Raw genomic sequence first — 225,099 nt, forward strand, 5'->3', positions numbered from 1 at the left:
GATTGTCCCTGTTACTTGAAGACTGGCAGCAGATGCCGTAATAGTATATTGAACGATAATATGCCCGCAGAAAAATTTGCGGGCTTTTTGCTATGCCATTTTTGATAGATTTCATCCATTACACAGCAGGACATCGAAGTTATAGAAGGGATGCTGGAGTCGAAGAAGCCATACTGGTAAATAGTTAAAGCAGTAATTGCTAGATGGTAAAGGCTTTCAAGATAGGTGCATCGAAAATCGGACTGTTGCTGCCCATGACTTTAAAAGCTATATGAGTAACAATTTCGTTGGAGAGTTAATCACATATAAGCCATTTGCCCATATACTGTTAAAAAGGAGCTGGCCAGTGTGTATAGCCGTTATCCGATTTATTACTATCCTATTGCACGAAGTTATCCCACGTGGACATCATCAAGCGTAGAGTTAAACAGGAAGCTGAGAGCACTATGGGAGCAGCATGTGTATTGGACAAGATTAACTGTGAACAGTATTGTAGACGGCCTGCCTGATGTGAATGCAACAACGGAAAGACTGCTGCGAAATCCTGACGATTTTGCGGAAGTATTGGCTTCCGTATACGGTATAGCTATTGCTAATGAGTTTGCAAGGTTGCTTAGAGAGCATCTCACAATTGCAGCTGAGTTAGTAGGTGATTTGAAGTCGGGTAACTCCGAGGCAGCGGCTGACGCCCAGAGGAGATGGTATGCAAATGCAGACTCCATTGCCGACTTTCTTGGCAGGATCAATCCGTATTGGTCTCAAATGGAATGGCAACACATGATGTATGAGCATCTTGGCCTTCTCAGTGATGAGGTTTCCACCCGTATAGCGAAGGACTACGTGAAGAACGTCGCGCTAAATGACCAGATCGAGACTCAAGCGCTAGGAATGGCAGATATGATGACGAGTGGGATCGTTCAACAATTTCCGTCAAACTTCCTAAGTTAATATCGAAAAGGATGAGTTCGAATGAACTTATCCTTTTTTTGTGGGGGGGAGTGAGAAACCAAGCAGAAGGACATTGTTACTGATCTCCTATCTCTAACTAGACGGGTTAATAAGTGTAATACGCCCGAACACTAGGAAGATAAAAGCATAGGGTAATACTCAAAAACAGGAATTGTTTAAGATGAATTGTTATAACATGAATTATCTTAATAAATAGAACTATAGGGGATTTCATACTTACTCCTGCATCGCCACAGATCTCACATCTAAATTCCGGTACTGAATGGCTTCTGCCACATGGAGTGTTGTAATTTGCTCTTCTTCTGCTAGATCTGCAATCGTACGAGCCATCTTGAGAATCCGATCATAAGATCTCATGCTAAGCCCAAGTGCATCAATGGTCTGATGAAGCATGTCTGCGGCAGGCTTATAAGAACAGCGGTCCGCCGAACTAAACTACCCGATAGTTCACTGTTCCATGAGATGGGTAGTCCCTTATACCGATGTTCCTGAATTTTTTGTGCAGCGAGCACTTGTGCCTGGAGCTCAGTTGAAGATGAGGAAAGCATTCTCTGAAAGAATATTTAAAGTTGCGGTTTTGGATGCATTTAGGGAATGGTAGCGGAGGTATTGCCTAACGTTGGAAAAGCTCAAGCTTAAACCCTCTGCATTCAATGGAAAGTCATTATGCCAAAAACCTTTGTGGTCCAGGCTACAGCTCGCTCTTCAATTGAGGAAACTAAGTCAAATTGTAACCTTGCCGGACCTTACTAATGGATAAAGACAGAATGGCTCATAACTTGGTAGAAAAGCGTGGTTGGTAGGAGAGGGAACTGATTAGGAATTAAGTATGAGAAAATAACGAAATACCTTGATAAATATATTAGTTTTAAAGACCTATAAATAATTTATCAATACAAACTATAGACCTATATTAAAAATATGATATTATTAAGAAATCTATAACAATGGAGGGGAAATAAGTGAAATTAAAGTCTATAGTAAGTTTTATAGTAATTATTTTAGCATTATCTTGTATGCATCAAATTACATATGCTAGTAATGATGAGCAAGAAGTCTTATCAACTTTAACAAATAACGTCTCAGTAAAAACATACGATGGGTTGTTTGATAAAAATATCGGGCTTGGGACAAATGAAGGAGCAATAAATATTGTTATACGTAGTCAAGCCGATCTTGAGTTATTCAAGTCTTTATCCGCAAGCGGGAAAAAGAAACTATTAAATAATTTGACTCAATCCAACTGGGGGGATTATTTAGGAGTCAAATATTGTTTTGCATCAATCATCTATAATAACAAGCTATATGCCACTTCGAAAATTACATACGACGTAAGTGTTTCAAATATCTTATTACAATATTTTGAACAAGGCACAGATAATATATATCCTTGGAAGATGAATTCATCAAAAGAAGGATCGGTAAACCAGGAAAGTAAAGACTCAGTTAAAAAAAATGAACCTGTTAAAATCGTAACGTTAAAAGATACAGGCGTAATAATAAAAAATAACTCGATGGTACCAGCAGCAGCTGTATTCAAAAGCCTAAATGGCTCAATCCAGATAGATAACAAATCAAAAAATATAACATTAAAGTTTAACAACACTAAGATATCAGGAAAACTAAATTCTAAATACGTTAAAATTAATGGGGTTGGAAGCTCTTACACAGTAGCTCCTCAAATTATCGAAGGGAAATTAATGGTTCCTGTTCAACTTATCAAAGATTTGTTTAAGGCAAAAGTATCAGTTAACAAAGGCTCTAATAATTTTGAAGATTATATTGAATCAGTTACTGTAACTACTTTAACAGCTAAGGTAACAGTGCCTATAAATGATATATACGAGAAATATCAAATGTATATCGGTAAAACAGTTTGGGTTCATACTCCTCAGTTAATAATAGAGGATCAGAACGGCAACTATGTATCAAAAATCAAAAACCTCTCATCAGTGAAAATAACTAGTATTAAAAGGGAACCAGATATTGGATATTGGTTAAACGTTAATTTTATATATAAAGGGAGGACTTACATTGCCTCTTTGAAAGAATATAACTTCCCATTCAGTTTTTATACTGTGAGCCCTTACAAGAAATATAATTTCTCGCAAAACAACTGGAGAAAAATTGAGAATTCTCAAATAAGTATTGGTATGAATTCAGATATGGTTTATTTGTCTTGGGGCATATATGATCGCCATTCAGAAGACTATTACTCATGGGGCTCGACTGACATGTGGGTATACGAAAATTCATATAGTAATGACAAATATCTATATTTTACTAATGATATCTTGCAATCAATTTCTTCATATTAAACAAGAAATAAATTCTGGAAATTACTTTCCTCGAGTTTTGAAAATAAGCTCGATAAACAAAAGTAGCAATACTACGTTGCGGGAAATAGAATAGCGGATTTCATGGATTAATTAGCTTCCTTGGATGCCGCAATCTTATTAGTTCTGTTAGTTTAAAAACTGTCTAATCAATATGTATGTCCTTCTCTTTCTACAGTTTTTGGTTGGTTTAGCGCCTACTCTAATGTAGTACGCATTTCTTTTAATGTCAGTGTTTTCTATGATTGAAATGGATTCAGGGGTAAATCAGATAAATAAGTAAGTTCTCTTATTGATAAATTAGATTAATATAAGCTGTTCGAATTCTTTATCAAGGAGCGTTCCTTCATAGATCAAAATACTACTCCTTAAGTTTTTCCCTACTATTAATATGCATTCCAGAGGTACTCTTGTATGGACAAGGATTAATGGAGGCGGCTAGCATAAAATGAGCAGGAAATATAAAAACAGCCCGGGTTCGGCTAAGCATTACTTGACGATCTTTCTTTAAGTACTACATGGACTTGGCGCTTAGATTCAAAAAGTTCACAGAGGAACAAAATTTCGCAGTGGAATAGTCCCCTCCTTCCAATTATCTCAATATTTATCATACTGAGTAATGAATGAGTGTGGAGAGAACGGAGTCCTGGCCGGACTAGGCAGACATATGTATTTACTTCAATATTAAAAGCTAGAGAGAAACCTAGTAATACCCCTGTCAAGTAGATATATATAAAAGACTAAGCAGCTAGCGCGTGTCGATACTCAATCGGCGCGCGCTGTTTGAGTTTTGCCTGAAAGCGCTGGTAGTTGTAAAAGTAGATGTAATCTTCAACGGCTTGAGGTAGCTCTTCTTCTGATTTGCACTGAAGTAAGTACAACTTTTCCGTTTTGAGATGCGAAAAAAAGGATTCGATGCATGCATTATCTAGGCAGGTTGCTTTGCGAGAGTGGCTGCCTTTAATGCTAAATTCCTTTAATCGTGTGTTGTATGCTTGAGACGTGTATTGGAAGCCTTGATCCGAATGGAGTACGGCTTCTGAGACGTCTCTTTTTCGTGTCCACTGCTTAACGGTGTCGAGTACGAGTTTCACATCGTTACGTCTAGAGACCTGCCAAGCTACAATCTCATTATTAAATAGATCCTGAATCACGGACAAATAATAAAAGTGTGATCCGTCAGAGATATAGGTAATATCGGTCACCATTTTTTGTCCCGGGGCAGTAGCATGAAATTGACGTTTGAGTCGGTTAGGGTATACCACAGACGGTGTATAACTGGATAATTTTCGTTTCTTTCGAATCACAGACTGAATCGACAATTCTTTGTACCTTTTTGTGATTGACACGGTAGCCTGCTTCCCACAGAGCCGTTACCATTCGAGGATAGCGAAATAAGGATGAGCCAAGTGAGTAGCCATCATGTGTTGTTTAATCTCTTGATCCAGGCCTGCTTTCGGGCTGCGATTCAGACGCGATGACCGCCACTTGTAGTAACTGGCTCTTGGCACTCCCACCATAGCTAACAACCTTGTAACACCATGTAGATCTCTCAGTTCCTCAATGATTTCGTAGTTTTGCTGTCGGCTAAGTGTGTCTCCTTTAACAGATTGGGATACCGCTTTTTTAAATAATCTCGTTCTTCTTCGATACTGGAAAATGTCGTGCGAGGGCGTCCTTTCATAGGACTCTCAGAGCCTTACGCGCATCGAATACCTCTCCATCTCGATATTTTCTCACCCATGTTTTTAGTTGTGTGCAACTTCGTATCCCCAACTTGTCTGCTACGGCTTGATAACTCGTCGATCCCTCGAGGTAGCATTGAACTGCTCTTAATTTTAATTCTTCCGTATACGATTGAAAAACTTGTCCCTTTTTAGCCATGAAAATATCCCCTCCAAGTTCTCTCGATGTCTCATGATAACATGAGGCTTTTTTCGAGTGTCTACTTAGAGGGGATAATACCAAACCTAGGGCTTACTCCTGCATCGCTACAGATCTCACATCTAAATTCCGGTACTGAATTGCTTCTGCCACATGTAGTGTTGTAATTTGCTCTTCTTCTGCTAGATCTGCAATCGTACGAGCCATCTTGAGAATCCGATCATAAGATCTCATGCTAAGCCCAAGTGCATCAATGGTCTGATGAAGCATGTCTGCGGCAGGTTTATCAAGAACAGCGGTCCGCCGAAGTAAACTACCCGATAGTTCACTGTTCCATGAGATGGGTAGTCCCTTATACCGATGTTCCTGAACTTTCTGTGCAGCGAGCACTTGTGCCTGGAGCTCAGCAGAAGAGGAAGTAATCTTCACCTCAAGCCCTTCTTTGGGCCGGGGAACTTCGACTTGCAAATCAATCCGGTCTAGCAGCGGTCCAGATATTTTGGCACGATAGGCGGCTATTTTATGAGGAGTACAAGTACACCGCTGCTGCTTAGGATCATTTCCGGCATAGCCGCACGGACAAGGATTCATGGAGGCGGCAAGCATAAAATGAGCAGGGAATGTAAAAGCAGCCCGGGCCCGGCTAAGTGTTACATGACGATCTTCTAGCGGTTGTCTTAGTACTTCAAGGACTTGGCGGTTAAATTCAGGAAGTTCATCGAGAAACAAAATTCCTCGGTGCGCAAGACTGACTTCTCCTGGTTTTGGTATCGTTCCTCCTCCGATCAGGCCGGCGGCTGAAATCGTATGATGTGGAGAACGGAACGGCCGAACCGTTGCTAGTCTACTCAGTCCATCTTTTAGTTTACCTGAAGCACTTAGTACTTTGGTGACTTCGAGTGCTTCTTGATCGGTAAGCGGAGGGAGAATTGTCGGCAGACGTTTAATAAGCATCGTTTTTCCCGTGCCCGGCGGACCGACAAGCATGATATTATGCATTCCAGCGGCGGCAATAGTGAGCGCTCTTTTCACATGTTGCTGACCCAAAACATCAATATAGTCTTCCATAAGATAAGAACCTTCTTCAGAAGATTCTTTACGTGATGAATATGTATTCGTAGAGAGATGAGCGTAGTCTTCGAGCTGTATTCTTCCTTGCTGTAGTTTCCCCTTGGATACAGATGAATTTGCGTCTCCCGACACAGAGGGGACCAAATCTTTTAAATGACGTAGACCATAGACTTCAATTCCTTGGATAACCGAACCTTCGGTTACATTTTCTATGGGAACGACAACAGAATCAAAGCCTTGCCGGCGAGCAAGGTCTACCATACTGAGGATACCAGGTACAGGCCTAAGACTTCCATCGAGTGCTAATTCGCCTAAAAATAAAGTCTTCTTATCTGCCGGAAGGATAAGCTGCTCACTAGTCGTTAAAACGGCCAGAGCAATAGCGAGATCAAAAGAAGACCCTTCTTTACGCAGATCGGCAGGTGCGAGGTTAATGGTAATCCGCTGCAACGGATACTGAAAACCACAGTTTTTGATCGCAGCTCGGACACGTTCTACTGCTTCACGTATAGCAGAGTCAGGAAGTCCGATAATCGAAGTTTGAGGTAATCCGTTAGACAAATCTGTTTCTACTTCAATGAGTACCCCGTCGATCCCGTATAAACAAGCTCCAAATAATTTTCCGTACACAAAAAACACCTCTTTTTCTGTTATCCCACTTCAGATAAGTGGGTATTTAAACATGAAAAAAGGTGCTTCCTTATTTTCAAAACGAATATGAATATTTCAAATTGATTGCAATAGAACGTATGTGTGAACTTTTAGTCTGTATTTCTATGATAATTAATTTTAACTTCAAAAATAAATTTTGGGTTCCACTTAAATGACGTTAGGAGTTTATTATATTCAAATGGAATCATTTACTAGCAAGTTCATTGTAAACAATGATACTTTTCTATGTCAATCTCAATTATAGAAGTATCCATTGGAATGTTAAAAGAATGTTTCAGACACGCATCTTGATTTTTTAATTTATTCGAGTAATCATCTCGGTGGATCGTTGTCGCCCAATTAATATACACACGTCGCCGTTGATTCTGACATTTTGTTTTTGATCAACTGTTTGAGCTCTGTTGTGCTATTCTTCTGCTCAATAGAGCCATGTCTCGTTGGCAACTGCTTAATTTCCTCGTATGATATCTGATCGGTGTTACCCCATTGTATCCAAGGGACTTTATCATACTTGTGGTGCTGGTAATACTTCCAAGGATGGATGCTGCCAGGTGCATAATTATAAGTGCCCATATTTACTGAATCGGTTACGATCAGCCCATTCTCCGTGTGGTAGACAGCTTCAAAGCGTCCATCTGCCGATATAAACTTTACATGATAGGCAGCATCATGCTCGGTTACTTCATACCTATGATATCTGGCGCTGAATAGCCGCCACTTGCCGCATGCAGCAAGTTCACTCATCTCATCTAATCTCTCAGGTGCCTCTCCATACCGATTTAGTATATTCCGAAAATAATGAATTTCCTCAGTGATGTAAGGGAGCTTTCTGACATGCCGATCAAACGTCGCAAAAAACAAATCAAAATGCATATGTCCAATTAACAACTCAGGATGTTTCTCTAAATCATACATCATACGAGTGAGAATCGCGTGTGCCGCAAACGCTTTGGAATGATCGAATATGTACCATCTGCGATACCCTGAGCGAATTTGAGTATACTGGGCAGAGAGTTCGGAAAAATATGCCTCGCTTAGAAAATCAGCTTTGATATCCACATCTACAACGGGATATTCCACGTTTTCTGCCAGGTGTTCTAATCCATATATCGAAATTGTTGTCACCATAAAAAAGATGAGGACGACGATTTTTGGCGGCCATCTTTTCATTATTATTCTAATTTCCGAATCCGTCCTTCTTTAGATATTCGCCTAGATCTTGATATATAATTCCGAAAGCACTACTGATGATGTTGTATTTCTGCATGTGCTGTTTGAAGTATTCTAGGGCAAGATTTATTCTATCTTCACTAATTTCTACATTTGGTATTTCATACCCTGCTGCAATTGGAAGGGTGAGAGAAGGGACTTTGTGTTACATATATATTTCCTGCAATCTAATTTTTCGTAATAAACTAAGGGTGCCACTAAATGATTGAAAATTAAATATGGTATTTTAGATTTGCTATGATAAAATAAGATACAAAGATTGGGTTGTTTAAGTATTTTGCATCAGAATCCAACATGATTTGAATGCCAGGGAGCAGGTGGAATATTAATGAAAATTCATGAAGAGTTAAAGCTGGAGAACCAGCTTTGTTTTGCTATATATGCTTGTTCAAGAGAGATAACAAAGCTTTACCAGCCACACCTAGACAAAATTGGTGTCACCTATTCCCAGTACTTAGTGCTCATGGTGTTATGGGAGCGAGAGGAATGTACAGTGAAGGAGATTGGTGAAGCTCTGTATCTCGATTCCGGTACCCTTACTCCGCTGCTTAAACGTATGCAGACCGCAGGACTGATCAACAGAGAGCGTTCTGTACATGATGAAAGAAAGGTACTTATTTCGCTGACTGAAAAAGGAAAAATGTTGCAGGATGAAGCGGTTCATATCCCGAATGCGATGCGGAATCAAGCTTGTCTTGATGATGACCAGTTTACATCTTTATTAAATCAATTCACAAGTCTATTAACACAGGTTCACGAAAATAATGTCGAAGACAAACAAAAGAAGAACTAAGACTATAAATTAATGAGCTTTGACTAGTCTAGAAACGGAAGAACCTTCTACTACTCATGATATTGAGCATAGAAGGTTTTTCCATTTTTACCCAAACATTCTTTATTTGGAATGATATCGATATCAAAATACACTCAGTTTGATATCGATTTTTAAGGTAAGCGTTTTAAAAACGTGTTACAATGATGTGGGTTTATAAGGAAATATGACTAACTAGCCCGCCTTGTTGCAGTCATGTTGATAGGAGGATTCGAGAATGAATATCCATGAATATCAAGGAAAAGAAGTACTGAAACAGTACGGAGTTGCCGTTCCTAACGGAAAAGTAGCTTACACAGTTGAAGAAGCGGTTGAAGCCGCTGCGTCGCTGGGAAGCCCGGTGACTGTAGTGAAAGCACAGATCCACGCAGGTGGACGTGGTAAAGCAGGCGGCGTAAAAGTAGCCAAATCTATGGATGAAGTACGTGAATATGCCTCTGAAATTCTTGGGAAAGTGCTTGTAACGCACCAAACAGGACCAGAAGGCAAAGAAGTGAAAAGACTTCTTATTGAAGAAGGTTGCGATATTCGTAAAGAGTATTATGTGGGAGTTGTCGTGGATCGTGCAACAGGACGAGTAGTTCTGATGGCTTCCGAAGAAGGCGGTACTGAGATCGAAGAAGTAGCAGAAGCTACACCAGAGAAGATTTTCAAAGAAATCGTTGATCCGGCTGTTGGACTTCAGGTATTCCAAGCCCGCAGACTCGCGTATGCAATTAACATTCCTAATGAGCTCGTAAACAAAGCAACGAAATTTATGCTTGCACTGTACGAAGCTTTTGTGGAGAAAGATTGTTCTATTGCAGAGATCAACCCGCTTGTAGTAACAGGTGATGGTAATGTGATGGCACTGGATGCGAAGCTGAACTTTGATTCCAATGCTCTTTATCGTCATAAAGATATTCAGGCACTTCGTGATCTGGATGAAGAAGATGAGAAAGAAATCGAAGCTTCCAAGTTTGATCTGAGCTACATAGCATTAGATGGGAACATCGGCTGTATGGTTAACGGAGCAGGTCTTGCTATGGCAACGATGGACATTATTAAATATTACGGTGGGGACCCGGCTAACTTCCTTGATGTAGGGGGCGGTGCTACAACCGAAAAAGTAACAGAAGCTTTTAAAATTATTTTGTCTGATGCAAAAGTAGAAGGTATTTTTGTTAATATCTTCGGCGGTATTATGCGTTGTGACGTAATTGCGGACGGGGTAGTGGAAGCTGCAAAACAGCTCGGTCTTACGAAACCGCTCGTTGTAAGATTAGAAGGTACGAATGTTGATCTTGGCAAAAAGATTTTGTCAGAATCCGGCCTTAACATCGTAGCAGCGGATTCGATGGCAGACGGTGCACAAAAAATCGTTGCCCTCGTGAAATAATTCATTCCTTTTCGGGGATACCCGAACACTTGAAAATAACCGTAGGGGATGTGAACGATCGTGAGTATTTTGGTAAATAAAGATACAAAAGTGATTACACAAGGTATCACGGGTGCGACTGCGAAGTTTCATGCGAAAGGTGCGCTAGACTATGGCACGCAAATGGTAGGCGGAGTGACCCCGGGTAAAGGCGGCACGACGGTCGACATCGAACTCGAAAATGGCAGTGTAGTTAAGCTTCCCGTGTACAACACCGTAAATGAAGCAAAAGAAGCAACAGGCGCAACAGCAAGTGTTATTTATGTACCGCCTGCTTTTGCCGCAGATTCTATTATGGAAGCTGTAGATGCTGAACTTGATCTTGTGATCTGTATTACGGAAGGAATTCCGGTACTCGACATGATCAAAGTAAAACGTTATATGGAAGGCAAGGATACGGTTTTGATCGGTCCGAACTGCCCAGGCGTTATTACTCCAGGTGAATGTAAGATCGGTATTATGCCGGGCTACATTCATATGCCAGGTCATGTGGGAGTCGTATCCCGTAGCGGTACGCTGACGTACGAAGCGGTTCATCAGCTTACAACACGTGGTATTGGACAGTCATCTGCCGTAGGAATCGGCGGAGACCCTGTTAAAGGATCCGAATTCATTGATATTTTATCTCGCTTTAATGATGACCCTGATACACATGCAGTTATTATGATTGGTGAAATCGGGGGTACTGCTGAGGAAGAAGCAGCAGAATGGATTCGTGATAATATGACAAAACCTGTCGTCGGTTTCATTGGCGGGGTTACAGCACCTCCAGGAAAACGGATGGGTCATGCGGGCGCTATTATCTCCGGTGGTAAAGGTACAGCGAAAGAGAAGATTGCAAAACTTGAATCTTGCGGCATTCGGGTATCTCCAACTCCATCTGAAATGGGCTCTACGCTTGTAAGTGTACTGGAAGATCGCGGAATTCTTAACCTTTGTACGACTCATTAATATCATGTAGCAGTCTGACAAACCTTGTTATGAAGACTTGTTAAAATTTTTTTCTTCTATATAATAGGGGCAAACCCGAATCTGATTTCAGCCTAAAAGGTAAGCAACCTTTTTGTCGAATATATCGACAGAAGGGTTGCTTTTTGTATTTTATTACAGTTTTTTTTCGTTAGTCAAAGAAAGGGTGGAGAGTATGGAAGAGAGACATATTTTATTTGGACTTCAAGAGATGGATGGGATCGGACGTAAAACCATTAGAAGATGGATGACGAGTGGAAATTTATTATCGGACATGCTAAAATACGAAACTCAGGACTGGATTCAGTCAGGACTCTCGGCAGCAAGAGCTGCTGTGATGAAAGAATGCTTCCATGAATCATTTATTTATGAGAAACTTGAGCTGCTTCATAAGGAACGTATCGAAATTGTAACCTATTACGATAAAGAGTATCCTATATTATTGAAGGAAACGGCGGACCCGCCTTGGGTTCTATACATAAAAGGGAATGCTAGTTTGCTTCATAAGCCGTCTATAGCGATGGTTGGAACCCGAGTTCCTACAGGTTACGGAAAAAAAGTAGGTGAGGTGTTCGCTTCACAGCTATGCAAGGCAGGATATACGATTGTCAGCGGTCTTGCACGCGGAATAGATAGTGTATGTCACGAAGCTGCTATTCGCGCAGATGGTTTAACGATTGCTGTCCTTGGTGCAGGGCTGTCACATATTTATCCCGCCGAAAACCATGCTTTAGCGAGCCGGATTGCTTCTAGCGGATTGTTAATATCCGAATATCCAATGCACCAAAAACCAAGGCCCGGTTTATTTCCTGAGAGAAACAGGATTATTGCGGGACTGAGTTTAGGTACACTTGTGGTAGAAGCCGATTTACGCAGCGGATCTTTAATTACGGCTGATGCTGCATTAGAAGCAGGACGCGATGTATTTGCAGTTCCCGGACCGATTACATCTCCTAAAAGTCAGGGGACGCTTAATTTAATCAAGCAAGGGGCTGCGCTAGTAACTAAAGTAGAAGATATTACGGATGAGTACAAACACCTAATGAATTTAGCTAGAGAAGACAAGCAAGAACAAGCCGGAGTTTATCCTGAAATGGGATCATCAGCATCACTCCAGGAACTGATCCCTGAACTTACGGAAGAAGAAAGAAAAGTAGTTGATTTACTTGAAGCGGGCCCTATGACACTAGATGATTTTGTGGACAGGCTTCATCTTGATTTTGGACATTTGCATTCAGTTCTGTTATCTTTAATCATAAAAAAGCAGATTATACAATTACCTGGAGCTATATATAAGTTAATATAGATCCCTTTGGCGTGATTTTACGTGTGATTTCGTCATAGGGCATGCAGGCTATATTTTGAGAGGAGGATGAACCTATGGCGGATTCACTCGTCATCGTGGAGTCTCCTTCGAAAGCCAAAACGATAGGGAAATATCTCGGAAGTAAGTATATCGTTAAGGCTTCGATGGGGCATATCCGCGATTTGCCAAAAAGTCAGATTGGCGTAGAAGTGGAAAATGATTTTAACCCTAAATATATTACCATCCGCGGAAAAGGTTCTGTACTGAAAGAACTAAAGGATGCTTCGAAAAAAGTGAAAAAAGTTTATCTGGCGGCTGACCCCGATCGTGAGGGGGAAGCGATTGCCTGGCATCTGGCTCATGCACTTGATCTTGATCAGACAGAAAGCTGCCGGGTTGTTTTTAATGAAATTACGAAACAAGCGGTAAAAGATGCTTTTAAAACACCGCGTAAAATAAATATGGACCTCGTGAATGCACAACAAGCAAGACGTATTCTTGATCGACTGGTAGGTTACAAGATCAGTCCTTTACTTTGGAAAAAAGTAAAAAAAGGATTGTCTGCTGGGCGTGTACAATCCGTTGCAGTTAAGATTATTCTTGACCGTGAGAACGAAATCGATGATTTTATTCCGGAAGAATACTGGAGCATTACTGCAAAACTAAGTGCAGACGGTAGCCCAATGGAAGCGAAGTTCCATAAGTGGAACGGAACCAAAACGGAACTGACAAACGAAGAACAAGTGAATTCGATACTGGGACAAATTGAGAATGAAGATTTCACGGTTAAAGAAGTAAAAGAGAAGGAACGGACACGTAATCCGTCGGCTCCTTTTACAACAAGTTCATTACAGCAGGAAGCGGCTCGTAAACTTAATTTTCGTGCTGCCAAAACGATGTCTGTCGCACAGCAGTTATATGAGGGTGTAGATCTTGGTAAAGAAGGAACGGTAGGTTTAATCACCTATATGCGTACCGACTCCACTCGTATTGCGACATCGGCTCAAGAAGAAGCGAAAGAGTTCATTTCTCAGAAATATGGAGAAACTTTCGTACCGGAAACATTCCGTCAGTATTCTAAAAAAGCAGCCAACGCTCAAGAGGCGCACGAAGCGATTCGTCCTACCTCGATTCTAAGAGATCCAGATTCCGTGAAAGCATATACAAGCAGAGATCAATTCCGTCTGTATAAACTCATTTGGGAACGTTTCGTAGCGAGTCAAATGTCTTCTGCTATTCTTGATACTTTATCTGTAGATATTACTGCTGGGGATGCAACGTTCCGTGCTACAGGATCAAAAGTGCGTTTCCCTGGATTCATGAAAGTGTATGTAGAAGGAAATGATGATGGTACTACGGAAGAAGATAAGCTTTTGCCTCCGCTTAAAAGTGGAGATGCACTAGTCAAACAAGATATTGAACCAAAACAGCATTTTACTCAGCCACCACCGCGCTATACAGAGGCTCGTCTAGTTAAAACGCTTGAAGAACTTGGAATAGGACGTCCAAGTACGTATGCTCCTACCCTGGAAACCATACAAAAACGGGGTTATGTAGCGATTGAAGAGAAGAAGTTTATGCCTACAGAACTTGGTGAACTCGTCATTGAACAGATGGAAACCTTCTTCCCGGAGATCCTAGATGTAGAGTTTACCGCACATATGGAAGAAGATCTTGACCATGTGGAAGAAGGTTCAGAGGATTGGGTGAGAGTACTCGCACAGTTTTACGGCTCTTTTGAGAAACGTCTTGAAGTAGCGGAAGAAGAAATGAAGGAAATCGAGATCGAAGATGAAGTTTCCGATGAAATTTGTGAAAAATGCGGGAAGCCGCTTGTATATAAATTAGGTCGTTTCGGTAAATTCTTAGCTTGCTCTGGTTTTCCTGATTGTCGTAATACGAAACCAATCATTAAAGACACAGGTATTGTATGTCCAACTTGTAAGGAAGGACATGTCGTTGAGCGCAGAAGTAAAAAAGGTCGTGTATTCTTTGGCTGTGACCGTTATCCAGAATGTGATTTCGTGTCTTGGGATAAGCCGTCCGTCAAACCTTGCCCGAGCTGCTCATCTCTCATGGTAGAGAAACGGAATAAGCAAGGAACGAAGCTGAAATGTACGGTATGCGATCATACTGAAATCATGGAAGAACCAGATGATGAGTCTGTTGAAATATAAAATACTAACAATGATATAGTGAAACCGGATAGACCGGACTGCTGTCAGCAGGTGGAAATAATAAAGAGATGCTGTCAGCAGCAGGGAGGAAATATAATGAGTGATAAAGTACAACAAGTAACCGTTATTGGAGCAGGTCTCGCAGGAAGTGAAGCAGCATGGCAAATCGCCCAAAGAGGTGTGCCTGTTAAGCTGTATGAGATGCGCCCTGTTGTTAAAACGCCTGCTCACCATACGAATCAATTTGCTGAACTTGTATGCAGTAATTCGCTGCGGGCTAATGGACTTACGAACGCGGTAGGTGTATTAAAAGAAGAAATGAGAATGATGGATTCGCTCGTAATCGGCTCCGCTGACCGTAATGCGGTACCAGCGGGCGGCGCTCTGGCTGTGGATCGAGATGGTTTTTCCGGTGAAATTACACGTATGCTTCATGAACATCCTCTAGTAGAAGTGGTAAATGAGGAGATTCAGGAAATTCCTACAGAAGGAATCGTCGTTATTGCGACAGGACCTTTAACTTCTCCGGCTCTATCTGCACAGATTAAAGAGCTAATGGGCGAGGAGTATTTTTACTTCTACGACGCAGCTGCACCGATTGTAGAAAAAGACTCTATTGATATGAGCAAAGTATATTTGGCTTCAAGATATGATAAAGGTGAAGCTGCTTATCTCAATTGTCCAATGAATGAAGAAGAATTCAATCGCTTTTATGACGCGCTCATTTCAGCAGAAGTTGCTGAACTCAAAGAATTCGAAAAAGAAATCTACTTTGAAGGCTGTATGCCGATTGAAGTGATGATGAAGCGTGGTAAACAAACGGCATTGTTTGGTCCTATGAAACCCGTAGGTCTTGTGAATCCTCACACAGGTGAACTTCCTTATGCGGTCGTTCAATTGCGTCAGGATAATGCAGCGGGGACTTTATATAATCTAGTAGGATTCCAAACACATCTGAAATGGGGAGAACAAAAACGAGTATTCCAAATGATTCCTGGTCTTGAGAATGCCGAATTTGTCCGTTATGGTGTGATGCATCGTAATACATTTATTAATTCTCCAAAATTGCTTGAACCAACGTATCAATTCAAATCTCGCCCTAATCTGTTCTTTGCTGGACAAATGACAGGGGTTGAAGGTTATGTAGAGTCGGCGGCTTCCGGACTTATCGCTGGTATGAATGCTGCAAATCTTGCACTAGGTCAAGATTTGTTTGTGCTTCCAAAAGAGAGTACACTAGGAAGTATGGCGCATTATATTACCACTGCCGATTTCAAACATTTCCAGCCGATGAATGCAAACTTTGGATTGCTTCCGAGTCTTGAACGTAAGATACGCAACAAGAAAGAAAAGAATGAGGCACTTGCGAATCGTGCTTTAGAAAGTATTCAACACTTCAAAGAAGAAAAAGGACTATCCACGGGGAAGTAAGGATAGGCTAGCACGAACGCCCGGCAAGTCTTTTTCTGACATGCCGGGCTTTTTTTAAACGAATGGAAGAGGAGGTTTCATGATGCAAACGACATTTCATGCGACGACGATTTGTGCTGTACGTCATAACGGCAAAGCAGCGATTGCTGGGGATGGGCAGGTAACAATGGGAGAATCCGTAGTAATGAAAAATACAGCGAAGAAAGTTCGCAGGTTATACCGAGGTCAAGTTGTGGCTGGTTTTGCAGGATCCGTTGCCGATGCAATTACACTATTTGAGAAATTTGAAGGTAAGCTTGAGGAACATCATGGGAATCTTCAGCGTGCAGCAGTGGAACTCGCTAAAGATTGGCGCCAGGATCGTGTACTTCGAAAATTAGAAGCGCTGATGATTGTAATGGACAAAACCGGTATGCTGCTGATTTCAGGCGGTGGAGAAATTATTGAACCAGATGATGATCTGCTTGCGATTGGTTCTGGTGGAAATTATGCTTTGTCTGCCGCAAGAGCAATGAAACGAACGGCTTCACACCTGGAAGCCAAGGATATGGCTCGTGAAGCACTTCTTGTGGCTTCTGAGATCTGTGTCTATACAAACAGTAATATTATTGTGGAAGAACTGTAAACTGAATCTATTTCATATTTTAATGAGTTATGAAATGGATTCAAACTATTTTAATATAAGATAAATTAACCGGGAGGGAAGAAGATGTTAAACGAAGCTTTAACCCCTAGACAAATCGTAAGTGAACTAGACAAATATATCGTGGGACAAAAGCAAGCCAAGAAATCGGTTGCTGTAGCCCTGCGAAATAGATACCGCCGCAGTAGACTTCCTGAGCATGCTCAGGATGAAATTGTACCCAAAAACATACTTATGATCGGACCTACCGGTGTAGGTAAAACGGAAATTGCTAGACGATTAGCTAAACTCGTAGGTGCTCCATTTGTAAAAGTAGAGGCGACGAAATTTACCGAAGTGGGTTACGTTGGTCGTGACGTGGAGTCCATGGTTAGAGATTTAATTGAGACAGCCATTCGTATAGTCAAGCTTGAAAAAACAGAAAAGGTCAAGGACAAAGCCGAAGAAAATGCGAATGAACGCATTGTACAAATCCTTGTTCCTTCCGCAAATAAATCTAAAAATCAGAAGAATCCGTTCGAGATGATTTTTGGTAATCATAATCAACAGACGGAGGAAGCAGATCCTGCACAAGAAGCGAACATTTCGGAGCGCAGACGCAAAGTGAAATTTGAACTGCTATCTGGTCAGCTTGAGAATGATGTTATTGAGATTGACGTAGAAGATGCAGCACCGAACATGTTTGACATGTTCGCTGGTCAAGGAAATGACCAAATGGGTATGAATATGCAAGAGATGTTTGGGAACTTCCTGCCAAAACGCACAAAAAAACGCAAGCTCAGTATAAAAGAGGCGCGTAAAGTTCTCATTCAAGAAGAAGCTAGCAAACTGATTGATATGGACGATGTAACGCAAGAGTCCATCAGACGCGCTGAGCAATCGGGTATCATCTTTATTGATGAGATAGATAAAGTAGCCAGCCAGGGACGCGGATCAGGCCCTGACGTCTCTCGTGAGGGTGTTCAGAGGGATATTCTCCCTATAGTGGAAGGATCGACCGTAATGACCAAATACGGCCCTGTGAAGACGGATTATATTTTGTTTATTGCTGCGGGTGCATTTCATGTGTCCAAACCGTCGGATCTGATTCCAGAACTCCAGGGACGTTTCCCAATTCGTGTGGAATTGAATAGCCTCACACTGGATGATTTTGTTTCTATTTTGACAGAACCTAAAAATGCACTGACCAAACAGTATACAGATCTTCTTCTGACAGAAGATATCGAAATTGAATTTTCACCAGAAGCTATTCGCGAGATCGCTAATATCGCAGAAGCTGTTAATCAAAGCACGGAGAATATTGGTGCCAGAAGACTCCATACTATCTTAGAAAAACTATTGGAGGATCTTTCTTTTGAAGCACCAGAACTCACACTTGATAAGATGCTCATTACGCCAGAATACGTAAAAGAGAAGCTAGGTGAGATTGCGAAGGATCGTGATCTTAGCCAATACATTCTTTAAAATAAAAGCTCTTTAAAGGATAACTCCTTTAAAGGGCTTTTTTTATGCGTTAATTTTCGTTTTAATGCAAAATATGTAGTGTGAAATAATTAGTTAACAGTAAATAAGACGTTTAAATGACAATAAATGCGTTTAACTATATTATAGACTGGTTCAATATCTCCATTTTGACGACATATAATTGACACTGAGCATCTTAGAAATAAGAAATAGGTTGAAAAAACCTACATTTTATAGGACTCTTTTTTCATTAGAATGAAGTTATTTTGTGGTTTATACCCAAAAAGTCCTTAATGATGATAAAAGATAGGGCTTTTTTCTTATTGTAATAAATGCCCAAGTGAAAGAAACTTATGTTATATGACAAATAACTTCGTAATTCTACTAAAGACCTATGAAAAGAAACAATGAATGCCACATTTGTCGAAAATGAGTCGGCTAAGGTCTTATTTTATATAGAAGTCATTTTTAGGAATTAAATAAGGGAGGTAAGTGTTATTAATTTGTTGAACGATAGTAGCTTTAAGACACTTCAAGCGGGAATTGATGCTGCAAACATCAGACAGCGTGCGATTGCTAACAATATAGCCAATAGTGACACCCCTTATTTCAAGCGGTCTGAAGTCAAATTCGAAGAGTTTTTGCAAGATGAAATGAAAGGGAATGTAAGTACATTAAGTGGGAAAACGACAAATGAGAAACATATTCCTATAGGTCTTAGTAGCAAAACCCCTGCTGCGCGAATTTCGACAGATCATAATACGATAATGAATAATAACGAAAACAATGTCGATGTGGATAAGGAAATGACCCTTTTGGCAGAGAATCAACTTCGTTACAATGCCTACATCCAGCAGGTCACAGAACAAATTAAGATGATGCGTATTGCAACGGGAGGGAGTAGCTGATGAACATTAGTAATAGCTTTGACATTAGTTCTTCTGCATTAACTGCTCAGCGTCTTCGGATGGATGTAATTTCCTCAAACATTGCAAATGCAGAAACAACGAGAGCGAAGATGGAGAACGGTGAAGCAGTACCTTATAAACGAAAAATGGTTGTACTAGAAACTAGCAAATCAAGCTTTAAAAATATGCTTCAGGCACAAATGGAAGGCAAGGACATTCAGCAAGGTGTCATCGCAACCTCCATTCAGGAAGATACAGCGCCACTCAAATCGGTGTATAACCCAACACATCCGGATGCAAACACCGAAGGGTACGTATATATGCCTAACGTTGATATAACCAAAGAAATGGTAGATTTAATTAGTGCTTCAAGATCTTATGAAGCAAATGTGACAGCACTAAATGCTTCAAAAGCAATGGTGTCGAAAGCACTTGAGATCGGCAGATAGAGTTTATTAGTTACTACATATTTTTCTAGGAGGGAACAAAGATGATACAAAATACGATGCTACAAACATCTGCTTTACAATCTCCTTCAACGAGCGGTACACAAAATAAATCAACCCCCTCAGATACGATTAAACAATTCTCATCCTATTTAGAAAATGCGATTAGTCAAGTGGCGGATCAAGAGAAAACATCTCATGTCATGTCAACAGAATTTGTTAAAGGGAACGTCAATGTGGATCAAGTCATGATTGCTTCGGAACAAGCACTGCTGAGTTTGCAGTTAACCAATCAAATTCGAAATAAAGTGGTTGAAGCTTATCAGGAAATCATGCGGATTCAAATGTAATAGAGGTATGATTAGCAAAAGTTCGGATGAGGTGACGGAGTGAACGAGAGAATCGCCCAGTATAGAGAGAAGATATCTCAGTATTGGAACAAATTTACCAAAAAACAAAGGATATTACTGATTTCTACGGTGGTGTTTCTCATCATTGCCATCGTTGCGCTTACGATTCAATTCTCTAAAACGGAGTATGAAGTAGCGTTTACTGATCTTAGTGCAGAGGATTCAGCTGGGGTCATGAGCTATCTTGAAAGTGGAAATATTCCTTTTGAGTTAAATAAAGATGGGACAAGCATTTCAGTACCCAGCACACAAGCGGCAAGAGTGAAAGTAGATGTTGGATCACAAGGATTAATTCAGAACGGATCGATTGGTTACGATATCTTTGAACAAAACGGTTCGATGATGGGTTCGACAGATAAAGAATTCGAAGTCAAATACGCTAACGCTTTTAATGGCGAGATTGAACAAATGCTCCGGACTATGCAGGGAGTACAAGATGCAAAAGTATTAGTTAATCTTCCTGAAAAAAGTTTGTTTGCTGGCTCTGATCAAGAAACAGCTTCCGCTTCCGCAGTCCTGACTTTTCAGCCGGGGTATCAAATGTCACAGAAGGCAGTGGACGGATATTTTAACTTAATGAAGACTGCGGTACCAAACTTACCCTTGGAAAACATCACAATATCTACGAATCAGGGTGAAGAACTTCAACCAACCGAGCGTGGCGGAGGCAGTGGACTAGGTGAAGTACAAGAGAACATGGCGCTTCAGAAAAAATATGAGGGCGATGTTCAAAAGAGTGTAAAAGAATTTTTAACAGGTATCATCGGTAACACCGATATTAATGTGCTTGTGACATCAAATCTGAACTTCGACAAAGTGAACGAAACTCAAAATCTGGTTACTCCGGTAGATGAAGAGAACATGAAAGGGATTGAGATCAGTGTTCAAGATATTCAGAGTAGTTACACAGGCGGTACTGCAGAAGATGGCGGTGTAGCAGGAACAGGAGAAGGGGATGTTGTAAACTACCCAGCTGCTGGTTCTGAGACTTCAAGCGGAGAAGATAGTTCCACGACAATCAATTACGAGGTTAACCGAATCGCAAAGGAAATCGTTCAAAGTCCATACACTGTAAAAGATTTAACCATTAATGTAGCAGTTGAACCACCACAAGGACAAGAAATTTTAGATGACCCAACAAGAGATGCGATAGAAACAGTTTTAGTGAATATTGTGAGAGCGTCACTTGCAAATTCAGGAAGTACATATAATGACGCAGATCTAGAAAAGAAAGTCTCTGTACTATCCAAACCATCGCAAGCGGCCACAAATACCCAGACAGGAATTCAGTTGTCTTCTGGTATGATATGGGGCTTAGCAGCGGGTGCTGTATTACTACTAGCAGGCGGAGGATACTTGATTTATCGAAATCGCCGTAAGAAGGAAGAGGAATATGAGGAAGATGATCTTCCGCTTCAGATTCCAACCGAATTTCCTTCTGTCAATTTAGAAACGGTCACAAATGAAAGTCAGGTACGTAAACAACTGGAGTCACTCGCGAAGAAGAAACCGGATGAATTTGTTGATTTGCTTCGGACTTGGCTTGCTGATGAATAGGGGTGAGAGACTTGGTTAAGGCATCAGGAAACGGATTAACAGGAAGACAAAAGGCAGCAATCCTACTCATAACATTAGGACCTGAGGTATCAGCCCAAATTTTCAAGCATCTACGAGATGAAGAGATAGAGCAGCTAACTTTAGAAATTGCAAATGTAAGAAAAGTAGAAGGTGGAGAAAAAGAACTCATTATGTCTGAGTTCCACCAAATTTGTTTGGCCCAAGAATACATTTCACAAGGCGGTATTAATTACGCACGGGAGATTTTAGAAAAAGCACTCGGATCTCAAAAAGCGCTGGAAGTGATTAATAGGCTAACCGCTAACCTTCAGGTCAGACCATTTGACTTTGCTAGGAAGGCGGATCCGAATCAGATTCTTAACTTTATACAAAATGAGAGCCCGCAGACGATTGCACTTGTCTTATCTTACTTGCAATTTGAACAAGCAGCGGCCATCCTTTCCTCTCTTCCGCAAGAGAAGCAAGCGGATGTTGCAAGGCGGGTTGCAGTAATGGATAGCACTTCACCAGAAGTGATCGCCCAAGTAGAAAGAGTACTTGAACAGAAATTATCTTCCACGGTTACGCATGATTACACGAATGCAGGCGGTATTGAATCGATCGTTCAAATCCTAAATGGAGTTGACCGCGGAACAGAGAGAACGATACTTGATTCTCTGGAAATACAGGATCCTGAACTGGCGGAAGAAATCAAGAAACGGATGTTTGTCTTCGAGGATATCGTTAATGTCGATGACCGGTCCATTCAGCGAATCGTTCGAGATATTGATAATGCTGATCTACAGCTTGCACTTAAGGTGGCGAGCGAAGAAGTTCGGAATTCCATCTTTAACAATATGTCTAAACGCATGGCGGAGACCTTTAAGGAAGAAATGGAATTCATGGGACCTGTTAGATTACGTGATGTAGAAGAAGCACAAACCCGGATCGTTGCAACGATTAGAAGACTGGAAGAAGCTGGTGAGATTATTATTGCTCGCGGCGGAGGAGATGATATCGTTGTCTAATCTGATTAAATCCTTTGAGTATGTACCCGTTGATACCCATAAGCAGGTGAAATCGGTTCATGAGTATGGTGAAAAATCAGGTGTTGAAGCGAGTTCTGATCATAATGAGAGAATAGAGGAAGAAGAACAAAAGCCAACGGTTGATGAAGAATCGATTCGAATGAAGCAGGAAATGCTCGAAAATGCGAAAGACTTTGCTGAAAGGCAAGTGCGTGAGGCCGCAGCAGAAGCGGAGCGATTACTCCAAGAAGCTAAGGAACAAATTGCTTCTTGGTGGGAAGAAAAAAGACTTCAAGATGAGCATCTGATGGATGCCCTTCGTTCAGAAGGATATCAGCAGGGTTATCATGAGGGTGCAGACAAGGCAAAAGAAGAGCTTCAAACTTATATGGAAGAAAAAATGTCAGAAGCACAGATGGTGCTGAGTGAAGTTTACGAAGCCAAAGAACAGATTATACAGGAAGCAGAACCTTTTCTAGTTGAACTCAGCACGGCAATTGCAGAGAAAGTAATCGATCATCAGCTTTCAACAGACCCGAGTCTTATGATTGAACTGATTCGAAAGAACTTGGCAAGAAAAAGAGAACAAGGCGTTATCACGTTATGTGTATCTCCTAAGGAATTTTCATTTGTCCAAGCTGCTAGAGAGGAATTGACTTACGCGATCGACTCCCAAGCTGAACTGAAAATATTGCCGGATGCTTCCGTTCGCGATAAAGGATGTGTTATTCGTTCTTCCTTCGGAAGTGTCGATGCCAGAGTGGATACACAACTCACCGAAATTAAGAAAGAATTGATCCGGGTAGCGCTGGATAGCGAGGAGCGAAACGAATTCATATGAAGGTTCTTAGTTCACAGCGATACATGGATCAACTAAAGCAACTGGACCCGGTTCGTATTAACGGAAAAGTTACTCAGGTGATCGGACTGATGGTTGAATCAGAAGGTCCGGATGCAAGCATAGGAGATGTCTGTTACATTTATCCGACGAATTCGACCGTTCCGCTGAAAGCAGAAGTGGTTGGATTCCGAGATAATAAAGTGCTTCTGATGCCGCTTGGTGATCTACAGTCGATTGGTCCTGGCTGTGATGTGGTGGGAACGGGGAAACCTTTGAATATTCAAGTCGGATCTGAACTTCTGGGTAAAGTACTCGATGGTCTAGGACAACCTCTGGATGGTTCACTAATTCCCGCCCGAATGCAGCGCTATTCAACTTCAAGTGCACCCATTAATCCACTGAATAGACCCAGAGTGCTTGAGCCCATTAGTATTGGTGTTCGTGCAATTGATGGACTGCTTACGATTGGTAAAGGACAGCGGGTGGGGATCTTTGCCGGATCAGGGGTTGGTAAAAGTACCTTGATGGGTATGATTGCCCGTAATACATCCGCAGATGTCAATGTGATTGCTCTTATCGGGGAACGGGGACGGGAAGTATTAGATTTTATTGAACGAGATCTTGGGCCTGAAGGGTTGGAACGTTCTGTTGTTATCGTGGCTACATCGGATCAGCCCGCACTTGTGCGTATCAAAGGAGCACTAATTGCAACTACCATTGCAGAGTATTTCCGAGATCGCGGCATGAATGTCATGCTGATGATGGATTCGGTGACAAGGTATGCGATGGCTCAACGTGAAGTTGGTCTTGCGGTTGGTGAGCCGCCAGCAATGAGAGGTTACACACCTTCCGTATTTGCTAGTCTACCTAAACTATTGGAACGAGCGGGAACGGGTCCTGTAGGATCGATTACTGCCTTTTACACGGTCCTTGTGGATGGGGACGACATGAATGAGCCGATTGCTGATGCTGTCCGTGGTATTCTCGATGGACATATTGTGCTGAACCGGGGAATTGCGAATAAAGGACATTTTCCAGCTATAGATGTGCTCGCGAGCATAAGCCGGGTGATGAAAGATATTGCTCCTGCGGAACAGATTGATGCAGCTGAAAATATTAAACGTCTCATGTCGGTCTATAAAAACTCGGAGGATCTAATTAATATTGGTGCTTATCAAAAAGGTTCGAATATAGAGATCGATGAGTCGATTGACCGAATACAGGATATATGGCGGTTTACTCAGCAGAAGGTAGATGAAAAAGTAGTATTGGATGAAGTAAGACAAAGACTAATTACCGAGTTTGCAAGGAGATGACTTAGTACATTATGGGGTTTACTTATCATTTTCAAAAAGTTGTGGATCTCAAGTCGAAGGAGAAAACACAGGCAGAGTGGCTTCTTTCTTCTGCTATTGGTAAACTGCAAGCCGAGGAAAATCATTTGCTGGAACTTGTGAGAGATCGAGAAAATCTCATGGAAGGCATTTCTTCTTTCTCACTGCAAAGCGCTTCGGCTTCTAGTTTACAGGAGATGAATCGTTACGTTCACTATCTAGATGAATGCATCACCCGTAAAAATAATGATGTGGCTCATGCCGAAGTGAACGTAAAACAAAACCAAGCTTTTTTGAACGATAAAATGCTGGATGAAAAAGTGTGGAACCAGGCGCGAGAAAAAGAAAAAATGCATTATCAACAGGAGATGCTCCTTAGAGAACAAAATGAACTGGATGAAATGGCAACGGTGCGCTTTGCTGTAAGAGCACGTTAAAGAATGTGCGGGCGTGATGCACCGAAGGAGGAATGATGTTTGGTAGACAAGGATCGAGAGGAACTGGAGCGAGAGTCCGGAGGGGCTTGGGAGAAATTTATGATTATTGCAATCCCTGTCGTCTTTTGTCTCGTACTGGTTGTTGTACTGCTCGTCGTTCTGAATGTTGATTTCAGAAAAAATGCAATCGATATTGCGAGTAAAATTCCGATAGTGAAAGAATGGATACCAGAGGAAGCTTTAGATCCAGAGACCCAAAAAGAAAGGCAAGCCGAGAAACAAATCGAAAGCAATAAGGCAGTCATCGATAAATTAAAGACACAGCTTGCTGATGCGAAAACGGAGCTAGAGCAGGTGCAACAGGAAAAAGCTGAACAGGATAGCAATGTACAGAAATTAGAAGATGAAATAAAAGAGTTACAAGTAACAACGAGTTCTAGCGATAATGCTACAGCGTCAGATGAAACAGAAACATTAGACCCTTACGAAAAGCAAGTGAAAGAACTCGCAAAAATGTACGGCCAAATGAAGCCGAGTAAGGCAGCTCCTATTATTCAAAGTATGACGCTTGAAGAGCAGGTTCAGCTTCTTGCGGAGATGAAATCAGACGCACAACGTAGCATTCTTGAAAAAATGACGCCTCAAGCAGCTGCTGAAGTTACAGCGGCACTAAAAAATACAACGACTTCTGAAAGTCGGGCCATTGCAGCGTTACAATCCAAAATGAACGACAAACAAGCCACATCAACGACTACATCTAACAGCCGAAACTTGGATAAAAATGAGCTGACTCAAACCTTTTCGTCGATGTCAGCAGACAATGGTGCAAACTTAATTCTTGAGACATATAAACTAAGTCCAGATCAAGCCATCACGATTTTAAAAACAGTAGATGATGCAACAAGATCAAAATTACTAGATCAAATGTCTTCTGCTGATGCTGCTGTCTCTGCAAAAATATTAAATCGTTTGATGGGGAGTAAGAATTAGGTGATATTTTTTATGAAGTGAGAGGAGGTGAAAAAAACGAATGATATCTTCTTTTTCACAAGTAGGAAAAGCAGTTAGTTTGGTGGATTCTGGATCTGAGGCAAGTAAGACTACTGGAAACGAATCATCGGGGTTTCTTGCGGCTTTGCAAGTGAACATGCAGACAACAAGTGAGGGAATGAATCAAGCGGGCAGCAAGGAAGCACCGGCCATGTTTACATTTCTAACTGTAAATTCAGATGAAAGTGTTGCTCAGGAACTTACCACAAGTACTTTGGACGAAGCTACTCTTACCATGGAAGCAGAAACGATAATTGATGACCTCATTACAACGCTTGAGCAAGAAGAAGATGAAAAAAATAGTGAAGAACATGAGGAAATGATATCCAATCTGAAAGGGTGGCTGCAGCAAGCCTTATATTATCTCTATCCTGTAAATAATGAAGAATCAGCAGAGCAAAACGTATCTACTCAAGCCATTAATGCACTCTCAGAGCAGTCGGATACAGTAAAGTATGCACTGCAAGAAGTACTACATCAATTGGTAGAAGCAAGTAAAACAAATTCAGAAGCAGCTGCACCATTAGAAGATCTTATACATACCAAGGAGCAGCTTATCGTAAATCTGAAAGAGATTTTAGGGAAATCAGAAGTAAAAACAGAGGCCGTTACTAAATTAAATTCACTGATGACCGAACTTAGCCTGATTGCAAAAAGCAACCCCACTTCATCAGAAAAAGCAATGTTTTCTATAGAACCTCCGCTCCTTTCAGGGGATGTTGAGATTTCCGAAAACGTCGGTGAACAAAACGGTAGTAACAAGCTAGCAGCAAAAGAAATGATCAAAGTAACGACTCTTGATGAGTCAATACAGCAGAGTGTAGATCCCGAATCTTCTCAGGAAGTGAATTCCGAGGAAACGCAGGATAATCAAGCGACAAACCTTATCACTGCAGGACAGTTAGCTTTAAAGAATGGGACAGCACCACTAACTAGATCAGAAACGGTCATACCGGTTCAACAATTTTCTAAAGAGATGTCTGAATTTGTCGTCAGTAAATTTGAAATTGTGAAGCAACAGGGAATGACAGAAGCAGTTATTTCTTTAAGACCTCAACATTTAGGTCAACTGGACGTGCAGTTATCGATGCAAAATGGTCATTTGATTGCAAAGTTCATGACAGAGCATGCAGGAGCGAAGGATTTGCTGGAACAACAAATGACGCAGTTAAGAGCTGTACTTCAGGCTCAAGGGATTCAGGTAGAACGACTTGAAGTCACCCAGAACACTTCATTATCGTCACATCTGTATCAGGACGGTGGTAGTTCAAACGGACAGCCTGGTAACCAGCGCAGATCTAAAGAACGAGAACAAAGCAATGAAGATCTACTAACTACAGTGGAGATACAAGATGAGCTTCGTGCATGGATGCAGGAGCAGCAAGAATTAGAGTTATATACAGAAGGCGATCAGACGAGCGGATTCACTGCGAAAATATAATGAGCGAAGCGGGGTGTGAAAATGTCAGCAGATATTATTTCAACTATGAATATTTGGCCTAACTATTCAGCTTCCAATGTAACTACAGCAGCGGGTAAAGAATCCTCAGATGCGATGGGTAAGGATCAATTTTTAAAAATACTGATTACTCAGTTACAGAACCAGAATCCGATGCAGCCGATGGAAGATAAAGAATTTATCGCTCAAATGGCTCAGTTTACTTCTGTAGAACAATTATCGAATATATCGGGTCAACTTCAAAATTTATCGCAATCTTTAGGTGCGGTTTCTGGCCTAATTGGAAAACAAGTAAGCTGGATTGGTACAAGCGAGGGGTCAAATGATGGTGCTGTTCAAAGTGGTGTCGTGGAATCCATTATTATTCGGGATCAAATGCAGTATGCAGTTATTAATGATAAGGAAATTGCGTTAAAAGACATTACTCAGATCAGTGATGTAAAAACAGAAGAAATAGTCTTGGAAGCCAGTGCCTCTTCTGATGAAAAAGTTGATGTAAGCGAAGAAGCTGATGGAGCTGAGGGATGAGTGGCGGCTCTGTAAGAGTAGGTCAACTCTATACAAGTACAGTTAATTCACCCATCACACGTGATACCAATAAGTCAGTATCTGAAGAAACTATTTCTTTTAACAAACTATTTCATGATGAGTGCATAAAGCTTAGTAATCATGCTTCTAAAAGATTAGAGCAGCGAGGTATAGAGCTGGGTAAAGATCACTTAGAGAAGATTGCAGAGGCTGTTGATAAGGCTGCGGCCAAAGGTTCCAAAGAAACGCTTGTGCTGATGGAAGATACCGCTTTTATTGTAAATGTAAAGAACCGAACGATCGTAACTGCGGTGAATGGACCCTCGTTATCAGAAGGTGTATTTACGCAGATTGATAGTGCTATTATCATTCCTTAATTATCTATATGAGGCTGGACCTAACGGAAAGCCTGAGGGTTGCGGATCGACAGAAGCAGCCAATCAACCAATCGGAGGTAAAATAATTATGCTTAAATCCATGTACTCCGGAGTATCCGGCATGAGAGGGTTCCAAACGAAGCTGGATGTCATCGGTAATAACATTGCAAACGTGAATACTACAGGATTTAAATCGAGCCGAGTGATGTTTAAGGATATTATGAGTCAAACTACTGCAGGTGCAACCTCCCCTACGGATGAAACCGGCGGTGTGAATTCTAAACAGGTTGGGCTTGGAGTTAGTGTAGGATCTATCGATACGATGCATCTAGCAGGTAGTGCACAGACCACGAATAATCCAACGGATCTTCGTCTGGAAGGAGACGGATTTTTCCTTGTCAGCCTTTCGGAAGATCAGGAAGTTCCTTACCTGACACGGGCTGGAGATTTTCATGTGGATGCCAATCGCAGACTGGTTACCTCGGATGGATTGTTCGTGCTTGATTCAGGCGGTGCTCCCATTACGCTTGATGATGAGGTAGTCGCTTTTTCTATCGGTCAGGATGGAACCATTAACCAACAAATGGCGGATGGAACGATGGAAGCTGGCGTACAACTAGGGATCGGTAAAGTATCTAACCCGAGCGGCCTTGATAAAATCGGAGGCAATTTGTATCGAATGACAATGAATGCAAATCTCGACGGGGAGCTGGAGATTGTAACGGCAAATAATGCGGAAGCAGGTACGGGTTCCATCGTGGCCGGTCAGCTTGAGATGTCAAACGTTGATTTAACCGGAGAGTTTACAGAGATGATCGTTGCGCAGCGTGGTTTTCAGGCCAATTCCCGCATAATTACCACTTCTGATGAAATACTTCAAGAAGTCGTCAATCTTAAACGTTAATGACTAGTATCTGCACAGGGAAGCGAAGCGTGCTCCCTGAGGCAGGTTACTGCAGGAGGTATCTAGAGATGATAGCAGTTACAAAGCTAAACGGAGAAAGCCTATTTTTAAATGCGTTGCTCATTGAGACTGTGGAAGAAACACCGGATACATACATCACCCTGATCACAGGTAAACGTTTAATTGTACTTGAAAAAGCAGATGAAGTAATTCGTAAGATCAAGGAATATAACCGGGGAATCGGTATCCATGCGGCGACAATTAAATTGCAGCAGCAAACGGAGGATATGTAAATGAAGAAAATGTTACCCTGGATCTCTACCATTATGCTTGCCGTTACACTTATCGTGCTGGTGACCATCATCATGAAGGGTCAGATGAATGCAGGAAACGAACAGCCAACTTCGAAAGTGAGCGACAACAAACCACATCTATCAGCAGATGAAATTGTTGAGGTAAGTTCAGAAATTATCGATATCAAAACAAATTTGGCCGATCCTAATTATCTTGTGCAAATGAACTTTGCCATTCAATTGGATAGTAAAAAAGCGAAGGAAGATTTTGAGAAAATTAAAGATTTGATTGTGACTCCGATTATTATTCAAAAGCTGGCAGACACAAGCCCTGAAACGCTGAATGTAACGTCAGGAAGAAAGAAATTCAATAGCGAGTTGAAAGTATTAATTAACAAAGAACTTACAGAAGGCCAATTACAAGATATCCGAATTACGAAGTTTCTTTCGACGCCAATGATGTAATGTGTCCCGGCTCAATTTTAAACCTGCAAGGGGGTGAATGAAATGGTTGATGTATTATCACAAAATGAAATTGATGCCCTCCTCGCAGCTCTTTCCTCTGGAGAAATGGATGCTGAAGAGCTGAAAAAGGAAGATAGCCAGAAGAAAATAAGGTCGTACGACTTTAAAAGAGCAGTTCGGTTTTCTAAAGATCACATTCGAAGTTTAACCCGAATTCATGAAAACTTTGCTCGGTATCTGACGACATATTTTTCCGCTCAGCTACGAACGTTTGTTCAGATCAATGTAGTGCAAGTAGAACAATTGCCTTATGACGAGTTTATTCGCTCTATTCCTAAAATGACCATTTTGAATATATTTGAGGCAGAACCGCTTCAAGGGAGAATGGTACTTGAGGTGAATCCGAATGTTGCTTATGCAATGCTCGATCGTCTGCTTGGGGGTCCAGGTACATCTACTGCGAAAGTAAACACCATGACTGAGATTGAAATCATCATTATGGAGCGTATTTTCAGTAAAGCATTCGACAGTTTGCAAGAAGCATGGAAAACGGTTCTTGATATTAAACCTCGTATGGAGGCCTTGGAGACGAATCCACAGTTTATGCAGATTGTATCGCCGAACGAGACGATTGCTCTGATCTCGCTCAGCACGAAGATTGGGGATACGACAGGTATGATCAACCTTTGCATTCCACATGTAGTTGTAGAGCCGATCATGTCAAAACTTTCAACCCATCAATGGTTTATATCGGAGAAAAAATCGCGAGCTCCTGAAGAAATGGTAGCTTTGAAAGAAAGAGTGAAGAAAGCCAAACTCCCGATTATTGCGGAGCTCGGTGAATCCCAGATATCGATTGCTGAGTTTTTGTCGCTTGGAGTCGGCGATGTGATTGCACTAGGTAAACCGGTAAACGAAGGATTAACCATTAAAGTAGGCGAAAAGGCCAAATTTATAGGAAGTCCAGGCAGTCTCAGAGACCGAGTAGCAGTACAGATAGATGAGATCCTCATTGAAGGAGTTGAAGAACTTGACGAGTAAAGACTTTTTGTCTCAGGAAGAGATCGATGCTTTATTAAAGCAAACAGAATCTATTTCCAGCGGTGAGCCGGTAGTGCAAACAGTGGATGATTATTTGACCCCACTCGAACAGGATGCCCTCGGTGAGATTGGGAACATCACATTTGGCAGTGCGGCTACGGCACTTTCCACTTTGTTAGGTAATAAGGTAGATATAACGACACCGAAAATTTCTATTATTAAAAGGTCAGAGTTTGAGCAGGAATTTCCCAAACCTCATGTGACCGTTCATGTCACTTATGTAGACGGTTTTGAAGGAATTAATTCACTCGTAATCAAGAAGAGAGATGCTCAGGTCATCGCTGATCTCATGCTTGGCGGTGAAGGGAATCCTAAGGACGAAGAACTGAATGAAATTCATATCAGTGCTGTTCAAGAAGCAATGAATCAAATGATGGGTTCATCAGCCACATCGATGTCTACTCTATTTAATAGATTCGTTAATATATCCCCGCCAAGTATAGATATTCTAAACACAACTAGCGGAGAAGGGTTAAATAATTTCCCGGTAGATGAGACGATGATTAAAGTTTCATTCCGTCTACTTATTGGGGATTTGATTGATTCTACGATTATGCAACTGCTGAGAGTGGATTTCTCTAAAGATATGGTGAGAATGCTGATTCATGGCACGGAAGAGATGGAAGAGGTATCTACAGGTAATGTGACTGAAACAATGGCACCGGTAGAAGAAGCAGTAAGTGCGCCGCCACAACCTGCAACCTATGAGTCTCCTGCTTATGAGCAACCAATGCATCAAGCAGAGGAGAATGTTCCTTATCAGGATCCTTGGCAAGCACCTATACCGCAGCAGCAGAACCCATATCAAAATTACCCAAACCAAGGTATGCAGCAACCTGCGCAAATGTCGAATCCAGAGCCGCAACATTACGGGAACATGCACGCTCGTGGTGTAAATGTGCAACCAGTACAGTTCGCAAACTTCCAAAACGGTGCTTTTGGGCAACCAAGCGACAATAATTTGAATTTATTGATGGACATACCACTAAAGGTAACCGTAGAATTAGGAAGGACCCAAAAGCAAATTAAGGATATTCTGGAATTGTCTCAAGGCTCCATCATTGAACTCGATAAACTGGCCGGTGAGCCCGTGGATATACTTGTCAATCAGAAGTTGATTGCTAAAGGTGAAGTGGTTGTCATTGATGAGAATTTTGGAGTACGAGTAACCGATATCGTAAGCGAGTGGGACCGACTACAGAAAATACAATAAGCAACATATTCAAGGAGGATTTTAATTAACATGGCAAATCGAATTTTAATCGTGGACGACGCAGCATTTATGAGAATGATGATACGGGATATTTTGAGCAAGAACGGGTTTGAAGTTGTCGGAGAAGCTCAGGACGGAGCACAGGCAATTGAAAAGTTTAAAGAACTTCGTCCTGACTTGATCACGATGGATATTACGATGCCGGAGATGGATGGTATCGCTGCACTTAAAGAAATTAAGAAAGTGGATCCTAATGCCAAAGTGATTATGTGTTCAGCGATGGGACAACAAGCCATGGTTATTGATGCGATTCAAGCAGGAGCCAAAGACTTTATCGTGAAGCCTTTCCAATCGGATCGCGTAATTGAAGCGATTAATAAGACATTAGGCATTTAATGTAAATGGCAGATTCAGGTCAAACGGATTCTTGGGGATCAAGTTACTTTGGTTCGATCCTCTCTGTCGTATTCGTACTTAGTATCATCGTCATATGTATTGTTCTTTTGATCCGTTTTTTGGGAAGAAAGAATCAATCTTTTTTTCAAAAACGGACGATGAGAGTTATCGGTGGAGTGGGGCTTGGACCTAGCAAGTCACTTCAAATCGTCGAAGTTGGCAGCAAACTTTATATTCTTGGGATTGGAGACGATGTGCATATCATTGACACTTTGTCTGAGCCTGGGGAAATCAGAGCACTAGTAGCTCAGTTTGAAAGGGAAGGGACATCAGAACCTTCCTTCGCCAAACTTATTACAGGTGTAAAGAATAAGCTCAGTAAAAATAAAGCGGAATCCTTTGATATGGAAGAAGCTTCATTTAGTGCGTTATTTGAGAAAAAACTTCGAGAGATGCCTGATCGTAAGGATCAAATGGAACGCTTGCTTGAAGAAGAAGAAACAAGAGAGCGGTCGAGAGATTCATGAACAAAAAGATGGTAATAGTTTGCTTACTATGGGCGGTTCTCCATCTCATGATGGGGACGGAAGCGTACGCGCAGCCAATTCCGGATATCAATATTGAGATTGGGAATGGGGATAGTGGAGAGCCCAGCACAAGCTCTTTATCCATCATTCTTTTTGTAACCATTATCAGTATTGCACCCGCCATTCTAGTACTGATGACAAGTTTTACTAGAATCGTCATCGTTTTAAGTTTTGTACGAACATCACTGGGTACCAATCAAATGCCGCCAAATCAGGTGCTCGTTGGACTAGCCCTTTTTCTTACCTTATTTATTATGTCTCCAACGATATCTACCATTAATGATGTTGCGCTTCAGCCTTACTTAAAGGGTGAAATAACACAAATGGAGGCACTGAGTGAAGCTACGGAACCCATGAAGAAATTTATGTTTTCACATACAAGGGAAAAAGACTTACTTCTGTTCATGGATTATAACGGGATGGAAAAGCCGGAAACTTATGAGGATATTCCGCTCACTGTCATGGTTCCTGCGTATGCAATCAGTGAACTGAAAACCGCTTTTCAGATGGGATTCATGATTTTCATTCCTTTTTTGGTCGTCGATATTGTTGTGTCAAGTACCCTTATGGCAATGGGGATGATGATGTTGCCGCCGGTCATGATTTCTCTTCCGTTCAAAATTCTTCTTTTTGTACTGGTGGACGGCTGGTATCTCGTAGTTAAATCTTTACTCCTTAGCTTCAGTCCGTAAGTCAAGGATCATCTAGACATTGGGAGGTGGCGCCTTGACAGGGGATTTTATCATTGAGCTAGCAGGGCAAGCGATATTTGTCGCTTTGAAAATAAGTGCCCCCATGCTGGTCCTTGGACTTGTTGTAGGGCTGATCATTAGTATTTTTCAAGCAACAACGCAGATTCAAGAACAAACGTTAGCTTTTGTTCCCAAGATTGTAGCGGTTCTTTTGGCACTACTGTTATTTGGCCCTTGGATTCTCGCATCGATGGTTGATTTCACTTATAACATCTTGGACAATCTTCACAATTATATCGGGTAGGTTGATCAATCATGGAGATGATACTTCAAGGATTTTCTGTAGCTTTGCTAATTTTTTGTCGAATAACAGCTTTTTTTGTAGTAGCGCCGGTGTTTTCTACACCAGGGGTACCTCAAATTTTCAAAATAGGACTATCTGTCTTTATCACGATTATTGTTTACTTAACTTTTGGTACGGACCAGGTTATTGCGATGGATGCAGCTTACGTACTACTTATATTCAAGGAAGTCTTAATGGGACTGCTGTTAGGTTATGTTGCACTTCTCATGATTACGGCCATCCAAACCGCAGGAGCGTTCATCGATATCCAGATTGGTTTTAGTATGGCAAACGTGTTTGATCCGATGACAGGTACATCAGTACCTCTCACAGGGAACTTGAAGTACGCTTTTGCAATTCTATTGTTTCTAACGATGAATGGACATCACAGGATGCTGGATGCCATCGTATACAGTTATAGATGGGTGCCTCTTGCTGGAAACGATATCTTTCGGGCATTTGCAGACGGCAGTGTTGCAGAACTTCTGATCCGTGCCTTTGCACAAGCTTTTATGCTTGCGTTCCAGATGGCTGCACCGCTAGTGGTTGCTTTATTTATGACAGACGTAGGGCTTGGGTTTCTTGCGAGAACGGCACCGCAGTTTAATGTCTTTGTTATAGGGGTTCCACTGAAAATCATTGTGGGTCTTTCCATGATGTTACTCGTTGTACCAGGCTTTCTATACATTTTCGAAAATCTGTTTGGTGTATTATTTGAAGCAATGCAGGGTGTCTTAGAGGTAGTTGGTCAGAGACCTTAAGTAAGACAAATGCGGGAGGAGAGTAGGATGAGATTTAAACTGGACCTGCAGATGTTTTCCGGAGAGAAGACAGAAAAAGCGACGCCCAAGAAACGCCAGGAGTCAAGAAAAAAAGGGCAAGTTGCCAAAAGTATGGAAGTTTCCGGAGCGGCCATTTTGCTCACCTGCTTTATGTGTTTCGTTGTTTTTGGAGATTTTTATAAAGAACGAATAACCTATGCTTTTACAGATATCTTTATGAACAGGCTTAGCATGGATGTTACGATACCGAATGTGATGTCCATGTTCGGACAGCTCGGCATTCAGATTCTTATTATTCTTGCTCCTGTTTTTGCGGCTGGCGTTATTGTCGGAATCCTCGTGAATTATTTACAAGTCGGCTTTCTGCTTACTGGAGAAGGGGTTACTCCCAAGTTTAGCAAGCTTGATCCTATAAAAGGGCTTAAAAATATTCTATCCATGAGATCCATTGTGGAGCTGCTCAAATCAGTTTTGAAAATGCTCATTATCGGTTTTCTTGTGTATAACATTTTGTGGGGGGCAAAAGATCAGTTTGCAAAACTCAGCCATTTATCATCAGAGGGAATTCTGACCTTCGCTGCAGAGATGACCAAGAAACTGGGTCTTAATATAGGAATCGCATTATTTGTCCTTGCTATACTCGACTACATGTACCAGAAATATGAATATGAGAAGAACATTCGAATGTCCAAGCAAGATATTAAAGATGAGTATAAAAAAATGGAGGGTGACCCCCTTATTAAAGGAAAGATTCGTGAACGCCAAAGACGTATGGCGATGCAGCGGATGATGCAAGAGATTCCAAATGCGGATGTCATCATTACGAATCCAACCCATTTTGCTGTAGCGCTGAAGTACGATGGAAATGAAATGGATGCTCCAAAGGTGATTGCAAAAGGAGCGGATCACGTAGCACTCCGAATAAGGGAGATTGCTAAGGATAATGGAATTATGCTTATGGAAAATAAGCCGCTGGCAAGAGCATTGTTTCAACGTGCGGAGATTGGCGACTCCATTCCTGCGGATCTCTTTCAGGCGGTCGCTGAAGTATTAGCATATGTGTATAACTTAAAAGGCAGAAATAAACCATCGGGGAATCGGAGGCACAGAAACCAGTGAAAATAAAAGAGTTATCAGTCCTAGTTGGAATTATCGGCATTGTGCTCATGATGATTCTACCTATACCCGTTGGATTACTGGATGTCCTTTTGGTCATCAACATTGCAATTGCGCTCATGATCTTGCTGGTAGCTATGAACACAAAGGAAGCTTTGGATTTCTCTATCTTTCCTTCTTTACTGCTTGTAACGACTTTATTTCGACTATCTTTGAACATATCAACGACCAAACATATTCTTGCTGAAGCCTATGCCGGAAAAGTGGTTGCGACTTTCGGAAGTTGGATATCCAGTGGACAACCCATTGTTGGTTTTATCGTGTTCCTGATCCTGGTTGTTGTCCAGTTTATTGTTATAACGAAGGGGTCTGAACGTGTCGCTGAGGTAGGAGCAAGATTTACGCTGGACGCGATGCCGGGTAAACAAATGAGTATCGATGCTGATCTCAATGCTGGTCTTATTAACGAACAACAGGCAAAAGAGAGACGTAGTAAAATTGAACGAGAAGCTGACTTTTACGGGGCTATGGATGGTGCAAGTAAGTTTGTTAAAGGAGATGCGATTGCAAGTATTGTTATCTTGCTGATCAATCTCGTCGGTGGATTCATTATTGGGATGGTTATGTTAGGAATGAGCTTTGGCGATTCCTTATCTACATATTCCCTGTTAACCATTGGGGATGGACTGGTAAGCCAGATTCCCGCACTACTTATCTCCACAGCTTCCGGACTGATTGTAACTAGAGCAGCATCAGATGGAACATTTGCGGATGATATTACAGGTCAGTTATTTTCATATCCAAAGCTCATGTATATCGTTGCAGCTACGGTAACTTTCCTGGGAGTCTTCACGCCAATCGGTCCGATTACAACCTTGCCTCTGGCGGGTCTGCTATTTTTCGGAGGTTGGAAGATGCAGAAGAATCTCAATAGTAAGCAGATTTCCGAAGAACAGATGGAAGAAGAACAACAGATTGAAGAAGTTCGAAGTCCGGAGAGTGTAATTAATTTGCTTCAGGTGGATCCTATTGAATTTGAGTTTGGTTATGGACTCATTCCTCTTGCCGATACCGGACAAGGTGGAGACTTACTGGATCGGATCATTATGATCCGCAGACAGTGTGCGCTTGAGCTCGGTCTTGTCGTTCCTGTGATTCGGATCCGCGACAATATACAGCTTAGACCTAGTGAATATGTAATCAAGATCAAAGGCAACACTGTGGGCGGCGGAGAATTGTTACTTAACCATTACTTAGCAATGAGCCCAGGATATGATGATGATTCGATCAGCGGTATTGAGACCATGGAACCGGCTTTTGGGCTTCCAGCGTTATGGATAGATGAGTTGACGAAAGATCGTGCAGAGTTGTCAGGGTACACCGTTGTTGATCCTCCATCTGTTGTTGCAACACATCTGACAGAACTTATTAAGAGACATGCACATGAACTGTTAGGACGACAAGAAACCAAAGCAATTATAGATAATTTAAGAGAAAGTTATCCAGCACTAGTAGATGAACTCATTCCTTCTGTACTCTCGATTGGAGATATTCAGAAAGTTTTGGCTAAGTTGCTCAGAGAGAAGATCTCAATACGTGACATGGTGACGATCGTAGAGACATTAGCGGATTATGGTACATATACAAAAGACCCAGATGTTCTCACTGAATATGTAAGACAAGCTCTATCAAGACAAATAACTCAGCAGTATACCCTGAAAGGGGAGACGATGCGGGTGATTACAGTAGGACCTAATCTTGAGAAAAAAATTGCCGAGAGTGTCCAGCAGTCGGAGCAAGGGAGCTATTTAGCACTAGATCCTGTATCAAGTCAAACGCTGTATCAAAAATTGACAGAACAAGTCAATCGTCTGATTCAGTCGGGTCAACAACCTATTGTTCTTACATCACCTACCATTCGGATGTATCTCCGTCAGATTATCGAAAGAACGATGCAAGATATACCTGTGTTGTCGTACAGTGAGCTAGAACCAAATGTTGAAATTCAAAGCGTTGGGGTGGTGAACTTATGAAAATGAAAAAATACATCGTTGATACCATGCCCGAGGCCATGAAACTCATTCGGAATGAACTTGGACAAGATGCAGTGATCCTGTCTACCAAAACAGTTCGAGCAAGTGGTTTAGCAGGAATACTGCGCAAACACAAGATCGAAGTCATCGCAGCAGTTGAAGAAGACAAAGTACAGCCAAAGGAACCTGTCCAGGTTCCTCCTGCTGTCATTCAGACAATGCCAAGGAATGCGGTTCCTGAAGTGTATCGAAAAGCAGGGAATTTTAATGAAAAAGAAACAATTGCCCAGTCTTTATCAGAAACGAACGAAATAAAGCCAAAGGCGACTCTGCAACACAAAACACAAGAATCAGAAGAATTTCCGAGTCTTCCTGCAGAGTTACAGCCGCACCCAGAAGGGGCGGATTTTTCCGTTTCTTCAAGACAGGAGCAGTTGAATGGAGAAATGGAAGCAGGAAGTCTGACGGAGAAACTTCTCCAAGAGATCAGTCAAATGAAAACGTTTATGGCTACGCTCGCTGAGAGTCAATCTAATGAAGCAAGTTTACCTGGAAATTTGAATGAGATTCGCACAAAGCTGAAAGATCAAGGAATCGCCACGGACATTTGGAGCAGCTGGATGGATTCAGCAAAGCGGACTATTCAGGTTTCGGAGGAAGAAGCAGGAGAAAGCATCGTTAGACCTCTGATTGAGGAGTTTTTATCAGAACGGATTACGGACGGAATTAACAAGTCCACTCGAATTGTGTACGTGGCAGGCCCGACAGGCGTAGGCAAAACAACAACGATAGCGAAACTTGCTGCAGAGCAAATGTTCAAGCATAAACGAAAGGTGGGGCTCATTACTGCTGATACGTATCGTATTTCCGCTGTTGAACAGTTGCGGACGTATGCTGCGATTCTCGGTATCCCACTTGAAGTCGTGCAGTCACCGGCGGATACCATAAGAGCACTGGATCATCTCTCTGATTGTGATTTGATTCTTATGGACACAGCGGGCCGTAATTATCGTAATGAGATCACCGTCTCCGAACTCAAAAGCTTGCTGCCGGATGATCCGGAAAGCGAACTTGTTGTGGTACTTAGCCTGACAGCCAAAACAGAAGACATGCTTACGATACTGGGTCACTTTCATAAATATGGAACACCAAAATTGATTTTTACAAAAATCGATGAAACAGACACACTTGGAGCGCTCTTCAACGTCCTGAAACAGTATCCAAGTAAGCTAGCTTACATTACTACGGGGCAAAACGTACCGGAGGATATTATGCTTCCTGATCCAAAAAAATTAGCTGATTTCATTCTTGGGAGTGAGCCGTCATGATAGATCAGGCGGCTTCTCTAAGAGAAATGATGTTAAACAATTCCCTTCCCCAGCTGAATGAGGAGAATTTAGTTCAGACAAAGAAAAGGAATCAAGCCAGACTCATTGCGATTTCGAGCGGTAAAGGAGGTGTAGGTAAATCAAACTTTACACTTAATCTCGCTTTAAAACTGCATGCAGCTGGCAAAAAGGTGTTGGTGTTTGATGCGGATCTAGGGATGGCAAATATCGATGTATTAATGGGCGTGTCTTCTAGATTCAGTCTATATCATGTGCTCAAGGGAGAAAAAAGAATTCAAGATATTATTCAGTTTGGTCCACATGGACTGCCCTATGTGGCAGGTGGATCAGGGCTCATCGAACTTTTGTCTCTAACCGAAGAAGATATTCACGGTTTTACATCTGACCTGGAGCATCTATCTGGGGAATTTGATTATATTTTGTTTGATACCGGAGCCGGTCTTTCTCTGGAGAACAGGCGTTTTATCGCCGCTGCTGATGAGTGTATTGTGGTTACGACGCCGGAACCTACTTCTATTACGGATGCTTACGCATTAATAAAAGTGATGCACAGACACCTTAGTGATCCTGTAGCTTTTAGCATTGTGGTGAATCGGGCTGAGAACCGAAGGGAAGCGGAACAAGTCAGCGCTAAAATTGGACTTGTTGCGAAGCGATTTTTAAATGCTACCATTCCTTTGCTGGGGTATGTTTCAGACGATCAGCATGTTATGCGAGCTGTGAAGAAACAAACACCTTTTACGGTGATGTATCCGCAGTGTACTGCATCCCGAGACATGGAAAGAATTGCGTCGGGATATATGGATCTTGCATTACCTTTGACACAGAATACACAAGGATTCAAAGGATTTATGAACAAATGGTTAAAGAAAACCATCTAATGTAGGTTTCACTTAAATTCAGGGGTGTCAAACATGTCAGTCTATCAAGTACTTGTTGTAGATGATTCAGCTTTTATGAGGAAAATCATTACCGATTTAATTGAACAAGATCCCGCTTTTAAAGTGATGGAGACAGCAACTACTGGAAAAGAAGCGATAGAAAAAGCAAGAGAACATCATCCTGATTTAATAACAATGGATGTAGAGATGCCTGTACTTAACGGTCTAGATGCTCTTAAAGTAATCGTGGCTGAGGATGAAATCCCGATTATTATGCTCTCAGGAATCAATGAAATGGGTTTGCGAGAGACAATTATGTCGCTGGAAGCGGGAGCATTTGATTTTATACGAAAACCGTCAATCAACCATGGACAGGACATTGAAGAAGTTGGGAACGAGCTTCGGAATCAGATGAAAGAAGCCATGCTAATGAAGGCAAGGCGCGCTGAAAGAAAATTGAGTGAAGAATCGCTGACAGAAAAAGTAGACTTGCAAACACAAGAGCAGCATGAAGTTCCATCTCTCAACATTCAAAAATTGAATCATCCTCATTTGTATAAGTCTCGTCCTGCAAAAGATACACAAACGAAAGAATCGAAGCCGGTTTTTTCGCCGAAGCCGGTCACAAATAAGAATAATAAGAGTACTAAGGATAATAAGAACGATGAAAAAGTCAAGAATAGCACTCAGAAAAAAACGATAGTTTCTTCACCTGAAATTCCTGTTTCTTTGAAAACTCATGATGTATCCCAAGTGTTTAGCCGCAAAAATGTAACGGTTACGCTGGAGGATACACAAAGTGAAAAACAAAAGACGAATACGATGATCCAGCAACTGGTAGCCATTGGATGTTCTACAGGTGGACCACGGGCGCTTAAATCATTGTTATCCCAAATTCCTAAGAATTTTCCCGCTCCCATCGTCATTGTGCAGCATATGCCGCCTGACTTTACCAGATCGCTTGCGAATCGCATTGATTCATTTAGTCATATTCGGGTAGTTGAAGCAGAGCAAGGAATGCATCTGGAAGCAGGAGTAGCGTATATTGCTCCAGGCGGATATCACATGAGGGTGATTGAAGTGACAAATGGGAAATATGAACTTCGCTTAAGCCAGGAAGAAATCGTGAATGGACATCGCCCTTCCGTAGATACCCTATTCGAATCCATTATCCCCTATTCTAAACTGCAGAGGCATATTGTTCTTCTTACAGGGATGGGCAGTGATGGAGCTAGGATGATGAAGCGTCTTTACGATACAGGAGTGTGTTCCACTTTTGCGGAGAACGAAGAAAGCTGTGTTGTGTATGGAATGCCGCGAGCAGCAGTAGAACTCGCCTGTGTTCAGCAAGTATTGCCTCTAAAAGAATTAACCTCGAAGCTGATCCAAGCGGTTATGAACCAAACCTAATTCACGAAGGGGGTATTTCAAAGTGGATATGAATCAATATTTGTCCATGTTTATTGATGAGTCTAACGATCATCTACAATCTTTGAACGAAAAAATGCTAGAGCTTGAACAAAGTCCCGAAGATTTATCTATCGTTCAGGTGATTTTTAGATCTGCACATACATTAAAAGGGATGGCAGCAACGATGGGGTTTGAGGATCTTGCTTCTCTGACGCATAAAATGGAAAATGTGCTTGATCTCGTTCGAAACGAAAAAATGAAAATGAAAGAATCGATATTTGATGTTTTATTCCAGAGTCTGGATGCACTCGAGTCCATGGTACAGGATATTATGGCAGGCGGAGAGGGAAAACTGGATGTCTCCCATATTGTTTCTTCCTTACTAGCGATTGAAAAAGGAGAAGAGAATTCACCTTCTGAGGTAAAAGCTCCACATGTTTCTGGTACAGACACTGCTTCTTCAATGCCCTTGCTTGATGAATTCCAAAGCTCTGTACTCTTACAGTCGATTCATGATGGCGCAGGAGTGATGTTTATACAAGTTAGCATTAGCAGAACAAGTCAGTTAAAATCGGTTCGTGCTTATATGGTGTTCGATCTGCTGGAACGATCGGGTGACATCATTAAGACAGAGCCATCCGTTCAGCAAATAGAACAAGATCAATTTGAATATGAATTTTCATTATATTACATAACACAGATGCAATCGGAAGAGTTAAAGAAAGCAATTCTTAATATTTCAGAGATCGAAGAAGTGAATGTCACTCCATTAACTGAAGAAATGCTGGGGCTGGGGTCTAAAGAAGCGGCAGCTGCTACGGAAGTGATGGAAAAGTCTGAAGCAACACAAGAAACAGATACAAATAGTACGATGATTGAGAACACGGAAGCAGTACCAGGCGATGCAAAAGAGAAAACAGTTCGAGCTGCTTCAAAAACAAATACGGCAGCTGCAGCTTCTAAAACCATTCGTGTAGATATTGAACGGTTAGACGTTCTTATGAATTTATTCAGTGAATTATTAATCGATCGTTCCCGTTTAGAACAGCTCTCTAATGAACTGGAGCATACCGACTTAATCGAAACGGTTGCCCATATGAGCAGAGTAAGTTCGGACTTACAAAATATAGTACTTAAGCTTCGAATGGTTCCGGTAGATACCGTATTCAATCGGTTCCCAAGAATGATTCGAGATTTGGCCAAATCACTAAATAAAAAAGTGGATCTTGTTATTACAGGTGCGGATACAGAACTTGATCGTACGGTTATTGATGAGATTGGGGACCCGCTTGTTCATTTACTTCGTAACGCAGTAGACCACGGGGTGGAATCAATCTCGACCAGAGTGGAGTCGGGGAAATCCGAAACGGGTACCATTCAATTAAGGGCATTCCATAGCGGCAACCATGTATTTATTGAGATTGAAGACGACGGTGCCGGGATATACCGAGATAAATTACTTAAAATCGCTATATCACGTGGCGTCGTAACGGAAGCTGAATCCGCCGAGATGACAGATCAGCAAGTCTTTCAATTATTGTTTGCGCCTGGTTTCAGTACAGCAGAAACCATCTCAGACATCTCAGGCAGAGGCGTAGGTCTTGATGTAGTTAAGGCGAAAATCACTTCACTTGGTGGGAATGTGACCATTCATTCAGTCCCGGGAAAAGGAACGAATTTTTCGGTTCAACTGCCGCTGACTCTTTCTATTATCTCAGCAATGCTCATTAAGCTTGGAAGTGAGAAATATGCTATTCCGCTTTCTTCGATCGTAGAAACAGGCATTGTGAAAAAAGAAAAAATCCGTATGGTTCATGGAACCAAAATGATTTCATTTAGAGAAGCGTTAGTTCCTTTCGTGTCACTTGCTGAATTTTTTAATGTAGAAGATTACAGTGATGAAGTAGAGGATGAAATCGAGATTGTTGTTATTCGTAAAGGAGATCAGCTTGCAGCTTTGGCGATCGATGATTTTATCGGACAAAACGAAATTGTTATTAAAACACTGGGCAAATATTTACCGAATATTCAAGGGATTTCTGGGGCAACCATTCTCGGTGATGGACAAGTCGCACTAATCATTGATCCCAACGGCTTAATTAAATAATTCTTTGCAAGCGGAAGTTCTTATTACTTACTTAGGAGGCATTAATCATGGCAGAAGACATGAAAGTAATCGTTTTTAAGCTTGGGACAGAAGAGTATGGAATTGAAGTAGAACGTGTTCAGACGATTGAAAGAATGCTTCCGGTTACTCGTGTTCCAAAGACGTATTCGTTTGTAAAAGGTGTTGTTAATCTTCGAGGAGTCGTCATTCCGGTTATTGATTTAGGTGGACGTTTCTCCCTTCCAGAAGCAGAGTATACCGATCAAACACGAATTATTATCGTTACCGTTTCGGATATGCAGGTTGGTTTTATTGTTGATTCGGCCAATGACGTTGTAGATCTTAATGAAGATGATATTGAAACGCCTCCTGAAATTGTAGGAGGTATTAAAGCCAAATATTTAAGAGGAGTAGCGAAACTAGAAGAAGAAAGACTTCTCATTATGCTGAATCTCCATGAAGTATTGAATAAAAGTGAAATTATAAGTCTTGAGAGTATGGAAGGATAAATGATGGCTACAATCAATCAATTTCAGGAGTTTGAGATGGATATCTTGAAAGAGATCGGAAATATTGGAGCAGGGAATGCGGCTACAGCGCTTGCTACTCTGCTCAATAAACCTGTAGATATGGGTGTGCCGACTGTCCAGAGGGTTCCTTTCGAAGCCATAGCGGAAAGTGTTGGCGGTGATGAGAGTATTGTAGCTGCCGTTTATTTTCGGGTAGAAGGAGAGGCTCCGGGGAACATGTTTTTTATGATGACCCCGGAAGCCGCCAAACAGCTTTTGTACCATTTTAATTCGGAAGTAAGCTGTGAACATCTCGAATTTACGGAAATGGAATGCTCGACGATCTCTGAAATTGGAAATATTCTGGCTGGGTCATATCTCTCATCCCTTGCTGATTTCACTCGCTTAAAAATGTTCCCTACCGTGCCTGGATTTGCACTAGATATGGCAGGAGCTATTTTAAGTTACGGATTACTTCATATGAGTCACACTGCGGACGAAGCACTATTAATCGATACTCAATTTCTCGAAGGTCAGAACCAAGTACAAGGACAATTTTTTCTAATACCCGATCCTGAGTCTTTTCATGTCATTTTTGAGGCTTTGGGAGCGCCCTATCATGATTGAACAAAGAAACTTGGTAAAGGTAGGAATGGCGGATCTAAACATCATTACAGAACCGGGTATCATTCGTACAACAGGACTAGGGTCTTGTGTGGGTGTAACTCTATATGATCCACTAGCTAAAATTGCGGGGATGGCACATGTCATGCTGCCTTCCTCTTCTATTGCGAGAGAAGGTATTTTGAATAAGGCAAAATACGCGGATACTGCGATCGTAGAATTAGTAGAGAGAATGATTGAAGCGGGTGCATCAAGCACGAGACTCATTGCCAAAATGGCAGGGGGATCACAGATGTTTCAATTTGCTGGGGCTGGTGATACGTTACGTATTGGGCCTCGTAATACAGAAGTCTGTAAACAAATGATTAGAGAGCTTCGCATTCCTCTTCTTGCTGAAGATTGCGGCGGGAGTCATGGGAGAACCATTGAAATAGATCGGGACACTGGAATATTAACGATTCGAAGCGTACAGATGGGTGTGAAGGAACTATGAATAGAATGTTTGGGAATGTTCGAATCAATTTTTTAGCCGGATTTATTGGACTGATCATTACGTTTTTCGTTTCATTTAGCAGTAACTTACTATCTACAAGTCTTTTTCGGGCAGGGGCAGCTTTTATCATCTGGTTCTTACTAGCCTTTCTACTAAGGTACGTATTAGGCAGTGTATTGGCTTCTCCACCTGACAAAGGAGGTCCTGAGAGCCTGGAAGAAGGACAAGAGACGAAGGGGGCTCAGCTTGATGTGATTGCTCCAAATGATGATGAAGTGCTGAAGGATATTCTGAATTATGCTCAAGCAGAACCAAACGAAGAAAAAAAGAAACAATCTGCAGTGGAGAGCGGCTTTGAACCACTTAATCCTCCGAAAATTGTTCGGACAAAAGATGCTGAAGAATTAGCACAAGCCGTTCGTCACCTGTCAGGCAAATAGAGGAGGGAAACGATATGAAAGAACCTAATTCATCCCATTTGGCCGACATGGACCTGTGGGAAAAGTGGAAGGAGCACGGGGATTTAGAAGCTAGAAAAATCTTGATCGAAAAGCATCTTCATATCGTTCATTATGTATCCAGCCGGTTAGCAGTAGGGCTGCCTAAAAATGTATCGAAAGATGACCTTGAGAGCAATGGAGCGCTGGGGTTAATAGATGCACTCGATAAATTTGATTATAAAAGAGGGCTTCAATTCGAAACCTATGCCTCTTGGAGAGTAAGAGGAGCGATACTGGATGGTCTTCGTCAAGGAGACTGGGTTCCGCGTTCAGTTCGTGAGAAAGCAAAACGAATAGAAGAGGCCTATCAACATTTAGAACAAAAATATTCCCGAACCGTCAGTGATGAAGAGATGGGACAATATTTAGATTTATCGGCCAAAGATTTCCAACATATGGTACAAGAGGTAGCGGTAATGTCGTTATATTCTCTCGAAGATCCGCTGAGAGAAGAAGACGCCGAGACAAGAATGTCTCTATTGGTCGATGAGAGAGCTTATCCTCCTGATCAAACGGTTCGTGATATTCATCTAAAACAAGCACTGATAACAGGATTAGATAAATTGACGGAAAAAGAACGTATTGTAGTATCCCTTCTATATTATGAAGACTTATCTCTTAGTGAAATTGCAGAAGTAATGTCTCTATCACCATCTCGAATTTCTCAGCTGCATTCAAAAGCGATTTTACGCCTTCGAGGGACTCTTGAGAAGCAGCGTGAACTGTTAATGAATCGGGACTAATAAAAGGTAGGATGATGACCTGAGAAAGAAGGAAGTTGTATATGACCCATAAAATAGAGCTCAAACAACATGTGAAAGTACTGTTTTCGGATGATCAAAGCAGCGCATGGATCGATTTATCAAATCTTACATCCGAGTTGGATTTTACCGAACAGGAACTAAACACATTTCTTCTAACAGAAGGTATTACGTATGGAATTCAAACGGGTACAATTCGTGCAATCGCCGCAAGTCCCTTGAATTTTTATGGTCAAAAGATATTAATAGCCCAGGGGGATGCACCTGAAGCGGGTAAGGATGGAATGATTCAGTTCCTAACGAGCCCAGATTTAACAGGAGAACGAAGACCGCTTGAGACAGGAAACGGTAAAGTAGATTATAAGGAAATTACGCGGCTGAACAATGTAAAAAAAGGGCAGGTCATTGCTAAAAAAATAGATCCAAGCCCAGGCAAGCCTGGGAAAAGTGTAAAAGGAGATCTTATTCCTTTCTCTCCAGGTAAAGAAGCTAGATTCAAGACAGGAAAGAATGTGGTAGTTAGCACCGAAGGAAATGCAATGTACGCCTCGATCGATGGACTGATCACGACAACGGAAAATCATCGAATCAATGTATTTCCTGTATTTGAAGTGAATGGAGATGTGGATTACAAAACAGGGAATATAGATTTTGTAGGTACTGTTGTTATTCGTGGGAATGTACTCTCCGGATTCAAAGTGAAGGCCGCAGGAGACATTCGTGTAATCGGCGGTGTAGAGGGCGCTGAAGTCTTTGCGGAAGGCTCTATTGAAGTAACTGGGGGAGTTATAGGTTACAATAAAGGGCTTGTTCAAGCTGGTGTTGATGTAAAGAGCTCATTTATCCAAGATGCGAATGTAGAAGCAGGTCAAAGTATATATGTCTCGCAAAGTATCATGCATTCATCGATTAGAGCTGGAAGAGAATGTATATGTGCAGGAACCAAGGGACTTATTGTAGGCGGTCTCATTCAAGCAGGTGAAAGAGTAGCCGCTAGAGTAGTTGGCAACCCGATGTCTACCGTAACAACAATTGAAGTTGGCGTAATGCCGAGACTACGTAATGAACTTACAAATCTTCGCCACCAGCAAAAGGGTTTGAGCGAAAGTATAGATAAGACGGCCAAAGCTCTTCATCTTTTAGATCAAATGGCTGCTACAGGACATATATCAGATGATAAGATGCATATGCGGATGAAACTTCAAGTGACGCGTGAATCTAGCATGCAACAAATGAAAGAGAATAGGGAGCATATACTGGATATAGAAAAAGTGCTGGAAGATACCTCGAAAGCAAGAGTCGATGTTACTAAGATGATTTACGGAGGCTCTAAAATAGTTATCGGCAGATATACTAAATTTATTAAAGATACAGCTACACAAATTTCATTTTTTTATCAAAACGGTGATATTTCTATGGTTCCTCTAAAGAATGGTTAAGCGTATTTATTCTTGTTAGCAGTGAAGGAGTGAAGAGGGTGAGCTTGAAAAACGTTGAACTTCAAATTGCTATACCTCGTACGACTGAGGCGGGACGGTATCAAAGCGAATACGACCACAGGAGATCATCAGAACAGTCCCTACTAGCAACAAACGAGAATAAAAAGACAAAAAAAGAAAGTAAACAAAGTCCAAAAACATCAGAATCAGAACAGACAGGAATAAGAGATCGTTCAGCTTCGTCTGGAACTTTGGAGATGAAGAATTCGAATGAGCTTGAAGAAACTTCAGAAGAGACGCTGGCAGCTACGCCAGCGGAACACCCTTTTAAAGGGAAACACATTGACTACAGTTTATAAGTAGGCATACATGAATAGGAGAATAATCTCATGGAACCTTGGAGTACCCTCGTTGTGTTGGGTGTTGGTATCACCCTATTTGCCTGGTTTATGCCCAGATCAAGACCTCAAACAGGGGGAAAAGTGATTAAAGATGTAGAAACAACGTTAGAGCAATATTTGGCTGAGATTGAACTGGAGAATGAAAAGGTTATACAGAGTATTCAAAAATGGAAGCAGGACTTTTCACATACCAACAACCTAAAAGAAAAAGAAATTCAAGATATGAAACAACAGATTATAAACCTCGAGCAGCAAGTTTCCGCATTGATGAATGCCAATGCTTTTTCTAATATGAATGTAGAAGCGGCTGTGAAAAAAACGGATTATGCAGTAGCTGACGATACAGTAATAGAAGAAATCGTTATACAGGAAGAGCCGACCATTCATAAGCGTTATAGTGAGGTCTTTCATTTAGAATCAGAAGGAAAATCAACGGATTATATAGCTAAAAAGCTAGATATGCCCAAGGGAGAAGTACAATTGATTCTACAACTCGGTGAACGGGAGAGAATGATATGATGAAGAATCGTTCTTTTCTTATGGGACTTGGAATTGGCATTGCAGCCTGCGCATTAATTCTAAAGCTTGCACTTATAGGGCAGGGTGCGGCAGAAGGAAACGTAAAGAATCTCTTATCACGTACGGATCTAGAAGAACAGGCAAAAACAATGAATCTTAAGGTATACGATGTGAATGAAGAGGTAATGACTGAAGAAGAATGGGCGGAGCTAAAAGGAGAAGGTGCACGATCAGAAGAAACGGAATCGGATGCGGCTACAGACTCCCCTGAAAAGCCAAAGGTTCCGCAGAACGAAACGCCTGAAAAGCCAAAGCAGCCGACTTCTGAGAAGACGACAGAGCCTACTAATTCTACAGAGGTAGTCAAATATAAGGTGATTCAAGGTGCAACCTTAAATGATGTAGCGGATCATTTAAGTTCTTTACATGTGATTCAGGACCTGGATGCTTTCTTAAAAGAAGCGAATCGTCAAAAAATCAACAGAAAAATTCAAACAGGCACCTATGAATTTCAGCAGAATGAATCAACCAATTCTATTATTAAGAAGATCACCACTGCTCCTTAATTTCGGATCTTATGATGAAGTTAGTTATTTAGAACTAAACATTGTTGCATCTCGCTTTCACTTATGATATATTAATTGACGGTGTTAAAACACACGCTACGCTAATTCTGTCGAGGGTGCTTCCTTTAAGGGAAGTCTTGTCGGGAAATGATGCTAGCGGAGGACACAAAAACCAAAATATTAGGAGGTGTGTGGAGATGGCAGTTATCTCCATGAAACAGCTTCTCGAAGCTGGGGTTCACTTCGGTCATCAGACTCGTCGTTGGAATCCAAAGATGGATCGTTATATCTTCACTGAAAGAAACGGTATTTACATCATTGACTTGCAAAAGACAGTGAAAAAAGTTGAGGAAGCTTACAACTTTGTTAAAAGTATTGCAGGAGAGAACGGTACTGTTCTTTTCGTAGGTACTAAAAAACAAGCACAAGATTCCGTAAAAGAAGAAGCAGAGCGCGCTGGTCAATTTTACATTAACCAACGTTGGCTTGGTGGTACTCTTACTAACTTCCAAACCATTCAAAAACGTATCGATCGTTTGAAAAAATTGGAAGCATGGGAAGAGGACGGCACATTTGAAGTTCTTCCTAAAAAAGAAGTTATCCTTCTCCGTAAAGAGAAAGATCGTCTTGAGAAATTCCTAGGCGGTATCAAGAACATGAAGGGTCTTCCAAGTGCCCTGTTCATAATCGACCCTCGTAAAGAGCGTATTGCAGTAGCAGAAGCTCGTAAATTGGGTATCCCAATCGTAGGTATCGTTGATACTAACTGCGATCCGGACGAAATCGATTATGTTATTCCTGGTAACGATGACGCGATTCGCGCGGTTAAATTGCTTACTGGAAAAATGGCTGATGCTGTTATTGAAGCACATCAAGGCGAAGAAACTTCCGCTTAAGATTGCTTTCAAAGGCCTAAAGTATATGAATTAAATGAAAAAGGGTGGTTGGCAGGTGGATAACCTCTCACTACCCTTTTTTTAGGGTCATACGCAAATTTATCCTCTGGAGGGAATTAACAATGGCAGTAGATGCAAAATTGGTGAAAGAACTTCGTGAAAAAACGGGCGCGGGTATGCTCGATTGCAAAAAAGCACTAGAAGAAGGAAACAACGATGTAAACAAAGCAATTGAAATTCTTCGTGAAAAAGGCTTGTCCGCAGCAGCGAACAAAGCTGGCCGTGCTGCAACTGAAGGCGTAGTACAATCTTACATCCACGCTGGTGGACGTATTGGTGTACTGGTTGAAGTTAACTGTGAGACTGACTTCGTTGCTATGACAGATCAATTCAAAGAATTTGCTCGCGACATCGCTATGCAAATCGCTGCTTCTAACCCACGTTACGTGAGCCGTGAAGAAGTTCCTCAAGAAGAGATTGAGAAAGAAAAAGAAATTTTGAAAGCTCAAGCTCTGAATGAAGGTAAACCAGAAAAAATCGTTGAAAAAATGGTTGAAGGCCGTATTGGTAAATACTACGAAGAGTTCTGCTTGCTTGAGCAATCTTTCGTAAAAGACCCGGACAAAACAATCGAACAATTGCTGAACGAAAAAATCAGCACAATTGGCGAAAACATCTCAATCCGTCGCTTTACTCGTTATGAGCTTGGTGAAGGTCTTGAGAAAAAACAAGACAACTTCGTTGAAGAAGTTATGTCTCAAGTAAAACAATAAAGAAAATGATCGAATCAAAAGACGGCCCATGTTATTCTTGAAGATAATGTAAAGATTTACATCTTGGAGATTACACAGACAGCTTTATATAGAAAGAACAACTGGATTGTCCGAGATTCGGCTCAAAAGGTTTTCTTTAACTAAGAGTGGAACACAATCCGTGTTCCTTTCTTTTTAACTAATATAAGGTTAACATGTGCTTAATTGACGTGGGGAAGCGTCATTTCGAAGTGGAGGGTGAACATTTGGAACAGCCGGTATTTAAAAGAGTTGTGCTTAAAGTGAGTGGAGAATCCCTTTCTGGGCAAAATGGTTACGGGATTGATGCAGAAACAATCTCATCCATTGCACAGCAAGTTAAAGAAGTAGTAGAACTTGGAGTCGAAGTTGCGATCGTATGCGGTGGCGGTAATATTTGGCGCGGGATTGCAGGTAGCGAGAATGGTATTGACCGTGCAACAGCGGACTACATGGGTATGCTTGCAACCGTTATGAACTCGCTTGCGCTGCAAGATGCATTAGAACAGATTGAAGTGCCGACACGTGTTCAAACTTCAATCGCGATGCAACAAATTGCTGAACCATATATTCGTCGTAGAGCGATTAGACATCTGGAAAAGGGAAGAGTTGTAATTTTTGCAGCAGGAACAGGTAACCCGTTCTTCTCAACAGATACAACAGCAGCTCTCCGTGCAGCTGAGATTGAAGCTGAAGTTATTCTGATGGCGAAGAATAAAGTAGACGGTGTATATTCTGCAGATCCGTTTAAAGACGAAACGGCTGTGAAATTCGAACAATTGACTTATCTTGATGTGTTGAACAAGAATTTGGGAGTTATGGACTCCACTGCTTCCTCACTCTGTATGGATAATAATATTCCTCTCATTGTATTTGCTATTACTGAGCAAGGTAATATCAAACGAGTTCTTCTCGGTGAAAAAATCGGGACAATTGTGAAAGGAAGTGTAGATTAATGCCGCAATCAATTAAAAAGAACGCAGAAGAACGTATGGAAAAAGCGATCCTTGCACTTAAACGTGATTTGTCAACGCTTCGTGCAGGTCGTGCGTCATCTTCTTTACTTGATCGAATTCAAGTTGAATATTATGGTGCACCTACGCCGATTAACCAGCTTGCTAATATTACTACGCCAGACTCTCGTACGCTGATGATCCAACCTTGGGATAAATCTTCCTTGGCTGATATCGAACGTGCTATTATGAAGTCAGATCTTGGTCTCACACCGCAAAATGATGGTGCTATGATCCGTCTGAGCATTCCAGCACTTACAGAAGAACGCAGAATTGAACTTGTGAAATTCACCAAGAAATTTGGGGAAGAAGCAAAAGTAGCGGTTCGTAATATTCGTCGTGATGCAAATGACGATATCAAAAAGTTGGAGAAATCCGACATTTCTGAGGACGAGTCCCGCAGACATCAAGATGATATTCAAAAGTCTACTGATAAATTTGTTGCAGAAGTAGATAAAGTTCTCGCTGCAAAAGAAAAAGAAATCATGGAAGTGTAATATAATAAGCTTACGGCCCCTCCGCCTTCGGTGGGGTTTGCTCTTTTCACAGCAAGGAAAAGAAACTTCATGGAATTTTGGAGGAAGTCGAATGATGAAACGCGCTCGGTCGTGGTGGAATAAGAACGGCAAAGAGACGCCTGAACTGTCAAAAGCTAATATTCCGCAGCACGTGGCTATTATTATGGATGGCAATGGTAGATGGGCCAAACAACAAGGTATGCCTCGCATCGTTGGACATCAAAGCGGTATGAAAGCTCTTAAACGGGCAACGATTGCTGCAGATGACTTGGGAATCAAGTATCTGACAATGTATGCCTTCTCGACAGAAAACTGGACGAGACCGAAAGATGAAGTGGATTTTTTGATGCGTCTGCCTGTTGATTTTCTTGCACAGGAGTTAGATGAATTAATCGAAAAAAACGTATGTGTACGAATGATGGGGTATGAAGAGAATTTACCTGATCATACGATAAAAGCACTACGAGAAGCAATTCGAAAAACAAAAGATAATACCGGACTGGTTCTTACTTTTGCATTGAATTATGGTAGTAGAAGTGAAATCACGGATGCGATGAAAGCAATTGCTCAGCAAATTGAATCCGGTGACCTGACAACGGGTGATATTACGCCTGATCTGATTGAAAAGCACTTGTTGTCTAAAGATCTGCCTGATCCGGATTTATTAATTCGAACAAGCGGAGAACTTAGAATAAGTAATTTTATGCTGTGGCAGCTTGCTTATAGCGAAATGTGGTTCACAGATATTTACTGGCCAGATTTTAATAGAGAACACTTATATGAAGCAGTAGCCGAATACCAACGCAGAACAAGAAGGTATGGCGGTCTGAAGTAATGGAGGATGGACCAAGTTGAAACAGCGAGTAATAACTGGAATTGTTGCCGGTGCTTTATTTTTGGGGTTTGCAATGCTGGGCGGTCTCTGGTATAACTTCTTCATTTTTTTAATGGCACTCATTGGGTTATACGAGTTCATACGGATGATTGGTGTTCCTGCTTTTTCGGGTACAGCGATCATAGGATATACCGGCATTCTCTTCCTTATTTTTCCTAATTTGCTTGCAGAGCTAGGGTTAACGTTTACATTAAATCAGGTATTGTGGCTTCTGATGATACTGCTGCTTATCGCTACCGTAACGACAAAAAACAAAATTACCGTTCAGACTGCGGCTTTAATTTTTATTGGTGTCGTATATGTTGGGATCGGTTTTTATTATATTGCAGTAACACGTCAATTACCGGCAGGGTTGTTTTGGACTTTTCTTCTTTTGGCAAGTATATGGGGTAGTGATGCAGGAGCTTATTTTGTAGGCAAGTCGATCGGTAAAAATAAACTTTGGCCGATGATTAGTCCTAACAAGACCATAGAAGGTGCGGTTGGCGGAATTATTATAGCCATTATTATTGCACTCTTATTTGCCGGGTTCTCTCAGGGCCTCCTTGGTTTCGGAAGAGCTGTTCTCATCGGGTTGTCTGCTTCCGTTATTGGTCAATTGGGAGATTTAGCGCAGTCTGCCTATAAACGTGTATATGGAATTAAAGATTCGGGGAATCTGCTTCCAGGGCATGGTGGTATTCTGGATCGATGTGATAGTTGGATCTTTGTGTTTCCGTTCGTACATATCCTCATGCTCCTCCCTTACTAAGGAAAGACAAACGATTTTATGTCATTACAAGAGGTGTCATTTGTGAAGAAAATTTCAATTTTAGGTTCGACAGGGTCCATTGGAACTCAAACATTAGATGTCGTTCGAATGCATCCTGAAGAGTTTCAGGTAGAGGGCTTGTCAGCGGGTACCAATATAGAGCTGCTCATCGAGCAAGCTAAGGCATATCGTCCTCGTAAAGTATCCGTCAGTCGTAAAGAAGATGTAGATTATGTACGTATGCACGTACCCGAAGGTACAGAGGTGTATTATGGTAACGAAGGTCTGATCGAAGTAGCTGCGGGTACAGATGCGGATACCGTCATTACAGCAGTAATGGGTAGTGTGGGACTGACATCTACATTAGCCGCGATAAGAGAAGGAAAACAGATTGGCCTTGCCAACAAGGAGACTCTAGTAACAGCCGGTCATCTTGTTACTGCACTAGCTCAGGAAAAACAAGTACAGATTATTCCGGTAGACAGCGAACATTCAGCTATTTTTCAGTGTCTGAATGGGGAACAACTACGTGAGGTTAAACAGATTACACTCACTGCCTCAGGTGGGTCATTTCGAGATTTAACAAGACAGCAGCTTCAGCACGTAACCGTTGAAGATGCGCTTAAACATCCGAATTGGTCAATGGGCTCCAAGATTACAATAGACTCGGCAACGATGGTGAATAAAGGACTAGAGGTAATAGAAGCAAGATGGTTGTTCGATCTTCCTTATGAAAAGATCAACGTTCTTCTTCATCCAGAAAGCATTATTCATTCGTTCGTAGAGTTTCAAGATACGAGTATGATTGCACAAATGGGTAACCCGGACATGCGTGTTCCCATTCAGTATGCATTAACTTATCCTCAGCGATTACCTTCCCCGGCTTCATCTTTATCACTTTCTGAGATTGGAACGCTACATTTTAAAGAAATGGACATGGAGCGTTTTCCTTGCTTAAAGCTCGCTTATGAATGTGGTAAAATAGGGGGAACCGCAACAACAGCTTTTAATGCGGCAAATGAAGTGGCGGTTGCTCGTTTTCTTAAAGGGGATATTTCTTTTCTGAAGATCGAGGAGATTATTGCAAGAGTACTAGATACTCATCAAAGTATTCCGAGTCCTGATCTAGAGCAGATTGAACAGGTTGATAAGCAAGTGAGAGATATTGCAACCTCTTTATAAGACAAGGTTTCTTCCTGCCTGCAGCAAGAGAGTGCTTTTTAAGAATTTGCTTCTCTTGTATCGTACCTTTGAATAATGATAATGTAGTAGGACAAGATCAGCTCTTCTTAAGCAAAAGGAGGAAGGAAGTAATTGGAAACCTTGCAAATTGTAATTTTAACGGTGCTCATGTTTTTCGTCATCGTGACGGTACATGAATGGGGCCATTATTATTTTGCCAAACGGGCTGGCATTCTTGTCAGAGAATTTGCCATCGGCTTTGGTCCGAAGCTGTTTTCTTATAAGTATCAAGAGACCACATTTACACTGCGATTGCTGCCATTTGGCGGTTATGCGAGGATGGCTGGAGAAGATCCTGAATTAATAGAAATTCAGCCCGGTCAGACGATTGCGGTTAAAACAGCCGATGGACAGGTCAAAACGATATACTTGGATCAACTTGATAATCGGAAAAACGTGATTCGAGGAGAAGTAGTATCCATAGACCTGGAAAGACGATTGATGGTTGAACTTGATGTTGATGGCGAACAGCAACAATTCCCTGTTCATCTAGCAGCAATGCTCGTTGCAAGAAATCAAGAAACACAGATTGCACCTAAAGATCGTCAGTTTAACAGTAAAACGGTCGGTCAAAGAGCGCTTGCCATTTTTGCCGGACCGTTTATGAACTTTTTACTGGCTTTTATCTTGTTTGCAATTTATGCGATGGCTGCAGGGACTCCTGTCGAGAATCCAACCTATGTCAAGATTGGTACGATATCGGAAGGAATGCCTGCAGCAGAAGCGGATCTCCAAAAAGGTGATATTGTGGAGACAATCAATGGTGAGACTATTGGTGGAGATTACACGAAAATGATCAACCTGATTGCTGATTCGCAGGATAAACCCATGGAATGGACTGTACGGCGAGGAGACCAAGTATTTGATCTAACGATTACTCCGCGTGCGATGGAAGGTCAAGTGGGAGGGAAAGTCGGTATTACTGCTGAATTCCCTCGTGAAGAAGTTGGATTTGCTGAATCCTTTGTGGTTGCTGGGAAAAACATGGTGACTACCACAGAAAATATTTTTGAAGGGTTCAGACAACTCATCGCTAAATTTAGTATAGATGATCTCGGTGGACCTGTTCGTACGTTTGAAGTAACAGGACAAATTGCGAAGCAAGGAATACTGCAGCTAACCCAGTGGACCGCTATACTTAGCCTTTATCTCGGTATATTTAACTTATTACCGATTCCAGCACTAGATGGCAGTCGCCTTATCTTCCTCGGGATTGAAGGATTGCGTGGCAAGCCCATTGACCCCGCTCGTGAAGGCATGGTACATTTCATCGGGTTTGCGATGTTGTTCATTCTTATGATCGCTGTAACTTATAATGATATTTTACGATTAATTAAAGGATAATAGTGTTCCCTCGGAGTGATCACTTTAGTGAAGCTCCCAGTAGGAACTACGGGAGGACGGAATCAAGTCTTATGTCAAACGATAAACAGTTTGTTACTGAAATTACACCCCAGTCAGAGGATTTCTCTCGCTGGTATATTGATACGATTAAAAAAGCGGATTTAATGGATTACTCCCCAGTTCGGGGCTGTATCGTGTTTAAACCAGATGGTTATGAAATTTGGGAACACATTAAAGAAAATATGGATCGCCGTTTTAAGGAAACAGGCCATCGTAATGCATATTTTCCTATGTTTATTCCGGAAAGCTTTTTCCAAAAAGAAAAAGAACACGTAGAAGGCTTTAATCCAGAATTGCCATGGGTTACAGAAGCGGGCGGAGAGAAACTGGAAGAACGCTTAGCGATTCGTCCAACTTCCGAAACGATTTTTGGTCATATGTACTCCAAGTGGATTCAATCCTATCGTGATCTTCCTGTGATGATTAACCAATGGGCTAACGTTGTTCGTTGGGAAAAACGGACAATGCCTTTCTTGCGTACAAGTGAATTCTTGTGGCAAGAAGGTCATACTGCTCATGAGAATGAAGAAGAAGCTCGCCAAGAAACGATGCAGATGCTTGAAGTGTACCGTGAAGTAGTAGAGGATATTCTTGCAATTCCAGTTATCACTGGGCAAAAGACGAAATCCGAGAAATTCGCGGGTGCAGTTGATACATTCTCCATTGAAGCAATGATGAAAGATGGCCGGGCTGTGCAAGCAGGTACTTCTCACTATATGGGGACTAACTTTGCTAAAGCATTTGAAATTCAGTATTTGAACCGTGAAAATGTGCTGGAATATGCTCATACGACTTCTTGGGGAACAAGTACTCGCCTCATCGGTGCTATGATTATGGTTCATGGTGATGATCGCGGTCTTGCTTTGCCACCGAAAGTAGCACCAACTCAAGTTGTTATTATTCCAATTGGACCACCGAAAACGCGTGATCAAGTGGTTGGACGTGCGGATGAATTGTTCGCAGAATTGAAAAAAGCGGGAATCCGAGTGAAAATGGATGATCGCAGTGATGTTCGTCCGGGTTGGAAATTCAACGAGTACGAAATGCGTGGTGTGCCGGTTCGTCTTGAAATCGGTCCACGAGATATGGAGAATGGAGTATGTGTTCTCGTTTCCCGTATCACGGGAGAGAAGAAAGTCGTGCAACAGGATAATCTAACGGAAGAAATCCAAACTATGCTTGAGCAGGTTCAAAAAGATATGTTTGACCGTGCGAAAGCTTTCATGCAAGAACATTTTTATTCCGTAGATACGCTGGAAGAAATGAAGGCATTAATGGAAGAAAAACGCGGATTCTCACTAGCAGGTTGGTGTGGTTCAGAAGTTTGTGAAGATAAGGTGAAAGAGGTAACGGGAGCAACAAGCCGAAATATTCCTTTTGAACCATCCGAGGAAAAACATGCTTGTCTCGTTTGTGGACAGAAAGCTGAACATACTGTAGTATTTGCTAGAGCGTATTAATATTGATTAGTTTTACAGAGTAACACAAATGATAAGCTTCTGTCCGAAATGAGACGGTGCCCTTTTACGGATCGGTCCCCATTTTTGTGCGCAGAAGCTTTTCATGTTTTTTTGTTTGGAATGGGGGGAAGAAACGTTTGAACGATACAACGGAACAAAGAAAAAGGTTCGAATTGTTGATGAAACAGGCGGACCTGCCTGCAGGTATAGCAGAACCTCATTTTGTTGATGGATATATTGATCATGTGGAAATTAGCCGTAGTAACCGTGACTGGCATATTACAATAGCCAAGGAAACACTGGTTCCTGCTCCTGTTTTCCGAGCTTTTTGTTTGCATATCCGTGAGAAAATGAGTCATATCGCCAAAATAAGTTTTACTTTTCAATACCAATCCGGGGTTACAGAGGCTGATATTGTAACGGAATATTGGAATTTATTTCTCGAGTGGGTTCATCAGCAGATTCCATCGGTAAACGGTTGGATGAATCGCGCTTCTCAAATCGTAGAATCTGGCTTGCTTACGTTAACACTCAGCGATGGAATGGCGCTGGAACTGGCACGAAAAAAACAGATTGATCAAGCTATCGTGAATTATTATGAGCGTTTCTTCAAACTGCCGCTTAAGGTGAAAATGCTAGTGGGTGAGAGTAACCGCGAAGCAATGGCACAGTTCGAACAGAAGAAGCGAGAAGAAGAGCGGGAAGTTATTCAGAATATGATGACCATGATCGAAGCGGAAATGGCACCTCCTGAGGAAGAAGAAGGGGACGTAAGGCTTCAGATGGGTTATGAAATCAAAGAACAACCGGTACCTATCAAGGATATCCAGGATGAAGAGAAGAAAGTTACTTTACAGGGAACGGTATTTGGACTCGATAAAAAAGAGTTGCGTAACGGAAATACGCTTTATACTTTTTACCTTACAGACTTTACTGATTCCATGCAGATGAAAGTATTTGCTAAGTCCAAGGAAGATGTGCGAATTCTGAACCTGCTCGCTAACGGGAAATGGGTTAAAGTTAGAGGTCGTGTAGAATACGATCGCTTCATGCAAATACCAGAACTCGCGATGATTCCATCCGATTTGGTGGAAGTACAAGCTCCTCCTTCTCGTAAGGACAATGCAGAACAAAAACGCGTAGAATTCCATCTCCACACGAAGATGAGCACGATGGATGCTGTCACTTCTATTGACAGCTATGTAAAAACAGCTGCAAGTTGGGGACATAAGGCAATCGCTGTAACGGATCACGCGGGTGTGCAGGTTTATCCGGAAGCTGCTAAGGCTGCTAAGAAACATGGTATCAAAATGATGTATGGCTTAGAAGCGAACATTGTAAATGATGCAGTAGCCGTTGTGCTGGAACCAAAGCCACTTGATTTGAAAACATCGACGTACATCGTCTTTGACATAGAGACTACAGGTCTATCCGTAACCCAGAACAAAATCATTGAAATTGCGGCGGTTAAAATGGTTGAAGATAAGGAAGTCGATCGATTTGCAACGTTTGTAAATCCGCATGAACGCATTCCTTATAATATTCAGCAACTGACGAATATTAATGATGAAATGGTAAAAGATGCACCAGAAATAGAACCCGTACTGAAAGATTTTATTACTTTTGTTGGCGATGGAATTCTAGTCGCTCATAATGCAAGATTTGATATGGGTTTTATTCAAGCGAACTTGAAGTCTCTCGGGATGGCTCCGCTTGAGAATCCAGTACTTGATACACTTGAACTTGCTCGGATGCTTCATCCGTCCATGAAGAATCACAGGCTGAATACACTAGCAGATAAGTATAAAGTATCGCTTGAGAATCATCACAGGGCGATTGATGATACGATTGCGCTTGCCGGCATTTTGATAGGTCTCTTAAATGATGCAGCACAGATAAAAGGGATTACGCAGCTAGATCGCTTGAATGATTTCGTAGGAATGGATCTGTCCAATTCAAGACCGTTTCACAGCGGTATTTACGCACTGAATGCGGTTGGAAAGAAAAACTTGTACAAGCTAGTTTCACTTTCTCATACAGAGCACTTTAAGCGAGTAGCTACCATTCCGAAGTCTAAACTGGTGCATTATCGAGAAGGACTGCTGATCATGTCAGGCTGTGAAAAAGGCGAGTTTTTTGAGGCAGTTCTTAACAAATCAGTGGAAGAAGCCGAGGAAATTGCGCATTTTTATGATGTGTTAGAAATCCAGCCCATTACGATGTATATGCATCTAGTGGATAAAGGGCTTGTAGCTACGCCGGAAGAGATTAAAACAGCGATTCGCAAGGTTGTTGAGATCGGGGAGAAACTCGGTAAACCGGTTGTAGCAACAGGTAATGTACATTACTTGGAGCCACGTGACAAAATTTATCGAGATATTACGATTCACGGGATTACAGGTTATAGTCCGCTTAAAGATATTCGTAAACCAGATGCCCATTTCCGGACTACGAATGAAATGCTCGAAGAGTTCGAATTTCTTGGTAAGGAAAAAGCATTTGAAGTGGTCGTAACGAATACAAGCGAGCTTGCTGATCGTTTTGAAGAAATTCAATTATTCCCTAAAGAATTGTTTACTCCGATCCTCGAAGGTGCAGAAGAAGAAATTCGAAGTAAATGTTATGATACGGCAAAGAGTATTTACGGTGAAGAAGTACCTGATGTGGTTGTGAAACGACTGGAAAAAGAACTTGAACCTATCATTAAATATGGATTCTCGGCCAACTATCTAATTTCAGAGAAACTTGTAAAAAAATCAAATGAAGATGGTTATTTGGTTGGTTCCCGGGGCTCCGTAGGTTCGTCCGTTGTAGCAACATTTTTGGGTATATCGGAAGTAAATCCGCTGCCACCGCACTATATATGTGGAAATAACGAATGTAAGTATAGCGAGTGGTTCCTTGATGGAAGCATACGAAGCGGCTTTGACCTTCCTGTTAAAGATTGTCCGAAGTGCGGAACCCTACTAAAAGGGGAAGGCCAAGATATTCCTTTTGAAACCTTCCTTGGTTTTAAAGGGGATAAAGTACCGGATATTGACCTTAACTTCTCAGGGGAATACCAACCTAAAGCCCATCTCTATACAAAAGATTTATTTGGTGAGAAAAGTGTATTTAGAGCAGGAACCATTGGTACGGTAGCTGAGAAGACAGCTTTTGGATTTGCTAAAAAATATGAAGAATCGCATCAAAAATCTTGGCGTGGTGCGGAGCTTAATCGCTTGGCATCTGGTTGTACAGGGGTTAAGAGAAGTACAGGTCAGCATCCCGGGGGGATTGTTGTTGTCCCTGACTATATTGAAGTAGAAGACGTTACACCTGTGCAGTACCCTGCTGATGATACAAGTGCAGAGTGGAAAACAACTCATTTTGACTATCATGCTTTTGAAGATAATCTTCTTAAGCTGGATATTCTAGGGCATGATGATCCTACGATGATGAGAATGCTTCAGGATTTGACCGGAGTAGATCCGACCACGATTCCGATGAACGACCCTAAAGTTATGAGCATGTTTAATTCCACGAAAGCGCTCGGCGTTTCACCTGAGAAGTTACGGACTCCTGTAGCTACTTATGGTGTTCCTGAGATGGGTACTAAATTCGTACGTCAGATGCTAGTTGAATCACAGCCTTCGAGTTTTGCCGATTTGCTACAGATTTCGGGATTGTCTCATGGTACAGGCGTATGGCTTGGTAATGCACAGGAACTGATCAAGAATGGAACATGTGACATTAAGACCGTTATAGGTTGTCGTGATGATATCATGTTGTTCCTGATATATAAGCATGGAATGGATGCTGCTCTTGCGTTTAAGATTACAGAGAGTGTACGTAAAGGTCGGGGTCTTAGTCAGGAATGGATTGACGAGATGAAGAATTGTAAAGTACCGCAGTGGTATATCGATTCTTGTCTCAAAATTCAGTACATGTTCCCGAAAGCCCACGCGTCAGCTTATGTAATTTCTGCGGTAAGAACCGCGTATTTCAAATTGTATTATCCAATTGAATATTATGCGACGTACTTCTCTGTCCGTGCTGAGGATTTCGATATTGAGCTGGCTTGTCAGGGATATGATGCAATCTGCCGCAAAATCATTGAGATTGAACAGCTTGGTTTTCAAGCTTCTACGAAGGAAAAATCAATGCTCTCTGTTCTAGAAATGGCACTAGAAATGACTGCGCGCGGTTTTAGCTTCAAATCCATTGATTTGTATCGTTCTGATGCAACGCGCTTTATCGTAGACCAAGATTCTCTGATTCCTCCGTTCTCTGCTTTGCAAGGAATTGGGGACAATGCGGCACGTAATATTGCTGCAGCCAGAGATTATGGGGAATTTTTATCCATTGAGGATTTCCAGCAGAAATCGAAAGCAAGTAAAACGGCAGTGGAGTTACTCACGCAAATGGGTTGTTTCCGCGGACTGCCGGAAAGTAACCAACTATCTCTCTTTTAGCTATTTGGAGAGGGGAGATTTAATTTCCATCCCTAGTTTTCAGATTACCTGAGTAAAAGTCTAGTCAAGTGACTATACTTGTCACTAGTGAGTGTCTATGTTATAATTTTAATGGTAATCATGTTGATAAAACCGTTGTTTAAAGAGTGGGGAAACCCACTCTTTACTCTTTGGTATATAGAAAATTCGCCGATTACCTTCGGCACTAACCTAATTTGGAGGTTATTGTATTTGAGCACAAAGATCAAAACTACCGTGGAAGAAATGATTAAGCCTTATCTGGAAGAGCACGCTTTTGAGCTCGTGGATGTAGAATACGTAAAGGAAGGCAATAACTATTTCCTGCGTATTTACGTGGATAAAGAAGGCGGCATCGATTTGGATGATTGTGGACAGATCAGTGAATTTGTAAGCACTGAGCTCGATAAGAATGATCCAATTCCTGACGCTTATTTTCTGGAAGTTTCATCTCCCGGTGCGGAACGCCCCCTGAAGAAATCTGCTGACGTCGTCAAAGCGGTTGGGAAAAACGTATATGTGACTACATATGAGCCGATTGACGGACTGAAGGAATTTGAAGGTGAGTTGTTATCTTTTGAAAATGAGGAAATGGTAATAGCTTCTGGTAAAAAGAAGCATACGGTTCCGTATTCAAAAGTGGCGAGTGCACGATTGGCTATTGTTTTATAGTGTTAACTACACTCTATTATGAATTAAATTCATTCCGCGTGTAACGGCAAGGTTCTCTTCCTAAGTGAAGAGAATTTCGTCGTTTTACGCTATGGATGAGATGTTTGAAAGGGGGATTTACATTCATGAGTATGGATTTTATTGAAGCAATGAATGAATTAGAAAGAGATAAGGGGATCAGCAAGGACGTTTTGTTTGAAGCGATTGAAGCTGCTCTCATTTCTAGCTACAAACGCAATTTTAATGCTGCACAAAATGTTCGTGTTGATATGAACCGTAATTCCGGTGTTATAAGAGTATATGCCCGGAAAATGGTGGTGGAAGAGGTCCTCGATCCGCGCACTGAAATTTCTTTGACTGCTGCACGTGAGATTAATCCTCACTTCCAGCTCGAAGATATTGCAGAGATTGAAGTAACGCCAAGAGACTTCGGTCGTATTGCTGCTCAAACAGCAAAACAAGTGGTTACCCAACGTATTCGTGAAGCAGAACGCGGTCTGATTTATAATAAGTTTGTAGACAAAGAAGAAGACATTGTAACTGGAGTGGTTCAACGTCAAGATCTTCGCAGCGTTTATATCGACCTTGGCAAAGTGGAAGCTGTTCTGCCTCTTACAGAGCTGATGCCTAATGAAAAGTTCGTCCATGGTGAACGTATCAAAGCGTATATCACTAAAGTGGAGAACACAACAAAGGGTCCTCAAATTATTCTTTCCCGTACGCATCCAGGCCTGTTAAAACGCTTGTTTGAACTAGAAGTTCCCGAGATTTTCGACGGTGTTGTTGAAATTCGCTCGGTAGCTCGTGAAGCTGGATTCCGTTCCAAAATTGCGGTACATTCTCGCAATGAAGAAGTAGATCCAGTTGGTTCCTGCGTAGGGCCAAGAGGAATACGCGTGCAGACCATTGTGGGTGAACTGCGCGGTGAGAAGATTGATATCGTGAAATATTCCGATGTTGTAGAGGAATACGTTGCCAATGCATTAAGTCCTTCCAAAGTACTGGAGGTACAGGTTTTTGAGAATGAAAAAATGGCTCGGGTTATCGTACCTGACTATCAACTTTCTCTTGCGATCGGTATCAAAGGGCAGAATGCGCGTCTTGCTGCGAAGCTGACAGGTTGGAAAATTGATATCAAGAGTGAAAGCCAGGCCGAACAGGAATACGGAAGAGAGAAAGATTCTTCTGAAGAAATGCATCAGGATTCCATCACCGTAGACTAACGGCGAATGATCGGGGGCCTACAAGATGAAACAACGTAAAGTACCGCTGCGAAAATGTGTAGCGTGTCAGGAAATGATGCCAAAGAAACAGCTAATCCGGGTTGTAAGAACTCCCGAAGAAGAAGTGCTGATTGATTTGTCAGGTAAAAAATCAGGCCGTGGAGCTTATCTATGCGGCAAAGAAGCTTGTTTTCGGCTAGCTCAGAAGAACCGATCTTTGGATCGGGCACTTAAAGCTCAGGTAGTTCCTGGGATCTATGAGCAGCTAGCACAAGATTTTCTTCGTGCTGAGGATGAATTTCTAGAAGCACAGAAAAGAGTGGACAATGAATAAGGCACTATCTTATATCGGGCTTGCAATGCGAGCAGGCAAGCTTGTTTCTGGTGATGAGATTGTACTCAAAGCCATCCGGTCATCTGAAGCGAAATTAGTTATCGTTGCGGGTAATGCTTCGGAAAATACACGTAAAAAATTTCGCGACAAGTGCAAATCGTACAACGTTCCTCTCGTGATCGGTTTTGATCGAGACTCCCTAGGCAGTGCCATGGGTAAACCTGAACGCATTGTGCTGGCGGTGACGGATCCCGGATTTGTAAGTATGATCTCGAAACAAGCCTTGACAATGTCGGAGGTGGAGTATATTGAGTAAACAGGAAAGCAAAGACAAACTGCGAGTTTATGAATATGCAAAATCAATCAACATGAGTAGCAAGGAAATCATTACCATTCTTAAAAAATTAGAAATTCCAGTGAACAATCATATGAGCGTAATGGAGAACGGATCTGTAGCAAAAGTGGAGCAATTTTTTAATAGCATAAAATCAGATGCTGCTTCCAAACGCGAACAGAATTCGGCTCAGACGGTTTCAACATCAGCGATTAAAGATGATAAGCTTAATCGCTCGAACCCGTCTCTTCAAGGAGGTGCCAATTCGAATTTGAAGAACGAAATCAAAACAAATCAAGAGTCAGGCAATGTACAGAATGCTTCAAGTGACTCTCAACCAAAAAAACAACAGGAAAAGCAGGTAGGTATGAATAATAGACCAAATCAAAACACAAACAATGGAACACAAAGACAAGGCGGGCAAGATTCCCGCAGAACGAATGGCAGCGTAGGTCAATCAAGCAGCGGACAAGGTAATCGTCCAAGCAGTGCGGGAAGCAATAGACCCGCTGGCCAAAGCAGCAACGGCAGCAGCAGACCAGCTGGACAAGGTAACAGTTCAAGCAGCAATAGACCTTCTAGTCAAGGTAGCACTACGAATAGACCTTCTAGCCAAGGTAATAATACGAACAGACCTTCTGGTCAAGGCAGCAACACAAATAGACCGCAACAAGGTAGCGCTACAGGTCGCCCGGCACAATCATCGGGTCAAGGCCGCACGAGTACTACAACTGGTAGCACTCAAGGTGCTAACAACAACCGCGGTGGAAACAGCAATCAAAACCGCGGTAACAGCAGCAACCGTCCAGGCGCTGGCCGCCGTTTTGAAGATGGTAACGGCAGAGGAAACTATCGTGGTAACAACCGCGGCGGTAAGAACAACCGTGGACGTAACCAAAACCAACCTCCTCGTGAGAAAATCGACAATACACCGAAGAAAATTATCGTTCGCGGTAATATGACGGTTGGTGACGCAGCAAAACTGCTTCATAAGGATGCTTCTGAAGTTATCAAAAAACTCATCTCGATGGGTGTTATGGCAACGATCAATCAGGAACTAGACCTTGATACAATCTTGCTTCTCGCAGGCGAGTTTGGTGTTGAAGTAGAAGTGAAGATTCCGGTAGAAGATGACCGTTTTGAGACAATGGAAGAAAATGACGATCCAGCTGATCTGCAAGCTCGTCCTCCAGTTGTAACCATTATGGGTCACGTTGACCATGGTAAAACAACACTTCTTGATACCATTCGTTCTACTAGCGTAACAAGCGGTGAAGCTGGCGGTATTACACAGCATATCGGTGCGTATCAAGTAGAAATCAACAACAAGAAAATCACGTTCCTTGATACTCCAGGTCACGAAGCATTTACAGCAATGCGTGCTCGTGGTGCGGAAGTAACGGATATGACGATTATTGTCGTTGCAGCTGATGATGGTGTTATGCCTCAAACAATTGAAGCAATTAACCATGCTAAAGCAGCAAATCTTCCAATTATCGTAGCGGTTAACAAAATCGATAAACCGGGCGTTGATCCGGATCGTGTTAAACAAGAACTTACGAACTATGAACTTGTTCCAGAAGAATGGGGCGGAGATACCATCTTCGTTAACGTTTCTGCGAAACAAAAAATGGGTATCGAAGAACTTCTTGAAATGATTCTGCTAGTAGCAGAAGTGAATGAATATAAAGCAAATCCTGTCAAACGTGCACGTGGTACAGTAATTGAAGCTGAACTCGATAAAGGCCGTGGACCAGTAATGCGTTTGCTTGTTCAAAATGGTACTTTGAAAGTCGGAGACGCTTTTGTTGCAGGTAACTGTTTCGGCCGTGTCCGTGCAATGGTTAATGACAAAGGACGTAAGATTAAAGAAGCAGGTCCTTCTACTCCAGTTGAAATCACTGGTTTGCAAGAAGTACCACTTGCGGGAGATCCATTCATCGTGTTTGAAGATGAGCGTAAAGCTCGTTCGATCGCAGACAAACGTGCGATAACACAACGTGAATCAGATCTAGGTACGCAAACTCGAGTTACCCTTGATGATCTGTTCCAGCACATTAAGGATGGCGAGATGAAAGCTCTGAACGTAATCATCAAAGGTGACGTTCAAGGTACCGTTGAGGCGCTTAAAGGCTCCCTCGCTAAGATTGAAGTAGAAGGCGTACGTGTAAAAATTATTCATAGCGGTGCAGGTGCGATTACAGAATCTGATATCATTCTCGCAGCAGCTTCTAATGCCATCGTCATTGGATTTAACGTTCGTCCTGAAGTTCAAGCGAAATCAACAGCAGATGCCGAAAAAGTCGATATTCGACTCTACAATGTTATTTACAACGTAATTGAAGAGATTGAACAAGCGATGAAAGGTATGCTTGATCCTGAATTTAAAGAGAATGTTATTGGGCATGCTGAGATTAGAAATACGTTCAAAATCAGTAAAGTGGGAACCATTGCAGGTTGTATGGTAACTTCCGGTAAGATTACTCGTGCATCACAAACTCGTATCATCCGTGATGGTATTGTTATTTTCGAAGGTAAACTAGATACCTTGAAACGCTTTAAAGATGATGTGAAAGAAGTTGCTCAAGGTTATGAGTGTGGTATTACTATTGAGAACTTCAATGACATTAGAGAAGGCGACGTAATTGAAGCGTTCGTTATGGAAACAGTAGAACGTAAATAGCGTCAACTGCAAGAGAGGTGACATGAGTGGCTAAAATTAGAACTGGACGTGTAAGCGAACAGATAAAAAAAGAGATTAGCTTGCTAATCCAAACCGAGCTAAAAGATCCTAGAATCGGTTTTGTTACAGTAACGGGTGTTGATCTAACAAACGATCTGTCGCAAGCTAAAATTTACCTCAGTGTATTTGGAGACGATGAACAAAAAAATAATTCTTTGAAAGCTCTCCATAAAGCAAACGGTTTTATGCGTAGCGAATTGGGAAAAAGAATTAAATTTCGTCATGTACCTGAGTTGATATTCAAAATTGATGAATCCATTGAGTACGGTAGTCGTATTGAAAAAATACTTACCGAGATTGATACCAAGGATTCCAAATGAGATGAATAGAGGAGACGGCAATGCAGACCTATGAACAGGCGCTTCAACAAGGGAAGGAATTTCTTTTGGAGCATGATGACTTCCTGATCGTGTCGCATGTACAGCCGGACGGAGACGCAGTCAGCTCCACCGTAATGGTGGGCTGGCTTCTCTCATGTCTGGGGAAGAAATTCACGATGATTAATGAAGGACCTATACCGCCACGAATGCATTATATGTGGGGAGCTTCTCAAATTTTAAACGGAACTGCGACTGAACCGTCGAAACCCTATACTTATGTTATCTGTGTAGACTGCGCTGATTACGAACGAGTAGGACGTGTGAAACATTGGTTCGCGGAAGATAAGCAGATCCTGAATATAGATCATCATCCGACAAATAATGGTTATGGTAAAGTGAATATTATTAAAGATGATGCTGCTGCTACAGCAGAAATTTTATATGATTTGATTGAAGTAATGGGTTTAACTTGGGATAAAGATGTGGCTACAGCCGCATATACGGGGATTCTTACAGATACCGGAGGATTTCGTTATTCGAACACAAGTCCTAAAATAATGGAAATGGCATCTGCCCTATTAAAACATGGAGTTAACGGACCTGAACTAGCTGAGCTTTTACTGGAGCAGATGACATTTCCGCAGCTGCAAGTTCTTACTAAAGCGCTGGCTACTCTTCAATTAACTGAGGATGGAAAGATAGCTTGGGTTGTGGTAACGCCTCAGGATATGGAAGAATGCGGTGCAGCAAATGATGATTTAGAAGGAATCGTCAATTACCCGCGTAATATTCAAGGGGTAGAAGTAGGTATCTTCTTCAAGATCATCTCAGATGATGTTGTAAAAGCTAGCTTCCGATCTAATGGAAGAGTTGATGTTGCGGCTCTTGCTAAAGATTTTGGAGGCGGTGGGCATGTTCGTGCTGCCGGTGCTAGAGTGGAAGGTCCATGGATGGAAACAGTAAAACAAGTTGTAGAACGGGTGAAAAAAGAGCTATGAGTGGTTACGAAGGAGTACTTCCTGTACTGAAACCGGCAGGCTTTACCTCCCATGATGTAGTTGCTAAACTCAGAGGTATTCTGAAAATGAAAAGAATTGGGCACACAGGAACATTGGATCCTCAGGTTACAGGTGTCCTGCCTCTTTGCTTAGGAAAAGCAACAAGAGTAGTAGAGTACTTGCAAGAGCTTCCGAAAGAATATCATGCTACGCTTCGGCTCGGGATTGCGACAGATACAGAAGACATGACAGGTGAAGTAACAGCACAAGTTGATGACGTTCAAGTGACGTATGAACAAGTAGAGGCAGCACTCCAGCGGTTTAATGGGGTTATCTCTCAGGTTCCTCCCATGTACTCTGCTGTAAAGATTAACGGGAAAAGGCTTTATGAAATTGCCCGTGAAGGAAAGACAGTGGAACGCAAAAGCAGAGAAGTAACCATACATGAACTTGAACTTATACGAATGGAAGAAGTAGACGGATTGCCTGAAATTTCTTTTCGTGTACTGTGTTCTAAAGGGACTTATATTCGAACTTTATGTGTAGATATTGGAGAGGCACTAGGATATCCCTCTACAATGGTTAAACTTGAAAGAACGATGTCTGCTGGTATTCCGGCAGGGCGCTGTTTGACGATCGAAGAGATACAGCAATGTGTTGAGAATGACACGTTGTCTACTTATCTAATCCCTACAGATCAATCGATTTGGAATTTCCCTTCCCACACGATTGAGTCGGAACAAGAGCGCTCTGTACTACAAGGTAAAAAAGTGTCTGCATCTTATGTCCAGCCTGCTTTGAAAGAGGAGGGATTGTTCCGCCTTTACTCTAAGGAAGAGCAATTTTTAGGGATTTATCAGTGGGATGCGGAAACAGATACAATTACCCCTAAAAAGGTTTTTTTACCGGAACCGAGTTGAAGTGTGATCAATAACAGATATGGCAACAGGATTATCATGGGAATTGCAGGTGAATTAGATTGAAAACAATAAATTTATCATTTCCTCTGACAGAAGAAGTGCGTAAAGAGATTGCCGTTCCCCAGGTACTTGCGATGGGGCAGTTTGATGGGCTGCATTTGGGGCATATAAGTGTGATTGAGTCAGCTATAAAACGATCCAGGGAACAGGGGATTCTAGCTGCTGTCTTAACTTTTCACCCTCATCCAAAAGAAGTGATGCGTAAAGGTGACTATCAGGGTTATCTGACTCCGCTTCGTGATAAAGAAGAAATCCTTGAAAAAATGGGTATAGATGTTCTATATGTTATCGAATTCAACGAGTCCTTTTCTAATCTTCTGCCAGAACAGTTTGTAACTGAGTTTTTGATTCAATCCAAAGTAAAAGTAGCGGTGGTTGGTTTTGACTTTCGGTTTGGTCATAAAGGAGCCGGAGACGAAAACAGACTTCGTGAACTCGGATTGCCTCATATGGACGTGGTGACCATTCCTCCGCTTACACTGGATGGTAAAAAAGTGAGCAGTACTTCGATTCGTTCTGTCTTACACGAAGGAGATGTAAAGGAAGCTCAGCGTATGCTGGGCAGACATTATTCTCTAAGAGGGACTGTAATCGACGGTGAAAAAAGAGGACGTACCATTGGATTTCCTACAGCGAATGTAGAGCCATCAGAAAGCTATGTTGTACCCCTGAAAGGTGTATATGCCGTTTGGGTATCACATCGTAATCAGAAGTTTCCTGGTGTCATGAATATTGGAGTTAAACCTACTTTTCACAAAGATCGGATTAAACCTTCTTTTGAAGTTCATTTGCTCGATTACAGCGGGGATTTATATGGACAGGAGCTCACTGTGGAATTGGTAGAGTTTCTACGACCTGAACAACGCTTTCCGTCCATCGACGAACTCATTGCCCAGATCCAGAGAGACTCGGAGACGGCGAAGCAAATTTTAGCGAATCTATCTTAGAATACTTAAATATTGAAGTTTAGATTTACATGAAATAGGCAAGTATGATATACTAAGATACGTTGCTGGAAGGCAACCATAACCTTAGCTTTAGTTGAAGGCTCTCACCGGCCCCGACGAGGCTACAGGCGATTATAATGAAGGAGGTGAACAGGATGGCTTTGACTCAAGAACGTAAACAACAATTGATCGAAGAGCACAAAACTCATGAATCCGATACTGGATCTCCAGAGGTGCAAGTTGCTATCCTTACTGAAAACATCAAGACTTTGACGGATCACTTGCGTACACACAAGAAAGATCACCATTCCCGTCGCGGGCTTTTGAAAATGGTAGGTCAACGTCGTAAGCTCTTGGCTTACTTGAAAAACAAAGATGTTAGACGTTATAGTGCTTTGATTGAGAAGCTTGGATTGCGCCGTTAATCTTCGTATATCCTAACAACGACAGCCTGGTTGTCCCCGTCTCTCTATTATAGAGGGACGGGCTCGCAGCCGGGTTGTTTTGTAGATTTAGGCTTCTTTTTTTTGTGGACTGGAATAGTCCCATCTAAAATTTTGTGAATATGTCAATACTAGGTCATACTAGTGAATAAAAAATAACAAATGATGTAAATAGAAGGAGGGGTCTCATGGAACAACGTGTTGAGATGCAACTTGGCGGCAGAACACTAATTCTAGAAACAGGACGTCTTGCTAAACAAGCAAACGCTGCTGTAACTGTACGCTATGGAGATACCGTTATTTTATGTACCGTAACTGCGTCAAATGAACCTAAAGATTTGGATTTTTTCCCGCTTACGGTTAACTACGAGGAAAGACTATATGCAGTAGGTAAAATTCCAGGTGGATTTATTAAAAGAGAAGGTAGACCGAGCGAGAAAGCTATTCTTGCCAGCCGCCTGACAGATCGACCAATTCGTCCTTTATTTCCGGAAGGATTCCGTAATGATGTTCAGATCCAAAATATCGTAATGAGTGTAGATCAAGACTGTGAACCAGAAATTGCAGCAATGATCGGTACTTCTGCGGCACTAAGTATTTCGGATGTTCCTTTTAATGGACCTATCGGCGGAGTAGCTGTTGGCCGTGTTAATGGTGAATTTGTAATTAACCCGGATATTGCCGCTCAAGAAGCGAGTGATATCTATGTAGTGGTTGCAGGAACTAAAGATGCGATCATGATGGTAGAAGCAGAAGCGAATGAAGTACCAGAAGAAGTAATGCTCGAAGCGATTATGTTTGGTCATGAAGAGATTAGAAACATCGTTGCTGTAATCGAACAATTGGTACAAGTTGCTGGTAAAGAGAAAATGGCTGTCAAATTGCATGCAGTTAATGCGGATGTTAATGCTGAAGTTCGCGAGTATGCAGCAGCACGTCTCGTTGAAGCAGTTCGTATTGAAGAGAAGCATGCAAGACAAGATGCGATTGATCTAATTAACGATGAAACGGTTGCTTTCTTTGGTGATAAATACATAGAAACTCCTGAATTGTTAAAAGACGTGAAGGAAGTTCTTCATGACATCGTTAAAGAAGAAGTTCGCAGATTGATCACGCATGATAAAGTGCGTCCAGATGGACGAGCACTGTCTGAAATTCGTCCAATCGATTGTGATACAAACCTCTTGCCACGTACACATGGATCCGGCTTGTTCACTCGGGGACAAACTCAGGCGCTTAGCGTATGTACACTTGGAGCATTAGGTGATGTTCAGATTCTAGATGGTATTGATCTGGAAGAAACAAAACGCTTCATGCATCATTACAATTTCCCGCCATTCAGTGTCGGTGAAGCAAGACCGCTTCGTCCTCCAGGTCGTCGTGAAATCGGTCATGGTGCACTCGGTGAAAAAGCATTGTCTAAAGTGATTCCGTCTGAGACTGAATTCCCTTATACAATTCGTCTTGTTTCTGAAGTTATTGAATCAAACGGTTCAACATCTCAGGCTAGTATCTGTGCTTCTACACTTGCAATGATGGATGCTGGGGTGCCAATTAAAGCTCCTGTAGCTGGCGTGGCAATGGGTCTGATTAAAGATGGAGATCATGTATCGATCCTGACTGATATTCAAGGTATGGAAGATCATCTTGGAGATATGGACTTTAAAGTAGCCGGTACTCCTGAAGGGGTTACTGCAATTCAGATGGATATTAAGATCAATGGTATTGATCGTGCTATTCTTTCGGAAGCTCTTAGTCAAGCAAAAGAAGGACGTATGCATATTCTTGGTAAAATGATGGAAGCTATTCAAAAACCAAGAGAAACATTATCTCAATATGCACCGAAAATTCTTACCATGCACATTAACCCGGATAAAATCCGTGATGTTATTGGAGCAGGCGGTAAAATCATTAACAAGATCATTGAAGAAACCGGTGTTAAAATTGATATTGAACAAGATGGCCGTGTGTTCATCTCTTCTGCCGATCAAACAATGAACGATAAGGCTCGTGAAATTATTGAAGGCATCGTTCGTGAAGTGGCTGTAGGTGAAATTTATGTAGGTAAAGTTAAACGTATTGAGAAGTTTGGATGTTTTGTAGAAGTACTTCCTAACAAAGAAGGACTTGTTCATATTTCCCAACTTTCTACAGAACGTGTAGCTAAAGTGGAAGATGTAGTAGCTATTGGAGATTCCATTACAGTAAAAGTAACGGAAATCGACCAACAAGGACGCATCAATCTTTCCCGCAAAGCAACTTTGACTGCAGAAACGAAAGCTTAATCTTAATTATAGAACTTACAAAAGAGACAGAAGTTTATTCTGGCTCTTTTTTTCATACATATTCAGCCTCTTGTACACATAAGATGGGACAAACGTGACCGGGGGGCTGAAGCAGTGAAAACGAATTTGAAAAAATGGGCTGCCGTGCTTGTTAGTGCGGCAGCCGTCGTTTTGATCGGACAAGTAACGGATGTAACAAGTTTTATTACACATCAAAGGGTGGTTCATACAGAAGATGCTTTTGATATGTATGTTGATGCTGCGCCAGAGGATGAACTGAAAAAACAGATTACACTCAAAGCAGCAGAACTGAAAATAGAACCGATTGATGCAAAGCTAGATCGCGTCTGGAAAGCAATCCCAGGATATAATGGGTTAGAAGTAGATATAGAAGCTACTTATCAAAAAGCATTATCTTCTCCAAAATCAGAGTCTATTACCTATGTAATGAAAGAGATCCCGCCCAAAGTCTCACTCGACGACATCGGTCCCCATCCGATTTACCGAGGCAACCCGGAGAAAAAGATGGCTTCTTTTATGATTAATGTGGCTTGGGGCAATGAATACCTTACACCAATGCTCGATACACTCGATAAATATAAAGTGAAAGCCACATTTTTTCTTGATGGAAGTTGGCTGAGTAAGAATAAAGACTTAGCACTGGAGATTAAGAAGCGCGGACATGAACTGGAGAACCATGCGTATTCTCATCCTAATATGAGCCGGTTGAGCACGGAACGAGCCATTCTAGAGATTAGCAAGACAAAGCAGCTGCTTAAGGAGTCACTTGGTATAGATAATAAATGGTTTGCTCCCCCTTCCGGAGATTATGATCAGGAAACAGTGAAACTCGCTGCTGAGCAAGGTCTAAAGACGGTGCTCTGGACGATTGATACGGTAGATTGGAAGAAACCAAGTTCTGAAAGTGTGGTTGCTAAAATCACAAAAGGGACGGAGGCAGGATCTCTTATTTTAATGCACCCAACGGCTGCTTCTGAAGGCGCTCTTGAAGGAATAATTCAAGGAATTACCCAAAAAGGAATTACACTCGGGACGGTAAGTGAGACGTTGTCGCCCGCTAGACTTCAAACGAAAGTTGAGTAAGACCATTTTTTTTGGTAGGATTATGATATTTGGTTGTGAACTTAAGTAAAAGTCATTTTAAGATACGATTCTTAAAAGTAAGTTACCAAATTTGGGGAGGCCAGCATGTGAAAAAAATGAAACTTAAGAATGGCCTTAGAGTGGTCATGGAAGAAATTCCAACTAGCCGATCGGTTTCTTTTGGGATATGGGTTAAGAATGGTTCACGTAATGAAGATGATCTGAATAACGGAGTATCTCATTTTATAGAACATATGCTGTTTAAAGGCACGGATCGTTTTGACGCGAAAGCGATAGCAGAACAATTCGATGCCATCGGCGGTAATGTGAATGCATTTACCTCAAAAGAATACACTTGTTATTACGCGAAAGTTCTTGATGAACATTTGCCGATTGCGGTAGATGTCTTGTCGGATATGTTCTTTCATTCCAAGTTTGATAGTGAGGAACTCGCAAAAGAGAAAAATGTAATCTTAGAAGAAATCTCCATGTACGAAGATACGCCGGATGATATGGTTCATGATTTAATCTCGCTCGCAGCTTACGGAGATCATCCATTGGCTTATCCGATTCTCGGTACAGAAGAGAAACTAAATGCAATGGATCAGACGACACTTCGTGATTTTATGAAGGAACGTTATACGATTGAAAATACGGTGATCAGCCTTGCCGGAAATATCGATGCTGAGCATATTATGGAACTGCTTGAAAAATATTTTGGCTCTTTTGATCTTCATGGAGAAATGAAGGAAGTATCTGAGCCTGTATTTAAAGGTGAACAGCTGTTTCATAAAAAGAAAACAGAGCAAAACCACATATGTTTAGCTTTTCCAGGATGCTCTATTCACGACAACAAGCAATATGCAATGGCACTCATTAATAATGCGATTGGCGGCGGAATGAGTTCGAGATTGTTCCAGGAAATAAGAGAGAAACGTGGTCTAGCTTATTCTGTCTATTCCTATCACAGTGCACATGCAGATAGCGGCTTGTTTACGATCTATGCAGGAACAGCCCCTAAGCAGACAAAAGAGGTAATGGAGCTCACGATTGCACTTCTAAAAGATCTTGCTGTTAATGGTTTGTCTGAAGAGGAACTCCGTAAAGGAAAAGAACAGCTCAAAGGCAGCCTCATCTTAAGTCTTGAAGGTACAGGCAGCCGAATGAACCGTAATGGTAAAAATGAGCTGATGGTAGGGAAACACCAAACCCTTGACCAAATGATTGAAAAAATTGAAAATGTAACAATGGACGACATCAATGTTGTTTTAGACCGGATGTTTGCTGTACCTTATGCACTGGCTATGGTAGGCGCTTCGGATAAAGCAATTGCATCTATGAGGAGGAACGAGTTTGTCAGTATCCGTACAAATTAAAAGATTAGCTGGTAATGAAGATATTTCACTTCCAGCTCAAATGTCTGAACTAGCAGCAGGTTTTGACCTGTATGCCGCTGTTGAGGCTGATAAGACATTAAATCCAGGGGAACGTAGTTTGATTCCTACGGGATTTGCTATGGCTTTACCAGCCGGTTATGAAGCTCAAATTCGCCCAAGAAGCGGCTTAGCTTATAAACATGGAATTACCTGTCTTAATACGCCGGGAACCATTGATGCAGATTATCGTGGTGAAGTGAAGGTGTTGCTTGTGAATTTAGGACAAGAACCTTTTACAATCCGCCGGAATGAACGCATCGCACAAATGGTGATTCAAGTCGTACCTGCGGTTACCTTGACTGAAGTAGAAGAACTATCTGAAACGGTTCGTGGTACCGGTGGTTTTGGTCACACAGGGAAATAAAAGGAAATATTATTGATGAAGCTGCTCTTCCGAAATGGGAGGGCAGCTTTTTTATGCTTATCAATCACCAGGGCTATCTGTTAGGCATAGGATGATATCATACAGCTTTTGAAAGGAGTGACATCCTGATGTTGACCGGAGTTCGGATCGTCGTTTTAGGAGGAGATGCACGTCAGCTTGAGGTCATCCATCGCTGCGTAGAGCTTGATGCATCTGTAAGTATAGTAGGGTTTGATACTTTAGAGCATTTTCCTGAAGGAGCTGTTAAAGAAACCTTGTCTGAGCAGCTTCTTTCTTCAGCTGACGTTTTAATACTGCCGGTGGTGGGATGTGACGACAGCGGAAACATCCAAGCTAAATATGCTAGCGACGAGACAACGTTAACTTTAACTGCGAAACTGGCAGCTGAACTTCCAGAACATTGTACGATATTCACAGGTATGGCAAAACCATATCTAAAAGAAATCTGCAAGCAAAATAAGGTTCGTCTTATTGAACTTCTTGATCGCGACGATGTAGCTATTCATAATTCGATTCCGACAGCAGAGGGCGCAATCATGCTAGCTATTCAGAAAACAGATTTTACGATTCATAACTCGGTCGCGTTCGTATTAGGACTCGGTCGTACTGGTTTTACAATGGCAAAAACACTTCAAGGTTTGGGTGCGGATGTGAGGGTAGCTGTAAGACGTGAAGAGGATATTGCCAGAGCATCAGTGATGGGCTTAAAGCCTTTTCTGACGAGGGATTTAGAGAAGCATGCAGGGCAAGCTGACTTGATTTTTAATACGATACCGTCTATGATAATCACAGCACAAATCCTGTCCAAAATGAAGTCGAAATCGTTTATTATCGATCTTGCCTCAGCACCTGGCGGAACCGATTTTCGGTATGCAGAGAAGCGCGGTATTCAAGCGTTGCTCGCCCCTGGGCTCCCTGGCATTGTTGCTCCCAAAACAGCGGGTGTTATTATTGCCAACTCCATTGTTAAGCTGCTTCTAGGTGAACAAAATGATCGGGGGAATAAGCAATGAATTGGCAGGGTAAAACGGTTGGTTATGCAATAACAGGATCTCATTGTACTTTTGAAGAAGTGATGCCGGTAGTGCAAAGGTTTAAGGATGAAGGGGCAGATGTTGTGCCTATCATATCTCAGACTGTACTTACCACAGATACTCGGTTTGGGACTTCTCAAAGTTGGCAACAACAGTTGAAAGATATAACAGGGAATGATATTATTTCTTCGATTGTAGAGGCTGAGCCACTAGGACCATCGAAGAGGCTAGATGTACTGGTTATTGCACCTTGCACAGGTAACACGACCAGTAAACTAGCAAATGCAATGACAGATAGTCCCGTTCTGATGGCTGCAAAATCGCAAATGCGGAATCAACGTCCTGTTGTTCTTGCTATTTCGACGAATGATGGGCTAGGACTAAACGCAGCGAATATTGCGAAGTTACTTGTAGCGAAGTATATCTATTTCGTTCCGTTCGGCCAGGATAATCCAGAGAATAAACCGAATTCACTCGTCGCTAAAATGCATCTGATTCCCGAAGCAGCTTATGCCGCTCTCGAAGGAAGACAAATGCAACCTATACTTATGTAAAGCGGCAAATGACATGTTAACTTTACGAATGAGAGGTATCGCAAGATGCCTTTTTTCGAGGTGAGTATACTAAGCTATTTTAGGTATATGATCCTTTATAGCATTTTTTTATATTATGTCTTTTTGAAAAATGAATTTATGTAGAACGTAGAACAGATTACTAACAAGCACTGCAAAGTATGCAGTTAATCAAAATCATCGCATCTGAACGCTTAAGCAACGCAGAAGGTTTAAATTCCATTTGTTCTACATCCTTTATGCTTAGGTCTTCTTGATACACAAATGGAGGAATTCGTGCATGGGCATTTTAGTGCAAAAATTTGGGGGGACTTCCCTTTCAACCCCCGCTGCAAGAGAACGTGTTCTTCAGCATATGAAGCGTGAAATTAAAGCAGGGCATTCACTTGTTGTTGTGGTATCTGCGATGGGACGCAGAGGCGAACCTTATGCAACAGATACTCTTCTGGACTGGATTGGCAGTAATGGAGATGCTCTGCCTGCAAGAGAGAAGGATTTGCTGCTTTCTTGTGGTGAATTTATTTCTGCAACGACATTAACTAGTTTGGCACATAGTGAAGGACTCACTGCTACCGTTCTAACGGGCGGGCAAGCCGGAATTATTACCGATCATCAATATGGCAATGCTAGAATCATTGAGGTGAAGCCGGATCGGATCTTAGAAGAACTGAAATCTCATCAAGTGGTTATTGTTGCCGGTTTCCAAGGCATTAATGATATAGGTGATATTACTACATTAGGGCGCGGAGGTAGTGACACATCAGCTACAGCTCTTGGGGCTGCACTCCGAGCAGATATGGTCGATATTTATACCGATGTCGAAGGTGTACTGACGGCAGACCCGAGGATTGTAGAAGATGCGAAGCCTCTTTTATATGTCAGTTATGCAGAGATTAGTAATATGGCTCACCAAGGCGCGAAGGTTATACATCCGCGTGCCGTAGAGATCGCCATGCAGTCACATATTCCGGTGCGTGTTCGCTCTACTTTTGGTGATGGTGAAGGAACGCTTATTACTCACCCAGAAGGAGTTCGGGATATTCAATCCGGCGTTGTTGATCGTCATGTAACCGGTATTGCACATGTAAGCAATATAACGCAAATTACGGTTGAAGCAGAAGAGAATGTAGGCAAACTACAGCTTCAGGTCTTTAAAGCGATGGCAGAGAATGGAATTAGTGTTGATTTTATTAATGTTTCACCATCTGGCGCCGTATATACCGTATTTGATTATGATTCCGAAAAAGCGATCCGTGTCCTCCAAGAACTTGGACTGAAACCGAAAAGTTTATCCGGTTGTGCCAAGGTTTCGGTTATTGGCGGAGGGATTAATGGTGTTCCAGGAATTATGGCCCGTATTGTCGAGTCGCTCGCTGACGTGAATATTGACATTTTGCAGTCAGCTGATTCGAACACAACGATTTGGGTATTAGTGAAAAAAGAAGATATGGTAGGCGCAGTTCGTGCTCTGCATACAAAATTTGAGCTCCATCTATAATCAGCAAAAGTTCAAGGAGGACGTAAACGTGGAATTTGGAAGACTAATAACGGCCATGGTAACGCCTTTCAATGATGAAGGCGAGATCCATTGGGAAGAAACCTCCAGGCTCATCGATTATTTAATAGATGTACAAAAATCAGACGCTCTGGTCGTATCAGGTACAACAGGAGAATCACCAACCCTTTCGGATCAAGAAAAAGTGGAGTTGTTTTCTTTTGCGGTAAAACATGCTGCTGGGAGAGCCAAAATTATAGCAGGTACGGGCAGCAACAGTACACACCATTCAATCAAGCTTACGCAAGAGGCAGAAAAAGCGGGTGTGGACGGGGTTCTTTTGGTTGTTCCATATTACAATAAGCCGAATCAAGAAGGAATGTTTAGACACTTCGAAGCGATAGCGAAGTCTACTTCCTTACCTGTGATGCTGTATAATGTGCCGGGAAGAACGGTTTCTAGCCTTTCTGTAGAAACGACACTTCGCCTTGCGCAAATCGAGAACATTGTAGCTACAAAAGAATGTGCATCCATGGAACAAGTGACACTGATTGCTACGGGTGCACCTGAAGGGTTTACTGTCTATTCTGGTGATGATTCATCAACTCTGCCAGCCCTATCTGTGGGAGCTTATGGTATTGTGAGTGTTGCGAGTCATATCATAGGTTCATCCATGAAAGAAATGATTGAATCCTACGTGAACGGAGATGTACAGAAGGCGACTTCCTTACATCAGAAGTTATTCCCTATATTTAAAGGTTTGTTTGATGCGCCGCATCCGTTGCCGAATCCTGTAGCTGTAAAATATGCATTAACACTTAAGGGTTATGAAGTGGGCTCGGTGCGTCTTCCGCTCGTTGCACCTACTGAACAAGAAGCTAAGTTCATTTCAGAACTGATTGCTAAGATTGACTAACTTATTTTATAAAAAACAGAGCATCCTCGAACTCTTCGTTAGAGCTTCGGGGATTTTTGTTTATATTTAGAGTTTCAGCACTGTGTTGGTTTGAGGAATAAAAACCCATAAGTATAAGTGGAAAAAGGTTGTTTTCTGCATTTCAATTTGATTGTTTTTAAAGAAAACGGGAAAACTACACCTTACAAAGCATGCTCGACTTGTTTTTTCGCTTTTTAATCATGTATAATGATGTCAAGTGACTGGGTGCGGTATATTTTTGAAATATGTTTAATTAATGATAAGTGTGCAGGAACTTTGGCTGAGAAGCTATAAGTTTCTTAAACAATAATAACAAATATTAACTATTATAAGGTACGACGTCCAACTACCATAGGAGGTTCAGATTCATTTGTCTAAGAAAAATAATAACGATAAATTGATGATTTTCGCATTGGGCGGCGTCGGTGAAATCGGAAAAAACATGTATGTTGTTCAGTACGGTAATGACATTGTAGTCGTTGATGCGGGTCTTAAATTCCCAGAAGAGGATATGCTCGGCATTGATATTGTCATTCCTGATATTTCTTATCTTACCGAAAATCGTGACAAGGTAAGAGGGATCGTTCTGACGCATGGTCATGAAGATCACATCGGCGGTTTGCCTTACGTTCTAAAACACCTTAATGTTCCTGTTTATGGAACAAAGCTTACACTTGGCTTAGTGGAGAACAAACTAAAAGAAGCCAATTTACTTGGCGAAACAAAACGTATTCTCATTAATGAAGATTCCGTAATCGAGCTTGGTAACAGCCTCAAGGCTTCATTCTTCGGAACAAATCACAGTATTCCAGACTCTGTTGGCGTATGTATTGAAACACCAGAAGGTGTAGTCGTGCATACCGGAGACTTCAAGTTTGATCACACACCAGTCAATGGTCAATTTGCAGATCTTCAGCGTATGGCTGAAATTGGAAGCAAAGGTGTATTGGCTCTCTTGTCGGATAGTACGAATGCAGAGAAAGCTGGTTTTACTCCTTCTGAGAAGAATGTCGGTATCGTTCTTGAAGATATTTTCCGTAAAGCAAGTCAACGTGTAGTTGTAGCTACTTTTGCTTCTAACGTGCATCGTGTACAACAAGTCATTAACGCAGCTGAAGTGACAGGTCGTAAAGTGGCAGTGATCGGTAGAAGTATGGTGAATGTTGTTAATATTGCTTCTGATCTTGGTTACCTGGAAATTCCAGACGGAATGATCATTGAACCAGAAGAAGTAGGCAAAATGGCAGCTGACCGTGTAGTTATTCTATGCACAGGTTCCCAAGGGGAACCAATGTCAGCACTTACACGTATGGCCCGTTCTACACATCGTAAAGTAGATATTTTACCAGGAGATACCGTTATTATTGCGGCTACCCCTGTTCCAGGTAATGAAAAATACGTAGGACGTACAATTGATGAATTATTCCGCCTCGGTGCTGAAGTTCATTACAGCGGAGCTAACTCCGGCGTTCACGTTTCTGGTCACGGAAGCCAAGAAGAACTTAAACTTATGCTTAACCTTATGAAGCCGAAATACTTTATTCCAATTCATGGTGAGTTCCGGATGCAACGTCGTCATGCTCTGCTTGCAGAAGCTGTTGGTGTAGAACGTGAAAACATCTTTATTACCGATATTGGTGAAGTTGTTGAGATTCAAGGTGGTTCTGCTCGTAAAGCAGGTAAAGTATCTTCCGGTAATGTATTAATTGACGGTCTTGGTGTCGGTGATGTAGGTAACATTGTACTACGCGATCGTAAACTTTTATCACAAGACGGCATTCTGGTTGTAGTTGTAACACTAAGCAAACAGGATGGGAAAATTGTTTCGGGTCCGGACATCATCTCCAGAGGGTTCGTATATGTTCGTGAATCAGAAGGTCTGCTAGATGAAGCAAACCGAATTGTGACAAGTACCCTTCAGAAGTTAATGAGTGAGAATGTCAATGAATGGGCTTCACTCAAAACGAATGTAAAAGACTCTTTGGGTCGTTTCTTATATGAGCAAACGCGTCGCAGACCAATGATTTTGCCAATCATTATGGAAGTGTAATACTTTTTAACAAACAGATTAATAAAAAGGCACACAGTCGCCTCTTCAACCAACAGGTAATATTGGACGGTTCCCTGTTGGAATGAAGAGGCTTTTTTGTATAATTTTGAATAGAAACAGATCCTTAACTGCCATAATAAACAAATATGGTTGTTTACCAATGGCAGAGAAGGGCGTGTTTATTAATGCAAGAATCAAATGATAAAACAAAAGAAACGAACAATGAAACTCCAATCGCACCTCAAGAAGAGATCAAAAACAATCCCGTCGTAAATACCATTCAAGAACTAGGAACGACGTCTGTTCCTGTCCCGCCTGGGGAATCAAACATTTTTTGTATGACGATTATCGGCCAGATCGAAGGACATCTTATATTACCGCCACAAAATAAAACAACAAAATATGAGCATTTAATTCCGCAACTTGTAGCTGCAGAGCAAAATCCGCGCATAGAAGGAATTCTCATCATTCTGAATACAGTTGGGGGAGATGTGGAAGCGGGGCTGGCGATTGCTGAAATGATAGCTTCGATGACGAAACCTACCGTTACGGTGGTCATTGGGGGAGGACACAGTATAGGTGTTCCTATAGCGGTCAGCAGCAGCTATTCGATTATTGCGGAGAGTGCTACCATGACGATTCATCCCATCCGAATGAATGGATTATTCATTGGTGTACCTCAGACTTTTGAATATATGGAAAAGATGCAGGAAAGAGTCGTGCGTTTTGTAACTTCACACTCTCGGATAACTGAAGAGCAATTTAAGCAGCTGATGTTTAAGACAGGGGAACTTAACCGTGATATCGGAACCGCAGTTGCAGGCGCTGATGCAGTTGAGTATGGGCTGATGGATGCGGTAGGCGGTATTGGAGACGCAATTAAAGAATTAAATCGCCGTATTCAAGCAGCTAAAGACATGTCTGAGCCGAAAGGATTAACACAATGACGATGTATACGGTAATGCCTACGGAACAGCTTTGGGAAGGTATGTGGAAAGAACAGCTGCCTATGATGGAGATGAGTGTAGCGGGACGTCTAATTCAAGTGATGCCGAAAGATGAAAAAACAGGAATTATCGTGAGAATGTTAAATGGAGGATTATACGACTATTTAGATCCTGCATACTCTCCTGGTAGAGAAATTCCGCTATATTCAGGGAAAATAGAACAAGGTTAACCTTAAAATAATGCCGAAAAAGAACATATGTGCTGTTGTATGTACTTATGGTATAATATTCTTCTGGAGGTGACCTTTTTTGGCCAGAAAGAAGAAAAAGAAAAGAAAATCAACCCTTGGTGGGGTTCTTAAATACGAGATATATGGAATCATTTTGATTACCTTGTCTGTTATTGCCCTCTCTGGTGAGGCCACAGTTGGACGCTCTTTATCCAAGATGTTTGGACTATTACTGGGCAAGTTTTATTTTGTAATCCCGCTTATCGGAATATTTTATGGCCTCATGGTAATGATTCATCGGAAGTGGCCGGCGGGCTGGAATCTTAGAAAAAGCGGCTTGGTGTTGCTTGTCCTTGCTTTGACCTTAATGAGTACAATCTCAGCTATGGAACAGAAGCTTGGTCCGATGGATCTGTTAAATGCATCCGAAGTGATGAATCAGATACATATTGATTTGCAAACCGAACTGTTAAGAGCTGATGAAACAAGTAATGCTTCCATGCTGGGTAGAGATATCAGCGGAGGATACATCGGAGCAGTTGAATACGCTGTATTGTTATGGTTATTTGGCAATATGGGTGCAAATTTAATGATGATTGTTATGTTCTTTATCAGTTTTATGTTGATTACCGGTTTATCTTATGTAGACTTAATACGAATATTCAAAACTCGTGTCCTTCGTTCAGGACGCGCCCTTGCTGCGAAATGGAAATCTTCATCTAAATCAGGGACTACTCGCAAAACGGGTACGAAAAATAAGGCGAAACCCAAACCAAAAGTTATTCCATACCATGATGAAGAGGACGAAGAGGATCAGTATACCGAGGATCTCCCTAGTCGCAAAGCACCTCTATTCTTCCAATTGTTTGGCAATGCGAAGTCAAAGCAGCATGTAGATGATGATTCTGATGTAGATCAGTATCAAGAAGGTGGACAAGAGGTGGTTTACGGATCGGCCTCTTCGGATACGAATCTTCCGTGGGCAGAAGGATACTCGGAGCTCAGTAACTCTTTACCAAAAGATCCAGAAGTGAAACCGGGAGGTGCTGCAAGTTCAGCGCCAATTATTCGGGACTTCTTTGAGAATGTACGTAATGAAAATGCAGTGGAGGAAGATGATCTGGATGATGCTTATCCTTCAGAAGAGAACCTTGCTGTATCTTCAAACGTAGTGGAAGAGTCTGGTTCTGATTCAGATGCAGTCCAATCATCGGGAATCCTATCTAAGGTAGATTCCGGAACAGCAGAAGAATCAGAAGAAGGTGCCATTCAGCAACCGGCTCCACCGCCTAAACCTTATAAGCTTCCACCGTTTAAGTTGTTGTCTAGACCAAGTAACAACGGTAAAGGTGGAGATCAGAATGACTACAAGCAAACTGCTCGTAAACTGGAGGCTACGCTTGAGAGCTTTGGTGTCCGTGCTAAAGTACTTGAAGTCGTTCGTGGTCCAGCGGTAACAAGGTATGAAATTCAGCCGGATATCGGTGTTAAGGTCAGCCGAGTCGTCGGTTTAACGGATGATATTGCACTTGCGCTTGCGGCTAAGGATATTCGTATGGAAGCTCCTATTCCAGGTAAATCCGCCATTGGTATTGAAGTGCCAAATGGAGAGGTATCTGTTGTTACTATGCGTGAAGTTATGGAAACAACGGTCTTCCAGGAAGCCGAATCCAAGCTTTCTATCGCATTTGGCCGTGATATCTCGGGTCAAACGATAGTCGGAAACTTAGCAAAAATGCCCCATCTACTTGTTGCCGGTGCTACAGGCTCAGGGAAGTCCGTGTGTATCAACGGAATCATCACGAGCATTTTGTATAAAGCGAAGCCCGATGAAGTGAAGTTTCTGATGGTGGATCCTAAGATGGTAGAACTTAATATGTACAACGGGATCCCACATCTGCTTGCTCCTGTGGTGACTGACCCGAAACGTGCTTCACTTGCGCTTAAGAAAATTGTTGTGGAGATGGAAAAGCGTTATGAGCTGTTCTCTAAGTCAGGTACTCGGAACGTAGAAGGATATAATAATCTGATGAAAGATAATCCTGCTGCCATCCTTCCTTATATCGTTGTTATTGTCGATGAGCTGGCTGACCTTATGATGGTTGCCGCCAATGACGTGGAAGATGCCATAGCAAGACTTGCTCAGATGGCTCGTGCTGCCGGCATTCATCTTATTATTGCAACTCAAAGACCGTCCGTTGACGTTATTACCGGTGTAATCAAAGCAAACATACCATCCCGAATCGCTTTTGGTGTTTCTTCACAAGTCGACTCCCGTACGATACTCGATATGGGGGGAGCAGAGAAACTTCTTGGTCGTGGGGACATGCTCTTTATGCCAGTTGGTTCTTCTAAGCCGGTTCGTGTACAAGGCGCGTTTTTAAGCGATCAGGAAGTAGAGAATATTGTGAGCTATGTTCGTGACCAGGCAGAGGCAGAGTATGATGAATCGCTTGTACCCGAAATTGATGATACTATGCAACAAGCGGAAGAGATTCAAGATGAGCTATATGATCAAGCTGTACAGATCATCATAGAAGCCAAGCAGGCATCCGTATCCCTCCTTCAGCGGCGAATGAGGGTAGGTTACACTCGTGCTGCAAGATTAATTGATTCTATGGAAGCTAGAGGTGTTATTGGTCCTTACGAGGGCAGTAAACCGAGAGAAGTTCTTATTTCCATGGAACAATTTCAAGCAAACAAAATAAGTTCATAGTACATCTAAGGAGTTCCTTTCCAATGCGAAAGGGGCTCCTTTTTTATGTTCCTATTTACGATTTCCACTCTTTAACATGTTTTCTACTATGACTAAACGTGAATAGGAACAATAACTGCTAAACATAATAAATGTAGCCAACAAGAGAACATTAAAGAAAGGTAGATTCTACAATGCGAAAAATCAATCTTTGGATCCTCGCCGGCGTGATCTTACTATCGGCTTCTTCATATCGTCTGATCCTGATGACAAATGAAGAAAAGGCAGAAATGAAAATCGAGCAAAATGCCGAAGCAGTCCCTACGTTCAGTCAAAACCTGGTTACATCTGGTGCCTATGGACAGGATGTATATGAACTTCAAGGCCGGCTTAAGTATCTTGGTTACTACTACGGTAAGATTGACAGCCACTTTGGACCCAAGACTCTAGGTTCCGTTAAGTGGTTTCAATCGGAATTTGGTATCCCAGTGGATGGTGTAGTTGGTGCAAAGACAAAACTTAAACTGTACAACGCCACTAAAGACTGGCGTCCAACTGAGCCAGGACCAGGGCAAGCGACTGGAGGCAACTCTTCTGCGGGTACTAACTCGGGAGGTAACAGTAGTAACAATGGAAGCAGTGGGAATAACAATATGGGGAGTACCAATTCCCTGGGACTTACGGAAAATGAGATTAAAATAATGGCTAATGCTGTTTACGGAGAAGCTCGTGGGGAACCTTTTGAAGGACAAGTAGCAGTAGCTGCTGTCATATTAAACCGCGTTGAATCACCACAGTTTCCAAACACTCCGTCGGGTGTCATTTTCCAACCGGGTGCGTTTACGGCAGTAGCAGATGGACAGATCTATCTTGAACCGAATGAGCAAGCGCGGAAAGCCGTAATGCAAGCCTTAGATGGATGGGATCCATCAGGAGGATGTCTGTACTACTTCAACCCGAAAACAGCAACTTCTAAATGGATATGGTCTAGACCTCAGGTAAAAACGATTGGTCAGCATATATTCTGCATGTAAGTTATAGAATGGGATGGATAAGGATCTATTGCATTTCGGAAAGCAACAGCTAATTACTTAATAAAGAATGTATGGACAGCAATCGGCGGATTTCCCTCCGGTTGCTTCTGTGCTTTTGAATGAGTTAGAATGAAATCATACTAGGAAAATTAATGAAAAAAATTATGACGTCGTAAAGGGGTTTTGAAACTTGACTAATACAGGATTCGAACGCGGCAGCAATCAGCATATTCGCATTCATGTGCTGCCTACCAAACGCTTTAAGACGTTTGCCATATCTCTGTATGTGGGCACGCCGCTTAAAGAAGATACGGTAACCAGTACAGCACTGATCCCATTCGTTTTGCGTAGAGGAACATCATCATATCCAGAGACAATCCAGTTTCGTGAGCAGTTAGAAGAGCTATACGGAGCAGGATTCGGTTTTGACGTATACAAAAGAGGAGATCATCAAATTATCCAGTTCCGTATGGATACCATTAATGACTCCTTTGTTCAAAGCAGTGATAAACTGCTTGACAGGTCCTTTGCTTTTCTTGGCGAAGTGGTTACAAGCCCTGCGAAAGAAAACGGTCATTTCCGCTCTTCCTATGTCCAACAAGAGCGAGATACCGTTCGGAAAAGACTAGAGTCCATTGTAAACGATAAAATTCGTTACGCAGGAGAGCGCTGTATTGAAGAGATGTGTAAAGGAGAACCCTACCGTCTTCATCCTTTAGGAGAACGTAAAGATCTTCCGGGAATTGAACCAGAAGGGCTTTATAGGTCTTATGAACAGTGGCTCCAGAACGCGGGAATGGACCTATACGTAGTAGGAGACACCACACTCGAAGAAGTAGAAGAGCTCGTAGAGAAGTATTTTCATTTGAATCGCAATACTTCATTCGAGTATAAAACGGAAGTGAGTAGTCGTCAGCACCGCGAAGTACAAACCGTTGTTGAGAAGCTGAATGTAAATCAGGGGAAACTGAATATGGGTCTTCGAACATCCATTACATATGGAGACGACCAGTATGCATCTGCCTTAATGTACAATGGTATTTTGGGCGGATATCCTCACTCCAAACTGTTTGTTAACGTAAGGGAGAAACATAGTCTTGCTTACTATGCTTCTTCGAGATATGACGGTCATAAAGGTATTGCAACGATTCAATCAGGAATCGAGATCCCCAATTACGAGCAAGCGGTAGAGATTATAACAAATCAATTATCCGATTTAAAAGAAGGTAAAATCTCTGACCTGGAGATGAACCAAACGAAGGCGATGATTCGTAATTTGCTTAAGGAAATCGGAGATTCCGCATTTGAGATGATTTCTTATGATTTCAACCGTCAATTGTCAGGTAAAGAACGTACAACGATGGAACTGCTTACGCAAATCGAGTCCTTAACGAAAGAAGATGTTCAGAAGGCAGCGGAAACGTTCCAGCTGGATACCATTTATTTCTTGAGAGATCAGAAGGGGGAATGACCGGTGGAGAGCATACGATATGAACATCTACAAGAAACTTTGTATTATGAAGTAATGGACAACGGTCTTTCTGTATATGTACTACCTAAACCCGGGTTTGAAAAAACCTATGCTACCTTTGCTACGAAGTTTGGTTCTGTAGACAACCATTTTCGAGTAGAGGGTAAGGAGGAGCAGCAAGTACCGGACGGGATCGCTCATTTTTTGGAACATAAAATGTTTGAAGAGCCTGAAGGCGATATTTTTGCTAAGTTTGCATCTCATGGTGCTTCTGCGAATGCATTTACAAGTTTTGATCAGACCGTATATTTATTTTCAGCTACCGAAAATATTAACGAAAATATCGAGACACTTGTGAATTTCGTGCAAAATCCTTATTTTACAGATCAAAATGTAGAAAAAGAAAAAGGGATTATCGGTCAGGAAATTAATATGTATCAGGATAATCCGGATTGGCGCGTTTATTTTGGATTAATCGAAGCCATGTTCCAGAAACATCCGGTGCGGATTGACATTGCTGGTACGAATGAATCCATCAGCACGATTACTAAAGAAACGCTATACGATTGTTATAATGCGTTTTATCATCCGAGCAACATGCTTCTCTTTGTAGTCGGTGGAGTTAACCCAGGGGAAGTCATGGACCTCATTCGTAACAATCAGGCCCAAAAGAATTATGAGAAGCAAGGAAAAATAGATCGTCTATTTGAAGAGGAACCTCTTGAAGTAGGTCAGAAACGCCGGGAAGTAAAACTTGCGGTTTCTTTACCCAAATGTTTATTTGGATTTAAGGAACTAAGTAAAGGCCTCAGCGGTGAGGAATTGGTTCGAGAGGATTTAACCACACGATTGATGCTTGATTTATTGTTTGGTTCAAGTACTGAATTGTATCAGAAACTTTATGATGAAGATTTAATATCAGATGGTTTTGGGCATGAGTATAATAGTTCAGCTCAGTATAGCTTTTCCGCTGTGGGCGGAGATACAAAAGATCCTGATCTTTTGTTAGAACGTGTTCGTACGGAAGTTGAAGCGATGCAGCAAAAAGGGTTTGACCAAAGTCACTTTGAACGGACTCGCAAGAAAAAAATGGGTGGATACTTGCGTATGCTTAATTCCCCTGAGAGTATTGCACATGAATTTACTCGTTATCAATTCCGCGGCGGTGATTTATTCCGTGTACTGCCTATTTATGAATCCATTACACTTGAAGATGTAAATCGTCGTCTTAGAGAACATATTAATTGGGATCAGCTGGCCGTATCTTTGGTGGTGAGTCCTTAACATGGAGAGAGAAACCGGATCCTTTATGAAGCCTATACTCGATACAACGGTTCTGGTTACAGGAGCAAGCAGGGGAATTGGAGCTGCCATAGCTAAGCGTTTTGCGTCTGTTGGAATGAATGTAGTTATTCATTATATGAACTCTCATGAAGCAGCCAACGAAGTCGCAAGGCAGTGTATGGATTTTGGTGGAAGAATTATGACCGTCAGTGCGGATTTAACCAGCAAAGAACAAATCGAGCGTATGGCCCAAAAATTAAAAGATTATGATATGATTCCTGATATTCTGGTAAATAACGCCGGGATTTCTCATTATGGTTTGTTGTCCGATGTGACGGAAGAAGAATGGGACCATGTCATGGCGGTTAATCTGAAAGGCACTTTCCTCTGTACACAAATGTTTATGCCGGATATGATCTCCCAGCGGTATGGCCGAATCATTAACGTCTCATCGATTTGGGGGATTTCAGGGGCCTCTTGTGAGGTTCTATATTCAGCGACTAAGGGAGGCATCAATGCCTTTACGAAAGCGCTGGCCAAAGAACTGGCTCCCTCTGGTGTGACGGTGAATGCAGTGGCTCCAGGTGCCGTGGATACAGATATGATGAGTTCTTTTGACGAAGAGGAAAAGAGAACGTTGGAACAAGAAATTCCAGCAGGGAGACTAGCTAAACCAGATGAAATTTCTTCATTGGTATATTTTTTAGCACTCCCTGAGTCTGGTTATATTAATGGACAGATTATTTCGCCGAATGGCGGCTGGCTGACCTAGAACACAGTAAATTAATTCCTTGTATAAGGAGTACGCACCTTGCTCATATTAACTACTGCTCACTTTAAATCTCATGAGTAATGCTAAGGAGGATTTAATGATGTCAACAGTAGTCAGTAATTTTGATGCATGGAAAAAATTTCTGGGTGATCGTGTAGTGCAGGCCGAAAAACTCGGTATTAGCGAAGATGTCATTAACAAACTTGCTTACGAAATCGGTGATTTTCTTGATGAAAAAGTCGATCCGGCAAACCCATCCAACCGCGCATTAAAAGAACTATGGGACGTGGGTAATGAGGAAGAGCGTCGTACAATTGCTAAGCTCATGGTCAAATTGGCTAAGAAAAACGCATAGTGGCGCACGGAAGAGCTCCCGAAAGGGAGCTTTTCTGTAATTGTTACATCCTTGGTTCTTGTAATTCATTTTTATTTTATATATCATTAGTAAGACCCATGTTTGATGGATTCAGATCCAAACATTTTCTGCTCGGGGAATGACTGATTATGTCGAATATTGAGGAATAAGCTTCAGAGGTGTTAATATGGAGTACAAACAATGGTATATGGAGTACAAAATACATAAGAACAGACCTGGACTCCTTGGTGATATTGCTTCCATGCTTGGAATGCTTGAAGTAAACATTTTGACTATTAATGGTGTTGAAGGAAAAACAAGAGGGATGCTTATCGAGTCAGATGATGATGAGAAGATCCAACTTTTAGGTCAAATGTTGAAAAAAGTGAATAACATTACGGTAACAGCTCTTCGTGCGCCACGACTTGTGGATATACTCGCGGTCAGACATGGCCGATATATTGATCGTGATTCAGATGATCGTAAAACTTTTCGTTTTACTAGGGATGAACTTGGGTTACTTGTTGACTTTTTGGGTGAAGTATTTAAGAAGGAAGGAAATCAGGTTATTGGTCTGCGGGGAATGCCGCGTGTAGGAAAAACGGAATCCATTATCGCCGGAAGTGTATGTGCGATGAAACGATGGACGTTTGTATCGTCTACCCTATTGCGCCAAACCATACGTAGTCAAATGTCTGAGGACGAAATGAACCCAAATAATGTTTTTATTGTCGACGGGATCGTGAGTACAATTCGTTCTAATGAGAAACACTATAATTTGCTGCAAGAGATCATGAGCATGCCGAGTACGAAAGTAATTGAGCATCCTGATATTTTCGTGCAAGAATCTGAGTATGACTTTAATGATTTCGATATTATCATTGAACTTCGAAGCACGCCAGACGAAGAGATTATATATGATACGTTTACTGCAAATTATACCGATGATCTGTAAAGGTGCAGCGATAATTTAAAGAAATGTGTTTTTTATAAATGAAATACATCTTGGATAAGACAAAAAAAGAGGAGGAATTCGCATGTCTGAACTGGGTCAGCAGTTGAAAGAGGCCCGGCTGCAAAAGGGACTAAGCCTTGATGATGTTCAAGAAATGACGAAGATTAGAAAAAGGTATCTTGAAGCAATCGAATCCGGAGATTATAAAGTCCTCCCTGGTAGCTTTTATGTGCGGGCGTTCATTAAAACCTACGCTGAAACGGTAGGATTGAATCCTGATGAGTTGCTGGAAGGTCATAAGAAAGATGTTCCTGATTCAGAACAAGAAGCTACAATGGAACCGGTTATTACGAAGCGTTCCAGCCGTCCGGCATCGGAGCGTAATAACAAATGGTTGTCTACTGTATTACCTTGGACTTTTTTGGCTCTCATTCTAGTTCTAATTTACGTTTATGCGGTCAGAGACAACGGTAATAAGCAAGCTGAGATACCGAGTGATCCTGATACGGAACAGTTTACCTCACCCGTAAATGAAACGCCAACACCACCTGAAGACGAAGGAGTTGCGGGCGAGAATACAGAGGAGCCAGGTACCGATGTAGGTGGTGGAGATCAACAAGATCCAAGCGATGGAGAAGATACTCCGGCTGAAGAAGAACCTACGGAGGAAGAGCCTGCCGAAGATCCAACTGAACAGCCAGTGACGATTAAGCAGAGCGGTAAAGCAGGTAATATTACGATCTTTGACGTTGCTGGCGGTAGTGCCGATGAACCGGTGAAGGTTGTAATTAAAGCTTCAGGTCTTAGCTGGATGGAAGTATATGCAGGTGAGAACTCTAGTGGTGAGAAGTTGTTCAGAGATAACACGGCAGAGGGGCAAACCTACAGCTTTGATCTTGGACCAGAAGGAATGTACATTAAGTCTGGTTATGCTCCTGCTACGGAAATTACCGTTAATGGTGAAGTAGTTACCGATGGCAAGACGACGAATCGGATTCGTTTAGAGCGTGTGGAAGGATCAAGTTCTGATCAGAGCAATACTGCAGGCGAAGATGAATCTTCAGATTCTGGCGAGTAATTGCCTACTCTAACATGTACAGCGAAATGTCGCTGTACATGTTTTTTCGAGTAAGGTTTTCTGACAAGACTTTGAAAAGAGATTCGATTTATGTACCCTATTCTAATATAATGTTACATAGGGCATCATGATTAATGAAAGGAAGTGGATAACATGAGTGAAAGTTCATTTGATATTGTATCCAAATTAGATTTGGCGGAACTAACGAACGCCGTAACCCAAGCAGAGAAAGAAATTGCGAGTCGTTACGATTTTAAAGGTAGTAAGAGCAGTCTTAAAATAGAGAAAGATGCGCTTATTATCGTTTCTGATGATGAATATAAACTAGGCGCAGTTATTGACGTTTTACAATCAAAAATGGTCAAAAGAGGTCTCCCGCTAAAAAATCTTGACTATGGCAAAATTGAGCCTGCTTCGATGGGGACAGTGCGTCAGCGTCTTGGTTTTAAACAAGGAATTGATCAGGATAACGCTAAAAAAATCAATATTCTGATTCGTGACTCGAAGCTGAAAGTCAAGAGCCAAATCCAAGGGGATCAAATCAGGGTTACGGGAAAAAGTCGAGATGATCTTCAAGCGATTATACAATTGCTGCGCTCAAGTGATTTGCCTCTTGATCTTCAGTTTACAAACATGAAGTAAAACAAAACATGAATTCATGAGTAAATCTTGTACGTTTTCATGCTCTCCATATATTAATGTTTATTTAATATACAAGAGTAGCTTAAATAGAGATGTTGAGATTTACATTACATATCTCATGAATGACAAAAGACATAGAGGGGATTTGCTACCATGCAAATCTCCAAGTACGATCTAAAGGGGAGGGCGTCTTTCTTGAATTTACCCAACCGAATCACATTAGCAAGAATTTTCATGATTCCGGTCATGATGATGTTTTTGCTAGTTGATTTTGATTTCTATCCATCTCCAATCCAGTTTGGTGACTATTCTCTTCCTTATAATCAGCTCATTGCTGTGATTATTTTTATCGTAGCTGCGAGTACAGATGGAATTGACGGATACATTGCGCGAAAACACAATTTGGTTACCAATCTTGGTAAACTACTCGATCCTCTTGCAGATAAACTTTTAATTACAGCCGTGCTGGTTTCCTTAGTTGAAATGGGTAGTGTACCCTCATGGATGGCAGTTGTTATCATTAGCCGTGAATTTGCGGTAACAGGATTACGTCAGGTAGCTCTCTTGGATGGTTCCGTTGTGGCTGCTAGCTCTTGGGGCAAGGTGAAAACGGTAACTCAAATTATCGCAATTTCCCTTTTATTATTGAATAATTTCCCGTTTGCTTTTATATCCATCCCTATGGATGTCATTTTCATCTGGCTGGCAACCATCGTGACTCTGTACTCTGGAATCGACTATTTTGTTAAGAACAAGCATCTTCTTCGTCAAAATTAAGCTTAAACCTAGGCGTAATTGTTTAATATAATTTTATAATTCAACCCAAAAGAGCAATAGGTAAATCCTATTGCTCTTTTGGGGATCAGAAACATAAGCTGGGAGACTGGAGGAGTTTAAATGAAAGCAGAGATTATAGCAGTGGGTACAGAACTTTTACTTGGTCAAATAGTGAATACGAATGCTCAGTTCCTATCGAAGGAGCTTGCCGCTATTGGCGTTGATGTATACTTTCAGACGGTTGTCGGGGATAATGCCAATCGAATGAAACAAGCGATAGAAACAGCGCGCAGCCGTGCAGATATTGTTATTTTTTCAGGCGGAATCGGTCCGACTCAAGATGATATTACAAAGGATGTTTTAGCTGAACTTCTGGGACTTAATCTTCTCATGGATCAGCGTTCCTTGGATCAAATTGAAAAAATGTTCACTAAACGTGGTACGGTGATGACGGAAAATAATAAACGTCAAGCTACTATTATAGAAGGAGCAAGTCCGTTGCTTAATGAAACGGGACTAGCACTTGGGAATGCGATCAGTCATGAAGGAACACACTTTATTATTCTTCCGGGTCCTCCGAAAGAGCTGAAGCCCATGTTTACAAATCAGGTCTTGCCTTGGTTGTATCAGCATGTACTAGCTGGCGAAATGCCGATATATTCAAAAATGCTTAAGTTCGCCGGTATCGGTGAATCCATGCTGGAGGACAAGCTGAAAGATTTAATCACGAGTCAAACTGATCCTACGATTGCACCTTACGCTAGTGAAGGAGAAGTTACCGTACGAATCTCAACGAAGGCTCAAAGCGAAAGGGAAGCCATGGTGAAGCTAAACGAGCTTGAGCTTCTTATTCAGCAGCGTTTACCTGAGCATATGTATGCAAGCCATGATATTCCGATAGAACATGTTATCGTTGAAATGATGGCAGATCGTGAACAGACGCTGGCAGCGGCTGAGAGTTGCACAGGAGGACTGTTGATGGCCCTCCTTACTTCTATTCCAGGCAGCGGAACCATGCTCCGGGGCGGATTTGTATGCTATTCTAATGAAATGAAAGAGAAGCTTCTGAATGTGCCGCATCACTATCTTGAAGGAGAAGATGCTCCTGGGGCCGTGAGTCCTGAAGTAGCGAAAGTACTCGCAGAACAAGCTCAAATGATTACAGATTCAGATTACGGACTATCTATTACGGGGGTAGCAGGCCCAGGATATTCGGAGCGGAAAGAAGTCGGTCTTGTATATATCGGTATAGCTGAACGAGACAAGGAGACCGAAGTTCATGAATTAAAACTGAGCGGTAATCGGGAGACGATTCGAATTCGTTCTGCGAAAACCATTCTGTATCGTTTGTGGCGCCGACTGGTTGAGAACGAAAAACTTCACTAGATGATCAGTTACAAAGTAAAATGAATAATAATAAGTTATAAATGTTTGACGCTTTTGTGTTGAACCAGTATACTACAAGTAATCGGAAGAACCGGGCGCAAATCATATTTGCTCAGGTTCTTCCTTTTTTTATGTTCTGAGGATCAGTGGGCCCCTGATCTCTCAAAAAAACGAATGTATGTTCTCAAAAAATGCTTGGCAAACGAGTCCAAAGAGAGTATCATAGAGTTATAAACATAGAAGGATGTGAGTTTATTGTCAGATCGTCGTGCAGCGTTAGATATGGCGCTACGTCAAATAGAGAAACAATTCGGTAAAGGTTCAATTATGAAACTGGGTGAATCAACTCACATGCAAGTAGAAATTGTACCCAGCGGATCGATTGCTTTAGATATTGCACTAGGAACCGGCGGTTTTCCAAGAGGTCGGATTATTGAAATATATGGACCAGAATCATCAGGTAAAACAACTGTAGCACTTCATGCTATTGCTGAAGTACAAAGAGCAGGCGGACAAGCTGCATTTATCGATGCAGAGCATGCGCTTGACCCGCAATATGCAAGTAATCTGGGTGTAAATATTGATGAATTGCTTCTTTCTCAACCAGATACAGGGGAGCAAGGTCTTGAAATTGCTGAAGCTCTTGTAAGAAGTGGTGCTGTTGATATTGTGGTTATTGACTCTGTTGCAGCACTTGTGCCTAAGGCAGAGATTGAAGGAGATATGGGTGATTCCCACGTAGGTCTCCAAGCTCGTCTGATGTCTCAAGCTCTTCGTAAGCTGTCTGGTGCAATCAGTAAGTCCAAGACGATTGCCATCTTTATCAATCAGCTTCGTGAAAAAGTTGGGGTTATGTTTGGTAACCCAGAGACAACACCAGGTGGACGCGCACTGAAGTTCTATTCCACAGTTCGTCTTGATGTACGACGGATTGAAAGCATTAAGATGGGTAACGATGTTGTCGGAAACCGTACAAGAATTAAAGTAGTCAAAAATAAAGTGGCTCCTCCGTTCAAACAAGCGGAAGTCGACATTATGTATGGTGAAGGGATTTCCAAAGAAGGAAGTCTAATTGATATCGGTGCTGAACAAGGGATTGTTGATAAGAGTGGTGCTTGGTATTCTTACAGCGGTGAACGTTTAGGTCAAGGCCGTGAAAATGCAAAACAATTCTTGAAAGAAAATGTTGCGATTGCTAGTACAATTGAGCAAAAAATTCGTGAAGCGAGCAATTTGACAACGGTTGTTGAAGCTCCTTCTGATTCAGACAAAGCGAAAGAAGAGAAAGAAGAAAAAGAATTGTTTGAGATCGAATAAGAGTATTTGCCAATTGTGTGAACAATAGTGTAAAGATAAGAAACCGCGGCTTATTTTTAGCTGCGGTTTTTTTGTTTTATGGCGTATGTTTGATAGACGATCGATAGTAGAACAAGTATGGGGGGACGGGCTAAATTGAGAGAATACGAAGAGTTTGATAACAATGAAGAAGCGCAAAGAGGCGTGAGCCACTTTCCTGAGCAAAAGCTTGAAATTACCCGTGTAGAGAAGATGAAAGGACGCAATGCCAGGTATATCATCTATTTTGGTGAATACGAATTATCCGTTCTTGAAGATGTGATGATTAAATATCGAATGATAAAAGGGAACGTTTTTCATAAAAATGAGTTGGAAGAAATCATAATTGCAGATGAAAGGCAGCGTGCTTATGTACAGGGACTTCGTTTTCTCGGACGAAAAGCAAGAACGCGGCTTGAAATATCAAAAAATTTAAAAGAAAAAGAGTTTACATTACCTATTATTGAAGAAATATTAACAAGACTTGAGCAAGAGGGACTCATTGACGATTCGTTATATGCTAAAGAATGGACTAGACAGCGTATTTCAAACCATCGCAAGGGAAAACTGTGGGTAGGTCAAGAGCTTCGTCAAAAAGGCATTGCCAAAGAAGACATTACGGAAGCTCTTGGTGAAATCAGTGTGGAAGAAGAGTGGAACAGCGCACTAATGGTTGGACGCAAAAAATGGAATCAGATCAAAGGCGATCTTAATGAAAAGAAACGTAAAACTTATCCCTTTTTAATGAGAAGAGGGTACTCTGGAGAAGTAACACGAAAGGTTATGGAAGAGCTTGTACGAGAGAACTCTGAGGAGGAACAGGAGTTTGATGAGTATTTTTAGTAAAATGTGGTAACTGAGGTCCCGAAAATGTTCATTCTCTTGACAATATCTTAACACGAATACTAAAATGTACATGAGCCTATACAACAAAAAAAGTATTTTTTCCTTCCAAAAAAGTACATTTGTTGTAGAGTCTTGTATAAAGGTTGTAGTGTAAGCCCGCCATGTCCTGCGGCGGTAGAGTGTACATGCCCTGGCGTGTACAAAAAAAGAAACAGTGAATTTTCACTGTATGGATTTTTTGTAAATGTGAAGTCTTGAAATGCAAAAAAACAAAACATGAATATCCCAAGGAGAAATCCCTTGGAGGAATCAACGAGGAGGTGAACAGAATGGATGCTATCGCCTGGTTAATTCTCGTTGTTGCCGCTTTAGTTTTTGGGATTATTGGGTTCCTTGCCGGATATTTTATTCGCAAATCTTTAGCTGAAGCTAAAATTTCCAGTGCTGAAGAAGCTGCAGTCCAAATCGTAGAAAATGCGAGAAAAGATGCAGAAGCACTGAAGAAAGAAACGGTACTTGAAGCGAAGGACGAAGTCCATCGTGTACGTACCGAAGCTGAAAAAGACATTCGTGAACGTCGAAATGAAATTCAACGACAAGAAAGACGATTGTTGCAAAAGGAAGAATCGCTGGATAAAAAAATGGATTCCTTGGAACGCAAAGAAGAACAAGTGGCCAACAAAGAGAAGCGAATTGATGAGACGCAGCAACAAATTGAAACAATCTACAAGAGTCAGGTAACGGAGCTTGAAAGAATCTCCAATCTGACGATGGAAGATGCTCGTAGCATCATTCTGTCCAATGTAGAGCAAGAAGTTCGTCATGAAACGGCTCAAATGATTAAGGATATTGAGCAACAAGCGAAAGAAGAGGCGGATAAGAAATCCCGCGAGATTATTACACTGGCTATCCAGCGTTGTGCAGCTGATCATGTTGCCGAGACTACAGTATCGGTCGTGACATTGCCTAACGAAGAGATGAAAGGACGTATTATCGGTCGTGAAGGCCGTAACATTCGTGCGCTTGAAACCCTTACAGGGATTGATCTCATTATTGATGATACTCCGGAAGCAGTTATTCTCTCTGGCTTTGACCCAATTCGCCGCGAGATTGCAAGAACCGCCTTGGAAAAACTAGTAGCAGATGGACGAATCCATCCTGCACGTATTGAAGAGATGGTTGAAAAATCTCGTAAAGAAGTGGATGAACGTATTCGTGAGTACGGTGAACAAGCTACCTTCGAGGTAGGAGTTCATGGATTACATCCAGATTTAATCAAAATTCTTGGACGACTTAAATTCCGTACCAGCTATGGACAAAACGTGTTGAAGCATTCGATGGAAGTTGCTTACCTGACAGGGCTAATGGCTGGAGAACTTGGTGAAGATATCGTACTTGCCAAGAGAGCTGGTCTACTGCATGACATTGGTAAAGCGCTGGATCACGAAGTGGAAGGTTCACACGTGGAAATTGGCGTGGAATTAGCGAAAAAATATAAAGAACATCCTGTTGTTATTAACAGTATTGCATCACATCATGGTGATGAAGAAGCCACTTCTGTTATTGCGATGTTGGTCGGAGCAGCTGATGCTTTGTCCGCGGCAAGACCGGGAGCACGTCGTGAAACACTGGAGACTTACATTAAACGCTTGGAAAAACTCGAAGCGATCTCCGAATCATTTGATGGAGTTGAAAAATCTTACGCGATTCAAGCAGGTCGTGAAATTCGCGTCATGGTACAACCAGATAAGATCGATGATGCTGAAGCGTTCCGCTTAGCACGCGATATTTCGAAAATGATTGAGAACGAACTAGATTATCCAGGACATATTAAAGTAACGGTCCTCCGAGAAACACGTGCGGTAGAATACGCTAAATAAGAATGAAACGAAGAAAAGTGGCCGAGCTTCGGCCACTTTTCTCATTCATAGATGATTAATTTTCTCGTATATAGGTTAAAAGGAGGCAACACACATTAAAGTTCTATTTATTGGAGACATAGTTGGTAGCGTTGGTCGGAAAGCATTGAAGGAAAACCTTCCATTACTCAAAACAAAATATAATCCTCATATCATTATTGCAAATGGTGAGAATTCAGCATCGGGCCGAGGGATAACTCAGTCCATTGCCAGACAATTCTTTGACTGGGGAGTTCATGGAATTACAATGGGGAATCACACTTGGGACAATCGTGATATTTTTGAATTTATCGATGATGAACCTCGCTTGATTCGTCCCGCTAATTTTCCGGAAGATTCCACACCAGGAAAAGGCCATGCAGTAATCAAGGCAAATGGAAAGGAATTGGCTATTGTTAATTTACAAGGCCGGACCTTTTTACCGGCGCTAGATGATCCTTTCCGCAAAGCCGATGAACTGGTGGATGAGCTCAAGAAGAAACATAAATGTATTCTCGTTGATTTTCATGCGGAGGCAACTTCCGAGAAAATTGCGATGGCCTATTATTTGGATGGCAGAGCTTCGGTTGTTGTAGGTACGCATACTCATGTGCAAACCAATGATGAGCGAATATTAGAGGAAGGCACTGCTGCGATCACCGATGTTGGGATGGTAGGACCGAAAGATGGAATTTTGGGTATGGAACGGGAAGCTGTAATTCATAAATTTCTAACCAGTCTGCCAGTACGATTTAATGTGGACGAAGGAAAATGGCATTTCCACGCGGTTATTGTTGATATCGATGAAAACACGGGTAAAGCAACAAAGATTGAAAAAATCCGGTTGGTCGAAGATGAGTGGCGAATGGAATAAAGGATTCGTTAGACCTCTTTTGGCCAGGACGCAAGCACCTGATAAAAAGAAGGAATCTTTTACATTCTCGCGAATAACATTTATTAGAGTCTGTTCAATCAAAAGATCAAGCTAAAAACATTCGGGCGGACTATTGCATGCACCAAAGAGGGCGAGATATTCAGTTCAGTAGCTGCATTTGTCACATGTTGGACCATGTCGTGGAAACAATCCATCATCCTATTCCCAGGGGAGGTACTTACCATGGACGTATTAAAAGTTTCAGCCAAGTCCAATCCGAATTCAGTCGCAGGTGCATTAGCAGGTGTTCTAAGAGAACGCGGAAATGCTGAACTGCAAGCGATTGGTGCAGGAGCTCTTAATCAAGCAATAAAAGCAGTAGCCATTGCCCGGGGATTTGTGGCACCGAGCGGAGTTGATCTTATTTGTATCCCTGCCTTTACGGATATCGTAATCGACGGGGAGGACCGGACAGCAATTAAATTGATTGTAGAACCCAGATAAATAAGTCGTAATCTTAGCCTGTTTGCACTCGTTGCAAATGGGCTTTTTTGCGTATCCATGCATATAAAAAGAATGAGTACATGATGAGCTTCTTATGGCGGTAATGCTAAAAAGGTGAAGGGAGTTCTTTTATGAAGCTAGATATTCCAGTTGTTGATATGCACTGTGATGTACTATATAAAATGCAGTTGGAACCGAGTCTTGAGTTTCTAAACGATTCTAAACTAGACGTAACGATAAGCAGGCTACAGGAGGGGAAGGTAGCACTTCAAACATTTGCAATATATTTATCCGAACGGCTGGGTACACCGCGATTTGAACATGTCTATAAACAATTAGAGATATATGACAGCCTAATCGAGCAAAAGAGCTATACGGAGGGTTTACGGCCTTTACGATGGAAACAAGATGCAGAGGAACTTCGTAATTTTATTTATCAAGAGGAATGGAAGCAAAGGAATCAAATATGGAGTTTGTTATCACTTGAAGGTGTGGATGGTCTTGAAGGGAATCTTTCTTATCTAGATCTCATTTATGAAAAGGGTGTTCGGTTTATTGGTGTCACGTGGAATTATGCGAACTGGGCAGCAGATGGAATATTGGAAGAACGAAATGGAGGCTTTACGAACAAGGGGAAGGCGCTCATTAAGAAATGTAATGATATAGGACTAATTATAGATGTATCACATTTATCAGAGGCAGGGTTTTGGGAGCTTACAGATATGTCAGAACAACCGGTGATTGCTTCCCATTCCAATGTAAAATCAATTTGTCCCAATCCTCGTAACCTTACTGATAATCAGATTCGTGCGATCATTACACTGAATGGACGAATCGGTATGACATTTGTACCGTGGTTTGTGAAAAAGGAAGGAAAAGTAACGAAAGCCGATCTCTTAAAACATATCGATCACGTTTGTGCTTTGGGAGGGGCCGACCATATCATGTTTGGATCGGACTTTGATGGTATACCTCAGTGGATAGAAGGTCTTGAACATCCAGGTAAGTATCCTGATCTTGTAGAACTATTGCAGAAACACTATCCCGAGACATTAGTCAGACAGTTTATGTATGATAATATGCTTTCATTTCTATGTGAAAATTTAAAGGGAAAACCTTGATTTATATTCATAAAAAGAATTGAAAGTGAAGGATGCCTTTTCAATTTGGTCTTAATGTGGGTATAATATAGGACGGACCAAATATATAGACAGAGAATTAAGGAGTGTTATTTGAAATGACTAAAACAGTACCAGTAGGTGTGTCTGCACGTCACATCCATCTAACCCAAGAACATGTTGAAGCTTTGTTTGGAGCTGGATATCAATTGACTGAATTTAAACCGTTGTCCCAACCTGGACAATTTGCAGCGAACGAAACCGTTGCTGTTATTGGACCAAAAGGCCAATTTGATAAAGTTAGAATTTTGGGACCGGCACGTCCGGCAAGCCAATTGGAAATCTCTCGTACCGATTCTTTTGCAATCGGAGTAAAAGCTCCAGTTCGTGAATCAGGATCTATTGAAGGTACACCTGGTGTTACTCTAAAAGGACCAGCAGGCGAAGTAACTTTGGAAGAAGGCGTGATTGTAGCTGCAAGACACATTCATTTCCATACTTCTGATGCAGAAAAATGGGGCATTAAAGATAAAGATATGTTAAAAGTTCGCCTTGGCGGAGAACGTGGTCTTGTTTTGGAAAATGTCATTGCACGCGTATCTGATTCCTTTGCTCTTGATATGCATATCGATACAGACGAAGCAAACGCAGCTGGTGCTAAAACTGGTGATGTAGCAGAAATTATTGGCTAAACATCCGTCCTTATAAGTACGAAATAAGAAAGGGTTGTTCCGGTGGGTTTTTTAAACCAAAGGGGACAACCCTTTTTTTGTATGTTTATGATGGGGAAGTACGGTAGATATGGACTGTGAATCATGATATAATTTGATGTAATGCCTTTTTGAGTTGGATATTGATGATCGATGATGGATAGGAAATACGAAATAGATTTAGCGTAAGGAGTGACCGATCTACCATGACGAAAGATACAAAGGATTACTCCAAGTATTTTGATTTTTCGGATGCAAAAGTACTCTCTGAGGATGAATTCGGCAAAAAAATCCGGATTCGTGGACGTGAAATCAATATTATATCGGAGCCTAATCACAAACGCGAGAAACAACGGGGGAAAGAGAATATTGAGGTATTGTATGATAATGCAATTCCTGAGGAACTAAAAGCGATCGGTAAAGGAAAACATTATCTGGTATATACTTATGGATGCCAGATGAATGAACATGATTCTGAGACGATCAAAGGGATGCTGGAAGAGATGGGGTATCAGCCGACCGAAGATCGTAAGGAAGCGGATATCATTCTTTTAAACACTTGTGCAATTCGTGAAAATGCCGAAGACAAAGTATTCGGAGAATTAGGTCATCTGAAACATCTGAAGACGGAGAAACCGGATTTGTTACTTGGTGTATGTGGATGTATGTCACAAGAAGAAAATGTAGTAAACCGTATCCTGCAGAAGCATGGGTTTGTCGATATGATTTTTGGAACACATAATATTCATAGACTGCCTTATCTAATCAAAGAAGCTTACTTTAGCAAAGAAATGGTCGTTGAAGTGTGGTCCAAAGAAGGCGATATTATTGAAAATATGCCTAAGAAACGTCAAGGTTTGCGGGCATGGGTTAACATTATGTATGGATGCGACAAGTTCTGCACCTACTGTATTGTTCCATTCACCCGCGGTAAAGAGCGTAGCCGCCGGCCTGAAGATGTAATTGCGGAAGTCCGTGACTTAGCTCGCCAAGGTTTTAAAGAGATCACCCTGCTAGGGCAGAACGTGAATGCGTATGGTAAAGACTTTACGGATATTAAGTATGGTTTTGGTGATCTCATGGACGAGATTCGCAAAATTGATATTCCAAGAGTGCGTTTCACAACTTCGCATCCGCGTGATTTTGACGATCATCTCATTGAAGTACTTGCCAAAGGCGGAAATCTGGTGGAACATATTCACCTTCCAGTGCAATCGGGAAGTACTGAGGTACTGAAAAAAATGAGTCGCAAGTATTCTCGTGAACGTTATCTTGAGCTTGCACACAAAATTAAACAAACCATCCCTGGTGCTGTCCTGACAACGGACATCATTGTTGGTTTCCCTGGCGAGACAGATGAACAGTTTGAAGATACACTGTCACTCGTTCGGGAAGTGGGATTTGACTTTGCATATACCTATATTTATTCACCACGTGAAGGAACGCCGGCTGCCGTAATGGAAGACAACGTTCCGATGGAAGTGAAGAAAGAACGTCTCCAGCGTTTGAATAAAGCCGTTCAAGAATACAGCTTTGAAGCACACGAGCGAATGAAAGGACAAATAGTCGAAGTTCTTGTAGAAGGAGAAAGCAAGAATAATGACGAAGTACTGTCTGGTCGAACTCGTGGAAACAAACTTGTTCATTTTGAAGGACCAAAAGAATTAATTGGTACTTTTGTACAAGTGGAAATCAAAGATGCTAAATCCTGGTACATTAAGGGTGATTGGATCCCTTTACCACAAGCGGCAAATAACTGATATATACAACAAGAGATACATTGCAATATGAGTCAACCTAACAGAATGGAGCGATCATTATGGAAAGCGATCAACTGAAAGTCAATCAATATGGTATGCCTTCATTTCGAACGCGGGATCTCATTATACGCGATGATATTATGAATAAGGCCAAGGAGCTCGCTGATTTAATCGGTACGAGCGAAGAAGTTCAACATTTTAAACAAGCTGAGGCTAAAATTCAAGAACATGAACGGATTCAAGGACTCATCCAAAAGATGAAAAAGAAACAGAAGGAAATTGTAGCTTTTGAGTCTTTTCAAAATAAAGAAATGGTTGCGAAGATTGAAGCTGAGATCGAGCAACTACAGGATGAGATTGATGGCATTCCGCTAGTTACTGAATTCCAACAAAGCCAGAGTGATATAAACTATTTATTACAGCTTGTGATGTCAGTCATCCACGATACGGTCTCCGAGAAAGTGAACGTGGAGACAGGAACGGATGCACCTCCATCGCAATGTGATTAATACAGTATAGGGTGCGGAAATGTTTCCGTACTCTTTTTCTGTATAATTAAATGGATGATAAGAGTAGAGCATAGGATACAGGGTATTCTAAAGTACGAACAGCATGAGGGGAGTTACACAATGAAGATAATTGAACAAATGGTACAAGATGCAGACGACCGCTTTTGGGGGCTGCTAGGCTGCAAATTGATTGAAGCTACAGATAACAAAGTTACGGTTTCTATGATTGCGGAGAAAAAACATACGAATTCTATGGGAATCGTACATGGAGGAGTTTTATCATCCCTAATGGATCAAACAATGGGGATGGTAGCCGTAGCGAGAAAACAAATAGATAACTGTGTTACTACAAATCTAAACGTTCATTATTTAGCACCGATGCATGAAGGGGAACTTTTGGTAACAGCCGAAGTGATTCATGAAGCGGGAAGAAGTTTAACAACAAGAGCAGAAGTGAAAAATGCAGATGGAGTGTTAGGCTGTATGGCTACAGCTTCTTTCCGTTTAGTTGTTCCTAAGAAATAAAGGAGTCAACAGGATTAGCTTACCTTCATATGGATACGGTTGACAAACAAGATAATGATGTCATAATGAAAATATCAAAATGAAATCATAGCGGTGATAATAGATGAACGAGGAAATCAACCATTTTGCAGGAGATAATGATCCGGATCGAATGCTTCAAAAAAAGAAGTATCGGACACCTGATGGTGTACCAGCAGACATTGTCATGTTTACATTAACGAAGCGTGAGCGTAAGACGGTCACCAAAACTCTTCCCATTAGGGAACTCAAGGTGATGCTGATTAAACGTAAATCTTGGCCTTTTGCTGGAAAATGGGCTTTGCCAGGTGGATTTTGTCAAGAAAATGAATCTATTTACGATGCAGCAAAACGTGAGCTCATGGAAGAGACCGGTGTAGATGGCGGACATCTAGAGTATCTTGGGGTATATAGTCGACCAGGAAGAGACCCGCGCGGTTGGATTATTTCTCATGCGTTTTTTGCTCTTGTGGAAGAATGGATGCTTGAACATAGGCAAGCAACAGATGACGCAGAAGAAGTAGGGCTATTTACGATAGAAGAAGCACTTTATAAGCTGGAACTTGGCTTCGATCACCGAACGATCATAGAAGATGCCTATAGAAGGATACAAGAGCAGATGCTGCAAACAACCATTGCAAGGCAATTTTTGCCTCGTCATTTTACGCTCAGTGAATTATATCAGGTTATTCAGAGTGTCGTTCCTGATTTTGAGGAACCCAATTTCATTCGTAAAATCACTTCAACGAGAAGCCGCAAGGGAATTATTGAAGAAGTGAGAGATGAAGAGGGAAATCCGCTTAGCTCGAATCAGTATTCCCAACGTCCAGCGCAGCTCTACCGATTTACTGACCTGAGGCCAAGACTATCCATTTATACGTAAAGAAAAGATGAGGAGTGAAAAGGATGAAAGCTTTGATCGTCATTGACTACACAAAAGATTTTGTGGATGGCAATTTACCCGTTGGGGAACCCGCAATCGCTATTGAGGAAAGAGTCGTGGACATTACAAAACAGTTTATACATAATAATGATTATGTTGTAATGGCCGTTGATTTACATGATGAGAAGGATCACTTTCATCCGGAAACTTCGTTATTCCCCCCCCATAATATTCGAAATACAGCGGGGAGAGAACTTTACGGCAGACTCGGCACATTGTACGAAGACAATAAAGAATCCATTTATTTTATGGATAAAACACGATATAGTGCCTTTGCGGGCACGGATCTTGAGATGAAACTGCGTGAGCGCGGAATTACCGAGGTTCATTTGATTGGGGTATGCACCGATATATGTGTACTCCATACTGCAGTTGATGCATACAACAAAGGTTTTTCCATCACGGTATACGAGGATGCAACTGCCAGTTTTAACGCAGAAGGTCATGTGTGGGCACTGGGACATTTTAAGAATAGTCTAGGTGCAACCGTGACGAAGCAGACCCGATAATCATACCAATAGAAATTGTTTGCGGCTTCACTAGAGGCCTGAGAGGATGAGACAGATGCAAACCACAAGCCTGGCATTACATACGGATAAATATCAAATTAATATGATGTACGCGCATTGGGTGAACGGAACTCACAAACGCAAGGCCGTATTTGAGGCTTATTTCCGCAAGTTGCCTTTTAAAAATGGTTACGCCGTTTTTGCAGGACTTGAACGGATTGTACATTATATTAGTAACCTCAGATTCACAATGGAGGACATTAAATATTTATCCAGCCAGGAGGAAAATTATGATCCGGCATTTCTTGAAGAATTGCTGCAGTTTACTTTCCAAGGCACGATTTATGCAATGAAAGAAGGGGCACTCGTATTTCCAGATGAGCCGCTAGTCCGCGTCGAAGGAAATATTATGGAAGCTCAGCTTGTTGAGACTGCGATCTTAAACTTTATGAACTATCAAACGTTGATCGCTACCAAGGCTTCTCGAATTAAACAAGTATCCGGCGACAATAAATTACTAGAGTTTGGTACAAGAAGAGCGCAAGAAGCTGATGCGGCAATATGGGGAGCTCGTGCTGCCTATGTGGCAGGTTTTGATGCGACATCTAACATGCTTGCTGGTGAGCAGTTTGGTATTCCAACAGCAGGTACGCATGCGCATTCTTGGGTTCAAAGTTTTGAAAGCGAGCAGGAGGCATTTGATGCCTATGCAAAAGTAATGCCCGACCAGGTAACACTTCTTGTCGATACTTTTGATACGCTCGGAAGCGGTGTACCTCATGCCATTGAGACGGCAAAGAAACTGGAAGCCCAAGGTAAGAAAATGAATGCTATTCGGCTCGATAGTGGTGACCTTGCTTACCTATCTATTCAGGCAAGAAAAATGCTTGATGAAGCCGGTTTTCCATATGTTAAAATTGTAGCTTCTAATGATTTGGACGAACACACCATATTCAATCTAAAAGCTCAGGGAGCACAGATTGACACTTGGGGCGTGGGTACTCAGCTCATTACAGCAGCAGATCAACCTTCACTTGGCGGCGTCTATAAGTTAGTAGAACGTGAAGTGAGAGGGGGCATGCAGCCGACAATCAAGATCTCTGCGAATCCCGAGAAAGTAACGACACCGGGTAAAAAAGAAGTGTACCGGCTTGTAGATCCTAAGACGAACAAAGCCATCGCTGATTATATTTGCTATCCCGACGATGAACAGCCAAAGCAGAAAGAACCATTGCAACTATTTAATCCCGTACATCCTTACATGAAGAAGACGATTAAAAATTACGATGTTGTGACTATGCTTGAGCCTATATTTGTTGAAGGGAAGAAAGTTTACGAACTGCCTACGTTAGAACAAATTCGCGAGTATCATCGCGAGCAGATTGGTATGTTCTGGCCAGAATATTTACGTAAGTTAAATCCAGAAATCTACCGGGTGAACATTAGCCCAGCTGCCTGGAATCTAAAACAAAAAATGATTTCGGACTATATTCAGTCTTAATGAATTCAACAGTAAAGGAATTCATGAAAAAGGGTCGCCGAAAGGCGGCCTTTTTCATTGTTGAAATACTCACTGATTTACCCGGGAAATAATTGCTTTATTATTCAAAAATTATTTCTCGGGAAAGCGCACGAGATGGCATTTCCCGTCAAAATACTACTGACTATAGCACATAAAAGTAGAATTGTGTCTATGTGTTTCTCACCTCATATATAGGGTAATTTTTATGAAGAGAGTTGTTATATAACTTATGGAAAATGGTAGCAAGTTATGTAACAATGGGAGCATGTAAAGTATACAAGCATGGATAAAGAGGAGAGATCGAGAAATGAACGAAGTAAAAGATCAGACGTTTCAAGCATATATGGTTCGTAAAGATGACAATGGGTTTCGAGCAGGGGTGGAACAGCTTACACTAGCCGATTTGCCTGAAGCGGATGTTACGATTCAAGTAGAATACTCTAGTGTCAATTATAAAGACGGACTGGCTAGCATAGAAGAAGGAAAAGTCGTTCGTGGATATCCGGTTATTCCAGGGATTGATCTCGCTGGGACGGTTCTTGAGTCATCAGATGTTAGGTTTAAAAAAGGAGATAAGGTACTCGCGACAGGATATGAACTGGGTGTGAAACACTTTGGCGGTTATAGTCCTTATGCGAAAGTACCCGGTGATTGGCTTGTACCTCTGCCTGATGGTTTAACAACCAAAGAAGCAATGGCGATTGGTACAGCAGGATTTACGGCTGCGATGTCAGTAGAGAGTCTGCTGCGTACAGGTATAAACCAAAATTCCGGTCCGGTTCTTGTAGCTGGTGCGAGCGGGGGAGTTGGAAGTATGGCAATTTCGATATTATCTGCCCTTGGTTTTGAAGTAACCGCAAGTACAGGAAAGAAAGAACAGGAACAGGAACTACTTCAGAAGCTTGGGGCAACACAGGTAATAACACGAGAAGAAGCTTATGAGACGGGAAAAGGTCCTTTGTCTGCTGAACGTTATGCAGGGGTAGTTGATCCTGTAGGAGGCAAAATGCTGCAGAGTGTGCTTGGATCCGTGAAATACGGAGGAGGAGTGGCTCTTTCTGGTATGACAGGCGGTTATCAGTTTGAATCCAGTGTCATTCCATTTATTTTACGCGGGGTACAGCTCATCGGTATTGATTCTGTATATTGTCCGGCTGATAGACGTGCTCAGCTTTGGAAACATCTCGGTAAAGAATGGAAACCCACATCGGCGCTGCAACTGGTCGTAAATGAAATTTCGCTTGAAGAACTGCCAGCCACGTTAAATCGGATCTTGGATGGTAAAGCAGTTGGACGAACTGTTGTGAAGTTGTCATAGAATAAAGAAGACTGCCACGGACTGTTATATAGACACACTTTATGATGGGTTAAGCTACGGTTCTACTTCCATTAAACAAACAAGGCAACTGATGATAGCGACAGTTTGCCTTGTTTGTTGTGTTTCTATAAGTTAACTGTTTTTATATATCTCTCGCATAATATGGCGTAATTCTGGAGCAATAATCCGGGTGATGGCAAGTTTTACTGCCCCCCTCGATCCGGGCATCGAAAATACAGCTTTAGAACCAATTGTTCCCCCAACCGCTCTACTTAAAATAGCAGCTGTGCCGATATCCTCGGTAAAACTTAGGTATCGGAATATTTCTCCAAACCCTGGAAGTTCTTTGTCGAGCAGAGAGTGTACAGCTTCGTACGTATTGTCACGCGGTGAAATTCCCGTACCCCCTGTTAGCAATATTGCCTCGATATCATCTCTCATTACCGCTTGATGAATGACGGACTGTATAGTAGCCGTCTCATCAGGGATAATGATATAATCGACAACAGCGTAGCCGTTTGTAAGAAGAAGTTCCTGCATGAGTTGCCCACCGGTATCTGTATCTTTGGTACGTGTATCGGATACCGTAATGACCATACAGTTTACATTAGTTGGCGCCTCCTGTTTATGCTCTTCGACAGAATTCATAAAGATCAATCCTCCAAAATCAAGATATGAATCTACTTTAGTCGATTACTTCACCAGACGCAAACGAAGCGGATATTTGTTGGGTATTAGAAGACAAATGAAGCAGCTACATATTAAATACCATGAATCATTTAGTCGCTGAATAAAATGAAATGCACCTGATGGGAAGGAAGTAGGAAAGATGACAACGGAGCAAACTACTAACAATAAGAAAATACCTGTATATATTTTATCTGGATTTTTAGGAAGCGGAAAAACAACATTATTAGTAAAGCTGCTTGCGTATTGGAAAAGTAAAGGAATGACGCCTGCTGTTGTAATGAATGAGCTGGGGGAGGTTAACCTTGACGGTGAAATCATTGGAAAAGATGTAAGCATGGCTGAAATACTTGGTGGATGTATTTGCTGTTCTGTACGAGGTGACCTTGCTCCGCAGCTTGTGGAATTGGTACAACGTTCCTCTCCTGATGTGATTGTGATTGAAGCAACGGGGGCTGCAAATCCAGTAGAAATTTTAGATGGAATTGCGGACACGTCTTTATATGTGAAACTTGAAATCAGGGAATTGATCTCTGTAGTAGACAGCATTCACTTACTAGATACGTACAGGAAGCAGAAAGGTAAAACTTTTCGATTGATGCAAGAGCAAATTCGTGCTGCTTCTCAATTGCTGCTGAACAAAATCGATCTTGTCACTGAAGAGGAACGTCAGGAGCTGGGGGAGTGTTTACGCAGATGGAACCCACATGCTGAGATTCATGTGACGAACTACGGTGCCACTTCACCTACAGCGATCTTAAGAGAGAATGAACTTCCAGGCGTGTCTGCCGATCACCGTTCTGCATCCGCATATGAGGAGAGTCATAATAGTTCAGAATCTGATCATGCTCATTCACATGATCATGTAATGGCTTATACTCATTATTTCTCAAAACCGATTAATAGTGTGCAGTTCGAATCGTGGTTAAAGCAGTTACCAAGAGATATCTACCGTGCAAAAGGAATTGTCACTTTTTCGGATACCAATAGTCGGTTTTTGTTCCAGTTTGCTTATCGTGAAACAGATTTCACGAAACTCGGAAGCAGTGATCGTTTAGAAGATGTAGGTGTTTTTATCGGAGAACATTTCTCAAAAACAGAGTTAGAGCAGTCATTACGGCAGCTTGAAGCTTATGAAGAACCGGCGGAATGAAAAATATAACGTAAAAAGTCGAATTATAAGTATTGTCAATGCATATTGATTAGCGTATCGGTTCTTCGGGTAATAGAAGAACAAATAGCGAATACGCGGAGGTATATCACAATGACAATGACAAACTTAGAGATCGACAAGCAAACCAAAATTGCAGCATGTATTGAAGCAATGAATGCGTGTAATAAATGCTATGTATCCAGCTTAAAAGAATATGATCTAGCTTCCCTGTGGGAAAGCATGAAGTATAATAAAGAAGCAGCCGAAATTTGCAGCTTTGCAGCAGCAGCCCTTAGCCGTGGAACGGTATTTGAACAAGAAATTCTGGCTCTTGTAGTAAAAGCTTGTGAACAATGTGCAAATGAAAGCGAGAAATTCGAACATATTCATTGCCAAAGCAGTGTAGAAGCATGCCGTCGCTGTGCTGAGATCTGCTCAACACTGAGCTTGACCGTATGATGTGTTGTTCCCTTTTATATATGAGTAGGAAAGAGAAGTAGCAGAAGAAGGAGTTTCATCCTTGTTCTGCTTTTTTTAATTTTCATTTTAATTACTCTATTCTGTTTTAAGTTTATTTCTCTAAAGAAGTTAATGAGATAAACTTAAAAGTACAGAAAGACAGAAACTTCTAAAGGAGTTAATGCCATGTGGGAAGAAAACTGTGTTGAAACAGATAGAGGGCGATTTGAGTACTTTGTATGCGGAGAAGGTGAACCATTAGCAATCACACATTTCTATATGGCTTTTGATGTTCGAGGAAGTTTGTTTGCGAGTCCATTTACTGAACAATATAAGGTGTATTTAATTAATGTGAGGGGAGCGGGGAAATCAGCTGAAATTGAAAGCGATAGTCAATTAAGGTTAAAAGAAATGGTTAAAGATTTAGAAGCGATTAGAGAAGCGTTTGGTTTGGAAAAATGGGCTTTTGCAGGTCATTCAACTGGAGGAATGCTTGCACTACAATATGCCATTGAAGCACCCAATTCGCTAATAAAAGTAATCGCCGGATGTACCGCTGCAAGTAACGAATACGCTAGACACCCAAAAAGCATTTATTGTACGGAGAATAAAAATTTTCAGCGGATTATTAAAATTATGGAGTTGCTTAATAGTTCGAATACAATACAAGAAGACCGTGAGAAATTAAGCTACGAATGGGCTTTAATGTCGTATCATTCTGAGGAAAAATTAAAGCAAGCATTAACACGTCCGAACAGTGGACGAACCATTGGGAGAAGTCTTGATTATTTTAGAAAAATAGAAATGAAAGACTTTGACCTTCGTGATCAATTAAATAAGATACATATTCCTACCTATGTGTTTGCAGGAAAATATGACGCACAATGTCCAGTTGAATATTGTATTGAAATAGCAACATTAATACCTGATGCCAAATTGACGGTTTTTGAAAAATCGAATCATAATCCATTCATAGAGGAAGAAGAAGCATTCAAAGATTTCGTGAAATTAACATTATCATCCGGATCATGACCATTTTACTTTGCCAAAGAATCAACAATTTAGTTAAACAGAGTCTCTACCCCAAAAATATTTCGCCAAAAGAAAGTTGCGCTTTAGAAATACTAAATGTATAATATTACAAAATTATACATTCGATGATCAAGAGAGTAATCCAGGACACCGTATTGTTAGCGAACCGGGATGGTGGAAGCCGGTATGCAGGATCTGGTATGAAACGCACTTGGGAGATGGTATGCCGAAATCGCAGTAGGCGTATCCGGTCATTGCGGACGTTACCCGCATATAAGGGGAATAGATACACCTCAATCGTTATGTATTTGGCAGAAGCGAATTGTTGATCTATTCACATAGAGTGGTACCGCGGGAATAATAGCTCTCGTCTCTGATATACAGAGATGAGGGCTTTTTTTGATATCCAATTTTAAAGGAGTGTAGGAAGGATGTTAACGAAAAAGATTGCTGGGATTTTAGATTTACATGTAGATATGACAGCGCAAGAGATAGAGTCTATGTTAGAACAGCCACCCCAACCTGAAATGGGTGATGTTGCCTTTCCATGTTTTTTGCTGGCTAAATCACTGAAGAAATCACCCGCGATCATAGCAGCTGAACTGGCAGCTTCTATTCAAGAATCCGGAATAACAGCAGTGGCAACGGGTCCATATGTCAATTTCTTTTTTCAACGGAGTACTGCTGCCGAGGCAATATTTGCTCAGTTAAGTCAACCAGGCTTTGGGAAGCTTTCTATAGGGGAAGGGAAAAAAGTAGTCATTGATATGTCTTCTCCCAACATAGCTAAACCTTTTGGAGTAGGCCATCTTCGTTCAACAGTTATTGGTGCCGCTCTATATCGAATGTACGAAATCGCAGGATACAGCGTAGAAAATGTAAATCACCTTGGAGATTGGGGAACCCAGTTTGGTAAACAAATCGCGGCTTACAAAAGATGGGGGGATGACGCTAAGCTGGCGAAAGAGCCCATCAAGGAATCACTTAATTTATATGTAAAGTTCCATGATGAAGAAGAGGATGATCAGACGCTCAGCCAAGAAGCAAGAGAATGGTTTCGTAAGTTAGAACAAGGTGATGAGGAAGCCACTAGATTATGGAACTATTTTGTTAAGATCAGTATGCAGGAATTTGACCGGATGTATAAGCGTCTTGGCGTAGACTTTGACCATGTTCTTGGCGAAAGCTTCTATATCGATAAAACGGCAGGGATTGTGACAAAGCTCCAGGAGTCAGGTCTTCTCATTGAAAGCGATGAAGCGCTCGTTGTCCCGCTGGAAGAGGAAGGAATGCCGCCTTGTCTTATTATTAAGCAGGATGGAACGACGATTTACCCTACAAGAGATCTCGCGACCGCTTTTTATCGCCGTGAAGTAATGGGCGCAGATGAAATCCTTTATGTAGTCGGTGCGGAGCAAAAGCTTCATTTTCAGCAGGTCTTCGCAGTTCTTCGCAAGTTGGGCGAGTCTTGGGCGGAAGACTGCATCCATGTTCCGTTTGGTTTAATGAAATTTGAAGGGCGTAAAATGTCCACAAGACGGGGGAAAGTCGTTTTTCTGGAAGAGGTTCTTGACGAAGCCGTTCAGCGGGCACATAAAATTATTAATTTAAAGAATCCGAATCTGCCCAATGCAGAAGAGGTAGCTGAACAGGTAGGAATAGGAGCGATTGTATTTGGAGATCTCAAAAATCATCGATTAAATGAGGTCGATTTTTCACTCGAAGAGGCGCTTAGTTTTGAAGGCGAAACAGGCCCGTATGTGCAATATGCGTATGCGAGAATTCAAAGTCTTCTTACAAAAGCACAAGAAATCCTTCCACAGGGCAATGCAAGGTCCTATATAGCGTTAGATAAAATATCAATAAGTGATGCTGCTTGGCATTTGTTAAAACATCTCTCAAGATACCCTGAGTATCTTGAAAAAGCAATCCGTTTAAAAGAACCTTCTGTACTCGCAAGGTATGTTATTGATACGGCTCAGTTATTTAATCGTTTATATCATCAAGAACGTATTCTGGATGGTGAACCGCAAGAACTGGAGTATAAGCTATATATAGCACAAGTAACAGGTGAACGGATTCATCAGATCCTCACCTTGCTTGGAGTGAAAACACCGGAACGTATGTAATCTATAAACGTGCAGGCGAGGAGGAGAGGTCTTGGTCATTCAATTAGATGAAGTATCAAAGAGGTATGGTGAGAAAGTTGTGATCTCGGATGTTTCTCTGCAAATTAATCAGGGAGAGTGTCTTGTGCTGATGGGTGATAATGGATCAGGCAAAACCACCCTCCTTCGATTACTTGCGGGGTTAATCTACCCAACGGAAGGAAAAGTGCTAAGGAAAATAACTGGAGGCACTAAAAAGACATTAATAAGAAGAACAGGATATGCGATTGATCGTTTACCAGTAACTAATTTTACAGCAGAAGATTATTTACTTGCCATGGGATTAATGCAAGGGCTCAGTAAAAAGGAAACTCTGTATCAAACGGGAGTATGGTTTGAATTATTTGGACTTATGGAGGATAAAAATGAGCTGATTGCTTCTTATTCGAAGGGGATGAGACAGAAGGTAAATATCATGCAAAGCTTGTTAGGGGATCCAGAACTTTTGCTGCTCGATGAGCCTTTGTCTGGATTAGATCGGAATTCTCAAAAGAATTTGATCCAATTACTATCAGAGTATAAGAAAACAAAGATGACCTTAGTATGCGCTAGTCATGAACAATTAATTGTAAGCGAACTTGCAGATCGCGTAGTAGAAATGCATAGGGGAAAATTGATACGATTGCTGCAGCCAGAAGAAATAGTAACCGTAGATACCACCCTAGTTCGAGTTACCAATCTTTCCGAAGCAGACGCAAAAATCCTTTCTACCGCTGAAGGCATCATTGAACTTAGTACACAGTCAAAAAAAGAAGCTGAACCCGAAATAACGATCATTATGCACTCTAGCCATAGCGATATTTTACTAGCACAAATCCTAGCAAAAGGCGGATCGATACAATCCGTGACCAGAGAAGAAAAATAAACGGTTTTGAAAGGAGGGAAAAAGTTGATCTTATCTAATATAACGTATCTTCTCCGTACCTATCTGAGATCAAATGCTTATTTTGTACCTTGTGTTCTATATGTTTTCATTACGATGTTATTGTATTCCTATAAGCCGAATCCGATTGCTGATAGTTACAGTATAACGGCAATATTTCTCTTTTTTATATCTTGCTGGGTAGGAAGAAGTTTATATCATGCAGAAAGCCCAGATCAGCGGGCCGTTACACTTACCCATTCTCCACATAGGTGGAAATACTATTTATCGGAATGGTTATCTGCTATCGCAGTGACCTTCATTTTAGCAACTATCGCAATCCTTTATCCGGTTATTACAATGATGTTTCAAGGTTTTCCAAATGTGAATGAATGGGTTACAGCGATCAGCGGGCATTTCACGCTCGGGATTTTAGGATCGTCTTTAGCACTGCTAACCCAGCGAAGTATGATTCCTCAATTGAATTATGGATTAAATCTCCTTATTTTATGGTCCATTGCAGGCGTATTGCATACACAATTGATAGCAATCCTGCCTGATTCCGTCCAATTTATAAGCTGGGTTTTACCTCCGGTATTACCACTTATTCAACAAATGCTCACACCTGAATCGATTTGGCCTATGTTAGGTTTGGTGATTTATTCAATTGTATACGCTGTTATCTTAGGTTCATGTTATGTTTATCTATCTTCCAAAAAAAGAGATGTCATGTTATAACGCTTACATCTTTTTTTGTTCATACATGTAAACGCTATCTTTCTGGAATTATTTATTTTTAATAAAAAAACGTTATTTTGTGTTACGATTACTTACATTATCATTGATTTTTATCAAATATCGTTAATTACATATATAGTTTCCTCTCCAAGAAGGTTTTACAATATAAGCAAGAGGAGGGGGAACAATGTCACAGATCTCTACGGACACTAGAGTGGCGGAGCGCAAAAAAACAAGAGGTCTAGCGGTTCGGTTATGGAAACAATGGGAGCTCCAGCTTATGGTGATCCCGGCTTTGATCATTGTATTCATATTTAGCTATATTCCGATGTACGGTGTGCTGATGGCCTTTCAGGATTACAGTATCTTTGATGGATTTTGGGCTAGCCCTTGGGTAGGATTTAAACATTTTGAAATGTTCTTTAATGCACCTGAATTCTGGACCATTATGAGAAATACGCTCGTCATTAGTGCGTTAAAGTTAATCATTGGTTTTCCTGCTCCCATTATTCTAGCGCTGATGTTAAATGAAGTTAAACAAATGGCATTTAAACGAGTGATTCAGACCATTAGTTATTTACCTCATTTTCTGTCTTGGGTTATTGTTGCTGGATTTGCAATGTCAATCCTCTCAACGGATAACGGTAGCTTAAATATTTTATTGCAGTCCCTGCATGTAATTGATGAACCTATTGGGTTCCTTGGGACAGCTGAATATTTCTGGACAATTCTTGTAAGTACAAATGTATGGAAAGAAATTGGTTTTAACTCGATTGTATACTTAGCGGCGATCGCAGGAATTAACCCAAGTCTATATGAAGCGGCGGAGATGGACGGTGCAAGCCGATTAAAACAAATTTCGTTTATTACGATACCTTCCATTATGCCCGTGATTATTATTTTCTTTATCCTTGCGATTGGTAACTTATTAAATGCAGGTTTCGAAGACATCTTGCTGCTTGGTTCAAACCCGGTTCTCCGAGATGTTTCCGATGTTATTGACACCTATGTTTACCGAATTGGTATAGAGAATCAGCGTTTTTCTTACGCGACAGCTGCTGGACTTTTTAAAGCCGTTATCAGTGTAACTCTCCTTACGGTAGCTAACTATATCGCACGCAGATCGGGGAACAGCTTATGGTAGGATTCATCGTGCAACAAGGAGATATGTCACAAGGGGGACATCTAGATGAAACACCGAAGTTTGAATGATCGATTGATGATGTTTATCATCTACACTCTTCTTATTTTACTAGGGTTCTCTACATTCTATCCTTTCTGGAATGCGCTGGTGGTCTCCTTTAATGAAGGGATGGATACGTCTCTCGGAGGTATAACCTTTTGGCCCCGGGAGTGGACACTCGAGAACTACAGCATTGTATTCCAAGACAGCCGGATATTAAATGGATTTTACATATCGATCATGAGAACACTAATCGGTACTTTATTTTCCGTTCTATTTACAGCGATGCTTGCGTTTGCGATGTCCAAACAGGACCTAATCGGCAGGAAATATTATATGGTCTTCTTTATCGTAACGATGTACTTCAGTGGTGGTTTGATTCCTTCATTTTTAGTAACACGAAGTCTTGGTCTGATGGATTCTTTCTGGGTGTTCATTATCCCGACGTTGATCAGTGTATGGAATATGATTATTTTCCGAACCTTCTTCCGTGGATTACCGGATGGGTTGCTTGAGTCAGCGCAAATTGATGGATGCGGTCATTTTAAAACTTTTTTCCGCATTGTCCTTCCGCTTTCAGGTCCTGTTATAGCGACTTTGTCGCTATTCACGGCAATCTTCCACTGGAATGAATGGTTCTTACCGAGTATTTATATTAACAATGAAAAGTTATTGCCTATTCAATCCATGCTTCAACAGATACTGAATTCTAACATCATGAGTGAACAGATGTCGCAGCTAGACTCTGCTGCACAAGCCCGTATGTCTCGTATGAGAAGTGTGACCACGAAGTCGCTTTCTATGGCAACGATGATGGTTGCTACACTTCCGATCATTGCCGTATATCCTTTTGTACAAAAGTATTTTGTGAAGGGTGTGCTGGTTGGATCGCTGAAAGAATAGGTGGTTAAAGTTCATTTGACTTTGGACCATAGATTGTTTTGCCAGACATATTAAGGGGAGGGTTACAAAGATGTGGAAAAAAAGAAACAAGGGAACTAGCATCTTGCTAGTTGCACTGCTTGCATCAGCTATCGGGATTGCAGGGTGTTCAAGTAGTAATGGGGGAACAGCTGTTACACCGGAAGCAGAACCTACTCCGCCAAAAGAAAACGTAGAATCAACTTCTTTTGAACTGGGGAAAGAAGATTTAAATTTTACTTTCTACGGTCATTATGATTGGTACACAATGCCGCAGTGGGGCGGCGACGAAGCAAGTAAATGGATCAAAGACAATAAAAAAGTGAATGTATCTGCAATTAATTCCGGGGGAAATGCTGCTCAAAAGCTAAACACGATGATTGCTGCATCTGAACTCCCTGATGTGATCTGGATGGACCGTAATGCGGATGTAGAGCGTCTGCGTGAGGCGGGAGCGCTTGTCCCATTCGATGATTATCTTGATAAATATCCGAACCTGAAAGAGTGGGCTGGAGAAGATACGTTAAATATGCTTCGCTCTAGCGACGGCAAGTTATATCAATTCCCGAATTGGTATACTTCACAGCCAAATGGTAATGCGGGATACTTAGTTAACAAGAAGATGTACACGGAGCTTGGTGAGCCAGCACTAGAAACAACAGAAGACTTGTATAACTACCTTGTACAAATTAAAGCAAAATATCCGAATGTTGTTCCGTTTGAACCGGATCTTGCGGTAGATGGCCAAGGACTAGATGTTCTTTACGGCTCCTTTGGCGAAGATCATCCTCCCGTCTTTGTAAAGGAAAGAGGAGTACCAAAAGATAATCAGCTGACTTCTATTTTCCTTGATCCTGTATTTAGAGAATCAACGCAATATGCAAGCAAATTGTTCCGTGAAAAATTAATGGCACAAGATGCACTTACTCAAACAAAAGACCAAATCAAGGAAAAAGTATATACAGGGCGCGTTGCTGTAGCAGCAGGTGCAAGTCCGACAGAGTATGGTGCTGTGGGTGATATTGAGCTGAAGAAAAAGGATCCAAATGATGGTTACTTCATGATCTGGCCTGTGCACAAAGAGGGTCTCGACAAAAACAAAATCTGGGCGGGTACGTATAACAGTCTTGGTTGGAACGTAAGTGTCATTACGAAAAGTGCAAAAGATCCAGAAAAAATCTTTGCTTTTCTTGACTGGTACACATCTCCAGAAGGTCAACGTGTCATTATGTGGGGACCTGAGGGGAAATACTGGGATGGAACAGATGAAGATGGAGCTCCGAAATTCACGGATGCTTATGTAACAGATGTGGAAGGACGCAACAAAATGATGGATGCAACGGTTAACCTTCAGTGGAATGGAAATACCGTTTTTGTTGATAATGCCAAAATGAAGTTTGAACAATCACTTCCAGCAGATCAGCAAAACTGGGAGACAAAATATCAATCCGAAGTTACTTGGAAAACACAGTTCGATGCGACAGAATATATCAACCTTACGGCGATGCCTGAGTCCGAAGAAGGAATTATTCAGCAGCAATTGAATGAAATTTTCACAGAAGCAAGAGCCAAAGCGCTTTATGCAAAAAGTGATGAGGAAGTATTATCTATCCTAGATAAAGCCCATGAAAATGCAGTAGCTATCGGATATGATAAGTTACTTGCTTTCAAAACAAAAAAATGGCAAGACAATATCGCTAAAATTTCTGGGAAATAATTCAATTTCATACTCGCTCATTTCATTTAGTAAAGTATAATAATGGTAAACGCGCACCGCTCTTTTTTTAGAACGGTGCAATGCGTTTATCATTTATTCGTTGTGAATTCTCTACAAGGGGGAATGACACTATGTATCAGGTACTCATTGCAGACGATGAGATTTTAGATCTGGAAGGGATGTGTCAATTTATCCCTTGGGCAGAATTGGGGCTTGAAGTGACGGGAGCCGTGAATAATGGATTCGAAGCTCTGGAAGTGATGGAAACAAAACATGTCGATATTTTAGTTACGGATGTACATATGCCTGGGATGACTGGAATGGAGCTGGCTCGTAAAGCCCTTCAACTGCGTCCAGATTTAAAAATAATATTTGTAAGCGGATACCAAGACTTCGCTTATGTTAAGGAAGCTTTGTCCTTACAAGCCTATAGTTATGTGCTGAAGCCAATGGATGATCAGGAACTGATTACCGCACTTCAAAAAATAACGAATGAATTGAACGAAAAACTTCTACGCGAAGAAATGGACTTGGTATTTAGTCAGGCAGCGATCAAATCCATCGAGTATCACCTGATTGGAACACGCGTAGCTCATAAAAGTGAACAACATACAGATATATACCGAATTACATCGGATGCGAAAGCGCTTATTTTTAATAAACCACTGGATTGCTTGGTCTCCTGTCTGCTTGCTTGTGATCGAGTTATGGTACAGGAAGAACTTAAAGAGATGCTTGGAGTAGATCGTGGCGAAAACATCAAATCTCAACTGCATTTTATGGTGCTGTATTTACTTATACGTATCGATCATTATGTCAGTACTCAATTGAATTACCCTGTTGGTTTTATTCCTCTTAACGAACTTGAGGTAGAGAAGATCAAAAACCATCAAACCAAAAGTGAACTTCTCTTCTGGTTGACAGATCATTTATTGAATCTATTCGACATGGAGAATCACCCGAGGTTCAAGCAAAAGAAACATGCCAAGGTGATCGGGCGGGTTATTCATTATATAGAAGAACATTTACATCTGAATGTGACTCTCCGCGAGGTCGCTGACGAGCTATGCTTTTCTCCTAATTACTTAGGAGCGATCTTCAAGGAACAGACGGGGAAAAGTTATAATGAGTATATTATTGCCCTGCGTATGGAGAAAGCCCGGGACTTATTGCAAGATCCAAAAATCAAAGTGTATGAGGTAGCTGATCGCGTCGGATACCGATATATGCCGTATTTCAGTAGACAATTCAAAGAAACATATGGGATGACTCCTATTGAATATCGTAGAAAAGCATAAGAAAGAATGAGGCTGGCTCCATGTATAAACGGATGAATCAGAGTGCGAAATTTTTACCTTTTGGCTGGAAATTATTTATTTCTTATCTCGTCTTCATTATCCTCCCGGTCGTAATCTTGGGATATACCGCTAACTCCATTCTGGTCGATTCCATGCGGACACAAACCATCACCAATCTACAGGGAACACTTGCTCAGATGAGGGATAATGTCAGCTATAAATTAAGGGATACCGAAAGAATATCAGATATGCTTTACTACGATGAGGCGCTTGCACTGAGTCTTAGGAGTTCAGAAGAAGGCTGGATCAGTTACGAGAAAACATCAACGACTCTTCTTCCGAAATTTAGGCAAGCGGTTGAATCAACGAATCAAAAATTATGGTTGTCTATTTATCTGCGGGATCCGAACTTACCCGAAGTATATTATGATGCAGGACCAGTAGATTTACTAAAGGTGAAAGATAAATATTTTGATGTATATCATATTAATCGAATTCAATTTGAGGAATGGTATCGAAGTTTCCCGCCTGAGAAGTATGGCAAGACAATGAAATGGTCTCAAGTGGATGATGATGAACAGTTTGAACGAATTTCTTTACTTCGGCGGTTGGTGAATACACTAGATCCTCTTGATTTGAAAGAAATTGGTTTTATTCGCGGCAGTATCTATCTATCTGAATTGTTTGAAAGTATGGATTATAATAAAATCGGTCCGGGAAGTATGATTGAAGTTGTCGATCAGAATGGCCAAAAAATGTACGCTACCAGTGATCTGAATGCAGAAGGTCATCATGCCAAGCGTAATGAGAGTGCTTCAAGTGAACTGATTATCCATGAGGAGATACCGGAGCTTGACTGGACAATTACTGCCTATGTACCTCAAGGGATTTTGGGAAAAGGAGTACAGAAAGTTACCCAGATCACGCTGCTGATCTGCTTTTTGTTTGTAGTATTGATTAGTGCGGTAGCCAGCTATTTCTCCAGATATATTTCGAAAAGATTCAGTAAGCTGATCTCCGTACTTGTTATGTTTCAGCAGGGGGATTATCATAAACGAATTCATTATAAAGGAACCGATGAATTTACATTAATAGCGGATGCGCTTAATAAAATGGGGGAGCAAACGGAACATTTAATTGGGGAAGTGTATGAAACCAACCTGAAAAATAAACAGGCTGAACTTGAGTCGCTTCAAGCCCAAATTAATCCCCATTTTTTATATAACACGCTTTCTTCAATCAGTCGGCTAGCGAAGTTTGGAAGAGTGGAGCAGCAGCATGAAATGGTCATGAATTTAGCAAAATTTTACCGGCTGACCTTAAATGATGGGAAGACCATCATTTCTATTTATAAAGAACTCGAACAGGTGCAGGCTTATCTGGATATTCAGAAGGTGAAGTACGGAGACCGTATGGAAGTGGATTTTAATATTGATCCTGATCTATTGCGGTATTAGACAATCAAGCTGATTTTACAGCCTTTTATTGAGAATGCACTAGAGCATGCCTGGTGTGGAGATCGAATTTATATCCGGGTCACGGGTGAACAGCTCGAGGACAAGGTTGTATTTCAGATCATTGATGATGGAGTCGGCATGAAGTCTCCGCATGCACAATCTTTGCTTGAAAAAGATAGAAATAAACAAAAAGGGTATGGAATATGTAATGTACATGAACGGATTCAGTTGTCTTTTGGTGAAGAGTACGGGGTAACCATTTATAGTCAGCTTGGTATTGGAACAAGTATCACAATCATCATTCCGGTGCAGAAAAAGAGTGGTCTCTCACCAAAGAAATCAGATTTTGGTTGATTTTACCACAACATTCCTAGTAACATAGGCATAAGAAAGTATAAAGGAGAGACATCTTATGCATGAGCATCGGCTGCTGGATAGTGAACATTCCAAGGAATTGTTCTCTTATTACGGTTTGGCGGTATACTACTCACAAGCCTTAGAACAACAACTCGTCAATTTGCTGGTGCTAATGAAGCTGACGCAAGGAAAGATTAGCCCGGAAGAGGAACTTACGAACTTATATTACAAAAAATTAGGAAGTTCATTAGGTCAACTGGTTCATGAAATACAGCATAATTTTGATTTCTCAGAAGAGGAAAGTATTCTTTTAAATAATATATGGAAAAAACGAAATTATATCGTGCATGATTATTTTAAGGAACGCATATTAGAAACCTTCACTCCCGAAGGTCGTTCTCAGATGATTGATGAGCTTATTGAATTCAAAGATCAGGCGCAGAAGCTGGAGTATAAACTACTGCATTACACACAAGTGCTGATTAATCAGCTTGAACTCGAAGAGGAGACGGATCAAGAGTTATACGATGAGGAATGGGAAGACGGCTATTCGGCTGATGGTGATGAGAATTCAAAATAATAATAAAAACCCTCTTGCAAAATTGTGATTGCTCTCTAGGCAAACCAATTTTGCAAGAGGGTTTTTTATGTGAGTTCGTGCATGATTGTTGATTACAGCGGGACAGATGTCTGCGCTAGGGCTGGCTGTTTCACTTGATCTGTAACAGTGGAATCAGGCAGTAAATTCCCTTGTTGAAGTTGATACATCTGATAGTATCGTCCGCCAAGAGCCATTAGCTCATCATGATTTCCGCGCTCCGCAATCTGCCCTTGGTGAAGAACTAATATCTGATCGCTACTACGAATGGTAGAGAGACGATGGGCAATGATAAAAGTGGTTCTCCCTTTTTTCAAAACTTCCAGCGCACTTTGGATAATGGCTTCTGTTTCCGTATCAATATTGGCGGTTGCTTCATCTAAGATCAGGATAGCAGGATCATAAGCTAGTGCCCTTGCAAAAGAAATCAACTGGCGCTGCCCAGCAGATAAGGTGCTTCCTTTTTCTACGACGGGTTCGTCAAAACCTTGCGGAAGATGAGAGAGTAACTGTTCCGCACCCACATCCCGAAGGGCCTTTTCAATGGTATCTCGAGAAATTTTATTATCATTCAAGCTGACATTTGAAGCAATGGTACCCGTAAAAAGATAAGGATCTTGTAGTACAATTCCCATATGTTCTCTAATCCATTGTTTAGGAATATCTTTGACATCCTGACCGTCAATTGTAATCGTGCCTTTTTGCGGATCATAAAAACGAAATAGCAGATTAATAATTGAACTTTTTCCTGATCCGGTATGACCAACTAGCGCAACCGTTTCACCTTGTTTCGCTTCAAATGATATATTCTTGAGCACATAATCTCTGTTATAAGCGAAGGAAACGTCTTTAAATTCTACATTGCCAAGATATCTTGGCATAGAACTGTCCGTTACTTGTTCGCCGGTCTCGTCCATGAGTTCAAAAACACGCCCTGCTGATACCATGGAAGAATCCAGGTTAGCCAGCTGATTAACCATGCCTGTAACCGGCTGGAATAAACGGCTTAGTACGTCGACAAATGCGTAAAGTACACCAAGAGAGATCAGACTTGATCCATCTATTGAACCTGCACCGAAATAGAGAAGAACAATGGCGAAAGCGAGGTTACGAAGTACGTTTACAAGGTTGTGGGTGGTGAACGCATTTAAATTGAGCATTTTGTTCTGATGATTCATGTAATCTTCGTTTAACGCTTCGAACTCCTCGTTTGTTTTCTTCTGACGGCGGAATACGCGAATGATAGACATTCCTTGAATGGATTCATTAATCATGGCATTAATTTCGCTAAGTCTGGAACGAATGATCGTATTATATTTTGTTGCAATTTTTCGGTAAAGGATCATCCACACCACCAGTAAAGGGACAACGAACAGGGAGATGAGCCCTAGCTTTACATCTAGAATGAAGAGAGCAACATAAACCCCAATCATGGTGATGATTCCTGAGAAGAAATTCGAGAGTACAGCTACAAACAAATCTTTGACTGCTTCCGTATCATTCGTGATCCGAGAAACGACTTTACCTGCTGGTAAATTATCGAAATAATGAACAGGAAGCCTTTGAATATGAGCGTATACATCCGTACGGAGCCTTTGGATTACTTTATTCGCTGAAGATTGTAGCCAGTACGTTTTCCCAAAATCCATAATAATTGCTATGAGTAAAAATATGAAATATAAACCGACAAGCTTATAAATACCTGGAAGCTCTGGAGCATAGAAAGAAAATAGCTCATCTACAGATAACGGAGTTGCTTGATAAGCTGCGCTTTGTTCACCGCGTGTCACCGTGAGTACTCCATTTTCATAAGTGCGAGTCCCGCTTTCTATGGTGACGGGTTCATTAATAAGATAAAAAGAGCGTCCGCTTTGTAAGATACGAATTTCCTCACCTTGTGTTTCTCCTTCACGAAAGCGGTCATAACGTTTGTAATATTGATCTTGATATAGAACAGCGTCTTGACCTGGCTCTGACTCAAAGTAAGGTTTTTCGATCGCAAGAACGTGATTATCAATCATGTTTTTTGCGATAAACGGAGCCGTCAGATCAGCAGCAACTCCGATAGATAACATGATAAGTGCAGCAATGAAGGTTCCTTTCGATTGTAGTGCATAGGCAAATAATCGTTTAGTCACGTTTTTTGTATAATTCATATAGAGGGCACCTCCTTAACGAGTGAGAGTAGATTCGACTTGCTGACGTACGTATTGTTCTTTATACCAACCATCTTGGTTCAGGAGTTGTTCATGCGTACCTTGTTCCACAATTTTCCCTTGTTCTAGAACGATGATATGGTCCGCATGTTCTACCGCAGATAAACGATGGGTAGAGATGAACGTCGTTTTGCCGGATCTCTGTTTTCGAATATTGGTTATAATTTTTGCTTCGGTACGTGCATCCACCGCTGATAAGGCATCATCGAGAATAAGTATGTCAGGATCTGAGATGAAGGCCCTTGCGAGAGATACCCGCTGTTTTTGTCCTCCTGATAAAGCAATTCCTTTTTCACCAACGAGCGTTTCTAGTCCATCGGAAAGCGTACCTAAATCTCCGTCAAACGCCGCGGTGCGAATCGCATCCATAATCATTTCTTCATTAGCGTGAGGTTTACCAAACTGAATGTTTTCTCGCACTGTTTTCGAGAACAAAATCTGTTCTTGCGGAACATATCCAATCCAGCTGTGAAGTTGGTCTTTTGAAATGTCATCCATCTTGGTATCGTTAATTAGAAGCTCTCCAGAACCAGAGGGATACTCATGAAGAAGTTGTTTCAGCAAGGTTGATTTCCCGCTTCCTGTTCTTCCAACCACACCAAGAGTCTGCCCTTGATGAATATCAAGATTAATGTCAGTCAGATTGGGGACTGTAGAAGTTGGATAACGGAAGTTCAGGCCTTTCATTTGAATACGTTCAGGTGCATTTACATGTACGGGTTCAGCAGGATCTTGCACATCGGGGACTACATGTAATGTTTCGTTCACACGGTCTAGGGAGGCACTGCCGCGCTGCATGACATTAATCAGCTCCCCGATGGCAAACATCGGCCAGATCATCATTCCAAGATACATGTTGAAGGATACGAGATCTCCTAATGTAATTTCATTTCGAAAAACAAGGTAGATTCCGTAGCCAAGTCCGATAATATAACTGAGCCCAACAAACAGGCGAATGGTAGGTTCGAACAAAGCATCCATTCTAGCTACAGCTAAATTTTTACGGTATACATCATCTGTAATTCCATTAAAGCGTTCTTCATCATGACGTTCTTGTACATAAGCCCGAATGACACGAACACCTGCCACGGATTCAAGGACTTGGTCGTTCATATCACCAAAAGCATCTTGCGCAAGAGAGTAGCGCTCATGCACTTTTTTTCCATAGATCATCATGGCTATAGCTATAAAAGGAAGCGGCAGAGTTGCAGCAAGCGTGAGTTTCCAGCTGATCAGAAACCCCATTGCAAAGAGTACTGTCGTCAAGTAAGCGGTCGAGTCTGTTAAGGTGAGCATTCCAAACCCTGCAGTTTGAGCAACAGAGCGTAGGTCGTTAGTAGCTCTTGCCATCAGGTCGCCGGTACGATTTCGCTCAAAGAATGGCGGAGTCATGCGGAGCAAGTGGCCCATAAACCTTGATCTAAGTAATTTTTCGACGAGGTTTGCTCCTCCAAATAGCTTGTGCATCCAAACATATGTAATAAAGTAGATGACCAGAATAATACCAAGAATAAGTAAAATATAGCGGGTGAGTGAGGGCCAGGTGATGGAACCGGTGACAATCTCATCAATGGCATGCCCGATCAGTCTTGGTGGAAGCAGTTCAGCGATGCCGACCAGAATTAGCAACATCAAACCAACGATATATCGCTTTCGCTCCTGTTTAAAATACCAGCTTAAATTTTTAAGTACTGCGAACAAGGTAATCCCATCCTTTCTAAAATGAATTTCAATTTCGTTCATCTGTTCTGTGATACGATTCAGGGTCCTAGCGCAATCTTACAAACCACAAAAAAAGGCATACCGTTCGCTAAACGGTATGCCTTCCTATATTCAGGTTCATACGTAGCAAATGTCACGTGCGTGAGCAGAAGCCGTTAATGATTGGTTGTAAAAAAGTAGGTGTAAAAGTCGTGAGATACATTTTCACTGATTAGAATGAATTCCAATATTATTGATGGGCTGCTCCGTATTCAGTTGTCTGGTTGTAAATAAATCATCCATAATTCTAAACATCGGAATCACCCTTTCTCGTATTGGTAATTAATTCTAGCTAAGGAATCGTCTGAAAAAAATATTATCACCTGACAAATTATATGTCAAACATTTTCATAAAAATACAAATGCTGGGTGTTTTAAAAATTGTTCTCCATTTTATACTCCATTCATGCGGCTTAAGTATGACTTGAAGGGAATCAATATGATAATATAAAAACAAACGATGAGGAGTTGACATAACGATGAGCATACACGTAACGGAAGCAGCGGCAGAATGGTACAAGAAAGAGCTTGGAATATCAGATGGCGAAGCCATTCGATTTTTTGCTCGGTACAGCTCTGGCGGAGGTCTTCATCCGGGCTTCTCACTCGGTATTTCTGTAGAACAACCCGAAGATCCGATTAAACGAACAGAGGTTTCAGGCATCACTTTCTTTATGGAAGAGCAAGACTACTGGTATTTAAAAGGTCATCGTTTGGATGTAACCTATGTAGAAGCAGAAGATGATATCTTATACCGATACGAAACAGAAACAGAATAAACAAGTTGAAGTCACTTAATTACTTGTAGCTTATAGACAAGGAGGGAGGTCCTCGTGAATTCCAAAAAAGGAGATCTTGGGCAATATGTAATGAAAAGATCCTTGATTGCAGTAAAAGCTGCAGTGGTCGTCTTGAACAAACAGGGTAAAATTTTACTTCAACAGCGTGCTGACGATGGATTATGGTGCATACCTCTTGGCAGCATGAAGCCTGGCGAGATATTAGAAGAGACTGCGCTACGTGAGTTATGGGAAGAAACAGGACTTAGAGCGGAGGGCATGAAGCTCGAATCACTGCTGTCTGGTCCTGAACTGAAGCGAACGTTTGCTACTGGAGACGAAGAGTATGATCTGATTGCAGTTTATTCTGCTCAAGGCCTGCTCTCTTCGGAACTAGATTACGGGGCAGTCAAAGAAGAAGGACCCTTGCGCTTTTTTGCAAAAGAGGAAACTCCAGAACTTTGTCCAGTTACAAGTATGATGCTTTCTCGTTTATAAGTACACAAAAACAGCCTCTCCTGTATTAGCAGGGGAGGCTGTTTTTGTGGTGCATACCAATAAAATAAAAGTCAAGATTCCGTGAAGTCGTTATTTTCGACAGCATATTCAAAATCATCAATATCATAAATTTGAACAGAAACCTTTGCTTCAAGGATTCGTGAGATCCATTCGACTTGATCCGTCAGAAGCGGAGCCTTAAAACGCTGAGAGGTAATAAGCAGTTCTGTCTCGATTGGATCAAATAACTCACCAAACACTGCAGTATCGAGTGCGTTCACGATACGTATAGAAACCAGATCACTGAGCAGTATAGGTGAGCTTTGCGCCCAAGGGATCTGAAGAGTTCTCCGTATTTTTTTTTGATTGAGCGGTTCTTCAAAGTACTGGAGCAGCTGACTTATTTTTTTCTTAACATGCTGATCCTCGTGCTTCGATTCCATAAGCGGATCGAGGCTAGATTGTAATTCGTATAATTCCACCACCGTGGTATAAGGTAACAGATATTCAATAGGCGCTGATGGCGCCAGTAACTGACCATATATTGCGATCATCACGGCTTCCGTAACCAGTGTTCGTGGCATTGGGGTAATCCTCCTGCTGCTGCGATGTATTTTCTTGTTTTTGTCAATTGATATGAGTATAACATATATCACTTTAGCTATATAGCTTAAGAACGGGCGGCAGACAAAAGACCATCTCTTTGGTTTGAAAGAGATGGTCTTTTGATAAAGTATTAGGATTTACCAATCAGTAAGGATAAGATACCCGCAGCAATGAGCGGACCAACAGGGACGCCTTTAAATAGAGCGACACCAAGAACGGTTCCGATAAGAAGTCCAGCGACGACGGTAGGTTGTCCACTCATCAGGCTGGCGCCGCGTCCGCCAAGGTATGCTACTAGCATACCAATGGCAATGGCAAGGAGTGACCTCCAGTTTAGAAAAGAAGAGCCAAGCGTATCCAGGCTGATCTTCCCGCTGGCCAGAGGAGCCATGACGCCAATCGTAAGTATGATAATACCAATGGTCAGACCGTACTTCTCGAGCCATGGAAAAGCTTGCTGCATACCGGTTACCCGGATAAGCAGAAGAACAACCACGGCAATCGTAATGGGGGTATTACTGCTGATAATCCCGAGAGCTGCAAAAGCTAACAGCAATAGGGATGTGACATCCATTGTTTTCATCCTTCCTTAACCGCATCGGCAGCTTTGGATTTAATATGTTCCGCGATGAGCTTACCATGCCATCTTCCAGACTCGATAAATACTTCATTGGCATTCCGTCCCGAAGCTATAACGCCCGCTATGTAAATTCCAGGAACACTGCTCTCCATTGTGTCCGGGTTAAAGAGAGGCTTGTCCATATCATCGGACATGGTAACGCCTATAGAGGTGAGTAACTTGCGATCTGGTCGAAATCCTGTCATGGCAAGTACAAAATCATTGGCAAGCTCGAAAGGAATGCCTTCATTTGGAGTAACCACTACATGATTTTCATGAATTTCGGTAACTCGTGAAGAAAGATGCAGTTTTATTTTCCCTTTAGCTACCATCCCTTCAAAAATAGGACGTACCCATGGTTTGATATGCTCGGAAATACTGTTTCCACGGTAGACCATGTCAATATTTGCATCCACTCGGGCAAGCTCTAGAGCGGCATCAACGGCTGAATTGCTGCCCCCAATGATCGTAACTTTTGTACGTGCATAAGGATGAGCTTCCCGGAAGTAATGAGTTACCTTATCCATTTCTTCACCCGGAATACCGAGGTAATTAGGATGATCAAAATATCCCGTGGCAACAACCACATGTTGTGCCTCATATATTGTGGTTTCATCTTTGCGATTCTTCGTTTTGACATGAAAACCTCCTTCAGCAGAAGGTTCAATGGCATAAGCTTCTTCATACAAAGACATTTCTAAATCATAATGCGAAGCAACTTTACGGTAATAGGCAAGTGCTTCATAACGATAGGGTTTGTCATTAGGCGAACTGAAGGGAACATTTCCGATTTCAAGCAACTCTGCGGTACTGAAAAATTGCATATTTGTTGGATAGAGGTAGATCGACTGAACGACATTATATTTTTCAATGATGTGTGCGGATAGACCAAGCTTTTTACATTCAATAGCAGCAGAAAGACCGCAGGGGCCTCCTCCAATAATAATGACATCTTTCTTCATAAGCCTTATTTCCTCCTTTAATCATTATCTCTCCATACTTCATGGATAAACATAGGTATTATTATCCTATCGTATTCACCATTTGATTGCCAGTAAACAGGTGTCAGGAATGGAGGTTTACAAAAATTTGTAATTAGATTAATGATCGATTCCCACCCAGTATAAGAAAAAATTGATTGTGCTTCAGCATATGGTGGAGCAGCTTGATCAAGGTAAAAAATATGAAGAAAAAGAAATTAATGAATTTATTAAGAAGTATCATGAAGATTTTGCGACTTTACGTCGGGAATTTATTATGCACCAGTTTATGTACAGGGAAGATGGAATCTATGAAGTGAATCCAGTTGAAATGTGGACTCGGTGGGACCAAGTAAAATAAAGTTTGACACAAAAACGTATTTTGTGTAACATATGGAAAAAATGATGAAGGAGGCGATACCTATGAGTAACCATATGATGATGATTTTGTTAGTTGCTTGTACACATCGTCTCCCAAACGGACCACAGTTTATTAATGAGTAGTACGTTGTATTATGAACGTAACACTTGATTAATAACTGTTCAGCATCCGCAGGGGGAAGATCCTGAGGATGCTTTTTTTATTGCTATATTATAATGACAGAGGGGAACGGCTATTTATGTTCTCTTAGTCATGGATTATAGACATGAAAAGAAAGCAGAACCGCAGGATGTTGTTTCCTGCGGTTTTTTTGTGTCTGTTTGGCGAGGTGGAAAATGACCTAAGAACGAAAAGTGAAAATGGAGGGTTACCTTTGAATAATAACCGATTAGAACAGTGGGGCTGGGCAGAAGAATGGAACAAGAAATGGATAAAAACGATTGAATCGATGAGCGTGGAAGAAGAAGCAATTACAGCAGCTTATGAACCGGCACGTATCATTGCGGACTATGGTCAGAAGTTTGGTGTTATTACAGCGGAAGGAAGACGGTTTGCATCTCTTACCGGTAAATTTAGACAAAGGCAAGAGGCAGGTGGAATGAAACCCGGTGTCGGCGATTTTATTGTGATTACTTCTCATGGAGCACAAGATGATGTGAAGGTGCATGAGGTTTTGGAACGAAGCAGTATCATTGCTAGACAGGCCGCTGGAAATGAGACGAAAGAACAAATTATTGCTACGAATGTGAACACCTTATTCATCGTGTGTGCACTAAATAAAGACTACAATGTAAGACGGTTAGAAAGATACCTAATTCTAGCTTGGAACAGCGGGGCAAATCCCGTTATTGTGCTTAGTAAAAGTGATTTAAATGATGATGTAGCATTTAGGCTTGCAGAGACAGATGAAATTGCACCGGGCGTCCCCGTGATTGCGGTATCTGCGAAACTTGGCATAGGTAAAGACCTTCTTGATCAATATGCCTGTCCTGGACAGACGGTAGCGCTTATCGGATCATCTGGTTCTGGTAAATCTACAATTATTAATTGGCTTACAGGTCAGGAGGAACAAATCACACAAGAGGTGCGTGACGATGACAGCAGAGGAAGACACACGACAACGCATCGCGAATTATTCCTATTACCGGATGGTGGAGTTATCATTGATACACCTGGTATGAGGGAATTATCGATCTGGGATGATGGTGACGGGATAGCACGCACGTTTGATGACATTGAACAATGGGCGAAACAATGCTATTTTGATGACTGTCAGCATGGGAGAGAAAAAGGCTGTGCTGTAAGAGAAGCCATAGAAACAGGAACGGTGGATGCAAGTCGGTTAACGAATTATCACAAAATGCAGCGTGAGATTGCTTATCAACTGCGGAAAGAAGCGGAAGTTTCCAAAAGGAATAGTAAATCCACAAAAAATGCTCCACGGCGTAAAAAAAGAGGTGAGTGGCGCGCTGAAGTAGAGGAGGATTTTGGAGCCTCAAAATAATCAGGTGCATACGATAAGGGCAGGAGGAGTTGCACATGCCAAATTATCGAATCATTGTGGACCAAAGTGATCACATGCTTTATTTGTTGGACAATGATGTTGTGGTAAGGGGATACCCAGTAGCAATTGGAGCGATGGTTTCACAAACACCCGTTGGTGATTTTACTATTGTGAATAGACAAGCGAATCCTGGTGGCCCATTTGGGGCATATTGGCTTGGTTTATCGAAAGCACATTACGGTATTCATGGGACCAATAACCCCTCATCAATTGGTCATAATGTATCTCATGGATGCATCCGCATGTATAACGAAGATGTACTTGATCTTGCTAGTAAGGTAACGGTGGGCACTAGAGTTACGATCCGTCCCTGATGTCTAAGGCGTAAGTGGTTATTTTGTGCTCAATGTTTCTGTAGTGGTGACGGGAAACGTTCCTTCCGTGCTCTGCGTTACTGTTTTGCGTCGGGAAACGTTCCTTCCGTGCTCATGCTCCGCTTGTTTTGTCTGGACGTAGGTAGACTCGGAGAAGTAAGGGTCCAGCCAAAGCCAAAAGTCGCTATGATCTCGGAATGATCTTATTCCCTGGAGTCACGTTGTAGGGTGAAGCAGCGCAAAGCTTCCTCCACACGTGAGGAGGGGTAAAGGACGTCGCTGTTTCCCTGGGGTAAACAGCGAGTCATAGAAGAAAGAGGGGCGGCAGGCTAGTAAATAGCTGCCTTTTATTTGTTATGTGAATAAGAGAATAGTGGGTAAATGGCAATGGAGCTAAGGACAGATAACTTGTGCTCAGCGTTACTGTAGTGCGTCGGGAAACGTTCCTTCCGTGCTCATGCTCCGCTTGTTTTGTCTGGACGTAAGTAGATTCGAAGAAGTAAGGGTCCAGCCAAAGCCAAAAGTCGCTATGATCTCGGAATGATCTTGTTCCCTAGTGTCACGTTGTAGGTGAGCAGCGTAAAGCTTCCTCTCCACGTGAGGGAGGGGTAATGGACGTCGCTTTTTCCCTGGGGTAAACAGCGAGTCGTAGAAGAAAGAGGGAGGCAGGCTAGTAATTAGCTGCCTTTTATTTGTTATGTGAATAAGAAGATAGTGGGTAAATGGCGATGGAGCTAAGGACAGATAACCCGTGCTCAGCGTTACTGATAGTAGTGTTGGAAAACGTTCCTTCCGTGCTCATGCTCCGCTTGTTTTGTCTGGACGTAAGTAAACTCGGAGAAGTAAGGGGCTATCCATAGCCAAAAGTCGCTATGATCTCGGAATGCATACACAATTAAAGTACAAATACGGAAATCTAATTTAGAACGCTTTTCGTTGGTAAATTACCGTTGTAATGCTCCATGAGACCGCGTAAAGGAGCACGATCACACTTGCCACTCCCATATACAAAGCTGGGGTAGATAAGCTGACGATAAAGTCGGTAATCGTTGGTAATTGTTCAGCTAAAAACGTTACAAGAGGCGGCGCGGCGCCTGATAAGACAATAAATGTAATGAGAATAACTACTGTGATACTGCCTTTGAATATATAAAATAAAGGGAATGTTAGCGCCACAAATGCTAAGAACAAGCTACTGCCAATTGCAACATCAGTAATCGTAAAAGGTTTATCTAAAACAAATAAAGCTATACTTGAAACTCCAATGGATAAGCCCATATAAACAATCGCACCTAGGTAGCGGGATGCAATAATTTGCTTACGTGTATACGGCAAAGAATTTAGCAAAATATTCGTCTCTGCTTTCTCATCGTAGGCATAAGCGTTAAAGGGGATAAAGATACTCGCAACTAGAAAAATAAATGCTGGATCTGAGTTCATCACGATAAAGAATAAGATAAAAGGCATAAAAACGAATAACTGTCTTTTCTGTAGGATTGCGTCACGTCTAATTAAATTAAACATAGCTTTTACTTCCTTTCATGTAATACATGATGTCTTCCAAAGAAGCTCTTTCTATGACAACCGAATCCCCAAATATGTTTTTCACTTCTTTAATGTTATCCGTTAATGCCTCAAATCCAGTTGGGGCAGAATGCACATGGACAAAGGCTTTTTCCGTGTCTCGATCTAACAAATCCATGCCGCCTTTCACAAGCGCATAGTTTTCAGCGATATCAATAATGGACTTATTAAATACTAATTCTCCGTTATGTATAAACGTAATATAATCTGCGATACGATCTAAATCTGTGGTAATATGCGTTGAAAAGAAAAGAGTGCGACTACTATCTATCATTATTTCTTGTAAAAGATCCAGCAGCTCTCGTCTAAAAATAGGGTCTAAGCCTGCTGTTGGTTCGTCCATAATGATCAACTCTGCATGATGGGACAGGGCAATCGCCAATGATGCCTTCATTTGCATCCCCTTAGAAAAAGTTTTTATCGCTTTATTAAGAGGTAAATTGAATTGTTCTAGATATTGATAAAACAAGGCATCATCCCAGTTTTTATAAGCAGGACCAACAATGCGCTTGATATCTTTTAAGTTCAGCCCTTCAAAAAACACATTACCATCGTATACAAACCCAATGCGCTCCTTAATGGCCTTCTCATGTGCCTTGTAGTCTAACCCAAAAATCTTAACTTCCCCATCATCTGGTTTTAATAAATTCATGATCATTTTGATCGTTGTCGACTTACCGGCACCATTTGCGCCGATAAAGCCTGTTACAAAGCCTTGTTTCACCTGCAAATTCATATTTTTAATGGAAAAACCTTTAAAATTTTTCGAGACATTTGTTAATTCAACGGTATTTTCCACTCATTTCACTCCTCATATAAAATCTTCAATAATTGTTGTAATTCATCGAGAGATAGACCAATTTCTCTACTATTCATGATGACTGCACTCAGCTGATCCTCGATCGCCGTAAGCTTGCGCTCTCGAATAACTTCTAAATTTTGTTCTGCGACAAAAGAACCTTTGCCGACAATGGAATATATAAAGCCTGCCTTTTCCAATTCCTCGTAGGCGCGTTTTGTTGTGATTACACTAATGTGTAAATCCTTTGCGAGTTGGCGCATAGAAGGTAACGCAGCTCCATCTTTTAAATCACCTGATAGAATAGACGATTTAATTTGATTCATGATTTGTTCATAAATCGGCTCCTTCGAACTATTAGCAAGAATTATTTGCATGTTAATCCCTCTTCTTTGTTTTTACAGAACTGCTTTTTCTAACTTTAGACAATCCATATACACTAACGAATATTACAAATAATAAAAATACTATTATATTCGTTGTCGGATCGTTAATTCTTGGTATCGCATCCTGAAACACCTTTAAAAGAACGACTATTACGACAAAAATAACGCCTTTAATGGAGACATGTTTCATTATTCCTTTCCTCCTCAATGTGTGATGGAAAGCGATAAATGTATCCGCCTTTCTGAATATTGTATATATACGGTAGTTACATTATATTCAATTATATAACCTCATGCAACTCTTTTTATACATATATTCCCTTTTTCAGAGAATTGTGGTTTTATATGTGTTGGGAAACGTTCCTTCCGTGCTCAGCGTTACTGTTTTGCGTTGGGAAACGTTCCTTCCGTGCTCATGCTCCGCTTGTTTTTGTCTGGACGAAAGTAGATTCGAAGAAGTAAGGGTCCAGCCAAAGCCAAAAGTCGCTATGATCTCGGAATGATCTTATTCCCTGGAGTCACGTTGTAGGGAGGAGTAGGAAAACGGGTATATCGTGCTCAGCGTTACTGTAGTAGTGTTGGGAAACGTTCCTTCCGTGCTCATGCTCCGCTTGTTTTGTCTGGACATAAGTAGATTCGAAGAAGTAAGGGTCCAGTCAAAGCCAAAAGTCGCTATGATCTCGGAATGATCTTATTCCTTGAAGTTACGTTGTAAGGTAAAACCGGGCAAAGCATCCTCCTCACGAGGTAGGGGTAATGGACGTCGCTGTGTCCTTCGGGTAAACAGCGAGTCATAGAAGAAAGAGGAGAGCAGGCTAGTAAATAGCTGCCTTTTATTTGTTATGTGAATAAGAAGATAGTGGGTAAATGGCAATGGAGCTAAAGACAGATAACTTGTGCTCAGCGTTACTGATAGTAGTGTTGAGAAACGTTCCTTCCGTGCTCATGCTCCGCTTGTTTTGTCTGGACGTAGTAGACTCGGAGAAGTAAGGGTCCAGCCAAAGCCAAAAGTCACTATGATCTCGGAATGATCTTATTCCTTGGAGTCACTTTGTTACGTTGTGTGGGATGAAACCGGGCTTTTCTTTCTTTATTTGAAATTGTCCCTTTTTTGGGTGCTCATGTGTTCTAACTTTATAAGATTGAAAATAGTAGAGCTTGAGAGGAGGGGGAATATGGATGAATACCGTGAACATCCTGCAGACGATCAAGTGCTTCGTGTAATTAACCGGGTAAGGGAAGGAGATAGCGAAGCTTATCTATTTATTGTAGAAATATATCAACAAAAAATATTTATGTATTGCTGGAGATTACTCGGAAACCGACAAGATGCGGAGGATGCTGTTCAAGAGATTTTAATAAAAGCATATCAAAATCTGAAAGACTATCGGGACGAAGCACATTTTCAGTCTTGGTTATACATGGTTGCCTATCATCACTGTCTGAATGTCATCAGAAGAGTTCGTTTACTACACCGGATTGCACCTTTGTTTAGAAGTGAGAAATATCTTTCAGACGGCCCTGAGCAGGAACTAGAGAAATGGATATTCAGCGAACCGCTGGAAAAGGCACTTCATAAACTATCAGCTGATGAAAGGAACATCGTCATTCTGTATATTTTTGAAGATAAAAGTTTTAATGAGATTTCTGCTATTGTGAACAAGTCAATGGAATCAGTGAAGAAGAGGTATAGTCGATCAAGGCAGAAGCTTAAGAAATGGATAGAGGAAAGCAAGGGGGAAAATGAATGGGAAGTCACTCAGACCATTTGGAAAAGAAGCTGAGAACCTACGAAAAAAGAATAGATTATAAGGTTGATGTACGTTCTGAGGTTATGAATCAAATCAGTGAAGGCACCGTTTCTACCTACCGCTCAAAAACAAGATTTGTACTTCCTGGGCAGAGAGCGTCTAGGACTCTCGTTTCTGCTTTTGGAGCTTTCCTAATCGTAATACTGCTGTCCTTTACCGCTTATGCTGCTACTGAATTTTTACAATTTCGTGCAAAGGATGGAAAAATACTGCTTGAGACAACAGCTCCTTTGGAACGGATTGATAAAGTAGAACTGTTACATAAGTTATCTTCTCCATACATGAGTCAAGCGCAACGTTCCGTTCTTCCAAGCCAGCCTATTGCTTACTACATAAAAGACGATATGATTAATCATTTGATAAGTGAAGTTAGTCCTGACGGGGGATTGCTCGGTTTTCAAGGAAATCAGATCGAATACTATACTCTGCCTACTTTAGAGCTAGAAGCGGAGAAGCTGAACTCTCCAATCACTCATATACCAAGTTCAATTATGGAAGGATATTCTTTTAAATCTGGCGGGATTTATTTAGATATGCCAAAATTATATAATACAGATGGTACTCCGAATGAGAGATATTGGAAGATTCAGACTACTTTGGTCGAGGAAGCGAAGGCGGATCAAACAGACAAAAAATTATTCATAAAGACACTGGAATCTGAACAGTTAAGGTCAATTTCCTTACATTATAGGAGAGGGGAAAATAAAGAGGATTATGTGACGGTCCTGGCTTCTTTTACGGATGGTGTTAAACAAGAGGTGCAGCAAGAAGAAGGGATGACTGCCGAAAAAGGTCTAGTAAATGGAAAAGAGATTCTTTACTTGAAGTATGAAGGAGACAACTCCCATCAAGTGATCAAATGGATCGATGAAACGTCAGGGGCTTATTATCATATACATGACACGAAGAATAGCAAGCTCAGTAAGCAAGATTTCTTGAAAATAGCGGAGGAATTCGTACATTAATTCGTTTAGGTTACATAAACACCCATTCAGATCAGGAAGGAAACAAGAAGATGAGAATCCGCTCAGCTATACAATTAGATGCCGTTCAGATTGCTGAAGTTCATGTGAACAGTTGGAGAACAACGTATAAAGGAATCGTTCCAGATTCGTATCTAGATAACTTATCTGTTGCAAAACGCACTTTACTATGGGAAAAGCAGCTAGATGGAGGAAACGAAGGAAGCAAAATATTTGTTGCTGAGAACGAGGCAGGTCAGATTGTAGGCTTTGTGAGTGGAGGACTCAATCGACTGGAAAGTATGCCTTTTGATAGTGAAATCTATGCTATCTATTTACTCGAAGAATATCAAAGACAGGGCATTGGAGAACTACTCATGTCTTCAATCACAAGTTTTCTAACAGATCAAGGATATAAATCCACCTATTTGTGGGCTCTAGAGGATAATCGCTATCGGTTTTTCTATGAAAAACTTGGTGGAGTCCCTAAAGGCCGTGAAGAGATAGAGATCGGCAGTGTAAAACTCGGGGAAATTGCTTATGGATGGGATCATCTAGATCGTCTAAAAGTACAGAAATAAAAATAAAGCAAAACGTAGAGTAATTGTTTCAATGATGTAAATATATGGGTAATCCTGATGTACCGGAACATCACGTATCTTGCAGTCACTTGGGAAATACCAAATGAAGAAGGAGGCTGTCACGTATGTCCAACTCCATAGACCGTTTTATAATCAGGAAATTAAATAGTTGCGAAGAAGAGCATACGAAAGAGCATCTTTTAGAGCTGTTTATGATTCGAATTGAGATGGCAGAACAAATGGAGGAGCTGATGAGTCGGCGTAAATCAGTATTTGCATATAATTATGTATGTTAATGAAAAGGTGCTGTCTGAGGACTTCTAATCGTAGAGGTCCTCTTTTCTTTGGGCAACTCTCTACAGAGAAAAGCACCACCCCTTAATAAAGGGATAGTGCGAGTGTGTCATTCTCACTGATGCTGTGCAAAATAGCCTCACTACCAATAATCTCGATACTAATCAGCGTATTTAAACATTTCTGTAATGCACGTTTACCGTGGTTAATCTTTGTTTCTAAAGCACTGCTAAGAAGTTTTAATGTTTTTTGAACAGGTTGTTTGTTTTCTGTGTTAAAGTAAACCGGGATTTTTTTGTCTTGAAAAAAGATTAATGTTCTCATTGAAATCACCTCAACTGGATTACTAGAGTTATTTCATATTGCTAATACTATATTCCGTTGCTTAAAATTACCTTAAAATAAGCTTATGTAAACATAAAGAACACCAATGTTTGCAAAGTGTTCACAATTTGGTTGTGAGCAACTAATGATTTCGATTGTAGAAACATTAAAAAATGATGTCGATAAATATTCTTTTTAGGGGTAAAAATTGGAAATAAGTAAGTCAATAGTAATAGATTCCTGTGTTGAAACTAGGTATTTAGCTTTAAAAATGAAATCATAACATTGCAATTAAGTATCATCTGTAAGAAAATATGATAGATTATAGGATGTGCTTAGTCATTAATACAGGTGAAATATGATTTAGGACGATGGACATAGTCAAAAAGGGTGTGAATGGAATGATTCTCACAGTGGTACAAGGCAGACAGGGGACAGAGTGGCTTGACTTAGAAGTTCCGGATGAAAGCACAATTCAATACGTGAAATCAGTGCTTGCTGTTCGAATTTTTAATGAGCCTCCACAAGATCATGTTCAATATATAGTAGAAGCTAAATTTCCAGGTTCCCATTGGTTTGTGTTGCCGGATACGAAGCTGCTGTCTGAAACCGGGCTTCGAGAAGGAAGTTATGTTCGATTACAAAAAACGTTCTCTACAACAGATAAAGAGGCACCCGTTATTGGCAAACGTCTTTTATTTCAAACAGGATCTCATACATAGCCAAGAGGAGGAACTTTCATGAATATTTTGTACCAGCGTTCCCCCCGTATGAAAGAAGTGCTCAAAAAAGAAACCGTGGAGATTTTACGTCCTCCGGTTGAACCGAATAAACCGACCTTTTCTCTCATTTCTATTATTATACCGATCGTAATGACCGCCGTTACGGTTAGTTTGTATTTCTATTTAAGTAAGTCAGGGAAACTCAGTAACAGCAGTTATATGACAATTCAGATGGTTATGATGTCGATGATGCTGATGACCTATACGATTCCATTTTTCGTATATTTAGGTAATAAGAAGGACTATAAGCGAAAGATTGAAGAGCGAGATCAGATGTATAGATCTGAACTTCAGAAACATCGGGATGAGCTTACACGGGAAGCCGACCGTCAGGTACAGATAATGCATGAAATTCATGGTGACCCTGAAGTTTGCTGTCAAATCGTTAAGAACAAACACAGTTCCCTATGGGAACGGTCTCCTGAGGATGATGATTTCTTACAAGTACGTGCAGGAACCGGAGAGGTTCCGTTTCGTATTTCTGTAGTACCGCCTAGACAAGACGGGTATGAGAAAGAACCGCTGATTGAGGCAGCACATGAACTGGCAGAAGATTTCCGTATGGTAAAAGACGCATCCATTGTTCTTCCTATCTATGAATCAAAAGTGGTAGGAATCGTCGGCGAACGAGAAGATGTGTTGTCTATGCTACGGGTAATTGTTACGCAGCTGACCACGAGACATTCTCCTGATGAAATGAAGCTTGCCGCTTTTTATGAAGACAAAGAGGCGGATGAATGGGAATGGATGCGATGGTTTCCTCATTTTTGGGATGACGAACGTGATCAAAGGTATATGGCTGACAGGCACAGCGGAGTGCACCAGTTAGCCGACCATCTATATACGTTACTTCACCGCCGTAAAATGACTCGAAAAGAAAGAGGAAAGAAAAGTCCCGATCTTCCTTGCTATGTGGTGTTGTTGTCAGAAAGAGACATCATTGAAGAGGAACCTTTACTTCCCCTCATTCTAGAAGATGCTGAGACGGTCACTACATGTACTATCATTCTTGCCTCACGTAAAGAATACCTGCCTATGCATTGTCAGCTTGTGGTTGAAGCAGGGAAAAAACAAGGCAGTTACTCCAAAAAAACGGAGCAGGCAGATGTCATACATCAATCCTTTGTTCCTGATCGAATGACCAGAGAAGAAGCGGAAATTAGTGCAAGGCACTTGGCACCGCTTCGATTGAAACGTTCATCCGCCTCGGATATTCCGCCGCTGCTTCCGCTTTTTGATATGCTGGAAGTTTCGAGAGTCGAGCAATTGAATATCGAATCCAGATGGGCTGGAAATCGTCATCCGAATACTCTGCCTGTTCCCATGGGAGTACGCGCAGGCGGAAAACGCGTATATATTAATTTACATGATAAAATAGAGAGACAAGGCCATGGTCCTCACGGACTTATCGCAGGAACAACAGGTTCAGGGAAGAGTGAGGTTATTCAATCGATTGTAGCTTCGCTTGCTTCTGAGTTTCATCCGCATGATCTGGCATTTATGCTAATCGACTATAAAGGCGGAGGAATGTCTAACACATTCAATAACTTGCCTCATGTGGTAGGTACAATTACGAATCTTGATCAATCATTAATAGAAAGAGCTAAAATTTCACTGCGAGCAGAGCTTGTTCGAAGACAGAAACTACTTAATGATGCAGGAAATTTACAACATATAGATGAGTATTATAAATGGCTTGGTTCTCATCATGCAGAGCCCCTGCCGCATCTCGTCATTATTATTGATGAGTTTGCTCAGCTGAAGAGAGAACAGCCTGAATTTATGGATGAACTAATCAGTATTGCTGCGATTGGCAGAACCTTGGGCGTCCATCTAATCCTAGCTACTCAGAAACCAGCAGGTGTCGTCGATGATAAAATATGGAGTAACTCAAGATTCCGCATTTGTCTGCGAGTTCAAAGTGAAGGCGATAGCCGGGATATGATAAAAATACCGAATGCAGCCTGGATTACAAAGCCCGGACGCGGCTATTTTCAGGTTGGTAGTGATGAAGTATTTGAGGAAATGCAGTTTGCTTGGAGCGGAGCACCTTATACATCCAGCGAGGAAGATAGTGCTTCATCTCTTCCGCTGATGGAAGTGAGACTGAATGGCAAAAGGGAACCTTTGCTTACGGGAGAACGAGTAACGATGATGAAATCAGAGGGTTCTTCTAAACAGCTCCAGGTATTTATAGATTACATTGCAGAGATGGCTGAAAAGCAGGGAATCAAACGGTTACAGGGTCCTTGGCTTCCACCTTTACCTGAACTGATCGAGCTTGATGAGATTACATCTCAAGGATCAAAGACCTCGGATGAGGCAGGCGAAGGAATGTCATGGGAACCGGTCGTAGGATTACTGGATGATCTGCCGAATCAAAAACAGGTGCCACTGCGAATCTCACTTCATTCTGGACATTATGCGATTTACGGTATGCCGGGTCTCGGAAAAACAACGTTTGTTCAAACTCTCTTGATGTCACTTGCCGAGGATAACGACAGTCCATGGCATGGATACGTCATTGATATGGGCCGCATGATGAGAGAATTCAAAAATTTACCTCAGATCGGCGGTGTAATGACTGCAGAGGATGATGATCGGATTAAACGTTTATTCCGTTACTTGTCCAAAGTATTCATGCAAAGAAGAGAGATGATAGCAGATGCAGGTGTCAAAACCATCTCTGCTTTCCGCAGAGGAACGGGACAAAGAATCCCACAAGTTCTTGTTGTTATCGATGGATATTTATCTTTCCGCAATTCCTACCCCGATGAGAATGAACAACTTGAGATTCTGCTAAGAGAAGGAGCAAGCCTAGGTATTACATTCGTAATTACTGCGAATCGGATCACAGACATTTTTGAAAAAGTAAGAAGTAATATTTCGAATGCGATTTCTTTTGAAATGGCAGATCCAAGTGATTATTATTATGCAGTTGGAAGACCTTCTCGGGTGCCGAATGGTTATCCGCCAGGCAGAGCCCTTGTTAAAGGGCAGACCCCGCCGCTAGAATTCCAAGTAGCTCTTCCTGTTAGAGGAAGAGAGGAATCAGAGCGGGCAGAACAGCTGAAAATGCGTATTCAAAAAATCAATAATCAGTATTTGGGACCGGAGGTTCCACAAATCGAACCGCTGCCTGATGTAGTAACGCTCTCGGAGCTTCTTTCTGGAGAGGACAGACTACAAGAGGAAACGGCTATTTATAAAGTCCCTGTGGGACTTATGACAGACGATCTTTCCTTATTTCATATTAGCCTTAGAGAAGGACCGCACTTTATGGTGGCAAGTCCCATGGAAGGCGGGAAATCCAGCTTTTTAATGACTTGGATGTTATCTCTTGCCTATCATCATTCGCCTGAACAGTTAAATATGTATACGATTGATACGAGGTATGGAGAGCACGGACTAGGTCAACTAAAAGATCTGCCGCATGTTTATAAACACGCGGCCCGGGAAGAGGAGCTTGCTCCTCTCATCCAAGAGGTATATGAGAGAGTGATGAAACTATCTTCTGATACTTGTGGACCTGAGATTGTCTTGTTCATTGATGATGCGGATACTTTAGCAAAACAGATGAATGATTTCTCAATGAAAGATCAGCTTGGTGTAATTGTAAGACAGGGAAGAGACCGGGGTGTACATGTAGTGTTGTCTGGTGTAGCTGCCGACTTTCCAACCTTTGGGGCTGATTGGGTGACGGATGTAAAAGCATCGCAAAGTGGATTGTTATTTGGTACGCTTGACCCTAATGATTTATCCTCCTTCCGTATACCTTATTCAGAATCGAGCGCGGCATCGAATGGTCTAAAAGTCCTTCCGCCGGGCCAAGGGTACTATGTAAAACGAAGGTTTTCTAGGATTAAAGCTGCTCTGCCATGGAATAACACCAAAGAATGTGCTGAATGGATTAGAAAAATTCGTGACCGATGGCATGTTGTAGTTTGAAGGGAGGTGGCTCATAATGTTGACGGTTCATCATTCCAAACAGAAGGTAGTAACATTGGAACGAACAGAACTGTTTTTTCTGGCCGGAATCTTAGGATCTGACCGATTGCTTGGCATTGATGATCCTTTTCTAGGTTATTTAACAGAAGATATTGTTAAGGAATGGGATAAGGTTAAGGAAGCCTTGTTGCAAAAAGGTTACTTGATTCAAGATGAAGGCTCCAGTGATATCACGATGACACCGACCGTGTTCTCAAGAGTTGCCATTGCAGGATTATCCTCTAGAGCATTCCGTTTTCAATATGAAGATAAAGGTAGTAGTTATGAAGGGTACCTGCACTGCACAAATGAGCGCGTAGTGGAAGTGACCCCGACACAAGAAGAGCAGGTAACCTACCAATTATCCGATCTTGGTAACGTAGAACAGGCATGTGAAGCTGTTGTCGATAAAATTAAATGGAGTCAAGAGAAAATAAGTGAAAATATTCCTGCATTAATGTTCTCAAAGAAAAAGTTTTATGAGAATATAAAGCAATACCAGGAATTGGACTCACTCAGTCAAGCTCTTGCAGAAGATTGTCATGACAGGCAAGGAGCTCACGCACTTGCTAAAACGATTATAGAAAAGCAGACAGAAGGAGAATTTCAGCTGCTTGTCTGGAACGGACAGGAGTGGGAATCTCAATCTGCTGCGTTTATATCTGGTCCTTCCGTTAATTGGTTGTTACGTATGAGTACGATGGGAAAAGGGGATTGGCTCGTTGCTTCTCCGGCAACGAAAGAACAGTTTAAGGAAATGCTTTTCGATTGGCTGAATCAGCCTCTAGATCAAGAAGAAAGGTGATGCATTATGCGCATTCGTGTGGAACCGAATGTGCTTCGAACGCTTAGCAGTCAATTGAAGCTCGCGGCGGAGCAAATTCAGCAAACTATTGTTGTTTTGGAGAGAGCTCTCAGTACTATCGAGGGAGATACAGCTGTTCATGAAGGTATCGTTTATGAATGGATGAGATCAAAGCAGCTGGCTTCGTATATCGAAACAGAGCTTGAGAGATTTAGCTCCGAGTTGTCGCGGAAGGCAGAAGATTTTACTCGTGCAGACGAAGATTATCATACCGTTTTATCTTATATTGATTATTCTAATGTCTCACCAATGCGCATGCTGCAATCTCAACAGATTACTTCTTTAAGAAATAACGAGCTGACATCTTTTGCGGTATCTAACCCGAAATCTGCTTTAATGGCAATTCATCAATCGGCTAGTTCTGATGATGGAAATGGGATAGGAGTGCTCCTCCAAGCTTCTGAAACAAATCCAAGAGGTTGGATTTTTAAGGACCCAGCTATAGGAGGAAAGGCGGGTTAATAGAATCTATTTAACTTTTATTAGCTGCGATTAGCTTCTCATTTGCGTAAATATAGAATTACAGATGAACTAATAAGTAAGGAAAACCTTTACCAACTCTTTGTTTGCGGAAGTTTCATTCTTGCTGAATGGGGTTTATTTACAATTAGGACCAATGACTTTAGACAGCTCTAAAGCCATTTTGGTACAATTTTTTCAGGAATTAACTAAATTTTGAAGAATAATAAGGAGGAATATCATTCTATGTCAGGTCGCATTCTCATTTCCCCGGAGCAAGTGGATCAAGTAGCGAATCAATTTAAACAAAGCGGTGAGCAAAGTCAACAGATCGTTTCTAGTTTGACTCAATCCATTAATGGTATGGAAGGTCAATGGGAAGGGATGACAAAACAACGCTTCTTCACTGAGTTTCAGGAAGCAAGCAAACAAATGCAAAGTTTTGTTCAAACCTTGAATAGCATCAGTACAGAACTTACCGCGATTGCTCAGAAATTCCGTTCCGTTGACCAATCTCGCTAATCTGTTGTCACAAGATTTTAATTATACTTACATGAGTTAGGAAATGGATTCACTACATTTAAACAATAGCTTTATCAACCTGGAAACCGGGAGTTAACATAACTTCCGGTTTTCTTGCATCGACAACGAAAAGAGAGGGATGTTCATGTCTTTTCAACCCAATCCGGGGGATCAGCTCCATATTAATGGGGTTACTTACCAGGTGGGACAACATCCGGCTGCCCCTGGCATTGCATATGCACAGACGGGAAGACAAGGTACCGTATATAAGTTGATTCCTGCCGACGGTAACGAATATGAATCCAAAGCGTTAAAAGTGTTTTTCCCTAAGTTCCGTGTCCCCGCCATGGTCTATCAATCTGAACAGATGGAAAAGTATAGCGAAGTGTCAGGCTTGCAGGTTTGCAATCGTGACGTGCTCACTCCTGAAAGAAACGGAAAATTAATTAGTGAGCATGGGGATCTACTATACTCAGTGCTTATGCCATGGATCGGCGGGATTACCTGGTTCGATATCATATGTGACAAAAAACGTTTGACTCCTAGTGAAAGTCTGACACTTGCGGCCTCTTTTGCCGGGATCGGATCTGCTATGGAGCAAAGAGGGATTGCACACTGTGATCTATCAGCCCCCAATGTACTTATTCCGTTTTTTTCCGAAGATGAACAGCCTGAAGGCTCTGCAGCAGTGGAACTCGTTGATGTGGAACAGATTTATAGTCCGAAAATGGACAGACCCGATGCTTTATTAGCAGGTTCAGCTGGATATGCTGCCCACCGTATCGTGAACAGCGGTTTATGGAGCAGTTATGCAGATCGTTTTGCAGGAGCCGTGATTCTTGCAGAAATGCTTGGTTACTGTGATAAAGAGATCGTGGACCTTACTTACGGTGAAAGTTATTTTGATCAGCGCGAACTTCAAACGGGCTGTGAGAGATACATGAAGCTTATGCACTTTTTAGAAACAAGATATGGTCGCAAAATTTCGGAATTATTCAGCAGAGCATGGAATAGTCAGGATCTAAGCAGCTGTCCTACTTTTGGAGAATGGTTAATTGCCCTTTCTAATGTTGAACTTCAGCCGGAAGAAGATAAGGATGAAGTTCAAGCGGACACTGATGATGAAGGATTAACAGCAGGTGCGGTTATCAATAAACCTTTGGAAGTAGAATCTGCCATTCATACGATAGATCAGGAGATCTTGAGTACTCCATCTAACCTTTCGGCAGAATCTAGTGCTCAGAATGAGCAACTGACTAGCAAAGTTTGGACATCCGAAGAAATACAATATGAGATTCAAAAAGCAAGAGACTTAGAGAAAAGCGGAGAGGTTATACCTGCTATAGATGCTTATCGTTCTGTTCTTTCCAAAACAGAATCTGGCAGCGCGTTATCCGTTGAGATTAGTGCTGCGATCCAGCAGCTTGAAGCCGATCATCTCAAAAAGGATGAAGGCGATACTATAAAAGTTCCTCCATTCTGGCAGCGTAATAAAAAACTAACCATTGCAGCAGCAGTTGTCGTAATTGTCTCAGCAATCGCTATTCCTGGGGTGCACACCCTCGCGGAACGTGCAGAGACAAAACAAGCACTTCTTTTGCAAGAGGCTGAGCAGATAAAGAAACAAGAGGAGGCTCAGCAGGCTGCCGAAGCTGCCAAGCTTGCGGAAGAAAAGAAGAAACAAGAAGCTGCGGCACTTGCTCAAAAGAAAGCAGATGAAGAAGCTGCTAAAAAAGAGGCCCAGGAGAAAGCTGCATTACAGGCGAAGTACGATAAGCAAGCAAAATATGAAGCTTATCTTGCTAAGGTAGAAGCCAAGAAAGAAGCTGCAAAAAAGGCGGAATTACAAGCGAAATACGATAAACAAGTTAAGTATGAAAAGTATTTGGCAGACAAACAAGCGCTTAAACAGAAACAAGCAGAAGAACAAAAACAAAAGGAAGCGGCTGCAAAATTAGCAGCTCAAAAGGCAGCAGAGAAAAAAGCGGCTGAAAAAAAAGCCGCACAGAAAAAAGCAGAAGAAGCGGCAGCCTTAAAGAAAAAACGTGCTCAAAATGTAGTTCAGCTCATCGCTTCTTATAATTTGGCTTACAATGCTCAGAAAGGCAAAAAAATCGAAAACGCGAGAACGTATGCCAGAGATTTTATGGAGCGCTATGAGAAAGATGCTAGTTACTATAACGGAGTCGGAAAAATATCGCAACGGGTAAAACATATCAAGAAATTTATCAGTAATCGAAGTTATCGTTTACCGAATATTTGATCCATCCTCATTTTATTATTTCTAATTATTTTAGAGGTGAAGGAACAAGAATGAATTATACAATACAAGCCTCACAACGTACGCCTGCACTAATCATTTATTTAATTGATATTAGTGCTTCCATGAATATGATGATGGATAATCGTCGACGGATGGACATTGTGTATGATGCTTTGTCACTCGCCATACGCCAAATGGTTTTTCGCTCCACGAAAGGGAATAGACTCACTCCAAGATATCGAATTGCCATTCTGGCTTACAGTGATGATGTATATGATTTACTTGGCGGCGTGAAAGGAATTGACGAGATTGCAGCCATTGGCTCACTCCCAGACCTGACGCCGATGCGGTTTTCAGATTCGGCCAAAGCTTTTCTACAAGCGGAGAAGATTTTGCAAAGCGAGCTGCCTCATATGCAAGATTGTCCTGCACCGCTTATCTGTCATATGACAGATGGGGTTGCAACAGGGGAAGATCCTGAACCAATTGCAAAACGAATTATGAATATGAGTGTGCCGGATGGAAATGTTCTAATTGAAAATATATTTATTTCGGATCATCTTCTGGATGCGCCTATTACAGAGCCGAGAAGATGGGGCGGTATTTTAATAGATACCGAATTAAAGGATGAACATGGGGAGAAGCTGCGAGCTATGTCATCAGTTCTTCCTGAGAGTTATCGGGAAATGTTGATGGAAGCAGACTACTTATTATCCCCCGGTTCATTAATGATGCTGCCTGGCTCATGCGCAGAATTGGTCTCGATTGGATTCCAAATGTCAGCAGCTACGCCGGTAAGGTAAGGAGGAGAAGGGTTTGAAGTCTTTGCGAACGTCAGTACCAGATCGTGGAAAGCAGCTCTTCTCCGAGGACACTTTTCATTATGTAAGTTCACAACATACGAACCAGTCTTTATCCACGTATAAAGGACGCTGGCTCTGTCGATATGGATACGGTCTATCCTTTGAAACGGCATCTTATGGCGATAAAGGACAGGATTTTGCAGCGGTTCATATTCAGGGTGATGTATGTACCTTTGTACTCTGTGATGGAGTGTCCATGAGTTATCATGGGGATTTTGCTGCAAGATATCTTGGAGAAGCGTTATGCGCATGGATGAACGAAACCAAAGACTGGTCTTCTTCATTGTTATATCAATTTTTGATGAGCCTTACCATTCCCGCTTCGCGTGAGCTTAGTAACTACGCAGATAGTCAGAATGTAAATATTCCAATGATGCTGCAGGAAGTGCTTGAAACGAAGAAAAAATTAGGAAGCCAGTCCATGTATATCTGCGGAAAAATAAAGCTCGGCACCGGTAAAAAAGGAAGTCGTTTGCAGCTTGCTTGGCAGGGTGACTCTAGAATTCGGCTTTTCCGCAGCGGGAAAGAGATGGATCACTCTTTTGACAAAACGAGAAGGACATCAGAACGGTGGTCAACAGCAGAAGGACCCATTGGAGGAAGTCCTCATGTGTACGAACAAACATTTCCGGTTGGAGAAGATGTTGTACTTCGTTTATACACAGATGGAATGGGTGAACTTGATCCGATTGGAATTCATTTACCTGATGAGGAAATTCAAGTGTTGATGGATGCGCCGCATACAGGTGGACTCGAAGATGATGCTGCTTTTATTGAATTGAACTGGAAATCATAAATAGTTGTTAAAAATTCACTCCTTTGGGTAGGCTGTCTAAGAGAATTTCTATATATCTCTGGATCAGAGACCTCAAAGGAGTGATTTTATATGTCATCATCTTCGGAAAATGGATTGCGCTTTTCAGGGAAAACAGCGATTGTTACGGGGGCAGGCTCTGGTATCGGCAAAGCAGCGGCGTTAAAGCTAGCGAAAGAAGGGGCTAATATTGCTTTATTTGACCTGATCGATGAACGTACGGAAGAAACGAAAAAATCGATTGAACAGATGAATTTGGGTCAAGTGGTCTCTTATGATGTAGATATATCTGATCCAAATCGTGTGGAGAAATCAGTAAATGATACGATCGATAAGTTTGGTGGAATTGATATTGTGTTTGCGAATGCCGGTATTAATGGTGTTGTCGCTCCTATTGAAGATATTGATATTCAGGATTGGCATAACACGATAAACACAAACTTAGGAGGCACATTTTTTACGGTGAAATTCGTATTGCCTCATATGAAAAAAAGAAATGGTGGAAGTATTATCATTACCAGCTCCATTAATGGGAATTACACATTTTCGAATATAGGCATGTCAGCGTATAGTACCTCAAAGGCAGGGCAAGTCGCTTTTGCTAAAATGGCGGCTCTTGAACTCGCCAAATTTAAAATTCGGGTGAATGTGATATGCCCGGGTGCGATTACGACGCATATTGATCAGAGTACGGATACATCGGAAGAGCTTAGTGAAGTTTCGATCAAGATGGAATTTCCCGACGGAAGACAGCCGCTCTCTCATGGACCGGGAACACCCGATCAAGTTGCGGAACTGGTTGCTTTTTTAGCTTCCGATGCTGCGCAGCATATTACAGGGGCACAAATTGTGATTGATGGAGCGGAGTCTCTCCTCAGCTAATGCAGCATATCGCCTAGACTTGTGATATATTATTTATCAAAATATCATATAGCTCAACCGTTTCCCTTGCGGGAGGCGGTTTTTTTCGTTATTTTATATACATTATATCAGTAAGAATTTCAAATTCGTGCAGAACTGAAAGATTGAATATTCATAACCAATCATGGAGACATGGAGAAAAGAGAATTGAAATGCGAAAAACAACATGGAATCAAGATCACGACCTTCCAATTTATCAAGTCATCCCTGAAATAAAAAGTAAACTTAAGCAAAAAACCTCGGCTGTTCTTGTTGCAGAGCCCGGGGCTGGGAAGACAACCGTCGTTCCTCTAGCATTATTAGAAGAAGAATGGATGAATCACAAAAAGATAATCATGCTTGAACCTCGAAGACTGGCTGCTAGGAATGCCGCAATGAGAATGGCAAAAAGTATAGGTGAACCTGTTGGGAAAACAGTAGGCTATCGGGTTCGGATGGATAGTAAGGTAAGCAGTGATACTCGAATTGAAGTAGTAACCGAAGGAATCTTAACGCGAATGCTGCAACATGATCAGGCACTCGAAGAGGTCGGGCTTCTTATTTTTGACGAGTTCCATGAACGCAATTTACATGGTGACTTGGCTTTGGCGCTTGCACTGGAGTGTCAATCTGTGCTCAGGGATGACTTGCGAATCCTAGTTATGTCCGCGACGCTTGAAGCGGAACCTGTAACTTCTCTGCTCGGTGATGCTGCGCTGATTACTTGTACGGGAAGAACCTTTCCAGTAGAAACGAAGTATATGCCAAAGCTTCATAATATGGATATGGAGACGCATATGGCTCAGGTTATTCCCCTTGCATTACGTCAGCAAGAAGGGCATGTCTTAGCTTTTTTACCTGGGGCAAAAGAAATTCACCGCGTGATGAGAATGCTAGAAGAACAGGATTTGGGTCCGAATATAAAAGTATATCCGCTTTACGGAGCTTTATCACAGCAAGAACAGGACCGTGCAATCTTAACTCCAGGTACAGTGGAGCGAAAAGTAATTCTGGCCACAACCATTGCGGAATCCAGTTTAACCATTGAAGGGATTGGAGCGGTAGTAGACAGTGGCTTAAGAAAAGATTCTGTCTTTTCTTCACGTTCCGGCATGAGTCGATTAGTGACGATTCCAATCTCCAAAGCTTCCGCGGATCAGCGAAAGGGCCGGGCAGGAAGAACAGCAGAGGGGATATGCTACCGCTTATGGAGTGCATTAGAGCAGGATGCCAAACCAGAAAAGAACCGACCCGAGATTCTCACTGCAGATCTTGCTCCTGTAGCGCTTGAACTTGCGGTGTGGGGCGTGCAGAACCCGGACGATTTACGCTGGCTTGATCTGCCGCCTGCGGGCGCTTATGAGGCAGCAACTGCGCTACTGCAGCAGCTAGGCTGCCTCGATGACCGCGGCCATGCAACTAGCCGCGGTAAACAAATAGCGGGGATGGGGACACATCCCCGCATTGGACACATGCTGCTGCAAGCGGCGAAGCTAGGACTGGCTAAAGATGCCAGTCTGCTCGGCGCGCTATTGCAGCAAGGATCATCCCGCCTACTGGGCCCGAGGGCGGGATGGGATCTTCGTCCGCAGCTCGAACATCTGCGGACACTCTCTGCTGCCGGCTTTGCCTCGGCAGCCTCCCAAGATGAGGCTTCCCTGCGCAGCCTCATCCAAGAGAGCCGCCAGCTGTACAGAGAGGTAGAGACACGCCAGACCGAAGGCGAGTCTCTACCTCCGCAGGAAAGCTGCGGCTTACTGCTTGCCTTTGCCTATCCGGACCGGATCGGGCAAAGAAGAGAAGATGGCCGCTATTTCCTTGCAAGCGGCCGAGGGGTGCGGGCCTCTTCTGCGATGAGCGGCCTCACTGCTCCTTATATTGTTGTTGCAGAAGCGGATGACCAAGGGGCGGATGGGATTATTCGAACATGCGCTCCACTTGCACTTGCGGATATCTACACTTATTTAAAAGAACTCATTACGACCCAAGAAAAAGTGTTCTGGGATAAAAGCACACGCAGTGTGCGATCCTTGAAATGGCAGAAACGTGGAGAGATTATCCTGAAAGAAATGGCTTATCCGAGTCCGCCTGAAGAAGATATTTTACAAGCATTACTAGCAGGAATAAGAGAAGAAGGATTGTCTGTCTTTTCTATGAATAAAACCACTCATCAGTTAGTGGAACGGATGCAATTTCTGCATAGCGTAAATCCTGCTTGGCCGGATCTTTCGGATTCTGCTCTTCTTGAATACCTACTTAAGCATATCCCGCCTTACTTGGCAGGGGTACGCTCCGCAGCTGGATTACAGCAGATATCTATTACATCCGTACTCTTAGATAGCTTATCCTGGGAAGAACGACAGACACTTGAGAAGGAAGCTCCTACCCATTACACCGTACCCAGCGGCTCTAAGATTCCTATCAGATATGATGGACAAGGGGCTCCATATATCGCTGTCAGACTGCAGGAAATGTTTGGTCTTACAGAAAGCCCGCGACTGGGAGAAGGACGTGTTCCTCTAACGCTTCATTTACTATCCCCTGCGCAAAGACCTGTACAAGTTACTTCGGATCTGAACAGTTTTTGGCGAGAAGGTTATTACGAGGTGAAGAAGGATCTGAAAGGGCGTTATCCTAAACATTACTGGCCGGAAGATCCACTACAGGCAGTAGCGACAAACCGTGTTAAACCGAAAGGGAAATAGCCTGGGTAACCCCACAAGAAGCATTTTATATTTGGCGTTTATTGTTTCGACCTTGTAAAGAAGGGTAATTAACAAGCACAGATTACTTTTCGATGAGGAGGAAATGATAATGGTTAACAAAACTAAAAAAGTCGTAGGGGTATTTCAAACCGAACAAGAAGCTGCACGGGCAATTGAACAGTTACAAGACCGAGGATATCACAACAGTGAAATTTCGGTGATTACACGAAGTAAAGACGATATGAGAGCAATCGAATCGGAGACGGGTACGAAAGCTCCGGAAGGCGTGGCAGCGGGTGCAGCTACGGGCGGTGTGCTTGGTGGTCTAGCTGGATTGTTCGCAGGAATTGGTGCCTTGGCGATTCCAGGAATTGGACCGATTTTGGCAGCAGGGCCGATAGCAGCTACTCTAACCGGTGCAGCAGTAGGTGCAGGTGCAGGCGGGTTAGTTGGCGGATTAGTGGGTCTGGGTATTCCAGAAGATGAAGCTGAGGAATATGAAAGAAATGTTGACGAAGGGAATATCCTTGTACTCGTAGATCAAAAAAGTACAGATCGTGAAATCCACGGCATTTTCCGAGATAATCGGTCGCTAAATGCAGATCGTTACCGTGATTATGAGGAAGAAAATAATCTTCCGGGTCCTGATCGTGTTGCAAGAGACCGGGCGGAAGAGGAAGCAATCAAAACCAATATCGATCGTAACATGCGATAACAAGGAATAAATCTTATAATAAAGCAGTAATACGAACCTCTCAAGCCTTCTGGCTAGGGAGGTTTTATCTGTTATATCGTCAATGTTAGATTTCGTGTATGATTGATTCTTGAGTCCTTTTTTCCTACGCCTCCCGACAACGTGACTCTAGGGAATAAGATCATTCCGAGATCATAGCGACTTTTGGCTTTGGCTGGACCCTTACTTCTTCGAGTCTACTTACGTCCAGACAAAACAAGTGGAGCATGAGCACGGAAGGACCGTTTCCCGACACTACTATTAGGAAATATTGATTCTTAACAACGAAATAAAATAATAAATGTATGAATTCATGGAGGATATGTGTCAAGTAAACCAAGAATAACAGCGATCGAAACGTTACGAGGAATGTCTTTCCTCGCCGTAGTTCTACAGCACTCTATAGCTCATTATGCATATGTACCTGAAGTTACCTATACAGATGGTGTGATGATGTCTGTGCTTCTTATGTTATCAAAATTTGCAGTGCCTGCGTTTCTCTTTATAACGGGCATGGTGCTCTTCTATAACTATGAAGACCGATTTACAAGCGGTACTTTTATTAAACGAAGAATTACCGATATCTTTCTTCCCTATTTGATATGGTCCCTGATTTATATTCTTTTCTATGCGTGGCAGACAGCCGGACTGGCTGGTTTCAGTTCATTGGATCTGGGGGGAATCCTCACGAAGCTGCTGACTGGAAAAAGCAGTTATCACTTGTGGTATATCATTATGATTATGCAGCTCTATTTACTGTTTCCGATCATCCGCCAAGGTGTATTGCTGCTAAGAAATAAATATAGAGAAACGATCTTACTCTACTTTTTGCTGATGATGGGTGTTATTTATTTTATTCTCATGTTCTATCGTGGAAAGATTGGAGTCACAGCAGAAGTTGCTGATATCCCATTCATTACTCCGTGGCTCACGGTATATGCAGATCGAAATGTCTTGTATTTTTTCTTTTACTTTTTGCTTGGCGCTGCTGCGGGATTATATCCGAATTGGTGGCAGTCCATGGTATGGAAATCGAGAATGCTGTTCGTTCCTCTCTTCCTATTGTTTACGGGTTACTATGTATACGAACTTTCTGGTCAATTTCTTACCCCAGATGGACTGTATATTCAATTTAACCGAGTCACTTTACTGAAACCTGACATGGCATTATATCTTGTGATCTCCTTATTTGTTGTTTATTTCATAGCGATGAGACTACCTGAAGGAAAATGTTCACGCCTATTTGCTGATATAGGAAATTTGTCATTTGGTGCTTACCTTATGCATGCGCTGATGCTAATCGGTACATATAAGATAGAAGCCGTCCTATACCCAAATTGGAATGTCCCGTGGAAAATGCTATTTACCTGGTTGATCGCTTCTTTATTATCCCTCGGTGCAACACGGTTAATCGCTTATTTAAAGATTGGAAAGTGGGCTGTGGGCATTCATATCCCAACAAGGAAAAATAACAGATGATGAAAAATTCATAATAGCAAAGGAAAGATCCTGAGTGCTCGCGTATATACGAGTACCCAGGATTTTTTAGTATATTGACGTGACGATATCTAGATGATGAGAAGCAAATTCCCGAAAGGTCAATGGATTTTTGTTGTCATACTGTCCAGTAGCATGAATTTCTCCCCATTTGAGAATCAGACTGTATAAGAAATGGATAGAAAGACGGGATGAGATATCATAAGGAGTACTCGGAAGATCCGCGTTTTGAAGATAAGAAGAGAGAAAGAAAGCAGCTCTTTTTTGCTGCCCCTTCCATAGCAGTTGAGTGGTGAACTTAACGACGTCTGCGAGTGGATCACCAAAATAAGCGGTCGTAAAATCAATAATACCACTCACTTCCCATTCGCCGGCATTTTGCTGAATCAAGATATTTTCTGACTTGTAGTCCCCCATAACAAACGAATACATCTCTATATCACAGAAGGAGGACTCAGCTGCACTTATTTTTTCGTGAACCCAGTCCATATCTGCATCTTCAATAGGGGAGTATTTTTTGGCGTCTTCGAGCCAGTATAAGATTTGCTCCTTAGAAAAGGAGTAGAGACCCTGATGGAAGGGGCGTAGATCTTCCGTTTCTGGATCATATTCAGAAGCTTCCTTTGTTCTCCAGTTGTGAAGTTCAAGAAGCGCAGCAGCAAGCTTAGACAGGATCACTTGATGTTCTTCTTCAGACAGAGCAAGTTTATCCAGATCATGATAATGAACCCCAGGCAGAAGAGGCATGATTACATACGAATAGCCGAAAAGGTCCTCCGCTGAGTCTATAACATAAGGTGCTGGAACGGGTGCTTTTGTATGTTGTTTAAGCTGCTGAATCATATACTGTTCTTCTTTCCATTGCCCTGGGTAAAGAGGATTCCCCTTAAATACATAATCTCCTGTTGAGGTATGAATAAATAGAGTTTGCTTCATAACTCCGTGTTCTGTCGGCTTGTAGGAGTGTAAAGTACCGAGTCCCCAGCGAGATAACATCTCCTGGATGGTATTCTGCTGAATGTTCGTAATTCGCGGAGCAGAAAAGTAAATGCGGGTCGTCAGAATAACCACTCCTCTTATTTGATTTCCTTATTTTACAATAAATGATACGTAAAGAGAGGAATTAGAGAAGAATTTAAATGGATTTGCTGAAACAAATCACAAATTATTCAATATTTTCAATATATGAAAAATTCACAAAAGAAATTCAAAAGAGCTCTCGAGCTACTTTTCATATCAAACTTCATAAGATTCCCTCATATTCACTATGTTATATTTGCTGTCACAAAATGGTTATACGGAAAAATAGAAGGATGTCAAGACATAAAAAGAGGTTTATAATGGAACAAAGATGGTTATTTGATTGTAATGAGAGGAGGACATCAGTTGGCTTTTATGATATCCCAGCGTGCATTTATTAAACTTTATTTAATTACCATGGTCGAGCAGCATAGAGGTTACGGCTATGAAATGCTGGAAGCCATGAAGGATGAATTCAAAGGGTTTGGTTATGTTCCCCCTCAGAGTGAAGTTTATCGAGCCTTACATGAATTGGTTCAGGAAGGCGTGTTCTATCGAACCAAGCGATTAAAGGGAAGCGACCCTCGCGTCGATTTCCAAGAGATCGTATTATATCACTTTACGGATGGTGGAGAAGAAAAAGCCTCTTTATATAAAAAGCAGGTAAAGGTCGATTTGGACAGGTGTCTTGGTATGCTTAATAAAGCAGAGCGAGATAACTTTTAGTATCTACGAAAAGCGGTTCATCTGTAACAGAAAGGGAGAATAGCGATGAGTGAGCTGATCAGATGGGGAATTTTAAGCACTGCGAAGATAGGCATAAATGCAGTGATACCTGCTTTACAGCAATCGGAACGTGGTCAGGTCGTAGCTATTGCCAGCCGGGATGAGAGCCGGGCAGCAACCATTGCGGCAGAATTAAATATTCCAAAAGCATATGGAAGCTATGATGCACTGCTTGCAGATGAAGAGATCGATGCTGTGTATATTCCAGTGCCGAATCATCTGCATATGGAGTGGACGATTCGAGCAGCGAAAGCGGGTAAACACGTATTATGTGAGAAGCCTGCAGCACTGAACGAAGAACAGGTTACTCAAATGATTGATGCGTGTAAGGCAGCAAATGTCGTTTTTGCAGAAGCTTTCATGTATCGATATCATCCTAAACACCAGCGCGTAAAAGAGATCATTGAGAGCGGAGAAATTGGAGAGGTTCGCGCTATTCATGCCAATTTCACTTACAATAATTGTGATGATAAAGAAAATGTTCGTTTTAAAAACGACATGGGTGGGGGTTCTCTTTACGATGTCGGTGTCTATCCTATTTCAGCAGCGCGTATGTTCCTTGAAGGAGAACCAGAAGCAGTTACTGTACACGCTCTATTCTCACCAGAACATGATGATGTAGATATGATGGCGTCGGGACTTATTGAATTTCCTAACAAAGTCGCACTGACATTTGATTGCGGTATGTGGGCTTGTGCGAGAGCAGAATTCGAAATACTCGGGACAGAAGGAAGAATTGAACTTCCAAAAGTATTCGGTTGGGAAAATAGCGATATTCCTCCGCAAATTATTATTCATACCGATCATGTCACTCGGGAAGAACGAGTTTCTGTGTCCAATTCTTTTGTACTTCAAGCTGAGGCCTTTGCAGATGCTGTTCTTGACGGCAAACCGCTTCCTTTCGGACCGGAAGATGCAGTTCACAATATAAGGGTCATTGAGGCCTGCCTAGAGTCTGCTCGTAAAAGGGAACGAGTCACCTTGCCAGCGATGGTCCCTGTTTTTTAACACTCTTCTGTTCTAGTATTGTTCCATAAAATGATAGTTATCTTATAGAAAACGCCTCCGATAGTATGTATATCCATAAGAGGCGTTTTTGGTAGTTTTGACCCGTGCATCCGTACACTCTATAATAGTCATCAATCCTTATTAAAGGTGGGATCTTTCATGGATGTAAAAGTTTTGTCTACTACGGAAGAGATTAAGATATATTCCGATCCTTATCGTTTGAGGATTTTACATGTATTTCGCCGTTTTGGTAAGCCGGCTACGGTGAAGGAAATTGCTGATGAACTCGGAGAACTTCCTGCCAAAGTACATTATCATGTTAAAAAATTAGAGAAGATTGGTCTGTTAACCTTAGTAAACACAAAAGAAATTAACGGAATTATTGCAAAGTATTACGCCGTTTTTTCTGGAGAAATAGAGATCGGAAAGAAACATACAGAAAATGCAGAAATACAAGAAGTAGTTAAGGGAGAAAATGTTCAGCACCTGAATGAGTTATTTGACCGTCATAAAACCAACTATGTAGAGAGGACATCCGAGGATGCTTCCTCCGTACAGTTGTTTAATCGTACGCTGTATATGACAGAGGCAGAAGCAAAAGTCTTACAGCAAGAAATGGTCCGATTATGCGAACCTTATTTCAGCAAAAGGAAAGTAAAAGAGAAAGAGAAGGCGAGCTATGATCTCTTTGCTAGTTTTGTCCGTAACCCCGATTAGTAACAGTAAAGAAGAACCTTTCCAAAAATGGAAAGGTTCTTCTCACATGGTGGTCAAGGATTACATATCATCATAATCTTTAACGTCTCTTTTCGTTGAAGTAGCCGGTGAATCAGAGTTACCGAAGTCTTCTACTGTTTCCCATGCACTCGCATTATCAAATTTACCGGCATTACGCTGGCTGATTTCTCCTGCACCGCGTGGAGGAGGGGTCATGACTTGTTCCTCTACAGGCCGTGTATCGTTAAGATCTCCTTCCTGTACTTTGGCCGCATCCTCTACACAAAGTGTTGTGTACGGTAGTGCTTCAAGTCTTTCAAAGGGGATGGGTTTACCGCATATTTCACATTTGCCGTAAGAGCCTGCTTCTATTTGATCAAGGGCATGATTAATTTGATCGAGTTCATTGCTTTGGTGCTCATCTACAGCTAGATCACGTGCGCGTTCAAAGGTTTCTGTACCTAAGTCCGCAGGATGATTATCAACAGCAGATAATTCTCCTATAGATTCCCTAAGAGAGTCGGGCTCGTCCTCAGAGCTCTCTCGGTTAATATCAAAATGATTCTGAATGGATTCTTTCTCTTCAAGAAGTCGTTCTTGTAATGTTTTTAATTCTGTTTTTGTAAGTGATGCTGTCATAATTGACGTCTCCCTTCAAGATTTCGATTGTGTCATCTAATTACCCTGTTTTACTGAATTACAACCAAGTCTATGAATGTTGGCTTTTTAACCTATGATATTTGGATAAGAAGTAAATTTATGGCGCATAAAGCCAGGTTTTATACGGAATCGTTTTCTTAATCGCGTAAATTATGATATAAAATAGAAGGAACCTTTGTCTGAAGAGGGAAGGGGTTTCCTTAGGAAAGATGTAATGGGGGTCGTTATGATGGATGAACATATGAAGCGTCGTTTAGATAAGCAAAAACAATTATTTAAGCAGCTCGGCATTCAACTGGATGCTCTATCAATCCATGAAAAGCAATTTAATTATAAACTCAGAGGTTATGATCCAGATGAGGTTGATGAATTTTTGGACCTTGTCATTAAGGATTATGAACGTTTCTATGCCCATATTTCGGATTTGATGGATAAATGGCAAGAGCAGCAGTATACGATTCGAAGTATGAAAAATGCTCCAAAACCGGAAGCAGATCCAAATCTCATTGATCGTAAACAGCTCGGAGAAGTAGTGAAGCAGCTCGAATACAGCATTCGTCAATTAAAAGGAAAAATGCCTCGGCCGGAAGCGAGAGATCCATATCTTGACTAAGTAAGTCATAGTAACCATTCATTTTTAATGAAGGAGACACGAATATGATCAAAATAACTGTTCTATCCGATACACATATGCCTAGAATGTCCAAGGCACTGCCAGCTCCGCTGCTTCATGATATTCAAGATTCTGACCTTATCTTTCACGCGGGTGACTGGAGTGACATGTCAGTCTATGAAGAACTCTTATCTATGGGTAAGGTTCATGGGGTAACAGGGAATACGGACCTTATTATGTTAAGGGGCATCCTACCTGAGCAAACGATTGTAGAAGCAGGAGGAAAGCGTTTTGGGCTTGTACATGGACATCTTGGAAAAGGGAGTACCGAGGCGAATGCGCTAGCTGCATTCAGTGGAGAAGAGGTAGATTGTATTATTTTTGGTCATTCTCATATCCCTTTATTAAAACAGCATGGTAACTGTATATTGTTTAATCCAGGTTCACCGACAGACAAACGAAGACAACAGCAATATTCACATGGCGTGATCACCATCGATGGCGACATTCATGCAGAACATGTTTTTTATGATCATAAGTCTTAAAACGTACTTTTCTATAAAATTATCTAATAACGCAAACCCCCTATTCGCAGGACTAGAGGGGTTTGCGTTATTTTATTTGCATGAGAGTGTTCACCTTCCTCTATTCGTTATCTGAGGTTCTTCTGTTGGGGAGGTAACGTATCTGTGCCTTTAAAGTGATGCTACGATAGTACATGAATACGCTTTTATTTGGAAGGAGGTCTCAAAATGAAGTTATCTGTATTTACCGTAGCAACCCCGGATATGACGCCAAAGGAACTGGTAAAGGCTGCATCTGTTGCCGGAATCGAAGGCATTGAATGGAGATACAAAGGAATTCCAGATGAGGCACGGGCGGAAACCCCTTCGTTTTGGGGAAGAAATCTCGCGTCGATTGATCCAGCTGGAACGAACGATAACATACTGGATATACGAAACTTAACAGCGCAAGCAGGACTGACCTCTATTGCACTTGTACCTTATTTATCGGTAACAGATCTTGCTTCTACTGAGCAGGCATTTGAAGCAGCACGTGTTCTAGGAGCTTCTATGATGAGAGTAGGTGTTCCTTCTTATAACAGAACGGAAAACTACCATGAATTGTATAAACGGGCGGATGCGTACTTGTCCGAAGTTCAGGAAATGTCCCGAACCTATGGTGTAAAGGCCCTTGTCGAAACACACCATGGAACCATTGCCCCGAGTGCTTCGCTCGCTTATCGTTTGGTGTCCCGTTTTGATCCCGATCATGTGGGTGTTTTATATGATCCGGGAAACATGGTGCATGAAGGATTTGAGAATTACAGAATGGGTCTTGAGATGCTTGGTCCTTATCTTGCACATGTCCATGTCAAAAATGCGGTCTGGAAAAAGAAAGAAGGAATAAGTGGTACTACTGATTCCGTGGAGTTGGAGTATGAGTGTAACTGGTCGCCATTGCTTGGTGGAATAGTGCCGTGGAGTCAGGTGCTCCGAGACTTGGTATCTGTAGATTACAAAGGGTATTTAGGGATCGAGGATTTTAGTCAAAGTCTTTCTTCAGAGGAAATGCTGAAAAATTTCAGTCATCATATGAAAGCGCTTCTTGGCGAGATACGGGCGGAGGTATAGCTATGAAATTCGTAAGGGTTGGCGTAATCGGGATCGGTAATATGGGCTCTTCACATGCGTTGACGCTGGGGAAAGGTCAGATAGAAGGAGCCGTTCTAAGTGCTGTATGTGATGCCAGAGATTCAGCTAGGGTATGGGCGGAACAAACACTGCCAGAAGGTATCAAATTCTATAGTGAACCTTCTGAGATGCTGCAATCGGGTATGATCGATGCTGTTATCGTGGCAACACCACATTATCACCATGCGGAACAGGCGATCGCAGCATTCGAAAGCAAGATTCATGTACTTATTGAGAAACCTGCGGGTGTATATACCAAGCAAGTGCGTGAGATGAATGAAGCGGCAGCAAAAAGCGGAAAAGTATTTTCCATCATGTATAATCAGCGTACGAATCCGCTGTATATCAAACTGAAAGAATTGATCTCATCTGGTGAACTGGGAGAGATTAGACGAACGAACTGGATCATTACGAACTGGTACCGCTCGCAGTGTTATTACAATTCGGGAGGCTGGCGTGCTACCTGGGCTGGTGAAGGCGGTGGGGTGCTGATTAACCAAGATCCTCATCAACTGGATTTATGGCAGTGGGCAACCGGTATGATGCCGAAGCGAATTCGTGCATTTTGTTCTTTTGGTAAATACCGTGATATAGAAGTGGAAGATGACGTTACGGCTTATGTAGAGTACGAAAACGGAGCTACCGGTGTATTTGTTACGACAACTGGAGATGCTCCGGGTACGAATCGTTTTGAGATCACAGGCGACCGCGGGAAGATTGTAATCGAAGATGGAGAGATGACATTCTGGCAGCTAAGTGAACCGGAGAGTGAATTTAACAAACGAAACACGGATGCTTTTGGCAAACCTGAATATATACAAAAGAAAATCCCTACTCCGGGGATCGAGACAGGACATCCTGGGATTATTCAAAATTTTATCGATGCTATTCTAGAACAGAAACCGCTGATCGCTCCAGGAGAAGAAGGGATTAACGGGCTTACCTTATCGAATGCAATGTATTTGTCTACTTGGACTGATGATTGGGTGGAACTTCCTATCGATGAAGAGTTATTTTATGAGCAGCTGCAGGATCGAATCCGCCATTCTAAAGTTAGCAAGTCGGAAGGATACGAACAGACACAACCCGTTGATCTGAAAGGTACCTTCTAACTTGATGAAGTTATCTAACTAAAAACCATGATTCACGAGTAAATGTCCAAAGAAGAATAGGAGGATTCTCATGAGTGCAAAGGATGGAATGTTATACTCTCCTCAGAGTGCAGCGCAGAAGGCGGTATGTGGTCCTGGAGAATTTATATTTGCCGCGGCAGCTTTGGATCATGGACATATTTACGGGATGTGCTCCAGTTTAATTACGGCGGGGGCAGAACTGAGATGGGTGTACGACAAAGACCCTGAGAAAATAAAATCATTCATTGAGCGGTATCCCGGAGTCAAAGTTGCTAGATCGCTGGAAGAAATATTGCAAGATTCCGAAGTGAAGATGGTGGCAGCAGCGGCCATCCCTTCAGAAAGGAGCGATCTTGGGCTTGCTGTAATGGATGCAGGGAAAGATTATTTCACCGACAAAACACCGTTTACCACACTGGATCAGCTAGAAGCTGCTCGTAGAAAAACAAAAGAAACGGGCCGGAAATATATGGTCTATTATAGTGAACGTCTTCATGTAGAAAGTGCGGTATATGCAGGGCAGCTTATCGACCAGGGCGCGATTGGTCGTGTTATTCAGGTCATGGGGACAGGGCCTCACAGGCTCAATGCAGCTAGTCGTCCAGATTGGTTTTTTCGTAAATCGCAATATGGAGGCATTCTTTGTGACATTGGCAGCCATCAGGTGGAGCAGTTCCTTAGTTTTTCCTCCTGTCAGGACGCAAAAGTGATGTACAGCCGGGCGGTTAATCTACATCATCTTGCATATCCGGAGCTTGAAGACTTTGGAGAAACTTCACTCGTTGGCAATAACGGAGCTTCCGGTTATTTTCGAGTGGACTGGTTCACGCCAGATGGTCTGTCTACCTGGGGGGATGGGAGAACTACCATTCTCGGTACAGACGGATATATTGAACTTAGAAAGTATACGGATATTGCGAGGGAACAAGAAGGCGATCAAGTATATCTTGTGAATCACGAGGGAGAATATCGCTTCGGAGTAAAAGGAAAGGTAGGGTATCCTTTCTTTGGTCAATTGATACTCGATTGCTTACATCGGACGGAGAACGCGATGACACAAGATCATGCTTTTAAAGCAGCTGAATTATGTCTGATTGCTCAGCAGCAAGCAGAGCAGCTTACCTTGGCTAAATAATTGTAAGATCGCAGGACAATGACTATAACAGCGGCAGACCGCATCATGTTACAATGGAGCCTAAGAACAGGGTAACGATTAAAGGAGTGACCTTACGATTGGCTTACACATTGCAGATGAAGGAGCCGCTTAATTTTAATTATTTAAATTGTGAACCCTTACATATCGAGGCGGGAGATGGATTTCATTCGCACCCTTACTATGAAATTTATTATTTTCACACGGGTAAGTGCAACTATATTATTGGGGATCGAATTCATGTACTTGAACCAGGAGATTTGATTCTTATGCATGGAATGACGTTGCATCAGGCACACCCCGAACCAGTCATACCGTATATCCGTACTACGCTTCACTTTTATCCTTCCGTAATCGAAGAATATGCACAGCCTGAGAAAGCAAAAAGGCTCCTTGAACCTTTTGAAAGACTAAACAACGAAGTGATTCATCTCTCTAAAGCACAGCAAATGGAAGTGGAGTTGATCTTCACTCAGATGAATGAGTTATTTCTGAAGCACGAGGAACAAGATTGGTCCTATGATCGTTTTGTATTTAAGTTATGCGATTTTCTTGTGATGACTGCACATTTCTCTGAAACGGCGATGAAGCATCGAAGGATTTTATCAGATAAAGAGGAACATCTGCAGCGGATCATTACCTATCTCGAAGTACATTATATGGAAGAAATGAATCTTTCCGATATTGCGAGTGCACTTCATTTATCTAAACCTTATATGGCTGCCCTGTTTAAAGAATTAACCGGTACTACGATCATCAAGTATTTATATCAAAGACGGATTAATCAAGCCAAACTGTTATTTCGCCTTCAGCCTGATCTCAGTGTTACGGAAGTCAGCCGCAAAGCAGGTTTCAAACAGATCTCTCACTTTAGCCGTACTTTTAAGCAGGCAGCAGGCTGTACACCTGAAGCTTATCGAACTAGCCAAGTATCCCGATTACGTTAACTAAGTCCCTCATTCTAGCTCACGATTTTTATACGACGATGACAGTCACGATTTGCCTTTCTTTCACGATAAGGAGTAAAGTGTTACTTGAAAGTGAATAAAGGATGTGAATAAAATCGTGAATGAAATGAACAATGAAATCAAGAATGAAATGATGAATGAAAAAGGAATCGAAACATTCATTGTAAGTTCTAGTCAAGCTGATACGGAATCGAAAATAAAACTATCCGCCTTGCTGGAACGATTGCAAGATGGTGCAGACAGACATTTACAGCAGCTTGGGATTACCATTTCGGAAATGCTGCGAGACGGTTTCGGATGGATGCTGATGACTATGGATCTAACAATTACACAGCACCCTGTACTTGAGGAAAAGATGGAACTGACCACGTGGTCTAAGGGTTACCGGGGAGTTGTCTGGTTAAGAGATTACGAATTAATAGGATCTTCAGGAGCCGCAGGATATGCTCGTTCGGCCTGGACGCTTGTGGATATTAATAAACGGAAAATTATGCGTCCAACTGCGTTTCCATATGAGATTCCGATCGTAGAAGGAGAGGTTTCAGAGGGACCTCCCGATAAGGTAGCTGTTCCGCAAGAGTTGGAAATGAGAAAAGCTTATGAATTCATTGCTACATATAGTCTTATGGACAGTAATGGCCATGTAAATAATGCCAAGTATGCAGATCTCTGTTACGATAGCTTAGGAGCAGAGGAAGTTCGGAATCTGCGTATGAATCGCTTTCGGATTACCTATCACCGAGAAGTGAAACTTGGTGAACAGGGAATAATTGAACGTTCCGACCTCATAGATCAATCCATCTGGTTCAAAGGTATAAATGAAGAAGGAAAGATCATTTTTGAAGCACAAATCCAGTTTGAAGATTAAATATGAAAACACTGCGGAGTTACATTCTGTAGTGTTTTTTTATCTCGAAATAACCCTCATGTTTGAAATTTACTAGTTTATGGTAATGAATAATAAGTATAACGGAAAGGGAGGGATTCGTAATGAGTCAAGTTCCAGATCGTAATCAACCAGACAAGAACATAGATCCTGAACATAAAAAACAGAGTAACCACAACACAATGGACCACCCAGAACAGTATAAGACGGAGGAAGAAAGTCTTTTTGATCGTTTTGAGGATGAACTTCACGTCGATCCTATTCCGATGGAAGATCTTAATTTAGAACAACAGGAAGAAAAAGATAAAGAAGCGACAAAAAGCAATTCTTCGACAGAAGAAAAGTACCGTGCTGATTACCGAAAGTAAGTCCATCTTAAATCGTTTTAAAAGTAGGGTTTGTAGAGATCATGCAGGACATGGTCTCTTTTTTGTTGTTCGTACACCTACGTTTAAAATAAACCAAAATGTTTAAGGATAATGGAGATGATCATTTGACTAAATAGATAGAACGAGAAAGAAGGTAGGGATAGGATGATACAAGATTGCATTATTGTAGGTGGAGGAATTGCTGGACTTCAAGCGGCTATACAGCTGGGGCGTTACGCTGAGCATAAGGTACTCGTTATTGATTACGGAGAAGGTAGATCAAATTTATGCCGAAGCTATCATAATATATTAGGTTTTCCGGACGGAGTATCGGGACAAGAACTTAGGAAGAGAGGAAGACAGCAAGCGGAATCATATGGAATAGAGTTCATTCATGATCGTGTCGTTAAGGCACACAAAGAAGAGGGGATTTTCACATTAACAGGAGAAAACGGCACAGAATATAAAGCGAAAACACTACTGCTTGCAACCGGATTAACGGATCGTCATCCTGAACTTCCTGGTCTAAAAAATACGCTTGGCATGTCCGTATATGTGTGCCCTGATTGCGATGGATACGAGATTAAGAATAAAAAAACAATCATTATGGGTTCGGGAACAGCGGGTGCGGGTATGGCTCGTATTCTCTCCAGCAAAACCCCTGATTTGACATACATTAATCATGAGCAGGCGGATATCCCAAATGAAATTCTTCAAAAACTAAAAGATAAAAATATTGAGTATATAGAAGAGCCGATTGAAAAAATAGAAGAACAAGAAGATGGGATGATTTCCACTGTTATTCTGAAAAATGGAAGAAGAATAGAAGCGGAACGCGGATTTATTGCTTTTGGAAATAACAAAGTTCATTCTGAGCTTGCTGAACAACTTGGAGCAGAAGTGGCTGACAATAAACATGTAGCAGCAGATGCAAGATCACGTATGTCCACAGTGGAGAATTTATGGATTGCTGGAGATCTTGGTATTCATTCAGAACAAGCCGCAGTTGCCATGGGTGATGGAGTCTTGTGTGGCATCTGGATCAACAAAACCCTCCATCATATGAAAAAATAAAACGATACCCCTCAAGTAGGAACATCACGTCCTATAGAGGGGTATTTTTTTTGCTATTTTTTAATGATGTACCATCAAAAACAGCGTCAGATGTAGTTAGTCATCATTTTGATACATACATATAAAGTAACGTCTATTTAGGAAGTGATCATATGCCGTTTATTGGCGGGATTATCTTAGTCATCATTTTAGCTTTTGTAGTGTGGATGCTGTTAACTCCAGTCTTTAATAAAGTTGGAGAGAAAGTGACGAAGAAATATAAACAATTTACGAAAGAGGAGAATGCGAATGAAGAATCTAAAGACGTTTAAAATTGGTGGAATCGTGATCGGAGTTGTAATCATTATTGCTATATTAGTGGTTAGTTTATTTGTAACACGTATTCCAAACGGTTATGTTGGCGTAGTTTATTCACCGAATGGGGGAGTTAAGGATAATACACTAAGCCAAGGTTGGAAACTGGTAGGGGCATTCGACAAGGTTACTAAATATCCAATTCGTATTCAAACTGTAGAATACAAGGATATTCAGATTGCAACTTCCGATGGTAAAAGTATCACCATTGATTTTGCTTACAACTATCAAGTAGAGCCAGATAAGGTATCATCGATTTTTAATAAGTTTGGCCCGATTAGTATCGAAGAAATTGAAGACACCTATTTGAAAACAAGATTCCGTGATGCAGCACGTAAAGGTATTTCTAAGTTTACAGTAATTGATGTTTATGGAGAGAAATCATCGGATGCAGCTATCGATGTACAACAACGTTTCTCTGATGACGTGGCAGAACTTGGTTTCATTGTTTCCAACGTAACGGTAGGGGTGCCGCAACCAGATGCCAAAACACAAGAAGCTATTGATAAACGAGTAGAAGCTTCTCAAGAACTTGAACGTAAGACTACGGAGTTAGAGATTGCTAAGAAAGAAGCAGATAGAAAAAGAGTGGAAGCACAAGGTAATGCTGATAAATTGTTAATCGAAGCAGAAGGCCAAGCCAAGGCAAATGAAGTGCTACTACAATCATTAACGGATGAACTAGTAGAATACGAAACCGTTAAGAAATGGGATGGCGTATTACCATATGTGAGTGGATCTAACACTCCCGTGATCCAGCTGCCTACTCAGAAGGTCGAAACAAGTAAATAGCAATAAGGGGAGGAAACTCCCCTAATTCTTGTTTATGCAACACTCCTAAGCTCATCACGTAAGATATTTTCAATTTCACTGTAATTTTTCACAGAACAAGCCGCAGTTGCCATGGGAGACGGAGTCTTGAGTGGAATCTGGATCAACAAAACCCTTCGTAAAATAAAAAATGCAGGAAGCTGTGATTTCTTATTGTTTTTCTGTTTCAAGGATGGAGACAAGGTTAATAAAAAGTAAGACAAGTTATGGAAAAAAGTAGAATGTGAAATTGGAGTGATATCTGATGTCAGAACAAACACATATGATTAATAAAGATAGAGAAATGAAGCTTGATCAGGTACAGAACGTGATACAGCGTATGGATGCCGAACAGAAAGAAGACATCTTGGAAAGTTTTGATGCTTTCAAGCAATATCTAAGTAGACGCTTATCACTCGGTGAATCCCTTGGTCTAAACGAAGAACAATTATCCGAAGTAGCCCAAAAAGTAGCGGATATTTTAGCAACGAAGGAAGAACCGCGTAATCGGGAAGAAAAATTGCTTCAGGAACTTTGGAATGTTGCCGATCCAGATGAGAAAGATACGCTGGCAAGAATACTTGTGCGGTTTGTTAAAAATTAATCTGGATCATTTGTATGCGGGTCCCTTAGGGGACCGAATAAACATTAAAATGAAAATTTATTATATTTTTAATAACAACTTTGAAACTCTTTCATCATTTACAACGTTTATAATATACCTAGAGCTGAAAAGTGCACAGAAATGAAAATTCACCCTATTTTTGATGGCTGTACAGTTTATTCGACTCTAGGAACTAGTCAGATGATTTGCAGTAGGGGAATCATGCTGAATATGAGGAGAGATGCAAGATGAAAAAAACAATACTGGCAATAAGTTTATTAAGCGTAATTTTTATGGGTTCCTTTACATATGGAAATTTGAATTACGAGGCATCGACGGTCTTAGCAAAACCATCTAATCCTGAGGTTCAGACTGAAAATAAAGATATAACGGATACGACCAAAGAAACCATTTATATAACAAATTTCAATAACATAGATGGACAACTTGAAATTCAAGCAGATGATATCGAGTGGTTCGAAGGTAAGGCTGCGGATGAAGCTCTCGTCAAAAACGAACCGAATGCTGGCATCGACTATGCGCCAGATGGTTATTACATCGTTAATGACGATCCTTCGACTTACGAGCTAAAAGTTGCTCCTGATGCGGAAGTATTGGTGCAAATTTACGACCGTACAGGTCAACCAGAAGATATTGATATCAACTGGAACGAAAAAATCAGTCTTGAAAAATTTATCGCTCTCTACAATCAGAAAGATAACTTAGATATGAGCCAATTCCCTTATCATGTTACTGTTCAAGATGGAGAAGTGATTCAAATCGTTCAGCAGTATATTCCTTAAGTTATAACGTAAGGTTAATATAAAACAATAACGAAAAGCCCCTTCCTACTAGGTAAGGGGCTTCTCGTTATTAAGGCGACGGATAAACATTGTTATGGAAGATTATTAAGGTGTGTCTGTCTCCGTAGTTGGATCTTCAGCGCTGTTCTGTGGGGGTCCTCCGAATCCTTCGTGAACTTGTATAGATATTGCATTCTGAGTTCCCTCTTCAAGAGTAATATTCACAATGTCGTCAGCTTCTAGTTCGGTTGAAGGCATAGTAGTAGAGTCTGTAATCGTAATTTCCATTGTTTCATCCGTAAATAGATTGTCCATACTTGGCGGTGCAGCTCCATCCGCTGGCATTGCAGGTACTGTTCCTTCAGGAGCTTCTCCTTGTTTTGGCGGAGTGGTTCCTGTTCCCGAGCCAGCAGCAGGCACTTCACCTTGCGGAGCCTCACCTTGCGGAGCTTCGCCTTGCGGAACCTCGCCTTGTGGAGCTTCACCTGCTGGAGGGTTCCCACCATTCCCTTCACTTGGCTGGGTAGAAGAAGTATAGATGGTTAGTGTACTTCCTTCGATCGATTTAACTTTACCCAATAACAGGGTACCCTGTGTTTCTAAGTTTGCATTTGCAGAAGTGGTAGTATCCGCTTCTGTTACTGCGGATGGATTCGACTGTGCATCGTCTGTAGTTGATCCGCAGCCTGATAACAAGGTGAGAAGTAACGCACTCGCTAGGCTCAAAGACGCAAGGATTGAGCTTTTTTTTCGTTTCATAATCCAATTCTCCTTCAATGTATGTGGTATTTAAGATTTCATGAGTCTATTTTACGGTGTTCATATGAACTGAACATGTACGGAAATATAAACTCAGCTGAAAGATCCATGAAACAATAATGAAGTAATAGAGGACGTAGAACGATTACCTACTGCATATAATGCCTAGTGAGATCGCGAGATAAAAGAGGTGTAACTATGTATGATTGTATTATTATCGGGGGAGGACCCGCAGGACTGAGTGCAGCGTTAGTCCTTGGACGATCCATGCGGGAAGTCCTCCTATTTGATCATGGAAAACCAAGACATGCACCTGCCCGTCATTCTCATGGTTTTATAACCAGGGATGGAGTAACACCAGCGGAGTTCAGAACACTAGCTTATAAGGATCTAAGTGCGTATCCTTCTATACAAAAGAAAGAGGAAGAAGTAATAGATGTCCGCCATCATAATCGCGGAGGATTTGAAGTGCTGTCTTCCACTGGAACGCGCGAAACAGCCAGAACATTACTTTTAAGCAGCGGGATTCAGGAAAAATTACCTCAAATCAGAGGCTTAGACTCTTTTTATGGTCAGAGTTTGTTCAGTTGTCCCTACTGTGATGGATATGAAGTAAGAGGGAAGAAGCTTGTCCTCATTACGGAATCTAAGAATGCTTTTGCAACAGCACAGATCATTCAACATTGGAGTAAAGCATTAGTGTTATGTACGAATGGACACTCCATAGTAACACCAGATCAATATCGAATGCTACAAGTCCGAGGAATCCAGGTAACAGATCAGCCCATTCACCAGTTGCTTGGTAAAGATGGCCAATTAGCAGGCATTGCATTTACAAATGGAGATAAGCTTTCCTGCGAAGCTGGATTTGTTACTCCACAGCTGTCACATTCAGGCCATCTTAGCTACAAACTACGTTGCCAATTGAATGACAAAGGAGCCATTCAGACGGATGGTTACGGTCGCACTTCGATTCGGGGAATCTATGCTGCTGGAGATAATTCTGTTATCACGCCGACCCAGCTAGTCATTGCCGCAGGAGAAGGAAGTAGGGCGGCAATTGGGATCAACATGGATTTGATTCATGCTGATTTTTGAGGGAAAGAAAAGAAGACCCCTTATATTTTAAGGGGTTTTCTTTACGATTTTCATCTGCTTAGTAACTGCAAAATGCACTGGCGATAATAACAAGAAGGATAAAGAGTACTAGAATTGCACCAATCGACGACTTAGATCCTCCGCCATATCCAAAATTACTACAACCACAATCGAAACCACCACTACGTTGATCATTGCTCATATGAACTGACCTCCCCTCAACAACCTCCTGCATCTTATGTATGGAGGGCGGCAGAAGATTGGGCTACTTGATAATCTGCCCGTAATTTGGGCGGGGCTTAACTTTAGGTTGTCATATGAACCAGAATACGTTATGATAATGGATAAAATTTCTAGGGGAGATAATAATGAACATTACATGTATTATGAACAGTAGCAAACGACAGAGAATAATGAGAAAAGGAGGAGATCATGATGAACAAAGTTAATGCAGGGCATCCGGTGTAACGTATATAGCCATATGCCCTCTATATAGAGAGGGATGTAACCATGAATTTGTATGCATTTAAAAAGAGACATGCTCACTTTTTGCTCACAAGTATAGGGATTTCTCATATTGGCGATTGGATCTATCTAATTGCTATTAATTTAATGATTCTTCATATGACAGAATCCCCAGCAGCGGTCGGGCTATTATATATTCTTAGGCCCATTGCTACGATGATTACTGCAGGATTTGCCGGAAGTTTGGTAGATCGGTGGAATACACGGAATATGATGATTTGGCTTGATCTATTTCGGGCTGTTTTGATCCTCGCAGTTCCCTTTTTACCTTCTTTACCTCTTATTTATATCTTCGTATTTCTCATCAGTATGGCTAGTTCTTTGTTCGAACCGGCTTCACTCGCCTTCACCGTTTCTTTAATTCCAACTGCTTTACGTAAGAAATACAATGCATGGGTTTCTTTGACTCAGTCAGGTGCTTATGTTATTGGTCCTGCGGCAGCAGGTGGTTTGTTTGCCATTTCCAGCAGTAAAACTGCGATCATAGTAAATGGAATCTCATTTCTCTTGTCAGCACTTCTTCTTACTGGTTTACCTAGTATGGGGTCTGCCTCTACGCTTGCTCAGGAAGAAGGAGAGCAAAGTCATGGTCATATAAGTAACAAGTGGAGGGTGCTAAAAAAAGACTGGTGGGTCGTATGGCACTTTAGTAAAAAACATGTAAAAGTAATCATGATCTATGGACTATTTCATGGGATTATGATTATGGCTGCTGCTTTGGATTCGCTGGAAGTTTCTTTTATAACACAAGTCATTCACAGTAGTGATTCACAGTACAGCATGCTCTTAAGCATCACCGGAATTAGTTTTTTGCTAGGTTCATTTATTCAGACTCGTATGGTAGATAGACTGCATACCATGTCATTGCTGGGCTATGGTGCGTTACTATTTTCAACAGGTTATGTTGTCTACAGTTTTTCGCATCACTTGGTCGTTGCAGGTATGGGATTTGTCATCTTGTCATTCTTCCAAGCCTTCATGAATACAGGTTATTATACATACATCCAGAATGAAATTCCCGTCTCTATGATTGGTAGAGTTACGAGTGTGTACAGCTTAATTCAGTCCATTCTTGAGATGATTATGATCTGGCTGATTAGCAGGTTTGCTGAATTTCAAGATGTGAAATCAGCAGTAGTGTCCGCATCCTTGATCCAATGGGGAGTCGCTATAATTCTGCTTGTATACTGTATCTATTTGATGATACATGAACCAAGAAAAGTAGATTCAACTCCGACAGTTATCCAGTAATTATTCCAGGTGTAACCCGTCTTTAATGGCTTGGAGAACTCTATGATTAGCCGGAGAAAGCTCTGACAAACACTCAGAAATAATTTTTGGGCCTAACTATGGTCAGAAGACGATAAGAAACAGATGAAGAATCATTACGAAGACATATTTTTCTTTGTACGAGTGGCTGGAAGAGCAAAATCTCGTGGCAGAACGTTATCAGGATCAATTCACGATCGCTGTCTGGAGCGATTGCCAGTGAACTTGCGATGCAAGAAGGAGAAATGGTACTCCAAAGACATCGGTATACTTATGATGAGATGAAACATGCCATAGAGTGGAGCATTGGCTACTATAACACAAAACTCAAGCCGTACATTGTAGATTATCAGACATAAAGTAGGCTTCTTACTTTGTAATATGATAAGATGTCGCTATATCTGAACATTTTGACCATAGAAAACAGGTGAGAAGATGCGAAAAAAAGTGACAATGCAGCAAATCGCAGATACGGTTGGTGTGTCCAAATTCGCTGTATCAAGAGCACTCACAGGCAAATCTGGAGTTAGCGAACAAACAAGAGATAAGATCATTCGTACTGCGGGACAGCTGGGTTATTTTAAAAATGGATTTGGCGGTGCTTCAAGAGCTGTTGCGTTAGAACAAGAAAAGGAGAAAGAGCTACCCCCTGATTGGCGAAAACAGACAGGTACAGTCTTGGTCCTATTTCCGAATATAAGGTATCAAAACAAAGATTCTTTATATTGGGGTCCTATGTTCGAAGGCATATCTGCAAGGCTTAATGAGAAGGGATTCGATATTCTGACTCTAACTGAACCTTCTTCGGATAAAGTGTTCTCGTTACTAAATCCCGATGCGATTCAAGGAGTGATTACGGTGGGTGCTGTATCTTCTGCGCTTCTGCTTGAATTTCAACGTATGCAGATCCCTGTAGTTATGTTGGATCATTCCGATTCGGCATTTCACTGTGACACCGTTTTTAGTGACAATATAAGTCTCATGAGAGAGATGATGAATCAACTAATTGCAACAGGTTATCGCAAGTTTCAGTTTGTAGGGAATATTTATGATGCACCTAGCTTTTTAGAACGATGGACGGCATTTCGAATGACTCTTGATGAACATAACATTCCTTTGGAACAGAATACGAAATTGTTTCACGAAGAAACTGAGGATCTCCAGCAAGCGGTGAGCGAGATTCCAAAAAGTCAACTTCCTGAAGTATTTGTATGTGTAAATGATTCAACAGCACGGTTTGTTCTTGAACAATTATCCAACCAAGATGTGTCGGTACCAGAAGACTGCGCTGTAACGGGTTTTGATAATGTGGAAACAGATCTTCCGCTACTGGCTACAGTCGATGTGAATAAGTCATTACTTGGGAGAAGGGCAGTGGATCAATTGTTATGGAGAGTAGATCATCCGTCTTTACCGGTGGAACGACTTCTTATCCATGCAGATCTCATGTTCAGGGATACATATATGACAGTAAAAAGAGGCTAGTTATCAAAAAGGGGAACCATTAATTTTGGGATGCCAATTCCAGAATTAATGGTTCTTTTATTTTCTGTTTTCTTTTTTGACCATAACAAAAACATCTTATGATTCATTTTGTTATTCAGAAATTGTGAACAATTAAAGACAACGAGGCAGTGATTTGGAAATGGGAATTGCTTTGCATTATGAAGCTGAAGTTAGGATAACTGATTAACTTGAACTCCTATAGAATATAGGCAAGTAACCGTCAAAGCTTATTGTAATGACCTATTATAAAAAAATAGCAAAGGGATACCTAAATGACAGTAACATACTTTTAAAATAACAAAATGTTATTTATGTAAAAAATTGTTTGACTAAAATCAAAAGGTGGTGTTATTGTTGTTTTGTAAAATGATTCCACTTATTTTGCAGGTGCAATCATTTTTAGATAACAGACAGCTATACTGTAACAAGGTGTCATCATTACAAAGGGGGCTATGTACTTTGAAAAACATGAAAGCGCTTTTAATTTTATTGTTGGTGTCGTGTTTTGTGATTGTAGCCGGATGTAGCGGAGGAAAAACAGCAGAAAATCCAACTCCGCCAGAAGTGGAAGAAAAAACTCCAGAAAAGACAGAAGAACCACAAGCACCTGCTGTTGATCTTGGAGGTAGAACAATCAAGCTGTCAGCGTGGTGGGATCTTACACCAACCGATGCAGATGCTACAGGGCAAGCATTGGTTGAGCAACAGAAAAAAGTAGAAGAAAAGTATAATGTGAAAATCGAATACGTTAACGTACCTTTTGAAGAGTACATGGATAAGTTTACTACATCCGTTCTTGCAGGAGAACCATTCTCCGATATTGCCTTCCTTGAATACAAAAGTGCCTTGCCAACCATTCTGAAAGGCCAGCTTCTCAAAATTTCTGAATTTACCGCACCAACCTCTAGTATAAACACAGATCAGCGACTAGCTAATCCAGCACCACCGCTTCTTGGAGAGCTATACGCCTTCAATGGCGGAGTCAAAGGAAACGGCGGTCATGGAATTCATTATAATCGTGACCTATTTGAAAAACTTGGGCTTCCAGACCTCCAACAATTGTATGACAATGGCGAGTGGACCTGGAGTAAATTCCTTGAAATAGCGAAACAAGCAACAAAAGATACAAATAACGATGGGAAAATGGATACTTATGGATTCTCTGGATGGGCAGCTGTAGTCGGACGTAACTTTATTGCAGCGAATGGTGGAAACACTGTTCTCGATCCAGAAAATGGGGAATCGAATGCTAAAGAAGGGTTTACAGATCCAAAAGCAATTGAAGCTATTGAATTTTTGGCATCTTTATACAGCAACAATGTAGTAAAAGTGAAGACGGGAGACAAAGTGAATTGGGAAGAAGGCGACACCTTTAAAGACGGAGACGTTGCGATGTTCCATGCAGCACAGTGGATGGTCGGTGATCTGAACTTTGAAGTTGGGGTTGTCCCTTATCCAGTCGGACCACAAGGAAGCCCAGAAGTCACTTATGCGGATACAGGTTTGAATGCATATTTCATTCCGAAAGGCGTAAAAGATCCGGAATTGGTATATCAAGTATTTGAAGAATTATTTGATGTTCCTCAACTGGAAGAATATCCAACGCAAAACTATTTGGAGAGTTTATACTCCACGGAAGATGATACACGTATTATTCGCGAACATATTACAGGTACAGGACTTGTAGGGTTGGATGAAGCTTACCCAGAGTATCCATTCAATGATTTTATTGCTGATGTGATTGTGAATAATGCTTCCGTTGCATCTGCGGCGGAGAAATTTAAACAACAGGCGCAAGCTTCGATCGACAAGCTGGGAGCAGCCAAATAAGTATGAAGTTTAGCAATCTACGAGAACAAGGGAGCATTATTAAATTAAGCTCCCTTTCGTAGATTCATCTGCCTAAGATAGCAGAGGGGGGAGTTACTATTGAAGGGCCAGAGAAGAGTCTGCGTATGGATCATGAAAAGTATTATTATTGCGGGTTGTGTATCGCTTGTATTTGCCGGAGGCAACAGTCAATTGGCCTTTGCTACTTCAGTAAACACAGATAATGTAGAGACCGAAAAGGGTGATTTGTCATCTTCGTCGACTTCAATAAGCGAAGATAATGGATATCAACTTTCCAGCACTGAACTGTACAGTGAATATATGGAGAAATATAAAGAGGAACCTTTCCCTACAAGCGAAATCGTATTAGGTGCGGATATGGTAAGCGATTTGAATGGGGAAGACAGTGAAATCATTACTGATTTTGAAGGGAAAACCGGAAAGTCGGTAAAAACCGGAGAAAAAAGCAGTGTCACGTGGACTTTTGAAGTAGCAGATCCAGGTTTGTACCAGCTGGAAACGAACTACTATCCAATCGAAGGGAAAAGTTCTGCCATAGAACGAAGTGTTCTGATCGATGGTGAACTTCCTTTTCAAGAAGCAGCTTTCATACAGATGGACAGAGTATGGGGCAATGTAAAGGATGAGCCTCAGCAGGATAATCGAGGAAATGATCTTAGGCCTCAACAGCAGGAAAAACCAGTATGGAAAACGACCTTGTTTAAAGATTCCAATGGATATTATGAAGAACCATTCACTTTTTATTTTAGCGAGGGAGAACACACATTAACGCTTACGTCTCAGCGTGAGCCGATGGTGATCAATGAAATCAGACTTTTACATGAGGAGCTTCCGCCCGAATATACTACATATGCTGCAGAGTATAAGGATCAGGTGCAGCGTACGCCTGACGATGTGTTCATAGAACTTCAAGCTGAAAAAGCGTCAGCTAAATCCTCACCGACACTTTATCCGTTAATGGATCGTTCCTCACCGGCAGTGCAGCCGTATAGCCCGTCCGTATCTAAAATCAATACGATAGGGGGGTATAACTGGCGAATCCCCGGTCAGTGGATTGAATGGAACGTAGAAGTGCCCGAGGAAGGCATGTACGAGCTAGCTTTTAAAGCAAAGCAAAACTTCTCACGAGGAGTCTATTCTACCCGAAAAATCATGATTAACGGAGAAATTCCTTTTCAAGAAATGAATAGAGTATCCTTCCGTTACAAGAGCAGTTATGCGATGCAAGTTATGGGGGATGATGAGAATCCTTATTTGTATCATTTGAAAAAGGGAACAAACGTCATTCGAATGGAAGTAAGTTTGGGTGAATTTGCATCACTGATTAGAGAGGTACAAGAAAGTCTAACTGAACTAAATGCCATGTACCGAAAAATATTAATGATTACAGGTACAGCACCGGATGAAGTACGGGATTACAGACTTAGCGAACGCGTACCTAATATCCTGGATGTTTTTGCAAATGAAAGCGAACGATTAAAAGCAGTAGGAAAACGTTTACGTGAGTTATCTGACGAAGAAGGGGATCAAGATGCCCTGCTCAAAACGATGGCTCTGCAGCTCGATGAAATGATTGAAGATCCGGATACGATACCGAGAAGGTTATCTGCATATAAAACCAATACAGGCGGACTTGGAACTTGGTTACAGCAAACAAGGGAACAACCGCTGGAAATTGATGCTATCTATGTTACTTCTCCTGGGAAAAAAGCTCCGGAAAAAGGGATGGGATGGTTTGCCCGCACTTGGCACGAGATCGTAACCTTCTTCTATTCCTTCTTTATTGATTATGACCAGATTGGTAATGCTGCTACGGGAAATACGGATAAGACGATAACCGTATGGATTGGAAGCGGTCGTGATCAGGCCAATACCATTAAATCAATGATTGACGAAACGTTTACGCCGGAATCAGGGATACAAGTCAATCTTAAGCTCGTGCCGATGAATTCACTACTTCCTGCTACTCTTTCGGGGGAAGGGCCAGATGTAGCAATGCAGATGGGTAACGATGTTCCTGTGAATTATGCCATGAGAAAAGCTGCGGCTGATTTGTCTCAGTTTGATGACTTTAATGAAGTGAAGCAGCAGTTCAGAGAGAGTGCCATGGTTCCTTACACTTTTGAAAACGGAGTGTATGCTTTACCTGAAACGCAGACATTTAATATGTTATTTTACCGAAAAGACGTACTAGAAGAACTGGGTCTTCAAACACCGCAAACTTGGGAAGAAGTAGGAAGCCTCTTGACTGTACTTGATAAAAATCATATGGACTTTGGCTTACCGCTGGTAACGCAGCCTCAATATCCTGGTGAAAACGTTCCGCCGAATTCCGTGTATTCCATGCTCTTATTCCAAGGTGGCGGTGAGTTCTACAGAGATGGAAGCAAGGAATCTAATCTGGACTCAAAAATTGGAATGGAAGCGTTTAAACAGTGGACTGAATTTTATACGGATTACAAATTAGAACGTGAATACGACTTTGCGAACCGATTCAGAACAGGCGAGATGCCGATTGGTATCGCAGATTACACTACCTATAACCAGCTGACTGTGTTTGCTCCGGAAATTCGAGGAATGTGGGGATTTACTATGATTCCTGGTACCGTGCAAGCAGACGGATCTACTGATCACACGGTTGCCAGCGGTGGAAGCGGGGTACTGATGCTCGAAGATGCAGCAGATAAACAAGCGGCATGGGAGTATATGAAGTGGTGGACTAGTGAAGAGACGCAAGTCAAATTCGGAAGAGAAATGGAAGGGCTGATGGGTGCAGCAGCCAGATATCCAACGGCGAATATCGCAGCACTCGAGAAACTTCCTTGGCCAGTCGAAGATTATGAGAATCTGCAAAAGCAGATGGAGTGGGTCAGAGGAATACCGGAAGTGCCAGGTGGATATTTTACCGGCCGCCATCTCATTAATGCATTCTATCGTTCCGTTGATGCAAAGATCGAACCAAGAGAAGCACTTATGGACTATGTACAATATATCCAAGATGAGATTCGTGTAAAACGTAATGAATTCGGTCTGCCGGAGTAAAGGAGGGTGAGACGTCATGTCAGATTTACAACTTAAAAATAAAGTGGGGGGCGTCCCTCCAGAGGAACGGTCGCTTCGGCGCCGTGAGCGGCGGAAACAAAAGCTTCATCAGATCAAAATTAATAAACATTTATATATCCTGATGGCACCTTACATGGTCCTGTTTTTAATGTTTACAGTATTGCCTGTTCTTTTATCCATCGTAATCAGCTTTACCTATTTCAACATGCTCGAAATGCCTAAATTTGTCGGTTGGCAGAACTACACCAGATTGTTTCTAGAAGATGATATTTTTCTAATTGCTTTGAAAAATACATTTTTATTCGCTGCCATTACAGGTCCTGTAAGTTACTTAGCTTGTTTTATATTTGCATGGATTATTAATGAACTTAGCCCGAAATTACGGGCGCTGATGACCCTGATTTTCTACGCACCTTCCATTTCAGGTAACGTATTTTTCATTTGGCTCCTGATCTTTTCGGGAGATCGTTACGGAATCATCAACGGTTTGCTCATTAAGCTGGGCATTCTGCTAGAACCAATTCAGTGGCTCAAAACAGAAGCGTATATCATGCCTATTATCATACTCGTGCAGCTTTGGCTAAGTCTTGGAACAGGTTTCTTAGCATTTATTGCTGGACTGCAAACGGTAGATAAGACGCTCTATGAAGCAGGTGCGGTGGATGGAATAAAGAACCGCTGGCAAGAGCTGTGGTATATTACGCTGCCTTCGATGAAACCACAGCTGATGTTTGGTGCTGTTATTCAAATCACTTCTTCGTTTGCTGTAGCCGATGTATCCATTCAGCTGGCAGGTTTTCCGAGCGTCAACTATGCCGCAGAAACGATTGTTACTCACTTAATGGATTTCGGTACCATCCGATTCGAGATGGGTTTTGCATCCGCAATTGCTACCGTTCTATTCATGCTAATGGTGGGTTCTAACATGATCGTTCAAAAATTGCTCAGGAAAGTAGGTGAGTAAAGCGATGAATTTTACGCTTAGCATGTTCCGTAATAAAAGAGTGAATCGCTCTTTCTGGGGCAGCTTCTTCCTCTTTCTGCTCCTGGCTGTGATCGGTGCTTTTATGGTGTTGCCATTGGTGTATGCAATCAATGCTGCTTTTAAACCGCTGGATGAAATCTTTATTTTTCCTCCAACTTTGTTCGTGAGAAATCCTACCCTAGATAACTTTGCAGACTTAATAAATCTGCTGGGTGCCTCATGGGTTCCTTTTACAAGGTATATCTTTAATACGGTATTTATCACGGGTGTAGGGATTGTTGGGCACGTGCTGTTAGCATCAGCAGCTGCTTACCCGCTTGCAAAACATCGTTTCCCAGGCAGTAATCTCACGTTTAAGCTCATTGTATTATCACTGATGTTTACTCCTGCAGTTACTGCAATTCCTACGTACATGATCATGTCTTGGTTAGGATGGGTTGACACTTACTGGGCGGTCATTATTCCAGCTTTCTCATACCCGTTAGGGCTGTACCTTATGAAGCAGTTCATGGAGCAGATTCCTGATGCACTAATCGAAGCAGCAAAAATCGATGGGGCAACGGAATATCGGATTTTCTGGACGATTGTTATGCCTAACGTAAAGCCGGCTTGGCTGACTTTAATCATTTTACTATTTCAAATCTTATGGGGAACGGATGGCAATGGCTTTATTTATAGTGAGCAGCTCAAGACGCTGACTTCGGCAACCACCAATATCGTACAAGGCGGGATCGCAAGAGCTGGGGTTGGAGCTGCGGTTGCACTGATGATGATGAGTGTGCCGATTACGATTTTTGTCTTCTCACAAAGCCGGATTATTGAAACAATGGCCACATCCGGAATGAAGGAATGAGGAGGGTGGATACCAATGAAGCAAGCATATAGACGTCTTCTCAGCCGCACGATTCTGGGTGTTGCTGTTTGTTCCATGGCACTTGCTTCCCATGGCACCGCAGTACTTGCAAAGGCTCCTTATGAGAGTTACACCTACGATTATTATGAGGAAGCGGTACCTGCTCCAGATGCATATTTGCCAGAGAAAAGTATATCAGGGCAAGATCTCGGAATCGGCAGTTTTTCTACACCTCAAGATCTCTTTGTGTCAAACGAGGGGGAGATTTACATTGCAGATACGGGAAATAACCGAATTGTGATTTTGACGGATGACTGGAAGGTGGTAAAAGTGATCACCTCCTTCCAGCATGATTCAAAAGAAGATACTTTTCTAGCCCCGAGCGGGGTAGTCGTAAGCGAAGATGGGAATTTGTATGTAGCGGATACGGAAAATAAACGAGTTGTTGTTTTGTCTCCAGAAGGAAACCTGATTCATATCATTGAAAATCCTCAGTCCGATTTACTGGGAGCTTCCTTTTCCTTCGTCCCACTTAAGTTGTCAGTAGACGCTGGCGGGCGGGTTTTTGTCATCGCAAGAGGGGCATATGAAGGAATGTTGCAATTTGATAATAATGGTGAATTTATCGGATACTCTGGAACCAACAAAGTTCGGCGTGATTTTACAGACTACATATGGAGGCTCCTTGCAAGTGATGCTCAAAAGAAACAGATGCAATTATATATACCAACCGAGTTCTCAAATCTTGATATAGGCAGCAAAGGATTTCTGTACGCAACTAACGTAGATCCAGGATCAACGGAACCTGTAAAAAGATTGAATCCTTCCGGTGAAGATGTACTGAAACGTTACGGTTATTTTGATGTCAAAGGAGATCTTGTATACCGCTTAAGAGGTGCATCGGGAGGTCCCTCCCGACTCGTTGATATCAAGTATTGGGGCAACGGGATGTACAGTGTACTTGATGCACTGCGCGGACGGGTGTTCACCTATAACGACGAAGGTAATCTTCTATTCATCTTTGGAGGGATCGGTACGCAGGTCGGTACGTTCCGTACACCGGTAGCATTAGACCGACTGGGAAATAAGCAACTGATATTGGATCAGGGAAAAGAAACGATTACCATTTTCAAACCGACGGAATATGGAACTGCAATTCAAGAAGCCGTTGCACACCATTATGCCGGTGATGACACAAAAGCAGTTGAGAAATGGCGAGAGGTTCTGCGTCTGAATGCAAACTACGATATCGCTTATATCGGTATTGGAAAATCACTTTTGTATGATAAGCAGAATAAAGCAGCAATGGAGTATTTTAAACTTGGGATGGACCGTAAAAATTACTCAGTTGCCTTTAAACGCCATCGGAAAGAAGTGCTACAGGAACATTTCGGGACCTTTTTGACGGTAGCTACCGGCGGAGTTGTACTGATTATTGCTTTACGGGCAGTTCGATCACGGAGCAGAAGGAGGGGAGAGCGAAATGAAGCAGGACTTTTTTAAGTTCCCATTGCATCTGATCGTACATCCATTCGACGGTTTCTGGGATTTGAAATATGAAGGAAAAGGAAAAGTCAAAGTTGCTCTCATTATTGTATTCGTTCTGTTTCTTACGTTTGTCCTTCAGCGGCAATTTGCAGGTTTTCTAGTTAACTACAATGACCCAAGAACGCTGAATAGTTTAGCTGAACTTCAATATGTTATTCTTCCTTTTTTTCTATGGTGCATTGCAGGTTGGTCGATTACGACCCTTATGGAGGGAGAGGGGAAATTCCGAGAAATTGTGATGGCCACTGCTTACTCTCTTGTACCCATCATCTTGATCTATCTACCGATGACTCTCATTAGCCGATTTTTAACCGTAGAAGAAAGCTCTTTTTATTATTTATTTAATACCTTTGCTATTATCTGGTTCTTATATCTGCTGTTTGTAGGGACGATGACAGTTCATCAGTATACCCCAGCGAAGACGATCCTTACGATGCTGCTAACCGTTGTAACGATGGGAATTATGGTTTTTCTAGGTACACTGGTCTTTAGTCTAATTCAGCAAATGATCGAGTTTATCGTTAATATCTACCGGGAATTGATATTCCGAATATAAAGGAGGCGTAAGTCTAGTGAACATGAAAAAAAGTGCTTATATCATACTGGCTTGCGTCCTTTTGCTTGCGAGTTCTGTATTTTTTCTGCTCGGAAGCGGGCGTATTACCAGCATTGAACCGCAAAGTTATATTCAGTCGGTGACGTCAGAAAAAGGAGAACATGAACCATTTCGGGCGATGAGTGATCAGAGTACAGGGATTCCAGGTATGACGCTGGCTGCCGCGAATGATGCCTTGAGTCTTTATATCGATCCGAAGACTACGGTAATTGCAGTTAAAGACGCAAAATCAGGAGATATATGGTACTCCAATCCCGAAGAGCGTGCGGAAGATTCAATCGCGGCTGCTTTTGAAAAAGATGTCATGTCATCGCAGTTGTCTATATCTTTCCGTAACACACTTGGAGTGCAGGATACTTATACGAATCATAAACTTAGTATAGAAAAAGAGCAGTTCGAATTGTTTAGCATTCAGGACGGCGTCCGTATTGAATATACGATCGGAGATACGGAACTTGGCATTGATGCTCTTCCAAAATTGATTAGCAAACAGCGTCTGCAAGAGAAAGTGCTCGATAAACTAAGTCCAGCAACTGCGAAATATGTGGAGACCAGATACCTGGTGTCGGAAGCCAATCCGGAAATTCTGGAGAGGGCTGATGCTCAAGTTAGCCGTCCACTCGTACTCCGAAAAATGACGGCTGCTTTTGAAGAAGCAGGATATACAGCAGAAGATCTTGCTGCGGATAACGAAGAGAATGGAATGGCTGCATCTGATGGGCAAGGTAAGGCGAAATTTAAAATTCCGCTTGAATATCGTCTTGAAGGCGATACACTTACGGCAACGGTTCCGCTAAGTCAGTTGGAAGAAAGTGAAGGACAACGCATTCAAAGTATTGATTTACTTGCTTATTTTGGCGCAGCTAAAGCAGGCGAAACAGGTTATATGCTCGTTCCTGATGGTACGGGTAGCCTGATCTATTTAGATAACGGCAAGACCAAGGAAGAGCAGTATGTACAGCCTCTTTATGGTGCAGATGCGAATGATAACAGCCGGTCAAGAGGTCAGGTGGCTGAAAAAGCACGAATGCCCGTTTATGGTCTGGTAAGCGGTGATCGCGCATTTTTTGCAGTCATTGAAAAAGGCGATGGGAATGCTAGTGTTGCTGCTGATATCAGTGGAAAACAAAATTCCTACAATCATGTGTACAGCCGTTTTATCGTCAGAGGTGAAGATGAGCTTGAACTTTATACAGGCAGCAAAATCCAAGAGATTCAGCTTCTATCCGATGACAAATATACAGGCGATGTACAGGTGAAATACTCCTTCTTATCCGGCGATGAAGCGAACTATTCTGGCATGGCAAAAACATATCAGGAGATGCTTGTTAAGGAAGGGAAATTGACGCAGACAACAGAAGAGGGAGATCTTCCTTTCTATGTTGATGTGCTCGGTGCTGTCGATAAAAGAGAGTCTTTCTTGGGTGTACCTTATAACGCAACTGCACCTATGACCACTTTTGAAGAAGCAGCGCAAATAACAGAAGCGCTTCAGAAGGAAGGTATCTCAAGTATACAGATGCGATATCTTGGATGGTTTGGCGAAGGAATTGAGCATAAGGTTCCTGCTCAGCTTCGTTCAGCGGGACTAGGGAGTACGAAAGAGTTGAAGGTGCTTAATGACTTGCTTCAAAAGAATGGCGGCGGTCTTTATCCCGATGTTGCTTTCTTACATGTCTATCAAAAAGGAAATGGATTCAGTACATCTAGGGATGCTTCCCGTTTTATTACAAAAGAAGAAGCATTGTTATCTCCGTATGATAGAGCGCTTAATCGGATGTCAACTAGACTGGATAGTTATTATCTATTGTCTCCATCCAAAGTGCCGGATGTCGTTTCTAAATTTATGGAGAAATACGAAAGTAAAGGAATCGAAGGGCTTTCCCTTCGCGATCTAGGAGATGCGCTACATTCAGATTATCGCAATAAACGCATCATTTTTAAAGAAACAGCAAGACAAATATCAGAAGAGCAAACAGCGCTCCTGGCGGAAAAATATCCGAATCTAATGGTATCTGGAGGGAATATATACGCGCTTGGCTCTGCCAAACATATTATTAATACCCCTTCAGGTTCAAGTGGTTTTCAGCTTACTGACGTAACCGTACCTTTTTATCAAATGGTAATTCATGGATATAAAGATTACGCTGGTGAACCTATGAATCTAGCGGCAGATACGGATGTTAAGTCACAGCTCTTACAAAGTTTGGAACAGGGAAGGGCACCTCATTTTCTGTGGAGCGCAGAACCTGCTTCAGAACTTAAATTTACTCGTCATGACAAGATGTACTCGACCCATTATGAGGAATGGATAGATGAAGCGACGAAGATGTATCAGGAAGTAAACGAAATTCTAGCTCCTCTTCGTACCGTTCATATTGATGAACGCGTAGTTCATCAGCCGGGAGTGATTGAAATGCAGTACAGTAATGGAACGAACTTATGGATTAATTATAACGATAAGCCTGTTGTCATAGGCAAGGTTTCTATCCCAGCTCAGCATTATTTCGTAGGCGGTGATGAATCATGAAAGGGATGGGACTCACACTAACCAGAAAGAGATCCTTACTCGGGTTACTTTTCATATCGCCTTGGCTGGTGGGATTTATCTTTCTGTTCTTAATGCCGATGATTCAATCGATTCGGTTCAGCATGAGTGATCTAAGTGTCGTTCCCGGGGGATATGAACTGAAGTTCACAGCTTGGAATAATTTCCGGGAAGCGCTGTTTATTGATGCGAATTATAATCGGATTTTAACTGAATCCGTGTTACAAATGATTGTAAATGTACCGCTGATTTTATTCTTCAGTCTCTTCTCTGCTGTACTGCTGAATCAGAAGTTCAGAGGACGTTCTCTTGCAAGAGCCATTTTCTTTTTACCTGTTATTCTAGCATCAGGAGCCGTTGCTTCGGCTGAAGCAGCCGGCTTGATTAATCTGATTGGTAACGCTACGGCTGCTGAGGAAGCAGGCCTTTCGTCTTCTCAGTTTAATACAATGGCAATGGTGAATTTGCTCGCAGAAGCAGGTATGCCGCTGGTCATGACTGATTATATTGTTGATGCTGTTATGCGCATTTACGATATCATCCGCAGCTCAGGTGTACAGATCCTTATTTTTCTTGCCGCACTCCAATCTGTACCTACTACGATGTATGAAGTAGCCAAAATGGAGGGTGCTACCGGTTATGAGTCTTTTTGGAAGATTACATTTCCAATGGTAAGTCCACTAATTTTAACGAATGTCATTTATACGGTGATTGATTCTTTTACAACAAGTCCGATCACGCAAACGATCTATACGACGGCATTCCAAACACAAAACTTTGGGCTGAGTGCTTCTATGTCCTGGCTATATACGATTGTCGTAGGCATACTGCTTCTCATCATTGGGTTCCTAATTTCGAAAAAAGTTCATTATAACTGAGTTCACGTTAGATAACGAATGAGGAGGTGGAGGCTCATGGAAACGGCAACAAAACAGGGTAGAAGTGATGCGGTTGTATTTAAGATGCAGCGAACGAAAAATAAATTGCTCGATGCCCTTTGGTCTATTTTTCGCTATGTGCTCATCATTGGTATATCATTTGTCATCTTGTACCCGATTCTTATGAAAATCTCGACAGCCTTTAAAGATAAGGGAGATATTTATAATCCCACTATCTATATGATTCCTGTCCATTTTACACTGGATAACATAAAGCTTGCATCCGAGGTGTTGAACTACTTCCCGCTGCTAGGTAATACGCTCCTATACGTATTTGTGATGATGGTTCTTACGACGGCATCTACGGCTCTTGCAGGATACGGGTTTGCTAGATTTGAATTTCCAGGCAGCAAAATCTTATTCGGAATGGTGATTCTTACCATTCTTGTACCTTCTAGTACGCTTATGGTGCCAATGTATTTGCACTTTCGAAGTTTTGATATTTTGGGTATGATCTCCCTTTTCACTGGAAAAGAAGGGGTTAATCTACTTAACACCTACTGGCCATCCATGATTACAGCAGGTACGGCAACAGGACTGAAAGCGGGACTATTTATCTATATTTTCCGTCAGTTTTTTAAAGGAATGCCGAAAGAAATCGAAGAGGCTGCTCTGATTGATGGTGCAGGAGGAATAAAGACATTCATACGAATTATGCTTCCTAATGCGGTTCCTCCGATGATCACCGTTATGCTGTTCTCTTTTGTGTGGACGTACAATGACACCTTTTATCCGTCGCTGTTTATGAGCGAGACGAATCTGATGTCATTAAAAGTTTCATCTCTTCCTTCGCAGATTAACTTGATTATTCCGCAGTTGCTCGGGTTATCTGGTACGGATATTAAAGCAGATCCGAACCATGTAGCGATGCTCGTTGATACTGGAATATTGCTAGCGATTGCCCCTCTCATCTTATTGTATCTATTTGTACAACGTTATTTCGTCGAAAGTGTGGAGAGAACGGGAGTAGTAGGTTAATTAACAGAAAACAAAACAATGTTTTTTCAACAGTTATTCAAAAACCTAAAATTAGGATAACAAAATAATTGAAACGTTTTCGATAACATGAGACAATGAGCAGAGGATGATATCATCTGAGCCAAAGAAGTGAAGAAAGTTGGATCTTTATAGGGTCCGATTTTCAAATCTTCTTTGGCTAAGATTCCCATGAAACGCTTCAAGGAAATTTAACACAATTGGAGGATTTCAAACCATGCAGGAAACAAACTTAGTCTTAAATACAGATTGGACTTTTAAGGCATGTGATGAGCAGGAGTGGAAGAACGCAGAAGTTCCCGGTTTTGTCCATACAGACTTGCTTAAAAATGAACTGATTCAAGATCCATTCTTTGGAACTAATGAAAAGCTCGTTCAATGGGTTGATAAGAAAGATTGGGAATATAAAACCACGTTTCAAGTTACTGAAGAGATCCTTACGAAGGAACATGTAGATCTCGTATTTCATGGACTAGATACTTATGCAGATGTCTATCTAAACGGTGTACATATCCTATCTGCTGACAATATGTTTCGTGTATGGGAAGTGGATGTAAAATCAAATTTGAAAGCGATTAACAATGAACTGCGTATTGTATTTCGTTCACCTATTCAAGAAGATTTACCGAAACTAGAAGCACTCGGATATCAGCTGCCAGCAGCGAATGATCAATCTGAAGTAGGTGAATTAGGCAAGAAGAGAGTGAGTATTTTCGCAAGAAAAGCACCTTATCATTATGGTTGGGATTGGGGTCCAAGATTCGTAACGAGTGGGATATGGCGTGACATTGAGCTAAGAGCTTGGTCTGAAGATTACATTGCAGATGCCTATATTCATCAGAATAAGGTTAACGAAAGTGTCGCAGCACTTACAGCAGTATTAGAAGTTAACGTTGATCAGGCAGGCTCGAGAGTGATTCGTATAGAAACGGATGGCGGAGAATGGACAAAAGAAGTTGATCTCCCTGCTGGGGAATCGAAAGTAGATGTCAACTTTGAACTTGAATCGCCGAAGCTATGGTGGTCTCGAGGTCTCGGTGATCCTCATATGTACACTTTTAAAATTGAAATATTGGACACTAAAGGAAGTCGCACGAAAGCAGAGCGCTATATTAAAACAGGGATTCGCAGTATCCGCCTTGTACAAGAAGCAGATGAATATGGAACATCGTTTTACTTCGAACTTAATGGAGTTCCTGTCTTTGCTAAAGGCGCCAACCATATTCCGAATGACAGCTTTGTAACAGAGGTAACTTACGAAAGATATCGTCATGAGATTGAGTCAGCTGCTCTGGCGAACATGAACATGCTCCGCGTTTGGGGCGGAGGAATATACGAACAGGATGTTTTTTATGATCTGTGCGATGAATACGGAATTTTGGTGTGGCAGGACTTCATGTTTGCATGCAGTATGTACCCTGGAGATAAGGCGTTTCTAGACAGTGTGCGACATGAAGCTACAGATAATATTAAACGTCTGCGGAATCACCCGAGTATTGCTCTTTGGTGTGGTAATAATGAGATGGATTCCGCCTGGGCGCATTATAACGAAAATGGTGGCTGGGGCTGGAAGAAAGACTTCACCCAAGAACAACGCGATAAAATTTGGGCAGACTATGAAGCCATTTTCCATAATCTGCTTCCTGAAGTTATTGAGGGGCTTGTACCGGGTGCGGATTACTGGCCATCATCTCCAATCGTATCGATCTCGAATGACATTAATCAGCACGCAACAAACAGTTCAGTTACAGGAGATGTACATTATTGGGGTGTGTGGCATAACGCAGAGCCTTTTGAGAATTACAACCTTCATCTCGGAAGATTCATGAGTGAATATGGATTCCAATCCTTTCCTGAGCATAAATCTGTACTAAAATATGCAGAACCTTCAGATCTGGAACTAACTTCGGAAGTTATGATGGCTCACCAGAAGAATGGTGATGGGAATCGTTTGATTAAAAAGTATATGGATATGTATATGACAGAGCCGAAGGATTTCCCTTCCTTTTTGTATATGAGTCAAGTCCTGCAGGCAGATGCTATGAAAATGGCAATAGAAGCACACCGAAGAAATCGTCCTTTTGTGATGGGAACATTGTATTGGCAGATGAATGACACTTGGCCTGTAGCTTCCTGGGCAGGTATGGATTACTACGGTAATTGGAAAGCGCTGCATTACTACGCAAAACGCAGCTTTGCTGATGAGATGATTTCTATTGATGATACGAAGCCGGGAAAAGTGGATCTTTATCTTCTATCCGATGTACTTCAGCCGCTGGAAGGGAATATCAGCATTCGTCTTGCTGATTTTGACGGTACTCTGCATGAAGCTCAGACGCATATGGTAAGTATGGCGGGAAATACAACAGGGCTGGTCCTTTCTTTGGATAGAGAACAGCTTCTTAGTGGAAAAGACGAGCAGCGTACTGTGATGATTGTGGAACTTGTCCGTAAGGGCGAAGTGATCGATAGTCAGAAACACTACTTTGTACCTTTCAAGGATATGAAATTAACAGAATCTCGAATTGAAATTACAGAAGTAGAGGGTTCCGAAGGAAGCAAATTCCACTTGAAAACCTCTGTTTTAGCAAAACAAGTATGGCTTGACAGCAATGAAGAAGGAATCTTCAGCGATAATTTCTTTGACCTCATTCCTGGCGAGACGAAAGAAGTTTCGTTCTATGCACGTAAGGGCGGGGACCAAGCGTTTGAACTTGCAAATCCAGGAGAACTGAAGGTACGCTCTATGTCTGATTTTATTAAGGAAACACAAGTACAAAATCAGTAATTATATAATGGTTGAGCAATTCCCGGCTGTGATCTTTACAGCCGGGAATTGTTATAACTTATTTTCGAAGGGAGAAAATATAATGAACGAGATAAAATGTGCAGTAGCGATGAATCAAATTGGATATCCGATAAACGGGCAGAAAACAGCCGTTTTCAATGAGAAGTCATCTGGATTTCATATTGAAGAAGAAGGAACGAAAAGAATAGTGTATCGCGGAAAAACCTCGCAACCTGCTTTCGATCGATCCTCAGGGAGTGAAGTGAGAAAAGGCGGTTTTTCCGAACTGGCTAAGCCAGGTACTTATGTTTTGGTGGATGATGAAGGAAATCGCTCTACTCCTTTTGCCTTGGAAGAAAGACCTTACGGTGAATTACATAATGGATTATTGAAAGCGTTTTACTATTTGCGCTGTGGAGAAACACTAGATGAGAAGTACGCGGGGGAATGGGGACATAAATCTTGTCATACAAAGTTAGGTGTAGTTCATGGGGAAGAAGGGGTATACCTTGACGGAAATGGAGGATGGCATGATGCAGGAGATTATGGAAAATATGTTGTCGCTGGGGCGAAAGCGGTGGCTGATTTACTGCTAGCCTATGAAATGTACCCGAAGGCTTTCGTTAATTCTATTCCTCTCCCAGAGTCAGATCAAGTCATGCCGGACGTGCTGCATGAATGCAAGGTCGAGCTTGATTTTTTGTTCAAAATGCAAGACAAAAGAAGTGGAGGAGTGTATCACAAACTGACGACTAGGCATTTCCCTGGTTTATCTATAATGCCAGAAGATGACCTGGATGAATTGGTCTTTTCACCCATATCTGCTGCTGCGACAGCAAGTTATGCAGCGATCATGGCGTTTGCATCCCGGATATACCGTACATATGATCTTTCCTATGCGGATCAATGTCTACGTTCTGCTGAGTATGCTTGGGAGTGGATTTTGAAGCACCCAGAAGCAGGAGGTTTTAAAAATCCAGCGGATATTACAACGGGGGAGTATGGAGATGGTTGCCTATTTGATGAAAAATATTGGGCTGCTGCCGAACTTTATCATACAACCAATCAGGAGAAATACCACTCCGCTTTTCGGGAATACAGTACCGAGTCTTTTCCTAAATGTGAGCTAGGCTGGGCAGATGTGGGAGGTTACGGCACAATTAGCTACTTGCGTAAAGGGAAAACTGAGGAGAATCAAACTCTATATGACTCATTACAGGAAGAACTGATTTCGGAGGCTGAACGTCTTTTAAGTATTTGCGAAAATGATGGATACGGTATCTCTCTAGAAGAAAAAGATTATATGTGGGGCAGTAATATGGTTCTTATGAACCGGGCGATGTTACTGCTAATCGCAATGGAGTGGTCTCCAAAACCGGAGTATGTAAAAGCGGCTGCTCAACATTTGCATTATTTGTTAGGGCAAAATACACTTCACTTATCTTATGTTACAGGCTTTGGAACTCATTCCGTTATGAAACCGCATCATCGACCATCGGTAGGAGATGATGTAGATGCGCCGGTTCCCGGGATGGTAGCAGGAGGTCCTAATCGAAATCTGAATGATGAGATTATGGAGCGTACTTTACAAGGGAAACCCGCTGCAGCAAGTTATATTGATCATGAAGACAGTTACGCAGGCAACGAGATTACGATCTACTGGAATTCACCTGCTTTGTTTGTCGTTTCCTACTTTAATCAAAAATAATTAATGTTTTAATGCCAAAACCACCCTATTCTCTTGGAGAGTAGGGTGGTTTTGGCATTTCTATCAAATAAATCAGCTAATATTTGGTGTGCTTTCTCTTATGATCGGTTTGGTATAAATATGGGAGACCTGATAGGGTTGCTTAGGATCTTTAATTCGAGACAGAAGCATTTCTGCTGCCTTAACACCCATTTCATTCCTATAAATATGAACCGTAGTAAGTTGAGGCTCAACAATTCTTGATTCTACAGCATTATCAAAACCACAAATAACGATGTCATCAGGAACAGATAGTGTATTTTTGATTGACTTCATAAAGGTAACGGCGATGTGATCGTTAGCACAGACGAAAGCAGAAGGAAACTCACTGATTTCCCTCAGTCTATCATCTGCCCACTCCGGGCTTGAAAAGAATAAACGATCCTCATCAAGAATGCACTGTGAGAGATCAAGCTGAACTCCTGATTCCGTCAGAGCACGATTAAAGCCAACCCATCTCTCATTAAAACTTCTACAATGGTTATAATCCCCGATAAAGCCTAATGTTTTGTAACCGCCATCTATTAACTTTTTGGTGAGTTGATAACTACTATTTTCATTCTCCATTAGCAGTACATCTGCCTGAAATTCAGGGTAACAGATATGTGCAGAGCAATCGATGAAAATCGTCGGAATATCAAGACTTGTAATCAGCTTGCTATATTCCAAATTGAATAACTCGATACAAATAATACCATCCACATTGGAGACATCAAAATTATTGGGTAGAGACAAGGATTCTTGATCAATGTCTCTTACAATGTGAATTGATAAGTTATATCCCTCCGCGCTGATTCGCTTTTCAAGACCGCTGATCAGTGCTGAACCAAAGTGGGAAGTGTTAGGTAAGTTTTCTGTTAATAAAGCGATGTTACCGGAGTTTTTAGATAAAATACTTTCTATCTCCATAAAAGCGAATTGTTTGTACTTTAGCTCTATCGCTTTTTTTATCACTTTATTTCTGGTTTCATCAGGTATATTACTACTTCCATTCAAGGCTTTGGACGCGGTATTTCTGGAGATCCCCAAAGCATTTGCTATGTCTTGAATGGTTACTTTTTCCCTAGCCATGTATGTAATTTCACCTCTATATTCATGTTCATTATATTTACCACAAACTGTGTATTTGTTGTCATTATTTCAATCCCTTTAAATGTATAATAGTTTGCTTTAAATAGCAACATAATGTTTACAAATGCACAATTTAGTTTACAAAAGTCAATAAATAACTTATGCAATATATCAATTTAGATTACTTATCATTGTGAATATGTCAGATTGAATCTATAGATATAATCTTGAAATTATATATTATTCAATGAAATTTCATTTAAAACCACTTTTTTTGTGAATATGTAAAAAAATCAGAATTTTTATGAATAAAATATATTGTCAAATGCACAATATTATTTTTACAAAATATGTTGACGAATAATGGTATGTTTGGTAAATTGTAAATGCATCAGGACAGAAACATAAATGAAAGCCCTTCAATGTACTGTTCAAAATGTAAACTTTGTAGATGAACGGAGGTAAAGGCATTGCATAACTCATTAGAAGCTAAACACAGTCCCGTGGTGCCGAGACATAAGGGCTCATTGCTTGACTATATAAAGAAACATTACTTTCTTTATATCTTGCTCGCACCGGCTGTAATTCTGACCCTTATTTTTAAATATGGTCCTATGTACGGTGCGATCATCGCCTTTAAAGACTTCAGCCCAATCAAAGGAATAATGGGAAGTGAATGGGTGGGGCTTTACAATTTCGAGAAATTTCTTTCTTCTCCCAATTTCGAACTGATCTTTATGAATACGCTTCAATTAAGTTTCTTTGGTTTAATTCTGAGCTTTCCAGTTCCGATCTTGCTTGCTTTGATGTTGAATCAGGTACGCAGAGCTGGAATCAAAAAGAACATTCAATTGTTCTTATACGCCCCTAACTTTATTTCCGTCGTCGTCGTGGTTGGGATGTTATTTATTTTCTTGTCTCCAACAGGTCCGATTAATCAACTCTTTAGCTGGATTACCGGTGAACCCATTATGTTCATGTCTCGCCCTGAGTACTTCCGCTGGATCTACATACTATCGGATATTTGGACTGGAGCAGGTTGGGCTTCCATTATATATGTAGCAGCTCTTGCTAATGTCGATCCCGAGTTACATAATGCAGCAAATCTCGATGGTGCTAATCTTCTTCAAAGAATCCGTCATATTGATCTGCCAACGATTCGCCCGATAATGGCTATAGTTTTCATCCTTGCAGCCGGTGGCATCATGTCTATTGGATTCGAGAAAGCCTATCTGATGCAGACGGCAATGAACTTACCAACATCTGAAATCATTCCGACTTACGTGTACAAAATTGGTTTGCAGTCCGGTGACTATGCTTACTCAGCAGCTGTAGGATTGTTTAACTCTCTCATTAATGTCATCTTGCTCGTTACGGTTAACTTCATCGTGAAGAAACTCAATGACGGCGATGGTCTCTACTAAGAAAGGAGCAACTAGTCATGCCCATTAAACATTCCGGACTCGATCGCTTTATTCTTGTGCTGAATGCCATCTTTCTAACATTTGCCGTACTTATTGTCATTCTTCCTTTGGTCTATGTTGTAGTCGCTTCCTTTATGGATCCGTCGGTGTTGCTTAGCCAAGGGTTGTCCTTCAAATTGTCAGACTGGTCTATAGAAGGGTATCAAAAGATTCTTTCTAACCCGGCCATGATCCGTGGTTTTGGAAATGCTGTTATATACTCCGTTTCATTTGCTATCCTCACCGTCCTTGTCTCGATCTGTGCAGGGTACGCCTTGTCTGATGACAGGTTAAAAGGAAAAGGGTTTTTCATGACACTTTTTATCATTACCATGTTTTTTGGTGGAGGACTGATCCCGACTTACCTTCTCGTTAAGAACCTTGGTTTGCTTGATACGGTTTGGGCTGTCATCATTCCGGGGGCGGTGAATATATGGAACATCATTCTCTCCAGAACATTCTTCAAAGGTGTACCGAATGAACTGAAGGAAGCTGCTAATGTGGATGGAGCGTCTGAAATGCGTATATTTTTCAGTATCGTATTACCGCTCTCAAAGCCAATTATTTTTGTGCTCGCTCTGTATGCCTTTGTTGGTCAGTGGAATTCCTACTTTGACGCAATGATCTATTTGGATAATCCCAATCTTCATCCGCTACAACTCGTACTGCGTTCCATCTTGATTCAGAATCAGGTAGATCCGGGCATGATCAGTGATCAACTTGCTATGGCAGAAATGAAACGATTGTCTGAAATTATTAAGTATGCTGCCATTGTTGTTTCTAGTTTGCCGCTTATCATTATGTATCCTTTCTTTCAGAAGTACTTTGAAAAAGGTGTCATGGTCGGTTCCCTTAAATAGGAAACAGGCTTGCACATAGACAAAGATAAGTTACTCATACCCAAATTTGTGGAGGTCATAGCAGATGAAAAGAATAAAAAAAACAAGAGTTTCAATGAAAGCAGCTTCCGCTTCTGTACTTGCTTCTCTTATGTTCCTGACTGCATGTGGAGGTGGAGGAGAGAGCGCGGCGAGTAAAGAACAGGACCCAAATGGTAAAGTAACCGTTAACTTTATTACGCAAAGCTCCGCACTTGCACCAGCTGATCCGAACGAGAAACTGATCAATATACGCCTTGAAGAAAAAACGAATGTTCATATTAATTGGAAGAATTTCACGAATGACGTATTTGTTGAAAAAAGAAACTTGGCTGTAGCCAGCGGTGATCTTCCCGATGCTATTTTTAATGCAGATTACAGTGACTATGAGTTGCTCAAACTTGCAAAAGACGGTGCCATCATTCCGCTGAATGATCTCATTGAGAACAATATGCCAAACTTTAAGAAAGTGCTGGAAGAGGCTCCTGAATACAAGAGTATGATTACGGCTCCAGACGGCAACATCTATGCATTCCCTTGGATTGAAGAATTGGGTAACGGTAAAGAAAGAATCCAGGCTGTAGACAGCATGCCTTGGATCAATGTGGAGTGGCTTAATAAGCTCGGCCTTGAGATGCCCAAAACAACAGAAGAATTAAAAGAAGTGTTGATTGCGTTCAAGACAAAAGATCCGAATGGCAACGGTAAAGCGGATGAAATTCCTTTGTCCTTTATTAACAAGCCGGGATCAGAAGATCTGGCATTCCTCTTTGGCTCGTTCGGATTGGGTGAGAATCCTGACCATGCGGTTGTAAGCGATGATGGCAAAGTGATTTTTACAGCGGCACAAGAAGACTATAAAGAAGCAGTTTCATTTATTAATGAACTATATAAAGAAGGACTTATAGACATCGAAGCATACACGCAAGACTGGAGTACTTACCTTGCAAAAGGGAAGGATCAAAAATATGGACTATACTTTTCTTGGGATAAGGCCAACGTTACGGGAGCAAACGATACTTACGATGTCATGCCCCCACTTGCGGGACCGGATGGGGAAGTTAACGTAACAAGAACGAACGCTCTTGGACTCAGCAGAGGTAAGATGGTTGTTACTAGTGCCAATAAAAACTTGGAAACGACAGCAAAATGGGTTGATCAACTATACGATCCAGTGCAATCCGTACAGAATAACTGGGGAACTTTTGGAGACGACGCACAGCAGAATATCTTCGAATTTGATGAAGCAAAAGGTATGCTGAAACACTTGCCACTTGATGGTGCAGCTCCTGTTGAACTGCGTGAGAAAACAAGTATCGGTGGACCGCTTGCCATACTTGATTCCTATTATGGTAAATATACAACCATGCCAGATGATGCAAAAGGCAGAATGGATATTATCAAGAACATTATGGCACCAAATATGAAAGCAGAAAATGTAATGCCAAGCGTATTTAATTCCATTGAAGAGCTTGATCGAATTACGACAATAGAAACAGACCTCTTCGCCTATGTACTTAGAATGCGTACTGAGTGGTACCAAAACGGTAAAATCGAAGCGCAGTGGGATGAATACCTGAAAGAACTGGATCGTCTTGGTTTGCAAGAATGGCTTCAAATTAAGCAAACTGGCTATGATAGAGCAACAAAATAAATAAGTCTAACATAAAACGGTGAAGGCCGTGTTTCAAGCAGTCACACTGCTGTGCACGACCTTCCTCTATTAAAAGAGAGATGGTCCTTGAATTCAGGACCTAATTATAGGAGTAAAGGAGATAAACGATAATGTCGACGATTGCGAAACAAAATTACCGAGGTCTCTATCATTTTTCACCGAAGGAAAAGTGGATGAACGATCCAAACGGTATGGTTTATTTTGAAGGAGAATATCATTTGTTCTTCCAGCATCATCCAGACGGGATGACTTGGGGTCCCATGCATTGGGGTCATGCGGTAAGTAAGGATCTTGTTACCTGGGAAGAACTCCCTATAGCGCTCGCGCCAGATGAACTGGGAATGATTTTTTCAGGGAGTGCTGTTGTGGATTGGAACAATACAACTGGATTTTTTGGCGATAAGCCAGGGCTCGTTGCCATCTTTACACATCATTTGGAAATGCCGGAGGGTAAACCAGCCATTCAGCGTCAAAGTCTAGCTTATAGCAAAGATAACGGAAGAAGCTGGACGAAGTATGAAGGGAACCCGGTACTAGAAGATGGTAGATTCGTTGATTTCCGTGATCCGAAAGTGTTTTGGAACGAGGAGACGAGTAAATGGGTAATGATAATTGCTTGTGGACAAACGGTGTGTCTGTATCATTCTCCAGATTTAATCAATTGGACGTTTGCCAGCGAGTTTGGCGAAGGAATCGGTTCTCACGATGGTGTATGGGAATGCCCGGATTTGTTCCCACTTGCAATTGATGGCGACAAATCGAACTTAAAATGGGTGATGCTTGTGAGTATTGGTGCTGATCCTGCTTTTGTAGAAGGTTCAAGAACTCAGTATTTTACAGGTGAGTTTGATGGAGAAGTTTTCACGCCGGATGATGATTCTCGTTCAACCCGTTGGATTGATTATGGGAGAGATAATTATGCTGGTGTAAGCTGGTCAGATGTTCCTGCTAAAGACGGAAGACGACTTTTTATCGGTTGGATGAGTAACTGGATGTATGCGAATCAAACGCCAACAGAAATTTTCCGCGGTGCGATGACCATTGCAAGGGAACTTTACCTAGAATCCAGAGGAGGGAGAATCGTTCTTGTCCAGAAGCCAGTAAAAGAGCTGGAAGCGGCCCGAATTCCTGTCCTTTCGTTACAGAATATATCTGTAAGAGAACTCAATGCTTCTCTTGCTGAGCTTCATCTGGAATCATACGAGATCAAATCTGTGTTTTCTCGAGATAAGTCTGTTGGTTTCAAAGTTAGAGTAGGGGCAGATAAACAAACTGTTATCGGTATTAATGCAAAGACGGAAGAATTGTATGTAGATCGGATGATTTCAGGCCAGCATGATTTCCATGAACATTTCCTTGGGCACCATTCTGCAAAATTAGAAGCCCTCGGTGAGTCAAATGATCTTCACATTTTTGTGGATTGCTCTTCAGTTGAAGTGTTCAGTAATGGAGGTCAAGCAGTTATTACAGATCTCATTTTCCCTGAGCGTGAATCTACGGGTCTTGCAGTATTAGCAGATCATGAGGATGACTTGGTCATTTCAGTCGATGTCTATAAGTTAAATCCCTCTTCCGATAAAACAAGAAGTAGCCAGCGGGAGGTTTGATTTTATATGCGTATAGGAGCTATTGAAGCCGGTGGAACAAAATTTGTGTGCGGCATCGGGGATGAAAACGGGCAAATTGAAGATCGAATTAGTTTTCCAACGGAACATCCGGATCTGACGTTGCCAAAAGTGATTCAGTATTTTCAAGACAAGCAAGTAGAAGCGATCGGAATTGGATCGTTTGGTCCGATTGATATCTGTCCAGACAGCCCGACTTATGGTCATGTTACAACAACGCCTAAGCCAGGCTGGGGGAATTACGATATGCTCGGAACTTTGAAACGAGTATTCTCCGTTCCCTTTGGCTGGGACACAGACGTCAACGCGGCAGCATTTGGTGAGGTTAAGTGGGGCGCTGCTAAGGGATTGTCCAGTTGCTTGTATTATACCGTTGGCACAGGTGTAGGTGTTGGTGTGTATTCAGAAGGTAAACTTATTCATGGTCTTGTTCATCCAGAAGGGGGGCATGTCCTTACGAGGCGCCATCCTGACGATCACTTCGCAGGGGTATGCCCTTATCATGGGGATTGTCTAGAAGGAATGGCCGCGGGTCCTGCTATTGAAGCAAGGTGGGGGCTGAAGGGCCATGAACTTCCGGTGGATCACAAGGCATGGGAAATAGAAGCATTTTATATAGCTCAGTCGATTACGGGTGCCATTTTACTAAACTCTCCTCAGAAAATCATTCTGGGTGGCGGTGTAATGCAACAGTCGCAGTTGTTTCCGCTCATTCGGCAGGCTGTACTCCAGAACCTGAACGGTTATGTGAGCTCAAGCGCTATTTTGGAACACATCGATGATTATATTGTTTCACCAGGTCTAGGACAACAGGCGGGATTATGTGGTGCGCTGGCCCTTGGACTCTCAGCACGAGAAAATCATATTGCTTCCCAATAATAAATGAATATAGAGTGGCGGCCAGTGAAGTTAAAGATACTGGCCTCCTTCTTTTTTATTCAAATAAGAGATTAGTAGAAGATAAGAAAAGAGGTAAAGGAAAATGAAGAATAAATCCAAATCCACATTATGTTTTCTTATGGCTTCGGGACTTTTTATGACTTCAACAGGGGTTTATGTAGCTAACCCGGGTACTGGCTGGGCAGCGCTTGCAAATCAAGCGGCAAGTAAACAGGTAAAGGAGAGCGTTTCTATTATTGAAAGCGTTAACAAATCGAATACAAATTTGACAGGCTGGAAATTAAAAGGAAGAGGTAAACTCGAGGATACGTCAGAAGGGATTTTGCTCACTTCTGAACCAAAAGAAAATGTAATGGCCATTTCCGAAACGGTATCAGAAGATTTTATCTATGAAGCTGATGTAATGGTCAAAGATATGAAAGCGGATGCAACTTTACTCTTCCGTTCTAATGACGATGGCTGGGGTTCATATATGCTCCAAATCGTGCCTAATGCAGGCATGATCCGTTTAAGAGATGCTAGCAGTGGAGAAGGCAAACTAAAAGAAGAGCGCCGAATTTCTGTAAAGGCAGGGGAAATCTATCATCTAAAAGTAAAGGCAGAGGGTTCTTCTCTGAAAGTATATTGGGGTGATCAGTATAAACCTGTGATTGATATTCAGGATCGTACATATTCTTCCGGAAAGCTTGGACTCCACGTATGGGATGGTTCCGCATTGTTCCAAAACATCTTAGTGAGCGATTTGAAAGGAAATCTGGGTACAGTAAATGTACATAAAGGACAATGGCAACCAGATATCCGTGGTAAGAAAGGAACAGTAATAAACCAAAGTAAGGCTAGGCAAGTCTATGACAAACAGGTTGTAGATTTTGTGTATGAAGGAAATATCTCATTGAGCCCCGATTCCGCCGCAGCTCTTTCATTCCGTTCTTCAGCCGATGGAACAAGCGGATATGAAGCTACTCTGGTGAAGGAAGCAGATCAGGTTCAGGTACGTTTGACGAAAGCAAACGGAACTACGATTGCTAATTCGCAGCGGACTTATCCGAGTCAAGAAGGAGCAAAACATCATGTTGAAATCAAAGCGAAGGGAAACAGAATTCAAGTATTCGTGGATGGATATACTCCAGCAGCGATCGATGTAACAGATAAAACTTATACAAAAGGAAATGTAGGAATTGTAGTCAAACAGGGGATCGCTTACTTTCAGGATACGTATGTGACTGAAGCTAGCAGTTACTATACTGAAAAATATCGTCCTCAGTATCATTATACGCCCATTCGTGGCTCAGCCAGTGATCCGAATGGACTTGTTTACTACGAAGGAGAGTATCACCTCTTCCATCAGGATGGAGGCACGTGGGCGCATTCCGTTAGTAAAGATATGTTGAACTGGAAGCGGTTACCGATTGCGCTTCCGTGGAATGATAACGGGCATGTCTGGTCTGGGTCTGCTGTAGCTGATTTAACAAACGCATCCGGATTGTTTGGGGATTCTGGAGGAAAAGGACTCGTCGCATATTACACTTCCTACAATCCCGATGGACCGAATGGAAATCAGCGTATAGGCCTCGCATACAGCAAGGATGGAGGGCGTACTTGGGAATATTCTAAAGATCGGCCGATTGTTATCGATAACCCAGGCAAGAAAGGAGAGGACCCAGGAGGATGGGATTTCCGTGATCCGAAAGTAATTCGCGATGACGAGAACAATCGCTGGGTTATGGTTGTGTCCGGTGGAGATCATATTCGATTCTTCACATCGACAAATTTATTGGACTGGACCCTTACGGATAGTTGGGGTTTCGGTGATTACGTTCGGGGTGGAGTATGGGAATGCCCTGACTTGCTCCAGTTACCAGTAGACGGAACATCACAAAATAAATGGGTGCTGATGATCAGTACGGGGGCGAATCCAAAAACGGGCGGTTCAGATGCCGAATATTTTGTTGGAACTTTAACAGCAGATGGTAAATTCGTAAATGATAACCCGGAAGGAAAAGTGCTCAAAACGGATTTTGGTAAAGAATTTTACGCATCAATGTCGTTTTCTAACATGCCTGATCATCGCAACGTAATGATGGCATGGATGACAAATTGGGATTATCCGTTTGCTTTTCCAACGACGAATTGGAAGGGGGAGCTTTCGATCCCTAGAGAAGTCTCCTTGGTAACGACAAAAGATGGAATTAGGCTTGCTCAAAATCCGATTAAAGAATTGGGGTCATTGCGTAGTTCGCTATATTCTGTCACGAACAAGGATATAAGTCCTTCTTCTCAAAACCTACTGAAAGGGGTTGCCTCGGGAGCCTATGAGATTGAAGCAGAAATAGAAATCCCTGAAAATGGTAAGGTTACAGAGTTTGGCTTTAACGTTCGTGAGAGTGGAAATCAGAAGACGGTTGTGGCTTACAAACCGGGTGAGAACAAAATGTTCGTGGACCGTTCGGCTTCCGGAGTGACGGATTTCTCCAGTCTTTTTAGTACTTTACATGAAGCGCCGATGCAACCGGAGAACCAGCGAGTCAAAATACGTATTTTGGTTGACGAATCTTCCGTTGAAGTGTTTGGGAACGGAGGTAAAGTTGTTTTCTCCGATGTCATTTTGCCAGATCCGGCTAGCAGAGGCATGAGTTTCTACACCAAGGGTGATAATGTCAAGGTTGTATCTCTGAAAGTAAATCAACTTGGATCGGTATGGAATCAAGACTCGAATTCAACAACCAAGATTATGATGGATACAAGTGATCGTGAACTGAGCAAAGGAGAAAGCGACACACTACTTGCGATGGTGGAAAATGGACCGGGAAATGGCGCGCAGCCAGTGAAGTGGATATCTAGTAATGAAAATGTGGTAGAAATAAACGTGGTGGATAAATCTAACGCAAACATTGTAGCAAAAAAAGAGGGTGAATCCGTCATTACTGTCTCTACCCCGAATGGGAAGGCTACAGCAAGTGTGCTTGTTAAAGTCTCAGGTGGTGAATTCTATACCAATCTAAGTGGATGGAAAAAAGACCTGTCAGCAGCTTCTTGGGTTGTAAGCGAAAATGGAATTCGTGGAAATTACGCTAGCGACGCCAATTATATTGCTGAGCAAAAAGCAGGGAATTTTACTTATGAAGCAGATATGATGCTTGGGAAAACGGGTGGAGCAGGGTCGATTTTGTTCCGGGCAAGTGAGGACGGACGAAGTGGATATTATTTGAATATGGACCCGAATATGAAATCAATTCGTTTGTTTTATAAGATTGATGGCCGTTTTGAAGACCGTCAGGTGTTAGCCGAAGTTCCAAGTTTTATTCAGCCTGGTCAAACCTATAAAGTGAAAATTGAAGCGAACGGACCGCATATAGTAGTACATGTGGACGGACAGAAAGTAATAGATCTTATGGACGGTGCGTTTGCGGAAGGTCACTTTGGGCTTAATGTATTTGGGGGATATGCATCATATCAGAACGTGAATGTAAGCGGAGAAGAACCTGCGAACTTAATGACATCTAGCCTCGTTAATAGGGTGAGTAAGAAATCAATCTATACCGCAAACCTAGCAAATGGGGAAGTTGTTTCTTTGACTGACACGGCAGCTGATGATCAGAAGTGGGTGTTTGTGCCAACAGGTGATGAAGTGGGTTCCTATTCCATTCGTACAACGGCCGGCCAGGCCCTTGATCTAGACACGGGACAAAATAAAATTCAATTGTATCATTATCTTGGCTACAATAATCAGCGCTGGCTTCTTCACAAGAATGATGATGGAACGGTTAATATTACTTCTGTTTATCATCAGAAAGCACTCGAAGTATCGGAAGATGATGCGACGCTCCTTTTAAATGATCTTGATCCAACCCTTGTTCGACAAAAATGGGTGATTTCGAACTATATAGGAAGATGAAAGTGAGGAGGAGTTGCTACTTATGGCGGCTCTTTTTCTTTTTATTCAGAAACGAGTGAGATGATAAAATCAATTTTCCTAATTACAATAGAAGGGATTGTCACTATATTACCGAAATAACTTGAGAAGGGATTGTCACTATATTACCGAAATAACTTGGTAATAGAACGAAAGGGATGAATGAGAACATGCATGAACAGTTGCTCCTTTCACTTGATTTACCACAGAGAACCATTGTTTTAAGTCTACAGCCCGGTCCCTACGAGGAAATACGAAGTGGCCAAAAGAAGATAGAATTTCGCCGAAGATTTATAAATGAACCCGTAGGCGCCTTTATTTATGTCTCATCGCCTATCAAACAAATAAAAGCCTTTATCGAGTTTGGTAAGCCGGATCACGAGGAAATATCTACATTGGTATCTATTTCAGAAAAAATGAATCCAGGGACCGGAGAGAGTTTGAAGGAGTATTTTAAGGGACTGAATTCTGGGTATGCTATCCCGATCCTTTCTTTTACGGAATTCTCACCTTTATCATTAGAGTTACTAAAGGGAGGATATCATTTTACACCGCCTCAATCGTATATGAATCTGTCTGCCAATCCGCTTTTAGAAAAAGCCTTATTTCAAAAAATAAAGGGAATGAAATTAAAATAGAAGGGCTGAAGATGAAAATTCTTCAGCCCTTCTTCTTTTCTTTGTTATTATTTTGTTATTTTGTTATTATCAATATTTATTGTGTTTTGTTAAATGTATGAATCATCAATTTGTTGAATTATTTTCAAAAAAAGATAGGAAATCGGCTAATCATGCTTTATAATCAGTGTTAATAACATTGCCTCTTCTATGTAACTGTATGAAACATAGGATAACAATATATAATAATTATTTTTAATTGTTATTTTTATAGATAACAAGCATCGGTTTTGTTATGATTGCTGATTTGTTTGTTTTAGTTAAACCTGTAATCGGTAAAATAAGTACCTAATGCAGTTAGTTTTGAGAGGAGGTGTTGCGGTATTAATTGAAAGCGCTTCATGACAATACTTGAAAGTAGGCTGATTCATCCAATCGTACTCAGGAGGGAATGTATGAAACGAAAACCTTTAGTTCTTTTCCTTGTGTTGTCCATGATGATCGTATTGGTTCCGGCTAATGAATCTAAACTTACAGCAGCACCCATTATTTATGAAGCAGAAGATGCGGTTTTATCTGGTGTTGAAGTCTTAACCGAAATCGAGGGGTATTCTGGTACTGGATATGTAGGTGGTTTTGATCTAGCTGAAGATAAACTAACATTTGAAGTTTCTGTTCCAGAGACGGCTCTATATACTCTCGAGATCGGATACGCTTCTCCTTATGGTGATAAGAACACGTCACTCATAATTAATGATAAACCACAAGGTGAAGTGACACTAAGACAAACCTCAGAATTCACTCAAGTTCAGGCAGGTAAAATCCTTCTGCAAGAAGGAACAAACCATATTAGCTTTCTATCGAATTGGGGATGGTATTTTATCGATAACATTCGGTTAGAAAAAGCATCTAGTCCACCGCCGCATAACATTAATAAAGAACTTGTTAATTCAAAGGCTTCTAAAGAAGCCAAGGCACTCTATAACTACTTGAAATTTGAATATGGAAATCATATTTTATCAGGCCAACAAAATTTAGCGGACGCGAATTGGATTGCAAAAAATATCGGTAAGAAACCTGCCGTTTTAGGGCTTGACCTCATGGATTATTCACCTTCTCGCGTAGAAAGAGGGACGACTTCATCTGATGTTGAGCATGCCATTCAGTGGGATAAAGAGGGCGGAATTGTTACTTTTGCCTGGCACTGGAACGCGCCTAAAGATTTGATTGATGAACCGGGAAAAGAATGGTGGAGAGGTTTCTATACGGATGCCACTACTTTTGATCTCGAAAATGCCTTAGCTAACAAAAACTCAGAAGATTACAAGCTTTTAATTCGGGATATGGATGTTATTGCCAAGGAATTGAAACGACTTGAGAAAGCGAAAGTACCTGTTCTTTGGAGACCGCTGCATGAAGCAGAAGGCGGCTGGTTCTGGTGGGGAGCTAAAGGCCCTGAGCCTGCTAAAGAACTGTACCGGATTATGTATGATCGTTTTACAAAAGTACACAAATTGAGCAATCTCATTTGGGTGTGGAACTCGGAAAATCCAGAATGGTATCCCGGCGATGAGTATGTCGATATTGTAAGTGTTGATAGTTATCCGGCCGCAGGAGATTATGGTCCGGTCAGTAACCGGTATGAAAATCTCAAGACTCTTGTTGGTGACCGCAAGCTGGTTGCACTGACGGAGAATGGACCTATTCCCGATCCAGATTTACTACAGATTTATCGGGCAGATTGGAGCTGGTTTGTCACTTGGAACGGGAACTTTATCAACGATGGTTTGCAGAATGAACGGGAACATCTTGTGAAGGTATATGAGAGTCCTTACGTGATAACGCTCGATGAACTTCCTGATTGGAAAAAGAAATTCAAAAAATAACGAAAGTCTAGGAGCAGACCAAGTTGTTGGTTTGAAGACTATGGATCTTTCCTCTGGAAAAAAGAAGTCTGATGCTAATGGGATAGTATCCTGCTTTCCCTTAGCATCACTCATTTAAACAATACGAGATTTTTGAGAGGAGCAAGAAAAAATGCCGATTTACATAGAGAAAGAATCATTACGTTTCCATTTACAAGGGAAAACAACAAGCTATCTTATGCAAGTAGTCGATGGTTATTTGGTCCATTTATATTGGGGAAAGAAAATAAGACATGAGCAGGATTTAAGTCATGTACCAGGCGTGCCGAATCACCAAAATCTAGACCTCATTCCACAGGAATATCCGCAGTACGGAAGCGGGGATTTCAGGGAACCTGCTTATCAAGTTCAGTTAGCGGATGGAACACGGATTACAGAACTTGTCTATTCTTCCTATGAGATCACAGAAGGGAAACCTACACTGGGTGGTCTTCCTGCCGTATATACCGAATCTAATGAAGAAGCCCAGACACTTACGATTGAACTTAAGGATCTTTACACGGGGTTATCCGTTTATGTGAGCTACAGCGTTTTTCATCATATGGATTCCATTATTCGATCGGTTCGATATGAACATAAAGGGAAAGACAAGCTGCGTCTGCTTCGTGCGCTCAGCATGAGCGTAGATATGAATGTATCAGAATATGATTTTGTTTATCTAAGCGGTGCGTGGGCTAGAGAAGCAAATATCGTTAAACGCCCTCTTGGCCCAGGAAGTACACGGATTGAAAGCAAACGAGGTATGAGCAGTCATCAACTGAATCCTTTCATGGCACTTGCCAGCAAAGGGACTAATGAAACTGTAGGAGAAGTTTATGGTTTTAGTATGGTTTATAGCGGTAATTTCATGGGATCAGCGGAAGTAGACCCTCATCGAAAAGTCAGAATTCAAATGGGAATCAATCCGTTTGATTTTGATTGGCTGCTTTCACCAGGTGAATCTTTCCAGACCCCAGAAGTGGTTATGGTTTATTCTTCCGAAGGGTATGGGGGGATGTCAAGAACGTACCACAAGCTTTACCGAACTAGACTTGCCAGAGGCAAGTATCGTGATAAAGAACGTCCGATCCTCGTGAATAACTGGGAAGCAACGTATTTTAACTTTACTGCTGACAAGATTGAAGATATTGCCAAAGCGGGGGCAGATCTCGGGATTGAACTATTTGTTCTGGATGATGGCTGGTTTGGCAAACGGAATGATGATACGACTTCACTTGGAGATTGGACCGTAGATCGAAACAAACTTCCGAATGGATTAACGGATTTAGCTGAGAAAATTAATCAGAAAGGACTTCAGTTTGGACTATGGGTGGAGCCAGAGATGGTATCTCCAGACAGTGATTTATATCGAAGTCATCCGGACTGGTGTCTCCATGCGGAAGGGAGAAGAAGAACACTTGCCAGAACGCAGCTCGTTCTCGATCTGTCACGGCCTGAGGTGAGGGATTATCTTTATCAGGCACTAAGCGATATTTTTGAAAGTGTACCGATCTCCTATATCAAATGGGATATGAACCGTGGACTATCTGAGATCGCATCAGCAGCAGCATCTCCAGAACATCAGGGTGAAATTGCTCATAGGTATGTACTCGGATTGTATGATCTGCTAGCAAAACTAACGACGAAGTTTCCGTACATTCTTTTTGAAAGCTGCGCAAGCGGTGGTGGTAGATTTGATCCGGGGATGCTTTACTATATGCCGCAAACATGGACAAGTGATAATACGGATGCGGTAGAAAGATTAAAAATTCAATATGGGACAAGTCTTGTATACCCTGCTAGTGCCATTGGAGCTCACGTCTCGGCTGTGCCGAATCATCAGTTAGGCAGATCTACTTTACTCTCGATGAGAGGGAATGTAGCGATGTCGGGCAATTTTGGATATGAACTGGATTTGACCAAGTTTTCAGAAGAGGAGAAAGAAGAGGTTCGAGCTCAGGTTTCACAGTACAAAAGATTTCGCAGTTTAGTTCAGCAAGGGGAACAATTCAGACTACTTAGTCCGTTTGAAGGGAATGAAGCAAGCTGGATGTTTGTTTCTGCTGATCAAAGTGAAGCGATATTGTTTTATTTTAAAGTGCTGGCGGAGCCATATGCTCTTCCGAGCCTGATCAAACTGCAAGGACTTGACCCCGAAGCTGCCTATGATATCGAAGGTACAGGCACATATGGTGGAGATCTTCTGATGAACGTTGGATTAACGATCCCCGTTCCTCACGGTGATTTTGGAAGTCATGTGTTTTATATGAAGAAGGGGGGATAAGTATATGTCGGATAATACAAATCAGCAAAATCTTATAAAGTATGTAGATGAACAAGCAACAGAAGAAACGAAATCATTATTCTCTTTTTTAATGAATATATCGGGAGATTACATGCTATTTGGTCACCAAAATGATACTACAGAAAGGGTAGTGCAGAGTGCGCTAGGAGATTCAGATACGTATAATTCAGTAGGGGCTTATCCAGCGGTATTTGGAGTTAGTATGACAAGCGATACCAAGCGTCTTACAAGTTTAATTCAAGATTTGCATATAAAAGGCGGGATTATAACACTGGAAGATCATATGCCGAACTTTACTACGGGGAATAGTTTTTATGATGTAACTCCTTGTGTAGCGCATATTCTTCCAGGAGGAAAAGACCATGCTAAGTTTTTGCAACGACTGGATGAGACGGCACTTGCAGCGAAAGGAGCAGTTGACTCAGAAGGGACACCTATTCCTATCATTTATCGCCCTTTTCATGAAAATTCAGGTTCTTGGTTTTGGTGGGGGGCTTCCTCAGCGACGAAGGAAGAGTTTACAAAGTTATGGCATTTCACCATTGATTACTTAAGGGATACCTGCGGTGTGCATCAATTTTTATATGCCTATTCTCCCAATGGACATTTTGCTAGTAGCGAGGAGTACCTCGATCGTTATCCTGGAGATGATTATGTTGATATCTTGGGCTTTGACGTATACGATGACAAACCGACTTATGATAGCGATTGGATGAAGAAAACAGTGAAAGATGCCGAGATCGTCGTTAGTCTTGCGACAGCGAGATCCAAAGTAGCGGCCATTACTGAAGTAGGTATGCGCTGGAATGCGGAAGATGGGCTCAAATTAGACGGTAATACGGTGCCTGACTGGTTCACTTTGCTCCATGATCATCTTATCGCAAGTGAGAAAGCAAAATACGTTGCTTATCTGATGACGTGGAGGAATGACAACCAGGGTATGGGTAACCCGCCTGCGCATTTTTGGGTTCCGTTTCGTAACCATCCTGAATATGGTGATCATGAGATGTTATCTGATTTCATTCGATTTTATGAGCGAGAAAACGTTATATTTGCGGACCGATTAAATAGTCTGAAGGATAAAGCAATGCACAAAAGTAGGATAAATATCACATAACCATAGAAAAAAGAGGAGAAATTTGTCATTTTTGTAATCCTTATATTTAAATCCTTTACATGATATGGTAATCTTTTAAAAAGGCGGCTTCTATGCCTTAGAATTCTTACGAAAGCGATATCATTTCTAAAGTAGAGGAGATGTAACGATGCCGAAAACTCCGTTATTTATCGTAACTGGTGCAAGTTGTGTTGGTAAAACGTCTGTTATCCCTTATGTGCGTAGTCAGCTTTCAGAATTTGATGTGTTTGATATGGATTTAGAAGGAGCATTAAACCCTGAGCATGCGATCGACCACTGGTTGAAAGTTGCTTATCAGATCTCATTAAGTGATCGGGGAACTGTTTTATTTGGAACCATCACCCCCGAAGCCGTGCAAAAAAGTGAGATCAAAAATCGATTCAGCCATATCTACTATATAAATCTGCATTGTGATGATGAAGTACGTGCAAAACGTTTACGAGAGAAAGGGGCAGAAGAGGGACAGATCCAGAAGCATGCTATTCTTGCTAACTGGTTTATTCAAAATGCAGATTCTGCTTTTACTCCGCCTATTTCAACAATCGATACTTCACAGCACTCTCCAGAACAGTGTGCGAAATACATCCGAAAATGGGTGCTTAAATATTGGAGTTCTCGTTATCCTTTGGAAATACGTGCTAACTAGTCAAGAAAATCAATCCCAAACGATAGCTAATAGCTATCGTTTGTTTCATTGCATAAATATAATCGATATTGCTATATCTTCTATAGCCTCGCAGGTGAAAAAGGAATATAATGAATAATTATCAACAATTTATGAATCGTGAATCTTTTTATATCGTCTTCCTTGTTCTCAACCATGTTAGTGCTTAAATTCCATAAATGTGAGGTTGATTATGTCCATGATCATTGAAAGACTGGATTCAGAAGAAACGGCTCTAAGTTGGAAGAAAGCGTTTGAACAACATAAAATTGTGCGCCCAGACTCTTTTTATGAACAGTGTTTGCACGAAAATAGAATTGGACTCCGAGTTACTTTGCTCGTCTATTTGGATGGAGGGAAGCTTGCGGGGTGTGCGCATTTGAAATTTGAATCCGATTACCTATATTTTAAGTCGCAAGGAATTCCAGAAATTAATGATGTTAACATTTTCCCGGAATTTCGTCGAAGAGGGATTGGGAACCAGTTGATTGAAGAATTCGAGAGCATTGCCGCTTACAACGCATATGATAGTATCGGAATTGGTATGGGTTTACATAAGGAATTTGGTGCAGCACAGCGTATTTACTGTAAAAGGGGATATGTTCCTGACGGAAATGGAGTCATGTATGAGCATCGGGAAGTTTCCGAAGGTGAAACGGTGCAAGTGAACGATGATTTGCTTCTTTATTTTGTGAAAGAACTAGGTGTTCCGGGAATATAACGAGACGGTCAGATGCCATGCCGTTATATATAGTGATAAAGTATGGAAACTGACCGTAGGTTAGTAGAATCACGGTCTTTTTTTGGATTCGGAAAGAGAAGGAGTAGATACCCCATGCTGATTCGAATGATTACTCCACAGGATGCAGGAGCACTCTTACGATTGAACAATCAATTGGATGATGAAACAAAGTTTATGTTATTTGAACCCGGGGAGAGAAAAACAACGGTTGAAATGCAGGGAAAAGCAATTTCTTCTATGCTAGGCAGTGGTCACTCTACCATTATCGTTGCCGAGCAGAATGGAACACTCGTTGGACAAATCACGATCGTTGGTTCATCACTAGCAAGAAAGAAACATTCGGCTTACATAGTAATAGGAATTAAACAGGAATATACCGGTGAGGGACTCGGTAGTAAACTTTTCTCTGCTATGGAGAATTGGTGCAAGGAGAAAGGCGTGCATCGCCTAGAGCTTACCGTGATGAAACATAATACAGCTGCATTACGTTTGTACGAGAAGTCTGGATTTAGAATAGAAGGGTCGAAAATGCACTCTCTCTTTATAGACGGCGAATATATAGATGAATATTGTATGGCAAAATACCTGTAAAAAGACCGTGCCCGGATTTTAATCCTGTACTGTCTTTTTTTATTCACAAATTTGCAAATAATGGCAGAATGGAGCTATGATATGTGTATTAAACAAGCAGGGAGCGTGATCTAACCGATGGATTCGAAAGAGCGATTCTCAGAGCGTGTAGATACCTATGTGAAGTACCGTCCTAGTTATCCGGTAGAGGCTGTGGATTACCTCTATGATACAGTCGGGATCAGTCAGAAAAGTATCCTTGCCGATATTGGTGCGGGTACGGGGATTATGTCCGAATTATTGCTTGCTAGAGGCAGCAAGGTCATTGCTGTAGAACCTAACGCAGACATGCGTCAAAAGGCTGAAAAACGTCTGTCTAATAATCCGAACTTTCGTACTCAGCCTTGTTCGGCTGAAGAAACCGGACTCGATGATCAGTCCGTTGATGCTATCATTTGTGCACAATCTTTTCATTGGTTCAATAAACAGGCCGCAAAAATTGAATTTCAGCGCATTTTAAAGCCGAAAGGCAAAGCAATACTCATATGGAATTCTAGGCTAACGGAAGGAAGCGAATTTCTAACGGGTTATGAACAGCTCTTGCATGAATATGGTACAGACTATGAAGATGTAAAACATACGAATATAACAACCGAGCAGTTTGATTCATTCTTTAAGGAAGGAACACTGCAGCTGAAAGAATTTGCGAATAGACAAATTTTTGATTACGAAGGGCTAAAAGGCAGACTTCTTTCCTCTTCGTATAGTCCGGTTCCGGGACATCCCAAACATGAACCAATGCTTCATGAACTGCAGTCTTTATTTGATCGAACTCAGAAGAATAACGAAGTTTATTTTGATTATGGTACTCAGGTTTTCTGGGGAGAGGTATAAATCATATTTTCTTTAAAATAGTTTAATTTACAATGCAGACAAGGGAAGATTGTCGTATTGAAATAGAAAGGAATAAGAAGAGATTGTACAGGACAATGAAGACAAACCTTTTTTATGTAGCTGCGGGAATATACATTGGTATCGCAATTGTATCTTTTATTCCTTGGGTGCAAATCGGTACAAAGATTACTGCATATAGCAGTATCATCGCCTTATTTATTACAATCTATGACTCTTCTAAAGTAAGTTACCAAATAGCTAGAACAGTAGGAAATCCGCAAAATCAAAAGTTTCATTATATTTTTATGTTATCGATGAAGATATTGATGATCATCTCACCATTTGCCCTGCTGTATTGGATTAACTATGAAGACGATGAAGCAGTGATATCAAAAATAAGTAATTATGTGACTTTTGCTGCTATTGGCGTTGTGTTTTTTACAAGAGGTATGGAATTAAAAAAACAACCAAAACACGAGCTCAAGTAAATTTAGACCACTTGATAAAAGCCATGGATCGAAGTCTAAGACCTATATGGGAAGAGGTATAAAAAAGGAGGTCTATTGTAATAGCGGTAAGTGGAAATCTATCTGTCGTCATTCGTAAATTAAGGCCGGAAGATGCAGGACTTCTCGAAAAATGGTTATCAGATCAAGAAGTACTTCAATATTATGAAGGCCGAGACCGTCCTCATGATGCTGAGCTTGTTCAGCGTCATTTTTATGAGAATAAGGATGAGGTTCACGCTTGTATTATTCAGTATAATGCAGTGGATATTGGATATATCCAGTATTATGAAATAAAGTCTGAAGAAGCAGAAGAGGTTGGATTAGCGATACATCCGGGGGAACTTGTCTATGGAATGGATCAATTCATTGGTGAAGCATCATACTGGAATCGGGGAATTGGTACGAAATTGCTGGAGTTCATGATCCGTTATCTGACTAGAGAATGTGGAGTTGACCGCATTATAATGGACCCGCAAGAGTGGAATCAAAGAGCAATACATGTGTATGAAAAAGTAGGCTTTCGGAAAGTGAAATTGTTATCAAATCATGAATGGCATGAAGGAACATATAGGGATTGTTGGCTTATGGAGTTTGCCGTTCAGAAGGAATAGTAGTTAAACATATAATATATAAGTAGAAATATGGTCATAGCAAAGATATGGCTATATTTTTTATATTCATATCGATAATGATTTTCAATATCAATATATTGAAGGGATAGAATCCAACGAGATATGCTCACCTAAGATGAACTGTCCGATACATAAACATGAGGTTTTCAAGGGGAAATCAAATGCAAAAAGAACTTAAACTGTACGATGTTACAATCATCCAAATTGAAAGAATTCATCGAACGGACAGAAGAACAAGATGATGAATCAATCAAAACAGCTTCGAACTAACAGAGCTGCTTTTCCATACCAAGCTGGAGGAGAGACATCAGTTTACCATAATATGAATTATGTAGTTAAAAATTAAAATAAGGGGTTCCTTTTATAATCCTCCTTTCTTATGATGGAAATAGAGAAAATCTGCTAAAACTGGTTCGATTGTACGTATGATGTTTAGTAGGTTACAAGTTCTCTTTGCATGGATAGGAATATATATTGAGGAGGTTTCTGCATGGTGAAAGTACAAGAACGTCGGCATCTAGTCTTAATTGGCAACGGGATGGCTGGGATCAACACGGTGGAACAGATATTAAAACTGGCGCCCAGCACCTACAGGATCACCGTATTTGGGAGCGAGCCTTATCCCAACTACAATCGTATTCAGTTATCGTACGTGCTAGAGAAGAGTAAAGCAGTAGAAGACATTATTCTGAACGACTGGGATTGGTATTTAGAGAACGAAATAGAGCTGTATACGGGAACGACAGTAACGCATATTGATACGGAACAAAAAATCGTGAAGGCAGACAATGGTATAGAGGTTCCATATGACACACTTATTATTGCAACCGGTTCCAACCCGTTTATGCTTCCTGTTCCAGGAGCGGATAAAGAAGGAATTGTAGGTTTCCGAGATATCGCAGATTGTGAGAACATGCTGCATGCAGCAGATCAGTACAAGAAGGCTGCTGTTATTGGCGGGGGCTTGCTCGGCTTGGAGGCGGCCAAGGGGCTGCTTAAACTGGGGATGGATGTGACAGTGGTCCATCTGTTTGAGGAGATAATGGAACGACAGCTTGATCATACCGCCTCACTGATGCTTCAGGCAGAGCTGGAAAGCCAAGGCTTGAAATTTGCTACCGGCAAACAGACCGAGGAGTTTCTGGGTGATGACCGGGTCAGCGGTCTTCGTTTTTCCGACGGAACGACGCTGGATGCGGAATTCGTAGTCATGGCGGTGGGGATCAGGCCAAACACTGCATTAGCCAAGGAAAGCGGTATTTCGGTTAATCGCGGTATTCTTGTGGATGATTATATGCGTACTTCAGCACCGGATGTATATGCGGTAGGGGAGTGTAACGAGCATCGGGGCACTACATATGGGCTCGTAGCTCCGCTGTTTGAGCAAGGGGCTGTTCTTGCGAAGTATCTGTGCGGAGTGGATACGAAGCCGTATGAAGGATCTGTGGTATCTACTCAGCTGAAAATATCTGGCGTAGACGTGTTCTCCGCTGGTGAGTTTATGGATGCAGAAGGGCTGTCTATTGTGCGGATGCATGATGACTGGTTACGTATTTACAAAAAAGTGCTGCTGCGCGGCGGACGGATCGTCGGCGGTGTTCTGGTCGGTGACGGAAAGGAATCCTCCAGACTGCAGCAATGGATTCGAACAGGCACTGTGATGACAGAAGCCATTCATAATGCGATTGTGGGACATGCCTCGGTCGAAACCGAGAATACGGCCGCAGAGCTGGCGGATGAGGAAATCGTATGCGGTTGTAATGGTGTGACGAAGAAGCACATTGTGGATGCCATTAACGAAAAAGGATTAACCACGGTGGAAGAGATCAAGGTGGCAACAAGTGCATCGCGTTCTTGTGGAGGCTGCAGACCTGTTGTAGAGCAGATTCTTCAATATGTGCTCGGGGACAAATATGATTCAGCGGCGGCGAAACAGGAAGCAATCTGTTCTTGTACCACACTGAGCAGAGATGAAGTCGTGACGGCCATTAAAGAAAAGGGACTGATCACATCTAAAGAAGTAAGGTATGCGCTGGAATGGGATAACCCGGAGGGCTGCTCCAAATGTCGACCTGCGCTGAACTACTATCTGGGTATGATCTGGCCGGCTGAGCATGTGGACGAAAAGGATTCACGTTTTGTGAATGAACGTATGCATGCGAACATCCAGAAGGACGGAACATTTGGCGTTGTGCCGCGGATGTATGGCGGGGTAACCACACCAGACGATCTCAGACTTATTGCTGATATTGCGGTGAAATACAACGTCAAGCTGGTTAAGGTAACGGGTGGTCAGCGGCTTGACCTGCTTGGGGTCAAAAAGGAGGACCTGCCGAAGATCTGGAAGGACCTTGGCATGCCGTCCGGTTATGCGTATGCGAAGGCGCTGCGTACGGTGAAGACCTGCGTGGGATCACAGTTCTGCCGATTTGGCACGAAAGATTCGATGGGAATGGGAATATTGCTCGAGAAGAAATTCGAGCGGTTAGATATGCCAGCCAAATTCAAGCTTGCTGTAAACGGCTGTCCTCGTAACTGCGCAGAGTCATCAACCAAGGATATTGGGATCGTCGGCAATGAGGGGGCTTGGGAAATTTATGTTGGCGGTAATGGCGGGATTAAAGCCCGACTTGCAGAACTGCTGTGCAAGGTGCGAACAGATGAAGAACTTCTGGATATTGTCTCCGCGTTCATGCAGTACTACCGGGAGACAGGCAAATACTTGGAGCGGACCTCGGATTGGATCGAACGGATAGGACTTGAGTCCGTCACCGAAGCTGTAGTCAATGATCTGGATAACCGCCGGGCTTTGGCTGAGCGAATGGAGGTCGCCCTGGCGCAGGTGAAGGAACCTTGGAGTGAAATCCTGAATAATTCAAATTTAAGGGAACGGATGTTTGAAGAGATCAGTGTCTCCACGAAACAGGACTAGAAATAGGAAGGGGCTGCAAGATGGAACCGATATTGAATAGAGACGAATATACGTATTACCTAATTGGCAATGTGGATGATTTCACGGAGAGATTGGGACGGGTTGTGCGCTTGGGTAAGGAAGAAATTGCGGTATTCAAGACAACGGACGGACAAATCTGTGCACTTGAGAATAAAAGCCCTGGGCCGCGCGGAGGCACGATTGCAGAAGGAATTATATCCGGGGAGGTCCTGTTCGACCCGATCTGTGACTGGAAAATTTCGCTGACGGATGGTCAGGTGCTTGATCCTGATACGGGTCAGGTTCTGACCTATCCGGTTCATGTTCTCGGAAACGAGGTACGAGTTGGATTACTTAAGAATGGGGGAGGGCTGTTCCATGAGTAAAGATCTTCAGAACAAAAAAATTGTCATTGCCGGGTCGCAAAAGACGGAAGAAATGGCTGAGATTATTGAACGAAGAGGTGGAATCCCCCTTGTCCGGTCACTTCAGGGATTAACGGATTCTGATCCGGTTGAAGTGGAAGAGGATGTAAAGCGTTTTACCCGGCAGGGGGCAGACTGGTTTATTTTCACGACAGGTATTGGATTTGAAGCCATGATTCAAGCTGCGGAGAGGCTTAATGCCGTATCTGAATTCGAAAAGAGATTGAAAGAAACTAAGATCGCTTGCCGTGGTTACAAAACAAACGCCTATTTAAAGAGATCGGGTATTCATCCGGTCGTCTGTGATGACGATGGAACGATTGCAAGTATGATCGAAAAGCTTGAGGTGTTTGATTTTACCGATCAAAAGGTGTGGATTCAGCTTCATGGCGAGTTGTCCTCGCAGTTACATCATTTCATCCAAAGCAAGGGCAGCATGGATGTTCAGGTCGTACTGCCTTATCGTTATCATGCTCCTGAGCAGGAGACGCTTGCATCGCTTATGAATGAACTGATTCAGCGAGAAGTGGATGCCGTTTGTTTCACGACAAGAGTTCAAGTCGGATATTTATTTGATTACGCGAAAGAACATGGACGTGAAGAAGAGTTGAAATCCGTCTTTGAACAGGATGTGCTGGCTGCTGCTGTCGGCAAAGTAACGGCTGAAGCGCTTCAAGATAAAGGGGTAAGCCGGATTATCGTGCCGGAGAAAGAACGAATGGGTGCTTTAATTGTGGAAATCGCGAATTATTATGAAGGTCAGCTAAATGAAGTAAAGGCAGATTAAAAGCGGAGAACACAACATTTGGAGTAAAGGTTGGAATACAAGGGTTGCCTCACTCGGGGTGTTAGCGAGTCGGACAGCTTTTGCTTTTTTCTATAAATAAGAGAGTTGTTTGATTAATAGCAACACTAAGAAGAGGTGAGATATGCAGATACACAAAAGCACATCTGGTCTGAATAAAAGTGGAGAAGAAGCTATGAATAAGCAGGCGTCAAAAGGCTGTTCATCTCGTCACTATACGGTGGCTCAGGATGGAAGTGGTGATTTTTCTACCATTCAGGCTGCAATTAACGCGGTGCCGGACAATGCTAGCGATGAGTCGGAGATCCGAATTAAGCAAGGTGTTTACTATGAGAAGCTTTATATTGAAAAGCCTAAGATTCATCTAATCGGTGCGGGAGCTGAACAAACGGTTATTACTTATGATGATTATGCGTTGAAGAAGTTCCCTGACGGGGAGATGTATCATACTTTCCATTCATATACGACCTTCATTGGAGAAGATGATTTCACAGCAGAGGGACTCTCTTTCGTGAATTCTGCCGGTCCCGGCAAGGATGTTGGGCAGGCCCTTGCCATATACGTGGATGGGGACCGTGCAGCCTTCCGAAGTTGCCGCTTTATCGGGCATCAGGATACGATCTTCACCGGACCGCTCCCGCCGCAGCCGATTGACCGGAGCTTTTTCGGGGGGCCGCGCGATGGCGCAGAACGCCGGAAACTTCGTCAGTATTATGAGGATTGTTATATTGAAGGTGATGTTGATTTTATTTTCGGCTCGGCTACAGCTGTATTTAAGGGCTGTGAAATCTTTGCCAAGAATCGTTTATCCAATATTGCAGCAGTAGAGAATGAGGTGAATGGCTGGATTACAGCGGCCTCTACACCAGAAGACATCCGTTATGGATATGTATTCATGGATTGTACGCTGGAGAGCAATGCTCCCCCGCAATCGGTATACCTCGGTAGGCCGTGGCGAAATCATGCCAAGGTGTGTTTCCTCAACTGCTGGATGGGTGCTCATGTGAAACAGGAGGGCTGGCATAACTGGAACAAAACGGATGCAGAATCTACTGCTTTATTTGCTGAATTTAATAGTGCTGGTCCGGGAGCTGGGAGTAAAAATGGGCGGGTCTCGTGGGCTACGATGCTGACTGAGGAGGAAGCATCTGAGTATACAGTGTCTCACATTCTATCCGGTAGCGATGACTGGCTTCCCTTCAGTCAGGCTATAAAATAATGAAATGGAGTAGGACCATATAATTATGTTTGATAAGATCAGTAGTTAAAGGGATTTATCGTTTTAATATAATAGTAAGAAAACAGGTCAAACATATACGTACAGATTAGATCTATAATGATATTCTTAGTGTAGTAAGCGCGGGATGATCCTGCGCTTTTTGCTTTTCTATGGAATATCCAGCATTGGAAAGACTATTTAATTGCCGTTTCCAGAAGGCTGTGATCAAAAGAATAAAAGAACTGTTTGTATTTGAAGATGATAGCTTGACCAAAAGTTTTTTACTACGTACGTGGATATGTGCATCTCAATCACTTCGATAATTTAACTAAGGTTTTAAATTATCAATTAATGATATCCTCTAACTGTACAGATGGTGAGATATACGTTAATTTTTATGCATAAAAAGAAGTGGAGCTTTATTTCTATTAACTTAGTTATTATTGCGTCATACCAGCTAAAATTCTATTTTAATAGATATTGATTAACCATATTTCATATGGGATAATTTACTATTAGAAAAACGCTGTTCAATATGATATATTAAATATGTACTCTTAAGAAAGAGACTATCAGAATGTGTATCTGATGCATTAATTAAGATATTTAATTCATTTTTAAATGATGGTTTTTATTACCAGTTGAATGATTTATTAAAATATGATAAATTATAAATCCGGTCGAAAAACGCCGGAAAGATTGATCTTTGAAAACTGAACAACGAGGAGTTTTACGCAAGTAAAACTCGTGAGTGAATTAATACAAATTCAATTTGTTGGTCATAACAAATTGAATAGAGAACTTTAAGTTCTCGTCAGCATTTTCTAAATGAGCATATCGTTCTCAACGATATTTTGAAGGTTAGATATTTTCTTGAAGTTATTCAAGAAGTGTTTGACTCGAAAAATCTATATTGGAGAGTTTGATCCTGGCTCAGGACGAACGCTGGCGGCGTGCCTAATACATGCAAGTCGAGCGGAGTCGATGA

212 protein-coding genes, 1 rRNA gene, 1 pseudogene and 1 other annotated feature are annotated in these 225,099 nt (G+C 41.7%); of the genes and pseudogenes, 190 read left to right on the forward strand and 24 right to left on the reverse strand.

What is annotated here, in order from left to right; translation table 11 throughout:
- Positions 1–348: 348 nt before the first annotated feature.
- Entirely contained in the window at positions 349–948 is a 600-nt protein-coding gene (locus H9647_RS03905; RefSeq protein WP_225229023.1) for an acetylglutamate kinase, read from the forward strand.
- A gap of 237 nt (positions 949–1,185) precedes the next feature.
- Here the strand turns inward: H9647_RS03905 and H9647_RS26270 are convergent, their stop codons facing one another.
- Complete coding sequence (locus H9647_RS26270; RefSeq protein ID WP_404822569.1) at positions 1,186–1,362, reverse strand: magnesium chelatase subunit ChlI family protein; 177 nt, start codon at positions 1,360–1,362, stop codon at positions 1,186–1,188.
- A gap of 64 nt (positions 1,363–1,426) precedes the next feature.
- Between H9647_RS26270 and H9647_RS26275 the strand changes: the two genes are divergently transcribed.
- Together H9647_RS26275 and H9647_RS26115 are read left to right on the forward strand one after the other, a co-directional pair.
- Positions 1,427–1,570, forward strand: coding sequence for a hypothetical protein (locus H9647_RS26275; protein ID WP_404822570.1), 144 nt, complete (start codon positions 1,427–1,429; stop codon positions 1,568–1,570).
- Between the two features lie 361 nt (positions 1,571–1,931).
- Complete coding sequence (locus tag H9647_RS26115; protein WP_191798340.1) at positions 1,932–3,287, forward strand: copper amine oxidase N-terminal domain-containing protein; 1,356 nt, start codon at positions 1,932–1,934, stop codon at positions 3,285–3,287.
- Between the two features lie 379 nt (positions 3,288–3,666).
- Here H9647_RS26115 and H9647_RS26280 read toward each other — a convergent pair whose 3' ends face one another.
- From H9647_RS26280 to H9647_RS03945, 6 genes are all read right to left on the reverse strand, one after another.
- Positions 3,667–3,795 carry a hypothetical protein gene (locus tag H9647_RS26280; protein WP_225229024.1) on the reverse strand — a complete coding sequence of 43 codons (129 nt, stop codon included), beginning with the start codon at positions 3,793–3,795 and terminating at the stop codon, positions 3,667–3,669.
- Positions 3,796–4,045: 250 nt separating this feature from the next.
- Positions 4,046–4,654, reverse strand: a complete 609-nt coding sequence (locus H9647_RS03925; RefSeq protein WP_191798342.1) for an IS3 family transposase — start codon at positions 4,652–4,654, stop codon at positions 4,046–4,048.
- A 24-nt stretch (positions 4,655–4,678) separates the two neighbouring features.
- Positions 4,679–4,834 (reverse strand): hypothetical protein, encoded by a 156-nt coding sequence (locus H9647_RS03930; protein ID WP_191798344.1) that lies wholly within the window; start codon positions 4,832–4,834, stop codon positions 4,679–4,681.
- A 151-nt stretch (positions 4,835–4,985) separates the two neighbouring features.
- Positions 4,986–5,189 carry a transposase gene (locus H9647_RS25665; RefSeq protein ID WP_225229025.1) on the reverse strand — a complete coding sequence of 68 codons (204 nt, stop codon included), beginning with the start codon at positions 5,187–5,189 and terminating at the stop codon, positions 4,986–4,988.
- 93 nt (positions 5,190–5,282) lie between these two features.
- Entirely contained in the window at positions 5,283–6,890 is a 1,608-nt protein-coding gene (locus H9647_RS03940; RefSeq protein ID WP_191798346.1) for a YifB family Mg chelatase-like AAA ATPase, read from the reverse strand.
- A gap of 381 nt (positions 6,891–7,271) precedes the next feature.
- Positions 7,272–8,102 carry a hypothetical protein gene (locus H9647_RS03945; protein WP_225229026.1) on the reverse strand — a complete coding sequence of 277 codons (831 nt, stop codon included), beginning with the start codon at positions 8,100–8,102 and terminating at the stop codon, positions 7,272–7,274.
- Between the two features lie 388 nt (positions 8,103–8,490).
- On the opposite strand from H9647_RS03945, the gene H9647_RS03950 reads away from it, so the two are divergent.
- The 101 genes from H9647_RS03950 (at position 8,491) to H9647_RS04450 (ending at position 112,009) form a co-directional block, all read left to right on the forward strand.
- Complete coding sequence (locus H9647_RS03950; protein ID WP_191798348.1) at positions 8,491–8,955, forward strand: MarR family winged helix-turn-helix transcriptional regulator; 465 nt, start codon at positions 8,491–8,493, stop codon at positions 8,953–8,955.
- A gap of 256 nt (positions 8,956–9,211) precedes the next feature.
- Positions 9,212–10,372: an ADP-forming succinate--CoA ligase subunit beta gene (gene sucC, locus H9647_RS03955; protein WP_191798350.1), complete on the forward strand. Its 1,161-nt coding sequence runs from the start codon at positions 9,212–9,214 to the stop codon at positions 10,370–10,372.
- Positions 10,373–10,432: 60 nt separating this feature from the next.
- On the forward strand, positions 10,433–11,362 hold the full coding sequence (gene sucD, locus H9647_RS03960) for a succinate--CoA ligase subunit alpha (protein WP_191798352.1): 930 nt from the start codon (positions 10,433–10,435) through the stop codon (positions 11,360–11,362).
- A gap of 193 nt (positions 11,363–11,555) precedes the next feature.
- Positions 11,556–12,686, forward strand: coding sequence for a DNA-processing protein DprA (gene dprA, locus H9647_RS03965; RefSeq protein WP_191798354.1), 1,131 nt, complete (start codon positions 11,556–11,558; stop codon positions 12,684–12,686).
- Between the two features lie 74 nt (positions 12,687–12,760).
- Entirely contained in the window at positions 12,761–14,863 is a 2,103-nt protein-coding gene (topA, locus tag H9647_RS03970; protein WP_191798356.1) for a type I DNA topoisomerase, read from the forward strand.
- A 96-nt stretch (positions 14,864–14,959) separates the two neighbouring features.
- Positions 14,960–16,294, forward strand: coding sequence for an FADH(2)-oxidizing methylenetetrahydrofolate--tRNA-(uracil(54)-C(5))-methyltransferase TrmFO (gene trmFO, locus H9647_RS03975; protein WP_191798358.1), 1,335 nt, complete (start codon positions 14,960–14,962; stop codon positions 16,292–16,294).
- Between the two features lie 82 nt (positions 16,295–16,376).
- Positions 16,377–16,919: an ATP-dependent protease subunit HslV gene (gene hslV / locus H9647_RS03980; RefSeq protein WP_191798653.1), complete on the forward strand. Its 543-nt coding sequence runs from the start codon at positions 16,377–16,379 to the stop codon at positions 16,917–16,919.
- 84 nt (positions 16,920–17,003) lie between these two features.
- A complete protein-coding gene (gene hslU / locus H9647_RS03985; protein WP_191798360.1) occupies positions 17,004–18,401 on the forward strand; it encodes an ATP-dependent protease ATPase subunit HslU in 1,398 nt (465 codons plus the stop codon).
- A gap of 497 nt (positions 18,402–18,898) precedes the next feature.
- Positions 18,899–19,309 carry a flagellar basal body rod protein FlgB gene (flgB, locus tag H9647_RS03990; protein ID WP_191798654.1) on the forward strand — a complete coding sequence of 137 codons (411 nt, stop codon included), beginning with the start codon at positions 18,899–18,901 and terminating at the stop codon, positions 19,307–19,309.
- Positions 19,309–19,758, forward strand: coding sequence for a flagellar basal body rod protein FlgC (flgC, locus tag H9647_RS03995; RefSeq protein WP_191798362.1), 450 nt, complete (start codon positions 19,309–19,311; stop codon positions 19,756–19,758). Before flgB ends, flgC begins: the two co-directional genes overlap by 1 nt.
- 41 nt (positions 19,759–19,799) lie before the next feature.
- Positions 19,800–20,105: a flagellar hook-basal body complex protein FliE gene (fliE, locus tag H9647_RS04000; protein ID WP_191798364.1), complete on the forward strand. Its 306-nt coding sequence runs from the start codon at positions 19,800–19,802 to the stop codon at positions 20,103–20,105.
- Between the two features lie 39 nt (positions 20,106–20,144).
- Positions 20,145–21,722 carry a flagellar basal-body MS-ring/collar protein FliF gene (fliF, locus tag H9647_RS04005; RefSeq protein WP_191798366.1) on the forward strand — a complete coding sequence of 526 codons (1,578 nt, stop codon included), beginning with the start codon at positions 20,145–20,147 and terminating at the stop codon, positions 21,720–21,722.
- 11 nt (positions 21,723–21,733) lie between these two features.
- Entirely contained in the window at positions 21,734–22,750 is a 1,017-nt protein-coding gene (gene fliG, locus H9647_RS04010; RefSeq protein ID WP_191798368.1) for a flagellar motor switch protein FliG, read from the forward strand.
- Positions 22,743–23,591: a FliH/SctL family protein gene (locus tag H9647_RS04015; protein ID WP_191798370.1), complete on the forward strand. Its 849-nt coding sequence runs from the start codon at positions 22,743–22,745 to the stop codon at positions 23,589–23,591. The genes fliG and H9647_RS04015 overlap by 8 nt, the downstream gene beginning before the upstream one ends.
- Entirely contained in the window at positions 23,588–24,907 is a 1,320-nt protein-coding gene (fliI, locus tag H9647_RS04020) for a flagellar protein export ATPase FliI (RefSeq protein WP_191798372.1), read from the forward strand. The genes H9647_RS04015 and fliI overlap by 4 nt, the downstream gene beginning before the upstream one ends.
- A gap of 11 nt (positions 24,908–24,918) precedes the next feature.
- Entirely contained in the window at positions 24,919–25,362 is a 444-nt protein-coding gene (gene fliJ, locus H9647_RS04025) for a flagellar export protein FliJ (RefSeq protein ID WP_191798374.1), read from the forward strand.
- Between the two features lie 39 nt (positions 25,363–25,401).
- Positions 25,402–26,352, forward strand: a complete 951-nt coding sequence (locus H9647_RS04030; protein WP_191798376.1) for a MotE family protein — start codon at positions 25,402–25,404, stop codon at positions 26,350–26,352.
- 40 nt (positions 26,353–26,392) lie between these two features.
- Positions 26,393–27,853, forward strand: a complete 1,461-nt coding sequence (locus H9647_RS04035) for a flagellar hook-length control protein FliK (protein ID WP_191798378.1) — start codon at positions 26,393–26,395, stop codon at positions 27,851–27,853.
- Positions 27,854–27,898: 45 nt separating this feature from the next.
- The gene (locus H9647_RS04040; protein ID WP_225229027.1) at positions 27,899–28,399 is read left to right on the forward strand and encodes a flagellar hook capping FlgD N-terminal domain-containing protein; all 501 of its coding nucleotides are present in this window, start codon (positions 27,899–27,901) and stop codon (positions 28,397–28,399) included.
- Positions 28,396–28,776, forward strand: a complete 381-nt coding sequence (locus tag H9647_RS04045) for a TIGR02530 family flagellar biosynthesis protein (RefSeq protein WP_191798383.1) — start codon at positions 28,396–28,398, stop codon at positions 28,774–28,776. Before H9647_RS04040 ends, H9647_RS04045 begins: the two co-directional genes overlap by 4 nt.
- 88 nt (positions 28,777–28,864) lie before the next feature.
- Positions 28,865–29,680 carry a flagellar basal body rod protein FlgG gene (flgG, locus tag H9647_RS04050; RefSeq protein WP_191798385.1) on the forward strand — a complete coding sequence of 272 codons (816 nt, stop codon included), beginning with the start codon at positions 28,865–28,867 and terminating at the stop codon, positions 29,678–29,680.
- Positions 29,681–29,748: 68 nt separating this feature from the next.
- On the forward strand, positions 29,749–29,973 hold the full coding sequence (locus H9647_RS04055; RefSeq protein WP_191798387.1) for a flagellar FlbD family protein: 225 nt from the start codon (positions 29,749–29,751) through the stop codon (positions 29,971–29,973).
- Positions 29,974–30,438: a flagellar basal body-associated FliL family protein gene (locus H9647_RS04060; RefSeq protein ID WP_191798389.1), complete on the forward strand. Its 465-nt coding sequence runs from the start codon at positions 29,974–29,976 to the stop codon at positions 30,436–30,438. It abuts the gene before it with no gap.
- Between the two features lie 42 nt (positions 30,439–30,480).
- On the forward strand, positions 30,481–31,479 hold the full coding sequence (gene fliM / locus H9647_RS04065) for a flagellar motor switch protein FliM (protein WP_191798391.1): 999 nt from the start codon (positions 30,481–30,483) through the stop codon (positions 31,477–31,479).
- Positions 31,469–32,752: a flagellar motor switch phosphatase FliY gene (gene fliY, locus H9647_RS04070; RefSeq protein ID WP_191798393.1), complete on the forward strand. Its 1,284-nt coding sequence runs from the start codon at positions 31,469–31,471 to the stop codon at positions 32,750–32,752. The genes fliM and fliY overlap by 11 nt, the downstream gene beginning before the upstream one ends.
- 30 nt (positions 32,753–32,782) lie before the next feature.
- On the forward strand, positions 32,783–33,148 hold the full coding sequence (locus H9647_RS04075) for a response regulator (RefSeq protein WP_191798395.1): 366 nt from the start codon (positions 32,783–32,785) through the stop codon (positions 33,146–33,148).
- A 5-nt stretch (positions 33,149–33,153) separates the two neighbouring features.
- A complete protein-coding gene (locus H9647_RS04080; RefSeq protein WP_191798397.1) occupies positions 33,154–33,675 on the forward strand; it encodes a flagellar biosynthetic protein FliO in 522 nt (173 codons plus the stop codon).
- Positions 33,672–34,427: a flagellar type III secretion system pore protein FliP gene (gene fliP, locus H9647_RS04085; protein ID WP_191798399.1), complete on the forward strand. Its 756-nt coding sequence runs from the start codon at positions 33,672–33,674 to the stop codon at positions 34,425–34,427. The genes H9647_RS04080 and fliP overlap by 4 nt, the downstream gene beginning before the upstream one ends.
- A gap of 34 nt (positions 34,428–34,461) precedes the next feature.
- Positions 34,462–34,731 carry a flagellar biosynthesis protein FliQ gene (fliQ, locus tag H9647_RS04090; protein ID WP_191798401.1) on the forward strand — a complete coding sequence of 90 codons (270 nt, stop codon included), beginning with the start codon at positions 34,462–34,464 and terminating at the stop codon, positions 34,729–34,731.
- An 11-nt stretch (positions 34,732–34,742) separates the two neighbouring features.
- Complete coding sequence (gene fliR, locus H9647_RS04095) at positions 34,743–35,531, forward strand: flagellar biosynthetic protein FliR (RefSeq protein WP_191798403.1); 789 nt, start codon at positions 34,743–34,745, stop codon at positions 35,529–35,531.
- 27 nt (positions 35,532–35,558) lie between these two features.
- Positions 35,559–36,671: a flagellar biosynthesis protein FlhB gene (flhB, locus tag H9647_RS04100; RefSeq protein WP_191798405.1), complete on the forward strand. Its 1,113-nt coding sequence runs from the start codon at positions 35,559–35,561 to the stop codon at positions 36,669–36,671.
- A complete protein-coding gene (flhA, locus tag H9647_RS04105; RefSeq protein ID WP_191798408.1) occupies positions 36,668–38,701 on the forward strand; it encodes a flagellar biosynthesis protein FlhA in 2,034 nt (677 codons plus the stop codon). Before flhB ends, flhA begins: the two co-directional genes overlap by 4 nt.
- On the forward strand, positions 38,698–40,029 hold the full coding sequence (gene flhF / locus H9647_RS04110) for a flagellar biosynthesis protein FlhF (RefSeq protein ID WP_191798409.1): 1,332 nt from the start codon (positions 38,698–38,700) through the stop codon (positions 40,027–40,029). Before flhA ends, flhF begins: the two co-directional genes overlap by 4 nt.
- The gene (locus H9647_RS04115; protein WP_191798411.1) at positions 40,026–40,931 is read left to right on the forward strand and encodes a MinD/ParA family protein; all 906 of its coding nucleotides are present in this window, start codon (positions 40,026–40,028) and stop codon (positions 40,929–40,931) included. The genes flhF and H9647_RS04115 overlap by 4 nt, the downstream gene beginning before the upstream one ends.
- Before the next feature lie 33 nt (positions 40,932–40,964).
- Positions 40,965–42,341 carry a chemotaxis-specific protein-glutamate methyltransferase CheB gene (cheB, locus tag H9647_RS04120; RefSeq protein ID WP_191798413.1) on the forward strand — a complete coding sequence of 459 codons (1,377 nt, stop codon included), beginning with the start codon at positions 40,965–40,967 and terminating at the stop codon, positions 42,339–42,341.
- A 22-nt stretch (positions 42,342–42,363) separates the two neighbouring features.
- Entirely contained in the window at positions 42,364–44,448 is a 2,085-nt protein-coding gene (locus tag H9647_RS04125; RefSeq protein WP_191798415.1) for a chemotaxis protein CheA, read from the forward strand.
- 47 nt (positions 44,449–44,495) lie between these two features.
- Complete coding sequence (locus H9647_RS04130; RefSeq protein WP_191798417.1) at positions 44,496–44,957, forward strand: chemotaxis protein CheW; 462 nt, start codon at positions 44,496–44,498, stop codon at positions 44,955–44,957.
- Positions 44,958–44,960: 3 nt separating this feature from the next.
- A complete protein-coding gene (locus H9647_RS04135; RefSeq protein WP_191798655.1) occupies positions 44,961–45,584 on the forward strand; it encodes a chemotaxis protein CheC in 624 nt (207 codons plus the stop codon).
- Positions 45,577–46,074 carry a chemotaxis protein CheD gene (locus H9647_RS04140; RefSeq protein ID WP_191798418.1) on the forward strand — a complete coding sequence of 166 codons (498 nt, stop codon included), beginning with the start codon at positions 45,577–45,579 and terminating at the stop codon, positions 46,072–46,074. The genes H9647_RS04135 and H9647_RS04140 overlap by 8 nt, the downstream gene beginning before the upstream one ends.
- The gene (locus H9647_RS04145; protein WP_225229028.1) at positions 46,071–46,514 is read left to right on the forward strand and encodes a hypothetical protein; all 444 of its coding nucleotides are present in this window, start codon (positions 46,071–46,073) and stop codon (positions 46,512–46,514) included. The genes H9647_RS04140 and H9647_RS04145 overlap by 4 nt, the downstream gene beginning before the upstream one ends.
- A 14-nt stretch (positions 46,515–46,528) precedes the next feature.
- The gene (locus H9647_RS04150; protein WP_191798420.1) at positions 46,529–47,317 is read left to right on the forward strand and encodes a FliA/WhiG family RNA polymerase sigma factor; all 789 of its coding nucleotides are present in this window, start codon (positions 46,529–46,531) and stop codon (positions 47,315–47,317) included.
- Between the two features lie 41 nt (positions 47,318–47,358).
- Entirely contained in the window at positions 47,359–48,774 is a 1,416-nt protein-coding gene (locus H9647_RS04155) for a DUF342 domain-containing protein (RefSeq protein WP_191798423.1), read from the forward strand.
- 38 nt (positions 48,775–48,812) lie between these two features.
- Positions 48,813–49,133, forward strand: a complete 321-nt coding sequence (locus H9647_RS04160; protein WP_191798425.1) for a hypothetical protein — start codon at positions 48,813–48,815, stop codon at positions 49,131–49,133.
- Positions 49,134–49,163: 30 nt separating this feature from the next.
- Positions 49,164–49,694 (forward strand): DUF6115 domain-containing protein, encoded by a 531-nt coding sequence (locus tag H9647_RS04165; protein WP_191798427.1) that lies wholly within the window; start codon positions 49,164–49,166, stop codon positions 49,692–49,694.
- Positions 49,691–50,260 (forward strand): hypothetical protein, encoded by a 570-nt coding sequence (locus H9647_RS04170; RefSeq protein ID WP_191798429.1) that lies wholly within the window; start codon positions 49,691–49,693, stop codon positions 50,258–50,260. The genes H9647_RS04165 and H9647_RS04170 overlap by 4 nt, the downstream gene beginning before the upstream one ends.
- A gap of 197 nt (positions 50,261–50,457) precedes the next feature.
- Positions 50,458–51,156, forward strand: a complete 699-nt coding sequence (gene rpsB, locus H9647_RS04175) for a 30S ribosomal protein S2 (RefSeq protein ID WP_191798431.1) — start codon at positions 50,458–50,460, stop codon at positions 51,154–51,156.
- Between the two features lie 122 nt (positions 51,157–51,278).
- Positions 51,279–51,929, forward strand: a complete 651-nt coding sequence (gene tsf, locus H9647_RS04180) for a translation elongation factor Ts (protein WP_191798433.1) — start codon at positions 51,279–51,281, stop codon at positions 51,927–51,929.
- A 245-nt stretch (positions 51,930–52,174) separates the two neighbouring features.
- A complete protein-coding gene (gene pyrH / locus H9647_RS04185) occupies positions 52,175–52,903 on the forward strand; it encodes a UMP kinase (protein ID WP_191798657.1) in 729 nt (242 codons plus the stop codon).
- Positions 52,903–53,457, forward strand: coding sequence for a ribosome recycling factor (frr, locus tag H9647_RS04190; RefSeq protein ID WP_191798435.1), 555 nt, complete (start codon positions 52,903–52,905; stop codon positions 53,455–53,457). Before pyrH ends, frr begins: the two co-directional genes overlap by 1 nt.
- Before the next feature lie 91 nt (positions 53,458–53,548).
- Positions 53,549–54,313 (forward strand): isoprenyl transferase, encoded by a 765-nt coding sequence (locus H9647_RS04195; protein WP_191798437.1) that lies wholly within the window; start codon positions 53,549–53,551, stop codon positions 54,311–54,313.
- Between the two features lie 16 nt (positions 54,314–54,329).
- Positions 54,330–55,124, forward strand: a complete 795-nt coding sequence (locus H9647_RS04200; RefSeq protein ID WP_191798439.1) for a phosphatidate cytidylyltransferase — start codon at positions 54,330–54,332, stop codon at positions 55,122–55,124.
- Positions 55,125–55,166: 42 nt separating this feature from the next.
- Positions 55,167–56,306 (forward strand): 1-deoxy-D-xylulose-5-phosphate reductoisomerase, encoded by a 1,140-nt coding sequence (locus H9647_RS04205; RefSeq protein ID WP_191798441.1) that lies wholly within the window; start codon positions 55,167–55,169, stop codon positions 56,304–56,306.
- Between the two features lie 132 nt (positions 56,307–56,438).
- Positions 56,439–57,710, forward strand: a complete 1,272-nt coding sequence (gene rseP / locus H9647_RS04210; RefSeq protein ID WP_191798442.1) for an RIP metalloprotease RseP — start codon at positions 56,439–56,441, stop codon at positions 57,708–57,710.
- Between the two features lie 71 nt (positions 57,711–57,781).
- Positions 57,782–59,230: a proline--tRNA ligase gene (gene proS / locus H9647_RS04215; protein WP_191798444.1), complete on the forward strand. Its 1,449-nt coding sequence runs from the start codon at positions 57,782–57,784 to the stop codon at positions 59,228–59,230.
- 137 nt (positions 59,231–59,367) lie between these two features.
- Positions 59,368–63,684 carry a PolC-type DNA polymerase III gene (locus H9647_RS04220; RefSeq protein ID WP_191798446.1) on the forward strand — a complete coding sequence of 1,439 codons (4,317 nt, stop codon included), beginning with the start codon at positions 59,368–59,370 and terminating at the stop codon, positions 63,682–63,684.
- A 231-nt stretch (positions 63,685–63,915) separates the two neighbouring features.
- A complete protein-coding gene (gene rimP, locus H9647_RS04225) occupies positions 63,916–64,374 on the forward strand; it encodes a ribosome maturation factor RimP (protein ID WP_191798448.1) in 459 nt (152 codons plus the stop codon).
- Between the two features lie 125 nt (positions 64,375–64,499).
- Complete coding sequence (nusA, locus tag H9647_RS04230) at positions 64,500–65,597, forward strand: transcription termination factor NusA (protein WP_191798450.1); 1,098 nt, start codon at positions 64,500–64,502, stop codon at positions 65,595–65,597.
- Between the two features lie 25 nt (positions 65,598–65,622).
- A complete protein-coding gene (gene rnpM, locus H9647_RS04235) occupies positions 65,623–65,931 on the forward strand; it encodes an RNase P modulator RnpM (protein WP_191798452.1) in 309 nt (102 codons plus the stop codon).
- On the forward strand, positions 65,924–66,247 hold the full coding sequence (locus H9647_RS04240; RefSeq protein WP_191798454.1) for a L7Ae/L30e/S12e/Gadd45 family ribosomal protein: 324 nt from the start codon (positions 65,924–65,926) through the stop codon (positions 66,245–66,247). Before rnpM ends, H9647_RS04240 begins: the two co-directional genes overlap by 8 nt.
- Positions 66,240–68,948 carry a translation initiation factor IF-2 gene (gene infB / locus H9647_RS04245; protein ID WP_191798455.1) on the forward strand — a complete coding sequence of 903 codons (2,709 nt, stop codon included), beginning with the start codon at positions 66,240–66,242 and terminating at the stop codon, positions 68,946–68,948. Before H9647_RS04240 ends, infB begins: the two co-directional genes overlap by 8 nt.
- A gap of 26 nt (positions 68,949–68,974) precedes the next feature.
- Positions 68,975–69,328 (forward strand): 30S ribosome-binding factor RbfA, encoded by a 354-nt coding sequence (gene rbfA, locus H9647_RS04250; RefSeq protein ID WP_191798457.1) that lies wholly within the window; start codon positions 68,975–68,977, stop codon positions 69,326–69,328.
- 20 nt (positions 69,329–69,348) lie between these two features.
- On the forward strand, positions 69,349–70,326 hold the full coding sequence (locus H9647_RS04255) for a DHH family phosphoesterase (protein WP_191798459.1): 978 nt from the start codon (positions 69,349–69,351) through the stop codon (positions 70,324–70,326).
- Positions 70,323–71,246 carry a tRNA pseudouridine(55) synthase TruB gene (truB, locus tag H9647_RS04260; RefSeq protein ID WP_191798461.1) on the forward strand — a complete coding sequence of 308 codons (924 nt, stop codon included), beginning with the start codon at positions 70,323–70,325 and terminating at the stop codon, positions 71,244–71,246. The genes H9647_RS04255 and truB overlap by 4 nt, the downstream gene beginning before the upstream one ends.
- Before the next feature lie 59 nt (positions 71,247–71,305).
- Complete coding sequence (locus H9647_RS04265; protein ID WP_191798463.1) at positions 71,306–72,253, forward strand: bifunctional riboflavin kinase/FAD synthetase; 948 nt, start codon at positions 71,306–71,308, stop codon at positions 72,251–72,253.
- Positions 72,254–72,408: 155 nt separating this feature from the next.
- Positions 72,409–72,678, forward strand: coding sequence for a 30S ribosomal protein S15 (rpsO, locus tag H9647_RS04270; protein ID WP_191798465.1), 270 nt, complete (start codon positions 72,409–72,411; stop codon positions 72,676–72,678).
- 206 nt (positions 72,679–72,884) lie between these two features.
- Positions 72,885–74,981 carry a polyribonucleotide nucleotidyltransferase gene (gene pnp / locus H9647_RS04275; RefSeq protein WP_191798467.1) on the forward strand — a complete coding sequence of 699 codons (2,097 nt, stop codon included), beginning with the start codon at positions 72,885–72,887 and terminating at the stop codon, positions 74,979–74,981.
- 114 nt (positions 74,982–75,095) lie between these two features.
- Complete coding sequence (locus H9647_RS04280; RefSeq protein WP_318245253.1) at positions 75,096–76,085, forward strand: polysaccharide deacetylase family protein; 990 nt, start codon at positions 75,096–75,098, stop codon at positions 76,083–76,085.
- Positions 76,086–76,201: 116 nt separating this feature from the next.
- Complete coding sequence (locus tag H9647_RS04285; RefSeq protein WP_225229093.1) at positions 76,202–77,461, forward strand: M16 family metallopeptidase; 1,260 nt, start codon at positions 76,202–76,204, stop codon at positions 77,459–77,461.
- A complete protein-coding gene (gene dut, locus H9647_RS04290) occupies positions 77,439–77,885 on the forward strand; it encodes a dUTP diphosphatase (protein WP_191798471.1) in 447 nt (148 codons plus the stop codon). Before H9647_RS04285 ends, dut begins: the two co-directional genes overlap by 23 nt.
- A 128-nt stretch (positions 77,886–78,013) precedes the next feature.
- Positions 78,014–78,919 carry a dipicolinate synthase subunit DpsA gene (gene dpsA, locus H9647_RS04295; RefSeq protein ID WP_191798473.1) on the forward strand — a complete coding sequence of 302 codons (906 nt, stop codon included), beginning with the start codon at positions 78,014–78,016 and terminating at the stop codon, positions 78,917–78,919.
- Positions 78,916–79,494 (forward strand): dipicolinate synthase subunit B, encoded by a 579-nt coding sequence (locus H9647_RS04300; RefSeq protein ID WP_191798474.1) that lies wholly within the window; start codon positions 78,916–78,918, stop codon positions 79,492–79,494. Before dpsA ends, H9647_RS04300 begins: the two co-directional genes overlap by 4 nt.
- 298 nt (positions 79,495–79,792) lie before the next feature.
- Positions 79,793–81,010, forward strand: coding sequence for an aspartate kinase (dapG, locus tag H9647_RS04305; protein ID WP_191798475.1), 1,218 nt, complete (start codon positions 79,793–79,795; stop codon positions 81,008–81,010).
- Between the two features lie 28 nt (positions 81,011–81,038).
- Positions 81,039–81,923, forward strand: coding sequence for a 4-hydroxy-tetrahydrodipicolinate synthase (gene dapA, locus H9647_RS04310; RefSeq protein WP_191798476.1), 885 nt, complete (start codon positions 81,039–81,041; stop codon positions 81,921–81,923).
- A 391-nt stretch (positions 81,924–82,314) separates the two neighbouring features.
- Positions 82,315–83,994: a ribonuclease J gene (locus H9647_RS04315; RefSeq protein WP_191798477.1), complete on the forward strand. Its 1,680-nt coding sequence runs from the start codon at positions 82,315–82,317 to the stop codon at positions 83,992–83,994.
- A 185-nt stretch (positions 83,995–84,179) separates the two neighbouring features.
- Positions 84,180–84,941 (forward strand): ClpP family protease, encoded by a 762-nt coding sequence (locus tag H9647_RS04320; RefSeq protein WP_191798478.1) that lies wholly within the window; start codon positions 84,180–84,182, stop codon positions 84,939–84,941.
- A 2-nt stretch (positions 84,942–84,943) separates the two neighbouring features.
- Positions 84,944–85,171: a YlzJ-like family protein gene (locus H9647_RS04325; protein WP_225229030.1), complete on the forward strand. Its 228-nt coding sequence runs from the start codon at positions 84,944–84,946 to the stop codon at positions 85,169–85,171.
- A 79-nt stretch (positions 85,172–85,250) separates the two neighbouring features.
- Positions 85,251–87,887 (forward strand): FtsK/SpoIIIE family DNA translocase, encoded by a 2,637-nt coding sequence (locus tag H9647_RS04330; RefSeq protein WP_225229031.1) that lies wholly within the window; start codon positions 85,251–85,253, stop codon positions 87,885–87,887.
- Positions 87,888–88,060: 173 nt separating this feature from the next.
- Entirely contained in the window at positions 88,061–88,900 is an 840-nt protein-coding gene (gene sleB, locus H9647_RS04335) for a spore cortex-lytic enzyme (RefSeq protein WP_191798480.1), read from the forward strand.
- Between the two features lie 190 nt (positions 88,901–89,090).
- Positions 89,091–90,371: an EF-P 5-aminopentanol modification-associated protein YfmF gene (yfmF, locus tag H9647_RS04340; protein ID WP_191798481.1), complete on the forward strand. Its 1,281-nt coding sequence runs from the start codon at positions 89,091–89,093 to the stop codon at positions 90,369–90,371.
- Between the two features lie 3 nt (positions 90,372–90,374).
- Entirely contained in the window at positions 90,375–91,655 is a 1,281-nt protein-coding gene (yfmH, locus tag H9647_RS04345) for an EF-P 5-aminopentanol modification-associated protein YfmH (protein ID WP_191798482.1), read from the forward strand.
- A gap of 1 nt (position 91,656) precedes the next feature.
- Positions 91,657–92,427 (forward strand): elongation factor P 5-aminopentanone reductase, encoded by a 771-nt coding sequence (ymfI, locus tag H9647_RS04350; RefSeq protein WP_191798483.1) that lies wholly within the window; start codon positions 91,657–91,659, stop codon positions 92,425–92,427.
- A gap of 100 nt (positions 92,428–92,527) precedes the next feature.
- The gene (locus tag H9647_RS04355; RefSeq protein WP_191798484.1) at positions 92,528–92,782 is read left to right on the forward strand and encodes a DUF3243 domain-containing protein; all 255 of its coding nucleotides are present in this window, start codon (positions 92,528–92,530) and stop codon (positions 92,780–92,782) included.
- Positions 92,783–92,969: 187 nt separating this feature from the next.
- Positions 92,970–93,737 (forward strand): DUF3388 domain-containing protein, encoded by a 768-nt coding sequence (locus H9647_RS04360; protein ID WP_191798485.1) that lies wholly within the window; start codon positions 92,970–92,972, stop codon positions 93,735–93,737.
- Between the two features lie 82 nt (positions 93,738–93,819).
- Positions 93,820–94,815 (forward strand): helix-turn-helix domain-containing protein, encoded by a 996-nt coding sequence (locus H9647_RS04365; protein WP_191798486.1) that lies wholly within the window; start codon positions 93,820–93,822, stop codon positions 94,813–94,815.
- A 153-nt stretch (positions 94,816–94,968) separates the two neighbouring features.
- Positions 94,969–95,457: a YajQ family cyclic di-GMP-binding protein gene (locus H9647_RS04370; protein WP_191798487.1), complete on the forward strand. Its 489-nt coding sequence runs from the start codon at positions 94,969–94,971 to the stop codon at positions 95,455–95,457.
- 195 nt (positions 95,458–95,652) lie between these two features.
- Complete coding sequence (gene pgsA, locus H9647_RS04375; protein WP_191798488.1) at positions 95,653–96,234, forward strand: CDP-diacylglycerol--glycerol-3-phosphate 3-phosphatidyltransferase; 582 nt, start codon at positions 95,653–95,655, stop codon at positions 96,232–96,234.
- Positions 96,235–96,354: 120 nt separating this feature from the next.
- A complete protein-coding gene (locus H9647_RS04380; protein WP_191798489.1) occupies positions 96,355–97,620 on the forward strand; it encodes a competence/damage-inducible protein A in 1,266 nt (421 codons plus the stop codon).
- 255 nt (positions 97,621–97,875) lie between these two features.
- The gene (gene recA / locus H9647_RS04385; RefSeq protein WP_191798490.1) at positions 97,876–98,937 is read left to right on the forward strand and encodes a recombinase RecA; all 1,062 of its coding nucleotides are present in this window, start codon (positions 97,876–97,878) and stop codon (positions 98,935–98,937) included.
- A gap of 117 nt (positions 98,938–99,054) precedes the next feature.
- Complete coding sequence (locus H9647_RS04390; protein WP_191798491.1) at positions 99,055–99,798, forward strand: regulatory protein RecX; 744 nt, start codon at positions 99,055–99,057, stop codon at positions 99,796–99,798.
- A gap of 332 nt (positions 99,799–100,130) precedes the next feature.
- Positions 100,131–101,681: a ribonuclease Y gene (gene rny, locus H9647_RS04395; RefSeq protein WP_191798492.1), complete on the forward strand. Its 1,551-nt coding sequence runs from the start codon at positions 100,131–100,133 to the stop codon at positions 101,679–101,681.
- A gap of 94 nt (positions 101,682–101,775) precedes the next feature.
- Positions 101,776–102,573 carry a TIGR00282 family metallophosphoesterase gene (locus tag H9647_RS04400; protein ID WP_191798660.1) on the forward strand — a complete coding sequence of 266 codons (798 nt, stop codon included), beginning with the start codon at positions 101,776–101,778 and terminating at the stop codon, positions 102,571–102,573.
- A 243-nt stretch (positions 102,574–102,816) separates the two neighbouring features.
- Positions 102,817–103,077: a stage V sporulation protein S gene (locus H9647_RS04405; RefSeq protein WP_007430104.1), complete on the forward strand. Its 261-nt coding sequence runs from the start codon at positions 102,817–102,819 to the stop codon at positions 103,075–103,077.
- Positions 103,078–103,208: 131 nt separating this feature from the next.
- Positions 103,209–104,198 (forward strand): dipeptidase, encoded by a 990-nt coding sequence (locus H9647_RS04410; protein ID WP_191798493.1) that lies wholly within the window; start codon positions 103,209–103,211, stop codon positions 104,196–104,198.
- A gap of 116 nt (positions 104,199–104,314) precedes the next feature.
- Positions 104,315–104,887, forward strand: a complete 573-nt coding sequence (gene pduL / locus H9647_RS04415) for a phosphate propanoyltransferase (RefSeq protein ID WP_191798494.1) — start codon at positions 104,315–104,317, stop codon at positions 104,885–104,887.
- A 224-nt stretch (positions 104,888–105,111) separates the two neighbouring features.
- Positions 105,112–106,665 (forward strand): tRNA (N6-isopentenyl adenosine(37)-C2)-methylthiotransferase MiaB, encoded by a 1,554-nt coding sequence (gene miaB / locus H9647_RS04420; protein ID WP_191798495.1) that lies wholly within the window; start codon positions 105,112–105,114, stop codon positions 106,663–106,665.
- Positions 106,666–106,724: 59 nt separating this feature from the next.
- Positions 106,725–107,174: a RicAFT regulatory complex protein RicA family protein gene (locus H9647_RS04425; protein ID WP_191798496.1), complete on the forward strand. Its 450-nt coding sequence runs from the start codon at positions 106,725–106,727 to the stop codon at positions 107,172–107,174.
- Between the two features lie 120 nt (positions 107,175–107,294).
- Positions 107,295–107,699 (forward strand): PaaI family thioesterase, encoded by a 405-nt coding sequence (locus H9647_RS04430; RefSeq protein WP_191798497.1) that lies wholly within the window; start codon positions 107,295–107,297, stop codon positions 107,697–107,699.
- Between the two features lie 103 nt (positions 107,700–107,802).
- Positions 107,803–108,600, forward strand: coding sequence for an NUDIX hydrolase (locus tag H9647_RS04435; RefSeq protein ID WP_191798498.1), 798 nt, complete (start codon positions 107,803–107,805; stop codon positions 108,598–108,600).
- Positions 108,601–108,623: 23 nt separating this feature from the next.
- On the forward strand, positions 108,624–109,169 hold the full coding sequence (locus H9647_RS04440) for a cysteine hydrolase family protein (protein WP_191798499.1): 546 nt from the start codon (positions 108,624–108,626) through the stop codon (positions 109,167–109,169).
- Between the two features lie 55 nt (positions 109,170–109,224).
- Positions 109,225–110,670: a nicotinate phosphoribosyltransferase gene (locus H9647_RS04445; RefSeq protein ID WP_191798661.1), complete on the forward strand. Its 1,446-nt coding sequence runs from the start codon at positions 109,225–109,227 to the stop codon at positions 110,668–110,670.
- Positions 110,671–110,998: 328 nt separating this feature from the next.
- Complete coding sequence (locus H9647_RS04450) at positions 110,999–112,009, forward strand: acrylyl-CoA reductase family protein (protein ID WP_191798500.1); 1,011 nt, start codon at positions 110,999–111,001, stop codon at positions 112,007–112,009.
- Positions 112,010–112,141: 132 nt separating this feature from the next.
- Here H9647_RS04450 and H9647_RS04455 read toward each other — a convergent pair whose 3' ends face one another.
- Positions 112,142–112,663 (reverse strand): MogA/MoaB family molybdenum cofactor biosynthesis protein, encoded by a 522-nt coding sequence (locus tag H9647_RS04455; RefSeq protein ID WP_191798662.1) that lies wholly within the window; start codon positions 112,661–112,663, stop codon positions 112,142–112,144.
- A 175-nt stretch (positions 112,664–112,838) separates the two neighbouring features.
- On the opposite strand from H9647_RS04455, the gene H9647_RS04460 reads away from it, so the two are divergent.
- The 13 genes from H9647_RS04460 to H9647_RS04520 all read left to right on the forward strand — a co-directional run bounded on the left by H9647_RS04460 (position 112,839) and on the right by H9647_RS04520 (position 126,621).
- The gene (locus H9647_RS04460) at positions 112,839–113,849 is read left to right on the forward strand and encodes a CobW family GTP-binding protein (protein ID WP_191798501.1); all 1,011 of its coding nucleotides are present in this window, start codon (positions 112,839–112,841) and stop codon (positions 113,847–113,849) included.
- Between the two features lie 111 nt (positions 113,850–113,960).
- Positions 113,961–114,308, forward strand: coding sequence for a four-helix bundle copper-binding protein (locus H9647_RS04465; protein WP_404822571.1), 348 nt, complete (start codon positions 113,961–113,963; stop codon positions 114,306–114,308).
- Between the two features lie 186 nt (positions 114,309–114,494).
- The gene (locus H9647_RS04470; RefSeq protein WP_191798502.1) at positions 114,495–115,340 is read left to right on the forward strand and encodes an alpha/beta fold hydrolase; all 846 of its coding nucleotides are present in this window, start codon (positions 114,495–114,497) and stop codon (positions 115,338–115,340) included.
- A 116-nt stretch (positions 115,341–115,456) separates the two neighbouring features.
- Positions 115,457–115,718, forward strand: a binding site (T-box leader).
- A 53-nt stretch (positions 115,719–115,771) separates the two neighbouring features.
- Complete coding sequence (argS, locus tag H9647_RS04475; protein WP_191798503.1) at positions 115,772–117,469, forward strand: arginine--tRNA ligase; 1,698 nt, start codon at positions 115,772–115,774, stop codon at positions 117,467–117,469.
- A gap of 31 nt (positions 117,470–117,500) precedes the next feature.
- Positions 117,501–118,373, forward strand: coding sequence for an ATP-binding cassette domain-containing protein (locus tag H9647_RS04480; RefSeq protein ID WP_191798504.1), 873 nt, complete (start codon positions 117,501–117,503; stop codon positions 118,371–118,373).
- A gap of 24 nt (positions 118,374–118,397) precedes the next feature.
- On the forward strand, positions 118,398–119,108 hold the full coding sequence (locus H9647_RS04485; RefSeq protein WP_191798505.1) for a hypothetical protein: 711 nt from the start codon (positions 118,398–118,400) through the stop codon (positions 119,106–119,108).
- A 187-nt stretch (positions 119,109–119,295) separates the two neighbouring features.
- Entirely contained in the window at positions 119,296–120,252 is a 957-nt protein-coding gene (locus H9647_RS04490; RefSeq protein WP_191798506.1) for an ABC transporter permease, read from the forward strand.
- A 45-nt stretch (positions 120,253–120,297) separates the two neighbouring features.
- The gene (locus H9647_RS04495) at positions 120,298–121,194 is read left to right on the forward strand and encodes a carbohydrate ABC transporter permease (RefSeq protein WP_191798507.1); all 897 of its coding nucleotides are present in this window, start codon (positions 120,298–120,300) and stop codon (positions 121,192–121,194) included.
- A gap of 70 nt (positions 121,195–121,264) precedes the next feature.
- Positions 121,265–122,929: an extracellular solute-binding protein gene (locus H9647_RS04500; RefSeq protein WP_191798508.1), complete on the forward strand. Its 1,665-nt coding sequence runs from the start codon at positions 121,265–121,267 to the stop codon at positions 122,927–122,929.
- 131 nt (positions 122,930–123,060) lie between these two features.
- Entirely contained in the window at positions 123,061–124,227 is a 1,167-nt protein-coding gene (locus H9647_RS04510; RefSeq protein ID WP_225229034.1) for a response regulator transcription factor, read from the forward strand.
- Positions 124,228–124,247: 20 nt separating this feature from the next.
- Positions 124,248–125,684 carry a sensor histidine kinase gene (locus H9647_RS04515; RefSeq protein ID WP_225229035.1) on the forward strand — a complete coding sequence of 479 codons (1,437 nt, stop codon included), beginning with the start codon at positions 124,248–124,250 and terminating at the stop codon, positions 125,682–125,684.
- Positions 125,685–125,696: 12 nt separating this feature from the next.
- The gene (locus H9647_RS25670) at positions 125,697–126,038 is read left to right on the forward strand and encodes a sensor histidine kinase (RefSeq protein WP_318245261.1); all 342 of its coding nucleotides are present in this window, start codon (positions 125,697–125,699) and stop codon (positions 126,036–126,038) included.
- A gap of 58 nt (positions 126,039–126,096) precedes the next feature.
- A complete protein-coding gene (locus H9647_RS04520; RefSeq protein ID WP_225229036.1) occupies positions 126,097–126,621 on the forward strand; it encodes a hypothetical protein in 525 nt (174 codons plus the stop codon).
- Positions 126,622–126,713: 92 nt separating this feature from the next.
- On the opposite strand, the gene H9647_RS04525 is transcribed toward H9647_RS04520, so the two are convergent.
- A complete protein-coding gene (locus tag H9647_RS04525) occupies positions 126,714–128,795 on the reverse strand; it encodes an ABC transporter ATP-binding protein (RefSeq protein ID WP_191798509.1) in 2,082 nt (693 codons plus the stop codon).
- Between the two features lie 15 nt (positions 128,796–128,810).
- Positions 128,811–130,556, reverse strand: a complete 1,746-nt coding sequence (locus tag H9647_RS04530; protein ID WP_191798665.1) for an ABC transporter ATP-binding protein — start codon at positions 130,554–130,556, stop codon at positions 128,811–128,813.
- Between the two features lie 539 nt (positions 130,557–131,095).
- Here H9647_RS04530 and H9647_RS04535 point away from each other — a divergent pair.
- Positions 131,096–131,395, forward strand: a complete 300-nt coding sequence (locus H9647_RS04535; RefSeq protein ID WP_191798510.1) for a HesB/YadR/YfhF family protein — start codon at positions 131,096–131,098, stop codon at positions 131,393–131,395.
- Between the two features lie 54 nt (positions 131,396–131,449).
- Complete coding sequence (locus tag H9647_RS04540) at positions 131,450–131,893, forward strand: NUDIX domain-containing protein (protein ID WP_318245254.1); 444 nt, start codon at positions 131,450–131,452, stop codon at positions 131,891–131,893.
- A gap of 71 nt (positions 131,894–131,964) precedes the next feature.
- On the opposite strand, the gene H9647_RS04545 is transcribed toward H9647_RS04540, so the two are convergent.
- The 3 genes from H9647_RS04545 to H9647_RS04555 all read right to left on the reverse strand — a co-directional run bounded on the left by H9647_RS04545 (position 131,965) and on the right by H9647_RS04555 (position 134,080).
- Positions 131,965–132,477, reverse strand: a complete 513-nt coding sequence (locus H9647_RS04545; RefSeq protein ID WP_191798511.1) for an ADP-heptose synthase — start codon at positions 132,475–132,477, stop codon at positions 131,965–131,967.
- A 152-nt stretch (positions 132,478–132,629) separates the two neighbouring features.
- The gene (locus tag H9647_RS04550; RefSeq protein ID WP_191798512.1) at positions 132,630–133,073 is read right to left on the reverse strand and encodes a DUF441 domain-containing protein; all 444 of its coding nucleotides are present in this window, start codon (positions 133,071–133,073) and stop codon (positions 132,630–132,632) included.
- Between the two features lie 5 nt (positions 133,074–133,078).
- On the reverse strand, positions 133,079–134,080 hold the full coding sequence (locus H9647_RS04555; RefSeq protein ID WP_191798513.1) for a YpdA family putative bacillithiol disulfide reductase: 1,002 nt from the start codon (positions 134,078–134,080) through the stop codon (positions 133,079–133,081).
- Positions 134,081–134,228: 148 nt separating this feature from the next.
- Here H9647_RS04555 and H9647_RS04560 point away from each other — a divergent pair.
- The 3 genes and pseudogenes from H9647_RS04560 to H9647_RS04570 form a co-directional block, all read left to right on the forward strand.
- Positions 134,229–134,459: pseudogene (locus H9647_RS04560) on the forward strand (DUF2087 domain-containing protein); the annotation flags it as partial.
- Between the two features lie 394 nt (positions 134,460–134,853).
- A complete protein-coding gene (gene rsgA, locus H9647_RS04565; RefSeq protein WP_225229037.1) occupies positions 134,854–135,984 on the forward strand; it encodes a ribosome small subunit-dependent GTPase A in 1,131 nt (376 codons plus the stop codon).
- Between the two features lie 35 nt (positions 135,985–136,019).
- Positions 136,020–136,358, forward strand: a complete 339-nt coding sequence (locus tag H9647_RS04570) for a L,D-transpeptidase (RefSeq protein WP_191798514.1) — start codon at positions 136,020–136,022, stop codon at positions 136,356–136,358.
- A gap of 420 nt (positions 136,359–136,778) precedes the next feature.
- Here the strand turns inward: H9647_RS04570 and H9647_RS04575 are convergent, their stop codons facing one another.
- The 5 genes from H9647_RS04575 to H9647_RS04595 all read right to left on the reverse strand — a co-directional run bounded on the left by H9647_RS04575 (position 136,779) and on the right by H9647_RS04595 (position 139,317).
- Positions 136,779–136,955: a hypothetical protein gene (locus H9647_RS04575; protein ID WP_191798515.1), complete on the reverse strand. Its 177-nt coding sequence runs from the start codon at positions 136,953–136,955 to the stop codon at positions 136,779–136,781.
- A 324-nt stretch (positions 136,956–137,279) separates the two neighbouring features.
- Positions 137,280–137,882, reverse strand: coding sequence for an ABC-2 transporter permease (locus tag H9647_RS04580; protein ID WP_191798516.1), 603 nt, complete (start codon positions 137,880–137,882; stop codon positions 137,280–137,282).
- On the reverse strand, positions 137,875–138,741 hold the full coding sequence (locus H9647_RS04585) for an ABC transporter ATP-binding protein (protein ID WP_191798517.1): 867 nt from the start codon (positions 138,739–138,741) through the stop codon (positions 137,875–137,877). Before H9647_RS04585 ends, H9647_RS04580 begins: the two co-directional genes overlap by 8 nt.
- Positions 138,742–138,746: 5 nt before the next feature.
- The gene (locus H9647_RS04590; protein ID WP_191798518.1) at positions 138,747–139,118 is read right to left on the reverse strand and encodes a GntR family transcriptional regulator; all 372 of its coding nucleotides are present in this window, start codon (positions 139,116–139,118) and stop codon (positions 138,747–138,749) included.
- A 1-nt stretch (position 139,119) separates the two neighbouring features.
- Positions 139,120–139,317: a hypothetical protein gene (locus tag H9647_RS04595; protein ID WP_191798519.1), complete on the reverse strand. Its 198-nt coding sequence runs from the start codon at positions 139,315–139,317 to the stop codon at positions 139,120–139,122.
- A gap of 985 nt (positions 139,318–140,302) precedes the next feature.
- Between H9647_RS04595 and H9647_RS04600 the strand changes: the two genes are divergently transcribed.
- The 4 genes from H9647_RS04600 to H9647_RS04615 all read left to right on the forward strand — a co-directional run bounded on the left by H9647_RS04600 (position 140,303) and on the right by H9647_RS04615 (position 142,777).
- Complete coding sequence (locus tag H9647_RS04600) at positions 140,303–140,911, forward strand: RNA polymerase sigma factor (RefSeq protein ID WP_191798520.1); 609 nt, start codon at positions 140,303–140,305, stop codon at positions 140,909–140,911.
- Positions 140,875–141,903, forward strand: coding sequence for a DUF4367 domain-containing protein (locus H9647_RS04605; protein WP_191798521.1), 1,029 nt, complete (start codon positions 140,875–140,877; stop codon positions 141,901–141,903). The genes H9647_RS04600 and H9647_RS04605 overlap by 37 nt, the downstream gene beginning before the upstream one ends.
- A 50-nt stretch (positions 141,904–141,953) precedes the next feature.
- Positions 141,954–142,481: a GNAT family N-acetyltransferase gene (locus tag H9647_RS04610; RefSeq protein ID WP_191798522.1), complete on the forward strand. Its 528-nt coding sequence runs from the start codon at positions 141,954–141,956 to the stop codon at positions 142,479–142,481.
- Positions 142,482–142,606: 125 nt separating this feature from the next.
- Positions 142,607–142,777 carry a hypothetical protein gene (locus H9647_RS04615; RefSeq protein WP_191798523.1) on the forward strand — a complete coding sequence of 57 codons (171 nt, stop codon included), beginning with the start codon at positions 142,607–142,609 and terminating at the stop codon, positions 142,775–142,777.
- A gap of 82 nt (positions 142,778–142,859) precedes the next feature.
- On the opposite strand, the gene H9647_RS04620 is transcribed toward H9647_RS04615, so the two are convergent.
- Positions 142,860–143,099, reverse strand: a complete 240-nt coding sequence (locus H9647_RS04620) for a hypothetical protein (RefSeq protein WP_191798524.1) — start codon at positions 143,097–143,099, stop codon at positions 142,860–142,862.
- Positions 143,100–143,470: 371 nt separating this feature from the next.
- Between H9647_RS04620 and H9647_RS04625 the strand changes: the two genes are divergently transcribed.
- The 12 genes from H9647_RS04625 (at position 143,471) to H9647_RS04680 (ending at position 159,471) form a co-directional block, all read left to right on the forward strand.
- A complete protein-coding gene (locus H9647_RS04625) occupies positions 143,471–143,821 on the forward strand; it encodes a hypothetical protein (protein WP_374705804.1) in 351 nt (116 codons plus the stop codon).
- Positions 143,822–143,839: 18 nt separating this feature from the next.
- On the forward strand, positions 143,840–147,829 hold the full coding sequence (gene essC, locus H9647_RS04630; RefSeq protein ID WP_191798525.1) for a type VII secretion protein EssC: 3,990 nt from the start codon (positions 143,840–143,842) through the stop codon (positions 147,827–147,829).
- Between the two features lie 16 nt (positions 147,830–147,845).
- Positions 147,846–148,673, forward strand: a complete 828-nt coding sequence (locus H9647_RS04635) for a hypothetical protein (RefSeq protein ID WP_191798526.1) — start codon at positions 147,846–147,848, stop codon at positions 148,671–148,673.
- A gap of 6 nt (positions 148,674–148,679) precedes the next feature.
- The gene (locus H9647_RS04640; RefSeq protein ID WP_191798527.1) at positions 148,680–149,195 is read left to right on the forward strand and encodes a WXG100 family type VII secretion target; all 516 of its coding nucleotides are present in this window, start codon (positions 148,680–148,682) and stop codon (positions 149,193–149,195) included.
- Between the two features lie 243 nt (positions 149,196–149,438).
- Positions 149,439–149,714 (forward strand): WXG100 family type VII secretion target, encoded by a 276-nt coding sequence (locus H9647_RS04645; RefSeq protein WP_191798528.1) that lies wholly within the window; start codon positions 149,439–149,441, stop codon positions 149,712–149,714.
- Positions 149,715–149,859: 145 nt separating this feature from the next.
- Positions 149,860–151,977, forward strand: a complete 2,118-nt coding sequence (locus H9647_RS04650; RefSeq protein ID WP_191798529.1) for a serine/threonine-protein kinase — start codon at positions 149,860–149,862, stop codon at positions 151,975–151,977.
- A 50-nt stretch (positions 151,978–152,027) separates the two neighbouring features.
- Positions 152,028–152,780 carry a vWA domain-containing protein gene (locus H9647_RS04655; protein WP_191798530.1) on the forward strand — a complete coding sequence of 251 codons (753 nt, stop codon included), beginning with the start codon at positions 152,028–152,030 and terminating at the stop codon, positions 152,778–152,780.
- A gap of 13 nt (positions 152,781–152,793) precedes the next feature.
- The gene (locus H9647_RS04660; protein WP_191798531.1) at positions 152,794–153,636 is read left to right on the forward strand and encodes a hypothetical protein; all 843 of its coding nucleotides are present in this window, start codon (positions 152,794–152,796) and stop codon (positions 153,634–153,636) included.
- Positions 153,637–153,726: 90 nt separating this feature from the next.
- Positions 153,727–154,536, forward strand: a complete 810-nt coding sequence (locus H9647_RS04665; protein ID WP_191798532.1) for an SDR family oxidoreductase — start codon at positions 153,727–153,729, stop codon at positions 154,534–154,536.
- Positions 154,537–154,727: 191 nt separating this feature from the next.
- Complete coding sequence (gene hrpB / locus H9647_RS04670; RefSeq protein ID WP_191798533.1) at positions 154,728–157,259, forward strand: ATP-dependent helicase HrpB; 2,532 nt, start codon at positions 154,728–154,730, stop codon at positions 157,257–157,259.
- 109 nt (positions 157,260–157,368) lie between these two features.
- Complete coding sequence (locus tag H9647_RS04675) at positions 157,369–157,974, forward strand: general stress protein (RefSeq protein ID WP_191798534.1); 606 nt, start codon at positions 157,369–157,371, stop codon at positions 157,972–157,974.
- A gap of 342 nt (positions 157,975–158,316) precedes the next feature.
- Entirely contained in the window at positions 158,317–159,471 is a 1,155-nt protein-coding gene (locus H9647_RS04680; protein ID WP_191798535.1) for an acyltransferase, read from the forward strand.
- Between the two features lie 66 nt (positions 159,472–159,537).
- Here H9647_RS04680 and H9647_RS04685 read toward each other — a convergent pair whose 3' ends face one another.
- The gene (locus H9647_RS04685) at positions 159,538–160,560 is read right to left on the reverse strand and encodes a phosphotransferase family protein (protein ID WP_191798536.1); all 1,023 of its coding nucleotides are present in this window, start codon (positions 160,558–160,560) and stop codon (positions 159,538–159,540) included.
- A 315-nt stretch (positions 160,561–160,875) separates the two neighbouring features.
- Here H9647_RS04685 and H9647_RS04690 point away from each other — a divergent pair, with 315 nt between their 5' ends.
- The 3 genes from H9647_RS04690 to H9647_RS04700 all read left to right on the forward strand — a co-directional run bounded on the left by H9647_RS04690 (position 160,876) and on the right by H9647_RS04700 (position 163,020).
- On the forward strand, positions 160,876–161,235 hold the full coding sequence (locus tag H9647_RS04690) for a helix-turn-helix transcriptional regulator (protein ID WP_191798537.1): 360 nt from the start codon (positions 160,876–160,878) through the stop codon (positions 161,233–161,235).
- A gap of 45 nt (positions 161,236–161,280) precedes the next feature.
- Positions 161,281–162,303, forward strand: coding sequence for a Gfo/Idh/MocA family protein (locus H9647_RS04695; protein WP_191798538.1), 1,023 nt, complete (start codon positions 161,281–161,283; stop codon positions 162,301–162,303).
- 159 nt (positions 162,304–162,462) lie between these two features.
- Positions 162,463–163,020: a winged helix-turn-helix domain-containing protein gene (locus H9647_RS04700; RefSeq protein ID WP_191798539.1), complete on the forward strand. Its 558-nt coding sequence runs from the start codon at positions 162,463–162,465 to the stop codon at positions 163,018–163,020.
- A gap of 60 nt (positions 163,021–163,080) precedes the next feature.
- On the opposite strand, the gene H9647_RS04705 is transcribed toward H9647_RS04700, so the two are convergent.
- Positions 163,081–163,659 (reverse strand): TraR/DksA C4-type zinc finger protein, encoded by a 579-nt coding sequence (locus tag H9647_RS04705; RefSeq protein WP_191798540.1) that lies wholly within the window; start codon positions 163,657–163,659, stop codon positions 163,081–163,083.
- A 250-nt stretch (positions 163,660–163,909) separates the two neighbouring features.
- Here H9647_RS04705 and H9647_RS04710 point away from each other — a divergent pair, with 250 nt between their 5' ends.
- The 13 genes from H9647_RS04710 (at position 163,910) to H9647_RS04770 (ending at position 174,140) form a co-directional block, all read left to right on the forward strand.
- On the forward strand, positions 163,910–164,293 hold the full coding sequence (locus H9647_RS04710; protein ID WP_191798669.1) for a DivIVA domain-containing protein: 384 nt from the start codon (positions 163,910–163,912) through the stop codon (positions 164,291–164,293).
- Between the two features lie 47 nt (positions 164,294–164,340).
- Positions 164,341–164,838, forward strand: a complete 498-nt coding sequence (locus H9647_RS04715; protein ID WP_191798670.1) for a metallophosphoesterase family protein — start codon at positions 164,341–164,343, stop codon at positions 164,836–164,838.
- Positions 164,839–165,045: 207 nt separating this feature from the next.
- Positions 165,046–165,927 (forward strand): sugar phosphate isomerase/epimerase family protein, encoded by an 882-nt coding sequence (locus tag H9647_RS04720; protein WP_191798541.1) that lies wholly within the window; start codon positions 165,046–165,048, stop codon positions 165,925–165,927.
- A 2-nt stretch (positions 165,928–165,929) separates the two neighbouring features.
- The gene (locus H9647_RS04725; protein WP_191798542.1) at positions 165,930–167,099 is read left to right on the forward strand and encodes a Gfo/Idh/MocA family protein; all 1,170 of its coding nucleotides are present in this window, start codon (positions 165,930–165,932) and stop codon (positions 167,097–167,099) included.
- A 70-nt stretch (positions 167,100–167,169) separates the two neighbouring features.
- Positions 167,170–168,255, forward strand: a complete 1,086-nt coding sequence (locus H9647_RS04730; RefSeq protein ID WP_191798543.1) for a Gfo/Idh/MocA family protein — start codon at positions 167,170–167,172, stop codon at positions 168,253–168,255.
- Positions 168,256–168,353: 98 nt separating this feature from the next.
- Positions 168,354–169,220: an AraC family transcriptional regulator gene (locus H9647_RS04735; RefSeq protein WP_191798544.1), complete on the forward strand. Its 867-nt coding sequence runs from the start codon at positions 168,354–168,356 to the stop codon at positions 169,218–169,220.
- A gap of 127 nt (positions 169,221–169,347) precedes the next feature.
- Entirely contained in the window at positions 169,348–170,109 is a 762-nt protein-coding gene (locus tag H9647_RS04740) for an acyl-[acyl-carrier-protein] thioesterase (protein ID WP_225229100.1), read from the forward strand.
- A gap of 200 nt (positions 170,110–170,309) precedes the next feature.
- The gene (locus H9647_RS04745; protein WP_191798671.1) at positions 170,310–170,495 is read left to right on the forward strand and encodes a hypothetical protein; all 186 of its coding nucleotides are present in this window, start codon (positions 170,310–170,312) and stop codon (positions 170,493–170,495) included.
- Between the two features lie 165 nt (positions 170,496–170,660).
- On the forward strand, positions 170,661–171,569 hold the full coding sequence (locus tag H9647_RS04750) for an NAD(P)/FAD-dependent oxidoreductase (RefSeq protein WP_191798546.1): 909 nt from the start codon (positions 170,661–170,663) through the stop codon (positions 171,567–171,569).
- Between the two features lie 152 nt (positions 171,570–171,721).
- Positions 171,722–171,880 carry a hypothetical protein gene (locus H9647_RS04755; RefSeq protein WP_191798547.1) on the forward strand — a complete coding sequence of 53 codons (159 nt, stop codon included), beginning with the start codon at positions 171,722–171,724 and terminating at the stop codon, positions 171,878–171,880.
- On the forward strand, positions 171,858–172,715 hold the full coding sequence (locus H9647_RS04760; RefSeq protein ID WP_191798548.1) for a prohibitin family protein: 858 nt from the start codon (positions 171,858–171,860) through the stop codon (positions 172,713–172,715). Before H9647_RS04755 ends, H9647_RS04760 begins: the two co-directional genes overlap by 23 nt.
- Positions 172,716–172,998: 283 nt before the next feature.
- Positions 172,999–173,337 (forward strand): DUF3243 domain-containing protein, encoded by a 339-nt coding sequence (locus H9647_RS04765; RefSeq protein ID WP_191798549.1) that lies wholly within the window; start codon positions 172,999–173,001, stop codon positions 173,335–173,337.
- Positions 173,338–173,585: 248 nt separating this feature from the next.
- Entirely contained in the window at positions 173,586–174,140 is a 555-nt protein-coding gene (locus H9647_RS04770; RefSeq protein ID WP_191798550.1) for a hypothetical protein, read from the forward strand.
- Between the two features lie 105 nt (positions 174,141–174,245).
- Here the strand turns inward: H9647_RS04770 and H9647_RS04775 are convergent, their stop codons facing one another.
- Positions 174,246–174,899: a hypothetical protein gene (locus H9647_RS04775; protein WP_191798551.1), complete on the reverse strand. Its 654-nt coding sequence runs from the start codon at positions 174,897–174,899 to the stop codon at positions 174,246–174,248.
- A gap of 198 nt (positions 174,900–175,097) precedes the next feature.
- Here H9647_RS04775 and H9647_RS04780 point away from each other — a divergent pair, with 198 nt between their 5' ends.
- Positions 175,098–175,997 carry an NAD(P)/FAD-dependent oxidoreductase gene (locus tag H9647_RS04780; RefSeq protein WP_191798552.1) on the forward strand — a complete coding sequence of 300 codons (900 nt, stop codon included), beginning with the start codon at positions 175,098–175,100 and terminating at the stop codon, positions 175,995–175,997.
- A 58-nt stretch (positions 175,998–176,055) separates the two neighbouring features.
- Here H9647_RS04780 and H9647_RS04785 read toward each other — a convergent pair whose 3' ends face one another.
- Positions 176,056–176,199 (reverse strand): sporulation protein YjcZ, encoded by a 144-nt coding sequence (locus tag H9647_RS04785; RefSeq protein WP_191798553.1) that lies wholly within the window; start codon positions 176,197–176,199, stop codon positions 176,056–176,058.
- Between the two features lie 308 nt (positions 176,200–176,507).
- On the opposite strand from H9647_RS04785, the gene H9647_RS04790 reads away from it, so the two are divergent.
- The 14 genes from H9647_RS04790 (at position 176,508) to H9647_RS04855 (ending at position 197,191) form a co-directional block, all read left to right on the forward strand.
- Complete coding sequence (locus H9647_RS04790; protein WP_191798554.1) at positions 176,508–177,773, forward strand: MFS transporter; 1,266 nt, start codon at positions 176,508–176,510, stop codon at positions 177,771–177,773.
- A 203-nt stretch (positions 177,774–177,976) separates the two neighbouring features.
- On the forward strand, positions 177,977–178,150 hold the full coding sequence (locus tag H9647_RS26285; RefSeq protein WP_404822582.1) for a UTRA domain-containing protein: 174 nt from the start codon (positions 177,977–177,979) through the stop codon (positions 178,148–178,150).
- A gap of 94 nt (positions 178,151–178,244) precedes the next feature.
- The gene (locus tag H9647_RS04800) at positions 178,245–179,276 is read left to right on the forward strand and encodes a LacI family DNA-binding transcriptional regulator (protein WP_225229102.1); all 1,032 of its coding nucleotides are present in this window, start codon (positions 178,245–178,247) and stop codon (positions 179,274–179,276) included.
- A gap of 489 nt (positions 179,277–179,765) precedes the next feature.
- Complete coding sequence (locus tag H9647_RS04805) at positions 179,766–181,127, forward strand: ABC transporter substrate-binding protein (RefSeq protein ID WP_225229103.1); 1,362 nt, start codon at positions 179,766–179,768, stop codon at positions 181,125–181,127.
- Between the two features lie 132 nt (positions 181,128–181,259).
- Positions 181,260–184,190 (forward strand): extracellular solute-binding protein, encoded by a 2,931-nt coding sequence (locus H9647_RS04810; protein WP_191798557.1) that lies wholly within the window; start codon positions 181,260–181,262, stop codon positions 184,188–184,190.
- 16 nt (positions 184,191–184,206) lie between these two features.
- A complete protein-coding gene (locus tag H9647_RS04815; RefSeq protein WP_191798558.1) occupies positions 184,207–185,175 on the forward strand; it encodes a carbohydrate ABC transporter permease in 969 nt (322 codons plus the stop codon).
- 4 nt (positions 185,176–185,179) lie between these two features.
- A complete protein-coding gene (locus tag H9647_RS04820) occupies positions 185,180–186,049 on the forward strand; it encodes a carbohydrate ABC transporter permease (RefSeq protein WP_191798559.1) in 870 nt (289 codons plus the stop codon).
- 15 nt (positions 186,050–186,064) lie between these two features.
- Positions 186,065–187,552: an NHL repeat-containing protein gene (locus tag H9647_RS04825; RefSeq protein ID WP_225229039.1), complete on the forward strand. Its 1,488-nt coding sequence runs from the start codon at positions 186,065–186,067 to the stop codon at positions 187,550–187,552.
- Positions 187,533–188,153: a Yip1 family protein gene (locus H9647_RS04830; protein ID WP_191798560.1), complete on the forward strand. Its 621-nt coding sequence runs from the start codon at positions 187,533–187,535 to the stop codon at positions 188,151–188,153. The genes H9647_RS04825 and H9647_RS04830 overlap by 20 nt, the downstream gene beginning before the upstream one ends.
- A gap of 22 nt (positions 188,154–188,175) precedes the next feature.
- A complete protein-coding gene (locus H9647_RS04835) occupies positions 188,176–190,743 on the forward strand; it encodes a DUF5696 domain-containing protein (protein WP_225229104.1) in 2,568 nt (855 codons plus the stop codon).
- On the forward strand, positions 190,740–191,639 hold the full coding sequence (locus tag H9647_RS04840; RefSeq protein ID WP_191798562.1) for a carbohydrate ABC transporter permease: 900 nt from the start codon (positions 190,740–190,742) through the stop codon (positions 191,637–191,639). The genes H9647_RS04835 and H9647_RS04840 overlap by 4 nt, the downstream gene beginning before the upstream one ends.
- Positions 191,640–191,675: 36 nt before the next feature.
- On the forward strand, positions 191,676–192,677 hold the full coding sequence (locus tag H9647_RS04845; protein ID WP_225229040.1) for a carbohydrate ABC transporter permease: 1,002 nt from the start codon (positions 191,676–191,678) through the stop codon (positions 192,675–192,677).
- 235 nt (positions 192,678–192,912) lie between these two features.
- On the forward strand, positions 192,913–195,483 hold the full coding sequence (locus tag H9647_RS04850; RefSeq protein WP_191798563.1) for a beta-mannosidase: 2,571 nt from the start codon (positions 192,913–192,915) through the stop codon (positions 195,481–195,483).
- A gap of 82 nt (positions 195,484–195,565) precedes the next feature.
- On the forward strand, positions 195,566–197,191 hold the full coding sequence (locus H9647_RS04855) for a glycoside hydrolase family 9 protein (protein ID WP_191798564.1): 1,626 nt from the start codon (positions 195,566–195,568) through the stop codon (positions 197,189–197,191).
- A 72-nt stretch (positions 197,192–197,263) separates the two neighbouring features.
- On the opposite strand, the gene H9647_RS04860 is transcribed toward H9647_RS04855, so the two are convergent.
- Entirely contained in the window at positions 197,264–198,301 is a 1,038-nt protein-coding gene (locus H9647_RS04860; protein WP_191798565.1) for a LacI family DNA-binding transcriptional regulator, read from the reverse strand.
- A 503-nt stretch (positions 198,302–198,804) separates the two neighbouring features.
- Between H9647_RS04860 and H9647_RS04865 the strand changes: the two genes are divergently transcribed.
- The 21 genes from H9647_RS04865 to H9647_RS04965 all read left to right on the forward strand — a co-directional run.
- Entirely contained in the window at positions 198,805–199,725 is a 921-nt protein-coding gene (locus tag H9647_RS04865) for an ABC transporter permease (RefSeq protein WP_318245262.1), read from the forward strand.
- Positions 199,726–199,742: 17 nt separating this feature from the next.
- Entirely contained in the window at positions 199,743–200,624 is an 882-nt protein-coding gene (locus tag H9647_RS04870) for a carbohydrate ABC transporter permease (RefSeq protein WP_191798566.1), read from the forward strand.
- Positions 200,625–200,688: 64 nt separating this feature from the next.
- Positions 200,689–202,296, forward strand: a complete 1,608-nt coding sequence (locus tag H9647_RS04875; protein WP_191798567.1) for an ABC transporter substrate-binding protein — start codon at positions 200,689–200,691, stop codon at positions 202,294–202,296.
- Between the two features lie 131 nt (positions 202,297–202,427).
- Entirely contained in the window at positions 202,428–203,924 is a 1,497-nt protein-coding gene (locus H9647_RS04880; protein ID WP_191798568.1) for a glycoside hydrolase family 32 protein, read from the forward strand.
- Between the two features lie 6 nt (positions 203,925–203,930).
- Positions 203,931–204,821: an ROK family protein gene (locus tag H9647_RS04885; RefSeq protein WP_191798569.1), complete on the forward strand. Its 891-nt coding sequence runs from the start codon at positions 203,931–203,933 to the stop codon at positions 204,819–204,821.
- A gap of 139 nt (positions 204,822–204,960) precedes the next feature.
- Positions 204,961–208,737 (forward strand): GH32 C-terminal domain-containing protein, encoded by a 3,777-nt coding sequence (locus tag H9647_RS04890; protein WP_225229041.1) that lies wholly within the window; start codon positions 204,961–204,963, stop codon positions 208,735–208,737.
- Positions 208,738–208,913: 176 nt separating this feature from the next.
- The gene (locus H9647_RS04895) at positions 208,914–209,393 is read left to right on the forward strand and encodes a hypothetical protein (RefSeq protein WP_191798571.1); all 480 of its coding nucleotides are present in this window, start codon (positions 208,914–208,916) and stop codon (positions 209,391–209,393) included.
- A gap of 434 nt (positions 209,394–209,827) precedes the next feature.
- Positions 209,828–211,258: a glycosyl hydrolase gene (locus H9647_RS04900; protein ID WP_318245255.1), complete on the forward strand. Its 1,431-nt coding sequence runs from the start codon at positions 209,828–209,830 to the stop codon at positions 211,256–211,258.
- A gap of 151 nt (positions 211,259–211,409) precedes the next feature.
- The gene (locus H9647_RS04905; RefSeq protein ID WP_191798573.1) at positions 211,410–213,560 is read left to right on the forward strand and encodes an alpha-galactosidase; all 2,151 of its coding nucleotides are present in this window, start codon (positions 211,410–211,412) and stop codon (positions 213,558–213,560) included.
- Between the two features lie 4 nt (positions 213,561–213,564).
- Positions 213,565–214,698 (forward strand): glycoside hydrolase family 26 protein, encoded by a 1,134-nt coding sequence (locus tag H9647_RS04910; protein WP_191798574.1) that lies wholly within the window; start codon positions 213,565–213,567, stop codon positions 214,696–214,698.
- A 148-nt stretch (positions 214,699–214,846) separates the two neighbouring features.
- Entirely contained in the window at positions 214,847–215,365 is a 519-nt protein-coding gene (locus H9647_RS04915; RefSeq protein WP_191798575.1) for a DEAD/DEAH box helicase family protein, read from the forward strand.
- A gap of 211 nt (positions 215,366–215,576) precedes the next feature.
- The gene (locus H9647_RS04920; RefSeq protein WP_191798576.1) at positions 215,577–216,104 is read left to right on the forward strand and encodes a GNAT family N-acetyltransferase; all 528 of its coding nucleotides are present in this window, start codon (positions 215,577–215,579) and stop codon (positions 216,102–216,104) included.
- Between the two features lie 117 nt (positions 216,105–216,221).
- Positions 216,222–216,716 (forward strand): GNAT family N-acetyltransferase, encoded by a 495-nt coding sequence (locus H9647_RS04925; RefSeq protein ID WP_191798676.1) that lies wholly within the window; start codon positions 216,222–216,224, stop codon positions 216,714–216,716.
- Between the two features lie 117 nt (positions 216,717–216,833).
- Positions 216,834–217,589, forward strand: coding sequence for a class I SAM-dependent methyltransferase (locus tag H9647_RS04930; RefSeq protein ID WP_191798577.1), 756 nt, complete (start codon positions 216,834–216,836; stop codon positions 217,587–217,589).
- Positions 217,590–217,684: 95 nt separating this feature from the next.
- The gene (locus H9647_RS04935) at positions 217,685–218,077 is read left to right on the forward strand and encodes a hypothetical protein (protein WP_191798578.1); all 393 of its coding nucleotides are present in this window, start codon (positions 217,685–217,687) and stop codon (positions 218,075–218,077) included.
- Between the two features lie 110 nt (positions 218,078–218,187).
- Positions 218,188–218,709 (forward strand): GNAT family N-acetyltransferase, encoded by a 522-nt coding sequence (locus tag H9647_RS04940; RefSeq protein WP_318245263.1) that lies wholly within the window; start codon positions 218,188–218,190, stop codon positions 218,707–218,709.
- Between the two features lie 511 nt (positions 218,710–219,220).
- Positions 219,221–221,662 (forward strand): nitrite reductase large subunit NirB, encoded by a 2,442-nt coding sequence (gene nirB / locus H9647_RS04945; RefSeq protein WP_191798579.1) that lies wholly within the window; start codon positions 219,221–219,223, stop codon positions 221,660–221,662.
- Positions 221,663–221,682: 20 nt separating this feature from the next.
- Complete coding sequence (locus H9647_RS04950) at positions 221,683–222,048, forward strand: nitrite reductase (NAD(P)H) small subunit (RefSeq protein ID WP_191798580.1); 366 nt, start codon at positions 221,683–221,685, stop codon at positions 222,046–222,048.
- A complete protein-coding gene (locus tag H9647_RS04955) occupies positions 222,041–222,874 on the forward strand; it encodes a uroporphyrinogen-III synthase (RefSeq protein ID WP_191798581.1) in 834 nt (277 codons plus the stop codon). The genes H9647_RS04950 and H9647_RS04955 overlap by 8 nt, the downstream gene beginning before the upstream one ends.
- Positions 222,875–223,016: 142 nt before the next feature.
- Complete coding sequence (locus H9647_RS04960; RefSeq protein ID WP_225229042.1) at positions 223,017–224,111, forward strand: pectinesterase family protein; 1,095 nt, start codon at positions 223,017–223,019, stop codon at positions 224,109–224,111.
- A 910-nt stretch (positions 224,112–225,021) separates the two neighbouring features.
- Positions 225,022–225,099, forward strand: a 16S ribosomal RNA gene (locus H9647_RS04965); the annotation flags it as partial.

This window comes from Paenibacillus gallinarum (assembly GCF_014836635.1).
GTDB classification, from domain to species: Bacteria; Bacillota; Bacilli; order Paenibacillales; family Paenibacillaceae; genus Paenibacillus; species Paenibacillus gallinarum.

What these genes read in the sequence shown, in the direction of transcription:
- H9647_RS26270 (WP_404822569.1), bottom strand. Translation starts at nt 1,362, where the DNA reads ATGCTTCATCAGACCATTGATGCACTTGGGCTTAGCATGAGATCTTAT.
- H9647_RS26275 (WP_404822570.1), top strand. Translation starts at nt 1,427, where the DNA reads ATGAGATGGGTAGTCCCTTATACCGATGTTCCTGAATTTTTTGTGCAG.
- H9647_RS26280 (WP_225229024.1), bottom strand. Translation starts at nt 3,795, where the DNA reads ATGCTTAGCCGAACCCGGGCTGTTTTTATATTTCCTGCTCATTTTATG.
- H9647_RS25665 (WP_225229025.1), bottom strand. Translation starts at nt 5,189, where the DNA reads ATGGCTAAAAAGGGACAAGTTTTTCAATCGTATACGGAAGAATTAAAA.
- H9647_RS03945 (WP_225229026.1), bottom strand. Translation starts at nt 8,102, where the DNA reads ATGAAAAGATGGCCGCCAAAAATCGTCGTCCTCATCTTTTTTATGGTG.
- H9647_RS03950 (WP_191798348.1), top strand. Translation starts at nt 8,491, where the DNA reads ATGAAAATTCATGAAGAGTTAAAGCTGGAGAACCAGCTTTGTTTTGCT.
- sucC (WP_191798350.1), top strand. Translation starts at nt 9,212, where the DNA reads ATGAATATCCATGAATATCAAGGAAAAGAAGTACTGAAACAGTACGGA.
- dprA (WP_191798354.1), top strand. Translation starts at nt 11,556, where the DNA reads ATGGAAGAGAGACATATTTTATTTGGACTTCAAGAGATGGATGGGATC.
- topA (WP_191798356.1), top strand. Translation starts at nt 12,761, where the DNA reads ATGGCGGATTCACTCGTCATCGTGGAGTCTCCTTCGAAAGCCAAAACG.
- trmFO (WP_191798358.1), top strand. Translation starts at nt 14,960, where the DNA reads ATGAGTGATAAAGTACAACAAGTAACCGTTATTGGAGCAGGTCTCGCA.
- hslV (WP_191798653.1), top strand. Translation starts at nt 16,377, where the DNA reads ATGCAAACGACATTTCATGCGACGACGATTTGTGCTGTACGTCATAAC.
- hslU (WP_191798360.1), top strand. Translation starts at nt 17,004, where the DNA reads ATGTTAAACGAAGCTTTAACCCCTAGACAAATCGTAAGTGAACTAGAC.
- flgC (WP_191798362.1), top strand. Translation starts at nt 19,309, where the DNA reads ATGAACATTAGTAATAGCTTTGACATTAGTTCTTCTGCATTAACTGCT.
- fliE (WP_191798364.1), top strand. Translation starts at nt 19,800, where the DNA reads ATGATACAAAATACGATGCTACAAACATCTGCTTTACAATCTCCTTCA.
- fliI (WP_191798372.1), top strand. Translation starts at nt 23,588, where the DNA reads ATGAAGGTTCTTAGTTCACAGCGATACATGGATCAACTAAAGCAACTG.
- fliJ (WP_191798374.1), top strand. Translation starts at nt 24,919, where the DNA reads ATGGGGTTTACTTATCATTTTCAAAAAGTTGTGGATCTCAAGTCGAAG.
- H9647_RS04035 (WP_191798378.1), top strand. Translation starts at nt 26,393, where the DNA reads ATGATATCTTCTTTTTCACAAGTAGGAAAAGCAGTTAGTTTGGTGGAT.
- H9647_RS04040 (WP_225229027.1), top strand. Translation starts at nt 27,899, where the DNA reads ATGAATATTTGGCCTAACTATTCAGCTTCCAATGTAACTACAGCAGCG.
- H9647_RS04045 (WP_191798383.1), top strand. Translation starts at nt 28,396, where the DNA reads ATGAGTGGCGGCTCTGTAAGAGTAGGTCAACTCTATACAAGTACAGTT.
- flgG (WP_191798385.1), top strand. Translation starts at nt 28,865, where the DNA reads ATGCTTAAATCCATGTACTCCGGAGTATCCGGCATGAGAGGGTTCCAA.
- H9647_RS04055 (WP_191798387.1), top strand. Translation starts at nt 29,749, where the DNA reads ATGATAGCAGTTACAAAGCTAAACGGAGAAAGCCTATTTTTAAATGCG.
- H9647_RS04060 (WP_191798389.1), top strand. Translation starts at nt 29,974, where the DNA reads ATGAAGAAAATGTTACCCTGGATCTCTACCATTATGCTTGCCGTTACA.
- fliM (WP_191798391.1), top strand. Translation starts at nt 30,481, where the DNA reads ATGGTTGATGTATTATCACAAAATGAAATTGATGCCCTCCTCGCAGCT.
- H9647_RS04075 (WP_191798395.1), top strand. Translation starts at nt 32,783, where the DNA reads ATGGCAAATCGAATTTTAATCGTGGACGACGCAGCATTTATGAGAATG.
- H9647_RS04080 (WP_191798397.1), top strand. Translation starts at nt 33,154, where the DNA reads ATGGCAGATTCAGGTCAAACGGATTCTTGGGGATCAAGTTACTTTGGT.
- fliP (WP_191798399.1), top strand. Translation starts at nt 33,672, where the DNA reads ATGAACAAAAAGATGGTAATAGTTTGCTTACTATGGGCGGTTCTCCAT.
- fliR (WP_191798403.1), top strand. Translation starts at nt 34,743, where the DNA reads ATGGAGATGATACTTCAAGGATTTTCTGTAGCTTTGCTAATTTTTTGT.
- flhB (WP_191798405.1), top strand. Translation starts at nt 35,559, where the DNA reads ATGAGATTTAAACTGGACCTGCAGATGTTTTCCGGAGAGAAGACAGAA.
- flhF (WP_191798409.1), top strand. Translation starts at nt 38,698, where the DNA reads ATGAAAATGAAAAAATACATCGTTGATACCATGCCCGAGGCCATGAAA.
- H9647_RS04115 (WP_191798411.1), top strand. Translation starts at nt 40,026, where the DNA reads ATGATAGATCAGGCGGCTTCTCTAAGAGAAATGATGTTAAACAATTCC.
- cheB (WP_191798413.1), top strand. Translation starts at nt 40,965, where the DNA reads ATGTCAGTCTATCAAGTACTTGTTGTAGATGATTCAGCTTTTATGAGG.
- H9647_RS04130 (WP_191798417.1), top strand. Translation starts at nt 44,496, where the DNA reads ATGGCAGAAGACATGAAAGTAATCGTTTTTAAGCTTGGGACAGAAGAG.
- H9647_RS04135 (WP_191798655.1), top strand. Translation starts at nt 44,961, where the DNA reads ATGGCTACAATCAATCAATTTCAGGAGTTTGAGATGGATATCTTGAAA.
- H9647_RS04140 (WP_191798418.1), top strand. Translation starts at nt 45,577, where the DNA reads ATGATTGAACAAAGAAACTTGGTAAAGGTAGGAATGGCGGATCTAAAC.
- H9647_RS04145 (WP_225229028.1), top strand. Translation starts at nt 46,071, where the DNA reads ATGAATAGAATGTTTGGGAATGTTCGAATCAATTTTTTAGCCGGATTT.
- H9647_RS04150 (WP_191798420.1), top strand. Translation starts at nt 46,529, where the DNA reads ATGAAAGAACCTAATTCATCCCATTTGGCCGACATGGACCTGTGGGAA.
- H9647_RS04155 (WP_191798423.1), top strand. Translation starts at nt 47,359, where the DNA reads ATGACCCATAAAATAGAGCTCAAACAACATGTGAAAGTACTGTTTTCG.
- H9647_RS04165 (WP_191798427.1), top strand. Translation starts at nt 49,164, where the DNA reads ATGGAACCTTGGAGTACCCTCGTTGTGTTGGGTGTTGGTATCACCCTA.
- H9647_RS04170 (WP_191798429.1), top strand. Translation starts at nt 49,691, where the DNA reads ATGATGAAGAATCGTTCTTTTCTTATGGGACTTGGAATTGGCATTGCA.
- rpsB (WP_191798431.1), top strand. Translation starts at nt 50,458, where the DNA reads ATGGCAGTTATCTCCATGAAACAGCTTCTCGAAGCTGGGGTTCACTTC.
- tsf (WP_191798433.1), top strand. Translation starts at nt 51,279, where the DNA reads ATGGCAGTAGATGCAAAATTGGTGAAAGAACTTCGTGAAAAAACGGGC.
- frr (WP_191798435.1), top strand. Translation starts at nt 52,903, where the DNA reads ATGCCGCAATCAATTAAAAAGAACGCAGAAGAACGTATGGAAAAAGCG.
- H9647_RS04195 (WP_191798437.1), top strand. Translation starts at nt 53,549, where the DNA reads ATGATGAAACGCGCTCGGTCGTGGTGGAATAAGAACGGCAAAGAGACG.
- proS (WP_191798444.1), top strand. Translation starts at nt 57,782, where the DNA reads ATGTCAAACGATAAACAGTTTGTTACTGAAATTACACCCCAGTCAGAG.
- nusA (WP_191798450.1), top strand. Translation starts at nt 64,500, where the DNA reads ATGAGTATGGATTTTATTGAAGCAATGAATGAATTAGAAAGAGATAAG.
- rnpM (WP_191798452.1), top strand. Translation starts at nt 65,623, where the DNA reads ATGAAACAACGTAAAGTACCGCTGCGAAAATGTGTAGCGTGTCAGGAA.
- H9647_RS04240 (WP_191798454.1), top strand. Translation starts at nt 65,924, where the DNA reads ATGAATAAGGCACTATCTTATATCGGGCTTGCAATGCGAGCAGGCAAG.
- H9647_RS04255 (WP_191798459.1), top strand. Translation starts at nt 69,349, where the DNA reads ATGCAGACCTATGAACAGGCGCTTCAACAAGGGAAGGAATTTCTTTTG.
- truB (WP_191798461.1), top strand. Translation starts at nt 70,323, where the DNA reads ATGAGTGGTTACGAAGGAGTACTTCCTGTACTGAAACCGGCAGGCTTT.
- rpsO (WP_191798465.1), top strand. Translation starts at nt 72,409, where the DNA reads ATGGCTTTGACTCAAGAACGTAAACAACAATTGATCGAAGAGCACAAA.
- pnp (WP_191798467.1), top strand. Translation starts at nt 72,885, where the DNA reads ATGGAACAACGTGTTGAGATGCAACTTGGCGGCAGAACACTAATTCTA.
- H9647_RS04285 (WP_225229093.1), top strand. Translation starts at nt 76,202, where the DNA reads ATGAAACTTAAGAATGGCCTTAGAGTGGTCATGGAAGAAATTCCAACT.
- dpsA (WP_191798473.1), top strand. Translation starts at nt 78,014, where the DNA reads ATGTTGACCGGAGTTCGGATCGTCGTTTTAGGAGGAGATGCACGTCAG.
- H9647_RS04300 (WP_191798474.1), top strand. Translation starts at nt 78,916, where the DNA reads ATGAATTGGCAGGGTAAAACGGTTGGTTATGCAATAACAGGATCTCAT.
- dapG (WP_191798475.1), top strand. Translation starts at nt 79,793, where the DNA reads ATGGGCATTTTAGTGCAAAAATTTGGGGGGACTTCCCTTTCAACCCCC.
- H9647_RS04320 (WP_191798478.1), top strand. Translation starts at nt 84,180, where the DNA reads ATGCAAGAATCAAATGATAAAACAAAAGAAACGAACAATGAAACTCCA.
- H9647_RS04325 (WP_225229030.1), top strand. Translation starts at nt 84,944, where the DNA reads ATGTATACGGTAATGCCTACGGAACAGCTTTGGGAAGGTATGTGGAAA.
- sleB (WP_191798480.1), top strand. Translation starts at nt 88,061, where the DNA reads ATGCGAAAAATCAATCTTTGGATCCTCGCCGGCGTGATCTTACTATCG.
- ymfI (WP_191798483.1), top strand. Translation starts at nt 91,657, where the DNA reads ATGGAGAGAGAAACCGGATCCTTTATGAAGCCTATACTCGATACAACG.
- H9647_RS04355 (WP_191798484.1), top strand. Translation starts at nt 92,528, where the DNA reads ATGTCAACAGTAGTCAGTAATTTTGATGCATGGAAAAAATTTCTGGGT.
- H9647_RS04360 (WP_191798485.1), top strand. Translation starts at nt 92,970, where the DNA reads ATGGAGTACAAACAATGGTATATGGAGTACAAAATACATAAGAACAGA.
- H9647_RS04365 (WP_191798486.1), top strand. Translation starts at nt 93,820, where the DNA reads ATGTCTGAACTGGGTCAGCAGTTGAAAGAGGCCCGGCTGCAAAAGGGA.
- H9647_RS04370 (WP_191798487.1), top strand. Translation starts at nt 94,969, where the DNA reads ATGAGTGAAAGTTCATTTGATATTGTATCCAAATTAGATTTGGCGGAA.
- H9647_RS04380 (WP_191798489.1), top strand. Translation starts at nt 96,355, where the DNA reads ATGAAAGCAGAGATTATAGCAGTGGGTACAGAACTTTTACTTGGTCAA.
- H9647_RS04390 (WP_191798491.1), top strand. Translation starts at nt 99,055, where the DNA reads ATGGGGGGACGGGCTAAATTGAGAGAATACGAAGAGTTTGATAACAAT.
- rny (WP_191798492.1), top strand. Translation starts at nt 100,131, where the DNA reads ATGGATGCTATCGCCTGGTTAATTCTCGTTGTTGCCGCTTTAGTTTTT.
- H9647_RS04405 (WP_007430104.1), top strand. Translation starts at nt 102,817, where the DNA reads ATGGACGTATTAAAAGTTTCAGCCAAGTCCAATCCGAATTCAGTCGCA.
- H9647_RS04410 (WP_191798493.1), top strand. Translation starts at nt 103,209, where the DNA reads ATGAAGCTAGATATTCCAGTTGTTGATATGCACTGTGATGTACTATAT.
- pduL (WP_191798494.1), top strand. Translation starts at nt 104,315, where the DNA reads ATGACTAAAACAGTACCAGTAGGTGTGTCTGCACGTCACATCCATCTA.
- miaB (WP_191798495.1), top strand. Translation starts at nt 105,112, where the DNA reads ATGACGAAAGATACAAAGGATTACTCCAAGTATTTTGATTTTTCGGAT.
- H9647_RS04425 (WP_191798496.1), top strand. Translation starts at nt 106,725, where the DNA reads ATGGAAAGCGATCAACTGAAAGTCAATCAATATGGTATGCCTTCATTT.
- H9647_RS04430 (WP_191798497.1), top strand. Translation starts at nt 107,295, where the DNA reads ATGAAGATAATTGAACAAATGGTACAAGATGCAGACGACCGCTTTTGG.
- H9647_RS04435 (WP_191798498.1), top strand. Translation starts at nt 107,803, where the DNA reads ATGAACGAGGAAATCAACCATTTTGCAGGAGATAATGATCCGGATCGA.
- H9647_RS04440 (WP_191798499.1), top strand. Translation starts at nt 108,624, where the DNA reads ATGAAAGCTTTGATCGTCATTGACTACACAAAAGATTTTGTGGATGGC.
- H9647_RS04445 (WP_191798661.1), top strand. Translation starts at nt 109,225, where the DNA reads ATGCAAACCACAAGCCTGGCATTACATACGGATAAATATCAAATTAAT.
- H9647_RS04450 (WP_191798500.1), top strand. Translation starts at nt 110,999, where the DNA reads ATGAACGAAGTAAAAGATCAGACGTTTCAAGCATATATGGTTCGTAAA.
- H9647_RS04460 (WP_191798501.1), top strand. Translation starts at nt 112,839, where the DNA reads ATGACAACGGAGCAAACTACTAACAATAAGAAAATACCTGTATATATT.
- H9647_RS04465 (WP_404822571.1), top strand. Translation starts at nt 113,961, where the DNA reads ATGACAATGACAAACTTAGAGATCGACAAGCAAACCAAAATTGCAGCA.
- H9647_RS04470 (WP_191798502.1), top strand. Translation starts at nt 114,495, where the DNA reads ATGTGGGAAGAAAACTGTGTTGAAACAGATAGAGGGCGATTTGAGTAC.
- argS (WP_191798503.1), top strand. Translation starts at nt 115,772, where the DNA reads ATGTTAACGAAAAAGATTGCTGGGATTTTAGATTTACATGTAGATATG.
- H9647_RS04490 (WP_191798506.1), top strand. Translation starts at nt 119,296, where the DNA reads ATGTCACAGATCTCTACGGACACTAGAGTGGCGGAGCGCAAAAAAACA.
- H9647_RS04495 (WP_191798507.1), top strand. Translation starts at nt 120,298, where the DNA reads ATGAAACACCGAAGTTTGAATGATCGATTGATGATGTTTATCATCTAC.
- H9647_RS04500 (WP_191798508.1), top strand. Translation starts at nt 121,265, where the DNA reads ATGTGGAAAAAAAGAAACAAGGGAACTAGCATCTTGCTAGTTGCACTG.
- H9647_RS04510 (WP_225229034.1), top strand. Translation starts at nt 123,061, where the DNA reads ATGTATCAGGTACTCATTGCAGACGATGAGATTTTAGATCTGGAAGGG.
- H9647_RS04515 (WP_225229035.1), top strand. Translation starts at nt 124,248, where the DNA reads ATGTATAAACGGATGAATCAGAGTGCGAAATTTTTACCTTTTGGCTGG.
- H9647_RS04520 (WP_225229036.1), top strand. Translation starts at nt 126,097, where the DNA reads ATGCATGAGCATCGGCTGCTGGATAGTGAACATTCCAAGGAATTGTTC.
- H9647_RS04525 (WP_191798509.1), bottom strand. Translation starts at nt 128,795, where the DNA reads ATGAATTATACAAAAAACGTGACTAAACGATTATTTGCCTATGCACTA.
- H9647_RS04535 (WP_191798510.1), top strand. Translation starts at nt 131,096, where the DNA reads ATGAGCATACACGTAACGGAAGCAGCGGCAGAATGGTACAAGAAAGAG.
- H9647_RS04545 (WP_191798511.1), bottom strand. Translation starts at nt 132,477, where the DNA reads ATGCCACGAACACTGGTTACGGAAGCCGTGATGATCGCAATATATGGT.
- H9647_RS04550 (WP_191798512.1), bottom strand. Translation starts at nt 133,073, where the DNA reads ATGGATGTCACATCCCTATTGCTGTTAGCTTTTGCAGCTCTCGGGATT.
- H9647_RS04555 (WP_191798513.1), bottom strand. Translation starts at nt 134,080, where the DNA reads ATGAAGAAAGATGTCATTATTATTGGAGGAGGCCCCTGCGGTCTTTCT.
- H9647_RS04570 (WP_191798514.1), top strand. Translation starts at nt 136,020, where the DNA reads ATGCCAAATTATCGAATCATTGTGGACCAAAGTGATCACATGCTTTAT.
- H9647_RS04580 (WP_191798516.1), bottom strand. Translation starts at nt 137,882, where the DNA reads ATGTTTAATTTAATTAGACGTGACGCAATCCTACAGAAAAGACAGTTA.
- H9647_RS04590 (WP_191798518.1), bottom strand. Translation starts at nt 139,118, where the DNA reads ATGCAAATAATTCTTGCTAATAGTTCGAAGGAGCCGATTTATGAACAA.
- H9647_RS04595 (WP_191798519.1), bottom strand. Translation starts at nt 139,317, where the DNA reads ATGAAACATGTCTCCATTAAAGGCGTTATTTTTGTCGTAATAGTCGTT.
- H9647_RS04600 (WP_191798520.1), top strand. Translation starts at nt 140,303, where the DNA reads ATGGATGAATACCGTGAACATCCTGCAGACGATCAAGTGCTTCGTGTA.
- H9647_RS04605 (WP_191798521.1), top strand. Translation starts at nt 140,875, where the DNA reads ATGGGAAGTCACTCAGACCATTTGGAAAAGAAGCTGAGAACCTACGAA.
- H9647_RS04610 (WP_191798522.1), top strand. Translation starts at nt 141,954, where the DNA reads ATGAGAATCCGCTCAGCTATACAATTAGATGCCGTTCAGATTGCTGAA.
- H9647_RS04615 (WP_191798523.1), top strand. Translation starts at nt 142,607, where the DNA reads ATGTCCAACTCCATAGACCGTTTTATAATCAGGAAATTAAATAGTTGC.
- H9647_RS04620 (WP_191798524.1), bottom strand. Translation starts at nt 143,099, where the DNA reads ATGAGAACATTAATCTTTTTTCAAGACAAAAAAATCCCGGTTTACTTT.
- H9647_RS04625 (WP_374705804.1), top strand. Translation starts at nt 143,471, where the DNA reads ATGGACATAGTCAAAAAGGGTGTGAATGGAATGATTCTCACAGTGGTA.
- essC (WP_191798525.1), top strand. Translation starts at nt 143,840, where the DNA reads ATGAATATTTTGTACCAGCGTTCCCCCCGTATGAAAGAAGTGCTCAAA.
- H9647_RS04635 (WP_191798526.1), top strand. Translation starts at nt 147,846, where the DNA reads ATGTTGACGGTTCATCATTCCAAACAGAAGGTAGTAACATTGGAACGA.
- H9647_RS04640 (WP_191798527.1), top strand. Translation starts at nt 148,680, where the DNA reads ATGCGCATTCGTGTGGAACCGAATGTGCTTCGAACGCTTAGCAGTCAA.
- H9647_RS04645 (WP_191798528.1), top strand. Translation starts at nt 149,439, where the DNA reads ATGTCAGGTCGCATTCTCATTTCCCCGGAGCAAGTGGATCAAGTAGCG.
- H9647_RS04650 (WP_191798529.1), top strand. Translation starts at nt 149,860, where the DNA reads ATGTCTTTTCAACCCAATCCGGGGGATCAGCTCCATATTAATGGGGTT.
- H9647_RS04655 (WP_191798530.1), top strand. Translation starts at nt 152,028, where the DNA reads ATGAATTATACAATACAAGCCTCACAACGTACGCCTGCACTAATCATT.
- H9647_RS04665 (WP_191798532.1), top strand. Translation starts at nt 153,727, where the DNA reads ATGTCATCATCTTCGGAAAATGGATTGCGCTTTTCAGGGAAAACAGCG.
- hrpB (WP_191798533.1), top strand. Translation starts at nt 154,728, where the DNA reads ATGCGAAAAACAACATGGAATCAAGATCACGACCTTCCAATTTATCAA.
- H9647_RS04675 (WP_191798534.1), top strand. Translation starts at nt 157,369, where the DNA reads ATGGTTAACAAAACTAAAAAAGTCGTAGGGGTATTTCAAACCGAACAA.
- H9647_RS04695 (WP_191798538.1), top strand. Translation starts at nt 161,281, where the DNA reads ATGAGTGAGCTGATCAGATGGGGAATTTTAAGCACTGCGAAGATAGGC.
- H9647_RS04700 (WP_191798539.1), top strand. Translation starts at nt 162,463, where the DNA reads ATGGATGTAAAAGTTTTGTCTACTACGGAAGAGATTAAGATATATTCC.
- H9647_RS04705 (WP_191798540.1), bottom strand. Translation starts at nt 163,659, where the DNA reads ATGACAGCATCACTTACAAAAACAGAATTAAAAACATTACAAGAACGA.
- H9647_RS04710 (WP_191798669.1), top strand. Translation starts at nt 163,910, where the DNA reads ATGGATGAACATATGAAGCGTCGTTTAGATAAGCAAAAACAATTATTT.
- H9647_RS04720 (WP_191798541.1), top strand. Translation starts at nt 165,046, where the DNA reads ATGAAGTTATCTGTATTTACCGTAGCAACCCCGGATATGACGCCAAAG.
- H9647_RS04725 (WP_191798542.1), top strand. Translation starts at nt 165,930, where the DNA reads ATGAAATTCGTAAGGGTTGGCGTAATCGGGATCGGTAATATGGGCTCT.
- H9647_RS04730 (WP_191798543.1), top strand. Translation starts at nt 167,170, where the DNA reads ATGAGTGCAAAGGATGGAATGTTATACTCTCCTCAGAGTGCAGCGCAG.
- H9647_RS04740 (WP_225229100.1), top strand. Translation starts at nt 169,348, where the DNA reads ATGAACAATGAAATCAAGAATGAAATGATGAATGAAAAAGGAATCGAA.
- H9647_RS04745 (WP_191798671.1), top strand. Translation starts at nt 170,310, where the DNA reads ATGGACCACCCAGAACAGTATAAGACGGAGGAAGAAAGTCTTTTTGAT.
- H9647_RS04750 (WP_191798546.1), top strand. Translation starts at nt 170,661, where the DNA reads ATGATACAAGATTGCATTATTGTAGGTGGAGGAATTGCTGGACTTCAA.
- H9647_RS04755 (WP_191798547.1), top strand. Translation starts at nt 171,722, where the DNA reads ATGCCGTTTATTGGCGGGATTATCTTAGTCATCATTTTAGCTTTTGTA.
- H9647_RS04760 (WP_191798548.1), top strand. Translation starts at nt 171,858, where the DNA reads ATGAAGAATCTAAAGACGTTTAAAATTGGTGGAATCGTGATCGGAGTT.
- H9647_RS04765 (WP_191798549.1), top strand. Translation starts at nt 172,999, where the DNA reads ATGTCAGAACAAACACATATGATTAATAAAGATAGAGAAATGAAGCTT.
- H9647_RS04770 (WP_191798550.1), top strand. Translation starts at nt 173,586, where the DNA reads ATGAAAAAAACAATACTGGCAATAAGTTTATTAAGCGTAATTTTTATG.
- H9647_RS04775 (WP_191798551.1), bottom strand. Translation starts at nt 174,899, where the DNA reads ATGAAACGAAAAAAAAGCTCAATCCTTGCGTCTTTGAGCCTAGCGAGT.
- H9647_RS04780 (WP_191798552.1), top strand. Translation starts at nt 175,098, where the DNA reads ATGTATGATTGTATTATTATCGGGGGAGGACCCGCAGGACTGAGTGCA.
- H9647_RS04785 (WP_191798553.1), bottom strand. Translation starts at nt 176,199, where the DNA reads ATGAGCAATGATCAACGTAGTGGTGGTTTCGATTGTGGTTGTAGTAAT.
- H9647_RS04790 (WP_191798554.1), top strand. Translation starts at nt 176,508, where the DNA reads ATGAATTTGTATGCATTTAAAAAGAGACATGCTCACTTTTTGCTCACA.
- H9647_RS04800 (WP_225229102.1), top strand. Translation starts at nt 178,245, where the DNA reads ATGCAGCAAATCGCAGATACGGTTGGTGTGTCCAAATTCGCTGTATCA.
- H9647_RS04805 (WP_225229103.1), top strand. Translation starts at nt 179,766, where the DNA reads ATGAAAGCGCTTTTAATTTTATTGTTGGTGTCGTGTTTTGTGATTGTA.
- H9647_RS04810 (WP_191798557.1), top strand. Translation starts at nt 181,260, where the DNA reads ATGAAAAGTATTATTATTGCGGGTTGTGTATCGCTTGTATTTGCCGGA.
- H9647_RS04815 (WP_191798558.1), top strand. Translation starts at nt 184,207, where the DNA reads ATGTCAGATTTACAACTTAAAAATAAAGTGGGGGGCGTCCCTCCAGAG.
- H9647_RS04820 (WP_191798559.1), top strand. Translation starts at nt 185,180, where the DNA reads ATGAATTTTACGCTTAGCATGTTCCGTAATAAAAGAGTGAATCGCTCT.
- H9647_RS04825 (WP_225229039.1), top strand. Translation starts at nt 186,065, where the DNA reads ATGAAGCAAGCATATAGACGTCTTCTCAGCCGCACGATTCTGGGTGTT.
- H9647_RS04830 (WP_191798560.1), top strand. Translation starts at nt 187,533, where the DNA reads ATGAAGCAGGACTTTTTTAAGTTCCCATTGCATCTGATCGTACATCCA.
- H9647_RS04835 (WP_225229104.1), top strand. Translation starts at nt 188,176, where the DNA reads ATGAAAAAAAGTGCTTATATCATACTGGCTTGCGTCCTTTTGCTTGCG.
- H9647_RS04840 (WP_191798562.1), top strand. Translation starts at nt 190,740, where the DNA reads ATGAAAGGGATGGGACTCACACTAACCAGAAAGAGATCCTTACTCGGG.
- H9647_RS04845 (WP_225229040.1), top strand. Translation starts at nt 191,676, where the DNA reads ATGGAAACGGCAACAAAACAGGGTAGAAGTGATGCGGTTGTATTTAAG.
- H9647_RS04850 (WP_191798563.1), top strand. Translation starts at nt 192,913, where the DNA reads ATGCAGGAAACAAACTTAGTCTTAAATACAGATTGGACTTTTAAGGCA.
- H9647_RS04855 (WP_191798564.1), top strand. Translation starts at nt 195,566, where the DNA reads ATGAACGAGATAAAATGTGCAGTAGCGATGAATCAAATTGGATATCCG.
- H9647_RS04860 (WP_191798565.1), bottom strand. Translation starts at nt 198,301, where the DNA reads ATGGCTAGGGAAAAAGTAACCATTCAAGACATAGCAAATGCTTTGGGG.
- H9647_RS04870 (WP_191798566.1), top strand. Translation starts at nt 199,743, where the DNA reads ATGCCCATTAAACATTCCGGACTCGATCGCTTTATTCTTGTGCTGAAT.
- H9647_RS04875 (WP_191798567.1), top strand. Translation starts at nt 200,689, where the DNA reads ATGAAAAGAATAAAAAAAACAAGAGTTTCAATGAAAGCAGCTTCCGCT.
- H9647_RS04880 (WP_191798568.1), top strand. Translation starts at nt 202,428, where the DNA reads ATGTCGACGATTGCGAAACAAAATTACCGAGGTCTCTATCATTTTTCA.
- H9647_RS04885 (WP_191798569.1), top strand. Translation starts at nt 203,931, where the DNA reads ATGCGTATAGGAGCTATTGAAGCCGGTGGAACAAAATTTGTGTGCGGC.
- H9647_RS04890 (WP_225229041.1), top strand. Translation starts at nt 204,961, where the DNA reads ATGGCTTCGGGACTTTTTATGACTTCAACAGGGGTTTATGTAGCTAAC.
- H9647_RS04895 (WP_191798571.1), top strand. Translation starts at nt 208,914, where the DNA reads ATGAATGAGAACATGCATGAACAGTTGCTCCTTTCACTTGATTTACCA.
- H9647_RS04900 (WP_318245255.1), top strand. Translation starts at nt 209,828, where the DNA reads ATGAAACGAAAACCTTTAGTTCTTTTCCTTGTGTTGTCCATGATGATC.
- H9647_RS04905 (WP_191798573.1), top strand. Translation starts at nt 211,410, where the DNA reads ATGCCGATTTACATAGAGAAAGAATCATTACGTTTCCATTTACAAGGG.
- H9647_RS04910 (WP_191798574.1), top strand. Translation starts at nt 213,565, where the DNA reads ATGTCGGATAATACAAATCAGCAAAATCTTATAAAGTATGTAGATGAA.
- H9647_RS04915 (WP_191798575.1), top strand. Translation starts at nt 214,847, where the DNA reads ATGCCGAAAACTCCGTTATTTATCGTAACTGGTGCAAGTTGTGTTGGT.
- H9647_RS04920 (WP_191798576.1), top strand. Translation starts at nt 215,577, where the DNA reads ATGTCCATGATCATTGAAAGACTGGATTCAGAAGAAACGGCTCTAAGT.
- H9647_RS04930 (WP_191798577.1), top strand. Translation starts at nt 216,834, where the DNA reads ATGGATTCGAAAGAGCGATTCTCAGAGCGTGTAGATACCTATGTGAAG.
- H9647_RS04935 (WP_191798578.1), top strand. Translation starts at nt 217,685, where the DNA reads ATGAAGACAAACCTTTTTTATGTAGCTGCGGGAATATACATTGGTATC.
- nirB (WP_191798579.1), top strand. Translation starts at nt 219,221, where the DNA reads ATGGTGAAAGTACAAGAACGTCGGCATCTAGTCTTAATTGGCAACGGG.
- H9647_RS04950 (WP_191798580.1), top strand. Translation starts at nt 221,683, where the DNA reads ATGGAACCGATATTGAATAGAGACGAATATACGTATTACCTAATTGGC.
- H9647_RS04955 (WP_191798581.1), top strand. Translation starts at nt 222,041, where the DNA reads ATGAGTAAAGATCTTCAGAACAAAAAAATTGTCATTGCCGGGTCGCAA.
- H9647_RS04960 (WP_225229042.1), top strand. Translation starts at nt 223,017, where the DNA reads ATGCAGATACACAAAAGCACATCTGGTCTGAATAAAAGTGGAGAAGAA.